The organism is Pseudomonas sp. B21-028 (assembly GCF_024749045.1).
Lineage (GTDB): Bacteria > Pseudomonadota > Gammaproteobacteria > Pseudomonadales > Pseudomonadaceae > Aquipseudomonas.
The window spans coordinates 3,901,216-4,131,901 of record NZ_CP087184.1 but is presented as its reverse complement, the minus strand read 5'-3'; the positions used below and the strand labels follow the sequence as shown (position 1 = coordinate 4,131,901).

175 protein-coding genes and 7 pseudogenes (2 of these 182 running past the window's edge) are annotated in these 230,686 nt (G+C 60.0%); 92 read left to right on the top strand and 90 right to left on the bottom strand.

The window, feature by feature from the left end; all coding sequences use genetic code 11:
• Positions 1–1,651, top strand: the 3' portion of a protein-coding gene (locus LOY35_RS17340) for a hypothetical protein (RefSeq protein ID WP_258625116.1). It extends 311 nt beyond the left edge of the window; the window shows 1,651 of its 1,962 coding nt (coding positions 312–1,962); its start codon lies beyond the left edge, outside the window; the stop codon is at positions 1,649–1,651.
• A 316-nt stretch (positions 1,652–1,967) separates the two neighbouring features.
• Positions 1,968–4,244 carry an autotransporter outer membrane beta-barrel domain-containing protein gene (locus LOY35_RS17335; RefSeq protein WP_258625115.1) on the top strand — a complete coding sequence of 759 codons (2,277 nt, stop codon included), beginning with the start codon at positions 1,968–1,970 and terminating at the stop codon, positions 4,242–4,244.
• A 74-nt stretch (positions 4,245–4,318) separates the two neighbouring features.
• Here the strand turns inward: LOY35_RS17335 and LOY35_RS17330 are convergent, their stop codons facing one another.
• Positions 4,319–7,045, bottom strand: coding sequence for an Ig-like domain-containing protein (locus LOY35_RS17330; protein WP_258625114.1), 2,727 nt, complete (start codon positions 7,043–7,045; stop codon positions 4,319–4,321).
• On the opposite strand from LOY35_RS17330, the gene LOY35_RS17325 reads away from it, so the two are divergent.
• Entirely contained in the window at positions 7,028–10,327 is a 3,300-nt protein-coding gene (locus LOY35_RS17325) for a hypothetical protein (RefSeq protein WP_258625113.1), read from the top strand. The two genes, LOY35_RS17330 and LOY35_RS17325, sit on opposite strands and share 18 nt — an antisense overlap.
• Positions 10,328–10,675: 348 nt before the next feature.
• Here LOY35_RS17325 and LOY35_RS17320 read toward each other — a convergent pair whose 3' ends face one another.
• Positions 10,676–13,774, bottom strand: coding sequence for an efflux RND transporter permease subunit (locus LOY35_RS17320; protein ID WP_258625110.1), 3,099 nt, complete (start codon positions 13,772–13,774; stop codon positions 10,676–10,678).
• A 14-nt stretch (positions 13,775–13,788) separates the two neighbouring features.
• A complete protein-coding gene (locus tag LOY35_RS17315) occupies positions 13,789–14,946 on the bottom strand; it encodes an efflux RND transporter periplasmic adaptor subunit (protein ID WP_258625107.1) in 1,158 nt (385 codons plus the stop codon).
• A gap of 267 nt (positions 14,947–15,213) precedes the next feature.
• On the opposite strand from LOY35_RS17315, the gene LOY35_RS17310 reads away from it, so the two are divergent.
• The gene (locus LOY35_RS17310; RefSeq protein ID WP_024777367.1) at positions 15,214–15,915 is read left to right on the top strand and encodes a response regulator transcription factor; all 702 of its coding nucleotides are present in this window, start codon (positions 15,214–15,216) and stop codon (positions 15,913–15,915) included.
• Between the two features lie 4 nt (positions 15,916–15,919).
• Positions 15,920–17,224, top strand: coding sequence for an ATP-binding protein (locus tag LOY35_RS17305; RefSeq protein ID WP_258625105.1), 1,305 nt, complete (start codon positions 15,920–15,922; stop codon positions 17,222–17,224).
• An 81-nt stretch (positions 17,225–17,305) separates the two neighbouring features.
• On the opposite strand, the pseudogene LOY35_RS17300 reads toward LOY35_RS17305, so the two are convergent.
• A pseudogene (locus LOY35_RS17300) lies at positions 17,306–17,934 on the bottom strand (DUF1345 domain-containing protein).
• A 4-nt stretch (positions 17,935–17,938) separates the two neighbouring features.
• Entirely contained in the window at positions 17,939–18,568 is a 630-nt protein-coding gene (pncA, locus tag LOY35_RS17295; RefSeq protein WP_258625103.1) for a bifunctional nicotinamidase/pyrazinamidase, read from the bottom strand.
• Between the two features lie 255 nt (positions 18,569–18,823).
• Here pncA and LOY35_RS17290 point away from each other — a divergent pair, with 255 nt between their 5' ends.
• On the top strand, positions 18,824–20,902 hold the full coding sequence (locus tag LOY35_RS17290) for a bifunctional diguanylate cyclase/phosphodiesterase (RefSeq protein WP_258625101.1): 2,079 nt from the start codon (positions 18,824–18,826) through the stop codon (positions 20,900–20,902).
• A gap of 868 nt (positions 20,903–21,770) precedes the next feature.
• Positions 21,771–22,079, top strand: a complete 309-nt coding sequence (locus tag LOY35_RS17285) for an RcnB family protein (protein WP_258625100.1) — start codon at positions 21,771–21,773, stop codon at positions 22,077–22,079.
• A gap of 4 nt (positions 22,080–22,083) precedes the next feature.
• On the opposite strand, the gene LOY35_RS17280 is transcribed toward LOY35_RS17285, so the two are convergent.
• Together LOY35_RS17280 and LOY35_RS17275 are read right to left on the bottom strand one after the other, a co-directional pair.
• Positions 22,084–22,407, bottom strand: coding sequence for a protealysin inhibitor emfourin (locus LOY35_RS17280; protein WP_258625099.1), 324 nt, complete (start codon positions 22,405–22,407; stop codon positions 22,084–22,086).
• Positions 22,407–23,468: a M4 family metallopeptidase gene (locus LOY35_RS17275; RefSeq protein WP_258625098.1), complete on the bottom strand. Its 1,062-nt coding sequence runs from the start codon at positions 23,466–23,468 to the stop codon at positions 22,407–22,409. The genes LOY35_RS17280 and LOY35_RS17275 overlap by 1 nt, the downstream gene beginning before the upstream one ends.
• Positions 23,469–23,646: 178 nt before the next feature.
• Here LOY35_RS17275 and LOY35_RS17270 point away from each other — a divergent pair, with 178 nt between their 5' ends.
• Positions 23,647–23,988 carry an FKBP-type peptidyl-prolyl cis-trans isomerase gene (locus tag LOY35_RS17270; protein WP_258625096.1) on the top strand — a complete coding sequence of 114 codons (342 nt, stop codon included), beginning with the start codon at positions 23,647–23,649 and terminating at the stop codon, positions 23,986–23,988.
• A 16-nt stretch (positions 23,989–24,004) separates the two neighbouring features.
• Here LOY35_RS17270 and LOY35_RS17265 read toward each other — a convergent pair whose 3' ends face one another.
• Complete coding sequence (locus LOY35_RS17265) at positions 24,005–25,126, bottom strand: cytochrome P450 (protein WP_258625094.1); 1,122 nt, start codon at positions 25,124–25,126, stop codon at positions 24,005–24,007.
• Positions 25,127–25,208: 82 nt separating this feature from the next.
• Here LOY35_RS17265 and LOY35_RS17260 point away from each other — a divergent pair, with 82 nt between their 5' ends.
• Positions 25,209–25,964 (top strand): helix-turn-helix transcriptional regulator, encoded by a 756-nt coding sequence (locus LOY35_RS17260; RefSeq protein ID WP_258625092.1) that lies wholly within the window; start codon positions 25,209–25,211, stop codon positions 25,962–25,964.
• A gap of 105 nt (positions 25,965–26,069) precedes the next feature.
• On the opposite strand, the gene LOY35_RS17255 is transcribed toward LOY35_RS17260, so the two are convergent.
• The 5 genes from LOY35_RS17255 to LOY35_RS17235 all read right to left on the bottom strand — a co-directional run bounded on the left by LOY35_RS17255 (position 26,070) and on the right by LOY35_RS17235 (position 32,357).
• On the bottom strand, positions 26,070–27,089 hold the full coding sequence (locus tag LOY35_RS17255) for a branched-chain amino acid aminotransferase (protein ID WP_258625090.1): 1,020 nt from the start codon (positions 27,087–27,089) through the stop codon (positions 26,070–26,072).
• A 303-nt stretch (positions 27,090–27,392) separates the two neighbouring features.
• Complete coding sequence (gene lpdA, locus LOY35_RS17250; protein WP_258625088.1) at positions 27,393–28,778, bottom strand: dihydrolipoyl dehydrogenase; 1,386 nt, start codon at positions 28,776–28,778, stop codon at positions 27,393–27,395.
• Positions 28,779–28,792: 14 nt separating this feature from the next.
• Positions 28,793–30,061 (bottom strand): dihydrolipoamide acetyltransferase family protein, encoded by a 1,269-nt coding sequence (locus LOY35_RS17245; RefSeq protein ID WP_258625085.1) that lies wholly within the window; start codon positions 30,059–30,061, stop codon positions 28,793–28,795.
• Positions 30,062–31,120 (bottom strand): alpha-ketoacid dehydrogenase subunit beta, encoded by a 1,059-nt coding sequence (locus LOY35_RS17240; RefSeq protein WP_258625082.1) that lies wholly within the window; start codon positions 31,118–31,120, stop codon positions 30,062–30,064.
• A 1-nt stretch (position 31,121) separates the two neighbouring features.
• Positions 31,122–32,357 (bottom strand): 3-methyl-2-oxobutanoate dehydrogenase (2-methylpropanoyl-transferring) subunit alpha, encoded by a 1,236-nt coding sequence (locus LOY35_RS17235; protein ID WP_258625079.1) that lies wholly within the window; start codon positions 32,355–32,357, stop codon positions 31,122–31,124.
• 191 nt (positions 32,358–32,548) lie between these two features.
• Between LOY35_RS17235 and bkdR the strand changes: the two genes are divergently transcribed.
• Entirely contained in the window at positions 32,549–33,037 is a 489-nt protein-coding gene (bkdR, locus tag LOY35_RS17230; protein WP_003202929.1) for a Bkd operon transcriptional regulator BkdR, read from the top strand.
• Between the two features lie 38 nt (positions 33,038–33,075).
• Here the strand turns inward: bkdR and LOY35_RS17225 are convergent, their stop codons facing one another.
• Entirely contained in the window at positions 33,076–33,939 is an 864-nt protein-coding gene (locus LOY35_RS17225) for an MBL fold metallo-hydrolase (protein ID WP_258625076.1), read from the bottom strand.
• Positions 33,940–34,076: 137 nt separating this feature from the next.
• Between LOY35_RS17225 and LOY35_RS17220 the strand changes: the two genes are divergently transcribed.
• The gene (locus LOY35_RS17220; protein WP_258625074.1) at positions 34,077–34,877 is read left to right on the top strand and encodes a sulfite exporter TauE/SafE family protein; all 801 of its coding nucleotides are present in this window, start codon (positions 34,077–34,079) and stop codon (positions 34,875–34,877) included.
• A gap of 135 nt (positions 34,878–35,012) precedes the next feature.
• Here the strand turns inward: LOY35_RS17220 and LOY35_RS17215 are convergent, their stop codons facing one another.
• From LOY35_RS17215 to LOY35_RS17185, 7 genes are all read right to left on the bottom strand, one after another.
• On the bottom strand, positions 35,013–35,879 hold the full coding sequence (locus LOY35_RS17215; protein WP_258625073.1) for an aldose 1-epimerase: 867 nt from the start codon (positions 35,877–35,879) through the stop codon (positions 35,013–35,015).
• A gap of 222 nt (positions 35,880–36,101) precedes the next feature.
• Positions 36,102–37,382: a TRAP transporter large permease gene (locus tag LOY35_RS17210; protein ID WP_258625072.1), complete on the bottom strand. Its 1,281-nt coding sequence runs from the start codon at positions 37,380–37,382 to the stop codon at positions 36,102–36,104.
• On the bottom strand, positions 37,382–37,909 hold the full coding sequence (locus LOY35_RS17205; protein ID WP_258625070.1) for a TRAP transporter small permease: 528 nt from the start codon (positions 37,907–37,909) through the stop codon (positions 37,382–37,384). The genes LOY35_RS17210 and LOY35_RS17205 overlap by 1 nt, the downstream gene beginning before the upstream one ends.
• A 76-nt stretch (positions 37,910–37,985) precedes the next feature.
• Positions 37,986–38,954 (bottom strand): TRAP transporter substrate-binding protein, encoded by a 969-nt coding sequence (locus LOY35_RS17200; RefSeq protein ID WP_258625067.1) that lies wholly within the window; start codon positions 38,952–38,954, stop codon positions 37,986–37,988.
• A gap of 56 nt (positions 38,955–39,010) precedes the next feature.
• Positions 39,011–39,916: an SMP-30/gluconolactonase/LRE family protein gene (locus LOY35_RS17195; RefSeq protein WP_258625066.1), complete on the bottom strand. Its 906-nt coding sequence runs from the start codon at positions 39,914–39,916 to the stop codon at positions 39,011–39,013.
• Positions 39,917–39,959: 43 nt separating this feature from the next.
• Positions 39,960–40,781, bottom strand: a complete 822-nt coding sequence (locus tag LOY35_RS17190; protein WP_258625064.1) for an NAD(P)-dependent oxidoreductase — start codon at positions 40,779–40,781, stop codon at positions 39,960–39,962.
• A gap of 292 nt (positions 40,782–41,073) precedes the next feature.
• On the bottom strand, positions 41,074–42,303 hold the full coding sequence (locus tag LOY35_RS17185; RefSeq protein WP_258633662.1) for an OprD family porin: 1,230 nt from the start codon (positions 42,301–42,303) through the stop codon (positions 41,074–41,076).
• A 568-nt stretch (positions 42,304–42,871) separates the two neighbouring features.
• Here LOY35_RS17185 and LOY35_RS17180 point away from each other — a divergent pair.
• The gene (locus LOY35_RS17180) at positions 42,872–43,492 is read left to right on the top strand and encodes a TetR/AcrR family transcriptional regulator (RefSeq protein ID WP_258625061.1); all 621 of its coding nucleotides are present in this window, start codon (positions 42,872–42,874) and stop codon (positions 43,490–43,492) included.
• A gap of 115 nt (positions 43,493–43,607) precedes the next feature.
• Here LOY35_RS17180 and preA read toward each other — a convergent pair whose 3' ends face one another.
• The 3 genes from preA to hydA form a co-directional block, all read right to left on the bottom strand.
• On the bottom strand, positions 43,608–44,882 hold the full coding sequence (gene preA, locus LOY35_RS17175) for an NAD-dependent dihydropyrimidine dehydrogenase subunit PreA (protein WP_258625059.1): 1,275 nt from the start codon (positions 44,880–44,882) through the stop codon (positions 43,608–43,610).
• Entirely contained in the window at positions 44,883–46,250 is a 1,368-nt protein-coding gene (locus LOY35_RS17170) for an NAD(P)-dependent oxidoreductase (protein WP_258625057.1), read from the bottom strand.
• Between the two features lie 152 nt (positions 46,251–46,402).
• Entirely contained in the window at positions 46,403–47,842 is a 1,440-nt protein-coding gene (gene hydA, locus LOY35_RS17165; RefSeq protein ID WP_258625056.1) for a dihydropyrimidinase, read from the bottom strand.
• Between the two features lie 381 nt (positions 47,843–48,223).
• Here hydA and LOY35_RS17160 point away from each other — a divergent pair, with 381 nt between their 5' ends.
• The 4 genes from LOY35_RS17160 (at position 48,224) to LOY35_RS17145 (ending at position 53,183) form a co-directional block, all read left to right on the top strand.
• Positions 48,224–49,702, top strand: a complete 1,479-nt coding sequence (locus LOY35_RS17160; protein ID WP_258625055.1) for an NCS1 family nucleobase:cation symporter-1 — start codon at positions 48,224–48,226, stop codon at positions 49,700–49,702.
• Positions 49,703–49,824: 122 nt separating this feature from the next.
• Positions 49,825–51,108 carry a Zn-dependent hydrolase gene (locus tag LOY35_RS17155; protein ID WP_258625054.1) on the top strand — a complete coding sequence of 428 codons (1,284 nt, stop codon included), beginning with the start codon at positions 49,825–49,827 and terminating at the stop codon, positions 51,106–51,108.
• A gap of 96 nt (positions 51,109–51,204) precedes the next feature.
• The gene (locus tag LOY35_RS17150; protein WP_258625053.1) at positions 51,205–52,689 is read left to right on the top strand and encodes a helix-turn-helix transcriptional regulator; all 1,485 of its coding nucleotides are present in this window, start codon (positions 51,205–51,207) and stop codon (positions 52,687–52,689) included.
• Between the two features lie 242 nt (positions 52,690–52,931).
• Entirely contained in the window at positions 52,932–53,183 is a 252-nt protein-coding gene (locus LOY35_RS17145) for a DUF1652 domain-containing protein (protein WP_258625052.1), read from the top strand.
• A 70-nt stretch (positions 53,184–53,253) separates the two neighbouring features.
• Here LOY35_RS17145 and LOY35_RS17140 read toward each other — a convergent pair whose 3' ends face one another.
• Genes LOY35_RS17140 through LOY35_RS17130 form a run of 3 tightly spaced genes read right to left on the bottom strand, consistent with a single transcriptional unit; the run spans position 53,254 to position 55,602 of the window.
• Positions 53,254–54,639, bottom strand: a complete 1,386-nt coding sequence (locus LOY35_RS17140; RefSeq protein WP_258625050.1) for a HAMP domain-containing sensor histidine kinase — start codon at positions 54,637–54,639, stop codon at positions 53,254–53,256.
• Positions 54,617–55,300, bottom strand: a complete 684-nt coding sequence (locus LOY35_RS17135) for a response regulator transcription factor (RefSeq protein WP_258625048.1) — start codon at positions 55,298–55,300, stop codon at positions 54,617–54,619. The genes LOY35_RS17140 and LOY35_RS17135 overlap by 23 nt, the downstream gene beginning before the upstream one ends.
• Positions 55,297–55,602 (bottom strand): hypothetical protein, encoded by a 306-nt coding sequence (locus LOY35_RS17130; RefSeq protein WP_258625047.1) that lies wholly within the window; start codon positions 55,600–55,602, stop codon positions 55,297–55,299. The genes LOY35_RS17135 and LOY35_RS17130 overlap by 4 nt, the downstream gene beginning before the upstream one ends.
• Here LOY35_RS17130 and hcnA point away from each other — a divergent pair.
• The 3 genes from hcnA to hcnC are packed head-to-tail and all read left to right on the top strand — an operon-like array spanning position 55,601 to position 58,612.
• The gene (hcnA, locus tag LOY35_RS17125) at positions 55,601–55,924 is read left to right on the top strand and encodes a cyanide-forming glycine dehydrogenase subunit HcnA (protein ID WP_258625045.1); all 324 of its coding nucleotides are present in this window, start codon (positions 55,601–55,603) and stop codon (positions 55,922–55,924) included. The two genes, LOY35_RS17130 and hcnA, sit on opposite strands and share 2 nt — an antisense overlap.
• On the top strand, positions 55,921–57,330 hold the full coding sequence (gene hcnB, locus LOY35_RS17120; RefSeq protein ID WP_258625044.1) for a cyanide-forming glycine dehydrogenase subunit HcnB: 1,410 nt from the start codon (positions 55,921–55,923) through the stop codon (positions 57,328–57,330). Before hcnA ends, hcnB begins: the two co-directional genes overlap by 4 nt.
• Entirely contained in the window at positions 57,323–58,612 is a 1,290-nt protein-coding gene (gene hcnC / locus LOY35_RS17115; RefSeq protein ID WP_258625043.1) for a cyanide-forming glycine dehydrogenase subunit HcnC, read from the top strand. The genes hcnB and hcnC overlap by 8 nt, the downstream gene beginning before the upstream one ends.
• 165 nt (positions 58,613–58,777) lie before the next feature.
• On the opposite strand, the gene LOY35_RS17110 is transcribed toward hcnC, so the two are convergent.
• A complete protein-coding gene (locus tag LOY35_RS17110; protein ID WP_258625041.1) occupies positions 58,778–59,698 on the bottom strand; it encodes a MurR/RpiR family transcriptional regulator in 921 nt (306 codons plus the stop codon).
• Positions 59,699–60,009: 311 nt separating this feature from the next.
• Between LOY35_RS17110 and iolC the strand changes: the two genes are divergently transcribed.
• The 13 genes from iolC (at position 60,010) to LOY35_RS17045 (ending at position 75,544) form a co-directional block, all read left to right on the top strand.
• Positions 60,010–61,947: a bifunctional 5-dehydro-2-deoxygluconokinase/5-dehydro-2-deoxyphosphogluconate aldolase gene (gene iolC, locus LOY35_RS17105; protein WP_258625039.1), complete on the top strand. Its 1,938-nt coding sequence runs from the start codon at positions 60,010–60,012 to the stop codon at positions 61,945–61,947.
• A 198-nt stretch (positions 61,948–62,145) separates the two neighbouring features.
• Positions 62,146–63,039: a myo-inosose-2 dehydratase gene (gene iolE / locus LOY35_RS17100; protein ID WP_258625037.1), complete on the top strand. Its 894-nt coding sequence runs from the start codon at positions 62,146–62,148 to the stop codon at positions 63,037–63,039.
• Positions 63,036–63,845 carry a 5-deoxy-glucuronate isomerase gene (gene iolB, locus LOY35_RS17095; RefSeq protein WP_258625034.1) on the top strand — a complete coding sequence of 270 codons (810 nt, stop codon included), beginning with the start codon at positions 63,036–63,038 and terminating at the stop codon, positions 63,843–63,845. The genes iolE and iolB overlap by 4 nt, the downstream gene beginning before the upstream one ends.
• Positions 63,846–63,904: 59 nt before the next feature.
• Positions 63,905–64,726: a TIM barrel protein gene (locus tag LOY35_RS17090; protein WP_258625031.1), complete on the top strand. Its 822-nt coding sequence runs from the start codon at positions 63,905–63,907 to the stop codon at positions 64,724–64,726.
• Between the two features lie 145 nt (positions 64,727–64,871).
• A complete protein-coding gene (gene iolD, locus LOY35_RS17085; RefSeq protein WP_258625030.1) occupies positions 64,872–66,803 on the top strand; it encodes a 3D-(3,5/4)-trihydroxycyclohexane-1,2-dione acylhydrolase (decyclizing) in 1,932 nt (643 codons plus the stop codon).
• Positions 66,804–66,825: 22 nt separating this feature from the next.
• Positions 66,826–67,836 (top strand): Gfo/Idh/MocA family protein, encoded by a 1,011-nt coding sequence (locus LOY35_RS17080; RefSeq protein ID WP_258625029.1) that lies wholly within the window; start codon positions 66,826–66,828, stop codon positions 67,834–67,836.
• Positions 67,837–67,911: 75 nt separating this feature from the next.
• Positions 67,912–68,964: a Gfo/Idh/MocA family oxidoreductase gene (locus LOY35_RS17075; RefSeq protein ID WP_258625025.1), complete on the top strand. Its 1,053-nt coding sequence runs from the start codon at positions 67,912–67,914 to the stop codon at positions 68,962–68,964.
• Positions 68,965–69,105: 141 nt separating this feature from the next.
• On the top strand, positions 69,106–69,258 hold the full coding sequence (locus LOY35_RS17070) for a hypothetical protein (protein WP_258625023.1): 153 nt from the start codon (positions 69,106–69,108) through the stop codon (positions 69,256–69,258).
• Between the two features lie 53 nt (positions 69,259–69,311).
• Positions 69,312–70,238 carry a sugar ABC transporter substrate-binding protein gene (locus LOY35_RS17065; protein ID WP_258625022.1) on the top strand — a complete coding sequence of 309 codons (927 nt, stop codon included), beginning with the start codon at positions 69,312–69,314 and terminating at the stop codon, positions 70,236–70,238.
• Between the two features lie 80 nt (positions 70,239–70,318).
• Positions 70,319–71,872 carry a sugar ABC transporter ATP-binding protein gene (locus tag LOY35_RS17060; protein WP_258625021.1) on the top strand — a complete coding sequence of 518 codons (1,554 nt, stop codon included), beginning with the start codon at positions 70,319–70,321 and terminating at the stop codon, positions 71,870–71,872.
• Between the two features lie 120 nt (positions 71,873–71,992).
• Positions 71,993–73,015, top strand: a complete 1,023-nt coding sequence (locus LOY35_RS17055; protein WP_258625019.1) for an ABC transporter permease — start codon at positions 71,993–71,995, stop codon at positions 73,013–73,015.
• Between the two features lie 326 nt (positions 73,016–73,341).
• Positions 73,342–73,746 (top strand): TraR/DksA family transcriptional regulator, encoded by a 405-nt coding sequence (locus tag LOY35_RS17050; RefSeq protein WP_024780047.1) that lies wholly within the window; start codon positions 73,342–73,344, stop codon positions 73,744–73,746.
• Between the two features lie 127 nt (positions 73,747–73,873).
• On the top strand, positions 73,874–75,544 hold the full coding sequence (locus LOY35_RS17045) for a methyl-accepting chemotaxis protein (protein ID WP_408981161.1): 1,671 nt from the start codon (positions 73,874–73,876) through the stop codon (positions 75,542–75,544).
• A 199-nt stretch (positions 75,545–75,743) separates the two neighbouring features.
• Here LOY35_RS17045 and LOY35_RS17040 read toward each other — a convergent pair whose 3' ends face one another.
• Positions 75,744–75,980 carry a DUF2789 domain-containing protein gene (locus LOY35_RS17040; protein WP_258625016.1) on the bottom strand — a complete coding sequence of 79 codons (237 nt, stop codon included), beginning with the start codon at positions 75,978–75,980 and terminating at the stop codon, positions 75,744–75,746.
• Between the two features lie 81 nt (positions 75,981–76,061).
• Positions 76,062–76,310, bottom strand: a complete 249-nt coding sequence (locus tag LOY35_RS17035; RefSeq protein WP_258625015.1) for a hypothetical protein — start codon at positions 76,308–76,310, stop codon at positions 76,062–76,064.
• Positions 76,311–76,715: 405 nt separating this feature from the next.
• Between LOY35_RS17035 and LOY35_RS17030 the strand changes: the two genes are divergently transcribed.
• From LOY35_RS17030 to LOY35_RS17020, 3 genes are all read left to right on the top strand, one after another.
• Positions 76,716–77,186, top strand: coding sequence for a hypothetical protein (locus tag LOY35_RS17030; RefSeq protein ID WP_041022135.1), 471 nt, complete (start codon positions 76,716–76,718; stop codon positions 77,184–77,186).
• A 92-nt stretch (positions 77,187–77,278) separates the two neighbouring features.
• Positions 77,279–78,289, top strand: a complete 1,011-nt coding sequence (locus LOY35_RS17025; RefSeq protein ID WP_258625013.1) for an ABC transporter substrate-binding protein — start codon at positions 77,279–77,281, stop codon at positions 78,287–78,289.
• A 134-nt stretch (positions 78,290–78,423) separates the two neighbouring features.
• Positions 78,424–78,861 (top strand): DUF3995 domain-containing protein, encoded by a 438-nt coding sequence (locus LOY35_RS17020; RefSeq protein ID WP_258625012.1) that lies wholly within the window; start codon positions 78,424–78,426, stop codon positions 78,859–78,861.
• Between the two features lie 145 nt (positions 78,862–79,006).
• Here LOY35_RS17020 and LOY35_RS17015 read toward each other — a convergent pair whose 3' ends face one another.
• From LOY35_RS17015 to LOY35_RS16990, 6 genes are read right to left on the bottom strand one after another with little or no spacing between them, the layout of a single operon-like run.
• Complete coding sequence (locus LOY35_RS17015; protein WP_258625011.1) at positions 79,007–79,357, bottom strand: Na+/H+ antiporter subunit G; 351 nt, start codon at positions 79,355–79,357, stop codon at positions 79,007–79,009.
• The gene (locus tag LOY35_RS17010) at positions 79,354–79,632 is read right to left on the bottom strand and encodes a K+/H+ antiporter subunit F (RefSeq protein ID WP_047700910.1); all 279 of its coding nucleotides are present in this window, start codon (positions 79,630–79,632) and stop codon (positions 79,354–79,356) included. The genes LOY35_RS17015 and LOY35_RS17010 overlap by 4 nt, the downstream gene beginning before the upstream one ends.
• Positions 79,629–80,117 (bottom strand): Na+/H+ antiporter subunit E, encoded by a 489-nt coding sequence (locus LOY35_RS17005; protein WP_258625009.1) that lies wholly within the window; start codon positions 80,115–80,117, stop codon positions 79,629–79,631. Before LOY35_RS17005 ends, LOY35_RS17010 begins: the two co-directional genes overlap by 4 nt.
• Positions 80,114–81,799 carry a monovalent cation/H+ antiporter subunit D gene (locus LOY35_RS17000; RefSeq protein ID WP_258625008.1) on the bottom strand — a complete coding sequence of 562 codons (1,686 nt, stop codon included), beginning with the start codon at positions 81,797–81,799 and terminating at the stop codon, positions 80,114–80,116. The genes LOY35_RS17005 and LOY35_RS17000 overlap by 4 nt, the downstream gene beginning before the upstream one ends.
• Positions 81,796–82,140, bottom strand: coding sequence for a Na+/H+ antiporter subunit C (locus LOY35_RS16995; protein ID WP_258625007.1), 345 nt, complete (start codon positions 82,138–82,140; stop codon positions 81,796–81,798). Before LOY35_RS16995 ends, LOY35_RS17000 begins: the two co-directional genes overlap by 4 nt.
• Entirely contained in the window at positions 82,140–85,064 is a 2,925-nt protein-coding gene (locus tag LOY35_RS16990) for a monovalent cation/H+ antiporter subunit A (protein WP_258625005.1), read from the bottom strand. The genes LOY35_RS16995 and LOY35_RS16990 overlap by 1 nt, the downstream gene beginning before the upstream one ends.
• Positions 85,065–85,290: 226 nt before the next feature.
• Between LOY35_RS16990 and LOY35_RS16985 the strand changes: the two genes are divergently transcribed.
• From LOY35_RS16985 to LOY35_RS16975, 3 genes are all read left to right on the top strand, one after another.
• The gene (locus tag LOY35_RS16985; protein ID WP_258625004.1) at positions 85,291–87,855 is read left to right on the top strand and encodes an S-type pyocin domain-containing protein; all 2,565 of its coding nucleotides are present in this window, start codon (positions 85,291–85,293) and stop codon (positions 87,853–87,855) included.
• Positions 87,855–88,331 carry a DUF6392 family protein gene (locus LOY35_RS16980; RefSeq protein ID WP_258625003.1) on the top strand — a complete coding sequence of 159 codons (477 nt, stop codon included), beginning with the start codon at positions 87,855–87,857 and terminating at the stop codon, positions 88,329–88,331. The genes LOY35_RS16985 and LOY35_RS16980 overlap by 1 nt, the downstream gene beginning before the upstream one ends.
• A gap of 180 nt (positions 88,332–88,511) precedes the next feature.
• Positions 88,512–90,350 (top strand): bacteriocin immunity protein, encoded by a 1,839-nt coding sequence (locus tag LOY35_RS16975; protein WP_258625002.1) that lies wholly within the window; start codon positions 88,512–88,514, stop codon positions 90,348–90,350.
• Between the two features lie 19 nt (positions 90,351–90,369).
• Here the strand turns inward: LOY35_RS16975 and LOY35_RS16970 are convergent, their stop codons facing one another.
• Positions 90,370–91,392, bottom strand: coding sequence for a DMT family transporter (locus tag LOY35_RS16970; RefSeq protein WP_258625001.1), 1,023 nt, complete (start codon positions 91,390–91,392; stop codon positions 90,370–90,372).
• Here LOY35_RS16970 and LOY35_RS16965 point away from each other — a divergent pair.
• On the top strand, positions 91,387–91,950 hold the full coding sequence (locus LOY35_RS16965) for a helix-turn-helix domain-containing protein (RefSeq protein WP_258625000.1): 564 nt from the start codon (positions 91,387–91,389) through the stop codon (positions 91,948–91,950). The two genes, LOY35_RS16970 and LOY35_RS16965, sit on opposite strands and share 6 nt — an antisense overlap.
• Before the next feature lie 17 nt (positions 91,951–91,967).
• On the top strand, positions 91,968–92,117 hold the full coding sequence (locus LOY35_RS16960) for a hypothetical protein (RefSeq protein WP_258633777.1): 150 nt from the start codon (positions 91,968–91,970) through the stop codon (positions 92,115–92,117).
• Positions 92,118–92,869: 752 nt separating this feature from the next.
• On the opposite strand, the gene LOY35_RS16955 is transcribed toward LOY35_RS16960, so the two are convergent.
• From LOY35_RS16955 to LOY35_RS16945, 3 genes are all read right to left on the bottom strand, one after another.
• The gene (locus tag LOY35_RS16955; protein WP_258624999.1) at positions 92,870–93,985 is read right to left on the bottom strand and encodes a Gfo/Idh/MocA family protein; all 1,116 of its coding nucleotides are present in this window, start codon (positions 93,983–93,985) and stop codon (positions 92,870–92,872) included.
• Between the two features lie 212 nt (positions 93,986–94,197).
• Positions 94,198–94,965, bottom strand: a complete 768-nt coding sequence (locus LOY35_RS16950; RefSeq protein WP_003180553.1) for an SDR family oxidoreductase — start codon at positions 94,963–94,965, stop codon at positions 94,198–94,200.
• A gap of 23 nt (positions 94,966–94,988) precedes the next feature.
• Entirely contained in the window at positions 94,989–96,056 is a 1,068-nt protein-coding gene (locus LOY35_RS16945; RefSeq protein ID WP_258624998.1) for a phosphotransferase family protein, read from the bottom strand.
• Positions 96,057–96,373: 317 nt separating this feature from the next.
• On the opposite strand from LOY35_RS16945, the gene LOY35_RS16940 reads away from it, so the two are divergent.
• Entirely contained in the window at positions 96,374–96,769 is a 396-nt protein-coding gene (locus LOY35_RS16940; protein WP_258624997.1) for a DUF4280 domain-containing protein, read from the top strand.
• A gap of 519 nt (positions 96,770–97,288) precedes the next feature.
• Here the strand turns inward: LOY35_RS16940 and LOY35_RS16935 are convergent.
• From LOY35_RS16935 to tssB, 10 genes are all read right to left on the bottom strand, one after another.
• Entirely contained in the window at positions 97,289–97,831 is a 543-nt protein-coding gene (locus LOY35_RS16935) for a toxin-antitoxin system YwqK family antitoxin (protein ID WP_258624995.1), read from the bottom strand.
• A 13-nt stretch (positions 97,832–97,844) separates the two neighbouring features.
• Positions 97,845–99,854: a type VI secretion system tip protein VgrG gene (gene tssI / locus LOY35_RS16930; RefSeq protein WP_258624993.1), complete on the bottom strand. Its 2,010-nt coding sequence runs from the start codon at positions 99,852–99,854 to the stop codon at positions 97,845–97,847.
• A gap of 42 nt (positions 99,855–99,896) precedes the next feature.
• Positions 99,897–100,310, bottom strand: coding sequence for a hypothetical protein (locus LOY35_RS16925; RefSeq protein ID WP_258624991.1), 414 nt, complete (start codon positions 100,308–100,310; stop codon positions 99,897–99,899).
• Positions 100,311–100,340: 30 nt separating this feature from the next.
• Entirely contained in the window at positions 100,341–102,884 is a 2,544-nt protein-coding gene (gene tssH / locus LOY35_RS16920; protein ID WP_258624988.1) for a type VI secretion system ATPase TssH, read from the bottom strand.
• A 1-nt stretch (position 102,885) separates the two neighbouring features.
• Positions 102,886–103,911 (bottom strand): type VI secretion system baseplate subunit TssG, encoded by a 1,026-nt coding sequence (gene tssG / locus LOY35_RS16915; RefSeq protein ID WP_258624987.1) that lies wholly within the window; start codon positions 103,909–103,911, stop codon positions 102,886–102,888.
• Positions 103,875–105,665, bottom strand: a complete 1,791-nt coding sequence (gene tssF / locus LOY35_RS16910; RefSeq protein WP_258624986.1) for a type VI secretion system baseplate subunit TssF — start codon at positions 105,663–105,665, stop codon at positions 103,875–103,877. The genes tssG and tssF overlap by 37 nt, the downstream gene beginning before the upstream one ends.
• Positions 105,649–106,092: a type VI secretion system baseplate subunit TssE gene (gene tssE / locus LOY35_RS16905; RefSeq protein ID WP_258624985.1), complete on the bottom strand. Its 444-nt coding sequence runs from the start codon at positions 106,090–106,092 to the stop codon at positions 105,649–105,651. The genes tssF and tssE overlap by 17 nt, the downstream gene beginning before the upstream one ends.
• A 13-nt stretch (positions 106,093–106,105) precedes the next feature.
• Positions 106,106–106,603: an Hcp family type VI secretion system effector gene (locus LOY35_RS16900; RefSeq protein ID WP_258624983.1), complete on the bottom strand. Its 498-nt coding sequence runs from the start codon at positions 106,601–106,603 to the stop codon at positions 106,106–106,108.
• A gap of 227 nt (positions 106,604–106,830) precedes the next feature.
• Positions 106,831–108,312: a type VI secretion system contractile sheath large subunit gene (gene tssC / locus LOY35_RS16895; RefSeq protein ID WP_258624981.1), complete on the bottom strand. Its 1,482-nt coding sequence runs from the start codon at positions 108,310–108,312 to the stop codon at positions 106,831–106,833.
• Between the two features lie 30 nt (positions 108,313–108,342).
• Entirely contained in the window at positions 108,343–108,903 is a 561-nt protein-coding gene (gene tssB / locus LOY35_RS16890) for a type VI secretion system contractile sheath small subunit (RefSeq protein WP_047700929.1), read from the bottom strand.
• Between the two features lie 222 nt (positions 108,904–109,125).
• On the opposite strand from tssB, the gene LOY35_RS16885 reads away from it, so the two are divergent.
• The 5 genes from LOY35_RS16885 to tssA are packed head-to-tail and all read left to right on the top strand — an operon-like array spanning position 109,126 to position 116,704.
• Positions 109,126–109,590 (top strand): type VI secretion protein, encoded by a 465-nt coding sequence (locus LOY35_RS16885; RefSeq protein WP_258624979.1) that lies wholly within the window; start codon positions 109,126–109,128, stop codon positions 109,588–109,590.
• A gap of 51 nt (positions 109,591–109,641) precedes the next feature.
• Complete coding sequence (tssK, locus tag LOY35_RS16880; protein ID WP_258624977.1) at positions 109,642–110,973, top strand: type VI secretion system baseplate subunit TssK; 1,332 nt, start codon at positions 109,642–109,644, stop codon at positions 110,971–110,973.
• An 18-nt stretch (positions 110,974–110,991) separates the two neighbouring features.
• Positions 110,992–111,753, top strand: coding sequence for a DotU family type IV/VI secretion system protein (locus tag LOY35_RS16875; protein ID WP_258624975.1), 762 nt, complete (start codon positions 110,992–110,994; stop codon positions 111,751–111,753).
• Positions 111,750–115,619 (top strand): type VI secretion protein IcmF/TssM N-terminal domain-containing protein, encoded by a 3,870-nt coding sequence (locus tag LOY35_RS16870; RefSeq protein ID WP_258624974.1) that lies wholly within the window; start codon positions 111,750–111,752, stop codon positions 115,617–115,619. The genes LOY35_RS16875 and LOY35_RS16870 overlap by 4 nt, the downstream gene beginning before the upstream one ends.
• Positions 115,616–116,704 carry a type VI secretion system protein TssA gene (tssA, locus tag LOY35_RS16865; RefSeq protein WP_258624972.1) on the top strand — a complete coding sequence of 363 codons (1,089 nt, stop codon included), beginning with the start codon at positions 115,616–115,618 and terminating at the stop codon, positions 116,702–116,704. Before LOY35_RS16870 ends, tssA begins: the two co-directional genes overlap by 4 nt.
• A gap of 222 nt (positions 116,705–116,926) precedes the next feature.
• On the opposite strand, the gene LOY35_RS16860 is transcribed toward tssA, so the two are convergent.
• Complete coding sequence (locus tag LOY35_RS16860; protein WP_258624971.1) at positions 116,927–117,877, bottom strand: 2-hydroxyacid dehydrogenase; 951 nt, start codon at positions 117,875–117,877, stop codon at positions 116,927–116,929.
• Between the two features lie 347 nt (positions 117,878–118,224).
• On the opposite strand from LOY35_RS16860, the gene LOY35_RS16855 reads away from it, so the two are divergent.
• Positions 118,225–119,505, top strand: coding sequence for a serine/threonine transporter (locus LOY35_RS16855; protein ID WP_258624969.1), 1,281 nt, complete (start codon positions 118,225–118,227; stop codon positions 119,503–119,505).
• Positions 119,506–119,765: 260 nt separating this feature from the next.
• Here the strand turns inward: LOY35_RS16855 and acnB are convergent, their stop codons facing one another.
• Entirely contained in the window at positions 119,766–122,375 is a 2,610-nt protein-coding gene (gene acnB, locus LOY35_RS16850) for a bifunctional aconitate hydratase 2/2-methylisocitrate dehydratase (RefSeq protein WP_258624967.1), read from the bottom strand.
• A 405-nt stretch (positions 122,376–122,780) separates the two neighbouring features.
• Between acnB and LOY35_RS16845 the strand changes: the two genes are divergently transcribed.
• Positions 122,781–123,251 carry a DUF1289 domain-containing protein gene (locus LOY35_RS16845; RefSeq protein WP_258624964.1) on the top strand — a complete coding sequence of 157 codons (471 nt, stop codon included), beginning with the start codon at positions 122,781–122,783 and terminating at the stop codon, positions 123,249–123,251.
• A 180-nt stretch (positions 123,252–123,431) separates the two neighbouring features.
• Here LOY35_RS16845 and LOY35_RS16840 read toward each other — a convergent pair whose 3' ends face one another.
• Positions 123,432–124,295: a universal stress protein gene (locus LOY35_RS16840; protein ID WP_258624963.1), complete on the bottom strand. Its 864-nt coding sequence runs from the start codon at positions 124,293–124,295 to the stop codon at positions 123,432–123,434.
• Between the two features lie 165 nt (positions 124,296–124,460).
• Here LOY35_RS16840 and LOY35_RS16835 point away from each other — a divergent pair, with 165 nt between their 5' ends.
• Positions 124,461–125,066 (top strand): tRNA-(ms[2]io[6]A)-hydroxylase, encoded by a 606-nt coding sequence (locus LOY35_RS16835; protein ID WP_258624962.1) that lies wholly within the window; start codon positions 124,461–124,463, stop codon positions 125,064–125,066.
• 96 nt (positions 125,067–125,162) lie between these two features.
• Here the strand turns inward: LOY35_RS16835 and LOY35_RS16830 are convergent, their stop codons facing one another.
• The 3 genes from LOY35_RS16830 to LOY35_RS16820 all read right to left on the bottom strand — a co-directional run bounded on the left by LOY35_RS16830 (position 125,163) and on the right by LOY35_RS16820 (position 127,724).
• Complete coding sequence (locus LOY35_RS16830) at positions 125,163–125,651, bottom strand: GFA family protein (RefSeq protein WP_258624961.1); 489 nt, start codon at positions 125,649–125,651, stop codon at positions 125,163–125,165.
• Between the two features lie 335 nt (positions 125,652–125,986).
• Complete coding sequence (locus tag LOY35_RS16825) at positions 125,987–126,619, bottom strand: DNA-3-methyladenine glycosylase (RefSeq protein ID WP_258624959.1); 633 nt, start codon at positions 126,617–126,619, stop codon at positions 125,987–125,989.
• A gap of 22 nt (positions 126,620–126,641) precedes the next feature.
• On the bottom strand, positions 126,642–127,724 hold the full coding sequence (locus tag LOY35_RS16820; protein WP_258624957.1) for a bifunctional transcriptional activator/DNA repair enzyme AdaA: 1,083 nt from the start codon (positions 127,722–127,724) through the stop codon (positions 126,642–126,644).
• A 144-nt stretch (positions 127,725–127,868) separates the two neighbouring features.
• Here LOY35_RS16820 and LOY35_RS16815 point away from each other — a divergent pair, with 144 nt between their 5' ends.
• Positions 127,869–128,333, top strand: coding sequence for a hypothetical protein (locus LOY35_RS16815; RefSeq protein ID WP_258624954.1), 465 nt, complete (start codon positions 127,869–127,871; stop codon positions 128,331–128,333).
• An 84-nt stretch (positions 128,334–128,417) separates the two neighbouring features.
• Here LOY35_RS16815 and LOY35_RS16810 read toward each other — a convergent pair whose 3' ends face one another.
• Entirely contained in the window at positions 128,418–129,872 is a 1,455-nt protein-coding gene (locus tag LOY35_RS16810; RefSeq protein WP_258624953.1) for a TrkH family potassium uptake protein, read from the bottom strand.
• A 178-nt stretch (positions 129,873–130,050) separates the two neighbouring features.
• On the opposite strand from LOY35_RS16810, the gene LOY35_RS16805 reads away from it, so the two are divergent.
• On the top strand, positions 130,051–130,638 hold the full coding sequence (locus LOY35_RS16805; RefSeq protein ID WP_258624952.1) for a LysE family translocator: 588 nt from the start codon (positions 130,051–130,053) through the stop codon (positions 130,636–130,638).
• Positions 130,639–130,828: 190 nt separating this feature from the next.
• On the opposite strand, the gene LOY35_RS16800 is transcribed toward LOY35_RS16805, so the two are convergent.
• From LOY35_RS16800 to gloB, 9 genes are all read right to left on the bottom strand, one after another.
• Positions 130,829–131,653 carry an AraC family transcriptional regulator gene (locus tag LOY35_RS16800; protein ID WP_258624951.1) on the bottom strand — a complete coding sequence of 275 codons (825 nt, stop codon included), beginning with the start codon at positions 131,651–131,653 and terminating at the stop codon, positions 130,829–130,831.
• A gap of 398 nt (positions 131,654–132,051) precedes the next feature.
• Complete coding sequence (gene fabI, locus LOY35_RS16795) at positions 132,052–132,846, bottom strand: enoyl-ACP reductase FabI (protein ID WP_003202751.1); 795 nt, start codon at positions 132,844–132,846, stop codon at positions 132,052–132,054.
• A gap of 19 nt (positions 132,847–132,865) precedes the next feature.
• Complete coding sequence (locus LOY35_RS16790) at positions 132,866–134,476, bottom strand: ABC transporter ATP-binding protein (protein ID WP_258624950.1); 1,611 nt, start codon at positions 134,474–134,476, stop codon at positions 132,866–132,868.
• Between the two features lies 1 nt (position 134,477).
• On the bottom strand, positions 134,478–135,497 hold the full coding sequence (locus LOY35_RS16785; protein WP_258624949.1) for an ABC transporter permease: 1,020 nt from the start codon (positions 135,495–135,497) through the stop codon (positions 134,478–134,480).
• 1 nt (position 135,498) lies between these two features.
• On the bottom strand, positions 135,499–136,572 hold the full coding sequence (locus LOY35_RS16780; RefSeq protein WP_258624948.1) for a microcin C ABC transporter permease YejB: 1,074 nt from the start codon (positions 136,570–136,572) through the stop codon (positions 135,499–135,501).
• Positions 136,573–136,576: 4 nt separating this feature from the next.
• The gene (locus LOY35_RS16775) at positions 136,577–138,430 is read right to left on the bottom strand and encodes an extracellular solute-binding protein (protein WP_258624947.1); all 1,854 of its coding nucleotides are present in this window, start codon (positions 138,428–138,430) and stop codon (positions 136,577–136,579) included.
• On the bottom strand, positions 138,427–140,259 hold the full coding sequence (locus LOY35_RS16770) for an extracellular solute-binding protein (RefSeq protein WP_258624946.1): 1,833 nt from the start codon (positions 140,257–140,259) through the stop codon (positions 138,427–138,429). The genes LOY35_RS16775 and LOY35_RS16770 overlap by 4 nt, the downstream gene beginning before the upstream one ends.
• 226 nt (positions 140,260–140,485) lie before the next feature.
• The gene (locus tag LOY35_RS16765) at positions 140,486–141,937 is read right to left on the bottom strand and encodes a transglycosylase SLT domain-containing protein (RefSeq protein WP_258624944.1); all 1,452 of its coding nucleotides are present in this window, start codon (positions 141,935–141,937) and stop codon (positions 140,486–140,488) included.
• A 99-nt stretch (positions 141,938–142,036) separates the two neighbouring features.
• Positions 142,037–142,804: a hydroxyacylglutathione hydrolase gene (gene gloB / locus LOY35_RS16760; RefSeq protein WP_258624942.1), complete on the bottom strand. Its 768-nt coding sequence runs from the start codon at positions 142,802–142,804 to the stop codon at positions 142,037–142,039.
• Between the two features lie 65 nt (positions 142,805–142,869).
• On the opposite strand from gloB, the gene LOY35_RS16755 reads away from it, so the two are divergent.
• The 5 genes from LOY35_RS16755 (at position 142,870) to LOY35_RS16735 (ending at position 147,249) form a co-directional block, all read left to right on the top strand.
• Entirely contained in the window at positions 142,870–143,628 is a 759-nt protein-coding gene (locus LOY35_RS16755) for a class I SAM-dependent methyltransferase (RefSeq protein ID WP_258624941.1), read from the top strand.
• A gap of 88 nt (positions 143,629–143,716) precedes the next feature.
• Positions 143,717–144,169, top strand: coding sequence for a ribonuclease HI (gene rnhA, locus LOY35_RS16750; protein ID WP_258624939.1), 453 nt, complete (start codon positions 143,717–143,719; stop codon positions 144,167–144,169).
• 973 nt (positions 144,170–145,142) lie between these two features.
• Positions 145,143–145,856, top strand: a complete 714-nt coding sequence (locus LOY35_RS16745) for a hypothetical protein (protein ID WP_258624938.1) — start codon at positions 145,143–145,145, stop codon at positions 145,854–145,856.
• 31 nt (positions 145,857–145,887) lie between these two features.
• Positions 145,888–146,865 (top strand): GIY-YIG nuclease family protein, encoded by a 978-nt coding sequence (locus LOY35_RS16740; RefSeq protein ID WP_258624937.1) that lies wholly within the window; start codon positions 145,888–145,890, stop codon positions 146,863–146,865.
• A gap of 75 nt (positions 146,866–146,940) precedes the next feature.
• Positions 146,941–147,249, top strand: coding sequence for a hypothetical protein (locus LOY35_RS16735; RefSeq protein ID WP_258624936.1), 309 nt, complete (start codon positions 146,941–146,943; stop codon positions 147,247–147,249).
• A gap of 83 nt (positions 147,250–147,332) precedes the next feature.
• Here the strand turns inward: LOY35_RS16735 and LOY35_RS16730 are convergent, their stop codons facing one another.
• Both LOY35_RS16730 and LOY35_RS16725 read right to left on the bottom strand, forming a co-directional pair.
• Positions 147,333–148,598, bottom strand: a complete 1,266-nt coding sequence (locus LOY35_RS16730) for a hypothetical protein (RefSeq protein ID WP_258624935.1) — start codon at positions 148,596–148,598, stop codon at positions 147,333–147,335.
• Entirely contained in the window at positions 148,543–150,876 is a 2,334-nt protein-coding gene (locus LOY35_RS16725; protein WP_258624934.1) for a YecA family protein, read from the bottom strand. The genes LOY35_RS16730 and LOY35_RS16725 overlap by 56 nt, the downstream gene beginning before the upstream one ends.
• 426 nt (positions 150,877–151,302) lie before the next feature.
• Here LOY35_RS16725 and LOY35_RS16720 point away from each other — a divergent pair, with 426 nt between their 5' ends.
• The 8 genes from LOY35_RS16720 (at position 151,303) to LOY35_RS16685 (ending at position 169,131) form a co-directional block, all read left to right on the top strand.
• Positions 151,303–153,549, top strand: coding sequence for a P-loop NTPase fold protein (locus LOY35_RS16720; protein ID WP_258624933.1), 2,247 nt, complete (start codon positions 151,303–151,305; stop codon positions 153,547–153,549).
• A gap of 135 nt (positions 153,550–153,684) precedes the next feature.
• Positions 153,685–158,028 (top strand): NACHT domain-containing NTPase, encoded by a 4,344-nt coding sequence (locus LOY35_RS16715; protein ID WP_258624932.1) that lies wholly within the window; start codon positions 153,685–153,687, stop codon positions 158,026–158,028.
• Positions 158,029–158,505: 477 nt separating this feature from the next.
• Positions 158,506–159,318, top strand: coding sequence for a DUF1837 domain-containing protein (locus tag LOY35_RS16710; RefSeq protein ID WP_258624931.1), 813 nt, complete (start codon positions 158,506–158,508; stop codon positions 159,316–159,318).
• A complete protein-coding gene (locus LOY35_RS16705) occupies positions 159,284–162,418 on the top strand; it encodes a DEAD/DEAH box helicase (protein ID WP_258624930.1) in 3,135 nt (1,044 codons plus the stop codon). Before LOY35_RS16710 ends, LOY35_RS16705 begins: the two co-directional genes overlap by 35 nt.
• A gap of 708 nt (positions 162,419–163,126) precedes the next feature.
• Positions 163,127–164,836 carry an ATP-binding protein gene (locus LOY35_RS16700; protein ID WP_258624928.1) on the top strand — a complete coding sequence of 570 codons (1,710 nt, stop codon included), beginning with the start codon at positions 163,127–163,129 and terminating at the stop codon, positions 164,834–164,836.
• Positions 164,837–164,838: 2 nt separating this feature from the next.
• The gene (locus LOY35_RS16695) at positions 164,839–165,681 is read left to right on the top strand and encodes a hypothetical protein (RefSeq protein WP_258624925.1); all 843 of its coding nucleotides are present in this window, start codon (positions 164,839–164,841) and stop codon (positions 165,679–165,681) included.
• Positions 165,682–167,042: 1,361 nt separating this feature from the next.
• Positions 167,043–167,510: a hypothetical protein gene (locus LOY35_RS16690; protein ID WP_258624924.1), complete on the top strand. Its 468-nt coding sequence runs from the start codon at positions 167,043–167,045 to the stop codon at positions 167,508–167,510.
• A gap of 25 nt (positions 167,511–167,535) precedes the next feature.
• Entirely contained in the window at positions 167,536–169,131 is a 1,596-nt protein-coding gene (locus tag LOY35_RS16685) for an amidohydrolase family protein (protein ID WP_258624922.1), read from the top strand.
• A gap of 509 nt (positions 169,132–169,640) precedes the next feature.
• Here LOY35_RS16685 and LOY35_RS16680 read toward each other — a convergent pair.
• From LOY35_RS16680 to LOY35_RS16670, 3 genes are all read right to left on the bottom strand, one after another.
• The gene (locus LOY35_RS16680) at positions 169,641–170,006 is read right to left on the bottom strand and encodes a hypothetical protein (protein ID WP_258624920.1); all 366 of its coding nucleotides are present in this window, start codon (positions 170,004–170,006) and stop codon (positions 169,641–169,643) included.
• A 133-nt stretch (positions 170,007–170,139) separates the two neighbouring features.
• A complete protein-coding gene (locus LOY35_RS16675; protein WP_258624918.1) occupies positions 170,140–170,619 on the bottom strand; it encodes a hypothetical protein in 480 nt (159 codons plus the stop codon).
• A 2-nt stretch (positions 170,620–170,621) separates the two neighbouring features.
• Entirely contained in the window at positions 170,622–170,996 is a 375-nt protein-coding gene (locus tag LOY35_RS16670) for a hypothetical protein (protein ID WP_258624917.1), read from the bottom strand.
• 343 nt (positions 170,997–171,339) lie between these two features.
• Here LOY35_RS16670 and LOY35_RS16665 point away from each other — a divergent pair, with 343 nt between their 5' ends.
• On the top strand, positions 171,340–171,660 hold the full coding sequence (locus LOY35_RS16665) for a helix-turn-helix domain-containing protein (RefSeq protein WP_258624916.1): 321 nt from the start codon (positions 171,340–171,342) through the stop codon (positions 171,658–171,660).
• A 457-nt stretch (positions 171,661–172,117) separates the two neighbouring features.
• On the opposite strand, the gene LOY35_RS16660 is transcribed toward LOY35_RS16665, so the two are convergent.
• The gene (locus LOY35_RS16660; RefSeq protein WP_258624915.1) at positions 172,118–172,567 is read right to left on the bottom strand and encodes an antitoxin Xre/MbcA/ParS toxin-binding domain-containing protein; all 450 of its coding nucleotides are present in this window, start codon (positions 172,565–172,567) and stop codon (positions 172,118–172,120) included.
• A 286-nt stretch (positions 172,568–172,853) separates the two neighbouring features.
• Between LOY35_RS16660 and LOY35_RS28625 the strand changes: the two are divergent.
• A pseudogene (locus LOY35_RS28625) lies at positions 172,854–172,997 on the top strand (hypothetical protein); the annotation flags it as partial.
• A gap of 349 nt (positions 172,998–173,346) precedes the next feature.
• Here LOY35_RS28625 and LOY35_RS16650 read toward each other — a convergent pair.
• The 5 genes from LOY35_RS16650 to LOY35_RS16630 form a co-directional block, all read right to left on the bottom strand.
• Positions 173,347–173,607 carry a hypothetical protein gene (locus LOY35_RS16650; RefSeq protein ID WP_258624913.1) on the bottom strand — a complete coding sequence of 87 codons (261 nt, stop codon included), beginning with the start codon at positions 173,605–173,607 and terminating at the stop codon, positions 173,347–173,349.
• 486 nt (positions 173,608–174,093) lie between these two features.
• Positions 174,094–174,519, bottom strand: a complete 426-nt coding sequence (locus tag LOY35_RS16645) for a hypothetical protein (protein ID WP_258624911.1) — start codon at positions 174,517–174,519, stop codon at positions 174,094–174,096.
• Positions 174,497–176,575 (bottom strand): hypothetical protein, encoded by a 2,079-nt coding sequence (locus LOY35_RS16640; RefSeq protein WP_258624910.1) that lies wholly within the window; start codon positions 176,573–176,575, stop codon positions 174,497–174,499. The genes LOY35_RS16645 and LOY35_RS16640 overlap by 23 nt, the downstream gene beginning before the upstream one ends.
• Positions 176,568–177,524 carry a hypothetical protein gene (locus LOY35_RS16635; RefSeq protein ID WP_258624905.1) on the bottom strand — a complete coding sequence of 319 codons (957 nt, stop codon included), beginning with the start codon at positions 177,522–177,524 and terminating at the stop codon, positions 176,568–176,570. Before LOY35_RS16635 ends, LOY35_RS16640 begins: the two co-directional genes overlap by 8 nt.
• Positions 177,525–178,189: 665 nt before the next feature.
• Positions 178,190–179,464: a site-specific integrase gene (locus tag LOY35_RS16630; protein ID WP_258624904.1), complete on the bottom strand. Its 1,275-nt coding sequence runs from the start codon at positions 179,462–179,464 to the stop codon at positions 178,190–178,192.
• Between the two features lie 71 nt (positions 179,465–179,535).
• Here LOY35_RS16630 and dnaQ point away from each other — a divergent pair, with 71 nt between their 5' ends.
• A complete protein-coding gene (gene dnaQ, locus LOY35_RS16625; RefSeq protein ID WP_258624903.1) occupies positions 179,536–180,288 on the top strand; it encodes a DNA polymerase III subunit epsilon in 753 nt (250 codons plus the stop codon).
• Between the two features lie 283 nt (positions 180,289–180,571).
• Complete coding sequence (locus LOY35_RS16620) at positions 180,572–181,186, top strand: GNAT family N-acetyltransferase (protein WP_258624901.1); 615 nt, start codon at positions 180,572–180,574, stop codon at positions 181,184–181,186.
• Here LOY35_RS16620 and LOY35_RS16615 read toward each other — a convergent pair.
• Positions 181,152–182,045, bottom strand: coding sequence for a LysR family transcriptional regulator (locus LOY35_RS16615; protein ID WP_258624899.1), 894 nt, complete (start codon positions 182,043–182,045; stop codon positions 181,152–181,154). The two genes, LOY35_RS16620 and LOY35_RS16615, sit on opposite strands and share 35 nt — an antisense overlap.
• Positions 182,046–182,123: 78 nt before the next feature.
• Complete coding sequence (locus tag LOY35_RS16610; protein ID WP_258624898.1) at positions 182,124–182,357, bottom strand: hypothetical protein; 234 nt, start codon at positions 182,355–182,357, stop codon at positions 182,124–182,126.
• Positions 182,358–182,536: 179 nt separating this feature from the next.
• On the opposite strand from LOY35_RS16610, the gene LOY35_RS16605 reads away from it, so the two are divergent.
• The 6 genes from LOY35_RS16605 (at position 182,537) to LOY35_RS16580 (ending at position 186,799) form a co-directional block, all read left to right on the top strand.
• Positions 182,537–183,094 carry an NADPH-dependent FMN reductase gene (locus LOY35_RS16605; RefSeq protein ID WP_041024171.1) on the top strand — a complete coding sequence of 186 codons (558 nt, stop codon included), beginning with the start codon at positions 182,537–182,539 and terminating at the stop codon, positions 183,092–183,094.
• A 306-nt stretch (positions 183,095–183,400) separates the two neighbouring features.
• Positions 183,401–183,835: a DUF6678 family protein gene (locus tag LOY35_RS16600; RefSeq protein ID WP_258624895.1), complete on the top strand. Its 435-nt coding sequence runs from the start codon at positions 183,401–183,403 to the stop codon at positions 183,833–183,835.
• Between the two features lie 83 nt (positions 183,836–183,918).
• Complete coding sequence (locus tag LOY35_RS16595) at positions 183,919–184,182, top strand: hypothetical protein (RefSeq protein WP_258624894.1); 264 nt, start codon at positions 183,919–183,921, stop codon at positions 184,180–184,182.
• A gap of 382 nt (positions 184,183–184,564) precedes the next feature.
• Positions 184,565–184,894 (top strand): DUF6124 family protein, encoded by a 330-nt coding sequence (locus LOY35_RS16590; RefSeq protein WP_258624892.1) that lies wholly within the window; start codon positions 184,565–184,567, stop codon positions 184,892–184,894.
• 233 nt (positions 184,895–185,127) lie between these two features.
• Positions 185,128–185,478 (top strand): metalloregulator ArsR/SmtB family transcription factor, encoded by a 351-nt coding sequence (locus tag LOY35_RS16585; RefSeq protein WP_258624890.1) that lies wholly within the window; start codon positions 185,128–185,130, stop codon positions 185,476–185,478.
• A gap of 37 nt (positions 185,479–185,515) precedes the next feature.
• Entirely contained in the window at positions 185,516–186,799 is a 1,284-nt protein-coding gene (locus LOY35_RS16580; RefSeq protein WP_258624888.1) for an arsenic transporter, read from the top strand.
• Positions 186,800–186,931: 132 nt separating this feature from the next.
• Here LOY35_RS16580 and LOY35_RS16575 read toward each other — a convergent pair whose 3' ends face one another.
• Complete coding sequence (locus tag LOY35_RS16575) at positions 186,932–187,897, bottom strand: DUF1853 family protein (protein ID WP_258624886.1); 966 nt, start codon at positions 187,895–187,897, stop codon at positions 186,932–186,934.
• A gap of 103 nt (positions 187,898–188,000) precedes the next feature.
• Between LOY35_RS16575 and LOY35_RS16570 the strand changes: the two genes are divergently transcribed.
• The 11 genes and pseudogenes from LOY35_RS16570 to LOY35_RS28610 all read left to right on the top strand — a co-directional run.
• Positions 188,001–188,891 (top strand): NAD(+) kinase, encoded by an 891-nt coding sequence (locus tag LOY35_RS16570; RefSeq protein ID WP_024776985.1) that lies wholly within the window; start codon positions 188,001–188,003, stop codon positions 188,889–188,891.
• Entirely contained in the window at positions 188,888–189,862 is a 975-nt protein-coding gene (locus LOY35_RS16565; protein ID WP_408981260.1) for a metallophosphoesterase, read from the top strand. Before LOY35_RS16570 ends, LOY35_RS16565 begins: the two co-directional genes overlap by 4 nt.
• On the top strand, positions 189,859–190,734 hold the full coding sequence (locus LOY35_RS16560) for a rhomboid family intramembrane serine protease (protein ID WP_258624884.1): 876 nt from the start codon (positions 189,859–189,861) through the stop codon (positions 190,732–190,734). Before LOY35_RS16565 ends, LOY35_RS16560 begins: the two co-directional genes overlap by 4 nt.
• 68 nt (positions 190,735–190,802) lie before the next feature.
• Positions 190,803–191,063, top strand: coding sequence for a YeaC family protein (locus tag LOY35_RS16555; protein ID WP_041024166.1), 261 nt, complete (start codon positions 190,803–190,805; stop codon positions 191,061–191,063).
• The gene (locus LOY35_RS16550) at positions 191,060–191,890 is read left to right on the top strand and encodes a DUF2797 domain-containing protein (RefSeq protein ID WP_041024165.1); all 831 of its coding nucleotides are present in this window, start codon (positions 191,060–191,062) and stop codon (positions 191,888–191,890) included. The genes LOY35_RS16555 and LOY35_RS16550 overlap by 4 nt, the downstream gene beginning before the upstream one ends.
• Positions 191,891–191,903: 13 nt before the next feature.
• Positions 191,904–194,561: an aminopeptidase N gene (pepN, locus tag LOY35_RS16545; protein ID WP_258624882.1), complete on the top strand. Its 2,658-nt coding sequence runs from the start codon at positions 191,904–191,906 to the stop codon at positions 194,559–194,561.
• A gap of 383 nt (positions 194,562–194,944) precedes the next feature.
• Positions 194,945–195,997, top strand: coding sequence for a YCF48-related protein (locus LOY35_RS16540; protein ID WP_258624881.1), 1,053 nt, complete (start codon positions 194,945–194,947; stop codon positions 195,995–195,997).
• Between the two features lie 43 nt (positions 195,998–196,040).
• A complete protein-coding gene (locus LOY35_RS16535; RefSeq protein ID WP_258624880.1) occupies positions 196,041–198,416 on the top strand; it encodes an RND family transporter in 2,376 nt (791 codons plus the stop codon).
• A 163-nt stretch (positions 198,417–198,579) separates the two neighbouring features.
• Positions 198,580–198,745: pseudogene (locus LOY35_RS28620) on the top strand (hypothetical protein); the annotation flags it as partial.
• 564 nt (positions 198,746–199,309) lie between these two features.
• A pseudogene (locus LOY35_RS28615) lies at positions 199,310–199,385 on the top strand (hypothetical protein); the annotation flags it as partial.
• Between the two features lie 410 nt (positions 199,386–199,795).
• Positions 199,796–199,872 (top strand): annotated as a pseudogene (locus LOY35_RS28610) (hypothetical protein); the annotation flags it as partial.
• A gap of 675 nt (positions 199,873–200,547) precedes the next feature.
• On the opposite strand, the gene LOY35_RS16530 reads toward LOY35_RS28610, so the two are convergent.
• The 4 genes from LOY35_RS16530 to LOY35_RS16515 all read right to left on the bottom strand — a co-directional run bounded on the left by LOY35_RS16530 (position 200,548) and on the right by LOY35_RS16515 (position 208,063).
• On the bottom strand, positions 200,548–202,440 hold the full coding sequence (locus LOY35_RS16530) for a hypothetical protein (RefSeq protein WP_258624879.1): 1,893 nt from the start codon (positions 202,438–202,440) through the stop codon (positions 200,548–200,550).
• 108 nt (positions 202,441–202,548) lie between these two features.
• Positions 202,549–205,242, bottom strand: a complete 2,694-nt coding sequence (locus LOY35_RS16525; protein ID WP_258624878.1) for a dermonecrotic toxin domain-containing protein — start codon at positions 205,240–205,242, stop codon at positions 202,549–202,551.
• A 141-nt stretch (positions 205,243–205,383) separates the two neighbouring features.
• A complete protein-coding gene (locus LOY35_RS16520; RefSeq protein ID WP_258624877.1) occupies positions 205,384–206,103 on the bottom strand; it encodes a FadR/GntR family transcriptional regulator in 720 nt (239 codons plus the stop codon).
• Between the two features lie 223 nt (positions 206,104–206,326).
• Positions 206,327–208,063: an IlvD/Edd family dehydratase gene (locus LOY35_RS16515; RefSeq protein ID WP_258624873.1), complete on the bottom strand. Its 1,737-nt coding sequence runs from the start codon at positions 208,061–208,063 to the stop codon at positions 206,327–206,329.
• Positions 208,064–208,256: 193 nt separating this feature from the next.
• On the opposite strand from LOY35_RS16515, the gene LOY35_RS16510 reads away from it, so the two are divergent.
• The 4 genes from LOY35_RS16510 (at position 208,257) to LOY35_RS16495 (ending at position 213,646) form a co-directional block, all read left to right on the top strand.
• Positions 208,257–209,579, top strand: coding sequence for an MFS transporter (locus LOY35_RS16510; RefSeq protein WP_258624871.1), 1,323 nt, complete (start codon positions 208,257–208,259; stop codon positions 209,577–209,579).
• 156 nt (positions 209,580–209,735) lie between these two features.
• Entirely contained in the window at positions 209,736–210,728 is a 993-nt protein-coding gene (gene araD1, locus LOY35_RS16505; RefSeq protein WP_258624868.1) for an AraD1 family protein, read from the top strand.
• A gap of 13 nt (positions 210,729–210,741) precedes the next feature.
• Complete coding sequence (locus tag LOY35_RS16500) at positions 210,742–212,322, top strand: aldehyde dehydrogenase (NADP(+)) (RefSeq protein ID WP_258624866.1); 1,581 nt, start codon at positions 210,742–210,744, stop codon at positions 212,320–212,322.
• A gap of 406 nt (positions 212,323–212,728) precedes the next feature.
• Entirely contained in the window at positions 212,729–213,646 is a 918-nt protein-coding gene (locus LOY35_RS16495) for an IS110 family transposase (protein ID WP_258624864.1), read from the top strand.
• A 691-nt stretch (positions 213,647–214,337) separates the two neighbouring features.
• Here the strand turns inward: LOY35_RS16495 and LOY35_RS16490 are convergent.
• A pseudogene (locus LOY35_RS16490) lies at positions 214,338–219,949 on the bottom strand (putative Ig domain-containing protein).
• Between the two features lie 388 nt (positions 219,950–220,337).
• Between LOY35_RS16490 and LOY35_RS16480 the strand changes: the two are divergent.
• From LOY35_RS16480 to hemN, 3 genes and pseudogenes are all read left to right on the top strand, one after another.
• Positions 220,338–220,780: pseudogene (locus LOY35_RS16480) on the top strand (CopD family copper resistance protein).
• A 94-nt stretch (positions 220,781–220,874) separates the two neighbouring features.
• A complete protein-coding gene (locus LOY35_RS16475) occupies positions 220,875–222,197 on the top strand; it encodes a coproporphyrinogen III oxidase (protein WP_258624860.1) in 1,323 nt (440 codons plus the stop codon).
• Positions 222,194–223,582 carry an oxygen-independent coproporphyrinogen III oxidase gene (gene hemN / locus LOY35_RS16470; RefSeq protein ID WP_258624859.1) on the top strand — a complete coding sequence of 463 codons (1,389 nt, stop codon included), beginning with the start codon at positions 222,194–222,196 and terminating at the stop codon, positions 223,580–223,582. The genes LOY35_RS16475 and hemN overlap by 4 nt, the downstream gene beginning before the upstream one ends.
• 370 nt (positions 223,583–223,952) lie before the next feature.
• Here the strand turns inward: hemN and LOY35_RS16465 are convergent, their stop codons facing one another.
• The 5 genes from LOY35_RS16465 to LOY35_RS16445 all read right to left on the bottom strand — a co-directional run.
• Entirely contained in the window at positions 223,953–224,159 is a 207-nt protein-coding gene (locus LOY35_RS16465; RefSeq protein WP_258624855.1) for a hypothetical protein, read from the bottom strand.
• A 6-nt stretch (positions 224,160–224,165) separates the two neighbouring features.
• Positions 224,166–225,590, bottom strand: a complete 1,425-nt coding sequence (gene adeC / locus LOY35_RS16460; protein WP_258624853.1) for an AdeC/AdeK/OprM family multidrug efflux complex outer membrane factor — start codon at positions 225,588–225,590, stop codon at positions 224,166–224,168.
• 84 nt (positions 225,591–225,674) lie between these two features.
• Positions 225,675–226,499, bottom strand: coding sequence for a helix-turn-helix transcriptional regulator (locus tag LOY35_RS16455; RefSeq protein ID WP_408981259.1), 825 nt, complete (start codon positions 226,497–226,499; stop codon positions 225,675–225,677).
• Positions 226,500–226,992: 493 nt separating this feature from the next.
• The gene (locus tag LOY35_RS16450; protein ID WP_258624849.1) at positions 226,993–228,180 is read right to left on the bottom strand and encodes an FAD-dependent monooxygenase; all 1,188 of its coding nucleotides are present in this window, start codon (positions 228,178–228,180) and stop codon (positions 226,993–226,995) included.
• 111 nt (positions 228,181–228,291) lie between these two features.
• Positions 228,292–230,686, bottom strand: partial view of a non-ribosomal peptide synthetase gene (locus LOY35_RS16445; RefSeq protein ID WP_258624846.1) — the end only. It continues 4,871 nt past the right edge of the window; only the last 2,395 of its 7,266 coding nucleotides appear in the window; its start codon lies off the right edge, out of view — the gene reads right to left on this strand; the stop codon is at positions 228,292–228,294.

Below are 230,686 nucleotides of genomic sequence, written 5' to 3'. Positions count from 1 at the left end.
GCCATTTGATTCTGATGACTTTCCCTATCCGACCACCGTGAGTGCTTCCGCTTTTGCAGAGGAAGGGACTTATGAGTTGAAGTACACTGTAACAATCGCTTCAGGGGACACTTCGGGATCTGTTGAAGCGGAATTCGTTATCGATAAGACCCCGCCAAATGACAATCAATCATCCATCATCCCCTTGGAATTCAGAGACCAGGTCGCTAAAGACAGCGGGTTGACCAAGATCTACCTGGATAGTGTCAGCGGGACAGGCGTACCTTTGATCGTCCCTCCCTACTCCGGCGCACGTAATCAGGATGCCATCGAGGTTTACGTATTGTTGGAAGAAGTCCTTGTTCCGTACAAAGTATTTGATGAGGAAATTCCCAGCAATCGGATCATTTTTATTCCGGTTATGTTTTTGATGGGAAAAGAAGATGGTTTACTTGCTTTCAAATTTAAACTGAAGGATATTGTGGGCAATGTTGGTCCATATTCGGAACCTCTCGAAACTCATCTGCTACTCCTTCCCTTACCTGTTGCGCCGTTCCGTCCCCTGAGAGTGCCACTGGCCGAAGACGCCAAGACGTTGATTGATCTGGCCGACGTTCGAACGGGAGTCCGGGCGCTGGTGCAGCTCTATACAAACCCCGCAAAGAATGATCGTATTTACCTGACGTGGGGCACACATACGGCTAGTGTTCCTCACAAAGTCGGAGTTAATCCAACAAATCCCATCATCGTCGATGTAAGCGATACTGAACTGATCGTACCGGATTATGGTGCCGCGACTGGCGAAAAACCGACGGCAGTTACTTATCAGATAAGACGAGGCCAACTCACGTACGATGCTGACAGTGCGCTGAACATCAAAGTCGATTTATCCCAGGTCATCGATCCTAGTATTCTGCCAATGGTGCTTGTCCGGGGCGGTGGCCCAGCGCCAGAAGATAACAAGTTGTTGGAGACCGACAAGGGACTGAATGCAACGGCGACATTTACCGTGCCCCCGGGCCTGGTCGGCGTTGACTGGGCAAGGCTGTATTGGGGCGATCTACCCGATTATGTAGCTGAAGTAAGCCCCGTACCGACTGTAGGCGCGGATGTCGAATTCGATGTGCCTTGGACTGAGATCGAGAAAGTACCGGGTATTCTTATTGATGTGTGGTACGAAGTCGGTGTAACCGGTGATAACAATCCTTCCCCTTCTCCTGTTACGCCAGTGAATGTCGAGGAGGCCGTGCCTATAAGACTGTCCGAGCCGGAGTTTCTTGATGCTCGATTCGTGGGGATCGTCTGGTGGATCAATTGCTCGTCCTGGCTGGGACCCGACGCAAACTTGCGGTTGCATATACCACCGAATCCAAAGCTGTCTGCAGGTCAGCAGATGGATATTGTCGTGCAAGGATATTCCGAATTCCCACCTCTTAACGAAGTGGGAACGCCTTGGAGAAAGACGATTTCTTCGCTGAGCCAAGAGCAAGTGGAGGATGGCTTTACAGAGGATGTTGGCCCCAGGGCCACTCATTTTAGCGACTTACTGGGACGCAGGGGGGCGTTGAAGGTCGACTATACGGTGATGGTCGGCACGAAGCCCTTGTCAGGCACGCTTACGATACGTGCTGCTTCGAAGGATGCGGCAGGTCTGTGTCCAATAAACCCTTGATATTTCCTAAGTCTAAAAAGTGAGGAAACGGAAAGGAAAAACACAGATTTTTTCTTTCCGTTTATTTCTCCAAGTAATCGAGAAGTTTCTGTTGATGTACGTTTATGGGATTTTTCCTGTTTGTATTTGGGAGTTTTCCTACATGTCGTGGGTGGTTATTTGAGTATCCTGCGGCCGCCTTGCACTTTGATTGCCGCTGAGTCTTGAAGAAGTGCACGTTCACTCTCACTTCAGGTCCATCACTATGTATTCCTCGAATTCCACACGAATGCTTCTGTCCGGTATAACACCGGTGTCTTGTTCCCTTGTTTTGTCGATGTTGGTAAGCACGTCGGTGCAGGCCGACCTGGTAGAAAATGGCGAAGTCAGGGACATTGCCCCGGGTACCCCGAGTGATCGCTATAGCGTCATTACAGGTTCGACGCTCAATGTGAATGGTGCCGACATACTGGATGTTATTTCAAATAACTCCACCATTAATGTCCGCCCTGGTAGTACGACTCAGCAGATATGGGCAAGTAACGGTTCGCGAGTGGAGCTGGAGGGTGCCACGGTGACTGCCACGGGAACCGGCGGCATCGCTGGCGTGCGACTGGAAGCCAGTCAGGCAACCATCGGCAACAGCACCGTGACCAATGCCAACGGGATTGGCCTGCATTTGCTGCAAAGCCTCGGAGCGGGGTCGTCGGCGACGGTATCCGGTAGCGTTATCAAAGGGTCGGAGGGCGGTGCCTTTGCTTCGGCGTTAAGCACTCTGGATGTCCGCAACTCTCATATCGAAGGTACGGGTGCCAACAGCTATGGCGTCAGGTTGTTCAGTGCAGACGCGACATTTACCAACAGCACCATCATCGGTGGCTTGAATGGGCTTGATCTGCGAGGCAATCGGCCACTTCCGCGTGAAGGCAATGTATTGCTCGATGGTACGACCGTTGAAGGAAAAACCGGTGCAGCCATCCGTGTCGTGCCTGCCGGCGCCGCCTCCACGGAGTTCAACATCGATCTGACCAATGGCTCGAATCTCATCGCAGGCAATGGCAATTTGCTTGAGGCTGTGGACGGTGTCACGGTGAGCATGAACGTGAGCAATAGCGGCGGTGTGGTGCTGAAAGGCAATGTCGACGTCTCCGGAAACAGCACCGTCAATCTGGGTTTCGATCAGGGCCGCATGGAGGGTGACTTTATTGTCGAGTCCGGAAGCACCGGCACCCTGAGGCTCGCCAACGGTTCGTTGTTCAAAGGCAATCTGATCAATGTTTCCGGCGTCACGATCAACAGCGGTTCCGAGTGGGAAATGGCTGGCGACAATACGGTTGGCGCCTTGGCCTTGAGTGGGGGAACGGTGGCCTTTGGCGGTGCTAGTGAGTTCTATCAGTTGAACGTGGGCACCCTGGCGGGCGACGGTACCTTCAAGATGGATGTCGACTGGGCGACCAATCAACACGATGTGCTCAATGTCACCGGTGTTGCCAATGGGAACCACGCGTTGCTGGTGCAAGGATCCGGCGTCGATCCGGTGTCTGCACAAGCGCTGACCCTGGTGAAAACGGCGGCGGGCGACGCTACCTTTGGCCTGGTCGGCGATCAGGTGGATGTCGGGACCTATTCCTATAAATTGGTTTCCGCCGCGAATGGTTCAGGGGGGACTGACTGGTTCCTCGATCCTGAGACTGCGACGGTCAGCCCCGGCACCCGTACTGTCATGGCCCTGTTCAATACCGCTCCGACAGTCTGGCTGGGTGAGTTGACCAGCCTGCGCAGCCGCATGGGTGAGTTGCGTTTCAATGGAGGTAAATCGGGCGCCTGGGGCCGTACCTATGGCAACAAATACAATGTGGATGCAGCTTCCGGTACGGGCTACAAGCAGACTCAGCAAGGCTTCTCCCTGGGGGCCGACGCGCCGCTGCCGGTGGGAGATGGACAATGGCTCATCGGTGCGATGGCAGGCCATAGCAACTCTGACCTGGACTTGAGCCGCGGCAGTTCAGGCACCGTGAAAAGCTACTATGTGGGGGCCTATACGACGTGGTTGGATGCGGACACGGGCTACTACTTCGACGGTGTGCTCAAGCTGAACCGTTTTCATAATGAGGCGAAAGTCTCGATGAGTGACAGCAGCCGTGCCAAAGGTTCCTACAGCACCACGGGCCTGGGCGGCTCGGTGGAGTTCGGACGGCATATCAAGCTGGACAACAACTACTTCATCGAACCCTATACCCAATTCTCCACGGTGGTGATCCAGGGCCAGGATTATGGTCTAAACAATGGTATGCAGGCCGAAGGCGACCGCACCCGTTCTTTCCTCGGCAAGGTCGGCATGACTGGCGGACGTAATTTTACGCTGGACGACGGTACGGTGCTGCAGCCCTATGTCCGGCTGGCGATGGCCCATGAGTTTGCCAAGAACAACGAGGTGCAAGTCAATAACAACGTATTCAATAACGACCTTTCGGGGTCGCGCGGTGAGCTCGGAGCGGGTATAGCCGCTCAGCTCAGCGAGCGTTTGCAACTGCATGCCGATTTCGACTATGCCAATGGCAAGAATATCGAAATGCCGTTTGGCGCTAACGTGGGGCTGCGCTATAGCTGGTAAACGCTGAACCCGACTGGAAATAACCAAAAGAACCCTGCCGCCGTGCAGGGTTCTTTCGTTTGAAGCGGCTCACCTTACCGCCCGATGCCCAGGCCTGTGCCGATCGGGTTAAGATCCCATAACCCCCATGTAGCACCGTTGGACATGGTCAGCGCATACATATACACCGGTGGTAATGGAAACTTGACGCTGCTGGACCATGTGTAGGCGCCCCCCCAAGGCCAACGTCCCCGGTAGGCGGCGCTGATTGCATTCAGCGTACCGAGATCCGGAATGCTCACGCCACGTGAAGCGGCGACGCTGCGAATCGTCTGGTAATGCCCGCCTCCGAGGTTATGACACAGCCAGACGCCTGTCACCGTAACGGTGTAACTTCTTGACTGCGCTGGCGTGGACGAATCGGTCACGGTGATGGTCGTGCTGCCATTGCGGCGAACGGTTACCAGCCCGGCCCCATCAACCACGGCGGCTGCCGGGTTGCTGGAACTGTACCGATAGGGTTGTGTGCCGCCAGTGGCGGCATGGCGGACCGACGTGCCAGCGCCGAAGTTGGGCAGCGCGGCGCTCCCGACGAGTATGTAGGCTGCTCCACTCAATGTGACGGGGCTCTGATTGAAGTTCAACGGTGGCGTTGGCGCGCGCACGCTAAAAGTTCGCGGCGGTGAAATGGGCACGTTGTCGCCGTACAACGCTTTGGCGGTCAGGCTGTAGTCCCCAGGGCTCACCGCCAGCTGTGCCAACTGCCAGATACTCCCTGCATCTGCTGTGATTTCGGGGGCTGTGGTCGTGGTGCCAAGTATCTGCACGACTTGATAGGCACTGGCATTACCACTCAGGGACACTCGATTGTCGGTCGTGGTGGCACCATTATTGAGTTCACCGCGCGAGTCTCGAACGCTGCTGATACTCGGATTGACGACGCCGGTCACTGTGAATGATCGCGGTGCAGACGGCGGAACGTCTACGCCATAAAGCGCCTCGACCACAATGCTATAACGCTGAAGGGCCAAGGCGCTGAAGGTGGTGCTCCAGCCGCCGTTGTCATCAGTCAGCTCTTCTGGCGCAGGTGTTGAAACCCCCGTGATTTTTACGTTCTGCCTGGCATTGGCCTGGCCCCTCACCGTGACTTGCCGGTTAGCGGTGTAGCCTTCATGGACAATCTCACGCCAGACGTCCCTGATACTGGTGATGGTTGGGGCGTCGGCAGCCTCTACTGAAAAAGTACGTGGTGATGAAACGAAGCCGCTGCCGTCCAAGGCGTGGGCGGTGAGCCGGTAGGATTTTATGCTTAGCGGGGACATGACATGAGACCAGAAACCGTCGATGTCTACCGGCACGATCGCTCCTGCAGTACCGGCGTCGTAGAGCTGGATTCTGGAGTCGGGTGTTGCCGTGCCATTCAATGTCACACTATTGTCGAGGGTGTTTTCTCCTTCACCCACTTCGCCCCAGGAGTCCCTGACGCTGGTGATCTCTGGGATGACCCAGTCATGATGAGTCTTGAAGGTGTAGCGGGTCAGGGGAAAGGTAAGCGCATAGATTTCTTCTGTTTCGGCGCTGAAGCCCACCTTGCATACCACGGTTAACGGTGTGTTGTGGCCGAGTCGTTCCAGCTCGGTTCGCAACGCCGTTTCGCTCAGGCCATTGGCGACCTGGTTGTCGTTCAGTTCATGGCTGTCCAGCAATGAAATGGAATAGTTCGTTCCTGTCTCGGTATTGCCCTCAAGCCGGAACCAGATGCGCTGCCTGGCGGCGATGAACGGCCATTTTTCAAGGGTGACGTTGGCGTTTCCGTTAAACGTCGCCAGATTCAACACCAACGTTGTGTCGTTTGCCTGGGTAATCCGTGGCTTGGGCAACTGGTGTTCCGGATCCTGGAAGGCCAATACTTTCAGCGCCAGGGTTTCGGAAGGAAAGACGAAGCCTTTGTGCGTCACCTCATAACCGAGCATCACGTTACGGTTGATATTGGCTCCGACCACCGAGGCCGGGATGTTGAACTGGACGCTGCCGGTGGTACTGCCGGGCATTTCCAGATCATCGGATGTTCCCGCACCGGGGCTGCCCAGCCAATTCAAATGAACCTTGTGTGGCTCATCCATACTTGCGTATCGCACTTCTACCGTGGCGCCGGCGAGTGCATTCATCGGATCGAGCTCCCCCTGGGGCGAGGCTTCGATCACCACCGGTACGGGCAGTTCGCCCAGCAGATCGCCGATGACCAGCTCAAGCAAGCCCGAATAGCGATACCGGCCGGTGAGTTTTTCAAGGACAACATAACGAATCCGGACGATGTCGCTGATGTTCGGTTCGATGTACTTGCGCAGGATAGTAAAGTCCAGTGGCTTGCCGGCGCTGGCCTGGGATATCGGTACCCAATCGCTGGTGCTGCCATCTCCAGGGTTGCCATGCCAGTAGTAGGTAAGAATGTCGCCTTTGGCGGTGCCGAGGTAGCCGATACGCAGGGTCACGCTGCCGGTATGAACTTCCGGGTCCAGTTTATTATCAGGCGCTTCAACGACCCGGGGCGCAGGGATTTCGGCACGGATGACCTGGACCAGGGCGTCGAGGAAGTCGGACTCCCTGACGTCATACACGACGGCGTTGTCGTTGGAGACCCAGTAGCTCAGTCTCAGGCTGCCTCCCCTCAGGACCTCGATGTGTTCACCGGAGACGAACATCACAATGTCCGTGCCGACTTCGTTGCTGCTGACAATGTGCTCGTCTTCATGCAGGTAGGGACCTGCGTTGTTGGCCTTTTCACCCAGCCAGACCAGTTTGAGATGGTCGCCACCCTTCATGCCCGGGTACCCGAACCTATCATCAAGGAAGCTTCCAACGGTGCTATCGATTTGCCGACGCTGGGCAAACAGCCCGTAACGATCCAGATTATCGCGCTTGCACCGAACTTTGCCCTGAACGACACGTTGCATATGACCTGGATCGGCACTCCAGTGATCGGCCTGCCTTTGGAAAACCGTCAATCCAAAGTCATCGACAACTTGCCCGCCGTCTATGAATTCGAGATTCCCAACGCTGAAATCCGTGCCCTGGCGGGCGGGTCTGGCGACGCATTCTATATCCTGGAAAAAGCCAACGCTGAGCCGGGCTATACGTCTTCAGCGGTGACGAAGATCCACGTCAAGATCGACTTTGCCCCGCCCGGTGGCCCGGACTTGGACGGAACAACACCCGGCCACTCCGAACTGAAACTGACGACCCCGTTCCTGCCACCCGACGCGGTGGACCAGGATGCCGCCAGGCAGGGTGTTCCGGTGACCATCGAGCCTTACCCGATCATGGCCGAAGGGGACCGGATCAAGTTGTCCTGGGGCGGCGAAATCATCTGGGCCACTGTCGAGCCACAGCATCTGCCGCCGCAGAATGCGCCCCTGGTGATCACCGTCGATGAAGCCACCATTCTCACGGCCGGGGACACCGATACCAATGGACTGGCGGTGGTGTTTGAAGTCTATGACGTGGTGGACAACAAATCCGCAGACTGGAGTGCCGAAGTGCGGGTGATCGTGGACACCGGCAACTCGCGCTTGCTGGCGCCGCTGATCAAGGAGACGGTCAATCTGGTGCTGGATATGGACCAGCTCGGTGAGGCAGACCTGACCTTCCAGGTCTTTACGTTGGGCAATGACTTTGCGGTGGGCGACGAGATCGAAATGAGCTTGTCGGGACTCACCGCGAGCGGTGAACGGATAGAGAAAGTTTATCCGCCAGAGGTGATTACAAACGCATCGGGCATCACCGAATTCAAACGTCCCAGCGCCGAGGTGCGCCAGCTGGCCGGCGGTCTCCATGCGGCTTTTTTCTATCGTCTGATCAAGGCGGACGGAAGTGGTGACCTGACCTCCAAAGTATTCTCCCCGCGGATCGTCGGCCGGGCCAATCCCCTGGCGGCCCCGATCCCCCTGGACGAGATCGCCGGCACCCTCGATCCCCAACTGCCCGGTACCACCATCGAGATCCCGCTGGACCCGGCCATGGAAGAGGGCAATGCCATTGCGTTGATCTGGACCGGTACGACCGAGAGCGGCAGCTCTTATACACCGGACTTGCTCCTGCATCCGCTCAGCAAGAACGAAGCGGAGGGCAGCGTACCGATTGAAATCGTCGTGGCGGGTGAGCACCTCACCGCCATTGAAGGCGGGACGCTGGATCTGTATTACATGCTGTTGCGCGATGCAGTGAGCCGGGAAGTCATCGAAGAGGAATCGCTGCACGCCGACTTGCTGACTATCGGCCTCCCTCAGGCTGAATTGCCACCGCCGGTGGTCGAAGGGGAGAGCGACGGGGTCCTGGACCCGGCGGACAAGCCAAATGGCACGCGTCTGATCGTTCGCCAATACAACGGCCAAAAGGCCGGCGACCAAGTGCATATCTTGTGGTGGGGGTCGATAACCGGCCGGTATCGGGATTCGCTTCCGGTCACTGAAGTGACCGAGAACCAGGACATCCCGTTCACCATCAGTGGCGCGCTGATCGAGGGCAACCGTAATGGCACGGTGCGAGCGATGTATTGGGTGAGGCGGGTTGTAGGTGGGACCAGTCCGTCAGAAACGCTGCTGATGAGCATTGGTGCGGGGATGGATTTGACTGCGCCCAGTGTCAAGCAAGCCACAGGCAGCTCACCGACCCAGCAACTGAATCCGGTGGCGGCCAAGGATGCCCTGACCGTGGTGATTCCGGACTACGGCGTCCAGCCGGGCGATCAGGTCAGCGTGACGTGGGCCGGCACTGCAGGGGCGGGCTCCCACACCACTCCGGTGCAAACACTGCCCCCCAATCGTGAGATCGTCATCCCGGTCAGTGTGATCGCCTTTAACCTGGGCCGGTCGGTGACGGTGACCTACACGGTGACGCGCAATGGCAATGAATCCGATCCGTCAGCCGCACTCAACCTGACAGTTCAGACGATCGCCGAGAACGATCTATTGGTAGCCAAGCCTCGAATCCTCGAGGCCGCTAATAATGGCGAAGGACTTGAGCTAGATGTTAGCAACATGGTCCGTGACGCCACTGTGCGTATCGATAGTTGGCCGCTTATTGCACATAACCAACGCATATGGTTACGCCTGGAGGGCATAAAGGCCAATGGCTCGTTTTACGAGAAAGTATGGAGCGGAACGAGTAATTGGGTGAGCACGGAGTGGTATCTACAAGGCTACGGTGAAAAAGTCGTCCCCTACAACGAATTGCGGGAGCTACGCGACGGCAGCACGCTGAGAATAGAGTTCAAGGCCTCCTTCAACCAGAGTCATGACGAGGCCGAGGCGGTGACCTTTCCGCCGCGCACCTATATCGTCAAGGCTGTCGCTCTGATGACCCCAACCCTAGACAGCGTGAAAGACACCGGCGGTCTTGAAGTCCTAGAGGGCCGTGCAACCAGCAGCCTCACCTTGAAACTCTCGGGTCAAGCCAGTAAAGGGCAAAAGGTCGAAATTTACGAGGGGAGCGGAAGTAGCGCTGTACTCAAGGGCGAGGCGACCGCCGATGCCGACACGGGCATCTGGACCAGAGATATTACCGTGACCGTCGGTGCCCGCCGTCTGTATGCCAAGGCGCTCTATTCAGTCAACCCGGTCTACTCGAACGTGCGCACTTTAAAGGTTGTTCTCTGGCACCAGTGCACACATTTCGATAACGGAGATAAGGATGGATGGACTGCCGGTAGTTTTGAGGGGGAACCGCATCGACGCCTCTTCGATATTATGTCGGAGGGTGGTAACTACTATGGGAGAATATACTCCCCTTATCTCTATATCATTAAACTCCTCCCCACGATTGATTTGCTCAGGAACAGGACATATGAGGTCAGCCTCCGTGCACGCAGCTCTATTTCTGGGGCAAAGCTGGGCTCTAGCGTCAACTCTAATGAAAGCTGGCTAAGTACGGTGGTGGCTGAGAAAGTATTCATAATCGAGTCAACTGATTGGCGGGATTATTCTTATAGTTTTACCACGACAAAAATATGGAACGTCCGTCTTTTACTAAGCATTCCAAAGCCAGTAGAAATCGCTCCTCACACTATAGATTTCGATAATATTTGCATCACATTACTGGAGGAATAGAGTAGCGCCTTCTTAGCGGAAAGCGAAAAGGGACATATTTATTATCCGCTTGGTGACGGTTTGGAGGATGGATGGCAGAGTTGCGGCGAGCCCTTGGCAGAGACTGAGGCGAGTTACAAAATGGCCAGGTGGAAGGGCGGTTCCGAAGGTGTGCCTACTGTCAACTCTGACAGTAGGCACACCTCCCTTTCAGGCATTAAGTAACCCAGACCTCATCCGACTGCGACCCTGCCATGGATGCCACATGGACCTATACAGAGGGTTAGCGAACCCGCTCGCGATACGGTGCATCAGCCAACATCAATCGCCTGGCCTGACGCATTTGCGAGCAAACTTTCCCCCACCGATTCAGCGTTGTCTGCCGGCCCTGCGTACGAGTTTCATCACTCCCACGAAAAACACCGGCACAAACACCACCGCCAACGTCGCGCTGATCATCCCGCCAATCACTCCGGTCCCGATGGCCTGCTGGCTCGCCGAACTGGCCCCGGTGGCGATTGCCAGGGGCACCACGCCGAGGATGAATGCCAGGGAGGTCATGATGATCGGCCGCAGGCGCAGGCGTGCGGCCTGGAGGGTGGCGTCGACCAGGTCATGGCCTTCGTCGTACAGGCTTTTGGCGAACTCGATGATCAGGATCGCGTTCTTGGCCGACAGGCCGATGATGGTCACCAGGCCGACCTTGAAGAACACATCGTTGGGCATGCCGCGCAACGACACCGCCAGCACCGCGCCGAGTACCCCCAGCGGTACCACCAGCAGCACCGAGGCGGGAATCGACCAGCTCTCGTACAGCGCCGCCAGGCACAGGAACACCACCAGCAGCGACAGGCCCAGCAAGATCGGCGCCTGGCTGCCGGACAGGCGTTCCTGCAACGACAGCCCGGTCCATTCCTGGCCCAGGCCCGCCGGACCCTGGGCCACCAGCCGTTCAATTTCCGCCATGGCCTGGCCAGTGCTGTAGCCCGGTGCCGGTTCGCCGGAAATGCTGATGGCCGGGTAGCCGTTGTAGCGGGTCAGTTGCGTCGGGCCCTGGGTCCACTTGGCCTGGACGAAGGCCGACAACGGCACCATTTTCCCGGCATCGTTGCGCACATGGATCTTCAGCAGATCGGCCACCTGGCTGCGCTGGTCGCCTTCGGCCTGGACCACCACCCGCTGCATGCGCCCCTGGTTGGGGAAATCATTGATGTAACTAGAACCCACGGCGGTCGCCAGCACGTTGCCGACATCGGCGAAAGACACCCCCAGGGCATTGGCCTGCTTGCGGTCGACTTCCAGTTGCACTTGCGGCGCTTCGGCCAGGGCGCTCTCGCGCACGTTGATCAGCAGCGGGCTCTTTTCGGCGGCGGCGAGCAATGCGTCGCGGGCTTGCATCAGCGTGGCATGGCCGAGGCCGCCGCGATCCTGCAGGCGGAACTCGAAGCCGCTGGACGTCCCCAGGCCATCCACCGGTGGCGGCAGCACGGCGAAGGCCATGGCGTCCTTGATCCCGCCGAAGGCCTGGTTGGCCCGCTCGGCAATGGCGCTGGCCGAGTCGTCGCTACCACGGTCCGACCAGTCCTTGAGGGTGGTGAACGCCAGCGCCGCGTTCTGCCCGCTACCGGAGAAACTGAAACCCAGGATCACCGTACTGTCACCCACTCCCGGTTCGCCGGCGTTATGGGCTTCGATCTGCTCGACCACCTGCACCGTGCGGTTCTTGCTCGCGCCGGGCGGCAGTTGGATGTCGGTGATGGTGTAGCCCTGGTCTTCCACCGGCAGGAACGAGGAGGGCAGGCGACTGAACAGCAGGCCCATGCCCACCAGCAGCAAACCGTAGATCAGCAGATAACGCCCGGTGCGCTTCAGCGCGTAGGCCACCCAGCCCTGATAGCGATCGCCCAACTGGTCGAAGCGCCGATTGAACCAGCCGAAGAATCCACCCTTGGCGTGGTGCTCGCCCTGGGCGATCGGTTTCAGCAGGGTCGCACAGAGGGCTGGAGTCAATGTCAGGGCCAGGAACGCCGAGAACAGGATCGATGTGGCCATGGACAGCGAGAACTGCCGATAGATGACCCCCACCGAACCCTGCATGAACGCCATCGGAATGAACACCGCCACCAACACCAGGGTGATGCCGATGATAGCCCCGGTGATCTGGCGCATCGCCTTGCGCGTGGCGTCCTTGGGCGACAGCCCTTCGCTGGCCATGATCCGTTCGACGTTTTCCACCACGACGATGGCGTCGTCCACCAGGATACCGATGGCGAGCACCATGCCGAACATGGTCAGCACGTTGATGGAGAAGCCCAGGGCCAGCATGATGGCGAACGTGCCCATCAGCGCCACCGGCACCACCAGCGTCGGGATCAGGGTGTAGCGGATGTTCTGCAGGAACAGGAACATCACGGCGAACACCAGCAGCATGGCCTCGCCCAGGGTGTAGATCACCTTGGTGATGGAGACTTTGACGAATGGCGAGGTGTCGTAGGGGATTTTGTATTCCACGCCGGCCGGGAAGTAGCGCGCCAGTTCGTCCATTTTCGCCCGCACCAGGGTCGCTGTGCTCAGGGCATTGGCCCCTGGCGACAGTTGCACGCCGACGGCCGTGGAGGGCTTGCCGTTGAGGCGCGTGGAGAACTGATACTCCTGGCTGCCGACTTCCACCCGCGCCACATCGCCGATGCGCACGGTGGAGCCGTCGGGATTGGCCTTGAGCACGATGTCGGCGAATTCTTCCGGCGTCGACAACTGGCCCTTGACCAGGATGGTCGCGGTGATTTCCTGGGTGCCGCGGCTCGGCAAGTCGCCAATGCTACCCGCTGAAACCTGGGCGTTCTGCGCCAGGACGGCGGCGTTGACGTCGGCCGGAGTCAGATTGAAGCCGAGCAGTTTCTGCGGGTCGATCCAGATCCGCATCGCCCGTTCCGCCCCGTACAACTGCGCCTTGCCGACGCCGTCCAGGCGCTTGATCTCGTTCATCACGTTGCGCGCCAGGTAGTCGCTGAGAGCGACGTCGTCGAGCTTGCCGTCATTGGACGTGAGGGTGATCAGCAGCAGGAAACCGGCCGAGACCTTGTCCACCTGCAAGCCTTGCTGGGTGACCGCCTGGGGCAGGCGCGACTCCACCGCCTTGAGGCGGTTCTGCACGTCGACCTGAGCCAGTTCCGGGTTGGTGCCAGGCTTGAACGTCGCGGTGATGGTGGCGCTGCCCAGGCTGCTCTGGGAACCGAAGTACAACAGGTTGTCGGCACCGTTGAGTTCCTCCTCGATCAGGCTGACGACGCTCTGGTCCACGGTTTGCGCCGAGGCGCCGGGGTATACCGCGTAGATTTCGATCTGTGGCGGCGCGACGTCCGGGTACTGCGCCACCGGCAAGTGCGGGATCGCCAGCACACCGGCCAGCAGGATGAACAACGCGACCACCCAGGCGAACACCGGACGGTCGATAAAGAACTGCGGCATGGGAAACGTCCTGCTTACTGACCAGGTGCCTGGGCAACTGGAAGAGGGGAGTTGTCGATCCGGACTTTTTCACCGGGGCGGGCATGTTGCAGGCCTTCGACGACGATGCGGTCGCCCGGCTTCAGGCCGTGGGTGACGATCCAGCGGTTGTCCTGCACGCCGCCCAGTTCCACCGGTTGCAGGCTGACTTGCAGCTCGGCGTCGACCAGCAGCACCTGGGCTGTGCCTGCGCTGTCACGCTGGATGGCCCGTTGCGGCACGCTGATGCCCTGGCGGTCGACGGCCTGCTCCAGGCGCACGCGCACGAAGCTGCCGGGCAGCAGGTCGAGGTCGGGGTTGGGAAACTCGCTGCGCAGGGTGATCTGGCCGGTGCCAGGGTCGACGCTGATGTCGGTGAAGAGCAATTTACCCGGTAGCGGATAGAGGCTGCCGTCGTCCTGGATCAACGTGGCCTTGGCCTGGTCCTGGCCGACCTGCTGCAACTGGCCGGAGCGCAAGGCCCGGCGCAACTCGTTGAGTTCGCGGGTCGATTGCGTGAGGTCGGCGTGGATCGGGTTCAACTGCTGGATAAGGGCCAGCGGCGTGGTTTCGTTCTGACCTACCAGCGCGCCTTCGGTGACCAGCGCCCGGCCGATGCGTCCGGCAATCGGCGCGGTGACCGTGGCATAACCCAGGTTCAACCGGGCCCGTTCGACGGCTGCCTTGTTGGCGGCGACGTCAGCGGCGGTCTGGCGTGCGGCGGCGCGGGCGTTGTCGTAGTCCTGGGCGCTGATGGCGTTGTCCTCGATCAACCGGGCATAGCGCTGCGCCTGCAAGCGCGCCTGGAACGCATTGGCCTCGGCCTTGCGCAGCGCCGCTTCGGCGCTGTCCAGGTCAGCCTTGAACGGCGCCGGGTCGATGCGAAACAACACATCGCCTTTCTTCACATCGCTGCCTTCGCGGTAGACCCGTTGCAACACCACGCCGGGCACCCGTGCGCGGACTTCGGCGATGCGCGGCGCGGCGATACGCCCGCTCAACTCGCTGCTGATGGACAGCGGCCGGGCTTCGACGGTTTCGATGGCAACGGTGGGGCGCGGCGCTTCGTCCGTGGGCGGCGAGGCCTTGTCGCAGGCGCTCAACGACAGTACCCCGAGCAACAGGCCCAGGGTGGCGAAAGAGTTCTTTGGCATGGTGCTTCCCCAATGATGAACATCGCCATGCTACGGAGAGCGGTTGGGGACAGCGGTAAAGCTTTGTAGGGGGTATGTGAAATTGTGTAAGGGGTTTGCTCGCGGGTGGGTGAGGACGTATATCCTTGGCAGCTTGAGATTTTCTGCGCCTGGCCGGGCCTCATCGCGAGCAGGCTCGCTCCCACAAGGGGCACGCGGACTCCTGTGGGAGCGAGCCTGCTCGCGATGAGGCCCTGCCAGGCGCCACAGCACTTTCTGGAAACGCCCATGCCCAACATCCTCCTGGTGGAAGACGACACCGCCCTCAGCGAACTGATCGCCAGTTACCTGGAACGCAACGGCTATCAAGTCAGCGTGCTCAGCCGGGGTGATCATGTGCGCGAGCGGGCGCGGGTCGATCCGCCGGACCTGGTGATCCTCGACCTGATGCTGCCGGGGCTGGACGGCTTGCAGGTGTGCCGTTTGCTGCGGGCCGATTCGGCGACGTTACCGATCCTGATGCTGACCGCCCGGGACGACAGTCACGACCAGGTGCTGGGCCTGGAGATGGGCGCCGACGACTACGTCACCAAGCCGTGCGAGCCGCGGGTGTTGCTGGCGCGGGTGCGCACCTTGTTGCGGCGCAGCAGCCTCAGCGAGCCACAGACCGCCAACGACCGCATCCTCATGGGTAACCTGTGCATCGACTTGTCCGAGCGCACCGTGACCTGGCGCGGGCAAGCGGTGGAACTGTCCAGCGGCGAATACAACCTGCTGGTGGTGCTGGCCCGTCATTCCGGCGAAGTGCTGAGCCGCGACCAGATCTTGCAACGCTTGCGCGGCATCGAATTCAACGGCACCGACCGCTCGGTGGACGTGGCGATTTCCAAGCTGCGCCGCAAGTTCGACGACAACGCCGGCGAAGCACGCAAGATCAAGACCGTGTGGGGCAAGGGGTATCTGTTCAGCCGCTCCGAGTGGGAGTGCTGAGTCGATGTGGAAGCTGTTGATCCGCCTTTACCTGGTCACGATCGTGTCCTACAGCGCAGCGATCTACCTGATGCCGGAATTGGTGATCCGTCTGTTCCATGAGCGGTTCATGAGCTACAACCTCGACTATTCCCGTGGCCTGCAAACACTGCTGAGCAAGCAGTTCCATGCCGTGCCGAGTGAGCAATGGCCGGCGCTGGCGGCGCAGATGGACAAGGAGTTCGAACCGCTGCGCATCGAGCTGGCCGCCATCGATGACGCGGACTTCAGTGCCGATGAACAAGCCCGTCTCAAGCGTGGTGAAAACGTGGTGCGGCTCGGCGACTGGGCCTGGCGAACTTTGGCCGTGGCGCCGCTGGACGGGCGCACGGCGGTCAAGATGGTCGTTCCTCCGGATCCGGCCGACGTCAATTGGTTGTACTGGAGTATCAACGTATTGATCGGCGCGACGATGCTGGCGTGCCTGTTGTTGTGGCTGCGGCCGCACTGGCGCGACCTGGAACGCCTCAGGGGCACCGCCGAGCGCTTCGGCAAGGGCCATTTGAGCGAGCGCACGCACATCGCCTCCAGCTCGAACATCGGTAGCCTGGCCCATGTATTCGACACCATGGCCAGCGACATCGAGAACCTGCTCAACCAGCAACGGGACCTGCTCAACGCGGTCTCCCACGAACTGCGTACCCCTTTGACCCGGCTCGACTTCGGCCTGGCCCTGGCGCTGTCCGATGACTTGCCGCCGGCCAGCCGCGAGCGGCTGCAAGGGTTGGTGGCGCACATTCGCGAACTGGACGAGCTGGTGCTGGAATTGCTCTCCTACAGCCGGTTGCAGAATCCCGAGCGTTTGCCGGAGCGTGTCGAAGTGCCGCTGGACGAATTCATCGACAGCATCCTGGGTAGTGTCGATGAGGATCTGGCGGCGCCGGACGTGGTGATTGACGTGCTCTTGCACGGAGCGCTGGAGCGTTTTGTACTGGACCCGCGGCTGACAGCCAGGGCACTGCAGAACCTGTTGCGCAATGCCATGCGGTATTGCGAGAAGCGGATCCAGGTCGGCGTGCGGGTGGGCGACGAGGGCTGTGAGATCTGGGTCGACGACGACGGCATCGGCATTCCCGACGGTGAGCGCGAGCGGGTGTTCGAGCCCTTCTATCGCCTGGACCGCAGTCGTGACCGCGCCACGGGCGGCTTCGGCCTGGGCCTGGCCATCAGCCGCCGCGCCCTGGAGGCCCAGGGCGGCACCTTGACGGCCGAAGTCTCACCGCTGGGCGGCGCCCGCTTCAGGCTATGGCTGCCAACGCCCCAGCCATAACCTACAGTTTCCTGTGGCGAGGGGATTTAGCGAAACGTCGCACCGCCCCGCCGGGCCGCAAAGCGGCCCCCCCACCCCTCATCACCCAAACAACCCCGCCGCAATATTGATCGAGAACCCGAGAATCGCCGTGTTGAACACAAACCCGATCAACGATTGCGCCAGCACGATCTTGCGCAACTGCCGCGTCGCAACGCCGACGTCCGACGTCTGGACCGCCACGCCGATGGTGAACGAGCCCAATAATTGGGCGTGGTCAGCCCTTCGGCAAACCGCAGGGCCGGTTCCTTGCCGTCCCAGGTGTAATACAACCGTGCGTAATGAACGCTGAAGATCACCCCGATCAACAGCCATGAACCGATGACCGTGAGCGCGGTGAAACCGTAGTGCAGCAGCTTGCCTGCGGTTTGCAGGTCGCGACTGCCGGCCAGTTCAAAGGTGATGGTCGCCAGGCTGGCCAGCGCGGCGATGCAGACCATCAACAGCACCAACCCGGCATTTTCGTCTTCGATCTCGGCGATGCGCTTGACGTCGGGGGCCTTGGCTCGCACGGTCAGCCAGAACATCAGCGCCAGGTACGTCCAGACCCCGACATTCCAGCCGATCAGAATTTTGCCGATGACAGAGTCCGCGGGAACCAGGAGTCCCGCCATCAGGCCAAGCGCCGTCGCGCCGGAAAGACGTGGATGGGTTCGGGCGAGGAAGGACATGGGGTCAGGCCGTCATGGCGGTGGATTGAATCAACTCCACGCCTGCTGCCCGCATCCGCCGGATCGCCATTTCCATCGAACCGTCGAGATCGATGCCCCGACAGGCGTCGAGTATCACGACGGCGTTAAACCCCGCGATCCGGGCATCCAGAGCGGTGAACATCACGCAGAAATCCAGGGCCAGCCCCACCACGTAGACCGTGCCGATGCCGCGCTCCTTGAGATAACCCGCCAGGCCGGTGGGCGTCTGGCGGTCGGCCTCCATGAACGCCGAGTAGCTGTCGATGTCCGGGTTGCAGCCCTTGCGGATGATCAATTGGGCGTGGGGCAGGTCCAGTGCCGGGTGCAGCGCCGCGCCCTTGGAGCCCTGGATGCAGTGGTCGGGCCAAAGCGTTTGTTCGCCGTAGGGTAACGGGGTGGTGTCGAAGGGTTGCTTGCCAGGGTGGCTGGACGCAAACGAAGCGTGCCCGACCGGGTGCCAGTCCTGGGCGAGGATGACCTGGTTGAATGAGCGGCCCAACCGGTTGATCAGCGGCACGATCTCGTCGCCTCCCGGCACGGCCAGTGGCCCACCCGGGATGAAGTCGTTTTGTACGTCTATCACCAATAATGCAGTGGCGGTGGCGCGGGTCATTGCTGCGTTCTCCTTGAAGTCGTGTGCAAGCTTAGCCGAACCGGATCGGATCGGATCCAGTATTGTCGCGGACGCTGACGGCTCACGAAGCGGCGACACACCTAATGGCAATCTCCGTACAGGCCAAGGTGTCTTTCGTCGCAAATATTCAAGACTGATGGCTTTTTGATACTTCCCTGCGACACGATTGGGTACAATCCCGACCTCAATCAGGCATGGAGGCAGTTCGGCGTTTCAGCTACGAGAAAACTCCCCATGCTCATCGGCAGTTATTCCCCCGCCCTTGTTTCGATTTCCCTATTGGTAGCGGTACTGGCGTCCTACACCGCGCTGGATCTGGCCGGGCGTATCGTTACCACCCGTGGTCGTGCCGCCCACCTCTGGATGGCCGGTGGTGCGCTGGCGATGGGGGTGGGCATCTGGTCGATGCACTTCATCGGCATGCTGGCATTCACCTTGCCAGTGGAGCTTGGCTACGATGTATCGATCACCGCGCTGTCGTTGTTGATCGCCATCCTTTCCAGCGGTTTTGCCCTGTGGCTGGTCAGTCAGCCACGTTTGCCGGCCTGGCAGTTGGCTTTCGGCGCGTTGATCATGGGCGCCGGCATCAGCGCCATGCATTACACCGGCATGGCGGCTTTGCGGATGCAGCCGGGCATCGACTACGACCCCACGCTGTTCGGTGCTTCACTGGTGATCGCGGTAGCGGCCTCCGCCGCGGCATTGTGGATTGCCTTCCGCCTGCGTCACAACAGCCCCCATGTACGACTGGCCCGTGCCGGTGCCGCCGTGATCATGGGCATCGCCATTGTCGGCATGCATTACACCGGCATGGCCGGGGCACAGTTCAGGGACGGCAGCTTCTGTGGTTCCCTCGACGGCTTGAGCGGCAAAGGCCTGGACAACGTGGTGCTGATCACGACTTTGGCGGTATTGGCCATCGCCCTGTTGACGTCGATTCTCGACGCACGCCTGGAGGCCCGAACCGCGGAACTGGCCCAATCGTTGACCCAGGCGAACCGGGAGCTGACTCAACTGGCCCTGCACGACCCCCTCACCGGATTGCCCAACCGGGTGCTGCTGGCCGACCGAATCGACCAGGCCATGCACCGGGTGCAGGAACAGGGGGGCTGCTTCGCCTTGATGTTCATCGACCTGGACGGCTTCAAACCGGTCAACGATGCCTTCGGCCATCACATGGGGGATTTGCTGTTGCGGGACGTGGCCCTGCGCCTGCGCGAAGACTTGCGCAACCAGGACACCCTGGCGCGGATCGGCGGTGATGAATTCGTGCTGTTGGTGCAACTGGCCGAGCCAGACGACGCGTTGCGGCTGGCGGCGCGCCAGGTCGGCTTGATCGGCCGCACGTTCCGGGTCACTGAGCATGATCTGCAGATTTCCGCCAGCGTCGGTATCGCGCTGTTCCCGGGCAACGGTCTGAGCGCCGAAGAGTTGTTGATGAACGCCGACGCGGCGATGTACCACGCCAAAGGCGCCGGCAAGAACGGCTACAGCTTTTTCGATGCCTCGATGAACAGCAATGCCCGCAAGCAATTGCAGTTGCTGCAAGACCTGCGCATCGCCGTCGAGCAGCGGCAGTTCAGCCTGCATTACCAACCCAAGTTCGACGCCGCCAACGGTCGTCCGGTCGGCGCCGAGGCGCTGCTGCGCTGGCACCATCCGACCCAGGGGCTGTTGATGCCCGACACCTTCATCGACCTGGCGGAAAAGACCGGGCTGATCATTCCCATCGGTGAATGGGTACTGAACGAGGCCTGTCGCCAGATGCGCGAATGGTATGTGCTCGGTTATACCGATTGGCGTATCGCCGTGAACCTCTCGGCCTTGCAGTTCTGCCACATCGGGCTGGTGCAAAGTGTCGCCAAGGCGCTGGAGGTTCATCATCTGTTGCCCAACAACCTGACCCTGGAAATCACTGAAACCACCGCCATGAGCGACGCGGATGCCAGCATGACGGTGCTGCAGCAGCTTTCGGACATGGGTGTGGACCTGTCCATCGACGACTTCGGTACGGGTTATTCAAGCCTGATGTACCTCAAGCGACTGCCGGCCAACGAACTGAAGATCGATCGCGGCTTCGTGCGCGACCTGGAGCACGACAGCGACGACGCCGCTATCGTCTCGGCCATCGTCGCCCTCGGCCAGGCCCTTGGCCTGCGGATCGTCGCCGAAGGGGTGGAGACCGATGTGCAACAGGACTTCCTGACCCAACTGGGCTGCGACTCGCTGCAAGGCTACCTGCTGGGCCATCCGGTGCCGGCTGATCGCTTCCTGCAGAATATCCGCAAGTCGCCACGCTTGGCGGTGGTCTGAAACAGCATCCCCTGTGGGAGCGTGCTTGCTCGCGATAGCGGTGGGTCAGCTGCGGGTGATGTTGGCTGTGCGGCCGCCATCGCGAGCAGGCTCGCTCCCACAGGAAGGAGTCATGGTGTAGGAGATATCGAGTACGCCGCTGGACCTGTGGGAGCCGGGCTTGCCCGCGAAGGCGGCGGTCCATTCAATGTCTTTGTGGCAGATACACCGCTTTCGCGAGCAAGCCCGCTCCCACACTGGATTCGGGTGTACGCAGCCCTTGTGCGCGCCACAGGACCCTGTGGGAGCCGGGCTTGCCCGCGAAGGCGGCGGTCCATTCAACATTTCTGTGACAGATATGCCGCCATCGCGAGCAGGCTCGCTCCCACACTGGATTCGGGTGTACGCAGCCCTTGTGCACGCCACAGGACCCTGTGGGAGCCGGGCTTGCCCGCGAAGGCGGCGGTCCATTCAATGTCTTTGTGGCAGATACACCGCTTTCGCGAGCAAGCCCGCTCCCACCCTGGATTCGGGTGTACGCAGCCCTTGTGCACGCCACAGGATCCTGTGGGAGCCGGGCTTGCCCGCGAAGGCGGCGGTCCATTCAACATTTCTGTGACAGATATGCCGCCATCGCGAGCAGGCTCGCTCCCACACTGGATTCGGGTGTACGCAGCCCTTGTGCGCGCCACAGGACCCTGTGGGAGCCGGGCTTGCCCGCGAAGGCGGCGGTCCATTCAATGTCTTTGTGGCAGATACACCGCTATCGCGAGCAAGCCCGCTCCCACAGGTTTTTTGCATCCGGTTGGAAGCTGGTCACTACAGTAAAAGGAATGATTCGCCGCCGTTGAAGTCGGAGATTCAGTACCCTGATAACTGGAGTCTTTCTATGCGCAAACCAACCCTGATCGCCAGCCTGGCCCTGATCGTCGGCTTCGGAGCCCTTGGGCCTGTTGCACAAGCGGTCGAGAAAACCGGGGATGCCTTGGAGCATTCGCCGAGCAATGGCCGCAGGCTGGTGGAGAACGACCGGGTACCCGCGGATTATCAGCGCGCGGACAGAGCCATGAAAGACTGGAAACAGAAGAAGCTCGAACAGCCGACAAACGACCAGCAATGGGTGCATATCGACGACAAGTACTTGCTGATCGAAACCGTATCCGGCGCGATCGTCAAGATCGTTCCGGCCACGCGTTAGGACTTCAGAGCACTTCCCCCTTGTCCCACAGATGAACCAGCTCGCCAGGTGCCTGGTCCTCGGGCACCTGCAACACCATTTCATCGTCCTGATCGTTGGCGCGATAGCGTACTTCGATCTGGAAGAAGCGTTGATCCCCCCGCCCCGAGGTGGAGGAGGTCAGTGGCAGGCAACCCTCCAGAACCGAACAGATGCGCGTGCGCTGGTCGAGGTCGCATTGGGCGAACTCGATTTCCCGTGGGCGGGTCAAGGCGTGGATTGCTGCCACGCCGCCCTGGCGTGACAGGCGCACCACGGCGTTGTCGTCAAGGTCTGGAAGGGTTTTCATCAGCTCTCCTCGGTCAGGTTGACGCCGACCTGGGCCCAGCCGTCCTGGACCGCGCGTACCTCCCGCTCGCCGAAACGCCGGCGGGCATGCTCGACGGTCAGGTGGGCGAAGGCACTGAAGGTCGCGTCGTTGGCCAGGCTCCTGTCGCACAAGGTTTCATACCAGATACGGCCGGCCTTTTCCCAGGCAAATCCGCCCAGTGCGGTGGCTATCAGATAAAAGGCGCGGTTGGGTATACCGGAGTTGATGTGCACACCGCCGTTGTCCTCGCGGGTGATGACGAACTGGCGCATATGAGCGGGCTGCGGGTCCTTGCCCAGCAGCGGGTCATCATAGGCGGTGCCGGGATTGGCCATGTTGCGCAGGCCGTCGCCGTTGATCTTGTCGGTGAGCAGGTCGGCACCGATCAACCAGTCGGCCTGGTCGGCGGTCTGTTCGAGGACGAACTGCTTGACCAGTACACCGAACACATCCGAGATGGACTCGTTCAAGGCACCGGATTGATTGGCATAGATCAACCCGGCTTCGCTTTCAGTGACGCCGTGGGCCAGCTCGTGGGCCACCACGTCCAGGGAGCGGGTAAAACGCTGGAATATTTCTCCATCGCCGTCGCCAAAGACCATCTGCGCGCCGTTCCAGAAGGCGTTTTCGTAGCCTTCGCCATAATGCACGCTACCCACCAGGGCGAAGCCCTTGTTGTCGATGGAATCGCGACCCAAGACCTTCCAGAAGAAATCATAGGTGGCGCCCAGGGCGTCATAGGCCTCGTCCACGGCCGCGTCGCCGCTGGCCGCCTGGCCCTCGAGACGCACCGGCTGGCCGGGCAGTTCCATGCCGTTCTGAGCATCGTGCACGCTGCGTTGCGGGTGTCCGGCCTTGCCCGGCTTGGGCAGCACCGCGGCGGCGGGAGGGTTGCTGGGCGGCCCGGGGTTGTGCCGCAGGCTGCGCACATGGGTCAGGGTGCCGAGGGCACTGGAGCGTTGTTGTTCGGAGCCGTGGGCGATGATGCGATTGAGAATATAGGGAGGAATGAAGCCGTGGAGCGGGCGAGAGTCGATCATCAGAACATCCTTATCTGAATAGCAGGGTCGATACCCATGTGAACTGATGCGGGGGCCGCGGTTCCCTCCTGTTTACCGGATTCATCCGCAGTCGCACGCTGCACTCACAGGCCGCTGGAGTTGCCAGGCGCACTGATTTCTGCGAAAACCCGCGCCTGGAAATCACACGGGAATGCCCATGAACGAAGAACTGCAAATCATCGACCTGGAACAGGGTGACGGTAAAAGCGTAGTCAAAGGCGCGCTGATTACCACTCAATACCGGGGCACCCTGGAGGATGGTACTGAGTTCGATTCGTCCTACAGTCGCGGCAAGCCCTTCCAGTGCGTAATCGGCACCGGACGCGTCATCAAGGGCTGGGATCTGGGCCTGATGGGCATGAAGGTCGGCGGCAAGCGCAAGCTCCTGGTGCCGGCCCGCCTGGCTTACGGCGAGCGATCCATGGGCGCCCACATCAAGCCCAACGCTAACCTCATCTTTGAAATCGAACTGCTGGAAGTGCTGACCCGGGACGATTGACGGGTGCAAGGGCACGTCAGGATGCTTGCGAGCTGAATATCGGGATGCGTCCGTTGACCGAAGGCCGGTAGCTCCAGGTCAGGCTATCCCATCGTGGTTCGCGTTCAAGTATCAGCGCCAGTGTGGCCTGGGCGATGCCCAGCGCCAGGGTTTGCCCGGGACATTCATGACGCCCGGTTCCGAAGCTGAAGCTGCGACGGTTCGGCCGATCCAGCAAGAAGTCGTCCGGCTGCGGATTGAGCAGAGGGTCACGGTTGGCCGAGGCCAGCAGCACCAGGATCACGTCACCGCTATTCAACGTCGCACCGAGGATTTCGCAGGGGGCGGCGACGAAGCGGCGGGTGTTCTGCACGCAGGGGTCGAAGCGCTGGACTTCGGCCAGCAGCGGGCTGATCTGCTTGGGATCGGCCATGACGGCGTGGCGCAACGCCGGATCGCGGATCAGCGCCAGCAAGGCGTTGCCGATCAAGCCCGCCGTGGCTTCATAGGTCTGCGAGAGCAGGCCGATCAGGTTGGCGATCAGGCTGTCCGGGTCGGCGGCCAAGCCTTGGCAGATGCACGTCAGCAGAGGGCTGTCCGGCGCCTGGATGCGCTTCTGGAATAGCGTTTCCAGTCGCTCGGCGGCCCGATGTGCCGCGTCCAGCTGCGCGGCTTGACTCAAGGGCGACAGGCACGCGACGAAATCTCCCGTCAGTTCACTGATCAGGTGGCTTTGCGTTGGACTGAAACCCAGCAGCGCGGCTATCACACTGGCCGGTCCGATGAATTGCGCCTGGTGCAGGCCTTCGGCATCCTCCGTGATGCCCCGTGCCCTGACCAGTGCTTCCACCTGTTGCGGATCGACGTCCTGCAGTGCCGGTGCAATCACCGATCGGGGGCAGCGCTGGCGCTCGCCTTCGTTCATCCGCATCAGACGCCCGAATACTCTACCGGCAGGGCCATCGGCAATGGCTTTCGGCACGGGTTCGTGGGCCGGACGCACATGGCAATCGGCGTGGCGCAGTACGGCGCACACCGCTTCGGCGCTGCCGGCGATCCATAGCTTCAGGTGCGGATCGAAGGTCAGCCCGCCCTGGGTTCGCAGGCTGGCGTAGTAAGGGTAGGGGGCGTGATGGGTCGCGGCGGTGATCGGGTCCATGCGGCGCTGCCTTGTTCGTGATTGTTAAAGTGTTGCTACTATCTCCAACTGACGCACGGCTTGATTCGTCCGGGAGCGAAATATGAACGCAGAACACTCAGATCTTGGTGTGTCCCAGGTAGCTGCGGCTATTGCCGAACCGGCGCGTACCCGGATGCTCTGTTCGTTGATGGACGGCCATGCCCGCACCAGCACGGAATTGGCGAGCATCGCCGAGGTCAGTGCCTCCACTGCCAGTGCGCACTTGGCGAAGCTCAAGGACCTGGCCCTGGTGCGCCTGCACGTGCAGGGCCGTCATCGCTATTACAGCCTGGCAGACAAGCGTGTCGCCCAGGCGTTGGAAGCGCTGATGGTGATCGGTCAGAAACCTGCGCCGGCTTTTGTGTCGCGTACCCCGGATCGCCTGCAATTCGCCCGCACCTGCTACGACCACATGGCCGGCACCCTCGCGGTGCGGCTGCATGACCGCATGATCGACGCCGGATGGTTGCTGGAGGTGGAAGGGCGGGATTATCGGCTGAGTGAGTCCGGCCAGACGCTGCTCGAGACGCTGGGCATTGACGTCCAGGCCCTGGCAAGTGAACGACGCCGATTCGCCTGCCCCTGCCTGGACTGGAGCATGCGTCGGCCGCATCTGGGCGGGGCCTTGGGGGCGGCGTTGTTGCAATTGGCGATCAAGCGCCAGTGGCTGACTCAGGATCTGGACAGCCGGGCGTTGGCGGTGACGGTCAAGGGGCGTCGGGAAATGGCCGGGCGATTGGGTGTCAGCGCAGAGAGGGATGTTGAACCCACAGGCGCTATCGCGAGCAGGCTCGCTGCCACAGTGGAATTGCGTTGAACGCAAGCCCCATGAACACTGAGAAACCCTGTGGGAGCGAGCCTGCTCGCGATGGCGTCATCAGCAACACCACGCGAGAGGGCAGGCCCCCTCGGTACTACCGGATCAGACCTTGACGATCCAGCCCGCTGGCGCTTCCACGTCGCCGGTCTGCACGCCGGTCAGCTCTTTATAGAGCTTCTGGGTGATCGGACCGACTTCGGTTTCGCTGTGGAACACGTGCAGCTTGTCCTTGTAGCTGATGCCACCGATCGGGGTGATCACCGCGGCGGTACCGCAGGCGCCGGCTTCCTTGAAGTCCGACAGCTTGTCGATGAACACATCACCTTCAACCACTTCCAGGCCCAGGCGGGTCTTGGCCAGCTCGATCAGCGACAGACGGGTGATGCCCGGCAGGACCGACGGGGAGTTGGGCGTGATGAATTTGTTGTCATGGGTGATGCCGAAGAAGTTGGCCGAGCCGACTTCTTCGATTTTCGAATGGGTCAGCGGGTCGAGGTAGATGCAGTCGGCGAAGCTGGCCTTCTTGGCCTGGGAGCCGGGCATCAGGCTGGCGGCGTAGTTGCCACCGACCTTGGCGGCGCCGGTGCCTTGTGGGGCGGCGCGGTCGAAGCTGGAGATCAGGAAGTTGTGCGGGGTCAGGCCACCCTTGAAGTAGGCGCCGACCGGAATGCAGAAGACCGAGAAAATGAACTCGGGTGCTGTGCGCACGCCGATGTTGTCACCCACGCCGATCACGAAGGGACGCAGGTACAGCGCGCCGCCGGTGCCGTAAGGCGGGATGAAGCGCTCGTTGGCGCGAACCACTTGCTTGCAGGCTTCGATGAACTGTTCGGTGTCGACGTGCGGCATCAGCAGGCGTGCGCAGCTGCGCTGCATGCGGGCGGCGTTCTGGTCCGGGCGGAACAGGTTGATCGAGCCGTCCTTGCAACGGTAGGCCTTGAGGCCTTCGAAGCATTGCTGGCCGTAGTGCAGGGCGGTGGAGCCCTCGCTGATGTGCAGCACGTTGTCGTCGGTCAGGGTGCCGGTGTCCCAGGCACCATTGCGCCAGTGCGACAGGTAGCGCTTGTCGGTCTTGATGTAATCAAAGCCCAGTTTGTCCCAATTGATGCTCTCGTTACCCATGACACCCTCTATCTCTTCATAACCGTCGAAACGGTCAAGGCTTCTGACGTTTTTTGGATGGGGACAACAATACTTCATTCCGGGGGGATTTCGCAGCCTGTAACACCCACCCCGTGGAATGAAATTAACCGTGTGACGAGGGGATTTATCCCCGCTGGGCTGCGAAGCAGCCCTAAAACCAGGCGACTCGGTTGTGTCAGGCAGACTGACATGGTTGCTTTAGGGCTGCTTCGCAGCCCAGCGGGCGGTGCGACGTTGCGCTAACCCCCCTCGCCACAAGGTCATTCACCTGCAACTGATCGGTCACACATGCAGCGCATGCCCCAACGCCCGCAACGCTGCTTCCTGCACCGCCTCGCCCAGCGTCGGATGGGCGTGGATGGTGCCGGCGATGTCTTCCAGCCGTGCGCCCATTTCCAGGGACTGGCCAAACGCGGTGGACAGTTCCGAGACACCGACGCCGACTGCTTGCCAGCCGACAATCACATGGTTGTCCCGACGCGCCACCACCCGTACAAAGCCACTCTTCGATTCCAGCGTCATCGCCCGGCCGTTGGCAGCGAACGGGAAGCTGGAAACGATGCAATCCAGGCCGGCTGCCTTGGCCTCGTCCGGCGTCTTGCCCACCACCACCAGCTCCGGGTCGGTGAAACACACCGCCGCGATGGCCGTAGGGTTGAACTCGCGCGCCTTGCCGGCAATCAGCTCGGCGACCATTTCGCCCTGGGCCATGGCCCGGTGGGCAAGCATCGGTTCGCCGCTCAGGTCGCCGATGGCCCAGACGTTGCGCATGCTGGTCTGGCAGCGACTGTCGATTTTCAGCGCCGAGCCGTTCATCGTCAGGTTCAAGGCTTCGAGATTCCAGCCTTGGGTATTGGGTTTACGACCGACCGCCACCAGGACCCGGTCGGTGGCCAGGTCCAGGGTGTCGCCGGCGGGGTCACGCACCTGCAACGTGCTGGCCTGGGCATCGAAGCCCTGGACGCTGTGCTTGAGGTACAACTTCACGCCCAGTTGCTTGAGCGCCTCATGCACCGGTTGGGTCAGTTCGGCGTCGTAGGCCGGGAGGATCCGTTCCTGGGCTTCCACGACGCTGACTTCGGCGCCGAGCTTGCGGTAGGCAATGCCCAGTTCCAGGCCGATGTATCCGCCACCGACCACCACCAGATGCTTGGGCAGCGAGGTCGGGGCGAGGGCTTCGGTGGAAGACACGATGGGCCCACCAATGGGCAACATCGGCAGGTCGACGCTTTTCGAGCCGGTCGCCAGTAGCAGGTGTTCGCACTGGATGCGGCTATCGCCGACCTCGACAGTCTTGCCGTCGATGACCTTGGCCCAGCCGTGAATGACCTGGACCTTGTGCTTTTTCAGCAGTGTCGCCACACCGGTGGTCAGGCGATCGACGATGCCATTTTTCCATTCCACGCTCTTGCCGATGTCCAGCACCGGCGCCGACGCGCTGATGCCCAGGGCCGAGCCCTGGCTGTGATGGTGTGCCTGATGAAACTGCTCGGCCACATGGATCAATGCCTTGGACGGAATGCAGCCGATGTTCAGGCAGGTGCCGCCCAGCGCCTGGCCTTCCACGAGAATGGTCGGGATGCCCAGCTGACCGGCGCGGATCGCCGCCACGTAACCGCCAGGGCCACCGCCAATGATCAGCAGGGTGGTGTTCAAAGTCTGTTGCATGCCTGCTCCTGGTATCAGTCCACAAACAAGGTGGCGGGTTGTTCAAGCAGGCCGCGCAGGGCCTGGATGAATTGCGCAGCGTCCATGCCATCGACCACCCGGTGATCGAAGGAGCTGGAGAGGTTCATCATCTTGCGGATCACCACCTGGCCCTTGATCACCACGGGCCGTTCGACGATTTTGTTCACGCCGACGATCGCCACTTCCGGCAGGTTCAGCACCGGAGTGCTGACGATCCCGCCCAACGCGCCGAGGCTGGTCAGGGTGATGGTCGAGCCGGACAGTTCGTCGCGGCTGGCCTTGCCATTGCGGGCCGCCGTGGCCAGGCGCGAGATTTCCGCCGCGCTGTCCCACAGGCTGCGGGCCTCGGCGTGACGCACCACCGGTACCATCAGGCCAACGTCGCTCTGGGTGGCAACGCCGACATGCACCGCACCGGAGCGGGTGATAACCTGGGCTTCATCGTCATAGCGCGCGTTCATCTGCGGGAAGTCCCGCAAGGCCACGACCAGCGCCCGCACCAGGAACGGCAGCAAGGTCAGCTTGCCACGACTGGCACCGTGCTTTTCATTCAGATGAACCCGCAGCTCTTCGAGAGCGGTGACGTCGATTTCCTCGACGTAGCTGAAATGGGCGGCGCGCTGGGTGGCTTCCTGCATGCGCTGGGCGATCTTGCGCCGCATGCCGATCACCGGGACCTGCTGCTCGTCGTGACGTTCGGCGTAGCCTGAGCCGCCCTTGGCCGGGGTCGAGGGGCCCTGGGCCAGATAGGCTTCCAGGTCTTCGTGCAGCACCCGACCGGCAGGGCCGCTGCCCTGGACCAGACGCAGCTGAATGCCCAGGTCCAGGGCGTGTTTGCGCACCGCCGGCGAGGCCAACGGGCGCTCGTCGGGATCGCGGGCCACCGGCGCCTGGGGTTGCCGCGCCGGGAGTGGCGCGGCGACAGGTTTCTCCGCCGCGGGCTCAGGCGCTTTGGGCGGCGCGGGCTCGGCGGCCGGCGCCGCAGCCGACGGTTGTGCCGATTCCTTCAGGTTGCCGGCACCTTCCACTTCAATGCGGATCAGTTCGCTGCCCACCGCCATGACTTCACCCGGCTCACCGCCCAGGGCGATGACCCGGCCATGCACGGGCGAGGGGATGTCCACCATGGCCTTGTCGGTCATGACGTCGGCCAGGACCTGATCCTCGGTCACCAGGTCACCGACCTTGACGTGCCATGCCGCCAGTTCCACTTCCGCAATGCCTTCGCCGATGTCCGGCATCTTGATAACGTGCGTGCCCATTCAGACCTCCATGACCCGTTTCAACGCCGCGCCCACACGGGACGGCCCTGGGAAATACGCCCACTCCTGCGCGTGCGGGTAGGGGGTATCCCAACCGGTGACACGCTCGATAGGCGCTTCCAGGTGATGGAAGCAATGTTCCTGGACCAGCGACACCAGCTCGGCGCCGAAGCCGCAGGTGCGGGTGGCCTCGTGGACAACCACGCAACGGCCGGTCTTCTTCACCGACTTGACGATGGTGTCCAGGTCCAGCGGCCAGAGGCTGCGCAGGTCGATGACCTCGGCATCGATGCCGGTTTCTTCTGCTGCGGCCTGGGACACGTAGACCGTGGTGCCGTAGGTGAGGATGGTCACGTCCTTGCCTGGACGGGTGATGGCGGCGACATCCAGCGGTACGGTGTAGTAGCCGTCGGGTACCTGGGCCGTCGGGTGTTTCGACCACGGCGTTACCGGGCGGTCGTGGTGGCCGTCGAACGGGCCGTTATACAGGCGCTTGGGTTCGAGGAAGATCACCGGGTCATCGTTCTCGATGGAGGCGATCAGCAGACCCTTGGCGTCATAGGGGTTCGACGGCATCACGGTGCGCAGGCCGCAGACCTGGGTGAACATCGCCTCGATGCTCTGGCTGTGGGTCTGGCCACCGTAGATGCCGCCGCCGCAGGGCATGCGCAGGGTCATTGGCGCGGTGAACTCGCCGGCCGAGCGATAGCGCAGGCGTGCCGCCTCGGAAATGATCTGGTCGGAGGCCGGGTAGACGTAGTCGGCAAACTGGATCTCGGCCACCGGCCTCAATCCGTAGGCGCCCATGCCCACGGCCACGCCGACGATGCCGCTTTCTGAGATCGGCGCGTCGAACACCCGCGAGGTGCCGTATTTGCTCTGCAGGCCTTCGGTGCAGCGGAACACGCCGCCGAAGTAGCCCACGTCCTGGCCGAACACCACGACGTTGTCGTCACGCTCGAGCATCACGTCCATGGCCGAGCGCAGGGCCTGGATCATGGTCATGGTGGTAGTGGTCATGGCGGTATCCAGCGCAATATTGTTGTTGTGATCGTTCATGTCAGACCCCCAACTGCTGACGCTGGCGCTTCAAGTGCTCCGGCATCTCTTTGTAGACGTCTTCGAACATGGTCGCGGCGCTCGGCACCTGTCCGCCGGCGAGGGTGCCGTACTGTTCGGCTTCCTTCTGGGCCGCGATGATCTGGGTTTCCAGCTCGGCGGTGACGGCGGCGTGTTCTTCTTCCGACCATTGGCCGATGCGGATCATGTGTTGCTTGAGACGGACAATCGGGTCGCCCAGCGGGAAATGGCTCCAGTCGTCGGCGGGCCGGTACTTGGACGGATCGTCGGAGGTGGAGTGCGGGCCGGCGCGGTAGGTGACCCATTCGATCAGGGTCGGGCCGAGGTTGCGGCGGGCGCGTTCGGCGGCCCAGCGCGAGGCGGCGTAGACGGCCATGAAGTCGTTGCCATCGACCCGCAGCGAGGCGATGCCGCAACCGACGCCGCGTCCGGCGAAGGTGGTGGCTTCACCGCCGGCGATGGCCTGGAAGGTGGAGATCGCCCACTGGTTGTTGACCACGTTGAGGATCACCGGCGCCCGGTAGACGTGGGCGAAGGTGAGGGCGGTGTGGAAGTCCGACTCGGCGGTGGCGCCGTCACCGATCCAGGATGAAGCGATCTTGGTGTCGCCCTTGATCGCCGAGGCCATGCCCCAACCCACGCCCTGGATGAACTGCGTGGCGAGGTTGCCGGAGATGGTGAAGAAGCCGGCTTCCTTGACCGAATACATGATCGGCAACTGGCGGCCCTTGAGCGGGTCCCGCTCGTTGGACAGCAGTTGGCAGATCATGTCCACCAGCGGCACGTCACGGGCCATCAGGATGCTTTGCTGGCGATAGGTGGGGAAGCACATGTCATCGATGTTCAGCGCCAGGGCCTGGCCGCTGCCGATGGCTTCCTCGCCGAGGCTCTGCATGTAGAACGACATCTTTTTCTGGCGTTGGGCGACCACCATGCGGTTGTCGTAGATCCGCGTCTTGAGCATGGCGCGCATGCCCTTGCGCAGGATGTCGAGGGGCACGTCTTCGGCCCATGGACCGTGGGCATTGCCTTGGTCGTCGAGTACGCGGATCAGGCTCCGGGCCAAGTCGGCGGTATCGGACGGTTCAACATCGATGGAGGGTTTGCGCACCGTGCCCGCATCGCTCAGATGCAGGTAGGAGAAGTCGGTCTTGCAGCCGGGACGGCCCGAAGGTTCTGGGACGTGCAGGCGTAGCGGTTCATACGCTGGGTTCATGGCTTTCTACGCTCGATCTTGTGAATTTCTTGTAGTGGGCGCGCTAGCTGACAAATCTCTTGGATAAGGAGAATTGTCCTACAACAATCATAGGCTCGACGGCGAAGAATATTTTTCTCTGTTGGCTTGCTGTTCTGAGCATTTGCAGATAAAAAATCTGCACAACGATAAAAAACAGGAATATCTGTCTCATGCGCAAACTGGATCGCACCGACATCGGCATTCTGAACAGCCTTCAGGAGAACGCCCGCATCACCAACGCCGATCTCGCCCGTTCGGTCAACCTTTCGCCAACGCCGTGCTTCAACCGGGTACGGGCCATGGAGGAGCTGGGGGTGATCCGCGAGCAGGTCACGCTGCTCGATGCCGACCTGCTGGGGCTGCACGTCAACGTGTTTATCCATGTCAGCCTGGAGAAGCAGGTGGAGGAGGCGCTGCAGCACTTCGAAGAGGCGATCTCCGACCGGCCCGAGGTGATGGAGTGCTACCTGATGGCGGGCGATCCGGATTACCTGATCCGTGTGCTGGTGCCGACGATCCAGTCCCTGGAGCGGTTCATGATGGACTTCCTGACCAAGGTCCCGGGCGTGGCGAATATCCGTTCCAGCTTCGCGCTCAAGCAGGTGCGCTACAAGACGGCGTTGCCGCTGCCGGCGAATGGGTTGACGTTGGGTACCTGAACCTCAACGGATAGCCGCAATCCCACAGGGTTTTGCCTTCAAAGCTGATTGAGCGGAATCTTCAGATAGGTCACGCCATTGGCTTCGGCCGGCGGCAGGTTGCCTGCCCGCACATTGACCTGGATCGCCGGCAACAGCAGCGTCGGCATGCCCAACGTGGCGTCGCGCTGGGTGCGCATGGCGACGAAGGTCGCTTCGTCGATGCCATCGTGAACGTGGATATTGTGCTGGCGCTGTTCGCCCACGGTGCTCATGCAGCGGGGCTCGCGATGGTCTGGCGGATAGTCATGGCACACATACAACCGCACGTCGGCGGGAAACGCTAACAGTTTGCGGATCGAGGTGTAGAGGTGGTGGGCGTTGCCGCCGGGGAAGTCGCAACGGGCACTGCCGACATCGGGCATGAACAGCGTATCGCCCACCAGGATCACATCGTCGTCGATCAGGTACGCCATGTCCGCCGGGGTGTGACCGGGCACGTGCAGCGCAGTGGCCTTGAGGTTGCCGATGAAGAATGTTTCATCGGGGCCGAACAGATGATCGAACTGCGAACCGTCCACGGCAAACTGCGCTTCGAGGTTGAACAGCGCCTTGAACACGTTCTGGACCTGGCCGATAGACTCGCCGATGGCGATCTTGCCGCCCAGTTCCCGCCGCAGGTAGGCCGCGGCGGAGAGGTGATCGGCGTGGGCGTGGGTTTCCAGCAGCCATTGCACGGTCAACCGGTGTTCCCGCACGAAGGCGATCACCCGGTCGGCCTGCGTGGTGCCGCTGCGCCCCGAGGCCGGGTCGTAGTCGAGCACTGGATCGACCACCGCGCATGGCCCAGCGCCCTGTTCATAAACGACATGGGTGTAGGTCTGTGAAGCGGGGTCGAGGAAGCTTTGGATCTGCGCGGGCATGACAACGAACCTGTGCGGAAGGAACCGGTTGCAACATCTAAGGTTAGCAACATATGGTCCGCAGCTTAGTGAGGGCCAAGGCGTCCTGCAAATGCGATCGCACCTGCCAACAGGTGTGCGCGGCTTGAGAGAACCTTATGTTACTGGCGAGTTTTTTCGGTGTGGCCATGGGCCTGGTCCTGGGATTGACCGGGGCGGGCGGCGGCATCCTCGCGGTTCCGGCGTTGGTGCTGGGCCTGGGCTTGACCATGACCCAGGCCGCGCCCGTGGCGTTGTTCGCCGTGGGCAGTGCGGCGGCGGTGGGCGCCATCGATGGCTTGCGCCATGGCCTGGTGCGCTATCGCGCGGCGTTGCTGATCGCCTTGCTGGGGGCGGTGTTTTCGCCCTTGGGCATTTTCCTGGCCCATCAGCTCCCGGAAAAAATCCTGATGATCCTGTTCAGCTTGTTGATGGTGCTGGTGGCGGCACGCATGTTGCGCCGGGAAACTCCGCAGCCGGGGCCGAGCGACCACGGCGCGGCCAGTTGGGGCCAGAAGAATTGCATGCTCGACCGCCAGACCGGACGCCTGGCCTGGACCCCGCGCTGCACCGCCACGCTGGCGGCGCTCGGCGCGGTGACCGGGGTGGTCTCCGGCCTGCTGGGCGTGGGTGGCGGTTTCCTGATCGTGCCGGCGTTCAAGCAACTGACCGATGTGCAGATGCGCGGGATCGTCGCCACTTCGCTGATGGTCATCAGCCTGATTTCGCTGATCGGCGTGGCGGGGGCCTTTCATGCCGGGGTGCGTATCGATCAGGTCGGGGCGGGGTTCATCGTGGCCAGCATTGTCGGCATGGTACTGGGCCGGCGGCTGGCGTCCCGAGTCCCGGCCCGGGTGTTGCAGGTGGGATTTGCCGGGGTGTGCCTGGGGGTGGCGGTGTACATGTGGGTGCGGGCGTAATGTGCGCAGCTGTGAAAACTCAGTGTGGGAGCAAGGCTTGCCCGCGATGAAGTTAGCGCCATTTTTACCTTGGAACCGTGTCGCCTCTATCGCGGGCAAGCCTTGCTGCCACAGCAGGCTCCCTCGCCACAGGGATTACAGTGGCTTGCACTGCATCGAAAATCCCAACGCCACCGACTGCCCTTGCTCCAGCAGGCGCAACCCCGGTCGTCCCGGCAGGTGATGGGCATTGACCGGGTGGCTGACCGGTTCGATGCAGAAGAAGTCCAGACCCACCGGGCAGTACAGCAGGAAGTAATCGCTGCCGCTGGCTCGGCACTCCAGTGCATAGCCCAGGCCGGGTTGTTCGATCAGGCAGTGTCCGTCCCAACCGCCGAAGCCATTGTCCACGAGGGTGTCGGGCAGCACGCGAGGCTGCTGGAAGTTCCAGTGCGCGGGGACGGCACTCAGTTCCGTCGGCAGCTTCGTGGCGTCGCACAGCCAGACGTCGGTGGCGCGGGTTTGCAGGCGTGTGGCGCTGGTCCGAGGAAAGTAGGGGTGCAAGCCCAGTCCATGCCATGCCGGCTGTTCAGCCAGGTGGGTGACGTGCAGGGAAATCTGCAACTGGCCACCGTCCAGGCGGATTTTCAGGTCGGCGCAATAGGCGAACGGGTATTGGCTGTGCAGTTGCAGCGATGCCTCCTGGGGGCTCTGTTCGATCACCTGCCACGCCTGTTGCCAGGCGCTGCCATGAATCGGAAAAGGCTCGTTGGGGCTATTGGCCTCCAGTGCCAGCCAGCCGCCAGGGCAATCGAAACCGCCGTTGGCGATCCGGTTCGACCAGGGAATCAATGGAAAACAGCCGAGCTTGCCGGGCAGACGGTTTTCCAGCGCCTGGGGTGCGGGCGGGCGCAGCAGCGGCTGGCCGTTGCTGCGCAAGGTCCAACTGACCAGGCTGGCCCCCAGGTGTGGCGCCACGGTGAGGCGGGTCAAGTCGTCTTCAAGATGCAGGAGGGAGGTCATAGGGGCGTTGTCTGCAGGGTAGGAGGGGCGGTGCAAGGGTTTCTATGTGAACGCTATGGTGGCGAGGGGATTTATCGAAACGTCGCACCGCCCCGCTGGGCTGCGAAGCAGCCCTAAAACCAGCCGCCTCGGTGTGTCAAACAGATTGAGTCTGCTGTGATGGGGCTGCTGCGCAGCCCAGCGGGGATAAATCCCCTCGCCACCAAGGGGATTTGCTTCGAATTACAACACCAGATGCGGCAGCCACAGCGAAATGGCGGGGACGTAAGTCACCAGCAGCAGTACCAGGAACAGCATGGCGTAGAACGGCAGCAGGGCCTTGACAGTGCTTTCGATGCTGACCTTGCCAATGGCCGAACCCACGAACAACACCGCGCCCACCGGTGGCGTGATCAGGCCGATACCCAGGTTCACCAGCATGATCATGCCGAACTGCACCGGGTCCACACCGATGCCCATGATCACCGGCATCAGGATCGGCGTCAGGATCAGGATCAGCGGCGCCATGTCCATCACGGTGCCGAGCAGCAGCAACATCACGTTGATGCACATCAGGATCACATAGCGGTTGTCCGACAGGGTCAGGAACGCGGTGGTGATTTTCGCCGGGATTTCCATCAGCGTCATGATGTAGCCGAAGCTGGCGGCGAAGCCGATCAGGATCATCACGATGGAGATGGTGCGCACCGTGCGGTGCATCAGTTTCGGCAACTCGCTCCACTTGTAGTCGCGATAGATGCACATGGTCACGAAGAATGCCCAGACCACGGCAATGGCGGCCGACTCGGTGGCTGTGAAAACACCCGAGAGAATGCCGCCCAGGATGATGAACAGGGTCATCATGCCCCACATGGCTTCCTTGCAGATCTTCAACGCTTGCTTGAGCGGAATCACCTCGCCCTTGGGGTAATTGCGCTTTCTCGCAAAGACCAGACACAGCGCCATCAGGCAGAGGTTCATCATGATGCCGGGGACGATGCCGGCCATGAACAGCGATCCGATGGAAACGGTGCCGCCAGCGGCGAGGGAGTACAGCACCGCGTTGTGGCTGGGCGGCGTCAGCAGCGCTTGCACCGAACCACTGACGGTGACGGCGGTGGCGAACTCACGCGGATAGCCGCGGCGTTCCATTTCCGGAATCAGCACCGAACCGACCGAAGCGGTATCGGCTACCGAGGAACCGGAGATCGCGCCAAAAAAACTCGAGGCTACGAGGTTGACCAATGACAGGCCACCGCGCACGAAGCCTACCAACACACTGGCAAATGCCACCAATCGGCGGGACATGCCGCCCTCGGCCATGATCGCACCGGCCAGGACGAAGAAGGGAATGGCCAGCAACGAGAACTTGTTCACGCCGCCCGTTATCTGAATCATCATGGCCTGGAACGGAATATCGATCCACCACGCCCCGATCAGGGCGGCAGCGCCCAGCGCGTAGGCGACCGGCATGCCGATCATGATCAACAACAAAAAACTGCCCAGCAGAATCAGAGCGTCCATTAAGCGGCACCTTCGTTTTCTTCAACCAGGTCGAACTGCACGACCCGACGCTTGCTTTGATCACCCAGCAAGAGCTTTTCCAGGACAAAAATCAGTGTCAGGAAACCACCGACCGGGATCGGCATGTAGGTGATGCCGACGCGCAGGGTGGGGATGGCGCTCATGAACTGATTCCAGGTGGTCATGCACAGCTTGGTGCCCCAGATGGTCATGAAAATGCACACCGCAGCCATCAGGAGCTGGGTGAAAACCGAAGCCAGGGTTTGCCAGCGCCGGGGCAGGCGGCTGGTGACCATGTCCACGGCCATGTGCGAGCCGGAGCGGTAGCTGGCGGCGGCACCGATGAAGGTAAAGACGATCATCAGCAAGATGGCGGTAGGCTCTGGCCAGCTTGAGCCGGTACCGAGAACGTAGCGGGCAAAAACCCCCCACGGAATCATCAGCGCAACGGCAAGGACAGAAAGGCCGGCCACCCAGATGCAAGTCATGTAAATCGTGTCGTTGATACGCAGCAGTAAATTCTTCATCGGGTTCCACCGTAACCGGGCGCGCCTTTTAACCGCAGGCGCGCCTGGCCTTTTCATGAGTACAGATCGAAAGGGATTACTGGACCGCTTCGATACGCTTGATCAGGTCGGCATAAGGCGCGCCGTATTTGGCCCGGATCGGTGCGGTGGCGTCGTAGAAAGGTTTCTTGTCGACGGTGATGAACTCCACGCCGGCAGCCTTGAGTTTTTCTTCACTGGAGGCGGACTTCTTGTCCCACAGCACGCGCTCTTCGGCCTGGGCCGCCTTGGCGGCTTTTCTCACCATGTCCTGCTGTTCCGGCGTGAGCTTGTTCCAGGTGATTTTCGACATCACGATCGGCTCGGGCAGGATCAGGTGACCGGTCAGGCTATAGAACTTGGCGTTCTGGTAGTGGTTGTGCTCGAGCATGGTCGGCGGGTTGTTTTCCGCGCCATCGATCACGCCGGTCTGCAAGGCGCTGAAGATCTCGCCGGTGTCCATCGCAATACCGTTGCCGCCCATGGCATTGATGGTGTCGATGAACATCGGGTTGCCTTGGACACGAATCTTCATGCCCTTGAGGTCTTCGAGCTTGCGCACTGGCTTCTTGGTGTAGAGGTTGCGCGTGCCGCCGTCCATCCAGGCCAGGGCCACCAGGCCAAACTCGGAGTTGGTGATCCGGTCGAGGATCGCATCGCCCACTTCACCGTCGATGACGGCGCGCATGTGGGCCTGGTCGCGGAAGATGAATGGCATGTTGAAGACGTTCACGTCCGGCACCACAGGGCCGACGATACCCAGGCTGACGCGAGTCATCTGGATCGCGCCGGCTTGCATCTGCTCGATGACTTCTTTTTCAGAGCCCAGTACGCCGCCTGGGAAATACTTGAACTTCAACTCGCCGTTGCTCTCCTTTTCCAGGGTTTTACCCATGGATTCCTCGGCAACCACGGTCGGGTAGCCCTTGGGGTGGATGTCGGCGATCTTGATATCGAGGGCATGAGCCGCCTGCGCCAGGAAGGCCAGGGGCAAAGCGGCGATCAAAAGCGTGCGTTTGAAATTCATGATCTATCTCCAGTGTTGTTGTTTTTATGTCTATCGATGTGAAGCGGTAAAGCAGATCAGTTCGCGGAGTGTTTCCGTCCTCCGAAAGCAGGTTCAGCCAGGCCCTTGACGCCGGGGTTGAGGGCGAACACGCCACCGGCCAGGGATTGCGGGTCGTTGTCATCGCCTGGGCGGATCGAGGTGACGAACAGGGTGTCCAGACGGCTGCCGCCAAAGGCGCACATCGTCGGTTTCTTCACTGGTACGGCCAGCGAGCGGTCCAGCCGGCCATCCGGGGTAAAGCGATGGATCAGCCCGGCATCGTTGGCGCAGATCCAATAGCAACCCTCGGCATCCACCGCCGCGCCGTCGGGGCGTCCGGCCAGGGGCTGCATGTCGACGAACAGCCGGCGGTTGGAGGGCGTGCCGCTGTCGATGTCGTAGTCGAAGGCCCAGATCTGCTGCACCAAAGGGTGCGAGTCGGAGAGGTACATCGTCCGTCCGTCCGGGCTGAAACCGAGGCCATTGGGCACGATGAAACCACTCAATTGCGCCTCGACCGGGCTGCGCTGTCCAGCCTCATAACGGTACATCCGGCCCTGGTCGACGTTGGCGCCCATGTTCAGCACCATGCTGCCGGCCCAGAAACGCCCCTGACGGTCGCAACGACCATCGTTGAGGCGCATGTCGGTGCGACTATGCTCGACGTTCGCACACAGTTCACTGTCCAGGCTGCCGTCGTCGTTGGGGTGCAGGCGAAAGAAACCGCTCTCCATGCCGGCCACCCAACCGCCGTCCTGGTGACGGGCGATACAGGCGAGCATTTCGGGGGCTTCCCAACCTTTGAGTTGACCGGTCCCGGCGTTCCAGCACTGCAGGCCGCCGCTGGGAATGTCCACCCAGTACAGCGCATTTTCCCCGGGAACCCACACCGGGCTTTCCCCGACGGCGTTGCGTGCGTCGACAATCAATTCAGCTTGCATGGTGATTCCTTTGTACATTCGTATCCCATGAAAAACAGGCGAATCAGTCGTCGAACGGGCCGGCCGCTACGAAAGCACCGCCCTGGTAGATCCGGGCCGGGTCATCGGCGGCCGGCATCGGCTGCGCTTCGACCTTGGCGCGGAAAATTTCGGAACTGTCCTTGGGCTGATAACCCAAGTGCGCAGCGTGGCTGTTGTCCCACCAGACATCGCGGTTGGCGGACATGCCATACACCACGGTGTGCCCGACTTTCGGGGTGTAGAGCGAGCATTCGATCAGGTGGGTGAGGTCGTCGTAGCTCAGCCAGGTGCTCATCATTCGGCGGTTCTGGGGTTCGACGAACGAAGAGCCGATGCGGATGCTGACGGTCTCGATGCCGTAGCGATCGAAGTAGAAACTGGCCATGTCTTCGCCGTAGGACTTGGACAGGCCGTAGTAGCCGTCCGGACGGCGAGGGGACAGGGCGTCGAGGGCTTCGTCCTGCTTGTAGAAACCGATCACGTGGTTGGAGCTGGCGAAAATGATGCGTTTGACGCCGTGCTTGCGGGCGGCTTCATAAATGTGAAACACCCCGCTGATGTTGGCGCCGAGGATCTCTTCGAACGGGCGCTCTACCGAAACACCACCGAAATGCAGGATCGCATCGACGCCCTCCACCAGTTGATGCACCGCCTGTTTGTCGGACAGGTCGCACAGCACCACTTCCTCGCTTTCATCGATGGCCGGAGTCATGTTGGCGATGTCCGAAAGGCGAATGTGCCGGGCGAAAGGCTTGAGGCGTTCGCGCAGGACTTTGCCCAGGCCGCCGGCGGCACCGGTCAGTAGCAAGCGATTGAAAGGGTGACGAATGTGTGTGGTAGTCATGGAGTTACCTGAGCGAACAGTGAGAGGTATCAGTTATAGGTTGCCGTTTGACCGCTGGAAAATATCCTTGTCCTCATGTTGATCTCCCTGTGGGAGCGAGCCTGCTCGCGAAAGCGGTGGGTCAGCTTGCATAGATGTTGGATGTACCGTCGCCATCGCGAGCAGGCTCGCTCCCACAGTGGTTGGCGTCGTGTACAGATAATGTGTTCATCACAATCCCCTGTGGGAGCGAGCCTGCTCGCGATAGCGGTGGATCAGTCGTCGCTTGAGCGACAGACCCACCGCAGCCGCCTTACAACAAGCTGATCGGGTAGCTGATAAAGATGCGATTCTCGTCGAACTCATTGGTGCTGTAGTCCCGACGAATCGAAGCATTACGCCACTTTACGTTGAGGCTCTTCAGCGCGCCGCTCTGCACGGTGTACGCCAGTTCGGTTTCACGTCCCCATTCCTTGCCATCGTCCACCGTGGCGGTATGCACGTTGTCGCCGCTGATGTAGCGGTTCATCAGGGTCAGGCCCGGTACGCCGACAGCGGCGAAGTTGAAGTCGTGGCGCACTTGCCAGGATTTTTCCCTGGCGTTGTCGTAGCTGGAGTTGTAGCTGTCGTTGGCCAGGGTGCCACCGCTGGTGCCGTTGACGCGCATCCAGGCATCGTCGCCGCTGAGCTTCTGCAAGCCGACATAGAAGGTGTTGCCACCGTACTTGGCCGAGAGCAGGGCGAAGGCGGTCTTGTTGTCCAGGTCGCCGGCCAGGGCGCTACCGTTTTCCTTGCCGATGAAGTAGCCGAGGTTGGCACCCAGGGTCCAGTCGCCGATGGGCTGGCTGTGGGTCAGGTTGAAATACTGCTGCTGGTAGATGTCGCTCAGTTCCGAGTACCAGACGCCAACCTGGGTGCGTTTGTCGTTGAAGGCGTACTCACCACCGCCGAAGTTGAAACGGTCGGACGTGAAGGCCGAGCGGCCGTTCATGGACATGTCTTCCATGCTCGCGTCGTTGCGCGGGCTGTTGGCGCGGAACTGGCCGCCATAGAGGCTCAGGCCGCTGATCTCGGTGGAGGTGACCTGGCCACCGCGGAAAGTTTGCGGCAGGGAACGACCGTCGTCGGAGCGCAGGATCGGCAACACCGGCATCCATTCGCCGACCTTCAGCTCGGTCTTCGACACCTTGGCCTTGAGGGCGACACCCAGGCGGCCGAAGTCATCGGCCGGGCGGCCGTCATCGTGCACCGGCAACAGTTGCGTCCCCGTCGTGCCGCGACCGCCATCGAGCTTGATCGAATACAAGCCCAGCACATCCATGCCGAAACCCACCGTGCCCTGGGTGAACCCGGATTTGGCGTCGAGGATGAAGCTCTGGGTCCATTCCTCGGCCTTGCCCTGGGCGTTGTTCGGGTTGGTGAAGTTACGGTTGAAATAGGCATTGCGCAGGTTCAGCGTGGCCTTGGCGTCATCCACGAAACCTTCGGCGTGGACGGCGGTTGGCAGGAACGCGGCCAGGCCGGTGCAACCGAGCAGCAGCATTGCGGGGCTGGAATGGAGAAGGGTACGGCGGGTTGAACGGTGGTCGGGAGAAAAACGGACACGTTTGCTCACTATGACGGCTCCTGCTTTTTTGTTGTTTTTATTTGTCATACGTCGTCGTACAACATGGCGTGGATTATTTGTTGGGCGCTGCGCGTTGTCAACTGGCCATGATCGGAATTATCCAACTGGGCGATGCTGGGAAATGGGCTGGGTCAATGGTTGCAGCAAAGCAAAGGACAGGGCCAGGCCTTTGGCGGCGGCTCTTTGCAAGCAGCGGCCTCACCTGAGGGTTATGCGATGACTGGTCTAAGACATTGGTCGAATAGTCCCCTCGAAGCACCTCAGTTTCTGTGGCGAGGGGATTTATCCCCGCTGGGCTGTGAAGCAGCCCCCTAGGCACTCGCACAATATGTCTGATACATCCAGGTATCTGTAATTAGGGCTGCTTCACAGCCCAGCGGGGATAAATCCCCTCGCCACAAGGAGCGACTCCCGCGGGGAATCGCGGTGTTTTCGACAGTGGGTGGATGCTAGTCTTGGGCATCGCTGTTGCCAGGGAGCCCTCATGGGCAATCACAAGATCGAGATTCGTCGCAGTAACGTCGAGAAAATCCTGCTGGCCGCCGAGAAGGTCTTTGCCGAGAAAGGCTTCGGCAGCACTGCCATGGCCGACATCGCGGCTGAAGTGCAGTTGCCCCGTTCCAACCTGCACTACTACTTCAGCACCAAGAGCGAGCTGTACAGCGCCGTGCTGTTCGATCTGCTGGAAGTCTGGAAGCAGGACGCCTTGTGTTTCGAAATGTTCGACGATCCGCGGGTAGTGCTCAGCAGCTACATCCGCGCCAAGATGAACCACTCCCGCAGCCGGCCCCATGGTTCGAAGGTCTGGGCCAACGAAGTGATCCATGGTGCGCCCACGCTGGGGCAGGCGCTGGACGCCAGCCTCTATGAGTGGGCCAAGATGAAGGAAGCGAAGATTCGCCAGTGGGTGGAGGACAAACGCATCCTGCCGGTGGAGCCGTCGAGCCTGCTCTACATGATCTGGGCGTCGACCCAGCATTACGCCGACTTCGACCACCAGATCAACATCCTCAACGATCACCAGCCGTTGTCGGACATGCAGTTCGAGCGGGCGGTGCAGACGGTGACCGGGGTGATCTTGCGGGGGATCGGGTTGGAACCCTGAAACTTGTGGTGCTTCTGATGGCCTCATCGCGAGCAGGCTCGCTCCCACAGGAGACAGCGTTTCCAATGTGGGAGCGAGCCTGCTCGCGATAGCGCCAGTCCAGGCACCGCAGCTCTCAAACCGCTACATGATAGGGATTACGCGGATCATGATCCCAATCCAGAAACGGCTTGCCCGTTTCCACCGGCACCATCTCGATGCAATCCTGCACCGGGCAGGTGATCTGACACAGGTTGCAGCCTACGCATTCTTCATCGATCACTTCATATTTGCGCGTTCCGTCAGCCTGCCTGTGGCTGGCGATGGCCTGGTGCGAGGTGTCTTCGCAGGCGATGTGGCAACGGCCGCAACCGATGCAGGCCTCCTGGTCGATCCTGGCGATGACCTGGTAGTTGATGTCCAGGTATTTCCAATCGGTGGTGTTGCCCACCGCGCGACCGGAGAACGCCTGAAGGTTGGCGTGACCCTGGCTGTCCATCCAGCGTGACAGGCCGTCCTTCATCTCTTCGACGATGCGAAAACCGTGCAGCATTGCGGCCGTGCACACCTGAACCGCGCCGCTGCCCAGGGCGATGAATTCCGCGGCATCGCGCCAACTGCCGATGCCGCCGATGCCGCAGATGGGCAAGCCGCGGGTCTGCGGGTCACGGGCGATTTCCGCCACCATGTTCAGCGCGATCGGCTTGACCGCCGAGCCGCAGTAACCCCCATGGGTGCTCTGGCTGCCGACGGTGGGCAGCGCGACCATCCGCTCCAGGTCGACGCTGGTGATGGAGTTGATGGTGTTGATCAGCGACACCGCATCCGCGCCACCGCGATGGGCCGCCCGGGCGGCGACGCGGATGTCGGTGATGTTCGGCGTGAGCTTGACGATCACTGGCAGCGAGCAATAAGTCTTGCACCAGCGGGTCACCTGTTCGACGTACTCCGGTACCTGACCGACCGCCGCGCCCATGCCCCGTTCCGGCATGCCGTGGGGGCAACCGAAGTTCAGTTCGATACCGTCGGCGCCGGTGGCTTCCACCAGGGGCAGGATGTGTTTCCAGGACTCCTCGACACAGGGCACCATCAGCGACACGATCAACGCCCGGTCCGGCCAGTCCTTTTTCACCTGGGTGATTTCCCGCAGGTTGATCTCCAGGGAGCGGTCGGTGATCAGCTCGATGTTATTGATGCCCAACACCTCGCGATTGGCGCCGAAGTGCGCCGAGTAGCGCGACGACACGTTCACCGCCGCCGGGTCTTCCCCCAGGGTTTTCCAGACCACGCCACCCCAGCCGGCCTCGAATGCGCGGACCACGTTGTAGGCCTTGTCGGTGGGCGGCGCGGAGGCCAGCCAGAACGGGTTGGGGGCTTTGATGCCGGCGAAGACAATAGACAGATCGGCCATTTACGCAGCCTCCACGTTGAGCATGAGTTGGGCGTTGATCGCCTCGGCGGCGAGCTTGCCGTGCTGCACCGCCTGTACGGTGAGGTCCTGGTCCAGGCTGGTGCAATCGCCGCCGGCATACACGCCGGCGATGCTGGTGCGCAGGTGTTCGTCCACCAGGATCCGTCCGTCCTGGCGCTTGAGTTCCCGGGCCAGCGGGTCCGCCAGTGCGTCCTCGTCAAAAGCCTGGCCGATGGCCTTGAAAATGCCGTCGGCGGCCAGGTCGAACGTGTCGGCATCGATGACCAGTCGTCCGTTCTCCAGATGGGTGCGGGAGAAGCGCATGCCCCGCACGTGGCCAGCGTCGTCGAGCAGCACCTGTTGCGGTTGGGCCCAGGTCAGCAGGCGGACCTGATTGGCCTTGGCAATGTCCTGCTCGTGGCCGGTGGCGCCCATGTCCTCAAGCCCGCGACGGTAAACCAGGCTGACGTCCCGGGCGCCGAGGCGGGCCATCTGCACGGCCATGTCGATGGCGGTGTTGCCGGCACCGAGCACGATGCAGCGGTCGGCCAGCGGCAACTGGCTGAGGTCATCGGCCTGGCGCAGCTCGCGGATGTACTCGGTGGCGGCCAGCAGCCCCGGCGCTTGTTCATCGCTCAGGCCCAGTTGCTTGCTGGCGGCCAGGCCGAGGCCGAGGAACACCGCGTCGAACTGTTGGTGCAGTTCGCTCAGGCTGAGGTTTTCTCCCAGCTTCTGGCCGTGGCGGATTTCGATGCCGCCGATCTCCAGCAGGAAGTCCAGTTCGCGCTGGGCGTAATCGTCCACCAGTTTGTACTTGGCGATCCCGTATTCATTGAGGCCGCCGGCCTTGTCCCGGGCCTCGAAAATCACCACGTCATGGCCGTGCATCGCACTGCGGTGAGCGCAGGACAGGCCCGCCGGGCCGGCGCCGACCACGGCGATGCGCTTGCCAGTGGCGGTGGCCCGCTTGAACGGGTGTTCGCTGAATTGGGCATTGTCCACGGCGTAGCGCTGCAACTGGCCGATCAACACCGGGGCGCATTCGTGGCTGTTGTTGCGCACGCAGGCTTGCTGGCAGAGGATTTCCGTAGGGCAGACCCGGGCGCAACTGCCGCCGAGGATGTTGGCCGAGAGAATCTTCTGGGCCGCGCCCTGGACATTGTCCTGGTGGATGTTGCGAATGAACGACGGAATATCGATCTCGCTCGGGCAAGCGTTCACGCACGGTGCGTCGTAGCAGTACAGGCATCGGGACGCTTCCAGATGGGCCTGCCGGTCGTTGAGGGGTGGCGCCAGGTCGCTGAAGCGGGCGGCGAGGGAGGTCGGGTCTTCCTGGGAATGGGGAAGGTGGCTCAAGGGCTGGATCATGGAATGGGCCTCACGGTGTTTGAGGTGCTGCCTCTGATGGGCAGTGTTTTTCTGGGAGCTGCGCTGGCCCCATCGCGAGCAGGCTCGCTCTTACATTGGAAATGCGGTCCTCTGTGGGAGTGAGCCTGCTCGCGATCGGCCGAAGGCCGCTGTCAGCGTTTCACAGCAGTCGGCCTGTGCATCTCAGCCCGCTTGCTCAGCAGATCGAACACCGCCGGATACGCCGGTCGTTCGATATAGCGCCCGGCCCCGCGCTCGGCCCGCAGGTCACCGTTGGCCCACACCAGCCGACCCTGGCTGATGGTATGGCTGGGCACGCCGCGCACGGTCTTGCCTTCAAAGATGTTGAAGTCCACTTGCTGATGGTGGGTCTTGGCCGAAATCGTGCGGTTGCCTTGGGGATCCCAGAGCACCAGGTCGGCGTCGGCACCGACGCGGATCGCCCCTTTGCGTGGGTAGAGGTTGAAGATCTTCGCGGTGTTGGTGGAGGTCAGCGCGACGAAATCCTGCATCGACAACTTGCCGCTGTTGACCCCTTCGTCCCAGAGCACGGCCATGCGGTCTTCGATGCCGGCGGTGCCGTTGGGGATTCTGCTGAAGTCGTCGCGGCCGGCGGCTTTCTGTTCGGCGCAGAAACAGCAATGGTCGGTGGCGGTAGTGTGCAGGTTGCCCGATTGCAAGCCGTGCCACAGTGCCTCTTGATGCCCGCGGGGACGGAAGGGTGGGCTCATCACGTAACCGGCGGCGGTCTGCCAGTCGGGGTGGCGATAAACGCTGTCGTCCAGCAGCAGGTGCCCGGCCAGCACTTCACCGTAGACCGGTTGGCCTTTGCTGCGGGCATAGGTGATTTCGTCCAGCGCCTCCTTGGTGGAAACGTGCACCAGGTACAGCGGCGTGCCCAGCGTCTCGGCAATGCGGATGGCCCGGCTCGCGGCTTCGCCTTCCACTTGCGAAGGCCGTGACAGCGGATGGGCTTCGGGGCCGGTGATGCCTTGGGCCAGCAGCTTGCGTTGCAGGTGGTAGACCAACTCGCCATTCTCGGCGTGCACCGTGGGCACCGCGCCCAGTTCCAGGCAGCGCTCGAAGCTCGCCACCAGGGTGTCGTCGGCGGCCATGATCGCGTTCTTGTAGGCCATGAAATGCTTGAAGCTGTTCACGCCGTGGTGGTTGACCAGCTCGGCCATTTCTTCACGGACCTGTTCGCTCCACCAGGTGATTGCGACGTGAAAACCGTAGTCGCTGGCGCTTTTTTCGGCCCAGCCGCGCCATTGGTGAAAGGCTTCCATCAGCGATTGCTGGGGATTGGGAATCACGAAATCGATGATCGATGTGGTCCCGCCGGCCAGGCCTGCCGCCGTACCGCTGAAGAAGTCTTCGCTGGCGACCGTGCCCATGAAAGGCAACTGCATGTGGGTGTGGGGATCGATGCCGCCGGGCATGAGGTATTGGCCGCTGCCATCGAGCACTTCGACGGCGGCCGGAACATCCAGGTTTTCACCGATGGCCTTGATCATGCCGTCGGCACAGAACACATCGGCACGGTAACTTTCATCATGGGTAATAACGGTGGCGCCACGGATCAACAGAGACATTCCGAGTTCCTCGCAGGCATGACCGACTGATGTCGGTTCTTTATGTTTTTTCAGATCGCGGCATGCAGTGCGGGAAGATTCCTGTCACTGCTGTCAGGATTAGACGCTAGCTTGAGATATTGAAATGAGCAAGATTATTTTCCATAAGCCTGTTTTATTTTTAACTGACTGAAAAACAACAATTAAATACAGAAAACAGCAAGGTTATGAGTCTCCAGCCCATTTTGACGAGCTTGACAGGATCATTATTTGAGCGAGATTTATTACGGCAAATCAGCGGCTTGATCGCCGTTGAGCCTTGGTAGCACGCGTGCTTTACATGCAAGTACTCCGGCCATCGCCCCGTCGATGAGCAAAAATAATGAAAACAGTGGAGCGGACATGACCAGATCAACTGTGACCGAGCGCGATGGGTTGTTCGAGCTTGAAGCCGGCAGCGACGTACTCGAGAGCCCCCGTTACAACCACGACATCGCACCGACCAAGGTGCACGAGCGAACCTGGAACAAATGGCACATCACCGCGCTGTGGGTCGGCATGGCGATCTGCGTGCCGACCTATACCCTCGGCGGTGTACTCACCGCCTATTTCGGCCTGACGGTGGGCGAGGCGCTGCTGGCGATTCTGTTTGCCAACATCATCGTACTGATTCCCCTGACCCTGAACGCCTTTGCCGGAACCAAATACGGCATTCCGTTTCCGGTGCTGTTGCGCTCGTCCTTCGGGGTCCTCGGCTCCAACGTTCCTTGCCTGATCCGCGCCCTGGTGGCGTGCGGCTGGTTCGGGATCCAGACCATGTTCGGCGGGCTGGCGATCCACTTGTTTCTCGGTTCGGTGTTCGAAGGCTGGAAGAGCCTGGGCGGCACGGGCGAGGTGCTTGGCTTCATGATGTTCTGGGTGATGAACCTGTGGGTGGTGCTGCGGGGCGCCGAATCGATCAAGTGGCTGGAAACCCTGTCCGCGCCGCTGCTGGTGCTGGTGGGGGCGGGCTTGCTGGTGTGGGCCATGCCCAATGTGTCCCTGACCGAACTGATGGCGGTACCAGCCAAACGACCCGAGGGGGCCAGCGTGACCGGCTATTTCCTGGCCGGGCTGACGGCCATGGTCGGTTTCTGGGCGACCCTGTCGTTGAACATTCCGGACTTCAGCCGGTATGCCAAGAGCCAGAAGGACCAGATCGTGGGGCAGATCATCGGCTTGCCCCTGACCATGTTCCTGTTCGCCTCCCTTGGCGTGGTCATGACCGCCGCCTCGGAAAAACTGGTGGGCGTGACCGTTTCCGACCCGGTGACCTTGATCGGGCATATCCAGAGCCCGTTGTGGGTCGCGCTGGCCATGGTGCTGATCATCGTCGCCACGCTCTCGACCAACACCGCCGCCAACATCGTTTCACCCACCAATGACTTCCAGAACCTGGCGCCCAAGCTGATCGGCCGTTCCAAGGCGGTGATGCTGACCGGGCTTGTGGGGCTCGCGCTGATGGCCCACGAACTGCTGAAAAAACTCGGCTGGATTGTCTCCGACGTCAGCCTTGAGTCGGTGTATTCCAATTGGCTGCTGGGCTATTCAAGCCTGCTGGGGCCGATTGCCGGGATCATGGTGGTGGATTACTTCCTGATCAAGAAACAACAGCTGGACCTGGCGGGGTTGTACCGCGACGACGTTTACCCGGCATGGAACTGGAACGGTTTCATCGCCTTCGGTGTGCCGGTGGTATTGACCCTGCTGTCGTTGAGCAGTGATGCGTTCAGCTGGTTCTACAGCTATGGCTGGTTCACCGGCTCGGCGTTGGGTGGGGTGATCTATTACGGGTTGTGCGGTTTGCGTGCGAGCCCATCCGTTGCCAAATCTGCTGTGTAGAAAAGGGCCTCATCGCGAGCAGGCTCGCTCCCACAGGGAAATGCATTTCAAATGTGGGAGCGAGCCTGCTCGCGATGGCGGCTTCGAATACACCGAAAAATGCCTGGAAAAAGGAGATCCCCATGAACGCCGCCGTCGACGTCCTGCAATCCACCCATCAACACATCAACCGCGACCGCCTCTGGCAGTCGCTCATGGACCTGGCCCAATTGGGCGCCACGGTCAAGGGCGGTGTATGCCGGCTGGCCTTGACCGACCTCGATCGCCAGGCCCGGGACCTGTTCGTGCAGTGGGCCGAGGCGGCCGGCTGCACCGTCAGCATCGATGGGGTGGGCAATATTTTCGCCCGCCGTCCGGGACGCAATCCGATCCTGCCGCCGGTAATGACCGGCAGCCACATCGACACCCAGCCCACCGGTGGCAAATTTGATGGCTGCTTTGGGGTGTTGTCCGGGCTGGAAGTGCTGCGCACCCTCAATGACCTGAACATCGAAACCGAGGCGCCGCTGGAAGTGGTGGTGTGGACCAACGAGGAGGGCTCGCGCTTCGCGCCGTGCATGATGGGGTCCGGGGTGTTCGCGGAGAAATTCACCCTCGAAGAAACCCTCGCCAAGGTCGACGCCGAAGGCATTACCGTGGGGCAAGCGCTGAATGCCATCGGCTATGCCGGTCCGCGTCAGGTCACCGGTCATCCGGTGGGGGCGTATTTCGAGGCGCACATCGAACAGGGCCCGATCCTGGAAGACGAACGCAAGACCATCGGTGTCGTCATGGGCGCACTGGGACAGAAGTGGTTCGACCTCTCGCTGCGGGGTGTCGAGGCCCATGCCGGCCCGACCCCCATGCACCTGCGCAAGGACGCTTTGGTCGGCGCCTCGATCATCGTCGGTGCCGTCAACCGTGCCGCCCTCGGCCATCAACCCCATGCCTGCGGCACTGTCGGTTGCCTGCAAGCCTACCCGGGCTCGCGCAACGTCATTCCGGGCGAAGTGCGCATGACCCTGGATTTCCGTCATCTGGAACCGGCGCGGCTGGATTCGATGATCGCCGAGGTCAAGCAGGTCATCGAAGACACCTGCCGGCAACATGGCCTGACCTATGAGTTGACCCCCACCGCGGACTTCCCGCCGCTGTATTTCGACCCGGGTTGTGTCGACGCCGTCCGCGGTGCCGCCCAGGGGCTGGGCCTGTCCCATATGGACATCGTCAGCGGCGCCGGCCATGACGCGATTTTCCTGGCCGAGCTGGGCCCGGCCGGGATGATCTTCGTACCCTGTGAAGGCGGGATCAGCCACAACGAAATCGAGAACGCCGCCCCCGATGACCTTGCCGCCGGCTGTGCGGTGTTGCTGCGGGCAATGCTGGCCGCTTCCCAGGCCATCGCCGAGGGGCGCATGGCGGCTTGAACGAGTGGAACGGCGGCTTCGCCACCGCCCACAAGGGAACGCACGGCGACCACGGACGGTCGTAACCTCCATGCGCTTCTGACCTATGGAGACCCAATGAGCCAGGACGTCCCGACCACGGAGACAAATCGTCGTCAATTGCTGCAAATCATCGCCGGACTGTCGGACGGGGTGATGTTGATCGAAGTCGACCAGACCATCGCCTGGGCCAACGAGGCCGTGTTGAACATGCACGGGGTCAAGGACCTCGCGGAACTGGGCGCCAATGCCCGGGAGTACGCACGGCGTTTCAACTTGCGTTATCGCAACAACCATCCGTTGACGGCGGACAACTACCCCATCGCCCGAGTGGCCCGTGGCGATGAGTTCAGCGATGTGCTGGTAGAGGTCACGCCGGTGGCCGATCCGGACCGTACCTGGGTCCACCGCATCCGCAGCATGGTACTGACCGATCGCAACGACGCCCCGACGTTACTGGTGCTGATCCTCAGCGACGCCACGGAGTGGGCCAGCGCCGAACAGCGTTTCGAGAAAACCTTCGGTGCCAACCCGGCACCGGCGGTGATCTGCCGCCTCAGCGACCTGCGTTACATCAAGGTCAACCAGGGCTTCCTGGAGATGACCGGCTACAGCCGCGAGCAAGTCATTGGCCGTTCGGTCTACGAGTTGGACGTGCTCGAGGCCGCCGAGCGCCGTGAGCTGGCCATCGAGCGCCTGGGGCAGGGCGCGACCATTCCGCAGATGCAGGCCGAGCTGAAGTTGCCGGAAGGCACGAGCAAGCAAGTGATCGTCGCTGGCCAGCCACTGGACCTGCACGACGAGGATTGCATGCTGTTTTCCTTCATGGACATGGAGCCGCGACGCAAGGCCGAAACGGCCCTGCGCCAGAGCGAGGAGCGTTTCGCCAAGTCGTTTCGCCTGTCCCCCGTGCCTACCTTGGTGTGCAGCGCCGAACAGCTATTGCTGGAAATCAACGACGCCTTTCTCGACACCACCGGGTATGCCAGTGAAGAACTCTTTGGTAAGACCGTGGCGGAAATCGGCTTTCTCGACAAGGACGCCAGTGCCACGCTGTTTGCCCGTCTGGAGAAGACCGCGACGGTGTCCAATGTCGATGTCAAGGTCCGCAAGAAGGGCGGTGAGATGATCGACTGCGAAGTGGCGGCCGACACCGTGATCATCCAGGACCAGCCGTGTTACCTGTTGGTTCTGGTGAACATCACCGAACGCAAGCGCTCGCAACTGGAACTGGTGGCGGCGATCGAGGAGGTGATGAAGGACGCGTCCTGGTTCAGTCGTACGCTGATAGAGAAGCTGGCCAACGTGAAGAGCATCAACACGCAACTGCCCAGCACCTCCTACACCGAACTGACTGCCCGTGAGCGTGATGTGCTGGGGCTCATTTGTCAGGGCCTGGCAGACAAGGAGATCGCCGCACGCTTGAAACTGGCGCCCAATACCGTGCGAAATCACGTCGCCACCCTGTACTCGAAACTGGATGTTCACAGCCGCAGCGAGGCCATTGTCTGGGCCCGTGAGCGGGGGCTGTTCGGGAATGAATGGAACGTGAAGGCACCATGATAGCCAGTGCAAATGCACCGGATGGGTTAGTGCAAATTCAGGTTTCTGCCTGGCAGGCGGCTGCTTAGGATGTGAGGGTGCGGCAGTATCAGAGCTATGCCGCGTCCCCACGGAACAGTCAAGGAATACGCCGTAATGTGTAGTGATCGAAGCCAACGTGCCGTCGACAGGATGTCTGCTGAAACCCGGGGCCCGGCGTTGTTTGCCGCTCCTTTGCGTGTTTTGTTTTGAGGGGGCAGACCATGACCCAATTGGCCCCCCTGCGCACCCGACTCGAAGAAAGTTTCTCGCCGCTGTCCTGCGAATGCAGCCTCAATGGCGACGGTACCCTGACCGTCCGTCTTTATCGCCGTGAAAGCGGGGAGGTGGACCTGGTGGTGAGTGGCTTGAACCTCGACAGTGTTCGCTCGGAAGAAAGCCTGGCGAAGCTGATTGACGAATTGCGATATGAGCTGCGCAACACCCCTGGGCATCGCAACGACCCCATTGGCTGATCCAGTTTTGGCTGGTCCATCTGTGGCGAGGGGATGAATCCCCTCGCCACAGATGGACTGGGTTCGATCGCTACAACAGCGTCGCCTGGCAATCGAGCGCCAACCGTGCGCCGCCGTATTCGCTGTTGCCCACCTCCAGCGTAAAGCCGTGCAAATTGACAATCGCCGCGACGATCGACAGACCCAGGCCAAACCCGCCATGGTGGCTGCTGCCCTCGGCACGATAGAAGCGGCGAAACACGGCCTTGCGCTCCGGTTCCGGAATGCCAGGGCCGGAGTCGAGTACTTCGATGCGGGTGCTGTCGCCCTGATCGATACCGCGCAGGATCACTTTGCCTCCCGCCGGGGTGAACTTGATGGAGTTGCTCAACAGGTTCGACACGGCTTCGAACAGCAGGGCCCGGTCGCCGTTGAGCAAGGGCAGGGTCTCGGGCACTTCGAGGCTGAAGAACAGCTCGCCTTCTTCGGCCAGGGGCAGATAGAAGTCATGCAGTTCCTGTAGCAACTGCAGCGGGTCGACGCGCACGAAACCCGAGCGACGCTGCTGGTCTTCCAGCTCTGAGATCCGCAACAAGCCTCGGAACCGTGCCATCAGCGTATCGGTCTCGGCAATCACCTGATCCATTTGCAAGGCCTCGGGGGACCCGTCCGCGGCTTGTTGCTGGATGCGATAGAGTTGGGCGCGCAGACGGGTCAGCGGCGTGCGCAGGTCGTGGGCAATGTTGTCGCACACGCCCTTGACCTCGTTCATCAGGCGTTCAATGCGATCGAGCATGGCATTGACGATTGCCGCCAGCATATCCAGTTCATCCCGCCGGCTCGACAGCGGCAGGCGATGGGTCAGGTCGCCGGCCACGATGGCCTCGGCATTGGCCTGCAGTTTACGGATGCGCTGCAGCGGTCGGCGGCGCAAGAGATGCCAGCCGGCAATGCCCGGCAGAATGGTCAGCGACACACCCCATAACAGCGCGTGGAGGATGATGCGGGTCACCGCGAAGAGCGAGCCGTTGTCTCGCGCCAGCACCAGCCAGCGCCCGTCCTGGGTCCGGGTTGCCACGGCGTCGCAACTGTCCGAGGGCACGCCCGGGTCGTCGTAGTCGACACAATGGCTCAGTATGTGGATTTTGCCATCGAGTGGCAGATCGTTGGGAATCCGCAGGATCGGCCCGCTCAGGTGGCGCAACCGGGGGCTGAACAGGCCATAAGCGTCGACGCCGCGGTCGTCCAGGGTCAGGCTGGCCATGAGCGCATCTTCCAGTTGATCGCCGTGGATGCGGGCGAACAGGTGCTGGCGCTGCATCAGGGAATGCTTGGCCAGGCTGTCGAGGTAGCCGAATACCTCGTAGTACATGACCCCCATCAGGATCGCGCTCCAGAGCACGAACAGCGCACTGTACAGCGCCAGCAGGCGGCTGCTGGAAGAGCGCCAGCCCTTAGCGGGGTTCAGCAATGACATAGCCCGAGCCCCGCACTGTGCGAATCAGCGGTTCCAGGCCCGGCGGATCGATTTTCTTGCGCAGGCGACCGATATGGACGTCGATCAGGTTGGTGCCGGGGTCGAAGTGATAGCCCCAGACCTCCTCGAAGATCATCATGCGCGAAAGAATCTGCCCGCTATTGCGCATCAGGAACTCCAGCAGTTTGTATTCGGTGGGCAGCAGGCTGAGCAACTGCCCGTTGCGGCTCGCTTCGCGGCTGATCAGATTCAGTTCCAGATCGGCCACGCGCAGGATGGTTTCCGGTTCCCGGGCACCATTATTACGCCGCAGCAGCACCTCGACACGGGCGGCCATTTCATCGGTGGCGAACGGTTTGGTCAGGTAGTCGTCGCCGCCGGCCCGCAGGCCACGTACGCGCTCATCCACATCGGAAAGGGCGCTGATCATCAGGATCGGCGTCGCCACGCCCATGGTGCGCAGTGTGGTGACAATCACGAGGCCGTCGAGCTCAGGCAGCATGCGGTCGAGGGTAATCAGGTCGTAGTCGCCGCTCACCGCTCGCTCCAGGCCTTCGCGACCGTTATCGACCCAATCGACGTTGAGGCCGTTACGGGTCAGCTCGGCGACGATTTCACGGGCGGTCACGGCGTCGTCTTCGATGGTCAGGATGCGGTTCATGGGCGGTACCGGGTTGAGAAGTTGATGCCATTGCGCAGCATTCTGCCAAAGAAAACCTGTCGGCTTTCTGAAAAAAAGTTCATGGACGGGCAAACGGTTTCACTGGCCTGGATCAACACCTGGTCACAAATAATCCCTAACATGAATTGAGTGCGCACCATTATGTTGCGTCCGTTGCCTGCCTTGGCGCGCTGTCGCTGGCGGGTACTGACGCCAACCGGTGATGGTCTGCCGCAAGGAGCCGAGACCTCACCGGTCTTCGATAAAGCACTCAATAACGCATCAAGGAAGAGCAGCATCATGCAGCCTCAAGACCTTCTACGCCAAAAATTCGATATCCAACCCTTGACCCGGCCCGACATGACGGTGCACCTGGATGGGCGGATCGTCAATGCCGCCCGGGGCGAAACCGTCCTCACCGTTATCCAGTCCCAGGGCCAGCGCCAGGTAGCCCGCAACGATCATGGCCAGATCAGCGGCGCCTACTGCGGCATGGGCGTCTGCCAATGCTGCCTGGTCAGGATCGACGGCCGCCACAAGCGCCGCGCCTGCCAGACCCAGGTACGCCCCGGCATGCAGATCGAAACCCGGACCAACCGCATCGCCGAAACGGAGGCACCATGAGCCTCGATCCGGTGATTGTCGGCGGTGGACCGGCAGGTATGGCAGCCGCCATCGAGCTGGCGGCGCACGGGGTGCGCTGCACCTTGCTTGAAGAGGCTCCGCGCCTGGGTGGCGTGGTGTATCGCGGGCCGTTGCGGGACGGCGTCAGCCTCGACTACCTGGGACCGCGCTACAGCGAAGCCCTGGAAAAGCTCCACGGCGAGTTCGACCGGCACGCCGGGTTGATTGACGTCCGGCTCAATCACCGCGTCATCGGGGCCGAAGGGTTGCGGACGCTGATGCTGCTCGATGCCGAGGAGCGCGTGTGCGAGGTTGCCTATTCTCACCTGGTCCTGGCGGCCGGTTGTCATGAGCGCAGCGTGCCGTTCCCCGGCTGGACCCTGCCCGGGGTGATGCTGCTCGGTGGCCTGCAACTGCAGATCAAAAGTGGGGTGGTCAAGCCGCCGAGCCCGGTGGTGATCGCGGGTACCGGTCCGTTGTTGCCGCTGGTGGCGTGCCAGCTGCATGCCGCGGGCGTGGCCGTGGCCGGGGTCTATGAAGCCTGCGCATTCGGCAGGATCGCCAGGGAAAGCCTGGCGCTGCTGAACAAGCCGCAGCTTTTCCTCGATGGCCTGAGCATGCTGGCCTACCTCAAGCGCCATCGCATACCCATGCGCTATGGCTGGGGCGTGGTGCAGGCCCATGGCGAGGGCGAATTGAACATGGTCACCGTCGCGCCGTATTCCAGCGACTGGGAGCCCGAGCTCGAACGCGCCGAGCAAGTACCGGCCCAGACGTTGGCCGTCGGCTACGGTTTCATACCGCGCACCCAGTTGAGCCAGCAGATGGGCCTGGAGCATGGTTTCAGCGACGATGGCTACCTGCGGGCGGTGTCCGATGCCTGGCAGCAAAGCAGCGAGGCGCACATCCACCTGGCCGGTGACATGGGCGGGATTCGCGGCGGTGAAGCAGCCATGTTGAGCGGGCGTATTGCCGCGCTGTCGGTGCTGATGCAATGCAATGTGCTGGATTCCCATACCGTCCTCGAACGCCGGGCGCAGTATCAGGCGAAGTTGGACCGGATCATCCGCTTCCGTGCCGCCGTGGACCGCTACACCCGACGCGGTGCGGGGCAAACCGCGCTGCCGGCGGCCGATACGGTGATCTGCCGTTGTGAACACGCCACCCGCGCCGACATCGACCGGGCCCTTGAGCAGGGCGTGCAAGACATGGCCAGCCTGAAGATGCGCACCCGGGTGAGCATGGGCGATTGCCAGGGGCGGATGTGCGTAGGGTACTGCAGCGACCGCCTGCGCGAGGCCACCGGGCGTGCCGACGTCGGCTGGCTACGGCCACGCTTCCCGATCGATCCGATACCGTTCTCAGCGTTCCGCAATGTCGGCATGGAGGCCGCCCGCCATGATTAAGCACCCAGGAATCCAGGACTACGACGTGGTCATCGCCGGTGGCGGCGTGATCGGCGCTTCCTGTGCCTACCAGTTGTCCAAGCGCAAGCACCTGAAAGTCGCCCTGATCGACGCCAAGCGTCCCGGCAACGCGACCCGCGCTTCGGCCGGCGGCCTGTGGGCCATTGGCGAGTCGGTGGGGTTGGGGTGTGGGGTGATCTTCTTTCGCATGATGTCGGCCAACCGCAAGCGCCAGACCCCGATCCAGAGCCAGAGTGCGGCCGTGGCGGTGGATGCCAGCACGCCGCACATCCTGCCCCAGTCGTTCTTCGACTTTGCCCTGCAGTCCAACGCGATGTACCCCCAGTTGCACCGGGAGTTGCTGGACAACCATGGCATGGATATCAAATTCGAGGAAACCGGGCTCAAGTTCGTGATCTACGACGACGAGGATCGCTTGTATGCCGAGCACATCGTCGCCTGCATTCCCCACCTGGCCGATCAGGTGCGCTGGCTTGACCAGGCTGCCCTGCGCGAGGCCGAGCCCTGCGTCAGCCATGAAGCCCGGGGTGCCCTGGAGTTCCTGTGCGATCACCAGGTCAGCCCGTTCCGGCTGGCCGACGCCTACACCGAAGGTGCCCGGCAGAATGGTGTCGACCTGTACTTCAACACCCACGTTACCGGGGTGCTGCGTAGCGGCGCTCGGGTGACGGGAGTGAAAACCGCCGAGGCCGGAACCTTCCACTGCCGGACCCTCATCAACGCCACCGGTGCCTGGGCGGCGGACCTGAGCGAGCAGGCCACCGGGGTGCGGATTCCGGTCAAGCCGGTCAAGGGGCAGATTCTGCTGACCGAACGCATGCCGAAAATCCTCAACGGCTGCCTGACTACCAGCGACTGCTACGTGGCACAGAAAGACAACGGTGAAATCCTGATAGGCAGCACCACCGAAGACAAAGGCTTCGACGTGACCACCACCTACCCGGAGATCGAGGGGCTGGTGCAGGGGGCGATGCGGTGCATTCCGCAACTGGCCGACATCAACCTCAAGCGGACCTGGGCCGGCCTGCGCCCCGGTTCCCCCGATGAATTGCCGATCCTGGGGCCGATGCGAGGGGTGGAAGGGTACCTCAATGCCTGCGGACATTTCCGCACGGGCATCCTGACCTCGGCCATCACCGGGGTCTTGCTGGACAGGCTGGTGAACAACGAGCCGCTGCCGTTGGATATCACGCCGTTCCTAGCGGACCGTTTCGAGGTGACGCCGAGGGTTGCTGAAGCCAAGAAGATGGGGCTGGCCTGAGACAGCGAGCCAGTGTTGTGAGCGCAGAACTTGCAGCCACCCAGGGAACTCTGTGGGAGCAAAGCTTGCTCGCGATTGCGGTAAGTCAGTCAGCAACAATGTTGACCGGTCTGCCACTGTCGCGAGCAAGCTTTGCTCCCACAGGGATGGAGTGTACGTCGGTCGTTAATCCTCGAACCCCACCTGTTCATGAATCTCATCGACCTTGAGTTCCAGCCGATAGGCCACGGCAATGAACAAGGCCTGGCACAGGCACAGGGTGGCGCTCAGCGAGCGGAAGGCGAAGGAGCTGCCTTCGTTCACCAGCAGTACGGTGTTGGCCCGTTTCGCCAGGGGCGACAGGTTGCTGTCGGTGATGATCAGCGTCTTGGCCTGGTGATGCTGGGCGATGCGCAGGCAGTGCTGGGTTTCCTTGCCATAGGGCGTGAAGCTGATGGCGATCACCAGGTCATTGGCCCGCACGCTGCGCATCTGCTCGCGATAACTGCCCCCCAGCCCGGACACCAAATGGATGCGTTTGTTGGTGTGCTGCAGGTTATAGACCAGGTAATCGGCCACCGCGAAGGAGCGTCGCACGCCCACCACATAGATGTTGTCGGCATTGACCACCAGGTCGACAGCCTTGTCGAACGCCTGGTCGTCCAGTTCCAGCCCCAGTCGCTCGATGCCCGACAGCGTGGCATTGATACATTCGCGCGCCAGGTCGCCGCCGCTGGCTTTCTGCGACTTGTTGGCGATCATGCTGCGAATGCGTTGCTGGTAGTTCTGCACCGGCGTGGTCTTGTGGGTATAGGCCTCGCGGAACAAAGCCTGCATTTCGCTGAACCCGCTGAAGCCGAACCGTTGGGAGAAGCGCACGATGGCCGACGGGTGCACTTCGCACTCGCGGGCGATGTCACTGATGCGGTCCACCATGATCCGGTCGCTTTGCTGGCTCATGTAGCTGGCAATGCGTTTGAGCTGGCGCGGCAGGCTTTCATATTCATCGGTGATCAGTTGCAACAGACGCTCGGCATTGATCGGTGGGCTGGCGAGGGCGGCCTCGGACGCGCGCTCGGATGGCGCCGGCAGATCGGGGCGGGTCATAGATAATCCTTCTGGCTTGTTCTTATAGAGCCGTCCGCTGGAAGACCGGCTCTCGACAATAAGTTGGCTGCTCGCAGTCTACAGCGTAGGCGCAGGGAAAATCATGATGGGTAACGTCGCAATCCATGACTGGAACGACGCGCTACGTCTGATACAGCCGATTTGAAGTTTATTGGAAAAAATATTCCACACAAAAATATTATAGAAAAATTATTGATTGTTGAGCCTTGCTCGTTTTAGTCTGCACCCACCAAGAGCGTTGGCGCCGGTCCGGCAGCGAACGCAGGCTGATAAAAATAACAGGAGCCAGCATGGGCCAGACTCGTTTTGCCAGTGGGCGTCAATTGGATGTGATCTGCCTGGGACGCCTGGGCGTGGACCTGTATGCGCAGCAAGTCGGGGCGCGGCTGGAAGATGTGTCGAGCTTCGCCAAATACCTGGGTGGCTCGTCGGCCAATATCGCTTTCGGCACCGCGCGACTTGGGCTCAGGTCGGCGATGCTGAGCCGGGTAGGGGATGACCACATGGGCCGTTTCCTGGTGGAATCCCTGGCCCGCGAAGGCTGTGATGTCAGCGGCATCAAGGTCGACCCTGAACGCCTGACCGCTCTGGTCCTGCTGGGTATCAAGGATCGGGAAACCTTTCCCCTGGTGTTCTACCGGGAAAACTGCGCCGACATGGCACTGCGCGCCGAAGACATCGACGAGGCCTTCATTGCCTCGAGCAAGGCCCTGCTGATCACCGGCACTCATTTCTCCACCGAAGGCGTCTACAAGGCCAGCCTCCAGGCGCTGGATCATGCCGCCAAACACAACGTCAAACGCATACTGGACATCGACTACCGGCCGGTACTCTGGGGTCTGACGGGCAAGGCCGACGGGGAAACCCGTTTCGTCGCCGACCAGAAAGTCAGCCAGCATGTGCAAGGCATCCTGCCGCGCTTCGACCTGATCGTCGGCACCGAAGAAGAGTTTCTGATTGCCGGCGGCAGCGAGGATCTGCTGACGGCACTGCGTACCGTCCGATCGCTGACGGCGGCGACCCTGGTGGTCAAGCTCGGCCCGCAGGGTTGCACGGTGATTCACGGCGCCATCCCGGACCGACTCGAGGACGGCGCCATTTATCCGGGTGTCCGCGTTGAAGTCCTGAATGTACTGGGTGCCGGCGATGCCTTCATGTCGGGCTTCCTCGCCGGCTGGCTGGAGGACGCCAGTGATGAGCGCTGCTGCCAGCTCGCCAACGCCTGCGGTGGCCTGGTGGTGTCGCGTCACGGCTGTGCGCCGGCGATGCCGACCCGGGCTGAACTCGACTACCTGTTCGACAGCCCGGTGCCGATCACCCGGCCGGACCAGGACCTCGTGCTGCAGCGGTTGCATCAGGTCAGCGTGCCGCGCAAGGCCTGGAAACAACTGTTCATCTTTGCCTTTGACCATCGTTGGCAACTGGTGGAGCTGGCGCAAAAAGGTGATCGAGACTTGAGTTGCATTGGTGCACTCAAGCGGTTGTTCATCCAGGCGGTGGAGCGGGTCGAAGCCGATTTGCAGCGCCAGGGCATCGAGGCCGATGTCGGCTTGCTGGCCGATCAACGCTTCGGCCAGGACTCGTTGAACGCCGCCAGCGGACGCGGCTGGTGGGTGGCGCGGCCGGTGGAAGTGCAAGGCTCGCGGCCGCTGGCGTTCGAGCACGGGCGCTCCATCGGCAGCAACCTGATCGCCTGGCCCAGCGAACAAATCATCAAGTGCCTGGTGCAGTTCCACCCCGATGACGAACCGCTGCTGCGCCTGGAGCAGGAGGCGCAGCTGATGGGGCTCTACAAGGCCTCCCAAGTCAGCGGTCATGAATTGCTGTTGGAGGTCATTCCACCGAAGAATCATCCGTCGCAGCATCCTGATGTGCTGTACCGGGCGCTCAAGCGCCTCTACAACCTGGGCATCTACCCGGCGTGGTGGAAGATCGAAGCCCAGACTGCGGAGGAGTGGAAACAACTCGACGAGCTGATCCAGCAGCGCGACCCGTACTGCCGCGGGGTCGTGCTCCTGGGGCTCAACGCCCCGGCTGCCGCCTTGGCCGAGGGGTTTCGCCAGGCCAGCCAGAGCACGACTTGCCGGGGATTTGCCGTGGGCCGCACGATTTTCCAGGAGCCGAGCCGGGCCTGGCTGGCGGGGGAAATCGATGATGAAACGCTGATCCGGCAGGTGCAGGGCACGTTTGTGGAGTTGATCGAGGCGTGGCGTGCTGCCCGGTCGTGATCGACGCAGCAGGCTTTGTGGCGAGGGGATTCATCCCCGTTGGGCTGCAAAGCAGCCCCAAAGCAGCCGACTCAATCTGCCTGACGCACCGAGCCGCATGGTTTTAGGGCTGCTTCGCACCCCAGCGGGGATGAATCCCCTCGCCACCATGCTGTGTTCACAAATGTATTCAGTTTGAAAACAATAAAAGGTGCAGCCATGCCCGCTATTCGAATTGGCATCAACCCGATCTCCTGGAGCAACGACGACTTGCCGTCCCTGGGCGGTGAGACGCCGTTGAGCACTGCGCTGAGCGAAGGCAAGGCCATCGGCTACGAAGGGTTCGAGCTCAACGGCAAGTTTCCCAAGGACGCCAAGGGTGTCGGCGATGTGCTGCGTCCCTATGACCTGGCGCTGGTGTCCGGTTGGTACTCCAGCCGCCTGGCCCGACGCTCGGTGGCCGAGGAAATCGATGCGATTGCCGCCCACGTGCAGTTGCTGGCGCAAAACGGCGCCACGGTGTTGGTCTATGGCGAAGTCGCCGACTCGATCCAGGGCCAGTGCATCCCCCTGATCGAGCGGCCGCGCTTTCACACCGACGATGCCTGGCAGGCCTATGCCGACAAGCTGACCGAACTGGCACGCTTCACCTTGTCCCAAGGCGTGCGCCTGGCGTATCACCATCACATGGGGGCTTACGTCGAATCGCCCTCGGACATCGACAAACTGATGGCCCTGACCGGCAGTGAGGTCGGCCTGCTGTTCGACTCGGGTCACTGCTACATGGGCGGTGGCGAGCCGTTGCAGGTATTACGCAAGCACATCGAGCGGGTCTGCCATGTGCACTTCAAGGACGTGCGCAAGCCGGTGGTGCAACTGGCGCGCAACCATCTCTGGAGCTTCCCGGATTGCATCGTCAATGGCACCTTCACCGTGCCGGGGGACGGCGACATCGATTTCGCCGCGTTGCTGGACGTCCTGCTGGCCGCCGATTACCAGGGCTGGCTGGTGGTGGAAGCCGAACAGGACCCGGCCGTAGCGCCGAGTTATGCCTACGCCAAGAAGGGCTACGACACCTTGCGTGCCTTGTTGCTGGAAAGGAGTTCGTCATGAGTCTGTTGATCAAGAACCAGCCCGGTGGCCGGACCATGGTCCAACTGCCCCAGGGCGAGCTGGAATACGTCGGGTTCGCCGCCTACCGCCTGAGCCACGGCGAAACCCTGCCGGTGGCCGCCGGCGACCAGGAGTTGTGCCTGGTGCTGCTCAGTGGTCGCATCAGCCTCAAGGGCGAAGCGCCGGGGCAGAGCAGTTTCGCCTGGGACAACCTTGGCGATCGCCAGTCGGTGTTCGAGGATAAATCGCCCTACGCCGCTTACCTGCCACCGGGCAGCCAGGCCCAGGTGATCGCCTTGAGCGACGTACAGGTCGCCGTCTGTGCCGCGCCGGGTTCCAGCCAGAACGATTACGGCCCTCGGCTGATCCGCCCCGATGGCATGAAGCGTAGCGTGCGTGGCAAGGGCGCGAATACCCGGTATGTCTGCGACATCCTGCCGGACAGCGAACCGGCCCACTCGTTGCTGGTGGTGGAAGTGCGTACGCCGTCGGGCCACTCGTCGAGCTATCCACCTCACAAGCACGATACCGACGACCTGCCGCACCAGAGTTTCCTGGAGGAAACCTACTATCACCAGGTCAACCCGTCCCAGGGCTTCGTGTTCCAACGGGTCTACACCGACGACCGCAGTATCGACCAGGCCATGGCCGTGGAGAACGGCGATTTGGTGGTGGTACCCAAGGGCTACCACCCGGTCAGCGTGCCTTACGGGTACGAGTCGTACTACCTGAACGTCATGGCCGGCCCGAAGCGGGTCTGGCAGTTTCATAACGATCCGCAGCACAGTTGGTTGCTGGATCTCTGAACACCGTTTGCGGCCCGATCACCCGCGTCGTTTCGTGTGGATACTGGAGGGATAACAAGATGAATAAGCCCCTGCGTTTTGCCTTGAACCGAATGGTTGCCCCGCGCCTGTCGTTGCCCGAATTCATCGATCTGGCCCTGGCCTTGAAAACCGATGCCATCGAGATCCGTAACGATCTGAAAGGCGTCGAGATCGAGAACGGCATGGCGCCTGCTCGCGTGCGCGAGTTGTGCGAGACGCGGGGCATCAAGGTGTTGTCGATCAACGCCCTCTATCCCTTCGACGTGTGGAACGAGGAGCGCCGCGCCCAGGCCTTGAGGCTGGCCGACTATGCGCGTGAATGTGGCGCCGAGGGCCTGGTCATGTGCCCGCTCAATGAGCGGGCCGACCCACGCAGCGAGGCCGAGCGCGCGGCGGGGTTGCGTACGGCGCTCAGCGAACTGGCGCCTATCCTGCGGGCCTTTGGCATCTACGGCTTCATCGAGCCCCTGGGGTTCGAGGAGTGCTCGTTGCGCCGCAAGGGGACGGCGGTGGAAGCGATCAAGGCCATCGGCGGGCTGGATGTGTTCCGCCTGGTGCACGACACCTTTCACCACCATCTGGCGGGTGAGCAGGCGTTCTTCCCCGAACTGACCGGGCTGGTGCACATCTCCGGCGTGGAAGATGCCCAGGCGCCGTTGGCAACGATCCGCGACGGCCACCGGGTGTTGGTGGGCAAGGCCGACATCCTCGGCAACGCCGCGCAGATCGAAGCGCTGCGGGCCGGTGGCTATGAAGGTTACTTGTCCTTCGAACCGTTCGCCGAGAGCGTCCATGAATTGGCCGACATCCGCCAGGCATTGGGGGCGAGCATGAGCCATTTGCAGGATTCACAGGTCTGACACAACCTCCAAGATGATGAACCCCCTTGTGGGAGCGAGCCTGCTCGCGATGGCGGCCTGTCAAGCACATTGATGTCGGCTGACACACCGCCATCGCGAGCAGGCTCGCTCCCACAGGGATCTGCATTCCAGACAAGGTGCAAGCATGTCCACAACACGACTGACCATGGCCCAGGCCCTGGTGAAATTCCTCGATAACCAGTATGTCGAGGTCGATGGCGTCCAGAGCAAGTTCGTCGCCGGGGTCTTTACCATTTTCGGCCACGGCAACGTGCTGGGCCTGGGCCAGGCGCTGGAACAGGACAGCGGCGACCTGGTGGTCCATCAGGGCCGCAACGAACAGGGCATGGCCCACGCTGCCATTGGCTTCGCCAAGCAGAACCTGCGGCGCAAGATCTACGCCTGTACCTCATCGGTCGGCCCCGGCGCGGCGAACATGTTGACGGCGGCGGCTACCGCGACGGCCAATCGCATTCCGCTGCTGCTGTTGCCCGGCGATGTCTACGCCAGCCGTCAACCGGACCCGGTGCTGCAACAGATCGAGCAGTTCCACGACCTGAGCATCAGCACCAACGATGCGTTCAAGGCGGTGAGCAAATACTGGGACAGGATCAACCGTCCCGAGCAATTGATGAGCGCCGCGATCCAGGCCATGCGCGTGCTCACCGATCCGGCCGAAACCGGCGCGGTGACCCTGGCGCTGCCCCAGGATGTGCAAGGCGAAGCCTATGACTACCCGGACTACTTCCTGGCCAAGCGCGTGCATCGCATCGACCGCCGTCCGGCCACCGCGGCGATGCTCGACGATGCCCTGGCCCTGCTCAAGGGCAAGCGCCAGCCGCTGATCATCTGTGGCGGCGGGGTGAAGTACGCCGGCGCCAACGCCGCATTGCAGGCCTTTGCCGAACGCTTCGACATCCCCTTTGCCGAGACCCAGGCCGGCAAGAGCGCCGTGGTGTCCAGCCATCCGCTGAACGTCGGCGGTGTTGGCGAAACCGGTTGCCTGGCGGCGAACCTGCTGGCCAAGGAAGCAGACCTGATCATCGGCATCGGTACTCGCTACAGCGATTTCACCACCGGCTCCAAATGGCTGTTCCAGCATCCAGAGGTGCAATTCCTCAACCTCAATGTCAGCCCGTGCGACGCACTGAAACTCGACGGCGTGCAGTTGCTGGCCGATGCCCGCGTCGGGCTGGAAGCGCTGTCCGCCGCCATGGGGGATTACCGTGCCGAATGGGGCGGGCGGATCGCCGATGCCAAGGGGCAATTGGAGGCCGAGGTGGACCGGGTCTACCAAGCCGATTACCAGACCGAGGATTTCATCCCGGAAATCAACGACGGCATGGACCCGACGGTGTTTCGCGAATTCATCGAACTCACCGGTTCCTGCCTGACCCAGAGTCGGGTGCTGGGCACCCTCAACGAAACCCTCGCCGATGACGCAATCATCGTCGCCGCCGCCGGCAGCCTGCCCGGTGACTTGCAGCGCAGCTGGCGCAGCAAGGGCGTGAACACCTACCACCTCGAATACGGCTATTCCTGCATGGGGTACGAAGTGAATGCGGCACTGGGGGTGAAGCTCGCCGAGCCTGATAAAGAGGTGTACGCCCTGGTGGGTGACGGCTCCTACATGATGCTGCATTCGGAGCTGGCGACCTCGATCCAGGAGCGGCGCAAGATCAACGTGGTGCTGCTGGACAACATGGCGTTCGGCTGCATCAACAACTTGCAGATGGGGAACGGGATGGACAGCTTCGGCACCGAGTTCCGCTTCCGCAACCCGGACACCGGCAAGCTCGACGGCGGCTTCGTGCCGGTGGATTTCGCCATGAGCGCGGCGGCCTACGGCTGCAAGACCTACAAGGTGAAGACCCTCGATGAACTGCACGCGGCCCTGGCCGACGCACGGCGGCAAACGGTCTCGACCCTGATCGACATCAAGGTCCTGCCCAAGACCATGATCCACGGCTACCTGTCCTGGTGGCGGGTCGGTGTGGCGCAAGTCTCCACCAGCGCCCGGACCAACGCCGTCGCCAAGGCCCTCAATGAACGACTGGCCCAGGCCCGTCAGTACTGATCACAACAACAAGGAGTTCCAAATGTCTTTGAAGCTTGGCGTCATCGGCACCGGGGCCATCGGCCAGGACCATATCCGTCGTTGCAGCCAGACCTTGCTCAACAGCCAGGTGGTGGCGGTGACCGACATCAACCTGGCCCAGGCGGCGAAAGTGGTGGCCGACCTGAAACTGACCGCCGAGGTCTATCCCGATGGGCACGCGCTGATCAAGGCCCCGGAAGTCGAGGCGATCCTCGTCACGTCCTGGGGGCCAAGTCATGAGGAATTCGTGCTGGCGGCGATTGCTGCCGGGAAACCGGTGTTCTGTGAAAAGCCCTTGGCCGTCACGGCAGAAGGCTGCCGTCGGATCGTCGAGGCCGAGGTGGCCCATGGCAAGCGACTGGTGCAGGTCGGTTTCATGCGCCCCTACGATGAAGGCTATCGGGCGCTCAAGGCGGTGATCGACAGCGGCCAGATCGGTGAGCCCCTGATGCTTCACTGTGCCCACCGCAACCCCAGCGTGGGCGAGAACTACAAGACCGATATGGCGATCACCGACACTTTGATCCATGAATTGGATGTGCTGCGCTGGCTGCTGGCCGACGACTACGTGTCGGTGCAGGTGGTATTCCCGCGCAAGACCAGCAAGGCCCTGGCCCACCTGCGCGATCCCCAGGTCGTCCTGCTGGAAACCGCCAAGGGCACGCGCATCGACGTGGAAGTGTTCGTCAACTGCCAGTACGGCTATGACATCCAGTGCGAAGTGGTGGGGGAGACCGGCATAGCCAAGTTGCCGGAGCCGTCCCAGGTACAACTGCGCAGCGACGCCAAGCTGTCCAATGCCATCCTGATGGATTGGAAGGATCGCTTCATCGCCGCTTATGACGTCGAGTTGCAGGCCTTTATCGACGGCGTCCGCGCCGGACAGGTGGGCGGTCCTTCGGCGTGGGATGGCTTCGCCGCGGCGGTGGCGGCGGATGCCTGCATCGAGGCGCAGGGCAGTGGGCAGATCATCAAGGTGCAATTGCCCGAGCGGCCGCGTTTCTACGGCTGATCACTGTTTTAAATGTGGGAGCGAGCAGGCTCGCTCCCACAGGGCCGCATTTCAATGGTGGGACAAGGAGCTTTCATGCGAATCGGACTGGTGGGCTATGGCAAGGGTGGACGGTTCTTTCATGCACCGCTGATCAGCAGTTTGCCGGGGGCGACGTTCGTGGGCGTGGTGACCCGGTCCGCTGAGCGTCGCCAGCAACTGGCGACCGAACATCCCGATGTCCAGGCGTTCGACACACTGGAGCAACTGGTGGCGGCCGGCGTCGACGTAGTAGTGGTTTCCACGCCTCTGGACGGTCGTCCGGCAGTGGTGATGGAGGCCATCGAGCGAGGCGTGGCGGTGGTCAGCGATAAACCGTTCGCCCCTGATGCCACGCAGGCCGAGGCGATGGTACTGGCAGCCGAACGACACAACGTGCCGCTCTGCGTGTATCAGAACCGGCGCTGGGACTCGGACTTCCTGACTGTGCGCAAATTGTTGGCGTCCGGCGTCCTGGGACAGGTCCAGCGGTTCGAGTCCAGCGTCGAGCGTTATTCGCCGACGTCCGTCGGCAAGGGCAGCGGTGGCGGGTTCCTGCGTGACCTGGGCAGTCATCTGGTGGATCAGGCGTTGCAGCTGTTCGGACCGGTGGTGCGGGTGTATGCCGAGCTGGACTACCGCCAGCCAGGCCAGGTTTTCGACAATGGTTTCTTCATGTCCCTGAGCCATGCCAACGGCGTGGTGTCGCACTTGAGTGGCAGTTGCCTGCAGAACGCGCCGCGCCCACGGTTCCGGGTCAGTGGTTCCGAGGGCTGTTACACCGTCGAGGGATTGGACGGGCAGGAAGCCCAGGCCCTGGCCGGTTTGAGTCCGGCGACCGAGGGCGAACGCTGGGGGACCGAAGAGCATCGACGCTGGGGCTGGTTCGAGCACGGCACCGAACGTGAGCGGGTGACGTCGGAGCGCGGCTGTTGGATCGAATTCTATCAGCGCCTGCAAGCCGCTTTGCGGGGAGCTGGCCCGCTGCCAGTCCTGTCTCGTGATGCACTGGCGACCACTCGTCTGCTGGACGCTGCCCGGCAGAGCGCGGAACGCCATGAAGTGGTGGTTTTGGGCACGCCCATCGGCCATGGAACAAAAAACGAATAAAATTCTAAAATTTGTTGATATGGAAAATATTTTCCAATAAAGTCTTTTCCAGGTTACCGACATCCAGTTCCCGCTTGTGCAACGGCTTCTTAAACAAGCGGCGGACTCAACAAAAACAAGAAACACAGCCAGGTACCGTCGATGAAAACCTTCAGCCGCTCTGCGTTTCACCTGTCACGTCTACCGCGCTTGTCCGCAACCCTTCCCCTGTTCGAATCCCTAGGCATCCGGCGCAACGGCGCCGTGGTGTGTTGCATGCCCGGTGCGCCCATCGTGCGTTTGCCGCGTTCCTGAGTTCCGACACGCCTTATCCATAAAACCAACAAGAATGTGGAGAAAGACCGTTCATGAAGACCAAGACCCGTATCGCCTCGTTGGCCCTGTCGTTGATGTTTGCCAGCGGTGCTGCCCTGGCGGACCTGAAGATCGGGGTCAGCATGTCGCAGTTCGACGACACCTGGCTGACTTACCTGCGCGAGTCCATGGACAAGAAGGCCAAGTCCATGCCGGACGGCGTCACCCTGCAATTCGAAGACGCACGCAGTGATGTGGTCAAGCAACTGAGTCAGGTGGAAAGTTTCATCAGCCAGAAGGTCGACGCCATCATCGTCAACCCGGTGGACACCGCCGCGACCCAACGCATCACCAAATCCGCCGTGGCCGCGGGCATTCCGCTGGTTTATGTCAACCGTCGTCCCGATGACCTGAAGCTGCCGGCCGGCGTGGTGACCGTTGCCTCGGACGACCTGGAAGCCGGGCGGATGCAGATGCAGTATCTGGCGGACAAAATGGGTGGCAAGGGCGACATCGTGATCCTGCTGGGAGACCTGGCCAACAACTCCACCACCAACCGCACCAAGGGCGTCAAGGAAGTGCTCGCCAAGTACCCGAATATCAAGATCGAACAGGAACAGACCGGTACCTGGTCCAGAGACAAGGGCATGACCCTGGTCAACGACTGGCTGACCCAGGGGCGTGAGTTCAATGCGGTGGTGGCGAACAACGATGAGATGGCCATCGGCGCGTCCATGGCGCTCAAGGGCGCCGGCAAGGAGAAGGGCAGTGTACTGATTGCCGGGGTCGACGGCACGCCGGATGGCCTGAACGCCGTGAAGAAGGGCGAGATGGCCGTCTCGGTGTTCCAGGATGCCAAGGGCCAGGCCGATGGCTCGATCGACACGGCCGTGAAAATGGTCAAGAAACAGCCGGTGGAACAGGCCGTGTGGGTGCCGTACCGCCTGATCACGCCGGAAAACGTCGACCAGTTCAAGTAACGTTCCACGCACCGCTGGTTCGACCACAACAATAAGCAGGCAAGGACGCCACGCCGACCTTGCCCAGGGAGTACCTGAACATGTTTGCCTCAGCGATAGTTTCGAGCGCCCCGGCAATGACTGTCCCGCCGGGCGTACTACCTGACGAACCGTATCTGCTGGAAGTCGTCAATGTCAGCAAGGGATTTCCAGGCGTGGTGGCCTTGTCCGACGTGCAGTTGCGGGTACGCCCCGGTTCCGTCCTGGCCCTGATGGGCGAAAACGGCGCCGGTAAATCTACCCTGATGAAGATCATAGCCGGCATCTACCAGCCGGACGCCGGTGAACTGCGCCTGCGGGGCAAACCGGTCACATTCGACACCCCCCTGGCGGCGTTGCAGGCCGGTATTGCGATGATCCATCAGGAACTGAACCTGATGCCCCACATGAGCATTGCCGAAAACATCTGGATCGGCCGCGAGCAGCTCAATGGCCTGCACATGATCGACCACGGGGAGATGCACCGTTGCACCGCCAGGTTGCTGGAGCGCCTGCGGATCAACCTCGACCCCGAGGAGCAGGTGGGCAACCTGAGCATTGCCGAACGGCAGATGGTGGAAATCGCCAAAGCGGTGTCCTATGACTCCGACATCCTGATCATGGACGAGCCGACCTCGGCCATCACTGAAACGGAAGTCGCCCACCTGTTCTCGATCATTGCCGACCTCAAGGCCCAGGGTAAGGGCATCATCTATATCACCCATAAAATGAACGAAGTGTTCGCCATCGCCGATGAAGTGGCGGTGTTTCGCGACGGCTGCTACATCGGCCTGCAACGGGCCGACAGCATGAACGGCGACAGTCTGATCTCGATGATGGTCGGACGGGAGTTGAGCCAGCTGTTTCCGGAGCGGGACAAACCCATTGGCGAGTTGGTGTTGTCGGTGCGCGACCTGAGCCTGGATGGCATCTTCAAAGGGGTCTCCTTCGACCTGCACGCCGGGGAGATCCTCGGCATCGCCGGGCTGATGGGCTCGGGACGGACCAACGTGGCCGAGGCGATCTTCGGTGTAACGCCCAGTACCGGCGGCGAGATTCTGCTGGATGGCCAACCGGTGCGCATCAGCGATCCGCACATGGCCATCGAGAAAGGGTTTGCCTTGCTGACCGAGGATCGCAAGCTCAGTGGGCTGTTCCCGTGCCTGTCGGTGCTGGAAAACATGGAAATGGCCGTGCTGCCCCATTACGTCGGCAACGGTTTCATCCAGCAGAAAGCCTTGCGCGCGTTGTGCGAAGACATGTGCAAGAAGCTGCGGGTCAAGACCCCGTCCCTGGAGCAGTGCATCGACACCCTGTCCGGCGGCAATCAACAGAAGGCGCTGCTGGCCCGCTGGCTGATGACCAACCCGCGGATCCTGATCCTCGACGAGCCGACCCGTGGCATCGATGTTGGCGCCAAGGCCGAGATCTACCGGCTCATTGCCTACCTGGCGGGTGAGGGCATGGCGGTCATCATGATCTCCTCCGAGCTGCCGGAAGTGCTGGGCATGAGCGACCGGGTCCTGGTGATGCACGAAGGCGACCTGATGGGCACCCTCGGCCGGAGCGAAGCGACCCAGGAGCGGGTCATGCAGTTGGCCTCCGGCCTGGCCTGACGCGCCCGTTCAAAAAATAAAGTCGAGCAACACTGTGGCGAGGGGATTTATCCCCGCTGGGCCGCTACATCTCCCGGCAGAGAGCACTCCTCGCCAAAGAACAAGAAAAGGTGAATGGCAATGAACGCGATACTGGAAAACAAACCCGCGGCCGCACCGGCCAGGACGCGCCGGCGCTTGCCGACGGAGCTGAGTATCTTCCTGGTGCTGATCGGCATTGGCCTGGTGTTCGAGTTGTTCGGCTGGATCATGCGCGACCAGAGTTTTCTAATGAACTCCCAGCGCCTGGTCCTGATGATTCTGCAGGTGTCGATCATCGGCCTGCTGGCCATCGGCGTGACCCAGGTCATCATCACCACCGGCATCGACCTGTCGTCCGGTTCCGTGCTGGCGTTGTCGGCCATGATTGCCGCAAGTCTGGCCCAGACCTCGGATTTTGCCCGAGCGGTGTTTCCGTCCCTCACCGATCTGCCGGTATGGATACCGGTAGTGGCGGGGTTGGGCGTGGGGCTGCTGGCCGGGGCGATCAACGGCAGCATCATCGCCGTCACCGGCATCCCGCCCTTTATTGCCACGCTCGGCATGATGGTGTCGGCCCGTGGCCTGGCGCGTTACTACACCGAAGGCCAGCCGGTGAGCATGCTGTCGGATTCCTACACCGCCATCGGTCATGGCGCCATGCCGGTGATCATCTTCCTGGTGGTGGCGGCGATTTTCCATATTGCCCTGCGCTACACCAAGTACGGCAAATACACCTATGCCATCGGCGGCAATATGCAGGCGGCGCGTACCTCGGGGATCAACGTCAAGCGGCATCTGGTCATCGTCTACAGCATCGCCGGGTTGCTGGCGGGGCTCGCCGGGGTGGTGGCCTCGGCGCGGGCCGCCACCGGGCAGGCCGGCATGGGCATGTCCTATGAACTGGATGCGATTGCCGCGGCGGTGATCGGCGGCACGAGCCTGGCCGGTGGAGTGGGGCGCATCACCGGGACGGTGATCGGTGCGCTGATCCTTGGCGTCATGGCCAGCGGCTTCACGTTCGTCGGCGTCGATGCCTACATCCAGGACATCATCAAGGGGCTGATCATTGTGGTCGCGGTGGTCATCGACCAGTACCGCAACAAGCGCAAGCTCAAGCGTTAACGGCCACCGTACTGCGACAAAGCGCCACGCCTGACCTGCGTGGCGTTGCCATTTGTCTTCTTAATACAGCCATCGCAGCGAATTTCTTGTTATAAACGCACTCCGATGATCGCCAGAAGCCTGTCAGAGAACATTTGAAGGGGTTGTCGGACATTTTCCCATGTTTTCGGTTGCTGAGGCCTCGACTCGGCCTTAGACTGCCGCCCCTCGTAAATTGAGTGCCGGGTGGCGCTTGGAATAGACGGCGCCTTCCTGACGAGCGTGGCAGCTGCGCTGCGGAACGCTCCATAATTCGCCTTAATGCACGTTTTTTTATAGAGATATCAATGACAAAGGAAAAGTTGCTGGCCATGCCGGCGGATGACTACATGAACGCCGAGCAGCTGGCTTTCTTCACCAAGCTGTTGCAGAACATGAAAGTCGAAACCCACGAGCGCATCGAACAGAACCGAATCGCCATTGAAAGCCTGGATTCCCCGGCTGACCCGGCCGACGCTGCTTCCGTAGAAGAAGAGCGCACCTGGCTGGTTAACGCCATCGATCGTGACCAGCGCATGCTGCCCCAACTGGAGCAGGCCCTGGACCGCATCAACGACGAAAGCTTCGGCTGGTGCGACGACAGCGGCGAGCCGATCGGCCTCAAGCGCCTGCTGATCAGCCCGACCACCAAGTACTGCATCGAAGCTCAGGAACGTCACGAGCAGATCGACAAGCACCAGCGTCAGGCCTGATCCGCTACCTGCCATTCGAGATACCAGACCTTGTGGCGAGGGCGCTTGCTCCCGCCCAGACCCTGTAGCGGCCCCTCGAAAATCACCCCGCTGCGTTGATCTGCTGCAAGAACGCGACTAATGGACCATGGATAATGGCTCGGTAGTGGCGTTTAATGCTGGCATAACAACGAGAAGTGTGGTGACAAACATGGCGACAGATGGATCTCTGGCGGCGGTGCCTGCCTCGGTATCGGCTACAAAAAGCACGGCGCGCTGGCTGACGCCGACCTTGCAGAGTCTTGCTCTGACCTTGCTGCTGTGCGGCATGGTGCTGGGAGGCTGGTCGCTGTACCTGGGCCTGCCCCTGGCGATGCTGATCGTCTGGTTGCCACGCCTGCGCTCGCGCCTGGCCACCGTGCCCCAACCGTCGTCGAATACCGGCTCACTGGCCGAGCTGACCCGTGACCTGTCCTACACCACCAGTCATAACGCGTTGTCGGCCGCTGGCGTCGCCTATTCGGTCAGGCAACTGGCCGGCAAGGTCCAGTCACAACTCGACGCGGCCGCACAGATCGTCAGCAATGCCGAAGCGATGATCGCCACCGAACAGGCCACTTCCCAACTCAGCCAGCAAGCCCTGGGCGCCGCCAGCGAAGCCCATCGCAGCAGCGTTGCCGGGCGCAGCGAACTGGTGGAGTCCATCAGCCGCATGCACCAGCTCAGCCAGCGGGCAAACGACAGTCGCGAGTTGATCGAGGCCTTGAGCGTGCGCAGCGACGAGATCCAGCGGGTCAGCCTGGTGATTCAATCGATTGCCAGCCAGACCAACCTGCTGGCGCTGAACGCGGCCATCGAAGCGGCGCGGGCCGGCGAGCATGGCCGTGGCTTCGCCGTGGTGGCCGATGAAGTCCGTGGCCTGGCGGGCCGCACGGCGGCGGCGACCGGCGAGGTCGGGGTCATGGTGGCGGATATCCAGCAGCGCACCGCCCAGGTCGTCGAGCAGATCCGTCAGCTGGCAGCCGATCTGGACAGTGGTGTGCAGCAAGTCGAGCACACCGGCCAACACCTGGAGAACATTGCCCGGCTCGCCGCCGGTGTCGAAACCCAGGTCAGCGCCATTGCCCAGGGCACCGACACCAACCGCGAACAACTCGACAGCCTGTTCCATGCCATTGAACAGATGCGCGGGGACCTGTCCATCAGCGACCAGCAGACCCAACGCCTGGCCGAAGCGGCCGTGCAGATGGAAGGCCAGGCTGAAACCATCAGCGAGCGCCTGGCCGAGGTGGGGCTCGACGATTATCACCAACGGGTCTACGACCTGGCGCGTGAAGGCGCGAGCCAGATCGCCGCGCAATTCGAGGCGGATGTCGATCAAGGACGTATCAGCCTGGACGATCTGTTCGATCGTAACTACCAGGCCATTCCCAATACCCATCCCGCCAAGTTCCAGACCCGTTTCGACCGTTATACCGACCAGGTCCTGCCGGCCATCCAGGAGCCTTTGCTCACCCGGCATGACGGCCTGGTGTTTGCGATTGCCTGCACCCAGCAGGGGTATGTGCCGACCCATAACAAGGTCTTCAGTCAGCCGTTGACCGGCGATCCTGCCGTCGACACGCTGAACAACCGTACCAAGCGCAAGTTCTCCGATCGCACCGGGATTCGATGCGGCAGCCACCAGCAACCGGTGCTGTTGCAGACCTATACCCGCGACACGGGCGAGCTGATGCACGACCTGTCCGTGCCCATCATGATCAAGGGCCGCCACTGGGGTGGATTGCGGTTGGGCTATAAGCCCGAGAAGGCACGATGAGCGGTGCATCAGTGGATGCCTGAGTGGCAGGGTTATTGCCATCGCGAGCAGGCTCGCTCCCACAGGGGACTTGTGGTGCTCCGGGACCTTGTGGGAGCGAGCCTGCTCGCGATGGCGGTGGCACAGCCGACATCAATGCCTACTGACCCACCGCTATCGCGAGCAAGCTCGCTCCCACAAAGCAAATGCCGTTGAGCCGCTATTTGCCGTCGTGCAGGCGTACGTTCAGTTGATCCACCAGCACCGCCTCTTCGCCATCGGCGAGCAACCATTCCCGTAGCAGGTCCTTTTGCTGATCCGACCAGAAATCGGCCTCCACCAGTTTTGTCTCCGGGTCCAGGGGGTGTGCCATGATGAAACTGTCGATGGCTTTTTCGTCCGAGGGCAGGCCCAGTTGATCGAACAAGGTCTTGAGCTCGTGGGAAGGCTGTTCCATGGGGTTCTCCTTTGGGCATGCGCCGTCATGGCGCGTCGGTTGCGTCCCTTTATCTGAGGCAAGCGCGCGTCAGGAGTTCGATTATTGCTGTGTCCCGGTACTTCGCTCGAGATGCCTGGCCAAGTAGCAGGCTTCGTTATGGTCGGTACGGAAACCTCTTACACGTCCAGTCGATGTTTCTTCAATATGGAAAAAACATTTGCCGGCCAGGACGACCCGATATCGCGGTTGAATCAGCGAGACCGGCAGGTAATGAATCCCGTCAAAGGCGTCATGGGGATTGACGATGTGTGGTGTGGCGGGGTGGAGCAAGGTTGTGAAAGTGCCCATGTGAATTCCTTTTCTATGGTTTACCGACGAATTGCCAGGTATTTCAAGTAGTCTCTGCCCCTCCGGCTGCTCTAGAATCAACAGCGCTGCATGGACGGTTGCGCCTATCTAAAGCAATTTTTTTTAGGCTCGATGTCAGAAAAATGCTTTTTTAAGTGAGAATTTTCCCTAAAGTTAGTAGTCCCACCTTTTCCGATGCGCAGAGTGGCTATTTCCTTCAGCTTCTGACGACTTCCCGGGAAAGACGGCGAGAGTGGCAATCCTTTAGTCTTCTCTTGCCCGGGACAGGGTGCGCCGTTCACTTCGAATTTCAGTTACAGGTCCATTGCGACACTACGTCGGCACGGGTTCTCGTGGTCCGTCCTTTCTGCGGAGCGGACCGTTTTCAAAGATGGGGATGTTTCCTTGGCAGTAAGTAATCTCGACACGCATGCGTTATTTGTACTGGGTGACCTGCGGGCAAAACTGGTCAAACTGTTCCAGTCACGTTTCGTCTACATCACCGAGCAGACCGCCGAAGGTATCTATGTCGCCGAAATCGACACCGAATCGGCCCTTGTGGTCGATGACAAGCCCAGGCTCGAGCTCAAGGTGGGTGACCATTTTCGTGCAGCGGTATTGCCGAGTCGCGAAGGGGGCAAGTTCGAGATCAGGTTTCGCGAAATCAAACTGACGGTCTATGGCCTTGGGGAGTACGCGTTCGTCACGACCCCTGGCGGCCAGGCCATCCTGTTCAAGGAAGGCCACAGCGTCGTGACCGTGTATGCGGCGAACGAACAGTTGCAAGAAGGTTTGACCAAGACCCTCAAGGCGGTCACCGCCAAAGCCGCGAAATGGCGCAAGGGCGAACTGGTGACGTTCAAGGCCAGCGAGTGATACCCAGGGGCGGCGACCGTTTTGCTGGAACCTCGGCTACAGTCAGTTGACTGAATTATTCAGCTATTGCTGTCTGGTATGAGGAACATCGCATGAAACGAGTTCGACAGTGGCTGGTTGCCTGGGCCACCTGTGCTGTGCTGGCTTCGCCATTTCCGGCATCGGCTGCTCCGGCACCGATCCACTTCGCCGACCTGAACTGGGAAAGTGGCAGCCTGATCACCGATATCCTGCGGATCATCGTCGAAAAAGGCTACGGCTTGAAAACCGACACCTTGCCGGGCACCACCATCACCCTGGAAACCGCGCTGGCCAATAACGACATACAAGTCATCGGCGAAGAGTGGGCCGGTCGCAGTCCGGTGTGGGTCAAGGCCGAAGCCGAGGGCAAGGTGATCGCCCTGGGCGATACGGTCAAGGGCGCGACGGAAGGCTGGTGGGTACCGGAATACGTGATCAAGGGCGATCCCGCCAAGGGCATCAAGCCCCTGGCGCCGGACCTTCGCAGCGTCAGCGACCTGGCGCGCTACAAGCATGTGTTCAAGGACCCGGAGAGTCCCGACAAGGGGCGCTTCCTCAACAGCCCCATCGGCTGGACATCCGAGGTCGTCAACAAGCAGAAGCTCAAGGCATATGGCTTGACTGACAGTTATGTGAATTTTCGCAGTGGCTCCGGGGCGGCGCTGGACGCGGAAATCACCTCGTCGATTCGCCGGGGCAAACCGATCCTGTTCTATTACTGGTCGCCCACGCCGCTGCTCGGGCGATTCAAGCTGGTGCAGCTGCAGGAGCCGCCCTTCGATGCCGAGGCCTGGAAAACCTTGACCGATGCCGATAATCCCAATCCCAGGCCGACCCGCTCGCTGGCGTCGAAGCTGTCGATCGGCGTCTCGGCGCCGTTCCAGCAACAGCATCCGGACATCGCCGAGTTCTTCAGCAAGGTCGACCTGCCCATTGATCCTTTGAACAAGGCCCTGGCCGAGATGAGCGAAAAGCGCACGCCGCCCCGCGAGGCGGCCGAAGCGTTCCTCAAGGCCCATCCCCAGGTGTGGCAGGCCTGGGTGCCCAGCGAGGTGGCGGAGAAGGTGTCTGCCGGTCTGTAGTGCCGATTGCCGGTGTTTGAACACTTGATCCCGAGCAATGTGTCATCCGCTGGAACCGGGCAATCTGCGTCCGTCCTGCGAAATGCCAAATTCGAGCTAGGATGATTGTTCAACCTTTTCCAGGAGGCTGGCGAATGACGCTTTTATTGGCACGGACGCTGGTCGCGGTGTTTGCGACCATCAGTTTGATTCATTTGTACTGGGCTCTGGGTGGACGCTGGGCGGCCCAGGCGGTGGTACCCCAGGTTCCGGTCAAGCAGGGGGATATCCTGCGCCCGGCGTTCGAGCCCTCGGGCTGGTTGACCCTGTTAGTGGCCCTGGCGCTGCTGTTCATTGCCGTGCTGGTGTGCCTGCGCGGCGGCCTGTTGGCGCCACCCGTCACCCATCGAGCGCTGCAATGGCTGATCAGCGCGATTGCCTTGCTGATGTTTGCCCGGGCCATTGGCGAATCGAACCTGGTGGGCTTCTTCAAGGAATTCAAGGAATCGACTTTCGCCCGGCTCGACACCTGGGTCTATTCGCCGTTGTGTGTCGTACTGGGCGCCGGGTTGCTGGCGGTGGCCTGGGCCTGAAAGACAACACCACTGTGGTGGCGTGGGAGATCTTGCGGGAGCAAAGCTTGCTCGCGATAGCGGTAAGTCAGTCAGCAACGATGTTGACTGGTCTGTTGCGATCGCGAGCAAGCTTTGCTCCTACAGGTTTGCACCGTCCGATCCTTCACTGACGCCGGCTACTCACTTCCGTCGGCACATCATCCCCGGCCATGCGCTTGCGGAACAACGCCGCCCGGGCCAGCAACAGGGTGGTCACCGGTACGGTGATGGACAGCAGAATCGGGATCAGCCAGGCATGTAGCACCGGCCCGGACTTGAGCGCCGAGAAATAAATGATCGAAGCCAGCGCCACGCACCAGGCCCCCAGTGTCGAGGCCAGGGCAGGTGGGTGCATGCGCTGGAAATAATCCTTCAAGCGCACCAGGCCGAGGGCCCCGACCAGGGCGAACAGGCTGCCGAGTACCAACAGGAGCGCCACCGGGATCTCCACCCACATCGATAAATGCCCGGTCATTCGATCACCTCGCCACGCAGCAGGAACTTGGCCAGGGCAAACGAGCCGACAAAGCCGAACAGGGCGATCAGCAGCGCCGCCTCGAAGTAGGTGTCGCTGGCGTAGCGAATGCCCAGCACCAGCATCATCAGCATCGCAACGATGTACAGGTAATCCAGGGCCAGGACCCGGTCTTGGGCCGATGGCCCCTTGAACAGCCGCAGCAGGGTCAGCACCAGCGCCAGGGAGAACAGGAACAGACTCAGCAGAATCGCATTGGACAGCAACGGACTCATTCGAAAATCTCCATCAGTGGCTGCTCATAGGTGGCCTTGAAATGCGCGATGAACGACGCTTCGTCTTCCAGATCGAACACATGCACCAGCAGGATGCGGCGATCCAGCGCCAGTTCCGACCAGACCGTTCCGGGAATCACCGTGGTGATCATCGACAACGCCGCCAGGCCATTGGCGTCGTTCAGGTCCAGCGGTACTTTGACGAACCGCGAGCGCGGCGGGCGTCGGCCGGTGTTCAGCACACCCCAGGCCACCGTCAGATTGGACACCAGCACATCGCGCCCCACCCGCAGGAACAGCCGCAGCACCGCCCCGGGGCGGCGGATACGAATGGGCCGTGGCCGCAGCGGGCGCATCAGCAGCGGTGCCAGGAAACCCAGCGCCGCTCCCAGCAACAGGTGCCCGGCGCTGAGGGACAGGTTCAACAGCAGCCACAGCGCCCAGAGTGCCAGGGACAGCCATGGCGCGGGGAACAGGCGCTTCATGGCTGCACCTCCGGCACGGCACTGATGGCGTCGGGGCCGGGGACGCTACGGGTGCCCAGCACCGACATCACGTAGTGTTCCGGAGTGTTCAGCGCGTTGGCGGCGTCCTGGGTGTAGCGCAGCAGGGGTTCGGCCTTGAACGTCAAGGCGATGCCCAGGCCGAGCAGTGCAATGATCGGCAGGCATTCGAATGGCCGCAGCAGGGGTGAGGGTCGCTCCTGCGGTGTCCAGAAGCGCTGGATACCCAGGCGCGAGAAGGCAATCAACGAGGCCAGCCCGGACAGGATCAACAACGCCAACAGGCCCCAGGCCTGAGGCGACACCGGTTGTCCAGTGTCGGCTCCAAGCCCCTGGGGATTGAGCAAGGCGTTCAACAGCCCCAGCTTGCCGATGAATCCCGACAGCGGCGGCATGCCGACAATCAGCAGCGCGCAGGCAATGAAGCTCAGGCCAAGGAATGCCATGGTCCAGGGAATGACCTGCCCGACCACGGCTTTCTGCTCGTCATCGAGGTTGGTGCCCTTGGGCGGTTGCAGGGATTCCAGCGGTCGTGGCAGGGTATCGAGGTCGTCCTCCAGCGACAGGTCATTGGCCGAGCGCGAGCGTTCGATCAACTCGGCCAGCAGGAAGAGCGCGCACAGCGCCAGGGTCGAGCTCACCAGATAGAACAGCGCAGCGCCCACCAGGTTCGGCTGGGCGAAGCCGATAGCCGACAACAGGATGCCGGCCGATACCAGGATGCTCAGGCTGGCCATGCGCTCCAGGCGCTGGGCCGCCAGGATGGCGATGGCCGCGCAGACAATGGTCGCCATGCCGCCGTAGATCAGCCAGTCGCCGCCGAAATACGCCGAAGCGCCGGCCTGGCCGGAGAACAGCAAGGTCCACAAGCGCAATATCGTGTAGACGCCCACCTTGGTCATGATCGCGAACAGCGCTGCCACGGGGGCGCTGGCGGCGCTGTAGGCCGGCACCAGCCAGAAGTTCAGTGGCCACATGCCGGCCTTGGCCAGGAACGCCACCGCGAGGATCGCCGCCCCCGCATGCAGCAAGCCCCGGTCGGCTTCCGGCACCAGAGGCACTTTCAGCGCCAGGTCGGCCATGTTCAGGGTGCCGGTGACACCGTAGATCAGCGCCGCGCCGATCAGGAACAGCGACGAGGCCAGCAGGTTGATCGAGATGTAGTGCAAGCCCGACGAAACCCGTGCCCGGCCCGAGCCATGCAGCAGCAAACCGTAGGAAGCGGCCAGCAAGACCTCGAAAAACACGAACAGATTGAACAGGTCCCCGGTGAGGAAGGCGCCATAGAGGCCCATCAGCTGGATCTGGAACAAGGCATGGAAACTCGCCCCGGCACCGTGCCAGCGGGCCATGGCAAACAGCAGGGCGCTGACGCCGATGATGCCGGTCAACACCAGCATCAGCGCCGACAGGCGATCAACCACCAGGACGATGCCGAACGGCGCCTGCCAGTTGCCTGGCAGGTACACGCCGATGGAGGCGGGCAGGGCCTGGTCCTGGGTCCAGTACAGCAACAATACCGCAATGCCCAGCCCCAGCAGGCTGGAGAACAGATTGATCCGTGCCTTGAGCGCACGGTGCTTTTCCCCCAGCATCAGCATCAACGCGGCGGTGAGCAGCGGCAGGAGGATCGGCGCGGCGATCAGATGAGGCGTCAACATCATTCCCTGGGCTCCCGTCCGTCCACGTGGTCGGTGCCGGTCAGGCCTCGGGAGGCCAGCAATACCACCAGGAACAACGCGGTCATGGCGAAGCTGATGACGATGGCGGTCAACACCAGGGCCTGGGGCAGCGGGTCGGTGTAGTGCAGCAGGTCCTGGGGCACGCCGTCCTTGATGATCGGCTCCTTGCCGATGAACAGGCTGCCCATGCTGAAGATGAACAGATTGACGCCGTAGGACAGCAGGCACAGGCCCATGACCACTTGAAAGGTCCGCGGCCGCAGCACCAGCCAGACACCGGAGGCGACCAGGACGCCGATTGCTATAGCGATGACTTCTTCCATCAGGTGGTGGCTCCTTTGAGAGGGGCGGCGGCTTTGGATTGCAGGGCCGGCTTGTGGGCCCGCACCGACTGGTGCGCCAGCGCGGTGAGGATCAGCAATGTCGAGCCGACCACCACGGCGTACACGCCGATGTCGAAGAACAGGGCGCTGGCCAGGTGAATGTCACCCAGCAGCGGCAATTTCAGATGCCAGGTATGAGTGGTGAGGAACGGATAGCCCACGGCCATCGCCCCCAGGCCCGTCGCCGTGGCGAACAGCAACCCGGTACCCATCCAGCGCAGCGGTCGCAGGCTCATTTGCGCCTCGACCCACTGAGTGCCGGCCACCATGTACTGGAGGATGAACGCCACCGACATCACCAGCCCGGCCACGAAGCCGCCACCGGGTTGGTTGTGGCCGCGCATGAACAGGTAGAACGAGACCACCAGGGCAATCGGCAGCAGCAGGCGCACCAACACCGAGGGCACCATCATGAAGCCCAATGCGGTATCGCTGGCGTGCCGCGGGTTGACCAGGTCGGTGACCACGTCTGGCGCGAGCAGGCGCTGCTGCGCCGGCAACTGCATGCTTTCCTTCGGCGGCCGGAAACGCCGCAGCAGGGCAAACACGGCCAGGGCCACCGCCACCAGCACGGTGATTTCCCCCAGGGTGTCGAAGCCGCGGAAATCCACCAGCATCACGTTCACCACGTTGCTGCCACCGCCTTCGGGCAGGGCCCGGCTGAGGTAGAACGAAGAAATGTCGTTGGGCGTCTGGCGCGTCAGCATCGCGTAGGACAGCATCGCCATGCCGCCGCCCACCGCGCCGGACAACAGCAAGTCCCGCAGGCGCCGGATACGTGCGCGCCGTTCGCTGTTGGGCCGGGGCGATGCGTCCTCGATCCGCCGCGGCAGCCAGCGCAGGCCCAGCAGGATCAGCACCGTGGTCACCACTTCCACCACCAGTTGCGTCAGGGCCAGGTCGGGGGCGGAGAACCAGACGAAGGTCACGCAGGTCATCAGGCCGCAGACGCTGACCATGGTCAGGGCCGCGAGTCGGTGATACTTGGCTTGCCAGGCCGCGCCCAGGGCGCAGGCAATGGCCAGCAGCCAGAGGATGACGAAGACGATGGAGCCGGGGATCTTCGGCCGGTCGCCCCAGACCAGCGAGCCGTGCAGCATCGGGATCAGCCCGGCCAGCAGCGCAGTCAGCACCAGCAGGAACAACTGGGCCTGGAGGCGCCGGGTACTGATGAGTCGCTCCAATCGCCGGCCGAGGCGCATCATCAGCACCAGGCTGCGCTCGAACAGCCGCTTGCCGCTGAACCGGCCAATGAAGGGTGTATGGGTGATCTGCCCGCGCTTGAATTGCTTGCGCAGCAGCAGGTACAGCACGACGCCGCCGGACATGGCCACCAGGCTCATGATCATCGGTGCATTGAGGCCATGCCAGATCGCCAGGCTATATTCGGGCAGGGTGCCGCCCACGACCGGCAGCGCGGCCGCCGCCAGCAGGGAGCCGACCACCTGGGCCGGGAAAATCCCCACCAGCAGGCAGGTGAACACCAGCAATTCCACCGGCGCGCGCATCCAGCGCGGTGGTTCGTGGGGGGTATGGGGCAGGTCGGTGGCCGTCGGGCCGAAGAACACATCCACGGTGAAGCGCAGGGAGTAGGCGACGCTGAAGGTTCCGGCGATGGTGGCAATGATCGGCAGCGCCAGCTCGACCCAGGCCGTGGCGGAAATGAACACCGTTTCGGCGAAGAACATTTCCTTGGAAAGAAAACCGTTGAGCAGCGGGACCCCGGCCATGGCGGCGCTGGCGACCATTGCCAGTGTCGCCGTGAAGGGAATCAGCCGCACCAGGCCGCTGAGCTTGCGGATGTCCCGGGTGCCGCTTTCATGGTCGATGATTCCCGCAGCCATGAACAGCGAGGCCTTGAAGGTGGCGTGGTTGAGAATGTGGAACACCGCCGCCACGGCCGCCAGCGGGCTGTTCAGGCCCAGCAGCAGGGTGATCAGCCCCAGGTGGCTGATGGTGGAATAGGCCAGCAACCCCTTGAGGTCATTCTGGAACATCGCGCAGTAGGCACCCAGCAACAGCGTACAGGCCCCCGCACCGCCGACGATGTAGAACCATTGTTCGCTGCCCGACAGCGACGGCCACAACCGTGCCAGCAGGAACACCCCGGCCTTGACCATGGTCGCCGAGTGCAGATAGGCCGAGACGGGTGTGGGCGCGGCCATGGCGTGGGGCAGCCAGAAATGGAACGGGAACTGGGCGCTTTTGCTCAGGGCGCCGATCAGGATCAGCGGCAGCAGGATGGGGTAGAGGGCATGGGCCCGGATCAGGTCGCCCGCCGCCAGGACCTTGTCCAGCTCATAACTACCCACCACATGGCCGAGCAGCAGCACCCCGGCCAACAGGCACAGCCCGCCGGCCCCGGTCACCATCAAGGCCATGTAGGCGCCGCGCCGGGCATCGGCGCGGTGATGCCAATAGCCGATCAGCAGGAACGAGAACAGGCTGGTCAGTTCCCAGAAAAACACCATCTGAATCAGGTTGCCGGAGATCACCAGCCCGAGCATGGCGCCCATGAACGCCAGGAAGAACGCGAAGAAACGCGGCACCGGATCTTCCGGTGACATGTAATAGCGGGCGTATAACGACACCAACGTACCGATGCCCAGTACCAGCAGCGAAAACAACCAGGCAAACCCGTCCAGCCGCAGCACGAAGTTCAGCCCCAGGCTGGGCAGCCAGAGATACTCTTCACGGATCACGCCGCCGTCGGCGATCTGTGGGTAGAACAAGGCCACCTGAACGGTGCCGACCAGCGCGATGAGGCCTGCCAGCAGCGATTCGGCGTTACGGGCGTTATGCGGCAGCAGCGCCGCGACACAGCTGCCGATGAAGGGCAAAAGCAATAGAACTATCAGTGACATAGGCTTCTATTCGGCGGGAGGTTGCAAGGGATCATACGTGGCATGGGTCTGATCACCAACCGCGGGGATGTCGCAGAATCCTACAAGATAGGTGGAGTTTTCCCGTTTTGCGTTGTTTCTCAAGGGAGAGGGACAGCGAAAAAGAAAAGCGCCGGCAATACATATGTACCGCACCCGGACAGGGCTGCCTCACCATCCTGCGCCATACAGAGAAAGGAGAATCTGTATGGCAAGACAAACACTAAACGATGGATCGGATGGAACGGTTGTTATCAGTCCGGGACGGACCTCATCCAGCGGTGGTTTTCGCGTCGGTAGTGGCGGTTTTTCAGGGGGATTCGGCGGCTCCGGCGGCAGAGGTGGCAGACGCGCGAAGGCCCGACGCAAAGCACGCGAACAGGCTCGGCAGAGGGAGCTGCAAGCCCGGCTGAAGGCCGAGGCGGAAAAGGCCGAAGCGGCCGCCCGGGCCGCCGAACTGGGACGTCTCAAGGCTCGTCAGCAAGCGATGTCGGCGATGGTGCAGCGCTACGACACCATCAGGGCCGAGGTGGATCGCAATTTTGCGAGCAGGGCCCAACAACTCGACACCTCCCTTCAGCAAGAAGTCACCGCCGCAAAACGACCTCCCGCCAGTCAATCCAGTGAGCGCTGGCAGCTTTACCTCATCACCAAGGAGAAAAACGAGATCGACGGGCTGATCGCCCGCAAGGTTGCCGAACTCAACGCACGGGACACCGTTGCGCGGTCTTTCGACGGGCGGGACCCGCTCACGGGCTCGGTGCACGATTATCAAACACGACTGGATCAGTTCGGCGCGGCTCTGGAAGACGGCCACAAGGTTTGGGAACAGGCCTATACCGCAGCCCAGGAAGCGAAGCTGCTGTCAGCGCAGATCAAGACGCTTACGGATAAGTCCAACGCGCTTGCCAGACGTCACGCCGAGCAATCGGTGGCGTGGCGCGAACGGGAGGCCGTTTGGGAACGTCATCGTCAATACGCCGAACAACGGGCGGCACGCATCCGCTTCAAGCAGCAAGTCGACGAGGCAGTCCGGCGTGAGAGGTTAAGACAAACCCATACCTTACGTGTACCTGCGTCTTCGATGGCCGCGGCGAGCGGGATGGTGCTGACCCGAGACACGGTGTTTGTGGCTCAGCATGCCGCAGCGATATTGGAACAGGCTGTTGCGGCCTCCATCGACGCGCTGAAGGACTCCGCGCGGGTCTTGCTGAGAACGGGCCCGGTCTTCGTCACGGCGATGGTCTACTCCCCCGCACTTGGCAACGGTGAACTCTCGGCCGAACAACGCAGGCGCCTGTTCCAGGGGGTTGGCGTGCCGGCACAGGCATTCGGACTGTCCGATGGACAAGCGCTGCAATCCGTTGCCGATGCGGGTGGTTCGGTTGAAGTGGCGTATCGGCTCAAGCCTCAAGCCGTTTCCGAAGGCGCCGCGATCCACGTGGCCAGCACCGGCGACAAAATCAGCGCGAGTGTTCCCGTGATCAATGGAGTCCTCGACCCGCTGACCGGACTCTACAACGTTGAGGTACCCGGTTTTCCGACCCGGTACCTGCAGCTCTCACCCGATTCCCCTGTGCAGGTTGTGCCGGCGAGCCTGCCTGGGCTGATCCCGGTGGCGCCTCAGGTGCAAATCCTTCCGACCGATGTGGACCTGCGCATTCAGGACTGCATCGTCTGTGTGCCGGGCCTGCCGCCGACCTACTTTTCTTTCGATTTACCTCCTTTGGGAACGGGCGTCGTCACCGGCGCTGGTAAGGCGCCTGCAGATGATTGGTGGAGCACCGCAAGCCAGACTCAAGGCGCCGCCATTCCCGAGCAAGTCGGCCATCTGCTCCAGGCGCGGGAAGTCAAATCCTTCGCTGCCTTCGAACAGATCATATGGCAAGCCCTGGCCGAACGTCCGGAACTGAACGGTCATGTCGATGTGCTCAATAAAAAACGCATCGAGCAAGGTTTTGCTCCCTATGCGCCGAAAAGCACCTGGGCCGGCGAACGTCGTGAATTCGAGCTGCGTTACCAGGACCGGGTCGAACTGGGCGGGAACCCGTTCGATCTCGACCGCATCAGCATCACCACGCCCCAGAGCCTCCACGGTCTACCAGGCCTCGTACCGGCCGTTCTGCTCTGGCCGACCGCACCCATCGATACGAGCACCCGGACACCCCTGGTTCCACCGGGCATCGAACTGCTTGGCCCAACCGCGTCGCCGACGGCGCCTGCTATTTCGCAGGACTATCCCGGCAACCCTGTAATCCCCGTCCTACCACAAAACGAGACGTTTCCGGCTGTCGAACCCGGGCAGGTCGGTGCCAGTATTCCCGGGTATCCGGCAGACATGGAGCTGCCTTCGCTGGGGTTGGTGTTTGTAGGGCCCCCAGTGGAACCTCTGGAGGTAGGGCCATACAACGAGCTCAGTGGTCGAAGCAGAGGAGATGGCTTGGACATTGATCATATACCGTCTAGGAAGGCGTTGAGGGCTTATATAGATATGAACCATGAGGACATGAGCACCTCCAAAGTCCGGGAGGCTATTCGACGGGCTCCGTGTATTGCCATTCCTTCGAGTATTCATCAAAAATTCAGTGAGACGTATGGTGGGCGCAACAGTTTCGAGAAAAGCATGAGCGATGCTTCAGATTTGGAGGCAGCGGTGAACGGTAACTTGGCAGCACTGAAGCCGGGGCTTATTGAGTCTGGCGCGTCAGAGTCAGATATAGATGCTGCCCTTAAGTCGTTGCATGAACTGCATAAAAAACAAGGGTGGTATTGATGAAAGACTTTGAACTTGAAGCGCTTATTGGTCGTATTGGAAGTCAATACAATATATTGGTAAGAGAGGGTGTGTTATCCGATCAACCATTGACCGAAATGTTTGAAGAGGATGATCGTCTTGGGCTTGAACCGGAACCGGGTTTAGAGTTGGAGTTCTGGCGGGAAACTGGGAAGCTCGAGACGCTTTTCATTACACTCATGCGGACCACGCCCTCAACGAAGGAATATAAAGGCGAACTTCCTGCTCCCTATGTGTCGAAAATGACGCAATCTGATGTCCACGCCATATTCGGGAAACCGATGGCATCAAGAGGTCCAACTAAAATGCCACTGCCGATAGGGGGGACCGGGGGGTGGGAGTCGTATTTATTGAACCCAAAACTGTATCCCGATAAAAAAGTAGTATTTCAATATACTCAGGATATGAGGGTGGAAACTTTGGTCTTTACTTTGATAGATAAAGGGCGCCATTGATCTAGGTGATGAGCGAGCAGCATCTTTTTTCATTGAAAATGATTGAAAGTCCAGAAGTGGGAGCCCTAATAACAGCCGCGGCTTCAAACCAGAATAGTTCCGCCCGTTGAACGCACCTGCCCGGCACGCCGCGAGCAGGTGCGTCATCAGGCGCATACGCGTAAACAAGGAAAATCGAAGATGGAACTTAAGCCCAGACTCCAGGGTTACACCGAGTCCGAGTTTCAGATGTTTGTCGATAAGATCTGGAATGTGGATATCGGCAAAAAGGACCACGACCGGCTCATCAATCACTTCGACCGCATTGTCGGTCATCCCAGTGGGGCGGATCTGTTGTTTTATCCGCAGGACGACGTCAATTCGAATTCGCCGACTGCGGTCGTTCATCACGTCAAATACTGGTATCACCAAAAGAAAGTCATTCCTTTCAAAGGTGGAATACTTCCAGCGTCTGTCGAGCCAGCACCCAAGTCGACGCCGGCCGAACGCAATACGGCAAGAGCCGAACGCGAACTTGCCAAAGCGCGGCAGATGGCGACGGATATTGGAATGGCAGGGCAAGCGATTGAGTCGGCATTCTTGCTGCTTGAAAACGCTATCGAGCACCTGACGATCCGACAGAATCCGAGTACAACGCCGCAGGCGCTGGAAAAAGCCATGCGTCAGGTCGAGCGCGCACAGCATGACGTGCTCATGGCGGTTGGCGCATTTGAACGCCAGAAAATGAGCGTTGAATTCTCGAAGAACGCAGCTCAGCGGGATCTTGCTTACAGCAAGGCGGACAGGACTCTCTGGCAAGCCAATCTGCAGGAGGCCACTGCCAATCACAGTCATTATGTCGCGCGTTTATCGCGGGTCGCCCAGCGCCATGCTGATCTTCATTCCAAGGCCGAAACGGCATTGAATAGCGCCTGGGAACAGCTTATCCGCATGCGGGGCACCGACCTTGGCGCAACGTTATTTCGTCTGTCTGCTGCCGACAATCTGGAACGTCCGAATCTGTTGCTCAGCAATGCGCGCCCCCTGATCCCCCTTCAGCGAACGGCCTTGCAAAATACTCTCCGTTCCGCAGTCGCCGAGTTCAATTGGTCGCTGACTGACGGAGCAAAGGAGCTTCTTGGACGATACGCCGGCGTGCTGAGGTTCAGGCTCGCCAGTCGAGCCAAAGTGGTGCGCTTTGGCCTGTGCGTTGCGTTGAGTGAACTTTCGTTGATCGATGCTGATTGGCAGGCACTTGCCGCCCTGCATGGCGACGTGGAATTGCCACTGCGAATGAGCACGACGACGGTCGCTGTGAAGCCCGGCAGCATGTCCTACGGGCTGAAACAAATACGCGAACTTTTCGAGATTTGTGTCACTCCCTGCGCTGGGTATTTGCCTGCGAAGGTTCGTGTCAGGCCGGCAGTCTGGCACGAGGCCGAGAAGGTTTACCGTTTCACGACGGATAACTCGCAGGGTGCCGTTATCGAATGGGCGCAACCCCTTGGTCTGGGGGCATCAGTCGAGACCCGGCTGGATAGGCTGGATTCCACCGGTTTTGTCCATTCGTCACCGGTGCCCGAATTGGCTTCGTTCGACTCTGTTGAAGAGGTGCGATTCGATGATTATATCGTGGTGTTTCCGTGCGACTCCGGCCTGGAACCGCTCTACGTGCTGTTCAATGACCGTCGGGATTGCCCGGGTGTCGTGCGCGGAGCAGGGCAGGCGGAGGCCAATAGCTGGCAAGCGCAAGCGATGAGTAGCCAGGGTGCTCCTGTCCCGGCGCTGATCGCCGATCAATTGCGCGGGCAAGTCTTCGAGCGCTTCGACCTGTTCAAACGGGCCTTCTGGAAAGCCGTTGCGGCGACGCCGACATTGAACGCTCAGTTCAATCTGGCCAACAGGGCTTTGCTGCTCAGCGGTTCGGCGCCCCGTAGCGAGCTACCCGACGACGATCGTGCACTGCGCATCCTGCATCGGGTTGACGTCACGCAAGACGGTGGCGTTTATGACCTCGACAACCTGGTAATTCGTCACTGATATCGTCTGGGTTGATGCTTCAACCTTCGCGCTCAGGCGCTTGAGCCAGTTCGATGGCACTTTTGTTTCGGGTCTTGAGTTCACTGACAATCACCGCCGCCACGATCAATGCCGCACCAAACAAGGCAATCCCCGGCAACCGCTCGCCCGCCAGGCGCCCGGCGATACCGGCCCACACCGGTTCACCGGCGTAGATCAGCGTGGCGCGGGTCGGCGAGACGCTTTTCTGCGCCCAGTTCATCGCCACCTGGATCGCCGCGCTGGCGGCGCCCAGACCCACGGCGCTGAACAGCAGCAGCCAGGAGAACCCCGGAATCGCTTCCTGGGTCGGCACCACCATCAGGAATGCCAGCACCGCGGTGCTTGCCAGCTGCACCACGGTCACCCGGCGTACATCGACCTGGCCGGCGTAGGTACTGATCAGGATGATTTCGGCGGCAATCGCGATGGCGCTGATCAGCGTGGCGATTTCGCCGGGACTGAAATTCAGCGACGCGCCGGCGGGGCCTGATAGCAGCATCAATCCGGTGAACGCCAGCATGATGCCGATGCTCGGCATCAAGCCCGGCCGCCGGCCCAGCACCAGCCACTGCAACAGCGGCACGAAGGGCACGTAGAGCGCGGTGATGAACGCCGACTGGCTGCTGGGGATGGTTTGCAGGCCGACCGTCTGCAAACCGTAGCCGAGCATGATCGCCACGCCGATGAAGCAGCCGGCCTTGAGTTCGAACAGGGTCAGGTCCCGTAGATGACGCCAGGAGAACAACGCGACGAACGCCGCCGCGGCGGCAAAGCGCAAGCCGACGAAAAACATCGGCCCGCTGACGGTCATGGCGTGCTGCACCAACAGGAAAGTACCGCCCCAGATCATGGTGATCAGCACCAGCACGCACTCGGCCTTGCTGAGCCGCAGGAAACGGGAGGAAGTTTGAGGGGAGTTCACCGATGCCATGACCTTGCGCGCCACTGGAGGGGGACGCACAATGCGTCCGAAGTTGGGCAGTATAATGCGCAACCTCGATAAATGAGCCATACCGTGCATAAAGAAAATGGCCAGCGCGCCTCAGTCCTGCAACACGTCAGCCAGAACGTCCGCCGTCTGCGACACGCCGCGCAGCTCAGCCAGACGGCGCTGGCGCAGCTGTCCGGGGTCAGCCGGCGAATGCTGGTCGCCATCGAGGCCGGTGAAAAGAACGTCAGCCTGAGCACCCTGGATCGTGTCGCCGAGGCCCTCGATGTGGCCTTCAGCGACTTGATCCAGGCGCCCGACGCCCGTGACCCGAGCCGCATCAACGAGCTGGCCTGGGCCGGCGCGATCCCCGGCAGCAAAGCCGTGCTCCTGGCCAAGGCCAACGCCAGTCGCGAAGTCGAACTATGGGAATGGCGTCTGGAGCCTGGCGAACATTACGCTTCCGAGCCCGATAACGACGGCTGGAGCGAGCAGCTCTATGTCTTCGAGGGTTGTCTGACTGTGGTGCTGGGCGATGAAGAGCGTCGGATCGGCTCGGGGGAGTTTTTCATGTTTGCCAGCAACCAGCCCCACGCTTATCGCAATGAGGGGCCGGTGGCGGTGCGATTTGTACGCAACGTGGTGATTTGACGCCTGGGGGGAGCGGTATGGATACAGCGCCGGAGCAACAGGCGAACGACATCGCCCGTGAAGCCGATGTGATCATTGTCGGCGGTGGCCTGAGCGGTGCCTTGCTGGCGGCGCAATTGCTGCGCCTGCCGAGGATTTATCCCCGCTGGGTCGCGCAGCGGCCCTAAATTCCTGATCCACCGAGAGGGTAGCTTGAGGGGGCGCTTCGCACCCCAGCGGGGATAAATCCCCTCGCCACAATAGCGATCACAGCTCGCTGATTGTCACCCAGCGCGCCTCCCGGGCCGCCAGGCGAATCGCCGCCGCACCACTGCGCGGGGATGTGGTGGGAAAGTACCGCCGTGACCGATGTGGCGAGCCAGGCGAAGGCGCTGGCGGCGCGGTTGGTTGAGTTGCACGCGTCAGGTTGAACACTATCCCCTCGCCACAACAGCGATCACAGCTCGCTGATTGTCGCCCAGCGCCTCCGGGGCCGCCAGGCGAATCGCCGCCGCACCACTGCGCGGGATGTGGTGGGAAAGTACCGCCGTGACCGATGTGGCGAGCCAGGCGAAGGCGCTGGCGGCGCGGTTGGTTGAGTTGCACGCGTCAGGTTGAACACCCCCCCCTGTGGCGAGGGGATTTATCCCCGCTGGGTCGCGCAGCGGCCCTAAATTCCTGATCCACCGAGAGGGTAGCTTGAGGGGGCGCTTCGCACCCCAGCGGGGATAAATCCCCTCGCCACAACAGCGATCACAGTTCGCTGATTGTCACCCAGCGCCTCCGGGGCCGCCAGGCGAATCGCCGCCGCACCACTGCGCGGGATGTGGTGGGAAAGTACCGCCGTGACCGATGTGGCGAGCCAGGCGAAGGCGCTGGCGGCGCGGTTGGTTGAGTTGCACGCGTCAGGTTGAACACTATCCCCTCGCCACAACAGCGATCACAGTTCGCTGATCGTCACCCAGCGCGGCTCCCGGGCCGCCAGGCGAATCGCCGCCGCGAGGCGTTCCACCGCCCAGGCCTCTTCGAAGTCCGTGCCGTGACCTGCTTCGCCGGCCATTGCCAGGACCAGTTCCTGCACCTCCAGGGTCTTCAATTCGTTGTAGCCCAACTGGTGCCCGGCGGCTGGGCTGAAGGCGGCATAGCCAGGAAGATCCGGACCAGCCAGCAGGCGCTGGAAACCGGTTTCGCCGGCGCGGCACAGGCGCAGTTCATTGAGCCGCTCCTGATCGAACGCCAGTGTTCCCAGGGTGCCGCTGATTTCGAACGCCAGGTGGTTCTTGAAGCCGTGCTTGAGCCAACTGCTGCTCACCGTGCCGCGGGCACCGCTGCTGAAGCGCAACAGCGCGTGAACCTGATCGTCTACCGCGATGGCGCGTTGCTCGGAACTGCCCATGCTGGCGGGACGTTGGTCGTGCACGGTCTGGCTGTCGGCGCACACCGCTTCGACATCGCCCAAGAGGTGCCGGGCCATCGCCAGCAAGTGGCTGCCCAGATCCGCCAGTGCACCGCCGGCATGGGCCGCTTCGCAGCGCCATGACCATGGCGAGGCCGGGTTGGCCATGAAGTCTTCGCTGAACTCGCCCTGGAAACTGACGATTGACCCCAACTCCCCGCGTTGAATGATGTCCCTTGCCAGTTGGATGATCGGGTTGTGCTGGTAGTTGTAGCCGACCCGCGTGACCACACCGGCGGCCTTGGCGGCCTGGCGCATCTGCTCGGCCTGTTCCAGGGACACCGCCAGAGGCTTTTCGCAATAGACCGCCTTGCCCGCCGCCAGCGCCGCCATGGCCATTGGGTAATGCAGGTGGTTGGGCGTGGTGATGGCGACCAGGTGGACCTTCGGGTCGTCGATCAGTTGTTGCCAGTCACTATGAGTCGTCTCGAAACCCCAGCTGCTGGCGCATTGCCGGGCACGCTGCGGATCGGCATCGGCCAGGGCCGCCAGCGTCAGGTTCAGGGGAAGGTCGAATACAACTCTGGCATTGTTGAATGCCAACGCATGGGCACGGCCCATGAAACCGGTGCCGATCAGGCCGATGCCGAGTTCGCGCATGAGAAAGAGCCCTTTGAATGGTGAAGTTCAGGAGGGCTCTTTATGGAATAAATATTCTCAAATTGCAAATTATGGAATAAATATTCATTTGGTTGGTGAAGATCCCCTGTGGGAGCGAGCCTGCTCGCGATAGCGGTGGCTCAGTGGCATTGATGTCGACTGACACACCGTCATCGCGAGCAGGCTCGCTCCCACAGGGGGAATGTGCAGTGTCAGGAAAGGAACCCACCATCCACATTCAGCGCCACACCCGTGGTGTAGCTCGACGCGTCACTGGCCAGGTACAACACCGCACCGGCCATTTCGCTCGGGTCGGCCACGCGTTTGAGCGGGATCTGCGCCAGAGCGGTTTTCAGGATCGCGTCGTTCTTGACCAGCGCCGAGGCGAACTTGGTGTCGGTCAGGCCCGGCAGCAGGGCGTTGCAGCGGATGCCGAACTGCGCGCATTCCTTGGCGAATACCTTGGTCATGTTGATCACGGCGGCTTTGGTCACCGAGTAGATGCCCTGGAAGATCCCCGGCGATATGCCGTTGATCGATGCCACGTTGATGATGCTACCGCCGCCGTTCTCGCGCATCAGCTTGCCGGCTTCCACCGACATGAAGAAATAGCCGCGAATGTTCACATCGACGGTTTTCTGGAAGGCGCCCAGGTCGGTGTCCAGCACGTTGCAGAACTGCGGGTTGGTGGCCGCGTTGTTCACCAGGATGTCCAGGCGCCCGAACTGTTCGCGAATGCCGGCGAAGACCTGGCTGATCTGCTCCATTTCACCGATGTGGCAGGCGATGGCGGTGGCTTTGCCGCCCGCGGCGATGATGGCGTCGGCCACGTGCTGGCAACCGTCGAGCTTGCGGCTGGAAACGATCACATGGGCGCCTTGCTGGGCCAGCAACTTGGCGATGGCCTCGCCGATGCCACGGCTGGCGCCGGAAACGAAGGCGATTTTACCGTCGAGGTCGAACAACTGGGTCTTGGACATGCTGTTTCCTTGTCATGGGGCGCTCAGAGCGTGGATTGGCCGATGACCTGCAGGCTCATCTGCTCCAGCAGTATGTTCATCTGAACGAACTGCGCGAAGCGTTGGTCTTGGGTCTGGCCGTGGTAGAAGCGGTAATAGATCTGCTGGACGATCCCGGCCAGGCGGAACAGGCCGTAGGTGTAATAGAAGTCGAAATTGTCGATACGGATCCCGGCGCGCTCGGCGTAGTAATCCACGAACTCGCGACGGGTCAGCATGCCGGGCGCGTGGCTGGGCTGGCGGCGCATCGACCGGACCGGTGCCGGGTCCGTCGCCTCGAACCAGTAGGCGAGGCTGTTGCCCAGGTCCATCAGCGGGTCGCCGAGGGTGGTCAGTTCCCAATCCAGCACGCCGATGATCTGCATCGGGTTGTCCGGGTCGAGGATCACGTTGTCGAAGCGGTAGTCGTTGTGGACGATGCTGGAAACTGGGTGGTCGGCGGGCATCTTGTCGTTGAGCCAGGCCTTGACCGTCGCCCATTTCGGCGCGTCGGGGGTCAGGGCGTTTTCGTAGCGCTCGCTCCAGCCACGGATCTGCCGGGCCACGTAGCCTTCGGGCTTGCCGAGGTCGGCCAGGCCGCAGGCGTGGTAGTCGACCCGGTGCAGTTCGACGAGCCGGTCGATGAAGCTCTTGCACAGCGCTTCGGTGCGGGCGGCGTCGAAACCCAGCTCGGGCGGCAGGTCGGAGCGCAGGATGATGCCCTTGACCCGCTCCATCACGTAGAACTCGGCGCCCATGACTGACTCATCGGTGCAGTGCACATAGGCTTTCGGGCAATACGGGAACGCGTCGCGTAACTGGTTGAGGATGCGGAATTCACGGCCCATGTCATGGGCGGATTTGGCTTTGTGGCCGAACGGCGGACGACGCAGGACGAATTCCTGTTCGGGGTACTCCAGCAGGTAGGTCAGGTTCGACGCGCCACCGGGGAACTGACTGATCCGTGGTGCGCCGGTCAGGCCGGGGATGTGGGCCTTGAGGTACGGGTCGATCAGGTTGGCATCGAGTTCTTCACCGTCGCGTACGCGGGTGGACTGATCAGTAAACGCCATGCTTATCCCTTCTGCTTATTCTGGAGGCCATCGATCATTGGCTAATCAAGGGTTTGTACGAAAAGTCGCCGAGCGGCGATCAGGCAAGGCGAAAACAGGCGAGGAAGCGGAGTTGACTGGTTGTCAATGAGCATTCCGAGCCTGTTTTCAACGTAGCCTGATCGTCGCGCAGGCACTTTTCGTCCAAAGCCTAATGGCGTGTGGGAGGCGTAACAAGCACGCCAGGGTCTTATAGGTTAGCGTGTTGCCGGATAATCAGCGGGCCTGATGCGCGCAGGTGAGCTATGGTTTCGGGGACGTTTCAAGGAGTCGCCGCGATGGGATGTCCACAAGTCTGCAGCACCGCCACCCTGCAATGCAGCTTCGGCGCAGCCCCGGCGGTGCTCAACGTCTTGCCGGTCAATCGGATGCTGACCGGTGGGATGCCGGCGGCGAATATCATGGATCACATCCCGTTGGTGAATGTCACCACGTTCGGGATGTGCATGAGCCTGGCCAACCCTACCGTAGCCGCTGCGACTGCGGCGGCCCTGGGGGTGTTGACGCCCATGCCTTGTATTCCGGCTACTGCTGCGCCCTGGATCCCGGGCGGGGCACCAACGTTGTTGTTGGGCAACATGCCGGCGATCGATGCCAACAGCACCTTGATGTGCAGCTGGGCGGGGGTGATCAAGATTGTTGTGCCGGGGCAGGTGCAGATGTTGATTCCCTGACTGGGTCTGCGTGGATCTTGTTGACCGGGTGTATATCCATTGCTGCGGTAATGGCTGATTATGGTTCCGCCCTGACGGCGGGTTACTTTTGAAAAGCGCAAAAGTAACCAAAACGCTCTTGCCCCACCACTCGGCACCTCGCCAAGGCGAGGTGTTCCCTCACTCCGGCATTGCTCCGTGGGCCCGCCGCGAAGGGCCATCCATGGCCCAGCGCGGCTACCCCGGCATCCATGCCGGGGTACCCACTACGCAATGCCTGCGTTCGGCCAGCGTGGTTTAACGGGGCGCCCAAGATCAAAAGCAAAGCAAAGCAAAGCAAAAGCAAGGCCGCCTTACAGCCGGTCTGGTTTTTCCGGCATAAATCGATCCCTTGTGGGAGCGAGCCTGCTCGCGATAGCGGAGTGTCTGTCATGAAGATGTTGAGTGTGCCGACGCCATCGCGAGCAGGCTCGCTCCCACAGGGTTTGCCGGTGGTTTCAGGTCTGGTGTCTGCTGCAAAGTCCAGCAGAAGCTAGGCGCTCATGCCTGCGCCGGATCATTCCAGCGCCTGAACCACCAGCGTACCCGGGAAATCGGCTTGCCGTCGGTATCCAGCGGTCGTCCATCCTCGGCGTAGGCGTGGGCCGGTTCCAGCAGTTGGCCGTTGAGGTAACGGGCGTCGACCGCCGGGTTACCGTTGGGGTGCAGGCGGCGATAGCGGCCGTCGCGCACGCCGTCGCGATAGAACTCGGCCTCGGCCAATTGTCCATCCGGAAAATAGTTGTTGGCTTCACCGTGCAGCAATCCGCCGCGATAGGTGGCCTGGCGCTGCAACCCGCCTTCGGCCGCGTAAAAGCTCGCAACGCCTTGCAACTTGCCTTTCACGAACGGCAACACTGCCGAAACCTTGCCGTTGGGGTGATACAGAGTGCTGGTACCTTGCAATTCACCTTGGCTGTAGTTGAGTTTCGCTTGCGGGCGTCGGGCTTCTTCGATGTGCAGCGGGCCGTCGAGCCGGCCGTCGATCAACTGACCGCTCAGTTGGCTGTCGCCACGTTCCACATCGAGGTTCTTCGAGACCATCGTTGCGCTCCTGTCAGTTGACCTTCACCAGGCCGCCCTTGATGGTCAGCATGCCGCCGCCGTCCACCGTCTGTTCGGCGGCGGCTTTGTTGACCAGGCTGATGCCGGCGTCATTGGTCAGGGTGGTGCCGGCCTTGTTCTCCAGCGAGGTGCCGGCCTGGTTGCTCAGGGCCGTGCCGGCCTTCTGGCTGATGGACGTGCTGGCCTGGGCCGCCAGGTCCGCGCCGCTCTTGATGGCGAAACTGCCGCCGCTTTGCAGGGTCAGGGTGCCGCTGACCTTGATGGTCAGGTTGCCGTCCACGGTCAGTTCGTAGTTGCCGGTGACCTTGTGCGTGTAATTACCGCCAGTGCTGTGGGTCTGGTCCGAGCCCACGGTCACGGTGCGGGTGTCTTTCACATCGAGGTTGTCGCTGCCGGTCTGAATCGTCACGCTGCGCTTGCCTTTTTCCAGGGTGACGGTCTCATCGCCGTCCTTGACCGTGCGGGTGCGGGCGTTCTGTACCGTGAGGGTTTCGTCATGGCCGACGGTGGCGGTGGTGTCGTTGAGCACGTTGATGTTGAAGTCCTTCTGCGCCTGGAGAAACACCTCTTCGGCATCCTTCTTGTCTTCGAAGCGCAGCTCGTTGAAGCCGCCGCCACCCTTTGACGAGTTGGTCTTGATCCCGGACTGGGTCTGGTTCGCCGGCAGCGCGTAGGGCAGGGCGTTGTCGCCGTTGTAGACGCAACCGGTGACCAGCGGTCGGTCGGGGTCGCCATCGATGAAGGTGACGATGACTTCCTGGCCGATCCGCGGCACGAACTGCATACCAAAACCCTTCCCGCTCCAGGGCAGGACCACCCGCACCCAGCAGGACGAGGTTTCGTCGTTCTTGCCGGTGCGATCCCACGGGAACTGCAACTTGATCCGCCCGTATTCATCGGTCCAGATTTCTTCGCCTGCCTTGCCCACCACCAGGGCGGTCTGGGTGTGCATGCGTGGTTTCGGCATGAGGCGGGCCGGGCGATACGTCGTGGCCTTGGGAATCGCTTCGAAGCGATTGCGGTAGCTGTCGTGGCTGGCTTCATGACTGACCGAAGTCACCACCCAGTCGATGTTCAACGACGGGTCTTCGTGGCCGGCGAGGGTGAACCAATACCCAGGCACCAGCCAGCGGCAATCGCTTTCGCCGACAAACCGCTGCGCCTGGCTGCGCAAACCGTCCACCCGCTGTTTGGTCAGTGCATCACCCTGGGCCTTGGCGTTGTAGCCGCCCGGATGTTCGTACATCGAGCTGGGTCCGGCCACGGCTTCGGCCTGGCTGTAGAGCGAGGTCGTTGGCGTGGTGAATTCGTAGTCGGTCGCCTGATAGACCCCGGCCACCGCTTGCAAGGACACGTGGCCCGAGCGGATGCCATGCAGCTCCCGCTCGCCCATTCCCTGCCCGAGATAGTTCACCGTCGGCCCGTTGGGAATCGGTGCGAAGGCGTCGTTGCTGTCGGCCAGCACCAGGGTGTGCTTGCCGGCTTCATGAGTGAAAAACCAGAAGATCCCATCTTCTTCCAACAGCCGGGAAACGAAGGCCAGATCTGTTTCGCCGTACTGCACGCAGTACTCCCTCGGCGTGTAGCTGCCGCTGAGCTTGAGCTGGAAATCGGTAAAGCCGTGGGCCTTGAAAATCGTAGTGACGATGTCCGACGTGGCGAGGTTCTGGAACACCCGGTTGTTGCTGGCCAGGCTCAGCCACCAGAGCCATGGGCGCAGTAGAAGTTGATAGCGCTCGGCGGTGGCGTCGGCGGGCAGCTGACGGATTTCGGCGACCAGCCAATCCAGCGGGCGCAGCAGGGCGTCCTTGTGCAGGGTGGTGGTGACGTGGCTGGCGACTGCGCTGGCGAGCGTCAGCGGGGCACCGTCGACGACGCCATTGAGAATATGCGAGCCCAGGGCATTGAGGCGTTCTTCACCGGACAATGATTCAGGAAACAGCGCCGACACCGTGGCGGCGGTGAGGGACAGGGTGGTGTTGCTGTCGGTGTCGCGGGGCATAAAGTACCTTAACTGAAATCGCGGAGTAATTTGTGCGCTTCGTTAATTGGATTTTTGTGCGTACTCTTTTTTAATATTCCCCGGCTTTATTCCAAATGACATGGCAAATTTGAATTTTAATGATTTGCACTGTTTGCACATGTCGTGCGGGCCAACAATATAGATGTACATCTCACTTGGTTTTATTTTCTGTTTCAGCCAATAGATGATCTCCCAGCCAACTTCATTGAATACGGTAACCTCGGCGTCATTCTTGTTTTTTCCAGCAATGTAACGGTGGTCGGAAACAGTGCTGTTATGTTTGCCAGGGGGTATGTAACCGCTGTGTCCAAAATGAATCTCTCCATAATTGGTATCGTCATACAATACAACGCCAGCGGCGGCGGTGTGCTGGTAAGCTCTCTCCCTTCTCAGTAATTCAACTCTCACTTTTTGTTTGATTTCGTCAGATATCATTTCTAACTCCTGGCTGCTGCAAATATGTGTTCATTCCAACACCCACTCCGCCAACTTCCCAGTCACCTGCGTCATCAACACATTCTCCACATCCCGCGCCCCCGCCGCGCTGCACTTGGCCAGTACGGCCTTGACGATCCCGGCATCGAACTCGAACTGTTTGCCCGTCGCCGCCTTGTAGCGTCCGCGCAATTTCTCCAACTTCGCCAATACAATCCCTTCCAGCGTCGCCTCATCCAACGGTCGATACGCCACCACCGTCATGCGCGCCAGGAACGCCGGACGAAACGCTTGCAGCAGCACCTTGTGCAGGGCTTCGTTGAAGGCATCGCTGCCCAGTTGCGCGGCCGGTGTGTCCAGTAGCAGTTCGGCGCCGACGTTGCTGGTGGCGAGCATCACGGTGTTCTTGAAATCCACCACCAGGCCGGTGCCGTCCTCCATCAGACCCTTGTCGAACACGTTGTAGAATGCTTCGAGCACATCCGGGTGGGCCTTTTCGATTTCATCCAGCAGCACCACCGAATAGGGTTTGCGCCGCACCGCTTCGGTAAGTACGCCACCGCTGCCGTAGCCGACGTAGCCGGGCGGGGCGCCTTTGAGTTGGCTGACCGTGTGGGCTTCCTGGTACTCCGAGAGGTTGATGCTGATCAGGTTGCGTTCGCCGCCGTACAAGGCGTCGGCCAGGGCATAGGCGGTTTCGGTCTTGCCCACCCCAGTGGGGCCGACCAGCAGGAACACGCCCACCGGCTTTTGCGGATCGGTGAGGCCGGCGCGGTAGGCTTGCAGGCGTTGGGCGATGGTGTTGAGCGCGGTGCCCTGGCCCATGACCCGCAGGCCCATGCGCTGGCCGAGGGTGCGCACGGCATGGGCTTCATCGGCGAGCATTTTGCCCACGGGAATGCCGGTCCAGCCGGCGATCACGGCGGCCACGGTCTTGCTGTCCACTTGCTCGGGCACCAGTGGATCGTCCTGGCGAATGGCATCGAGGCCGGCTTCCAGGCGCAGCAGTTCGGCGGCCAGGTGGTCGATGCGATTGTCGACTTCGGTGTCGGCTTTTTCAGCGTCGGCCCGTTCGCTCAGGGCCAGCAGTTCGCGCCGGGTGTCGAGCAGTTCGCGCACGGCTTCGCGTTCTTCACCCCAGCGGGTTTCCAGTTCGCGGATGGCCTGCACATTGGCGGTGGATTCACCTTCGAGCAGGGTGATGCGTTCGCGATGATCCAGGCCGGTGGCCTGTTCCCGGCGCAGGCGGTCGACTTCGTCCTTGAGGCTGTTCTGCCGGTGCCGCAGGCTTTCCAGTGGCGGCGGTACGTCGTGCTGGCCGAGGGCGACCCGGGCGCAGGCGGTGTCGAGCACGCTGATGGCCTTGTCCGGCAGTTGCCGTCCGGAAATGTAGCGGTGGGAGAGCTTCACTGCTTCGTGGATCGCCGCATCCAGCACTTGCACGCCATGGTGCTGTTCCAGCTTGCTCGCCACGCCACGGAGCATTTCCACGGCGGTGAGTTCGTCCGGCTCTTCGACCTGCACCAGTTGGAAGCGGCGGGCCAGGGGCGGGTCTTTCTCGAAGTATTTCTTGTATTCCAGCCAGGTGGTGGCGGCCAGGGTGCGCAGTTCGCCCCGGGCCAGGGCCGGTTTGAGCAGATTGGCCGCGTCGCTGCCGCCCTCTGCGCCGCCAGCGCCGATCAGGGTGTGGGCTTCGTCGATGAACAGGATGATCGGTTTCTCGGCGCTGCGTACCGCGTCGATCACGCCTTTGAGGCGTTGTTCGAATTCGCCCTTGACCCCCGCGCCGGCCTGCAACAGGCCGAGATCGAGCACCCGCAGCGTGACCTCTTGCAGTGACGGCGGCACATCCCCGGCGGCGATGCGCAGGGCCAGGCCCTCCACCACGGCGGTTTTGCCGACCCCCGGCGCGCCCACGAGGATCGGGTTGTTCTGCCGGCGCCTGAGCAGGATGTCGATGCACTGGCGGATCTCACCGTCGCGCCCGACGATGGGGTCAATGCGGCCGTTGCGGGCGTCGTCGGTCAGGTCCTGGGTGTACTGGTCGAGCACCGGATCCTGTTTTTGCGCTGCCTCCCCGGGTTTGGTTGGACGGGCAACGCCGACATGCTCCCGGGAGCTTTCGGTCCATTCCAGCAGATGGGCGCGTAGGGCGTCCCGGGGAATGCGCAGCAGCGACGAGGCGCTGTTGAGCAACAGGCTACGGCGCTCATCGCGGTCCAGCAGCGCCAGCAGCAATAGCCCCGAGCGGATGCTGTCCAGGCCGAGCACGCTGGCCTGGACCACGGCGTCTTCCAGCAAACCGATGGTTTGCGCCGACAGCGCAGGTGTGCGGGTGCTGCCGGACTTGAACAGGTCCAGGGCCTTGTTGGTTTCCGCCGCCACCGCGTCACGCTCAAGCCCGAAGCGCGGCAGCAGGCAGGCGAAGTCGCCGCCTTCGATGTCCAGCAACTCCAGCAGCAGGTGCTCGATTTCCACGTAGTGATGACTGCGCTGCATGCAGCGCTGCGCGGCCCGTTCCAGTGCGCGGCGGTTGTCCGGGTTGAGGCGTCCGATCAGGCTGGCCAGTTCCATTTCAGGCGATCTCCGGCTGACGAAGGCGGGTTTCGATCCGTTGCAGGGCCAGGCTCGATTGCCGTTGCAGGCCGCCGTTCCAGTTCAGTCGCGGCGGGGCCTGACGGCCCAGTTGCAACGGGCCGGCACCACGGACCAGCAGCACCAGGGTGCAATCCAGGTCGGGGCCGAAATACAGGGCATACAGGCTGGCAAGCAGCGGATGGGTCTCGCCATTGGGCAGCAATCCGCCGGCCTGGGCTGCGCTCAATGGGCCGAGGGTCAGGCGCACGCCGGCATGCTCGTCCCAGACCCGGGTGCCGGCCACTGCGCTGCGACCCAGGCACAAGTTGCGGCCGCCCGCTTGCAAGCGGCTGCGGCTGGCCGACGGGATTTCACGCCAGCCACCTTCATACGCGCTCAGCTCCACTGGCAGTCCGAACTGCTCGCGGACAATGGCCGCGAACCCGGCCAGGGAACGACGGCCGTCGGCGTACAGCGCGCTGCACGCCAGCGCGGCGGAGTCGGGGGCGGCCTGGCGCTCCTGCAAGGCCTTGGGCAGCAGGCCGGTCAGCGCTCGCAGTTGGGCCTGCACGGCGGAGGCGCCCGGAGGGGTGAAGCCCAGGGCAATGCGGTGCTTGCGCATCACTTTGTAGAGCAGGCTGAGCAGACGGTGCTGGAACAGGTCGAGAAATTCCGCCGGCGCATGATCCCGCGCCCGTGCCCGTTGTTGCAGCCATTCCTGATAGGCGTAGGGCAACGGGCCGTCGGGGCCGCCGAGGCCAAAGATCGGCGTGGTCAGCACCGGCGACGAGCCGGGTTCCTCGCTCAGGTTCTCGACTTCGCTGGCGGCGAACAGCGGCGTCAACGGTCCCCGCAGGCGCAACGCTTCGGCGTGGGGCGCGGTGCCGCTGCCCAGGGGTTCGGCCTGGGGATGCTCACGCTCCAGCAGCAACAGGGCCTGGAGCCATTCGAAACGCTGCGGATCGCGGCGCAGGCGCTGGCTCAGGTTCAGAGTGTCAGGGGTTTGCCGGCTTGGGGTTGCCATGTCTTCACCTCCCTGTCGGACTGGACCAGCACCGTGCGCACGAAGCGATTGGCGGTGGCATACAGTGAAAAGAACTGCGCCAGCACGCCCGAGAACAATACGGCGCTGCTGCCGACGAAATGCTGTGGGTCCAGTTGCAGGCGGACTTCCAGGCCATTGCGCCAGCCGCGCCAGGCGTCTTCGCCGACGTGGGCGATGACCCGGTCGCAACCCAGGCCCATGACCCCTTCGATCTGGCGGTGAGCACTGGCCTCGTCCCGCAGGTTGTGCAACTCCAGGATCTCGCGCAGTGCATCCAGCGCCTGGGGGCCTTCCACCAGGGACAAATGGTTGAGGGTCAATTGCGACACCAGCCGCCAGCGCGATTCACCGTCCAGGCGTGGCAGACTCTGTGGGCTCGGCGGGTTGCGCAGGCGCGCCCAGGCCACCGGCCCCGGACGTTCGAAACCCAGCGGCGTGCCCGCCGGCAGGCTCTGGGCCAGGTGCCGGCTGGTGCACAGCAGTTCGGCGGTGAGGCTGTAGTCGCGGGTATCGGCGAGTGGGTCGAGCTGGGTATCCACCAGGCTGACCATCAAGTCGGTGCCCAGCCGGTTCGGGCTCATGCCGCTGACCCGTCGCGCATGCCAATAACAGGTCTGGTCGTTGCCGTGCTGGCTGCCGTAATAGGCCGGCACCTTGCGCACGCCCTGGCTGGACGTGGCACGCACGGTGCGGATGCTGTGGATCTCGACACTGTTTTCCCGATGACTGTCGGCCACCAGCCGGTATTCGCTGCGGGTGCCGTCCGGGCGCAGGGGTTCGCTGGTCCTGGGAAACAGGTTGATCACCGGCGTGCAGCCCAGGGCGATGTCGCTGGCCTGGAGCGGGAGGCGATTGGCGGGGGCGCGATCGAAGACGATGTACAGGTACAGCGACGAGCTGTCGCTGGTCGCACCGGCCAGGGGCAGGTCGAAGAAACCGAACTTGTCGGGGAAGGCAAAGTATTCCGCCAGCAGGCGCATGCCCGGATGCACGCCGTCCTCATCCGGCAGCAGGGCTTCGTCGCTGGCGAAACCGACGATCCGCGGCAGGCCCGCCAGCGGTTCCGGCACGCTGCCCGGCGCGCCGGCCAGGACCTTGACCGTGTGCGCGCCAAGCAGATCGTACAGCCAGGCGTTGATCATCGGCGAAGCTGCCAGGTGCACCCGCAGGTAATCGATTTCCAGGGTCGACCATTGGCGCTCGTCCAGGCAGCGCAGGTTCAGGCGCAAGGCCGAACGCGCCTGGATCACACCGGTCAGCGCCTGGGCTTCGTCACTGCCCAGCAGCACGGCTTCGCTGACTTCCAGCGGCCACAGGTGCACGGCGGCGGTGGTGCGAAAGTGAATGCTCTGGCCCTTGTCGGTGGTGACAAACAGCGGCGTGTCCCGGGGCAGGGGGTAGCCGTCGTCGAGGTTGCCTTTGCTCGGGTCGGGCTCGAACTGCACGATGGCGCAGGAAGGCAACGGGCGCATGGCCAGGGGATACAGCTGTTCGAGCAGGGCGTCGCTGAATTCGGCGTAGTCGTCGTCCAGTCGGCGTTGCAGCCGGGCGGCCAGCAGCGCGAAGCCTTCCAGGAGCCGCTCGACGTGTGGGTCCGGGCATTCGCCGGGAGACAGCTCCAGGCGCCGGGCGACTTTAGGATAGCGTTCGGCGAACAGGCTTCCGGCATGGCGCAGCCAAGTCAGTTCGCGCTGATAGTAATCCAGCAGTTGCGGGTCAATCGAGTCGCTCATGTCGCACCTCAAGACCGTCGCCGGCGTGCTCGATGACAAATGCCACGGGCCATGAGTGCGGGTCGCCACGCAGCACCCCCGACAGCCGTATGCCCAGTCGTTGCGGGTGGCCCGGTACTGGGACGACCTGGACCTCGCCCAGTTGCAGGCGCGGTTCGAAATGGCTGATGGCCTGGTGTATTTCCCGGGTCAGCAGGCGCCGGTCATCGCTGCGCTGCTGTTGCAACGCGGTCCAGTCGGCAATGCCGTAATCCAGGATGCTCGGCGGATCGGTCAGCGTCCGGGGACCGCGTCGGGTGTTGAACAGGCGTTGCAGTTCGGCGTGGACCGAGTCCTGTAGCGCCTGCCGGTCGAACACCCGACCGTGTTCATCCGCCTGGATGGCCAGGCGTTCGAACAGCGGCGGGCGAAGCCCGAAGCCAGCCATGACGGCGGCGCCCTTACTTGGTCATCTTGTTGGCCGCCAGGTCCCAGGTCGTGCCCGCCGTGCCTTCCTTGGTGCCATCGTCTTTCTGGGCGGTGAGTTCCCATTTGATCTTGGTGAAATTCAGCGACAGGGTTTCCACCGGTTTGCCGCCCGTACCGCCACTGACACTGACGTTGGACAGTACGACGTTGCTTAGGGTGTAGACGATGAAGGGCATGATCTGGCCGCTGCCTTCGGCGGCGTTGCGGCCGATGGTGATGACGGCTTGCGGGATCGGTTTGCCGGCGCAGCAATATTCGTTGAGGGAAGGGGTGGAGCTGTCGATGAATTTGGTCAGGGTGAATTCACCGATGTGGGGTCGACCGGAGGTGCGCTCCGAGTTGCTGACGTCGTTGGTGACTTGCATCGCCACGTTGTGGCTGTAGGACATGACCTCGATCTTGTCCGTGAAACCTTCCAGCAGGCTGTCGCCCTTGATGTCGCCGCCGAGGTCGAGAATGATTGCATCCATGGTGTGGAACTCCAGAAGAAGACGTAGGGGATACCCAATACCGTTAGAAACGAACGCCAAACTCCTGTGGCGAGGGGATTTATCCCCGCTGGGGCGCGAAGCGGCCCCATGAGCAGCCGGCTCAACCTGCCGGATGCACCGAGTTGCTGTTATTTAGGGCCGCTTCGCGCCCCAGCGGGGATGAATCCCCTCGCCACAACAAGCATCCTCGCCAAAGGTTTCAGCGGTCAGGCCGCAACCGGTGGCGGCAGGGTCGCCACCAGGCGGATCGAGGCGGTCAGCTCCTCTAGTTGGAAATGTGGTCGCAGGAACACCGTGGCGTTGTAGGCCCCGGGTTTGCCGGCCACTTCCGTCACGTCCACCCGGGCCTCGCGCAACGGGTACTGCGCCTTGATCTCCTGGGGCGCGTTGTCATTGATCAGCACGTAGTCGGCGATCCAGTTGTTGAGGTAGGTCTGCACGTTGTCGCGGGTCATGAAGCTGCCGACCTTGTCGCGCATGATCACCTTCAGGTAGTGAGCGAAACGCGAGGCCGCGAGCACGTAGGGCAACATCGCCGAGATCCGTGCGTTGGCGTTGGCCTCGTTGGTGTTGTAGACCCTGGCCCGGTTGGTGGTCTGGCCGCCGAAGAACACTGCGATGTCGCTGTTCTTCTTGTGGCACAGGGCGATGAAGCCCAGGTCGTTGAGTTCTTTCTCGCGGCGGTCGGTGATCGCCACTTCGGTCGGGCACTTGAGCGACAGGTCGCCGGAACTGGTGCGGAAGGTATGGGCCGGCAGGCCTTCCACCGCGCCGCCACCCTCGGCACCCCGGATCGCCGCGCACCAGCCATATTTGGCGAAGGCTTCGGTGATGCGCTGCGACAGCGCCCAGGCCGCGTTGCCCCACAGGTACTTGCTGTGGTCGGTGCCGTTGACGTCCTCGACGTAGTTGATGCCTTCCACTGGCCGGGTATCCGGGCCGTAGGGCAGGCGCAGGAGGAAGTGCGGCAGCACCAGGGACACGTAGCGCGAGTCTTCGCTTTCACGGAACGAGCGCCACTTGATCAGCTCCTGGCTCTCGAAAATCTTCGACAGGTCCCGGGGCACCGCCAGTTCGGTGAAGCTGGTCATGTCGAACAGGCGCGGGCTGGCGGCGGCAATGAATGGGGCATGGGCCGCGGCGGCGACGTTCGAAAGTTTCTCCAGCAGGCCAATGTCCTGCGGGTGCCGGCCGAAGGTGTAGTCGCCCACCAGCAGGCTGAACGGGTGCCCGCCGAAGGTGCCGTATTCTTCCTCGTAGATTTTCTTGAACAGCGCGCTCTGGTCGAATTCGACGGCTTTCTCCAGGTCGTTCTGCAGCTCTTTCTGGGTGACGTTGAGCAGGCGCAATTTGAGCCGCGTGCTGGTTTCGGTGTTCTGCACCAGCAGGTGCAGGCCGCGCCAGGACGCTTCGAGTTTCTGCAGGTCGGGGTGGTGCAGCACTTCGTTGAGCTGGGCGCTGATCAGCTGGTCGATCTGGCTGATGCGGTCGTTGATCATTGCCACGGTGTCCTTGTCGATGGCCATGCCTTCGTCAAGGACCTGGGTGGCAAATTCGGCCAGCATGTCGCGGGCGTAATCCTGCTGGCTGTCGTCATGGGCCATACGGCCTTCGGCGATGATCTTGTCCAGCAGGGACAGGGTCTGGGTCGTGCTCTCGCTGGTTTGAGTGCTGGATGAAGCAGGCATGGCTTTATCTCCCTTGAGTGATGAGCACGATCAGGCCTGTGGTTCGGCCGGGGCCGGATCATCGTTGGCGGCCACGGTCGGCAGCTCCTGCGGTGTGTCCTGGGGCCGGGCCGACTTGATCTCTTGCAGGCCTTCGGTGTTGGCGATCACGTCGCGCAGCAGTTTGTCCAGGTCATCGTTGCCGTCGAGCTTGGTCAACAGGTCGCGCAGACGCTGGCGGGCTTCGAACAGACGGCGCAACGGCGTGACCTGCTCCACGACCTTGACCGGGTCGAAGTCATCGATGTGGCGGAAGTTGAGTTCGATGTTGAGCTTGCTGTCGTCGCCGCTGAGGGTGTTGTTCACCTGGAGCGTGGCGCGGGGGGAGATAGAGGCGAGCACCTCGTTGAAATTGTCGCGATCGATTTCCGTGAAGCGCCGCTCGTTGAGCTTGGGCAGCGGGTCCAGTGGCTTGCCCGAGAGATCGGCCAGAATGCCGACGACCAGTGGCAATTCTTTCTTTTCGATGGCGTTGCCGATTTCCACGTCGTAGGTGATCTGGACGCGGGGGGGGCGGACTCTGTCGAGCTTGTGCTGGGTACTTTCTGCCATGGCGGCCGACTCCGAAGCATGTGGGAGCAATGCGTCGGGGGGCCCGCTCATCGCATTCCCTTGCTGATCCGCAGGTTGCAAATGAAGGGCAGAACATCTGTCATTCCCTTGACGAACCTGGTGCATTCAACCGTGCAGGTCGAACTACCCAAGAAGCTAGAACAGGTCTATAAAAATGCAAGCAAAAACAATTTTTGACCGTAACGAAAAGGAAGATTCATTTTGCGTGGGTTTTTTTATGGATTTTTTTTCAGCCTGGCGCTCAGCGGTTGTTCGTTCTTTGCGCCCAGCGTCGACCTGAACAGCCTGACCCTCGACGTCGCGCCCGGCGCCAACGACGACACGCCCATCGCCGTGGATTTCATCGCGGTAAACGATCCTGACCTGCTCAAGCAACTGTCAGCGATCACCGCCCGCCAGTGGTTCGCCGAGCGCGAACAATTCCAGCGCGACTATCGTCAACTCATGTCGGTATGGGGGCTGGAGCTGGTCCCGGGGCAGTTCATCGACCGCCAACCCTTCCCGTTGGAGGGCCGGCGGGCCGCTGGACTTTTGGTCTTCGCCAGCTATAACACTCCCGGAGCCCACCGGCTCCGGCTGGACGATCAGCGCAAGGCCTGGCTGAAGTTCGACAGTCGCGAGATGAGCCTCGTCGACGATGGCCAGCTCAATGCCAGTCAGCCTTGAATGACCGCGGGCCGCCTTGTGCGGCGACACTGGGATGTCGAAGGGAGTCGTATGAGTCTGTTACCTGACGCGGTGTGCTGGCATGAGGGCATGCAGTTGTTGCCCCAGCATTTTCAACTGCAGGGGCTGCGCGCCGAGGCCCTGGCCGCCCATGTCGCGGCCGCCTGCAATCCCTGGTTCTGGGGTGTCGGCCAACTGGAGGTCGACCCTTCGGCCCTCAGCGCCGGGCAGGTGCGGTTGCTGCAGCTGCAGGGCACCTTGCCGGACGGCTTGCCGGTCAATCTCCAGGCCGGTGTCGGGCCGACCCTGGAGCTGGACATCACCGAGGCGGTCAACAAGACCGACGATGCTACCGTCACCGTCTACCTGGCGATCAGCCCGCTCTGGCGCGCCGGGCAATTGCTGCCGCTCAAGGGGCGCCTGCAATCGGTGGTCGGCGATGCGCTGCCGGACCTCACCAGTGGCGAGTTTCCCGAATCGATCACCGTCTGGCGTCCGAACCCGCGGCTGTGCACGCAACTGAGCAAGGCCGATTCGATCTGCCTGCCGCTGCTGCGCATTCGCAAGGAAGGCGGCGGCTTTCTGCGGATGCCCTATACGCCGCCCACGCCGGTGTTGTTACCCGAATCGGTGCTCGGTCGGCGGGTGGCCGGGCTGTGTGCCCGGGCCCGGGAAAAGTGCCTGTTCCTCGCCGGTCGGTTGCGCCAGGCCCAGGCGGCCGGCAACCAGGACGATGCGCTGGAGATCCGCCGGCAGATGACCGCCTTGTGGGCGCGCCTGCCGGAAGTCGAAGGCAGCCTGAACACGCGGGTGGCCACCCCCCAGGCGTTGTACGGTTTGTTGCTGGGGCTGGCAGGTGCCTGGTCGGCCCTCGATCCGCTGGCCGGTGTACCGGCATTTGCACCGCTGGATTTCCTCGAGTTGCAACGCGGTTACGAACCGCTGCTCGACTGGCTCGACACCACCCTGGAGCTGGTCCGCGCCGGTTATCGCAGCCTGGCTTTCGAGCGCGATGAGCAGGTTTTCTCCATCCAGCTGCCCGATGACCAGCCGAGCCAGCGCCTGGTGATCGGCCTGCGCATGCCCAACGGCGCCAGCGAGCAGGCGGCGGCCGATTGGTTGCGCGGTGCGATCATCGCCTCCGCGCCGCACGTCCCGCTGTTGAGCCGGCAGCGCATGAGCGGGCTGCCCCATCAGGCCATGAGCCGCAACGAGCAGGTGGCCTACAGCGTGGGCGACGACACCCGGTTGTTCGTGGTGGCCGCCAGCGGCCAGTGGTTCGACGGGCAACTGCCCTTGCACATCGTGGCGCCGGCCTCGACCCAGGCCAGCAGCCCGTGGCAAGTGGTGTTGTTTGTCCCGCAAGTCGGTGAAAGTGCCTGATTGCAAGAGGGGAGTCGTATGCCTGACGGAAGTGGCGGGGCGGTCCGGGGTCTGCATGAGGCGCCGCTGAGCAGCGCGTTTCGGCAGGCCTGGCTGAAATGGTTCCAGGAATGGCAGGACTTGCCCAAGGACAACGACTCCGCGGCCCTGGTCAGCCGGGTGGTGGAGTTTTCCGGACGTAGCGCCCAGCGCTTGTGGCGGGTGGCCTTTGCCACTGTCGGCGACTCGGCGACCGAGCAGGTCAAGGCGCTGGTCTATGCCTTCGTCGCCCTGGTGGACGAGACCTTGCTATTCACCCCTTGGCCGGGGCAACTGGCCTGGCAGCAACATCCCCTTGAATCACGCATGTATTCCAGCCGCCAGGCCGGCGAACGGCTGCCCGCGGCCATCAAGAAACTGCTGGATGAACAGATGCCCGGCACCCGGGACCTGGCGAACGTCTACCTGCAATGCCTGGTCCTCGGGTTTCAGGGACGGCTGCGCGGCGAGCCCGGCCAGGTCCAGCATGAAAAATGGCGCGCGGCGCTGTTCACCTTCGCCTGGCAGCATGAGCCGGACTATGCCGACGTCACCCAGCGCCTGGCGATGTCCGCGGCGGCACCGCCGATACGCATGCCGGCACAGACATCGCTGCCGGACGGATTGCGCCTGGGGCTGGCGATCCTGGCGATGGTGTTGTTGCTGACCGGACTGGGACAGGTGTTCTGGCGTGACATCCGCTCGGAGCTCGAACCGGTCTTGCAATTGAACGAATCGGTGGTTCAGGAGCAGGACTCATGAACCCCTTGAGCATCGTCGCCGTGGTGCTGCTGGTCATCGTCGTGGTGCTGGTGATCGCGGCGCTGATCTGGTGGCTGCGGACCCAGGGCGGCGCGGCGATTCGCAGTTTCTACGGGGCAGTCCGGCACATGGAGCAGGAGCAGGGCACCCGGGATCGCTACCAGATCCCCTGGCTGTTGATGCTCGGCAACGAAACCGACGGGGCCCAGTTGTGTACCCAGTGGCATTTGCAGCCGACGGACAAGGCCGCGTGGTTCGGGCGCTGGTGGTCGGATGCCGAGGGCGCGGTACTGGTGGTGCCCCAGGCATTGTTCCTGCCCGATGAAGGCTTGAACCGGCAACGGGGCAACTGGTGGCGGCTGTTGGGGCTGATCCTGCGGCTGCGCAGCCGACGACCGATGGACGCGGTGATCTGGACCGTGCCGTTCGGCAGGCTCGACGATATCGAGCACACCACCGAGCTGAGCCTCAAGGTGCGCCGCTGCTTCATCGACCTGCTGCAACGGTTCGGCCTCAGTCTGCCGGTGTACGTGGTGATTACCGGGATGGAAGAGTTGCCCGGGTTCCAGGAGCTGGTCAGCGCGCTGCCCGCCGAGGCCCGGGAATCGACACTGGGCTGGTCGTCACCGTACTCGCCCGACGCGGCGTGGCAGTCGCACTGGAGCGACCAGGCGCTGGATCAGGTCAACGCCGCGCTGTCGCAGTCGATCATCGAAATTGGCGCGCTTTCGGGGCAGTTGAGCGGCGATCTGTACGGCTTGCCGGAGCGCTTCGAGGGGTTGCGGCGGGCCATGCAGATCCTTCTGGAACCGGTGTTCCAGGGCAATGCCCAGGGCGAGGCGCCACGCTTTCGCGGCGTGTACTTCACCGCGACCCAGGCGCCGACTGTGACCGGGGACGGTTATGCCGCCAGCGACAAGGGCTTGCGTCAGACGGTGTTCGCCCGGCAATTGTGGGCGCGGCGTTTCGTCGCCGAACGCGGCTTGGCCCAGCCCGTGCCGCGCCTGTTGCGTTTGCGCCAGCGCTGGCATCGGCTGGCCGGCGTGGTTGCGCTGGTGGTCGGGCTGGTCTGGTTGGGGGGCATGCTCTGGATCTGGCACGATTCGGTGGAAGAGGCCGAGGCGTTGTCGCAGTTGATCCTGCGCACCCATAAGAATTACCTGGTGGTCGACCCTGACCAACCGCAGTTGGAGCCTACCCGTTACAACGTGCAGACCTATTGGAACATGCTGGAGAAAGCTCCGAGCTGGCGCTACGTCGCGGTGGTGTTTCCCACCTCGTGGTTCTCCTCCGTGGATACTCAGCTGGAGCAAGGCTTGCGCCTGACCGCCCGGCACCACTGGGTTTTGCCCCTGCGCGACCTGCTGGCGTCGGACCTGGAACAGCTCAAGACCATCCGCAACACCGAGCGGCGGGGCAACGTGGAAAGCGAAGACCCGGCGCAATGGCAGAGCTACGTGAAGGCCAAGGACCTGGTGGAGCGTGCGGTGCGCCTCGAACAACAGAACCAGATGTTCAGCCAGGCGGTGAGCAACCCCAAGGCACCGCTGGATGAACTGGTGCAATTGAGCAACAACGCCCTCTCGCTGAGCCTCAATACCGGCACGTTGAGCCGGGCGCGGTTCTACAACCGGGTGCTGTTCGACCCGCATGGCATGGGGGCGTACGGACAGGACTTGCAGGGGCTGGACCTGAACGCGGCGCGTACGTTGATCGGCGATAATTTCACCGGCCTGATGCAGCGTTGGCTCGATCATTACTTCCTGGCCGACAACTTCGTGCGTCAGGCCGGTTATCTCAAGCTGCACCTGCAACGGTTGGAGGCGGGAAGCGGTAACTCGCTGAGCGAGCTGGAAGACCTGATGGCACTGGTCGACGACTTGCAGACCCTGGTCAACCTGACCAACGCAGCCTGGGGGCGGGGCAAGGGCCAGGACCTGGTGCCCGGTTACACCCAGATGATGGACAAAGTCAGCCACAGCACCTTGCTCGGGCCGGAGCTTGCCCAGGACCTGGAAAGCCAGGCGGCGAAGCTGCAACAGAGCTTTCGCGACCAGTGGATCGTCCAGACCGGTTCCCGGGACAACCTGCTGGTCCAGCAGGGCAGTGGCTTGCTGGTGTTGCAGGAGCATGTCACGGCCCTGGATGACGCGGTGAAAGCCTTGTTCAAGCGTGACTTCGTGGCGTTGGCCCTGCAGAAGGATCCCTCTGGCGGTAACTCCGATGCCATGGGGCAAGGCGACGGCAGCGACGATTTCAGCGTCGCCCTGAACTATTTCGCCAGCTACAAGAGCTATACCAGCGAGGAACTGCCGCGCATCCCGCCGGACTACCGCGACGCCCTGATCCAGGCAGCTGAAAGTGCCGCCGCCCAGGCGATGTGGCTGAGCCTGGATGAAAGCGAGGAACAGTTGCCAGGCATGGGCTTCAATGTCCAGACCAACCAGGCCGTCGCGGTGCAAAAGGCGTTCATGGACGTGCACCGTGCCGACCTGGCGACGCGGTTCCAGCGCCTGCTCAACCGTCGCGCCCTGGCGCAGATCAAGAGTGGCCTGGACGAAATCGAAGCCCAGCCCCTGTTCAGCCAGCGAGCCGATATCCAGCGCTGGGACGGTTCGAAGAATTTCGGTTTGCAGCTCTACGGGGCCAGCGATCCACAAGGTCTGAAACTGAGCCTGAACCAGCAGTTCGACGCCATGGTACAGATCGCCGAGCAACGCATGCCGGCCCTGGAATGGTTGATCGTCCAGCAGGACGACCTCTCGGCCCTGGAGCACGACCGGGTGTCGCGGTTCATGGCGATCAACGACGAGTTGCTCAAATACAAGAGCCAGAACCCGGCCAGTTCGGCGGCGCAACTGGAACAGTTGGTGAGCCGGGACTTCAACCAGATGGACACCGCCTCCTGCGCGCAGATCCTGCAGACCTCCAACCTGTCCGGTGGTCGTGGCGACCTGGCCCAGCGTGCCGTGAGCTTGCAGCAGAGTGCGCTGCAACGCTGCCTGTACCTGCAACAGAATCAGGCGGCGACGGCCTGGAACGACGTGGCCAACTATTTCAATCAATACCTGGCCGGGCGCTTTCCGTTTTCCCAAAACCTGCGGGCCAGTGACGCCGATCCGGCGCGGGTGCGGCGTTTGCTGGAATTGATCGATACACGCCTGCCCCTGGCCCAGGCTGGGCTGGCGCTGAGCCAGACACCGGAGCGCCTGGCCGCCGAGGATTTTCTCAACCAATTGAAACAGGCCGGTACCTGGCTGGGGCCGCTGTTCGTGCGCGACAAGAGCGGCATTCTCGGCGTGGAAATGGACGTGCGCTGGCGCACCGACCGCGACGAGGAGCGTGGCGCCGACCAGGTGATCGCCTGGGCACTGAACGCCGGCAACCAACAGATCAGCTACCCCGGCGACGCCCAGCAGAACCTGCGCTGGATGGTCGGGCAGCCCGTGCGGTTGACCTTGCGCTGGGCCCGCAACGGTTACCAGCGACCGGCCAACGATCCGTTGCAGCCGGACCTGGTGGTGCGTGATCTGGAGGCCGGCTGGGAATACCAGGGTCCATGGTCGTTGCTGCGCCTGATGCGCTCGCTGGTGTCGGTGCAACGCCAGCCGAATGTCGACTACACCGATTTCCCGCTGACCCTGCAACTGCCGGTAACCGGCCAGATGCCAGCCCAGAGCCCGGCCCAGGCCCAGCTCCAGGCCCGCACGACGCAGCAGACGTTGATGTTCCTGCGCCTGTCGTTGATGAGCCAGGGTTCGAAGCTGCCGCTGTCGGTGCCGCCGCTGCCGACCCAGGCACCCCGTTCACCTTTCATGGCGACCTCGTCGAGCCCCGCCATCGCCACCCGTGAGGAGGGCCTGTGAGCGTACCTATCTCCCCCTTGCCCGAGCTGATCAGCCAGTTGCTCGAACCGGTCAGCGCCGAATCGCCCTGCGGACAGGATCTGCGCTATGAACCGGAATACGATCAACTGCGGGAGTTGCGCCGGGAAGACGACACCAGCCTGCCCACCGGGGTGTGGCAGTCCCAGGTCAAGCGCGCGCAGTGGCCGGAGCTGGAAAAGCTCGCCACTGCGCTGCTGCTTGAGCGCAGCAAGGACCTGATGATCAGCGCCTGGCTGGGGGAGGCCTGGTTGCACCTGGCCGGGCTGGAGGGCTTGCCGGGCAGCCTGGCGCTGGTGACAGGCCTGTGTGAACGCTACCCCGAGCAGTTGCATCCCCAGGCCGAAGAGGGCGACCAGTCGTGGCGGGTGATCCCGCTGGAATGGCTGGCCCGGCGTTACAGTGAAGTGCTGTTGACGCGGGTGCCGCTGTTCAATGGTCGCGACTCGGCCTTCGACGGCTTCTGTCTGGACGATTGGCAACGCTTGCAGCGTCAGCAGGTGCAGGCCAACGACAGCAAGAACGCCAAGGCTTCGGCGGAGGCGGCGCGCAGCGATCAGAAGAAGCTCACTGAGCTGATTCGCGGCACGCCGTTGTCGTTCTGGCTCCATCGCCAGGGCAGCCTCATGTTGAGCCAGCAACACCTGCAACGGCTCGAAGCCTGGAGCGACGCCTACCTGGGCAACCTGGCCCCGGGCTACAAATCCCTGCAGGACGTGATGCAGGCCTTGCTGACGCTGGTAGAGGAGTTCATCGCGATGTATCCACAGCAACCCACCGTCGTGCCGGCGCAAGCATCACCTTCGGCCGCGCCGTCGCCTGTCCAGGCCCAGGCGGGCACAGCACCTGCCCAAGTCTTCCAGGAACCGGCCAGTCGCGAAGAGGCCTACCGGCAGTTGCTGGTCATCGCCGGCTACCTGTCGCGCACCGAACCCCACAGCCCGGTGCCTTACCTGATCCGGCGGGGCGTGGAGTGGGGCAACAAGCCGTTGAGCGAGTTGCTGGGAGAACTGATCAGCGCCGATGCCGAGTCCCGGCGGTTGTGGACGTTGCTGGGGGTTCTCTGAGTGGTGCCAGTACAGGTGAACGGCTTTTGTGGCGAGGGGATTCATCCCCGCTGGGCTGCGAAGCAGCCCTAAATCCTGACGCCTCGGTGCAACAGATAGATTGTGTTGATTGTATTGGGGCTGCTTCGCAGCCCAGCGGGGATAAATCCCCTCGCCACAGGGTGAGTGATCACACAGATTCAGTGATCACTCAGGTTCAGTGTCAGTTCTACAGGCTTGTAATCAATTCGGCTCCGGCATTGGCACCGGCGTCAGCACCGGTTTGCCGGAAAAGAACGCATTCAGGTTCTGGCCCACCAGTTCCACCGTGGCTCGGGTCGATTCTGGCGACAGGCCGGCGACGTGGGGTGTCAGGACCACATTGGGCAAGTGCTTCAGGGCGTCGGGCACTTCGGGTTCATGATCGAATACGTCCAGGGCCGCTCCGGCAATGCGTCGATGTTCCAGGGCGTTGATCAGTTCGTCGGTGGCGACCACGCTGGCCCGGGCGATATTCACCAGGAAGCCCTTGGGGCCCAGGGCATCGAGGGCCTGTTTGTTGATCAATCGCCGGGTGTCGAGCCCCCCGGGAGTGGCAACGATCAGGAAGTCCGACACCCGGGCCAGCTCCGTGGGCGTGGCGCAGAAGGTGTAGGGCACATCGTTGCGCACCCGTCGGCTGTGGTAGCTGACGCTCATGTCGAAGCCCAGGGCCGCGCGTTTGGCAATCGCCATGCCCACCGCGCCAAGACCCAGCAGCCCCAACCGTTTGCCGGCCAGGGAAGGGCGCATGACCTTGGTCCATTCCCCCCGGCGTATGCAGGCGTCGGCCCGGGGGATGTCGCGCACCAGCGCCAGCAGCAGCGCCATGGCGTGGTCGGCCACCGACGACGCGTTGACCCCGGCACCGTTGGTGACCACGATGCCGCGGTTGCGGGCAGCCTGGAGGTCCACCTGCTCGTAGCCGGCACCGATCACGCAGATGATCTGCAGGTTGGGCAGGGCGGCCATTTCGTCGGCCGTCAGGCCCAGGGGGCCGCGGGTCAGCACCGCATTGAACCGCTCGCCATGGTCGAAAATCGCCGCCTTGCGCTCGGCCGGCGTGGGCGCCAGTTCCAGGTGATAACCCTGGCGTTCGAGGATCGGCAGGTAGTCGTTGACGGTTTCAACCAGTACCAGGACGGTTGCGGTCATGCTGGGCTCCTGTGGGCAATCGTACTGACGAACACCCTGTGGGAGCGAGCCTGCTCGCGATGGCGGTGAGTCAGTCGACGCCATGTTGGCTGACGGTCGCCATCGCGAGCAGGCTCGCTCCCACAGGTCTTGTGGATTCTGTTTGTGAGTGTAGGAGCTGGGGCAAAGCGGCGATACCTCATGCGCTGGCATTTTTTTGCCATTCACCACCGCTCCTCAGCTAAGTCTTTGCTTCTGCTCGCTAATCCCGGACAATCGCGCCCCTGTTTCGGCCAGGGCGCTGCCTGTCGGGGTTTCCGACTCGTCCCGGCCGGGTGCACATGACCGGAAAGCGGAGATCCGACCGGATGAATGATCAGGCCAATAGCGTTGAAGAGCGCTTTGAATCGACAGCCCCAGCCACCCTCAGCCAATGGAGTCGCCAGGACACGACCTGGATGCTGGGCCTGTTTGGTACCGCCATCGGTGCCGGTACGCTGTTTCTACCGATCAATGCCGGCCTGGGCGGTTTCTGGCCCCTGCTGATCCTGGCATTGCTGGCATTTCCCATGACCTTCTACGCACACCGGGGCCTGACCCGTTTCGTGCTGTCCGGCCGCGATGGCGCGGACATCACCGAGGTGGTGGAGGAGCATTTCGGCATCAAGGCCGGCGCGCTGATCACCCTGCTGTACTTCTTTGCGATTTTCCCGATCCTGCTGATCTACAGCGTGGCGCTGACCAACACGGTGGGCAGCTTTCTGGAGCATCAACTGCACATCCAGCCGCCTTCCCGCGCGGTGCTGTCCCTGGTGTTAATCCTGGGGCTGCTGGCGGTGGTGCGGTGTGGCGAGCAGGCCATCGTCAAGGCGATGAGCCTGATGGTCTACCCGTTCATCGTTGCGCTGCTGTTCCTGGCGGTGTTCCTGATCCCGCACTGGAACGGTGGCATCCTGAGCACCGCGTCCACGCTGCCGACCCCTTCGGCGCTGCTGCATACCCTGTGGCTGGCGATTCCGGTGATGGTGTTCTCTTTCAACCACTCGCCTATCATCTCGGCATTCGCTGTGGACCAGAAACGCCGCCACGGGGACGGCGCCGAGGAGCGCAGCGCGCAGATCCTGTCCCGCGCCCATGTGCTGATGGTGGTGATGGTGCTGTTTTTCGTGTTCAGCTGCGTGCTGACCCTGTCGCCGGCGCAACTGGCCGAAGCGAAGGCGCAGAACCTGTCGATCCTGTCGTACCTGGCCAACCATTTCAGCAACCCGACCATCGCGTTTGCAGCGCCGTTGATTGCCTTCGTGGCGATTTCCAAGTCGTTCCTGGGGCACTACATCGGCGCCAGTGAAGGCCTCAAGGGGCTGATCGCCAAGAGCGGCCATCGCCCGGCAGCCAAGACCCTGGACCGCCTGACGGCGGCGTTCATGTTGCTGGTGTGCTGGATCGTCGCCACGCTCAACCCGAGCATCCTCGGCATGATCGAAACCCTGGGCGGCCCGGTGATCGCGGCCATCCTGTTCCTGATGCCGATGTACGCCATCCGCAAAGTCCCGGCCATGGCCCGCTATCGTGGCCAGGCCTCGAATGTCTTCGTGGTATCGGTGGGGTTGGTGGCGATTACCGCGCTGGTCTATTCCCTCACGGCCTGACACCACAAATCCCCTGTGGGAGCGGGCTTGCTCGCGAATGCGGTGGGTCAGTTGCGGTGATGCTGGATGTGCCGCCGCCATCGCGAGCAAGCTCGGCTCCCACAGGCTGTGAGGTGTTCTCGGGAATTGTGTTCACCCCAGATCCCCTGTGGGAGCGAGCCTGCTCGCGATAGCGGCGGTGCGGCTTGCATCAAAGCCCAGGCATAAAAAAACGCCGCCCCTCGCAAGAAGGGCGGCGTTTTCAGTCGAGCGTCGAAGCCTTAGGCTTGAACGACCGGGATGTTGGCGTTTGCAGCCGCTTCACGGAACTCGGCGATCTGGTCGAAGCTCAGGTAGCGGTACACGTCCGCTGCCATGCTGTCGATCTTGCCGGCGTATTCCATGTACTCCTCGACGGTCGGCAGGCGACCCAGGATCGACGCAACGGATGCCAGCTCGGCCGAGGCCAGGTAGACATTCGCGCCGTCGCCCAGACGGTTCGGGAAGTTACGGGTCGAGGTCGACACCACGGTGCTGTTCGGCTCCACGCGTGCCTGGTTACCCATGCACAGCGAGCAGCCTGGCATTTCCATGCGTGCGCCGGCCTTGCCGTAGATGCCGTAGTAGCCTTCTTCGGTCAGTTGGTGAGCGTCCATCTTGGTCGGCGGCGACAGCCACAGACGGGTTGGCAGCTGACCCTTGACCTGATCCAGCAACTTGCCGGCAGCGCGGAAGTGACCGATGTTGGTCATGCACGAACCGATGAACACTTCGTCGATCTTCTCGCCAGCCACGCTGGAGAGCAGACGGGCGTCGTCCGGGTCGTTCGGGGCGCAGAGCACAGGCTCGCTGATGTTGGCCAGATCGATTTCGATGACTTCGGCGTATTCGGCGTCGGCATCGGCTTCCATCAGCTCAGGGTTGGCGATCCAGGCTTCCATCGCTTGGGCACGACGTTCCAGGGTACGGGCATCACCGTAGCCTTCGCCGATCATCCAGCGCAGCAGGGTGATGTTCGATTGCAGGTACTCGGTGATCGACTCTTTCGACAGCTTGATGGTGCAACCGGCAGCCGAACGTTCGGCCGACGCGTCGGACAGTTCGAAAGCCTGTTCCAGCGTCAGGCCTTCCAGGCCTTCGATTTCCAGGATGCGGCCGGAGAAGGCGTTTTTCTTGCCTTTCTTCTCGACAGTCAGCAGGCCGTTCTGGATGGCGAAGTAAGGAATGGCATGAACCAGGTCACGCAGGGTGATGCCAGGCTTCATCTTGCCTTTGAAGCGCACCAGGATCGATTCCGGCATGTCCAGCGGCATGACGCCGGTGGCGGCGGCGAACGCCACCAGGCCGGAACCGGCCGGGAACGAGATGCCCATCGGGAAACGGGTGTGGGAGTCGCCACCGGTACCGACGGTGTCTGGCAGCAGCATGCGGTTCAGCCACGAGTGGATGATGCCGTCGCCCGGACGCAGGGAAACGCCGCCACGGGTCATGATGAAGTCAGGCAGGGTGTGGTGGGTGGTCACGTCGATCGGCTTTGGATATGCCGCGGTGTGGCAGAACGACTGCATCACCAGGTCAGCGGAGAAGCCCAGGCATGCCAGGTCTTTCAGCTCGTCACGGGTCATCGGACCGGTGGTGTCCTGGGAACCCACGGTGGTCATTTTCGGTTCGCAGTAGGTGCCAGGACGCACGCCCTGGCCTTCTGCCAGACCGCACGCCTTGCCGACCATTTTCTGCGCCAGGGTGAAACCCTTGGTGCTTTCAGCCGGCGCTTCAGGCTTCTTGAACAGGTCGAACGGTGGCAGACCAAGCTCGGCACGTGCCTTCTCGGTCAGGCCGCGGCCGATGATCAGCGGAATACGGCCGCCGGCGCGGACTTCGTCCAACAGGACCGGGGTCTTCATTTCGAAGGTGGTGATGACTTCGTCGGTACCGTGCTTGCAGACCTTGCCGGCATGCGGGTACAGGTCGATCACGTCGCCCATGTTCATGTTCGACACATCGAATTCGATCGGCAGGGCGCCGGCGTCTTCCATGGTGTTGTAGAAGATCGGGGCGATCTTGCTGCCGAAGCAGAAACCACCAGCACGCTTGTTCGGCACGTATGGAATGTCGTCGCCGAAGAACCACAGCACCGAGTTGGTGGCGGATTTACGCGAGGAACCGGTACCGACCACGTCACCGACGTAGGCGATCGGGAAACCCTGACCGCGCATTTCTTCGATCTGCTTCATCGGGCCGGTCTTGCCTTGCTCGTCCGGAACGATGCCGTCACGGGCCATTTTCAGCATGGCCAGGGCGTGCAGCGGGATGTCAGGGCGCGACCAGGCGTCCGGGGCAGGGGACAGGTCGTCGGTGTTGGTTTCGCCGGTGACTTTGAAGACCCGCAGGCTGATCTTGTCGGCCAGTACCGGACGCTTCTTGAACCACTCGCCGTCGGCCCAGGATTGCAGCACGGCCTTGGCGTGGACGTTGCCGTTCTTGGCTTTTTCAGCCACGTCGTGGAAGGCATCGAACATCAACAGGGTGTGCTTGAGTTCTTCGGCGGCCACTGGCGCCAGCTCGGCGTTGTCCAGCAGATCCACCAGCGTCACGATGTTGTAGCCGCCCTGCATGGTGCCGAGCAGTTCAACGGCGCGCTTCTTGTCCAGCAGAGGGGATTGGACTTCGCCCTTGGCCAGGGCGGAAAGGAAACCGGCCTTGACGTAGGCGGCTTCGTCGACTCCCGGTGGAACGCGATTGGTGATCAGGTCAACGAGGAAAGCTTCTTCGCCAGCCGGGGGATTCTTCAGCAGCTCGACCAGGCCTGCGGTTTGTTCGGCGTTGAGCGGCTGGGGAACGATACCCAGTGCTGCACGCTCTTCGATATGTTTGCGGTAGGCTTCAAGCACAGTATTACCCTCATCAGTGGTCCCAAATGGGTGTCCGGGACGCTCATCCAGAAACCGCGGTACCCATGCACGTCGGGGGCTTTTTGAGCCACCACGCCAGGGTTTCCGGGGTTCCTCACAGAAGCTGCTTTCAAAGTTTTACGCCTGCAGAACGGGGAGCTGATGAGGGTTGGCGTTGGGCTTTCCCCGCTGGAAAGACCCTTCGCCAACACCGCTCTGAAGGAACGACTGTGCTCGTGACGCTTTGAAAACAGCTTCTAACGGACATTGGCGCCTTAAAAGGCTGGCTGATTCTACGGGAAAAAAAAGTTAAAGGTAAGTTGGGCCGGGAAGTTTGAGGGGTGATCAATCTTAGACAAAGGGCTAACATGCCGGCCTGTCCTGCTTTTGCGTGTGCGTTCCGTTATGCCCAACCAGCTCATCAAGACCCCCTGCGTCGGCCTTTGCTCCACTGTCTACGGTGACCTGGTATGCCGTGGCTGCAAGCGCTTCCACCACGAGGTGATTCACTGGAACGGCTACAACGAGGACGAGAAACGCGCGGTGTGGATGCGTCTTGAGCAACTGCTGGTGCAAGTCATGGTGGCGAAACTCGAGGTGTTCGACGCCGGGTTGTTGCGCGAGCAACTGGTGGCGCGCCAGATCCGCTTCGTGGCACACCAGTCGGAGTATTGCTGGGCCTACCAGTTGATCGCCCGGGGCGCCCGGGTGATCAACAACCTCGAAGCCTACGGCATGGTGCTGCTGCCGGAATTCCGAGACTGGGAGCTGCCGGACCTGCGCGATGCCATCGATCGGGAATTTTTCCTGCTGTCCGAAGCCCATTACCAGCGCTACATCGCGCCGGGGTTCCTGAAGGATGCGATGGGGCGGTGATGCTCCACCAGGGATCCTGCTGAAACATTTTTGTGGCGAGGGGATTTATTGTGGCGAGGGGATTTATCCCCGTTGGGCTGCGAAGCAGCCCCCGGATCTAATCGACCCACGAGTCGCCTGGTTTAGGGCCGCTCCGCGCCCCAGCGGGGATAAATCCCCTCGCCACAATGGCGACCCGCTTCAGCTCTTTACCGCCAACTCCACCAAGTGATCCTCCACCTCCTGCGGCTTGAGCACCAGTACATCGCTTTCCAGGGTATCGAGCACCGCTTCGGCGGTATTGCCGATCAGCACCCCTGACAGCCCGGAACGGGCCACGGTGCCGATCACGGTCACGGCCGCTTGCAGTTTGTGCGCCATGAACGGGATCAGTACGTCCGCCGGGCCTTCCTCGATGTGCAGGTGCTGGTCATCGATGTCGAACTCCGCCTGGAACGAGCGGCACTGATCGCGATAGCGGGCCTCGATGGTTTCCTTGAGCTGGAACGTCGGATCGGCCGCCGAGAGCATCGGCGAAGGGTGGGCGCTGATGACATGCAGGTGGGCTTTGGCGAGGCGAGCGATGTCATAGCCGTGGTCGATGATGGTGGTATGCAGGTGCCGGTGCTCACCGTCGGCGTTGCCCACGTCAACGGCGGCCAGGATCACTTTGTCCTGCCAGGAACCTGCGGTTTTCACCAGCAATACCGGGGTCGGGCAATGGCGCAGCAGTTTCCAGTCCGTTGGCGTCAGCAGGGCTTTCTTCAGCGGACTGTCCGGGAAATGCTGCTTGATCACCAGCCCGCAACCTTCGGCCTGCTGCACGTCGATGATGGTTTCGTAGAGGCTTTCGTTCCAGGCCTGTTCGGTGGTCACGCTGTAGCCGTCTGCCAGCAATGCGGCCTTCAGCACGCCGAGCATGCCGGCATGGTCGTGCTTCTTGTCGCACACCAGCAGGTGCAGGTGGGCCTGGGTCACGCCGGCGATCAACTTGGCGCGTTTGAGCGCCAGGCTTTCCGAGTGTTCGGGGTCGATGACCACCAGGATACTGCGAATGGCTTGCATGATCGGTGTCTCCAACGATGAAAAGGCGTGGCGTTGCTCAACTATAGTTCTAGTTGTTGCGAAGCGTCGTTGACTTGAAGCATATCAACGGCGGTGACTGGTGGTCTGGGGGCAGCCCGGTATAATCGGCGCCCTTCGCTCGACTACCTTTTGCCCGTGAGCCCCATGATCCTTCCCGAAATCCACGAATTCCTTGGCTGCCGCACCCCCGACGCCTGGGTCCAGGCTGCGTTGGCCGATCAGGACACGTTGCTGATCGACCACAAGAACTGTGAGTTCAAGGCCGCGAGCACCGCCCTGAGCCTGATCGCCAAGTACCATTCCCATGTCGATCTGATCAACATGATGTCGCGTCTGGCCCGGGAAGAGCTGGTGCACCATGAGCAAGTCATGCGCCTGATGAAAAAGCGCAAGATCGGCTTGCGCCAGCTCTCCGCCGGGCGTTATGCCTCGGGCCTGCGCAAGGTGGTGCGCAGCCATGAGCCGGTCAAGCTGGTGGATACCCTGGTGGTCGGTGCGTTCATTGAGGCCCGCAGTTGCGAGCGTTTCGAGGCGTTGGTGCCGCATCTGGACGAAGAACTGGGCAAGTTCTATTTCGGCCTGCTGAAAAGCGAGGCCCGGCATTTCCAGGGTTACCTGAAGCTGGCCTACCAGTATGGCGATGCCAGGGACATCGCCCAGGTGATCGACAAGGTGCGTGAGGCCGAGCGGGACCTGATCGAGTCGCCGGATATGGAATTTCGGTTTCACAGTGGGGTACCGGCGCTTTAGTCCTGCGTCGTTTGTACTGGCGCCATCGCGAGCAGGCTCGCTCCCACATGGAAACGCATTCCTCCTGTGGGAGCGAGCCTGCTCGCGATGGGGGCGTTAAGCCGTTAACCCCAGGCGCTCATGCCACTGGGCAATGGACTCCTCGGGATAAACCTCGAACCGCTGGTCGTCCGGATGTGCTTCGACTTCCACCCAGGGTGCCTTGGAGCCGAGCATCAGGTGGGTGTGTTCCGGCGGAACCGGCAGCGGCGTGTCGATGGCCGAGGCGAAAGGGTGAATCAGCTCCGGCCATTCGGGGCTGAACAGCCACAAACCCGAGCCGCAAAGGGAGCAGAAATGCCGTTCGGCACTGCTGCGGTGGGCGCGTTTATCGCCTTCGTTCTTGAGCCGCGCATGGTAGATCGAGATGTGCCGGCGACCGCGCACCTTGAGGCTGCGGGCATCGCCGCCCAGGTTGATCGCGAAGCCGCCGCCGCCCTGGGTCTTGCGACAGATCGAGCAGTAGCAGCGTTGATAAGGGTAGGGGTGGGCACAGGTCAGGCTGAATGACACCTCGCCGCAATGGCAGGAACCTTCGAGCTGCATGGGAACCTCCGATGGAGATGAAATGACCCAGGACAGCGTAGACGGTTGGTGTTCAGGGTGACTGGTCCGACGCCTTCGCGAGCAAGCCCGCTCCCACATTTTGATCGGTGTACGCAGGCCACTGTGGGAGCGAGCCTGCTCGCGATGAACGCTCCCACATTTTGATCGGTGTACGCAGGTCACTGTGGGAGCGGGCTTGCTCGCGAAGAACGCTCCCACATTTTGATTGGTGTACGCAGGCCACTGTGGGAGCGAGCCTGCTCGCGAAGAACGCTCCCACATTTTGATTGGTGTACGCAGGCCACTGTGGGAGCGGGCTTGCTCGCGAAGAACGATCACGCGGTCCCGCGGCCAGGCACCGGCACCCGCCACAGGTACCACGCCGCCACCGTCCGATAGGGACTCCAGGCCAGGCCGATGTCGATCATCTGCTTGCGACCGGGTTGTCGTTCGAGGCCCTTCAGGCGCCGATAGCCTTCGCGCACACCGAAGTCGTCCACCGGCAGGATATCCGGTCGCTCCAGGCTGTAGATCAGCAACATCTCCACGGTCCAGCGACCGACGCCGCGCAGGGTGACCAGGCGCTCGATCAAGGCTTCGTCGTCCATGGCCAACGCGGTCGGATAGTCCGGTACTACGCCACCCAGAGCCGCTTGGGCGATGCCCTGGATGGTCGCGATCTTGCTGGCGGAGAATCCGCAACCCCGCAACTTCTCGAAGTCGGTCGCCAGAATCTGCTCAGGCCTGGGGAACGGCTGCGTCGGGAACAACGCCAGCAGTCGACCGAAGATCGCATCGCCGGCCTTGGCGTGCAGTTGCTGGTAGGCAATGGCCCGCACCAGGACTTCGTAGGGATCGCGGGCCGGCTTGGGTTGCAGCAGGCAGGGGCCGGTCGTTTCGACATGGTGTCGCCAATCTTCATCGAGATTGGCAAGAAAGACGCTGGCATCGTGGTACGGCACGGGCATCGGGTCTGTGTCCTCGGGCTGATCAGAACGCCAGGGGCAGGGAAACCTGCACGGCGGCCTTTTCCAGTCGCAGCAAGAAGGCCTTGCGCGGTTGCCCGCCACCATAGCCGGTCAGGGAGCCGTCCGCACCGATCACCCGATGGCACGGTACAACGATGGCCAGGCGATTCTGCCCATTGGCCAGCCCCACGGCGCGGCTGGCGCCAGGGCTGCCGAGTACGGCGGCGATGGCGCCGTAGCTGCGAGTCTCGCCATAAGGGATCTTTTGCAGTTCGGCCCAGACCCGGACGGCGAAGGCACTGCCAGGCATGTGCAACGGGACGTTGAACGCCGTGAGATTGCCGGCGAAATAATCCGTCAATTCGGTTTCGATCTGCTGCAAGTGCGCGTTGTGCCCCGGCGCGACGGTGTAGCCGTAGCGCTGTTGCAGTTCCTCGATTTCCCGGGTCAGGGCCGGACGGTCGAGAAACTCCAGCAGCACCAGCCCGCGTCGTTCGGCCATGGCCAGCATCGGCCCCAATGGCGTGGTCAGGCGCGTGAACAGCAGGGGTTCACTGTGGGCTGCGCGGCCGGGCGTGATGTGGAAAGACTTCACGAACGCATCACGAAAGCCGCTCAGGGATTCGTAACCCGAATCGAACGCCGCGTTATCGATGGAGTTGCCCTCCTTGATGCCACCCAGGGCAATGCCCAGCCGCCGGGTGCGCAGGTAGGCGTGAAAGGTCATGCCGAAATGCTGCTTGAACCAGCGCCGCAGTTTCAAGGGTTCGATGCCTTGTTCCAGCAGCAGAGCGTCCGTCCAGCGCAGATCGGGATCGGCGTCCACGGCCTTGAGCAGCGCCTGGATCCAGTCCGGTGCGATGGCGGCCGCGTCCAGGGGCTTGCAGCGCAGGCAGGCGCGGTAGCCGGCCGACATGGCTTCGTCGGCGTGGGCGAAGAACTCGACGTTCTCCGGTTTGGGTTTGCGCGCCGTGCAGGCAGGGCGACAGAAAATGCCGGTGGTCTTGACCGCGGTGAAGAACACCCCCTCGTAGGCGGTGTCTCGTTCGAGCATGGCGCGGACCATCTCGGCGTGGGGTGGGAGCAGCGAGTCTTGTCTGTTCATGGGGCTGAGCATAGAACCGCCTCCGGTCCAGCTCCACCGAAAAATCGACAGTGAATTTTTTCTCGTTGGTTGGAGAACCGCGAACAAAAACTGAACCTTTGAGTCTCAAGGGTTCAACCGTTGATTTTGTCTTTCGGAGACAACATGTCCAAACATAAGAAGTCATTGATTGCCGCCGCAGTCTGCACCCTGATGCTCGGGGCCTCTGCCTTGCTGCCGGCGGATCTGTCGCCCATTGGCGCGAGCTACGCTGCCGGGGGTGGAAATGGTGGCGGTCATGGCGGTGGCAACGGAGGCGGCAGCGGCGGTGGTAATGGCGGCGGCAAGGGCAGCGGCAAATCCAGCGATTCCAGCGGTCATGGCAAAGGCCTGAGCAGCGACCACATCGGCACTGCCACGCGCACCCGCGATCATGGCGTAAGCGGCAAGCACACCGGGACCACTCGCACTGACCGTGCGAGCCATGCCTCGGTCACCTCGAGCATTGCCAACGACCGCGACACCCGGGGCTTGACCAAGGCTTCGGCTATCTCCGATGCCACGCCCGGTACCCACAACACCAAGGGACTGACCAAGGCGACCAGCTCTTCGATCAAGAACGACCGCTGATCGTCCGATAAAAAAGCCGCGACGCCTCTATCGAGGTGTCGCGGCATTTTTTTTGTGCCTCGTACTTTGCAAGAACCGAGGGGTTCAGTACTTCCAGAACACGGGCGTGAACAATACCAGGACGGTCAGGATCTCCAGGCGACCCAGCAACATGCCAACGGTCAACAGCCATTTTGCGGCGTCCGGCAATGTCGAGAAGTTGCCCGCCGGCCCGATGATCGGGCCCAACCCCGGCCCCACGTTGCACACGGCGGTGGCCGCGCCGGTCAAGGCGGTTGTCCAGTCCAGCCCGATCAGTGCCAGCCCCAGGGCGATAGCGCCGATGGTGATGGCGAAGAAAAATGAAAACGTCAGCAGCGAGCGGGCGATTTCTTCATCGATGGGGTGGTTGTTGTATTTTTTCTGGATCACTGCCCGGGGATGGATCAGTTGTTTCAAACTGCCCATCAGCAAGGCTCGGGCCACCTGAAAGCGAAAGATCTTCAGGCCGCCGGCGGTGGATCCGGAACAGCCGCCGACGAACGTCAGGTAGAAGAACAACAACAAGGCAAAACTGCCCCAAAGGGTGTAGTCACCCAGCGCAACGCCCGTGGTGGTGACCACGGAGGTCACGTTGACGGCCACGATACGGACAGCGTCCCACCATGTGTAGTCACTGTTCAGGCTCAGCCATGTGCCTACCACAAGCCAGGTGACGACCAGAAAGCCGACAAAGCCTCTGACTTGCTGGTCCTTGAGCAAGGCTCGCCGGTTGCCGCGCAAGGTGGCTACATACAAGGTAAATGGCAGCGAACCGGCCATCATGACCACGACCGATACCCAATGGATGGCCGGTTGAGGCCAGTGCCCCAGGGAGGCGTCCGACGTGGAAAAGCCGCCCGTGGAGATCAGGGACATCCCATGATTGATCGCTTCGAAGGGCGTCATGCCTGCCAGCCACAAGGCGAGGGCCGCCAGAGCGGTCAATCCTATATAGATCCACAGAATGTAGTTCGCCGCGACATGGGAGCGCGGAGTGACTTTTTCCGACCAGTCCGACGACTCGGTCTGGAACAGTCGCATGCCGCCGACCCGCAGCAGCGGCAGGACCGCCACCGCCATGCCGATAAAGCCGATCCCGCCAAGCCAGTGCAACATCGAGCGCCAGATCAACAGGCCGGGGGATGCGCTGTCCAGTCCGGTCAGGACGGTCGAGCCGGTGGTGGTGATGCCTGACATCGTCTCGAAAAAGGCGTCGGTGTAGCTGATGTGCTGGATGAACACCAGTGGTAGCGCGCAGAACCCGCAGACGACGACCCAACTGGCGGTCGTCAACAGGTACATGTCCCGAGGGCGCATCTGCGTGTGCGCGGGTCGTCCGCGAGCGACCAGTACGATGCCACAGGTGAAGGTGATCAGGCTCGACCATAAAAATGCCGAGAGGTCATCGTTTCGTCCATAAATCATCAGCGTGACGAGCGGAATCACCATGCTCGCGGCCAGCGTGATCAGGAAAATACCGAGGATGAAGCCAATGAATCGCAATACCGCAAAGGACATAGGGCACGCCTGATTGAGATAGCCGCACAGTATCGGCTCCGCAGGCCGGATATTGCATAAATTTTGCGTAAAAAATCACCGCGATATCGCGTGGTTGCGATGGGGCAGTTTTGTTCAATACCTGCGGCTTGCGCAGATTTACTGTGTGCGCATCTCACCAACATGAAGAAGGTATGCGATGACTCTGTTTTTCTCCATGGCGGCGTTTGCGCTTGTTGCCTCCATCACGCCGGGCCCGGTCAATATCGTCGCCCTCAGCTCCGGGGCCCGGTACGGCTTTCGTGCGACGTTGCGTCATGTGGCCGGTGCAACCCTGGGCTTTGTCCTGCTGCTGGTGTTGATGGGGCTGGGGCTGCATGAAGTGCTACAGCGCTGGCCCAGCCTTACGCGAGTGGTGCAATTGGGCGGCGTGGCGTTCCTGTTGTTCATGGCCTGGAAACTGGCCCGGGATAATGGACACCTGGGAAGTGCGGACGAAGGGCGTGCGCCCTCGATGTTCCACGGAGCACTGATGCAATGGCTCAACCCCAAGGCCTGGTTAGCCTGTGTCGCGGGAATGGGGGCTTTCGTGGCCGATGGCGAGGCGAGGCTGGTCTGGCAATTTGCAGCTGTCTACCTGGTGATCTGCTACGTCTCGGTGGGGTGCTGGGCGTATGCCGGCAGTTTCCTGCGCAGTTGGCTGGGCAATCCGGCGACCATGCGCTGGTTCAATCGGACGATGGCGGGGTTGCTGGTGGGCAGTGCGGTGTATTTGTTGTTGCCTTGAGGTGTCACGGGTGTTTTGACTTGCAAGCTTTTTGTGGCGAGGGGATTTATCCCCGCTGGGGTGCGCAGCAGCCCCTGCAAACTGCAACGCGGTGAGTCAGGTACGCTTAATTGAACGTTTTAGAGGGGCTGCTTCGCACCCCAGCGGGGATAAATCCCCTCGCCACAGGGGATCACCCGATGGCCTCGTGTCAGCCTCGATATTGCCCTGGCGTCGCCGCCAGGTGCTGCTTGAAGGCGCGCTGGAAATGCGCCTGATCGGCAAATCCGCTGTCCAGCGCGACGTCGGCGATCAGCTTGCCTTCGCGCAATTGCCGGCGGGCGAACTGGATCCGGCGATTGACCAGGAAGGCGTGGGGTGTCATCCCGTAGTGGCGCTTGAAGGCGCGGCTCAGGTACGACGGCGACAGTTGCGCGGCGGCGCAGATGTCTTCGAGCTTCAAGGCTTCGGTGCAATGGTCATGGATAAACTGCGCCGCCCGCATCAACCCTGGATGGCTGCCCCGGTCCGGACGCCCCGCCGGGTTGAGACGCTGCTGCAGATCGGTAAAGAACGCCTCGGCGGCGGCCTGTTTATACGAAGGGGTGAGCCGTTCGTCCACCAATTGCCCGTACAACCCTTGCAGTGCGGCAAACAGCTCGGCATCGCGGCTGTGGGTGGTGGCAAAGCCTTGGAAATCCAGCTGTTCGTCAAAGCCGATCCGCCGTTGCAGGTCCCTCAGCCACGAGGTGTCGACGTAGAGCATCACGTATGACCATGGCTGGTCGTCAATCGGATTGCAGGCGTGGACGTCCCCAGGGTTCATCAGCACCACGGTGCCGCTCTCGATCTTGAAGTTCGACTGCCCATGCACGTAGGTGCTGCATCCGGCGGTGATAGCCCCGATGGAGAAATGGTCGTGGGAATGCCGTGAGTAACAAACCTTGCGCCCATCCGCGATGGCCCGGGCTTCGATGAAGGGCAAGGCTGAATCGCGCCAGAAACGAGGGGCGGAACCCTGGGAGATGAGCTTCATCGGTCGGCACCTTTTATTGAACCTGTGCGCAGTGTATAGGCCCTCGCCGGCAAATGCCCCCATGAGTCGCCCGACTCGTTGAAACCCTGTGGGAGCGGGCTTGCTCGCGATAGCGGTGGTTCAGCCACTATGGATGCAACTGACGGATTGCCATCGCGAGCAGGCTCGCTCCCACACAGGTTCGGGTTGGCCGAAAAATCTCTGCCCACTGCCAATCCCCCTGTGGGAGCGAGCCTGCTCGCGATAGCGGTGGTTCAGCCACTATGGATACGACTGACGGATTGCCATCGCGAGCAGGCTTGTTCCTACGAGGGGGAATGGGGTAGCTGCGGAACCGGGAATGAAAAACGCCGCTCGTCCTTTTCAGGGCGAGCGGCGTTTTTCATGCCGGGTGAAGATTACTCTTCGATGTTGCCCATGGCGGTGGTGTTGAAGCCGCCGTCCACGTACATGATTTCACCGCTGATGCCCGACGCCAGGTCGGAGCACAGGAAGGCGCCGGCGTTGCCGACTTCTTCGATGGTGACATTGCGACGCAGCGGCGTTTGCGCTTCGTTGGCGGCCAGCATCTTGCGGAAGTTCTTGATGCCGGAAGCGGCGAGGGTGCGGATCGGACCTGCCGAGACGCAGTTGACGCGGGTGCCGTCCGGGCCCAGGGAGCCGGCCAGGTAGCGTACGCCGGCTTCCAGGGAAGCCTTGGCCATGCCCATGACGTTGTAGTTCGGCATGGTGCGCTCGGCACCCAGGTACGACAGGGTCAGCAGGCTGCCGTTGCGGCCCTTCATCATTTCGCGACCGGCCTTGGCCAGGGCCACGAAGCTGTAGGCGCTGATGTCGTGGGCGATGCGGAAGCCTTCACGGGTGGTGGCTTCGGTGAAGTCGCCGTCCAGCTGGTCGCCCGGGGCGAAGCCCACGGAGTGCACGATGCAGTCCAGGCCGTCCCACTTCTTGCTCAGTTCTTCGAAGACCTTGGCGATTTCTTCATCGCTGGCCACGTCGCACGGGAAGCACAGCTCAGGGCTCGAACCCCAGCCTTGTGCGAACTCTTCGACACGACCCTTGAGTTTGTCGTTCTGATAAGTGAAGGCAAGTTCAGCGCCCTCGCGATGCATGGCGGCGGCGATGCCGGATGCGATGGACAGCTTGCTGGCGACACCGACGATCAGTACGCGCTTACCGGCGAGAAAACCCATGTGTTGCTCCTCTTTCAGGTTATTCGGCAGTTGTTGGGGCCAGGAAGGCGGCCTCCAGCAACTGCTGTGTATAGGGGTGTTGCGGCGCGGCGAATATGCTGCGGGCATCACCTTGTTCGACCACTTGGCCATGCTTGACCACCATCAATTGGTGGCTCAGCGCTTTGACGACAGCCAGGTCATGGCTGATAAACAGGTACGTCAGGTTGTACTTGGTTTGCAGCGACCGCAACAGTTCCACCACCTGGCGTTGCACGGTACGGTCCAGGGCCGACGTCGGTTCATCCAGCAGAATCAACGCCGGCTTGAGCACCAGGGCCCGGGCAATGGCGATACGCTGCCGTTGCCCACCGGAAAATTCATGGGGGTAGCGGTTCCGGGTGTCCGGGTCCAGGCCTACCTCCTTCAATGCCGCGATTATCGCTTGTTCCTGTTCGGCTTCGGTGCCGATCTTGTGGATCCGCAGGCCTTCACCGACGATCTGGCCCACACTCATCCGCGGGCTCAGGCTACCAAACGGGTCCTGAAACACCACTTGCATCTCCCGGCGCAGCGGTCGCACCTGCTGCTGCGTCAGGCTGTCCAGCTGCTTGCCTTCGAAGCGGATCCCGCCCTGGCTGCCGATCAATCTCAGGATCGCCAGCCCCAGGGTGGACTTGCCGGAGCCGCTTTCGCCGACGATGCCCAGGGTCTGGCCCTGGGGCAGGCTGAAGCGAATGCCGTCCACGGCCTTGATGTAATCCACCGTGCGCTTGAACAGGCCTTTCTTGATCGGGAACCAGACTTTCAGGTCCTCGACCTGCAACAGCGGCGGGCCGACCACGTTGCTTGCCGGGTTGCCGCTGGGCTCGGCGGCCAGCAGTTCCCGAGTGTACGGATGCTGCGGGGCGCGGAACAACTCTGCGCACGATGCCTGTTCGACGATGCAACCGCGCTGCATGACACATACGCGGTGCGCAATTCTTCTGACCAGATTCAAATCGTGGCTGATCAGCAGCAGCGACATGCCCAATCGTGCCTGCAGATCCTTGAGCAGATCGAGGATTTTCAGCTGGACGGTGACGTCCAGGGCGGTGGTCGGTTCGTCGGCGATCAGCAGTTCTGGTTCGTTGGCCAGGGCCATGGCGATCATGACCCGCTGGCGCTGGCCGCCGGACAGTTCGTGGGGCAGGGCCTTGAGGCGCTTGTGCGGCTCGGGGATGCCCACCAGCTCCAGCAACTCAACGGTCCGCCGGGTCGCGACCTTGCCGGTCAGGCCCTTGTGGATACCGAGTACTTCATTGATCTGCTTGCCGATGGAGTGCAGCGGATTGAGGGATGTCATCGGCTCCTGGAAGATCATCGCAATCCGGTTGCCGCGGATATGACGAATGGTTTTTTCCTTCAACCCCAGTATGTTCTGCCCGGCGTACTGGATGGCGCCGGTGGGGTGGTGGGCCAGCGGGTAGGGCAGCAACCGCAGGATCGAGTGGGCGGTCACCGATTTGCCCGAGCCGCTTTCCCCTACCAGGGCCAGGGTTTCGCCACGCTTGATGTCGAAACTGACGCCCTCGACCACCCTCTGGCGGTGTTGCCCGACAACGAATTCCACTGCCAGGTCGCGTACTTCGATCAGATTGTCCTGGTTCATGTCACTTCCTCGGATCGAAGGCATCGCGAGCGGACTCGCCGATGAACACCAGCAGGCTCAGCATGATCGCGAGTACCGCGAATGCGCTCATGCCCAGCCAGGGCGCCTGGAGGTTGGATTTGCCCTGGGCCACCAGCTCGCCCAGGGACGGTGCGCCGGCCGGCAGGCCGAAACCAAGGAAGTCGAGGGCGGTGAGGGTGCCGATGGCGCCGGTGAGGATGAACGGCATGAAGGTCATGGTCGAGACCATGGCATTGGGCAGGATATGCCGGAACATGATCGCACCGTTCTGCATGCCCAGGGCCCGGGCGGCGCGCACGTATTCGAGGTTGCGCCCGCGCAGGAACTCGGCGCGCACCACGTCCACCAGGCTCATCCAGGAGAACAGCAACATGATCCCCAGCAGCCACCAGAAATTGGGCTGGACGAAGCTGGCCAGGATGATCAGCAGGTACAGCACCGGCAGGCCGGACCAGATCTCCAGGAACCGCTGGCCGGCCAGGTCGACCCAACCGCCATAGAAACCCTGCAAGGCCCCGGCGATGACGCCAACGATCGAGCTGAGCAGTGTCAGGGTCAGGGCGAACAGCACCGAAATACGGAAGCCGTAGATGACCCGGGCCAGTACATCGCGGCCCTGGTCGTCGGTGCCCAGCCAGTTCACCACGGAGGGTGGCGCGGGGGCGGGGACCTTCAGGTCGTAGTTGATGCTCTGGTAGCTGAACGGAATCGGTGCCCACAACACCCAGGCATCCTTGGCCGCCAGCAATTCGCGGATGTACGGGCTTTTGTAGTTGGCTTCCAGCGGAAATTCGCCGCCGAAGGTGGTTTCCGGGTAGCGCTTGAGGGCCGGGAAGTACCAGCCGCCGTCGTAATGCACCACCAGGGGCTTGTCGTTGGCGATCAGTTCGGCGCCCAGGCTGAGGACGAACAGAATCATGAACAGCCACAGCGACCACCAGCCACGCTTGTTCGCCTTGAACAGTTCGAACCGGCGGCGATTGAGGGGGGACAGGTTCATCTCAATGCTCCCGGCTTTCGAAGTCGATGCGTGGATCGACGAAGGTGTAGGTCAGGTCACCGATCAGTTTCACCACCAGCCCCAGCAGGGTGAAGATGAACAGGGTGCCGAAGACCACCGGGTAATCGCGGTTGATGGCCGCTTCGAAACTCATCAGCCCGAGGCCGTCGAGGGAGAAGATCACCTCCACCAGCAAGGAGCCGGTGAAGAAGATGCCGATGAACGCCGAAGGGAAACCGGCGATCACCAGCAGCATGGCGTTGCGGAACACATGGCCGTAGAGCACCCGGTTGCGGGTCAGGCCCTTGGCCTTGGCGGTGACCACGTATTGCTTGTTGATCTCATCGAGGAAGCTGTTCTTGGTCAGCAGGGTCATGGTGGCAAAGTTACCGATTACCAGGGCGGTCACCGGCAGGGCCAGGTGCCAGAAATAATCGAGGATCTTGCCGCCCCAGCTCAATTGGTCGAAATTGTTCGAGGTCAGCCCGCGTAACGGGAACCAGTCGAAATAGCTGCCACCGGCGAACACCACGATCAGCAGGATGGCAAACAGGAATGACGGAATCGCATAGCCGATGATGATCGCCGAACTGGTCCACATGTCAAAATGGCTGCCATGCCGCGTGGCCTTGGCGATCCCCAGCGGGATCGACACCAGGTACATGATCAGCGTGCTCCACAGCCCGAGGGAGATGGACACCGGCATCTTTTCCTTGATCAGGTCGATGACCTTGGCGTCGCGGAAAAAACTGTCGCCCAAATCCAGGTGGGCATAGTTCTTGATCATGATCCACAGGCGTTCGGGCGCCGACTTGTCGAAGCCGTACATGCGCTCGATTTCCTTGACCAGCGCCGGGTCCAGGCCCTGGGCGCCGCGATAGGAGGAGCCGGCCACCGACACCTCCGCGCCGCCGCCGGCAATGCGGCTGGTGGCGCCTTCGAAGCCTTCGAGCTTGGCGATCATCTGCTCCACCGGCCCGCCGGGCGCGGCCTGGATGATGATGAAGTTGATCAGCAGGATGCCGAACAGGGTCGGGATAATCAGCAGCAGCCGCCGGAAAATATAAGCCAGCATCGGGTTACTCCACGCTCGCCGGGGCAGCGTTGTTCTGTTGTTCGATTACTTGCTTTACTTCATCGGCAGGCTTGGTGTCCGGCTTGACCCACCAGGTGGTCGTGCCGATGTCATAGGTCGGCGTGACTTTCGGGTGGCCGATATGGTTCCAGTAGGCCACGCGCCAGGTCTTGATGTGCCAGTTGGGGATCACGTAGTAGCCCCATTGCAGCACGCGATCCAGGGCACGGGCGTGGGCGACCAGGCTTTTGCGCGAATCGGCGTTGATCAGTTGTTCCACCAACTGGTCGACGGCCGGATCCTTCAAGCCCATGGTGTTGCGGCTGCCGGGCTTGTCGGCGGCGGCCGACATCCAGAACTCACGCTGTTCGTTACCCGGCGAGCTGGACTGCGGGAAGCTGCCCACTATCAGGTCGAAATCCCGGGAGCGCACGCGGTTGATGTACTGGGACACGTCGACCCGACGGATCACCAGCTCGATGCCCAGGTCGCTCAGGTTGCGCTTGAATGGCAGCAGTATCCGCTCGAACTCGGTCTGGGCCAGCAGGAATTCCAGCACCACCGGCTTGCCCTGGGCATCGACCATCTTGTCGTCGACGATGCGCCAGCCGGCTTCCTGCAGCAATTGATAGGCCTTGCGCTGCTGGTCGCGGATCATGCCGCTGCCATCGGATATCGAAGGCTGAAACGCTTCGGTGAAGACCTGCTCGGGAATCTTGCCGCGCAGGGGCTCGAGGATCTTCAATTCGTCCTCGCCGGGCAGGCCGGTGGCGGCCATTTCCGAGTTCTCGAAATAACTGCGAGTGCGGGCATAGGCGCTGTTGAACAGTTGCTTGTTGGTCCATTCGAAGTCCAGCAGCAGGCTCAGGGCCTTGCGCACCCGCACGTCCTGGAACACCGGGCGACGGAGGTTGTAGACGAAGCCCTGCATGCCGGTGGGGTTGCCGTTGGGAATCTGCTCCTTGATCAGCCGGCCTTCGGTCACGGCCGGGATGTTGTAGGCGTTGGCCCAGTTCTTGGCGGTCATTTCCAGCCAGAAATCGAACTGCCCGGCTTTCAGGGCCTGGACCGCGACGGTGTTGTCGCGGTAGTAGTCGGTGGTCAGGACATCGAAATTGTAGAAGCCGCGATTGACTGGCAGGTCCTTGCCCCAATAGTCCTTGACCCGCTCATAGCGGACCGAGCGTCCGGCTTCTACTTCGGCGACCCGGTAGGGGCCGCTGCCCAGGGGGATCTCCAGGTTGCCCTTGTTGAAATCGCGATCCGCCCACCAATGCTTGGGCAATACCGGCAGTTGGCCGAGGATCAGCGGCAGTTCACGGTTGTTCGTGTGCTTGAACTTGAACAGCACCCTGAGCGGGTCTTCGGCGATGACTTCGGCGACGTCGTTGTAATAGCCGCGGAACATCGGTGCGCCGTCCTTGGTCAGGGTCTGGAAGCTGAAGACCACGTCCTCGGCGCGTACCGGATGGCCATCGTTGAACCGGGCTTCGGGGCGCAGGTAGAAGCGCACCCAGGCATTGTCCGGGGCTTTCTCGATTTTTTCGGCGATCAGGCCGTATTCAGTGAAGGGTTCGTCGAGGCCTTGTTTGGCCAGGGTGTCGTAGATCAGGCCGATGTCATCGGCCGGCACGCCTTTGCTGATGAATGGGTTGAGGCTGTCGAAACCGCCAAAGCCACCCTGGCGGAATATCCCGCCCTTGGGTGCGTCGGGGTTCACATAGTCAAAGTGCTTGAAATCGGCCGGGTACTTCGGCGGCTCGTTGTACAAGGTCAGGGCGTGCTGCGGCGCGGCACAGGCCAGCCCGGCGAAAAGCAGGCCGCCAGCCTGCAGGAGCAGGGCGCGTAAAGGCTTCATTGATCTTTCTCCGAAGATTTCAGCCACCACGCGCTCAGGCCCAGGGTGTAGGGCGGCGTGGTGACAAAGGCGAACCGGTTACGGTAGGCCAGGCGATGATAATTCAGATACCAGTTGGGAATGCAGTAGTGCTGCCACAACAGTACACGGTCCAGGGCTTTGCCGGCGGCGACCTGTTCGTCGCGGGTCTGGGCGGCGAGCAGTTTTTCCAGCAGGTGGTCGACCACCGGATTTGCGATGCCGGCGTAGTTCTTGCTGCCCTTGACCCCGACCTGGCTGGAGTGGAAGTACTGCCACTGCTCGAGACCCGGGCTGAGTGTCTGGTTCAGAGTCAGCAGGACTATGTCGAAGTCGAACTGGTCCAGGCGTTGTTTGTACTGGGCGCGATCCACCGTGCGCAGGCGGGCCTGGATGCCGATGTTGGTGAGGTTCTCGACGTAGGGCTGGAGGATGCGCTCCAGGTTCGGGTTCACCAACAGAATCTCGAAACTCAGGGGTTTGCTGTCGGCGTTCATCAGACGCTGGCCGTTGAGGGTCCATCCGGCCTCTTTCAGCAACTCGAGGGCCTTGCGCAGGGTTTCCCGGGGAATGCCGCGACCGTCGGTATGGGGCAGGCTGAAGGGTTCGGTGAACAGCCGGGGCGGCAGTTGTTCACGGTATGGCTTGAGCAACAGCCATTCGTGCCCCACCGGCAGGCCGCTGGCGGAGAATTCGCTGTTGGGGTAGTAACTGAGGGTGCGTTTATAGGCGCTGCTGAACAGCGTGCGGTTGGTCCATTCGAAGTCGAACATCAACCCCAGGGCCTCTCGCACCTTGACCTCGGCAAACGTGCTGCGCCGGGTGTTCATGAACAGACCCTGGGTCTGGGTCGGGATCTGGTGGGGAATCTGTGCCTTGATCACATCGCCGCGGTTGACCGCCGGAAAATCGTAGCCGTTGGCCCAGTTCTTGGCCTGGTGCTCGATGTAGATGTCGAACTCGCCCGCCTTGAAGGCTTCGAAGGCCACGTCGCTGTCGCGATAGAACTCCACCTCCATCCGGTCGAAGTTGTACTTGCCGCGATTGACCGGCAGGTCCTTGCCCCAGTAATCCTTGACCCGCTCGAACACCAGTTGGCGGCCAGGCTGCACCTTGGTGATGCGGTAAGGACCGCTGCCCAGGGGCGGCTCGAACGTGGTGGCCTTGAAATCACGGTTTTCCCAGTAGTGCTGGGGCAGCACCGGCAGCTCGCCCAGGCGCAGGATCAACAACGGATTGCCTGCGCGCTTGAAGACGAAACGGATTTTCCGCGGATTGAGGATGTCGACCCGCAGCACTTCCTGAAGGCTGGTGCGGTATTGCGGGTGGCCCTCCTTGAGCAGCGTCCGGTAGGAGAACGCCACATCATAGGCGGTGATCGGCACGCCATCGTGAAATCGCGCCTCGGGTCGCAGGTTGAAGACCACCCAGCTGCGGTTTTCGCTGTATTCCACGCTCTGGGCGATCAGGCCATAGCTCGATGTGGGCTCGTCGCCGGAAGGCGCGTACTGGCCCGTGCCGACCATCAGCGGTTCGTTCAGCTCGTTGATGCCGTATTGCAGGAAGTTCGCCGTGGAGACCGGGCTGCTGCCCTTGAAGGTGTAGGGGTTGAGCGTATCGAAGGTGCCGAATGCCATGACCCGCAAGGTACCGCCCTTGGGCGCTTGCGGGTTGACCCAGTCGAAGTGGGTAAATCTGGCCGGGTACTTGAGCGTGCCGAATTGTGCGTAGCCATGGCTTTCGCTGATGGTTGCGCTGGCGGGGAAGCTCAGGGCCAGGCTGATCAGGAACAGGAGGAGGGGACGTATCAAGTCTGGTATCCGATCCAGGCGGCTTGGGCTTTTATGGCCTGTACAGTAACAGCTTGTATCGGCAGGAAAAAGGAGGCCTGGGGTGAATGCCGGTCAGTTAAGCCGCAAACCTGTGGGAGCGAAGCTTGCTCGCGATTGGGGTGTCAGTCGACAACTGTTTTGGCTGGTGCACCGCTATCGCGAGCAAGCTTTGCTCCCACAGGGCTTTGCTCCACAGGTCTGTGGGTCAGTGAGGGGAGTAGACCGTCAGCATCTGGCCCGGCTTGAGGGCCTTGCCCATCCGCGGGTTCCAGCGCTTGAGGTGTTGCATCTCGACGTTGAAGCGCTTGGCTACCACATACAACGAGTCGCCTCGCTGGACCTTGTACTGGGTCTGCTGCTTCTTCCGGCCCTTAGTGGTGGAGGCCACCACGGTGTTGATGCGCTTGCCGGTGGTCTTGGTCGCTTTGGTGTCCTGCATCACCAGGGTCTGGCCGATCTTGAGCTTGCTGCCGCTGAGCTTGTTCCAGCGTTGCAGGTCCTTCGTCTGGACGTGGTTGGCCTTGGCGATCTGGGCGAGGTTGTCACCGCGCTTGACGCGGTAGGTGCGCCTGACGCCTTCCACTTCACCGTCATCGGCGGTTTCGAAAACCGGTTTGAGCGGGCGCTGGCTGATCAACTCTTCCGGGCGCATGGTCGACAGGCTGGCGGTCAGCAATTGGGCCTTGGAGGTGGGCACCAGCAGGTGCTGCGGGCCGTCGATGGTGGTGCGCTGCTTGAAGGCCGGGTTGAGCTGGAACAGTTCGTCTTCGTCGATGTTGGCCACTTCCGCGACCTTGGACAGGTCCATGCGACGGTTGATTTCGACGACCTGGAAATAGGGCTCGTTGGCGATCGGGTTGAGGTTCACGCCATAGGCTTCCGGAGCGAGCACTACCTGGGACAACGCCAGCAACTTGGGCACATAGGCCTGGGTCTCGGCGGGCAGCGGCAGGTTCCAGTAATCGGTGGGCAAGCCGAGTTTTTCGTTACGCTCGATGGCGCGGCTGACCGTGCCTTCGCCGGCGTTATAGGCGGCCAGCGCCAACAGCCAGTCACCGTTGAACATATCGTGCAGGCGCGTCAGGTAATCCAGGGCCGCCGTGGTGGAAGCGGTGATGTCGCGACGCCCGTCATAGAAGCGGGTCTGGCGCAGGTTGAAATAACGCCCCGTGGACGGGATGAACTGCCACAGCCCCACGGCGTTGGCCCGGGAGTAGGCCATGGGGTTGTAGGCGCTTTCGATCACCGGCAGGAGCGCCAGCTCCAGGGGCATGTTGCGTTCTTCGAGGCGTTCGACGATGTAGTGCATGTACAGGCTGCCGCGTTCACCGGCACCCTCGAGGAACGACGGGTTGCTGGCGAACCACAGGCGCTGTTGCTCGATACGCGGGTTGACCCCGGCGGTCTCCTGCAACTGGAAACCCTGGCGCATGCGCTCCCAGATGTCCTGGGGTACCTGGGGGGTGGGCTTCTCGCTGAGCCAGACCGGCTTCTGCTTGGCGCGGGCCGCCATGTTCTTTGGCGCGACCGCGTCGGCCTGGGGCATCTGGCCCGAGCTCTGGCAGCCCGCCAGAATGGCGGACACAGCCACCGCGATGGCTTGAGCCAGGCGGGTCAATGTAGCTGACGGGACGGACCTACGTATGGATGACGACATTGGCTGGAAGTAAGTTCCGGGCAAAAATGTCGGCCGATTCTAGAAAGCGCACCCCAACAGGTCAACCATTCAGAATTTTTGTATCAGCCGATGGGGTCCTTAGAACTTGTCTTTCCAGGCTCTCAAGGCCGCAAAAACCTCACTCGGCGTCCCGTTTCGCTGGCCGTTCCGTTCGTCTGCTTTTTGTTTAACGGATGTTTCAGTGGTGCGCAGGAACGGATTGGTGAGTTTTTCCAGGGCCAGGGTCGACGGCAGGGTCATGATGCCCTCACTGCGTTGCCGGCCGACTTTTTCCAGGCGGGCGGCGATGTCCGGGTTGCCCGGCTCCACCGCGGCGGCGAACTTGAGGTTGCTGAGGGTGTATTCGTGGGTGCAGTAGACCAGCGTATCGTCCGGCAGGGCGGCGAGGCGGCCGAGGGAGTGGTGCATCTGCTCCGGCGTGCCTTCGAAGAGCCGTCCGCAACCGGCGGCGAACAGGGTGTCGCCGCAGAACAACAAACCATGGTGGTAATAGGCAATATGCCCCAATGTATGGCCGGGCACGGCGTAGGCATCGAAGTCCAGGCCGAGCACCTTGACCTGGTCGTTGTCCTTGAGCGCCACGTCCCGCGCCGGGATGTTCTCGCTGGCGGGGCCGTGGACGGTGGCGTTCGTCGCATTTTTCAGCGTCTGGACGCCGCCGACATGATCATGGTGATGGTGGGTGATCAGGATGTCGCTCAAGACCCAGCCCGGATGGGCCTCGAGCCAGGCCTGGACCGGCGCGGCGTCACCCGGATCGACCACGGCGCAGCGGCGGCTGGCGTGATCCTGTAACAACCAGATGTAGTTATCGGTGAAGGCGGGCAGGGCACTGATCTGTATCATCGCGGAATTCGCCAAGCGGAAAACAAAGGCGCATCTTAGAACTTCCTGACGCGTTGGAGAATGCAATGACTGACGAAGCGTTCGCTCAGGCTGATCCCGACTGGCTGGCGTTGATCAGCGCAGCCCGTGAATGGCTGTCCGGCCCCGTCGGGCAATTTTTGCTGGAAGAGGAACGGCGCATGCTCGAAGACGAGCTGGGTCGCTTCTTCGGCGGTTATCTGGTGCACTACGGTCCGTCGGCGCAGACGCCGCCGTCGGCACCGCAGGTCCAGCGCAACGTGCGCCTGGGCGCACCGCTGCCCGGGGTGGAGATCGTCTGCGAGGAGCAGGCCTGGCCGTTGAGCGAGCACGCCGCCGATGTGGTGGTGATGCAGCACGGCCTGGATTTCTGCCTGTCCCCCCACGGCCTGCTGCGTGAAGCCGCCAGCAGCGTGCGTCCGGGGGGGCATCTGTTGATCATCGGCCTCAACCCCTGGAGCACTTGGGGGCTGCGCCATGTCTTTGCCCATGACGCCTTGCGCCAGGCCCGCTGCATCTCGGCATCGAGGGTGGGCGACTGGCTCAACCTGCTGGGCTTCGCGCTGGAGAAACGCCGCTTCGGGTGCTATCGTCCGCCGCTTGCGTCGCCCAAGTGGCAAGCCCGCCTGGCCGGGTGGGAGCGCAGGGCCGGCGACTGGCAACTGTCCGGTGGCGGCTTCTATCTGCTGGTGGCGCGCAAGATCGCGGTCGGGCTACGCCCGGTGCGCCAGGTGCGACGCGAGCCGATGGGCAAGCTGATTCCCTTGCCGATGGCCAAGGTCAATCGTCGCCATATCGAGCCATAACCGTTTCTGATGGCCTGCCCGGCATCGTCAACCTGGAGGTTGGCGGTCCCGCCTGGCAGGCCTTTGCATTTTTTCTGGATGGATGGGCATGAGCGATAGCGTAGAACTCTTCACTGACGGCGCCTGCAAGGGCAACCCCGGTCCGGGCGGCTGGGGCGCGCTGTTGGTCTTCAAGGGCGTAGAGAAGGAACTCTGGGGGGGCGAAGCCAATACCACCAACAACCGCATGGAACTGATGGGCGCCATTCGCGGCCTGGAAGAGCTCAAGCGCCCCTGCGACGTGCTGCTGGTGACCGACTCGCAGTACGTGATGAAGGGCATCAACGAGTGGATGGCCAACTGGAAGAAGCGCGGCTGGAAGACGGCCGCGAAGGAACCGGTCAAGAACGCCGACCTCTGGAAGCTGCTGGACGAACAGGTCAGCCGCCATAACGTGACCTGGAAGTGGGTGCGCGGACACATCGGCCATCACGGCAACGAACGGGCCGACCAGTTGGCCAATCGTGGGGTGGATGAGGTGCGGGGTTACAAGCAGGGCTGATGCAGCCCTGTTTAATAGGTATGTATGCCTTTGTGGCGAGCCATTTCCTTGAGCGTGTTACCATCCCGGCTTTTGCAAGCATGCCCGTTGAGAGCTGAACACTGATGGCCAACAGATCTGTTGTACTGGACTCCCGTGTCAACCCCTTTGTAAAAACCTGATCAGTGGCTAAATTGCTGATTTATATGGGTATTATTTTACAAGCAAAAAAAATCGACAAAATTAAGTAAAAATGGCCGATTAACCGGAGCAGTGGCCGCAGATTGCCCATCACTCCTGTGAAGCCCTCGCGATGTGCTTGATGCTCCAATCCTCTTCCCTTCTCGAAAAAGTCTAGCAATCCTGCGTCGCCACCCCCGACGGCATTTGTCGGGCGAGTGCTCTACGTACGGCCATCTGTTTCGAACCGCGCTCAGTAACCTTCTCCCTTCGATGACACCTTCAAAAAAAGCTGGTTCGCATGTTGAGTGACCACCCTATTTGGTCAGAGGGCATTGGCGTGTCTGAGTAATCGATAGGCCGTATTTTGCGTCAGAATGATCGCTCCGAGACGTGGCCATTAGCCGAGAATGGGGCAGGTTGATTGTTTGAGTCCAACATCGTTACGCAACAACGTCCTCCTAGGGCAGTTCACTAAACGGTTCAACATGCTTCCGTGAGGAGCAGGTCGAATTTCGCTGCAACTGCCTGCTCTGGTTTGCTTGGCGCGGTAACTACCGCATGAGTTGCCCTGCCAAGAATGAAGCTTTCTCTGACGCGCAGCGCTGTCGGTTCGTAGGTCCGGACTGGGGGCGGGGAGGATACTGGAAATAGACCCGGGTGCTGGTGGTGTCTGAGAGGCCGACAGAGAAATGACTGCTAGGATAAGTTTTTTGGAAGCAGCCAACGCAGTTCAAAGGTAGTCCGACCTATCAGAGGGGAGTGCAGATGACTGCTCTGGACTCACCTATAAAGCAGCCAATAGGGATATTAAATGCGATGGACTGTAGCGCTGATCTTGGCAGTTCTGACTCTCGGATGCAGTATGCCTGCAACATTTGAACAGGCCGAGGCTATGCCGTTGGGAGCCGCTCGTACGGAGACTTACATCCACCTTGCAGAACAGGGAGAGTATCGAGCCCAGGTGCGCCTTGGAGGAATTTTTAGAAAAGACGATCCCTTAAAATCTGCGAAGTATTTCAAGCAGGCGAGCGACGTAGGTGACATTGATGCAATGTACTTTTTAGGTGTTGATTACCTAGAAGGGGCTGGCGTGCCTCAGAACCAGCAAGAAGGGATAAATATTCTTCAGGCCGCTGCTGGTGCAGGCTCAGTGTCAGCGATGGAAAAGCTAGGGAGCGCCTTCGCCGGTTTTTCTCAAAAATCTGAAAACAAGGCAGATGGGTTGCTTGCGGAGCAGTACTACCAGAGTGCTTTTCTTCACGGCAGCAGGGCATCAGCCAGCTATTTATGGGGGATGTTCGTGATATACCCAATGGCAGATGCATACAAATCCGCCGTGTGGAGTGGTGTCGTGTCTTCGTTTTTCACCACCCCACAGAGTGGTCCATATTCGTTACTCGCATCTAAACAAGGTGGGAGCGCGCTCGTAACGAAAGCTAAAACCGAGGCAAGCAATTGGTACGCGCGGTTCAACAGCAAACCGAGAGTCCAAACCTTCCTAGATCTTAATGGAATCTACGAATAAGGCCCTTTGGTCTAGTCACGAGGATCGGCACTTGGCTTCCCACGTTTACATTCTGCGAGACCTAAAACACCCTCGATTCAAGATTGGCAAAGCGAACAATATCCTCGCCAGAGCCCGGAGTTTCCGGTGGGAATCCATTGATTTTCCACAATCGCTTGGCCTTCGCCTGGCATCTGAAACCGATGCATACATCTTAGAAAAAATCCTACACCGCACATTTCGTCTTGCTAGCGTTGATCCTCTTGCAGTGGTCGCCAGTGGAGGGAGCGCAGACGGCGCAAGCGAATGGTTCAGCACCAGTTGCTGGCCGCGCTTGCTGCAATACCTCAAAGATAACCAGGACCTACATCCACACGAAACGGTCAGTGGATGGGAGCTAGCCGCGCTGATCGAAAGGCAGCTTGAGCCTTCGCAAACTATGATTTCACGTGAGCAACTCAAGAAGGAAAAGGAGGCGCGCCGCATTGAGCGTGAGGTGGAATTCATTGCGTATCGACGGACACAGCTGGAAGGACTGAGAGCCAGCTTGAAGGTAGTTCACCCGAAGATAGCCCAAGAGCTGGAGCGCTTAAAACTGAACGGCAACATCGCCGGAGTCTGTGATACGAGCATGGGATCATACCTTGTGCTTGCCGATACAGTGCCACTGCCGTCAGGCGGTTTGCTGTGGGGGCTGAAGCCCCTATCAACACACTACGACTACCCAGGTGGTGGCGGTTCAATAATGAGTAGCTTCAGCCAAATTACCTGCGGAGAGGGAACAATCTCCAAAGTGGAATTGCCCCGTGCGTATCTGCATGACGACTTAGGTTCGGAAACGGATGAAATTATCTATGAGGTTTTCCTAGAGGAATTCGAATTGTTCAATCAGCTACAAAGCATTCCTGAAGGATGGATCAGCGCGATTTTTCCTCCCGGCCGTTTCTTGACCCCATCATCAGACGGTCACGAAAGCGAGCGTGCGATAGGAAAGGTGATGGACGCCCTGTCAAGGTCTGGCTGCCGGTAGCGGAGTCAATCGTGGGTCGCTCGATCTGGTATGCAGATCCCCATTCAGGATTCTTGCACTACGTGAGGGGGGTTGATGCGCACGCGCAGCAGTATTCAAAAACACATAGCTCAGACTGGCGAGAAAGTCAGCAGGTGGCGTACTTGGGCAGAGGTTGAGGAGAGACAAGCAACACCCTTACTGCGAGAAAATCTTCCTTCTGGCTACTCAAATTGGTTTGCTGTGGTGAAGGATCAATCCATCTGGTGGATCTACACCGACACATCAGACGGTGGTGTCTGGAGCAGCGAGGGGATGGCTGTCACTGGCTTCAGAATCGCCTTCGATGCATCTCTAGCGCAAAATATCTATGAACTTGTTTATGAGCGCCTAGCCTCAGAATGAGGCTGGTGAATATTTTATACGTGTGGATTGCCGCAACTGTGCGCCGCGGCATGCTTTTAGGACTCAATTCTCAATGGGTAACTTCAAGTTTTGAGGAAATTGATCAGGTTTGTCGCATTCCTTCGTTTCAAGTAGCTCTCTAATTTACTCCCATTGAGTGTGTGTACCGCATTTTCGTTAAAAATGTAACTCGCATCTGCAATGAGATCATCATCGCTAGCCAATATACTTTTGTCCTCGATCAGCAAAATGCCGGACAGATGACGAGATACGTCAGCAAGGCTGATGCTAGTTTTTATATTCTTGTTGATGCTTCGGGCTTCAACAGTAGAGGGCCCGGTTATATCAAAAAATATAGAGCCAAGATTATGGATGAATTCTTGAGCAATCCTCATTTCGCTAAATAACATTATTCTTTCACTAGCCCATGGGAAGACAACAAAGATAATTATTGTAGGTTCTCTTCGTGAAAACTTTTTTGCGTGTGTAACGAGCAAGCGCTGATGGTTAGACGCGTGTGTTTTGGAGTCGTAACTACTTTCAGCAATGACTACACCCGCTTCCCACGCAAATCGATAGGAAAGACCCTCGATAACCTTGCTACGAAAATAAGGCGGTCTGGCCGTGGTGTCGATTTCTTCAATAAGTTCCTTCAATAGACTGCTGCGGTGGCCTTGAAAGACATCGTAATCTTCGTCCTCGGAGTACTCAGGCTGAATCGTGAGGTGCGTTATTCCTTTGACGGAACGAAATTCTTTGAAAATTCCGTCTAGAATTCCACCGCTTTTGTCAGAAAGAATCTTGACATCGGTGACAATGCCTAAGGAAGGAATACAGAGGTCATAATTAATGTTCTGCATTTTAAATTCGGATGCGATAGCGTCCAACGCGGGAACTGTGACGTCTAGCTCGATTTCTCCAGGCCCAGTTTCTGCGTCACTCAGGAAGTAATCTAGAGCTACTAACTCTGCATAGTAGCCTTCCCAGCCACCAAGTTTGGCGACACCATTTACCGCGTTGATTATAGGAAAGGAAATTTTCTGATTTAACTGAATTGCGCCCTGGAGCCTGCGAAGACGTTCTTCGAAGTTTTTCCTAAAGACCTCGAAATCCGTCGTGCTTGCAATCGCCCCCACGACATCGTTGGATGTGGTTGATTCTGTTTTGAAGGTTGCTGTTCCGGGGCCGAAAATGTCGTCTACTAAGGCAGCATACGTTTTCAATTTTGTCATGCACACACCTGTTGTCTGAAAGTCTTTGAGAATACGGCGAGTGTAAGCGGGTGGAATTTTTTTAAAGGCCGTGACACTTTTTAAATTTTGCACCACTGCCGCACGGACACTGATCATTTCGCCCCGTTTTTTTAATTTTCAAGACAGGGATAACATTTTTCGGTTGACTGAGGTTTACCGGCTGCGTGGATTGAGCCATTCGCTCGGCGTCTTCGTAAATATGGGTGTTTTCTTCCGTTCGCTCTATCGGTATGTGGACCTTGAAAGAATGCGCCCGGCGATAGATTCCATCGGTACTAACCTCCGCGACGATGCCGATGATGTTAGAGGCCTTGACTGCCAACGCAGCTGCTCTGGCCTTGTCATTTGCCTTAGTCCAATTAATTTGATGGTCGTGTAATTGTAGCCAAATGAATATCGGCTCGCCGCCCTCGGATACTAGAAAGCAACGAGCGGGGTGCTGGTTCAGGGTTTGGCGTAGGTCGAATAGCATCTTTGCCAGATTATTTCGATTTTCCTCTCCTAAATCACGGATATGACTCTCCGCTGAAAGCCATCCACGTGCTCGGCTGGCGTCAAGCGCTTCAAGCAGCTTCAGCACCTCCTTCGGGAAGTCCTGCGTTGGATACGGCGTGCCTTCCCAACTTTCACCCACAAAGCTCTTGTCGACGATGTCGCTCATGCCGTCCCAGATAAGCATTTTCGACTTACCCCCCTTTAACTGGTCGGCAATAGTCTGATCGAAACGGTTTATCTTCAGGTACGCACCCAGGTGGTCGAACTCATCGAAGAGATGAGCTTGGCGTTTCCCCGCCACGGCCTGCCGCACCTCCATGTAGTGAGAGAACTCGCCGGGGGTGGGCAGAAAGCGCTTGAGCACGAATAAGTCATCAATGGACAACGAAACGAAGGCATGCTTCCCAAGTAACGGCTCAATCTGCGGCAGTTCCTTGCAGTATGCCGAGAAGGGAGAGAACGACTCGACCGTGAGCCCAATCGGCACCATCACGCGGTAGTCGGAGCGGCGGACACACCCGCACTTTTCGTATTTGCCGTCCACCAAGTGGTAAAGCGGCACTTCATCCGCAGAATTAAGATAATTGAAAAAGCGCTCACATTGCTTGTAGGCCTTGAGTACCAAATCCTGAACCGACTGGGCGTGGCGACCGAAATCAAGTGCTGGCGATGCGATAGTCGCGGCCGCGCCAGCCTTGGCTTCAACCAAGAACAGCACGTCATCCATCAGGATGAGGGTGTCATTTTCGGACCACTTTTTGGTAGCAGGGTCTTTGTAGTAGACCTCCTGAAAAACTGCGGCGCCGGGTAGCTGAGTGGCCAGGACATCGGCGAAGGCAGCTTCGCTCATCGTCTTCTGCCGACTTTCAAAGATCTTCTTGTAGTCAGGTTTTCGCTGAAGAAGGTTATAGAGAAGCGCGCGATATCCCGCATCACGGGTGAAGCATGGATCAACGGCGTAGTAGTCTGAACCAAGCTGAATTAGTGGTTTCTTCCGGGCGGGTAGTGTCCGGTAGGGTGTCCCCGCGAAATCACCTGCTGCGAAGAACTCGGTTTCTTCTCCGCGCTGGTACGCCAAGTCCGCTAGCAGCGTCTGCGGCAGCTTCGTGTGTAGGCTTACGTTGGCTATACCACCCCGAAACATGTCATCGATTGCCCGCCTGGCTGCTTCCGTTTGTTCCATATTGGCCGCAACCCACGCTTCCATGACGTTTTCCAGTGGCTTGCCTTTTGCCGCAGCGAAGGCGTGTGCTGCCTCAAATTGGTTCATCATCACAGTGATTGCGTTGGCATGCCCTGTTCGCGTGGCGTCGGCCATGGCCTGGAAACCTTCCGCGATATCGGCGGAACTAACATCGTACACTTCTTTCAGGACATCATCGTGAGGCGCCAAAACGTAGCGATAGAACTCACCTTCTAAGACTTGGTAGCGGTTCCCTCGTAGCATGACCCACGTGGATTTCGCACGAAATTCAATGTCGGCCGTGTCGGGACCAAAGACGCCGTCTTTGGTCCCGACGGACGAGGCCATGGCGAATAACATGGCCTGCTCTCGTAATTTTCGGCTAAGTTCAAACAGCAAGGCGCACTTGGCTTCGTCGAATTTTACGTCCGGAGGGGAGACGTCTGAAGCGAGAACCGCATGTACGTACTCCAGCAGGAACTGATTTTCGTTGATCAGATCAGCTGGGGCGTCCGCCTCCTGCCCCACCTGAGTGACACTTTGATCTGCCATCGCTTTCATTACGTGCTGGGCATAGATGTATCCGAGTAGATCGTGCGGAGGCATGGCGACAATCAGTTCGCGCATGCGGGCGGCAGTAGCTTCCATACCCTTCAACAGGAAAACATTGACCTCTTTTAAGTTTTCTTTGTTCATAACATCTTATTCCCTGACGTTGTTGAAGCCTCGATCCATGCAGAGTTCATCTGGAGGTGCTAAAAATAATTGATCGCAATGTAAGCGATCAGTTTTACGCATAAGTGCCAATTGTTCGGTCGCTTGCTACAGCTGTTGCGCCAAGTTTTGGCTAGAACAAACCGCGCGGTGCCTCAAGGTCGACAGTACATTGAAGTCAGTTGGTGCAACATCGGCGGATGCGATCGGCCACTATCCGATAGCCAAAAGCGTTGGACGCATCGCTCCTACTCTCGGCCCGCACCGGTCGAAACCACGTCAGGTGGCTGTGGTTGACAATAGCAGCATGGACAGTCGAATACATCCTGAGTTATTTCTAGCGCTCGGTTACTGCCTCACCTGTCCGCGATAACGTACACAAACCCGAGGAGCGTTAAGGGGAAGGCAATGAAATGGATTCGCAAGCTTTTTGACCGTCAAACGCCAAATTCGACATCATCGGCTAATGACCCCGGGACTCAGAAATCAGAACATGATCAAGAGGGCAATCAATATTTCTCGGATGAGCCCATCGCGTCTAAAGCCCACGACCGGTTCGGACGAGCGTTATTCGCCGCGCGGATTGCCGAGACGATAGCCAAGCGTCGCGATCCATCCAGTATCGTCATTGGCCTATTCGGCCCGTGGGGCGATGGCAAGACTTCCGTCCTCAAAATGATGGAAGAGTCGCTTGATCAATATGAGCAAGTCATCACGATACGATTCAACCCTTGGCATTTCCCTTCTGAGGATGCGCTCCTGCGTGGATTTTTCGCCACCCTGGCAGAGGCCCTAGGTAAGGAGCCGGCCTTCAAAGAAAAAGCGGCAGCACTGCTTGAATCCTACGGCGGTATTTTATCTGTCCTCTCAGTCGCTCTACCGGGCGTAGAAATCAATCCCGGCGAAGCTGCGAAGAATATCGGTGAGTCCTTATCCAAGGTCAGTCTCGAACAACTCAAAGACCAGATTGACGTTCTACTAGGCCAGAGTGGAAAAAGGCTGGTCATCCTTATCGATGACATTGACCGGTTAGATAGAGACGAAACAAATGCCATCTTCAAGCTGGTAAAGCTCTCGGCAAGTTTTAAGTACACCTGCTATGTATTGGCTTTCGACGACGATGTGGTCGCCGCCGCATTAGGTGAACGATACGGTGCTGGTGGGCAAGAAGCCGGGCGTGCGTTTCTTGAAAAGATCATCCAAGTGCCTTTGCATCTGCCGCCCGCCGACCGGATGAGTCTGCGTCAGATCACTTTTGAAGGTGTCGATCATGCTCTGGGCCAAGCAGGCATTGTTCTAGACCAGCGCCAGGTCGACGTGTTCTCGCGTTATTTTGTGGACGGACTTGAATCGAAGCTAGAGACCCCAAGGGTTGCGAAGCTTTACACAAATGCGCTGATGTTCGCGTTACCTCTTGTGAACGGCGAAGTGAACATTGCCGAATTCATGCTCATTGAGGGGCTGCGGGTGTTGTACCCAAAACTCTATTCGGCTATTCGTGACAATCCCGACCTATTCCTGAAAGGGGAGCCTCGTGAGGCTCCAAGAGGCCTGGAGCGGCCGTCTTCGCCTCTTAACAGGCTTCTTGAAATCGCGATGCCTGCGTCCACTCCAGAAGAGCGTGAGCAGGTACGAGAAGGACTGTTGAAACCGTTATTTCCTCGAATTGGCAACATGATGTACGGGGGGGAATGGGAGGAAAAATGGGCTAGAGAGCAACGTATCTGCTCTGGTCGATACTTTAAGCGCTATTTCGTTTACGGAGTACCCGAAGGGGATATAGCGGATAGTCAACTGACTGTCTTGACAGAAGCTCTCGTCGCAGCCGCTCCGGACGCACAGCGTATTCTTCTGAGTACGTATTCCAAGCGGACTATGCCGCAGTTGATCCAGGCGTTGCGAAATCGCGCGGATTTTCTGGACGAGGCCTCTGCATTGCAGATTGCAGTCGCCGTTGCAAGAAATGGGGATCTACTTCCCCGTGAGCGTGGACCATATGTACTTGGTGGCACGATGATGCAGGCTGGAATACTTATCTCCCAACTTTTGAGGCGTATTCCGCTACCAGAGAGGCAAGCTGCTGCCGAAGCGGCTGTCCTGGCAGCGTCGCCTTTAGAAATGGGGATTGAATGCGTTCGCTGGCTTACGCATTCGTCTGATAGACAGGAGCAACATCGAGTACTTCCAGACGAGGCGAATGACATTATCTACAGATTGTTTGCCGACCGCGTCCGGGAGGCAAACGCTGTTGAGCCACTTTTTGTTAAGGCAGGGCGCGATGCGCCGCATCTGTATTGGTACTGGCAGAAAGGTCGAAATCAGGAGGAGGTGGAAGCGAATCTACGGGCACTATTTGATGCTAACCCAGCCTGCATGGATGACTTCCTAGACACCTATATTGGGGAGGGGTGGGAGCTAGAGAGCGGTCTACCGGTTCGATCAGATCTTCGACGCAACACCTACGACGATATTTCTTTATTGATTTCACCGGACTACATCGCCGCGAACCTGCGCTCCCGCTATGGAGCCGAGCTGGATGACCCGCAGTATCACCAAGAGGGGACCTCTGCGCGAATGACTGCTCACCAGTTTGTTTTCCTCCACCGAAGTGCTTTGGCCGAGCAACAACTCCAGCCCGACGAGGATGCTGGGTAAGAGAACTCACCGGAAACGGAGATGAGAGACTCGTGACGAAGGTCTGATTAACTGTCCGTATATAGACTCCTCCTCGTTGCAAGCCTCCTTCGCTTTGGCACCCATGCGTAAAACTGATATGGATATAGGTCGCTGATGCAATCACTACAAAAAACCAACCAACGTATTCAGCGTACCTTCCGCAATTTATCTCAGGAAGAGATCGCGGACATTGACCAGGCATCACTGCTGTCGCGATTGGGTTGGGCAAAAGATGTTGGCTGGGAAGCGCTGCTTGAGTCGCAGCGTATTCTGATCGTTTCGGAAGCCGGCGCCGGAAAAACTTATGAGTGTCAAACACAGCAGCAAGCATTGTGGGACCAAGGCGAGCCTGCGTTTTTTCTGGAGCTATCGCAGCTCGCAACAACCAACCTACTGGACCTATTGTCACGAGAAGAAGAGGAGCGGTTTGAGGCTTGGCTGGCTTCTCAATCCGAAATCGCCACGTTTTTTCTAGACTCGGTTGATGAGTTAAAGCTGACCCTCGGTTCTTTTGAGGGGGCTCTGAAGCGTTTGGGTAAGGCCATTGGCAGTCAGCTCGGAAGGGTGCGCATCGTAATAACAACCCGTCCAATCGCTGTAGATCAGACACTGATCCAGCGCCATTTACCAGTGCCGGTTCAGATTGAACTGGCACCAAGCAGGGATGATTTTGCAGACATCGCGACAGGGCGTGTGCGGCGTGATTCCGCGAAGAAGGAGGACGTACCTCCGGTATGGCGTAACGTCGCGTTAATGCCGTTGTCCGACCGGCAGATTAGAGACATGGCGGTCATTGAGGGTGTCGACGATGCTGATGCCTTACTTGCGGATATACGGAAGCGGAACGCTGAAGATTTTGCGCGGCGACCGCAAGACCTTGTCGAGCTTTGCTCTGATTGGCGCGAGCACCGCCGCATTCGCACCCATCGAGAGCAGGTGGAGCACAATATCCGCGTCAAGCTCAAGCCGCGTTCTGATCGTGGTGAGCCCGCACAACTCTCACCCGACAAAGCATTAGAGGGCGCAAGCCGGCTTGCGCTCGCTGCGCTGCTCACCCGGAAGTTGACTATACGCCTCAGTGTGGAAGCAGATCGTGGCGGTGAGCCTGGTGGAGCGCTAGATCCCGAAGTGCTGCTACATGATTGGACACCGCAGGAACGAGAGACATTGCTGGAGCGTGCTTTGTTCGGATTTGCGAGTTACGGGCGAGTCCGATTCCATCACCGCTCGGTACTTGAATTTCTTGCGGCACAGTATCTTGACCATCGATTGAGCCAGGGCATGCCGATCAAGGCGGTGAAGCGACTGCTCTTCGCTGAGACTCAACAAAACGATAAGGTCATTCGGCCGACTATGCGCCCGGTCGCCGCATGGCTAGCTGCATCACAGCCTACTATTTTTTCCGAAGTTCGTGATCGCGAGCCCAACGTCCTACTGGACCACGCTGACCCAGAATCGCTCACGCTTTCTCAGCGCCAGGACGCATTGCGAGCCTATGTGAGGCATTACGGATCTGGAGGATGGCGTGGGCTGCAAGCTCCGCAGGTACAGATCCATCGTTTTGCTACACCTGACTTGGAGGAACAAGTTTTACAGCTGTGGGGGGAGGGCATTGAGAATCAGGAAGTCCGTGAGCTATTGCTCGATCTAATTGGCGCAGGGCCAATGCCAGCGTGTGCAGATATTGCTTATTCAGTCGCACTCGATGAATCAGCTAGGGAGGGGGAGCGTCTAGATTCGATTACGGCACTTGCTCGTCTTGGCGACTCTCGGGTCGAGTTACTCACACAGTCGATGGTGGAGGCGCAAGCCCCCTGGCCTGATTCCGTGGTTCGTGGAGCGGTCGTTCGATTGCTCCCTCTGTTTTTTACGCCTGATCGACTCTGTGGAATCTTGAGGGGCCTTTCAGAGTCATCAAGTACGGATTTTGAGCAAGAGTGGTCGCTACCGTACAGCATTGCAGAACTTGAGTTCCCTCCAGGTTTTTTGGAGACGTTGCGCGAAGGTTTGACCGACCTGGTCACAGAGGAGTTGGCTTGGGTGAGTGAGTGGCCGCATCTCGTCAGTAAGCGTTCACATTTGATATCGATGCTTGCTGCGGTTTGCTTAAAGCTTATTCGCGGGGACGATTTTCGGTTAGAAGTTCTCCGCTCTTCGACGATTGCGTTGCGTCTCCAGCCTAATGATCATAGCCACGACGAGCCAATGGAGAGCCTACGAAAAGCGCTTGCGGAATTGGGCGCAATGCAGCGCGAGGCGATTTTCTGGGCTGACGATAAGTTCAATGAAAGCTTGCACCCGAGAGCGGACTCCTGGGAGCGTTTTTTTCATGCTTCATTCAACGGTCCCCTCCATTTAAATTACGAACAAGATGCAGCTTGGGTTCGCCGCGTTTTGGCTGACTGTAATCGCCCGTTGCCTGAGCGCGCAATGATGCTCCATGCCTCAATGCGTGGCATGTGGGATGGTGCCGGCGATTCTCGAAATCATATCGAAGGACTGAAGCAGTATGTTGCCGATGAGCCTGTGCTGATCGCCATGATCGACCTGTTTCTCGCTCCGGCGGAGATCGATCCGAAGATGGTCGCGATAGAGGCACGCAGAGATCTGCAACGCAAAGCCGCGGAAGAGCGTCAAGCAGCGCAGCATGCAGCTTGGGTGGCATTCTGGTGTGAGGTTGCCGAACGTCCTGAGGACGCCTTCAAACCCGAACGCGAAGGCAATACTGCTTGGAATTTGTGGCAGGCAATGCAACGTTCCGGAAACAAAAGCCGTGCCTCCGGTTGGGATCGTCGTTTTATCGAGGACCACTTTGGTAAAGAGACCGCCGAACGACTGCGTGACAGCATGCGCTCTATGTGGCGCGGGGATCATCCGACACTTCGTTACGAGAGACCTGCGGACAAGAAAGGTACATTTCTTATTAAATGGCAGCTCGGATTGGCTGCGATAGCCGCCGAAGCTGAAGACCCTGATTGGGTGCGAAAACTTTCCGTCGATGAGGCTAAATTAGCCACACGCTACGCGCGAATTGAGTGCAGCGGTTTTCCAGCATGGTTTGAGTCCCTCGCGCGGGAGTTTCCCGCTGCGGTCGAAGAGACACTTGGTCCCGACTTGTCTGCTGAACTCAATGAAGTCGCTAAGACGAATTCGTTCGTCATGCTACTTCAGGACGTGGGCTATGCTTCGGATGTTGTCGCGCAATTGTTCGTGCCTCGTTTGATCACTTGGCTTGATGCTTATGTCGACAATCCTTGTCATACCGAAGACGTGGAAGCCGCGCTAGGTCGACTTGAGCGAGTATTAAAAATTCTCCTCCTGCACGGCGGAGAAGCAGTGCATAACAGGATTCGCACATTGGCTGTGAATCAACTGACCGTTTCCGACAACGGGCCATTTACCCAGGTTTGGCTCACTACATTGATGCGTCTTGATCCCGTGGCTGGGGTGGAAGCGTTGGAGCTATTGCTGGCTCCGCTTGAGCCCATGCCAACTGGTTTCGCTATCAACGCTTTCAGTACCTTGTTTGGAGACCGCTTCTCTACCCTGCGGGTCGATTTACGGACATCTGGCTTCACCCCCCAGTTGCTCCTCAGGCTCCTCCGACTTGCATATCAGTATGTTCGTCCTTGCGACGACATTACTCATGTGGGGACCTATTCACCTGGTCCTAGAGACGAGGCGCAAAACGCACGAAATGCGCTCCTCACTGCAATTCTCGATATTCAAGGTGATGAGGCATGGAGGGTCAAACTGGAGATGCTTGAAGATCCATTATTTGCCCATTTTCGTGATCGTCTCGCGCTCCTTGCTCGCGAAAAATCGGCTGAAGAAGTTGATGGTGCGGTGCTCAACGAGTCAGAGGTGGCGATTCTCAATAGATACGGTGAGGCACCACCGACCACCAGCGACGACATGTTCGCCGTACTTGTCGACCGGTTCGAGGATCTCGATGATTTGATGCTTCAGGATGTCACGCCACGCGATGCTTGGGTTTTGATCCGTGAGGAAAAAGTGATGCGCCGTGAGATTGCTAGGGTGTTACGGGGCGCATCCAATCATGTCTACACGGTCGACCAAGAAGCGGTCACTGCTGACGAAAAGGAAACGGACATCCGCATGCGAGCGCAGTCGGGGCAGCAAGCCACGGTTGAACTCAAGCTTGGCGAAAATTGGTCAGGTCGTGTACTGCGTGACACGATAAAAAACCAACTCGTTAATCGATACATGGCGGCTGAGAGCTGCCGTTCCGGCTGTCTTCTCGTGACTGTCGCGAGCGAACGCAGATGGGAGCATCCGGAAACTGGCGAATTAATTGGCGTTAAGGGGCTGCGAGAACTGCTTGAATCCGAAGCTTCTAGAGTTGTCAGCGAAATGGGCAACAGTCTCCGGTTACTGATTAAGGTGCTTGATCTTCGACCGCGTCTCCCTGCCGGCTCAGGAGGGATAGTTTCTTAATGTATTAGTGACGATGCCTCCAACCGTTTACGTTTGGTCTTTGAGACTTCCTACACTCATGTAGCGATGTTTCGAGGGGGCTTTTTTAACGGCCCTGTGTCCTCCGCGGTGGCAGTTGCATGAGCCCAACGCCACGGTCGGACGAGATCACAAGGAGTTTGATGCCGGCTGTCAGCCCCATTGGGACAATGCTCTCCATTAGCTGTGAGATTCGCTAACCTGCCTAACAGCTAGAGGATCTCGCCCTCTTCGTCCCTCCAAATCTTGGTCGTCGTCTGCCGATCTCAGACTGACCAGCATAACCCAACGACCTACTTCGAACCGTCCTATTCGGTGAGTCGAAGCGTGGATCAGCTCCTAGCAATGAAAGACCTCCTGAGGCATGATTGGGAGGGCTCATATGCTTACCGCTGCCTCGCAGGGGGCGTCTTAGGGACAGCAATTCGCCAATCTGTCTGTATGCACATAGGATGTGAAATGACGTTAGAGGCCACCCATCTTGCCTGGCTCAAACAAGTCGGTACATTAACATCTGCGTGTGGCAAACCGATCCCGACTTTCAAGCTTGAACATGATGCCTTGAACCACGAAATCATGTCGGCATGGGCGAAGCATTTCAGGAACCATTACTGTCAGGACGACGAGCTTCAGTTCCTGAAAAATCCTTTAAAAACAAATTCTGAATACTTGCTCACCGAAAAGTTTCCTCATGTTTCGATTGCTCCTGGGCCGAGCATAAGGGCAGGTGATTTCGCGGAGATTTTGGTAGCAGACTATCTACAGTTTATACGGAACTATCAGATCCCTAGAACTCGGTATGATCGTAAGGGGATTGCAAGCGAATCAACCAAAGGCTCTGACGTTATTGCTTTCAAAAAAATACCAGATGTTATTAGCGATAATGACGAAATGCTGATCTTTGAAGTAAAAGCTAAAGCAAGTGAGTCGGCGAAGGCTAATGTCCTCCAAGATGCAATCGATCATTCTGTGAAAGATGAGATTCGAATTGCAGAGTCGTTAAATGCCATGAGGCAAAAACTGTACGACAGAAAGGACTGGGATGGACTACAAATCGTAGATAGATTCCAAAGAGAACCGGATCACCCGTGCAAGCGGCGGTATGGCGCCGCGGCAGTCTATACAGAATCCTCAATGCACGAAACAGTGGTGACCAATTCAGCCACCAGTAACCATCCAAACGCAGATAAACTGGAGCTTCTCATTATAAGTGGCACCCAGCTGATGACGCTAATACATGAGCTTTATCGGAGAGCAGCAGATGAGGCTTGAGGTCAAAGCACGAGTTATCCTTGACGTCACCCGCGCCAAAGCGAAGCAGTACGAGTTTGGTATCGAGGAACAGTTTCATATTGACCTTCCTCAGGATCCGAAACGACTTTTAGTATTTACTGTGGGCATTCTTGGTGAGTTAGCAGCTTCGGAGTCTAGGGAGCATGACGACCGGCACGACTACAGAGATATTCTAAAAGAGCAGTTGGTATTAGCTGGTCAATTTTTTGAGTCTATGAGCACCGCGAGATTGACACCTGAGACAGACGAGTATTTAAGGATTCTAAGCTCCGCGTCATATTACCTCGCTGACATGCCTGGAAGTTCATTAGTGTTGGCTCGTTCCATTTCTGATTCGCCGTGCCATTTAACAGATAGCAAATTAGAACGGTTTCTAGTATGGATTTTAAGATCGGATTTAAGCAAAAATTTCACCCTGAGTCCAACCGGTCGATATAACGATCAGATACAAAGCACCGCGTTAGCCTACCGAGCGTTTATAAACATGGAGGCCGACGCGTGGGATGTGGAAGAGGAACTGTTCGGTTTTCGAAACTTGATCTACTCCAATGGTACAGATCGCGAGATATTAATTGCTGATACCATTATGGCATTGGTTAAGCGGAAGATGCATAACTCTTCACTCGTTTGCCTTCCGAAATATACTGGTCTCAGCTTGGATCAATGGAAACCTGCTCTTTCCAACGACCGCTTTATGAAAGAGTTTTGGCCTGGTCAGAGACTCGTAGGCGAGCTAGGCGTTTTGAAAGGTGTGTCCGCTGTGATGCAGATGCCTACCAGTGCCGGGAAAACAAAATCAGCTGAGCTTATTATTCGAAGTGCATTTCTTTCCGGGAGGGCAAAGCTTGCGGTTGTAGTAGCACCATTTAGAGCGTTATGCCGAGAAATCACCTATGGCTTTTTACAGTCCTTCGAACACGATTCAGTCAACGTTAACGAGCTTCGAGACATCACGAACGTTGATGAAGATGAACAGGAGTTTCTGAAGTTTCTGTTAGGAGAAGCCTACAAGGGGAAATACGACCATACCATAATCGTCTCTACACCTGAGAAGCTGGTTTATTTGCTCCGTCATGAACCAGCATTGGCAGAAAAAATCAACTTGCTAATTTTCGATGAGGGGCATCAATTTGATAGTGGGAAACGTGGAGTAACCTACGAGCTTCTTATCGCATCGCTTAAAGATTCAGTTCCGAAGGATGCCCAGAAAGTTTTGATTTCTGCTGTGATGTCTAACGCAAAAACCATTGGCGAGTGGCTCAATGGCGAATCAGGCGAACACATCCAAGGTAGTAATTGGTTGCATTCTATTAAAAGCGTCGCATTCCTCAGTTGGGTTACCGGGATGGGGCAGTTGAGCTATCTAGGGAGAGATAATAAGTTTGACAGCGGATTGTATGTCCCGCAGATAATTCAGCAGGTAAACCTTGGCCGCAGAGAGGGAGAAAACGGTGATGTAATATTCCCCGTCAAAGATAAAACACATACGATCTCCTGCTACTTAGGCCTTAAACTCTGCCGACAAGGTCCTGTCGCTATATTTTGCGGTGATAAGAGGTCAATAACTACCCTCTGCACAACAATTGTGGACGTTTATGAACGTGGACTGTCGACTCCAAAACCGAGCGATATGTCGGATCGTCGCGAACTGTCGAAAATCACTTTTTTATCCAATCTACACTTCTCGGAAAATCATATTTTTTCTAAAGCTATCCCGCTAGGCGTATTACCTCATAGCTCAGCAGTCCCAAACGGCCTACGAATTTCAGTCGAATGGGCAATGGACAGAAAGGCAGCGCATTTAGTGGTCTGCACGTCTACTCTGGCGCAAGGGGTGAACCTTCCAATTAAGTATTTGCTTGTATCAAGCACCATGCAAGCAGGGCGCAGGATTTCTACGAGAGAATTTCAAAATCTGATCGGGAGAGCCGGGCGGTCTGGTTATCACACAGAAGGAAGTATAATTTTCACCGACCCTAAGATTTATGATAAGCGCCATTCGTGGCAGGGTCGGCCTAGGTGGATTAGAACTCTGAAATTATTGGATTTCAATAATTCGGAAGCCTGCATAAGTAGCCTGAGTGAAATTATAGCTCCGTTTAGATTTGAGCACGCAACTGATGACCTCTTGAATTTCATTCAACGACCTGCTGCTCGCCGATCTCAATGGGTACAATGGGGGGCAAATAACAATATTGATGTTACCGATCTTCTGGCGGAAATGGACTATAAGGAGCAAACGCTTAATGCGATTGAGAGCTACTTTCTCTCATTGTTAAAAGATAACAGCTCGTTACTCCAGCTCGAAGCTTTTTTAAGCTTGGCTGAAGATACTCTAGCTTATTATTTGGCGGAAGGTAGCGAAAGGGCACGGTTATTGGAGATTTTTTCAATTATTCATATGCGACTTCAATCTCTACCGCCAGAAAAGTTCTCGTATTATGGAAGAACCCTACTCGGCCTGGATCAGCTAGTTTTTATCGAGCAGTGGATTGATGATAACCTATGGGAACTGGAGTTTTGTGATTCACCACTAGAGTTACTTGATGTTTGCTGGCCGTTAATAGACAAGTTTTCCAACGCAAAGATAGTTTGCAATATCCGCCCCAATGACAAGAGTGGAGAAATCGCAAAATTGTGGTGCAAGGGGGAAAGCTATCATGCCATTTTTACGTATGCAAAAAATAATGGGACTAAAGTCCAGGCTAAATCAAGACTTTATCGGATTACTCAAGAGCATATTGTGGACTTCTGCTCAGCACTTTCTTATGATGGAATGCTAATAATAGGTAGCCTCGCAGATATAATAGAGGGCAGATCTCTCAATAATGCGGTCTTAGCCAATGCACGAACGCTTCAAAATCAGCTCAAGCTTGGTCTTTCAGATGAGTTCCACATCTGGTTGTACGGCCAAGGCTATGCGGATAGGGAGGTATCCAAGTTCGTTGCAAATAGCCTGCAAAAAATTATGACTGGAACAAATATCATCGATTACAAAATCCTCAAGAGTAACCCAGAAACTCTTGCTCAAGCTTTATCACAATTGCCAACAGTATTCTCAGAGATCAAAGTTAGCTAACCAGTTCGGATTCCGGGTCGTCAGTGACTGAATAGTCCCTCGGTCAATGACACCTTCGAGTTACAGCATTCTCGCTGAATGCAGTCCTTTGCGAGCGTCAGCTATGGGGCGATCTCGGTGTCACGAGGGGCGTAATCGACCCAGGCTGTGTGAAAACGTCATCGACGAATTGAACAGAGCGTTTCTATGTGAAATCCGTAAATGTTTGGCTGATTGGCAGAGCTGGATTTTGCGTACAGGCGTAATTTTCGCCCTGTTTCTGGAAGCCCTAAAGGCACTGCTGCGTATTCACACGGCCCGGACCCATAGCTTGCGGTGAGCAATGGAAGAGTTCGACCCACAGCGGCCTTTGGATTTTCATAAAATTGCCGAGGTTCATAAACGAAATGCAGTGGAACGCTTGCATAGCGGGCCCGACTTTCTCGGATTCGCAGCCCCTGTGTCCTTCCCAGAAATCAGCGATCTCTAGATATAAAGTAGTCGGCCTCTGTAAACGGGTGTCAACATCGGCGATGCTAGCTATGATCAGCGGGAATTCGAACAACATGCACACTAGCGCCAATAGATATCATTCTGATAGCATCTGGGAATAGGGTATTGTGTGCATTACAATTACTTAATAATCGCATTTAAGACCCGTTTTAGCTAAAAGCTACTAACTGTTTAAGGTAGCGAATCGCTCAAGGTTTATTTTCAAGGATTAAATGAATGTGGAAAGTTTTTTATCACCACGAAGCAACGCTGCTCGATGACTCAAAAAAAGTCTTAATATACTCGACTGGATCGGGGTGGAACGATTTCGGCTATACGTTGCGTGTGAATATCAGAATCCTAATTAACGGAGTTCATACAGATTTTCCTGCAAGGCTATTACCATTCGTGGAGGATACCCCTCAACCCTCAGTAATCGAGTGGATAAAATATCTTAGGGACGCAAACGCTGATAAAACGAAATGGAAAGAACAAAACAAAATATTTCCCAGTTATGTCTTGGTATTGGCAATTCAAAAGAGCTATAACGATCTTGCCTCAAAAATGACAAGAGAGGATTTTGAAAGCCTCCTCATAGCTATCCAAGAAATCAATGCTATAGCACGTGCTGGTATTATCAGCGCTAGCACATATGAGAAAATTCTTGAAACGCCGCACTTTTGCGTAGCGGTGCTTAGAGACTTAGGACCATACAAAGCTTTTCGTTTTGGTTATAAATCAGCATTTCGTAGACAGCCACAAGAAGAAGCAAAAATTCCATTCAGCTTCTCAACGAAGCTCCAAGGCTTTCAAAACAAGCATACTATAGGATTTCCATATCACGAGATAGATTCTATACCAGATAGAATACACTGTCTCATTGGTGTGAATGGGGTCGGAAAAACCAGATACCTAAATAATCTCGTTCTAGGCATAATGGCGAAGTTGAACTCAACATTGCCTGGCGATCAACAGTCCGAGTTTTACGACTCTAATAATAACTCTGTAAGCGCATTAAAAATCGGGATGGAAGAATCCGAATGGTTTGAACTTCCCACATATAGCAGAGTAATCGCTTACTCTTCTGATCATGGGAATATTTTGCCGCGCAGAACAAATCTTACAGGGCCTCTTGATTATCAATATTTCGATATTGGTTTGGATAGCTCAGAAAGTCTCCCAAGATTACTGGTCGACATAATACGAGACGATGCCGACCTGATTGGCGCTGAAAGTCGATTTGCGTTATTAAATAAAATCCTGCAAAAAGTAATACCTTCGGCTCAGCTACTTGTTCCTATTCTTCAGGGGGCTACCAATTCGTCATATATAATTGATGAAGGAGGTAATCAGTGGGTGGGAATAAATAAGATCCAAGGAGGAGAAATGAGGACCTTGGAAATACTGGGCCAAATTGATTTTTCTCGTGATCTTGCATTTCGAGTCGATAATAATCTGGCCACTCCTCTGAGTAGTGGCCAGAAAATGTATTTCCGATTTGCAACACATTTTTTAACATCTGCCAGCCAAGGCACAATTGTCTTAATTGACGAGCCAGAAACGCACCTTCATCCGAATCTTGTAACCGAATTTATGAATTTGTTATACATGGTTCTCGAAGCAACTTCGTCTGTTGCTTTAATTGCTACTCACTCTGCATATGTCGTCCGTGAGGTGCCATCACACTGTGTGCACGTGATAAAGGCTGATAGTTCAAAAAATGTAAGCGTTGAGGGTGTATATATGAATACTCTGGGCGCTAGCGTTACCGCGCTATCAAACTCGGTTTTCGGAGACAGCCTAGTCACGTCGTTTCACAATAAGATAGCCTCCGAAATTGCAGCTTCGACTCTAACCCTAAACGAGATTGTAGATAAGTACAGTGACTTTTTAAGTATGGATATGCTCGTAAAAATACGAGAAATCATGAAATCTCAAGGAGAATGAGATTGAGATCTCTCTCCTATAAACGAATTTTTGACAGATCAATACTGGAAAGAGTATTTGCTCACTACACCAGTTTGTCCGGTGTCAGAACACAAATAAAAAAAGCCTATCGTGAGTATGTATTAAAAAAAGGGTCACCGTCTATAGTGCCCATCAGCCTCAACGCAGCACAGCGAGCAGATTTTGAAAATGCATACTCCAATAAACCAATCGGAGCAGGCTTGAGTTGGATTTCAGGATTGTACATCAACGGGCTAAATAGCTGCCCATTTTGCGGAGGTGATGGCGCTCGTACTATCGAGCACTATTTGCCACAGACTTCTTATCCTGAATTTTCGGTTTACAGCCTGAACTTATTGCCATCTTGTGGTAGTTGTAATAGCAAGCGAAATTCGTTGAATGCTTACGGGGCGACAACAAGCCCTCTTCATCCTTATTTTGATAAGGAAATATTAAACAAACTGGATGCCTATACCGCTGTCAGTCTCGACTGTGGCGTTCCTGGTTTTCATCTTACATATGATCGCTCACCCTTTAGTGAACTTGAGCAACTGCGTATTGATTACCATATTGAAATATCTTTAGATGAAATATCCTATATCAATAGGACATTAGATTCATTGGAGACGTTGAGAATTTCAGCGGAGAAATATAGTTCGCCTGCAATCTTCCGCGCCGAGGTAATCGATGATGAGATTTACATCAGTGAAAGAAAAAAAGATTACAACTCTTGGCATCATGCGCTGTGCAAAGGTCTCGCGGCCCTCTCAGATAGTGAGTTGCAATTGATTTTTGGAGGCTCCTTTGGTGTCCGGGGAAGTCGTCCGTCTGTCGGGGTTCTCTGAGCGGTTTGGCATCGTAGATAAAGGCGCATTTTTCAGACGATTGAGTCCGCGTTCAATAGTGGGTGAAAGATTGCGCTGGAGTGAGAAGATTGCGACGCACTGCGTCGATTGCTAGCAATACTCTCAATGGCGCTGTTTTTTGGACTTTGTTGGCCGATTCCTGCTTTTCATGACTGACCCAAATCGACACAGGCTGTGTGAAAACGTCATCGGCGAATTCGACAGAGCGTTTCTATGTGAAATCCGTAAATGTTTGGCTGATTGGCAGAGCTAGGTTTTGCGTACAGGCGTGATTTTCGCGCTGATTCTGGAAGCCCTAAAGGCACTGCTACGTTTTCAAACAGCCTGGGCCAAAAGCGGTCACTTACCATCGACTAAGCCGGGGTCGACTCAATGTGTGTTTGGAGAGAAATTCGTGACGCACCTTACGATCTGTGAGGTGGAAATGAAGCCTCAAGCGTTTGAGGAATTGCGTCGAGCGGTGCGCGAGTCTGATCAGGCAATCCGAAACAAGGTTGGCGCGATGTGGAAGTGGGACCTTTGTCTCATGGACCATGCACAAAATCGCGCCGCTTTATGTATTGGGTGGCTAGATTTTGCGTAGTTTGTGAAGCACCGCCAAGACTTCCTCGACGCAAGTCATAACCGATTCATGGGAGCTTTCGCCTCGGGAACCTCTCGATCAACTGACTACAAAATCCTTCATGATGGGACGATCGTCGAATTCGACCCAAATAAACTAGCTCCTCATGAACGAATAGTTTTTGAGCGCTCATCGGAGATACATTTCGACGTCATTAGCCGGGCTAGCCCAGAGCAAAGCGAGTCCTTGCCCATGGTCTGACGAACTAGGAACTAACCGCACGCTCGCGAGCATTTTGAAGAGTGGCGACCATAAAACTGCGGAGAGCCGCGCATTAAAGGAATGACAGCTGTTGTACTCCGCGGAGCGCAAGGCAAAAAAGTCCCATCCAGCATCTAATCCTAGTTAACCGGCCATAGCGTCAAGGCGGTAAACGGTGCCCGGGCAATTACTCGCCGCTCGGCGGCCGCTATCGGGCAGAAGCGCGGTCATTCGGCCGGGCTATCACCGCCCCGACGCGGGCATTAAAGGGGGCGGACGATGAATACCTAGGTTCCTAGTGTGGCCCGCAAGTCCGTAACGCGAGTAACAAATCTTTTTTCCATCACCATCCTCCCAAATCGACTACATTGAATACAGCTTCGTCGGCGTAAAAAAACTATACGTCGCGAAAATCCCTAGGTCAGTGGCGTCATTTTCGAGTGACAAATTCGTTATCGTTTATTCACTCAGTAGTTCGATTGCGACAGGCATTTTCGATATACCAAGAGGATGAGTTATGCGAAAAGCGTTTCGGATGAAATACGAGCCGTGTCTAGGCACTTGCTATGTCAAGCCAGATGTAGTCGATTTGTCATTCCTTGCGGATGACCTGGTAGCGCTCAGGGAGATCACTAAAAAGATGATCAAGGCTCACGAACCACTTTGCGGCAACGAAGGCATTGCGTATGGCATCGACTTCGACGAGGAGAACAACCTATTCATCGCTTTTTTCCTGCACTTCGGCAAGATCGAACTCTTCAGCGAAAACAAGTTGCTTGGTGTTCTGCATCGGTTGTGCGATGGCGCGATCGCGCACTTCGAATCAGCAACTGGTAAAGAGGAGTTGAAAGCCCACCCTGGATCCGGTCACGACGTTTGCGAACACGGCAAGGATGATGACTTGCTGCACTTCATGATCAAGCACTCGGGAATCAAAACGCCTGACGGCGTGGATGCCTTCATCGAGAAAATGAAGAAGGCATAGCAGCACTAAACAGGAGAGATAGAACATGGCTTGGTTTCGCAGCGAGACTGCCGCTCCTTTGGCCCATATACAAGCACTTGAGACGGGAATATCAAGGCTGGTTCTTCGGGGGCGGGTGGTCACACTCGATGCCGCGGCGTCGGTCCTCACTGATGGTTTGGTTGCGATAGAACAAAACCAAATTGTTCATATAGGCCCTATTGGTCAACAGCTACCTCCGGCCTTCGCGTCTGTTCCAATCACAGAAACGGGGGGGACAATCTACCCAGGCTTAGTCGAACTGCATAACCATCCTAGTTACAACGCCATCCCGCTCTGGGATGTACCCGAATGTTTCGAGAATCGCAGTAAATGGCGTAGTAACTTGAATTATAAACGAAAAGTGAAATCGCCTGCCGCCTTGTTAACACACGACCCCGCTTCTCAGACCGCGCTGGCAGTGATCCGTTTCGTCGAGTGTCGAGCCCTTCTGGGTGGAGTGACCTCGACTCAAGGTCTGAGTATCAAATACATGGATCCTACGATTAAGGACGCCTATCGGGGGCTCGTGCGAAATCTGGAGTTTCCGGATGACACTAGTTGGCCCGCCGCCGTCGACCAGATCGACGATTTTACGAGCATTAAGGAGGCGAATAAAGTTTACGGGCCGATTATCAATGACAGTGCGCGGCCATTCATCATGCATGTGTCCGAGGGAACGGACGACGACGCCCGCAGGGTTTTCGAGTTCCTTAAGCGCGAGGACGGCATGCGATTGATCGGCAAAAATTTTGTCGCAGTGCATGGGACTGCGCTCAATGCAGTACAGATCCAGGCGCTTGCGACAGGCGCGGGACTCGTATGGTCGCCGCTCAGCAACTACTTGCTATATGGCGAAACGACGGACGTCACCGCTTTGCGCGCCGCAGGCGTGCCGATCGCGCTCGGTTCAGACTGGGGGCCCAGCGGCACCAAAAACCTGCTTGGAGAACTGAAAATCGCCAAGGCAGTCAGCAATCATCTAAACGGGCTTTTCAGTGATCTGGAGCTTGTTCAGATGGTGACAAGCACCCCAACAAAAATGATTGGTTGGGATCCGTACCTAGGCTCGGTCGAGGTTGGAAAGGTCGCGGACCTGTTGGTATTAGATGGCGCGTCCGGCGACCCGTACGCGAACCTAATTGAAGCGACTGAAGACAAGGTGTGCGCGGTTATCATCGACGGCCGCCCCCGCGCCGGTCGGGCGACAATTCTCGTCCCTACGAAAGCCGGTGTCGAACTTATACGCGTTGCGGGTCAAGACATGGTCCTGGACATTGCTGAGAGCCCCACACATACCCTCGCCAAGATGTCGCTGGCGACGTCAATTGCGATACTGTCATATGCGCTGGAGCACTTACCCGAGCTTGCAGGAAAGTTCGCCGCGCAGCATGAGCTTCTTGGAAGCACGGACCGAATTTCCCTGCATCTCGACTTAGACGAAGAATATGCTATGAGGCTTGTTACGGGGGCCGAACCGATTTACCCCGGCGATGTAGACCCGATGAAGCTGGAGCCTCTAACATCGGTAGACGACAAGACGCTCAGAGATCGTCTTCGAGCTAATCGAAATCTTCCAGCGTGGCTGCGCGCTGCGATTTAAAGTCATATTGCTGCACTTGGCGCGAGTATCTAAGATGTAGTTCGAATGACAGGATGTGTCCCTAGAGGACCCGTCCGCCGCATTTTTTACCTAATGGCATGACCGAGCCAATTGCTATTGGGTTACAACCCCGCATCTACGCCCAGAGCTGGGCTGTCTGTGCTGATATAGGGTTCGCTCTTTTGAGACTTTCACTTCTGGCCAGTTATCGACGACCGGATTCGACCATCGCTATGCATGGATACACTTTCGGTCTGTTCCGCCATTTCCAAGGTGTCATTGATCTTTATCCCTAGGTTATCGACCGGTGTGAATTGCCCTGGCGTTTGTAGATACTCAATGACCGCTACTTGCCGGGTCAGCCGATGGTGATCGGTCGCTTTGGGTTGAATACGGTCATTGGGAAACCAATTACAAGGATAGGGATTCAAACCGCTTTGGTTGAACCCAGCAGGGTAGTACGTGTAGGTCTAAGACACAATCAGCGGCACAAATCACTTAGACCGCCGCTAGTCGTAACTATCGTGTGGGTCATGGGAGTCAGTCGTGTTCGAGCTACCCGATGACGATTGTTCGCTTTTACATTTGAATGGTCGGCTCCTGCCAAATTGCGCCGCAATTTTTTGAGCTGCCTCTCGAAATTTCTCATCGACGAGAATTCTTTCCTCTGGGCTCAGCGCTTCGTACGCAGCCTGCGATGCTGATCTCTGCACCGCTAAGCGCTCACTCCTCAATGCTTTGATTTTCATCAGACGCTCGAAGCCGTGTTGATCTTCTTCAGGGGTATCGGAATCGGCAGTGATTTTTTCCATTGCGTCACCGCCCGTTTCGTTGGGATCGTACCAAGCACCGACCAGCCCTGGGTACATTCGCATGAACGATCATCTCCCTTCTATCGGAGGAAGGGGGCAGGGAGAAAGGGCCCTTTCTGACGGCTTAGATAAATAGGTCATAATGCTACCGCGGTCGAGGCATTAGAGCATCAGCGCTGCCCTGCGAAGAAGATTTTCAGTAAAGTTCACAGTCCACAAAAAAGCCGACGTCTTCCAAAATGTCGTTCAGCGCGCCAACTATTCTGGGCTCTGCGTATAGCTCCAATCGTGTATAGGAAAGCGCGACTGCAAGCCTCGCCTGTTCCTCGTCGAGCGAGGAGGGATCGAAGGCCCAAACTTGGAAATTCATGACGCTTTTGTCGTTGTGAGGGTAATCGTCCACCAGCTCAATTTGCGGCCTCAGTACCTCCCAATCACCTAAGAAAATCCCATAAGTTTTTTGGGGCGCGTCAGCCAGCATTGTTCGCTTATCTAAAAACGTATCCCCAACAGCCAAAAATTTTTCATCCGAAAAATTTCGTACGCTGAAATCCATAAGCCGAGGGGACGATACATAGCTACGAACGGTTTCGACGTCGATTGGTTTTTTGTCGGTTACTAGATGTTTGCGCAATGCTTCTAGCAAACCCGGTTGATTCGCCATAGCGAATTTCATGGTCAATCCTCGTAATGCAAATCGCAGCGTGGATGGTGGTAGTGCATACGTCTATTCCCAACACGCGAGCCACAGATAGCGCAAATGTTGACCGACATCACTTCCGCCAAATTGAAGACGCCGCACACATAATCATCGCCACCGCGATAGTAAATTCTCAAGCCACCGAATTTTTCTTTCACTTCTAAGACGGTGACCGGTTCGCAATCTGGGGCAATGTCACACCGAGCGGAAACCAGCGAAAGAGCATTCTTCAGAAGGTCATACCAACCGTCTAAGCATTCAAACCCCCAAAAAAACCTTCCGTTAACGAATGTTGCGTCTGGGAACAGGTTTAGATTTGGTTTGCAAAGCATCTCTTCGTGTTCAGGGCTCATGGGGAATTCCTCATGCATGAATGGGGATTACCACTGCTCACGTTCCTTGTCAGCGAGGGCTTTCGTTCCGATGAAGAAATCCTCATCGATCGCCACAGGCCGGCGCCCAGATTATTGTGAACGCCTTGCTCGAATGCATGCTTTCCTACCTCACGATGAAACCTGGCTTGTGACATTTCTATAAAGCTCTCTGCGTAAAATCTTGCTGACAGTCGTTCCGCAGCCGGATGGTCGCGATAGTTTTTGTATTATTATATCTAGTGATTTTAATAAGCCCCTACTATTGTAGGGCGCTAAAAAGCTGACTTTATGGCTTTATCATTCCCTTTGCAAGGGGTGATCAATGGAGCTGAATGATGCTTTCGCGGCGGCATTAAAGGGTATGCGGACGCTCCGCCACATGCCGCAGCAAAGGTTCTTCGGAAGAACGAGCCGTGCTTACATGACGCATTTGGAGCAAGGGCGCAGATGCCCGGGGTTGGCGAAAATCGAAGATTTAGCCGTCGTTTTGGATGTGCACCCTGCGAGCTTGGTCGTTGAGTGCTATCTGCATAAAAATCCAGAGATGGACCTCGTCAGCCTTCTGGAAAAAATAAAGCAGGACCTGACGTACGAATATTCCGAGCCGGTTCCGGGCGCGGTTACCGAGCAAGAGCCTGAGTAAGCTGTCCGTTCTGCTTGCAGGTGCTGTTATGCAGCTGGAATGTAAAAGTGTGGAATGAGCCTATGAGAGGCATTGCTAGGTAACGGGCATTGAAACCGTTGTTAGCCCTGTTTCCGAACTATCAAAACTGGAGCATTGAGCGGCTGTATTTTCTTGCAGGGTCGGGTGTCAGGACGATGTCGACGCTTCTATTGAGGCCGCGCAGACCGCCAAGTCGAAATGCTGGTTCGAGCGCTCGCGGATAAAGTCTTCCCCGATGTCGAATCGAGAACACTTCGGGGTATCGAAGGGCTAATTGAGGGATCTAATGCGAGCTGTTGATGACAGTCATATGATGCGCCAAACCTTACGAGCAGTTTCATTATCGAAGAACTACATGGCGCCCGATGATCGGGGTAATTTAGAGCCTCGCACGGTCTTTATTTGCCATACGAGCACAGGGGGGCGTGCGAACCTCTTATAGGTACACGCCATTCTCAACTTTCCATATCAGCGACTCGACGGTACTCATTCCTACGAATGTAGAAAGCAGGCTTGCCGGCGTTGCGCTGCCCAACGCGATGTTCGGCTTGGTCAGCCAATTGAGCGTCGCTTCGCTATTGCCCTCGAATAGCCCCAGGGCGTCTTGTATGACTAGCGCCTGGCGAAAAGCGTAATCGCTCTCGCTCATGGTCAGCTGCTTCGCCTCCCTCCATCGGCGTTGAGTCGCGAGAGAAGCGCCGAGCAAGGAGAAAAGCCTTTTGGGTGACAGGCCCACAAGCAGCGCCAAATCGTAATAGAAGCTCACATCAAGCCGGCCCCGAATGAGGTCTGCGCACGCATGCGGATCTTGCCGTAAGGCAAGGGCATCAGAAAAGCATTTAGATAGGGGGCGACAAGACGAGGGGTGTCCGGTGGCTTTGTGCACGGTTCGTTTCCCTCAATATTTTTTGAAAGGCTCGGCAGCCCCGCGCCTGCAACGCGACATGACCCCAAGGAAAAAGGGTTGAAGCATTCGGGATCCAATATATAGTGGGTGCGCTGTAGGAATAAAACAGCATTTTCCCTAGGAACCTAGCACCATGAACCGCCCTGAACCTATCATGATAATCAGCAAGGAGGACGCTTCCAGCGTCGCTCAGGCTGACTCCTGGGGCGAGAAAGAGGTATCTCGCGAAATCGCGCTTCTCGAAGCGAGTGTTCACCAGGACAACATTACCCGTACGGTCGAAGCACTTGAGGCCTTAGATCGAGCAGAAACCACTGGAGAGCTGGCACGAAACATACTTCCCGTAAACATAGAGGACGAACTCAAACAGAGCTACCTCGATTACGCGATGTCCGTAATCGTAGGGCGAGTCTATTCACCGCACGAAGCTGTAGGGTATATCCGCGGTCTTTCTCAGCGCGAGATGAGACTGCATTCGCGTCGAAGCCATCTATTCGCACTTTGTAATGGGCTTACGGCTGCCCTTGCTATCCGTCTTCTCGAAAAGGCTGCACGATCAACTGCCAACCTGCTTCTTAAACTCAAAAAAGCTTCTGATTCCGCCTGCTTCAGAATGCCTCTCTTCGCCTATGGTCCTGAGCTAAGCAAGTTCCGGCACCGACTTCGCTAGTACCCCTCCACCAAAAAAAAGCCATTACGTCATCTTTTTTTGAGGAAGGGCCATCATGCCTATCTTTTCCATCGCGGCTGACCTTGATTCAGCCGGAGCTATCCGTTGTGAGCATTGTCGGGATCGTAACGCAACCCATATTGAGCTTTCCCGAAACCATGAACACGACCCGGATGAACACGTTGTCGTCTGCGCTCACTGCGCCTATTTGGCTGGCCTGAAGTACTGCAACTGCGGCAGTGAGGTTATTGTCTTGGTAGATGCAGGTGTCGGTCGCGTCGAGTTTATTCCTGTTTATGCTCCAGACCATCTCCCTGGAGGCGGAGACGATAGTTGCAACTGCGGCCATCTCCGCCTTCGTCTTCAACCCGCGATAGTCGAAGCGGTTGCGCAGCCAGCGCTCCGCGCCGGGTAGTCCTGGCTGAAACCTGCAAGGTGGTCCAGCCGGCCACCTTGTTGCTATAGCGAAAACGAAGCCTCGTCCATATTCTTACAGACAGTTCGGACTAACTGAAAAGTGACCGGGGCAGCAGGAAAATGCAGAACAATGGAAAAATGAATCTGAATCACCTTATTTTTACTCGACCTCATGAAGGCGAACGATCCAGTTGAAATGGGGGATTTTAACAAGAATTAGCCCATCGATATTACATCCTCTAGAGGCAGCAGGTTCGTTCCTTAATGCGGTTTCCTGCCATCCTCATCTACTTGCCCAACCCTAGCAGTCGCCTCCTAGTCCCCCAAGAACTCCTCCTGGTCATTTTCGCGGCTCCCATCGCGCTACTACCCTGCCATATCCGGCACACCCTGGCTCGCGTTCAGTCCAAGCGAACCCTTAGCATTTAATAATTTTTGATTGAGATTTGTCTTTTGTAGGGATTGGCTTCATTAACTCAACTTTAGATACTTTGTGAAGTGCGGAGTTGTAGATCATTCTCTGTAAAGTTTCATGGAGCATGTCAATCTGAAATTGTAGTGAGTTTATGTCTTTCTCAAGCCGTTGAATTTTATGAACGGCGGTGGCCATATTTTTAGGCTGATTTGGAGATTTTTGGGTTCGTGCGCGAATCTCCTCCTTCTTGGCTTTATATTCAAAGCTCAGAACGGATTTAGATGATAGCGCTTGTCTGGTTGGTATGTAATCTAAATACAACTTAGAGGACTGGCATATGGCATCCCAAGAAAGTCGTTCTTCACTGGGCCAGGAGCGGATGGTTTCGGCAATTTTTTTAATGACTTTATTGGGAATTGGTGCTGGCATTGTTCTCTTCCATTAATAATTTTAAGCAGTCCAGTACATCGTCACTGAGGGTGCTATTAGTAAGTGAAGGCTGTTCTATTGATGTTGATGAGACTTTTTGGATAATCCGCTGTTCGTGACTGAAGTCTAGTGCAGTACTTTGGATTGGCGTGCCGTCAGGGATTTCGGGCGATGTCATGATTTTCACCAACTCAATATACCGGTTGTAGCGAATATAATGCGACTCATACCATCGATCTGCTGCACGGTTGCCAGCCTTTATCTCTGCGAATGCGGCGTCAAGGTTTTCTTTGATTGAATCTCGCTCAAACTCAATTTCTTCAATTGAACGCTTATGTCCTTTACAAAAAACGTGTTCTGAGCAGTTCAAGCAATCCTTAAATTTATTGCAATAACTCACGGTCCAGTCGTGATTACAGATTCCATAAGGAGTCACAATGGTAGGTCCTTTTGGCCGTGCGTTTCGATACTCCTCTGGTGTGATCGGTTCATGGGGAATAGTGATCACGGGGATTCGGTTTTCTGCAATTTTTTGTGCAATTCGCTCCGGATTTTCATGCATGTAGGTAGCCGTCTGCCGCTTTGAGGCACGAGTGCTCCATTCTGTGATGACTTCAATCGGCACACCTGCCTGCTGAGCCATTGTATTTAGAAGATGGCGAAACTGGTGTGAGTTTAGCTTGATATCTCCATAATGATGCTTGTGAAAAAAACTCATCGTTACTTCTTTGTTGCGGCGTTGTAATATCTGGTTAGTTATCCTTTTGCCGTAATAATCTCGGTTGTAGGGTGCGAGAAACACTGGGCTGGATGACAGATAGGATGAGAGTTGATTGTATCGAAGGCACATTAGCGACTCAGACATCTTTAGTCGATGATGGCCTTTAATTTCTGGTGCTTGGTAAGGGAAATTCGGGTTGAGCTTTTGGTTGTGTTTTACCACGATTTGCCAAAGTGAATTTAGGGTGAATCCGGTTAAAGAGTAATGGCCGGTGTACTTAAGTAGAAACGTTTCAGCCGAGCCAATGGTTTTGAACCCAAGCGCGTCTTTTACCTGGGTCGGTGTGAGCAATGCGTTGTCTGCAACATCAGGACAGCTTCCGTGACGGTAGAAGCGTTTATTTCCGCTTTCTAAATATAGTGCAAGCTTTCGCCCCTCATTTGTAATTTCTTGAAGGCGATGAATCGCCTCCTCAGTCACGGGGGCTACAACGTCGATGACCGCTTTCACCATGTATCGTTTTGTTTTTGGAGAAAAGCCTTTCAGAATTAATTCAGGCTCTCCATTTTTGTTTAGCTCATAGGAGTGGGGCGTTGTTCGAAAAAAAGCTAACTCACCGATACGAACTGGAAACGACAGCAAGAGAGCCGTGGTACAGGTAATAAAGATATCTTCTTCATCTTGTTGCGTGGTATAGCCATTGGCGAACACTTCAGCGATAGCCCAAATAGCATCGGAGCAGGGGAGTTTTGCCTCTTTTTGCTCTTGGCTCAGATTTTCTGGGGCGCCAGGGTTCTTCAATTTACCAACAAAAGGGTGGGTCCAGATGACCCGGTTGGTTGTGAGTTTGTTTGAGGATATGGTCAAGCCTAGTACTTCCAAGGCACCACCCACTCCGGAGCGATCTTGAATATTTTCTTCTAGCAAGATGTGGCCAGCTGTAACAAAGTGTCGAGATTCAGCATTGTAGATAGACGCATGGCCATCTAAACGAATCATCGCTTCTTCAAGTAGCTGAAGCGCCAAAATGCTACGTGTGAATGTTTGTGTAGGTTTGATGTGCTGGGTATACCGAATGTAGGCTTTGGCGAAATCCCCAAATTCAGCCGACATGAGATCCTCGGGTTGAGGGGATTTAGTCTTGTGAAGTTTTCGACCCTTAAGGTTTAAAAAGCGAATTTTTCTCAACGGTGTTTGCCAGCAGTAGTCAGACCAGCTGAATCCAGGAAAATCCGACCAAAGAGTTATTTTGTTTTTTGCGAGGTCAATAAATCGCACCAGATTTTCTTCAGCGACCAAGGAAGCCTTTGGTCTAAAAAGTATAACGTTATCCAAGGTTATGGTCCTCAAGCATAAGTTCGCGCGCCTTGCACATAGCAATTACGTGTCTTACGGCTTCTTTTTCTCGTTCATAGTCAATATGAGCAAGTATGTTATGGCCGCTACCAAAGAGGGGGACTTGGCGTTGCCGTTCTTCTTTTTCTATCAGCATCTCTAAGACCTGCTCGTGCGGACCATGAAGCCAGGGTTCGAAGTTAGGGCAGCGATAACACCCGATTGGAACACCTGCTGCGCAGGCATCGCGCTCACCGCAATTTCCTAGGCCTGAGTCCGATCGACCGTTCAGCGCGACTCTGCTGGCTTTGTCGTTGCGTGTTGCGTCACTTTCCTTGTCTCGAATGGGTCCAGTAAATGCCCTTACAATTGGCGCCATGGCTGTGCCGATGACTCGTAACTCTCTAGCTTGTTCGGCAAAATCTTTATAGTAAACATCAAGGGTTTTGTCGGTCTTGTGACCAATCCAAAATTGCAGTTGTGCTCTCGGAACCCCTGAGCGTGCAAGTTGCAATATTCGGGTATATCGGTTTCGGTACGCACCTTCCTTCAGGATTTCGCCGGTCCTTTCGGAAACGATCTTCGTTCCATACTCTCGCCGAGCAATCAGTTTAGAAATACTAGCTACAGGGCAATGGAGCAGTCGACTGGAATAAATGAACTCAAGTTTGCTCTCGTATTTTTTTACCTTTTCGATGCGATGCTCTAACCACCCAAAGCTAAACAATGGGAGTTGAAAAGCTTCCTCCCGGGTTAAGGTAAATCCGGATAGGTTTTGAAAGTCATCTATGGTTTTTTGTGCGGTTTGCTGACAAAGCGTCCAAAACTCGTCATTTAATGGATGTATTTCGGGCGCGGACTGACGAAATCCACCGGCTCCCTTTTCTTTTGCACCCGGAAACTCGAACCGCTTGCCGCTGACTCCTTGAGCTTCGCCGTGTTCTTTCAAGTCGCCGATCTTGGCATGCGCGAATTGAATAGGACGCCTCCCATACTGTGCAGATAGAAGGCATAACGTAGACTTATCCAGAGGAGATATCCCGTTCTCTAAATCATGCCAGAGGGTGTACACAAGGTCGTCGTACTCCTGCTCGGTGTACCACCCCTCAGTAGGGTCGTCGGACCGAATCCTGCTCCCTGCGGGTCGGGTTGGAATCGGCGACTGCAAAATAGAAAGTAGTTCAGCTGCCTCCCCTGATATCCCGGAGTAACCTAGTTTATGCCACAATAGTAGTATTCGTTTCACATCATGGAAGAAACCGGCAGACGAGAGATGTGACAGTGCCTGTAAGGCGTGGATGCAGTCCTCCCCAATACTCTCGCATGGGTAGCTCAAGAGAAGTCTGTTCAAATTGTTGATGCTTGCCCAAATTACAGCAGGTGCATATCTGCCATCGCTACACATTCTAGTTATGGTGTCAGCAAATCCTTTATAGGACTCTAATGATAAGTTTTCATATATGGCCCCGGCTTTTGCGTGACCAAGTCCTACTATCTCAATTGATTCATCATGGTATGTGATAAAAACCGAATTGTTGGTGTTTTTCCGCTGTTGGTGGGAAAAATGCTGTGGTCGTTCGAGAGTAGAGGTTTTGGTGACCGCGCTCGGGCTTTTCAATGGCGGCGCTTCCTGCGTTCAGAAACATGATCCGCCGTACTGAGACCTGTTTTAGCAGCGCCTTCCATGATGTGGCGGAAGTTATAGAGCTTTGGCATATCTGAGTCAGGTGCCCATCCCATCAAGTAACAACGCTGTGACGTTTCCTCAGCTTCACTCAGGCCTTTTTCTTTCGCAGACACTGAAAAGCGGTAGTTCCAGTCATGACGTAGCAAATGCGGGTGGAGATCACTTAAAGCTGGGTACTTCTTGCGAAGCAATCCCAGTGCATTATAAAAGGCACTCAGTTCCAAAGGTTGGCCCTGGTGCTCGTTAGGGCGATGGTTGATGAAGATGAAGTCATCGTCACGGAATTCAGCGTTTGGAACGTTTGCACGGCTCTTTAGGTAATCTTGGATTTTCATAGATAACTGTTCGGTAATCGACAAATCCCGGCCTAATGTTTTGGCCACAGGTTGGCGCAATCGTCGGTCGAACGCGTCATCGTGATTCCGTTGAATACGCAACACTGCGTGGTCGCCCCCACGGGCGGGCGTGAAGTCTTTGAGTTTGAGAGTGAGTACCTCGCCAATCCGCATACCGGTTTCGTACAAAATTTCTAGCATCGTGGCATTGCGAAACGCGGCACCAACATTTGCGGGCCGATCAACATGAGCAGTCGGATTACTGAAAAACTCGATCAATGCCTCGCTCATGTCAACTGTCAGATGTTTGGCAATCATCTCCCTGTTTCTCTGGTGTTTCGAGCCGGTAGGCACAACCAGGGTGTCCAGCGCGTTGAGCATGCGAGTGATGCTCTCGCTGATCTCAGTATTCGAGTTATGGATCAGCTGATGAGCAAGCCATTCTAGATAATTGGTGGCATGTCTACATCGGGCGTTAAACTTAATCGCATCGATCGATTCGGTGGGAGACATACGGTTGCGGGCAAGAAAATCGCCCAGTGTGCCGATCTCGGCTGGAGTTAGCAGCTGTCGACTTGTAAAGCGCTCATCCAGGTCGATCCGATGCTTATCGGCCCACTCATAAACGCATTTCACCGAGCGCAGGATTTCACGCTGGCTGTTGTGCGTAAGCCCCCACAGGTTCTGCCCGCAGTACAAGGTCGGATAGAATAGGGGGATTCCTCCTTGCTCAAGGTCGCAAAGCTGGGAGAAATGCACGTGCTGTGTGGAGATGTAATCGAGCACTGACAGCTTCATCGTTTTTACATTTCCTTGAGTGAGCAGATTTGTAAGAAGGTTTTTACATTTCTCAGGTGCATCATGCAAGTGGAAATCTCCGTAGAAGCTTGGTATAATTGGCCTTAAGGGTGGAAAGGCGAGTGAGGTATTAACAAAACATGGTTAACAGGATAGTAGTACTGGATACCGAAACCACCGGCATGCCGGTGACCGATGGTCACCGGATTATCGAGATCGGCTGTGTCGAGCTGATCGGTCGGCGGCTGACCGGTCGCCATTTCCACGTCTACCTGCAACCGGACCGCGAAAGTGACGAGGGCGCCATCGGCGTCCACGGCATCACCAACGAATTTCTGGTGGGCAAGCCGCGTTTCGCCGAAGTGGCCGATGAATTCTTCGAGTTCATCCAGGGTGCGCAGCTGATCATTCATAACGCGGCGTTCGACGTTGGCTTCATCAACAACGAGTTCGCCTTGATGGGCCAGCACGACCGGGCTGATATCACCCGGCATTGCACCATCCTCGACACCCTGATGATGGCCCGCGAGCGGCATCCGGGGCAGCGCAACAGCCTCGATGCCCTGTGCAAGCGCTATGGTGTCGATAACTCCGGCCGTGAACTGCACGGCGCCTTGCTCGACTCCGAGATCCTTGCCGACGTCTACCTGACGATGACCGGCGGCCAGACCAGCCTGTCCCTGGCGGGCAACGCGTCGGACGGCAATGGGACCGGCGAAGGCTCGGGTGCCCAGGCCAGCGAAATTCGTCGTTTGCCCGCCGACCGTCGGCCCGCCCGGATCATCCGTGCCAGTGAAACCGACCTGGCCGAACATGCCGCACGCCTGGAAGCCATCGCCAAGTCCGCCGGTGCCCCGGCACTGTGGACGCAGTTGGCTGAAGCCAACCAATGAGGCGTTGACGTTTGAATCCCTGTGGGAGCGAGCCTGCTCGCGATAGCGGTCGAACAGTCACTCTTGAGGTGACTGGCGCACCGCTATCGCGAGCAGGCTCGCTCCCACAGGGAGTAGTAGTGTCATTGTTTATTATTCATTTCTCGCCACAATCGCCAGTACCTTCTAACCTGAGGTAACGGCAGTCCATGGGTAGCCGCTTGATGTACACAGTTTCGAGAGGCAAGGGCAATGGATTGCAACGTGCCATTGGTTGGCTCAAGGAATGAGGACCTTTCCCAGTATGCAGTCGGTCATGAATCCCAAACACCCCGGCCTGTCGGTGCGGGTCGTCGATGACGGCTTCGCTGTGTACATATGGGGCAGTGACTTCAGTTTCGAAGTCAGCGCCTATGGCACGGCGCAGATCGGTCGTCCCGTGAGCCAATGGCCGATAACGCCCATTGTTCCCTATCGAAAGTGCTATGGCATCGACCCGGAAGAGTTCAGCAGCTTCCACGACGCGCCGGACAGCGAGATTTTCATGGCCTACCTGGACGACCAGCCGGTGGGACACCTGGTGGTCAGCACCAACTGGAACGGCTTTGCCCACATCGACGAACTGGCGGTGCATGCCCCCGCCCGTCGTCATGGGGTGGCCAAGGCCTTGCTCGACGTGGCGCAATTCTGGAGTCGCAAGAAAAAACTGCCGGGGATCATGCTGGAAACCCAGAACAACAACCTGGGAGCTTGCCGGCTCTATGAGCGCTGCGGCTATGTGCTCGGCGGCATCGATCAACTGCGCTATCGCGGGATCGACCGGCATACCGCCGAAGTGGCGTTGTTCTGGTATCGGTTGTTCGACGATCCGTTGGGCATGTCGGTCAATGGTTCAGCAACGCCTCGGCTTGTTCCGTAACCAGCTCCAGCAGCGATTGAAGCGTGGGTGACGCGGGCGCGTCGGTCAGGCGCAGGGCGTAGAGGCAGATGGGAATGGCGGGCGACACCGGGCATACGTCCAGCCCGCCATCCTTGGCGCCCGAGGCGGTAAAGGGGTCGACGATGGCCAGGCCTTCGCCGGCCTCGACCATGGCGCGCATCATCTGGTGGGTCTGGACGCGGATCTGGATCACCGGTGCCGGGCGCAGCGCTCCGAGTTTATTGTCGAATGCGGGGCTCAGTGGGTCCTGGCCATCGAGCCCCACCAGCGACTGGCCCGCCAGATCCTGAAGCGAAATGTATTTTTGCCGTGGCTGCAGCCAGCCGTGAGGGGCGAGCAGTTGCAGTTTGCCTTGGGCGATCATCTGGCAATGGATGTCGGGGTGCTCGGGGTCGTGCAGGCTGACGCCAAGGTCGCTGTCGCGCAGCAGCAGGCCGCGGACGATCTCGCGGGTCGGTTGGCTCAGCAGCGTGCACGGCGCATCCGGATAGCGGCGGCGCAGGGCGGCCATGCTGCGGGGCAACAATTGCTGGGCCAGTGGCGGGGTGCAGATGATCCGCAGGGGCGGTGCCTGGTAGTGTTTCAAACTGCTGGCCAAGCGCTGCACCGGCTCGAGGGCGTCGTACACGCCTGTGATGCCGTCGCGCAGTTCAAGGGCTTCCCGAGTGGCCTGCAAGCGTCCGCGCACGCTGGCGAACAGCATGAAGCCCAGTTGAGCCTCGGCATCGCGCAGAGTCGACTCGACTTCAGCGACCGGTAATTGCAGCCATTCGGCCGCCGTGCCCAGGTGGCCGGTCTGCAACAGCGCCTGGATCACTTCGATGTGGCGTAATCGCATGCAGGAAGTCCATGTGCGGCGGGGGAGCCATTGAATGGCTGAATCCTAACCCAAGTCCGGGCATGACTTCTGCTTATGTCATAAAGCTATTTGTGGTTCGGGTTCACGCACCAGTTCGATACCGGATTGCACCAGCAGGAACCTGTCGTCATCGAGCTTGCTGACCCGATCACCAATGGCCAGCTTGTAAGTGGTGACAGGCTCCTTGCCGTTTCCGTCCGGCGACGGGGTCGATTCCTGGAACTCATGCACCGAATAGACGCGACCTTCGGCGTCCCGCGCATGGAATTGTCCGACAAGTACTGCTGCCATTGCTTAGAACCTCTGGAAATAGATCACTCGATTTACGGTTCTGTAGACCTTGGTCATGCGCGGTAAGTTTTCCTACAAGAAAAAAATAGTCCAGGCGGCAGGTTTTCGGTTTTCCGCTGGTCCAATAATCCTCCCGATCATCTATAAGTAGAAGTCCTGTCCCTAGCCGAGAACCTCCAATGAGTAATGTCTATACAGTGGCCGTTTTAGTGGGAAGCCTGCGCAAGGCGTCGATCAATCGCAAGTTGGCACTGGCGCTGGCGGACCTGGCGCCTGCCAATTTGAAGCTGGAGATCGTCGAAATAGGCGACTTGCCGCTCTACAACGAAGACATTGATGTCTCGCCGCCGGCTGCCTACAGCACCTTCCGCCAGCGGGTAGGCGCCGCCGACGCCTTGTTGTTCGTCACGCCGGAGTACAACCGTTCCGTGCCGGCACCGTTGAAGAACGCCATCGACGTCGGTTCGCGTCCCTATGGCCAGAGCTGCCTGAGCGGCAAGCCGGGTGCGGTGATCAGCGCCTCGCCGGGTGCCATCGGCGGTTTTGGCGCCAACCATCACCTGCGCCAGTCCCTGGTGTTTCTCGATGTGCCGTGCATGCAGCAACCGGAAGGCTACCTGAGCAACGCCGGCACTGCGTTCGACGAGGCGGGCCATGTGTCGGAGTCGGTGAAGCCGTTCCTGCAGAAATTCATCAATGCCTATGGCCAGTGGGTGGAGCAGCACAAGAAGGTCTGATGTCCCTGGCACCTTAGGCAAATAAAACACCTGTGGCGAGGCAGCAAGCTCCCTCGCCACGGGTTTATCTGTCGCTTCAAATCTTCAACGAAACAGGGACGGATTCATTTGTAGGCGCCCCTTTGTGGGAGCGAGCCTGCTCGCGAAAGCGGTATGTCAGTCGCTGAGATGTTGGCTGTGCCGCCGTCATCGCGAGCAGGCTCGCTCCCACACGTTCCGAAGCGAACCAGGATTTGTGTCCACTGCAAACCCGTGGGAGCCAGATCTGACGTTTCCAACGTATTACCTGTTCTCGATAGGGCTCTTATGAGTGAACTACCAACGGCCGGCGCGGGCCACGATGATGCGATGCGAGGGAAGATAAAAGCCGCTGTCGCTGCAAGAAATTTGGCAAGCGCATCAAACAACACAAAGTGGGATGAGCTGATCAGCCACTTCCGCCAGCGCGAGGGTTGGCGCCCGTCTTACCGGTACAAGTCAGTGACAGGCTATGTCTCAGGTTGGGATGCCGAGTGGTTTTACCACCTGCCGTTTCCATTTGCGGGTGTCGAGTGGTTCGACATAGGTGTGTTCGAGGACGGCCCGTTTGTCGGGCAGTTGCTTGCACATGCAGCAGTCGACCATAGCGATGAAATATCGGAAGTTGTGGGGCAGATTGGATTTGAGTTTGAAGTGCGTGCAGACGTTTTGAGGATCTGGGGGTATTTGCCGAAATCGTATGAAGACTTTCCGCCAGCCTGATAGTTGCTTTCATCTGGACGCGAGCCAGTTCGCAAGGGGCTCGCTAGAATGGTTTTTTTCTCAACGCCTCAGGATACCGCCGAGTGCATGACCGCTATGTTGCTTCCCGCAAGAGGATGGTCTGGGATCTAGCCAATGCTCGTTTGTTAGTGGGGCAGCGCCTTACCATCTTGCTACACGATCAGTACTACTTTAATGGTGAAAAATGTCTGGGGGACATTGGATCGTTATCGTGGCGCTTTGGCGATAATCAGGCCATTTCAATGTACCTGTTGAGCGATGGGGAAAGCGTGGGCGCTGATCTGGAAAACCCGGAGCTCCCTGTAGCCTTTGAGCTTAATGGATAACGCTTAGCAGGAAAACAGGCAGATTCGTTATCGAACGTATGTAAGTCCCGGTGTAGGACACGGCCGCTCCAGGCTACACCGCCTTGCGCCATTGCCTACAACTGCGCCAGAATCCGCCGGCTTGTGCACCTGAGGCGCGGGTTCTATCGTTTGCCAGTCGCTGATTTATCAGTGATCGGGTTTGGTAGCCCGGGTCGTTGGTGCATAGCGTCACCTCCGCAAGCGCATTCATGCGCTTTGTCTTTTGGTGGCCATGCGCAGGGTCTCTCCGGAGACGCCGGTTCCAATGCCCGGTCTACCAACCTTCGTATGGCCGCCACCCTAATTCGTTTGGTAGCGAGAGGGTGATGTCTCCTTTTTAAATTGCATTGGAGCTTCAACCATGTTCAAACCAACACCCAATCCGCCAGACACCGATCCAAACCCAGCAGCCTTCGACAAAGCCGCCAACCGCGCCCTCGATTTCTACCTCAAACCCGAGCCCGACACGAATCCACCGCCAGGCCAGCTCTTCACCGTTGTGAACGGCATCGACACCGAGTGCCTGCTCGCGAACCTCAGTGAAACCCTGGCCTCGGCCGACGCCATGATCAGCGACCTGGCCTTCGAACTGGACGGTTCGCGACGGCATGTGGCGTTGGGCATTCAGCAATTGATCGAGCTGGGCGGATTGCTGGCGAATCGGGCGCTGGATAACGTCGATCCGCGCTAGCTGGCACATTCAACCTGTGGCGAGGAGATTTATCCCCGCTGGGCTGCGAAGCAGCCCCAAAGCCCTGCGACTCGGTGTATCAGACGGATTGAGTCGCCTGTGTTGGGGCTGCTTCGCAGCCCAGCGGGGATAAATCCCCTCGCCACAAGGGGGTGTTGCAACACAATCGCTGCTTTACTGAATATTCGCGTTTCCATATATTCATCCTTCGCTTCCCCAGACTTTTTTCCGTCATGTCCAATCCCCACAATCCCGTCGATGTTTTCAAGGCCCTGGCCGACGACACCCGGACCCGCATTGCGTTGCTGGTGGCGCGCGAGGGGGAGTTGTGTGTCTGTGAACTCACCGCTGCGCTGGACCTGAGCCAGCCGAAAATCTCCCGACACCTGGCGCAGTTACGGCATGCCGACCTGCTCAGTGACCGGCGGCAAGGGCAGTGGGTCTACTACCGTCTGCACCCACAGCTGCCTTCTTGGATCAGCACCTTGCTGGAGCAGGCGCTGGCGGCCAATGCGGCCTGGCTGGCGGCGGATGTCGAGCGCCTGGCGGCGATGATCGATCGTCCGGTGGCGCGTTGCTGCTGACGCTTCTTATCAATCTCTCTTTCCAAGGCTGTAGCGCATGCTTGTCGCGTCATTGATTTTCCTGCTGACCATTACCCTGGTGATCTGGCAGCCCAAAGGGCTCGGCGTTGGCTGGAGCGCGACGTTCGGCGCGTTGCTGGCGTTGTTGAGCGGGGTGGTGCAGATATCTGACATCCCGCTGGTGTGGCAGATCATCTGGAATGCCACCGGTACCTTCGTCGCGCTGATCATCATCAGTCTGCTGCTGGACGAGGCGGGATTCTTCGCCTGGGCGGCGCTGCACGTGGCCCGGTGGGGGCGGGGCAGTGGGCGCAAGTTGTTTGCGTACATGGTGCTGCTCGGTGCCCTGGTGTCGGCGTTGTTCGCCAATGACGGCGCGGCGCTGATCCTCACGCCTATCGTGATTTCCATGTTGCTGGCTCTGCGGTTCTCTCCGGCGGCGACCCTGGCCTTCGTGATGGGGGCCGGTTTCATTGCCGACACCGCGAGTCTGCCGCTGGTGGTGTCGAACCTGGTGAATATCGTCTCGGCGGATTTCTTCGGTATCGGCTTCAACCGCTACGCGGCGGTGATGGTGCCGGTGAACCTGGTGGCCGTGGCGGCTAGCCTGGCGATCCTGATGTGGTTTTTCCGCCGTGATATCCCGCGAGATTACGACCCGCATCAACTGGACGATCCAGCAAGCGCCATCCACGACACCGCCACGTTCTATGCCGGCTGGGCCGTGTTGGTGATTCTGTTGCTGGGGTGCTTTGCCCTGGAGCCCCTGGGCATTCCAATCAGTGCCATTTCGGCCGTCTGCGCCGCGTTGCTGCTGACGATTGCGGCACGCGGTCACAAGATCTCCACCCGCAAGGTCATGAAGGAAGCGCCGTGGCAGATCGTGATCTTCTCCCTGGGCATGTACCTGGTGGTCTATGGCCTGCGTAACGCTGGGCTGACCGACTATCTGGCCCGCTGGCTCGACGCTTTCGCCGGCTATGGCGTGTGGGGCGCGGCGATGGGCACCGGGGTGTTGACGGCGTTGCTCTCGTCGGTCATGAACAACCTGCCGACGGTGCTGGTTGGCGCGTTGTCCATTGATGCCAGCCAGGCCAGTGGCGTGGTGAAGGAAGCGATGGTCTATGCGAACGTGATCGGCAGCGATCTGGGGCCGAAGATCACGCCGATTGGCAGCCTGGCAACGCTGCTATGGCTGCATGTGCTGGCGCGCAAGGATATCCGGATTGGCTGGGGTTATTACTTCAAGGTCGGGGTGGTGTTGACGGTGCCGGTGTTGTTGGTGACGTTGGCGGCGCTGGCGTTGCGCTTGTCCGTCTAGGCCGTAGCGACGCTATCACGAGCAGGCTCGCTCCCACAGGGGATCCAGGGCAATCACAAAATTTGTGTTCACTGAAGATCCATTGTGGGAGCGAGCCTGCTCGCGATGAGGGCCGCCCAGGCACCGCTAAACTCAACCATTGCCCGGCACATCCGGCCACGGATCCGCCACCAGGAACACCCGCTCGGCCTCTTCCCACTCACCTCCGGCGTTTTCACTCAGACGCACCATCAACTGTGCCGGGGCCATCGGGTCCAGGGCCAGCCGCCAGGCGTCCAGTTGCTCGATGCTCCAGGTCTGCTCCGCCGGATGGTGGGCTGGCGCCAGCCAGGCGGCGCGGGGCAGGGGTTGCCAGCGGCCCGGCGGGCGCTGGGCGATGAATGCCGACCAGTCCCGTTGACGCAGCCAACTGCCGCGCAGATGCCTGGGATGCGCGCCGCCTGGCGGTTCGGCCTGTCCGGGCCAGGGGTAGAGCAGGTAGCCCCCCAGCCAGAGCTCGGAGCGAAACCGCTCGAGGCCCGCCGGTTCAATACCCAGTGCCGCCAGGGCTTCACGGCTCTCCGGGCGTGCCGAGATCGGTAACTGGTGTTCCCGCAGATGAGTCAGTTTGCGGTCGAGGCGGTCATGACAGCCCGGGCCAAGCCACTGCGCTGTATCCCGGCCATCATCCTGTTGCGGTCCCAGGTACAGCTTGATCGCCAACTCCAGATGATGAATGCCGTCCTTGTCACGCAGCAGCAGGTCGAGTTCACCCAGGGTCTGACCTTCGCGGCGGATCGGCAGGTTCGCGGCGATCAGCTCGATGCCCGGTGCGTGCTGCACAGCAAATTGCCACAACCGCTCGTAATAGAGGCCCAGGCGCTGGGTCCGTCCCTGGGACAGCCAGTGCAGCAACGGGTAGCTGTCGCGGTCCAGCTGCTGCAACCAGTGTTCCAGTCGATGGGGGTGTTGGACCCAGTCGCTGCCGCTCAGGGGATGACGTTGGGGCCAGGGCGTGTCGATGAGCATGGGCGGGGCGAGTATCACCCACGCAAGATCGCGCACCTCGGGATGGCGCAAGCGGCGGGGCAGGTCCAGCAATTCGGGAAACAGGATCATTTTGCGAGCATAGCCTGTAGGGAAGGCTTAAAGAATTTTGTCTATGGGCCGCTTTCGCCCATAATCGGGTTTTTCGCCCGCCGCAGACCCTCGCAGGAGCCCCATGGAGCAATTTCGCAATATCGGCATCATCGGTCGCCTGGGCAGTTCGCAGGTGCTGGACACCGTTCGCCGCCTCAAACGCTTCCTCCTGGAGCGACACCTGCATGTGATCCTCGAAGATACCATCGCCGAAGTGCTGCCGGGCCACGGCCTGCAGACCTCGTCGCGCAAGATGCTCGGCGAAGTCTGCGACATGGTCATCGTGGTCGGCGGCGACGGCAGCCTGCTGGGCGCCGCGCGGGCCCTGGCGCGGCACAACATTCCGGTGCTGGGGATCAACCGCGGCAGCCTCGGTTTCCTCACCGATATCCGCCCCGACGAGCTGGAAACCAAGGTGGCCGAAGTGCTCGACGGCCATTATCTGGTGGAGAACCGCTTCCTGCTGCAAGCCGAGGTCCGCCGTCACGCCGAGGCCATCGGCCAGGGCGATGCCCTCAACGACGTGGTGCTGCACCCCGGCAAATCCACGCGCATGATCGAATTCGAGTTGTACATCGACGGCCAGTTCGTCTGCAGCCAGAAGGCCGACGGCCTGATCGTCGCCACGCCGACCGGCTCCACCGCCTATGCGCTCTCCGCCGGTGGCCCGATCATGCACCCCAAGCTCGACGCTATTGTGATTGTGCCCATGTACCCCCATACCTTGTCTGGGCGACCCATCGTGGTCGATGGCAACAGCGAGCTGAAAATCGTCGTGTCCAAGGATATGCAGATCTACCCGCAAGTGTCCTGCGATGGCCAGAACCATTTCACCTGCGCGCCGGGTGACACCATCACCGTCAGCAAGAAGGCGCAGAAGCTGCGCCTGATCCATCCACTGGATCACAATTACTACGAAGTCTGCCGGACCAAGCTCGGCTGGGGCAGTCGATTGGGAGGTAGAGGCGACTGATGCTCGATCCCGCGCGCAGTTACGATCTGATCGGTGACGTACACGGATGCGCCTTGACCCTGGAACACCTGCTGGACCGTCTCGGTTATCACAAGCAGGGCGGGGTCTGGCGGCATCCGTCGCGCATGGCCGTGTTCCTGGGCGATATCATCGACCGTGGGCCGCGGATCCGCGAGGCGCTGCACATCGTCCACGACATGGTCGTGGCCGGCCAGGCGTTGTGCATCATGGGCAACCACGAGTTCAACGCCCTGGGCTGGAGCACGCCGGCACCGCCCGGCAGCGGCCAGCGCCATGTGCGCGAACACACGCCGCGGCATGCCCGCCTGCTCAAGGAAACCCTGACCCAGTTCGAGCAATACCCTGACGAATGGCACGACTTCCTCCAGTGGTTCTACGAGCTGCCGCTGTTTGTCGATGCCGGTCGCTTCCGGGTGGTCCACGCCTGCTGGGATGCCGGCCTGATCGAACCGTTGCGGGGCCTGTTCCCGGATGGTCGGATCGACGAACCGTTTCTCCAGGCTTCGGCGCAGGCGGGCAGTTTCGCCTGCACTGTGTTCGATCGCCTGCTGCGCGGCACCGACATGCGCCTGCCCCACGGCATGACCCTGACCGGGGGCGATGGCCTGACCCGTTCGTTCTTCCGCACCAAGTTCTGGGAGGACGATCCGAAAACCTACGGGGACATCGTGTTTCAGCCCGATGCCTTGCCCGAACCGGTGGCACGCAGGCCGTTGTCCCCGGATGAAAAGAACAATCTGCTGCGCTACGGCGTCGATGAGCCATTGCTGTTTGTCGGTCACTACTGGCGCAGCGGCAAACCCGCGCCGATCCGCTCGAACCTGGCGTGCCTGGACTACAGCGCGGTGCTCTACGGCAAGTTGGCCGCCTATCGCCTGGACCAGGAAACCCAACTTGATCCGAACAAGTTCGTCTGGGTCGATGTGGAACGGCCGGAGATGGTGAAATGAGCCTTGTCGCGGTGTTGCGCCTGCCTTTGGCGGTGGACCTGAGCGGTTTCGTCAAGCTCCTGCAGCGCATGCAAGTGCCTCACCGCGTCAGCGAAGAGGCGGGCGAGCAGGTGCTCTGGGTGCCAGACGAAATCGGTGAAGACGTGCGTTCCCTGTACGCGCGTTTTCCGGTGGGCGATCCGGAGCAGATGTTGGAGCTTCCAGCCATGGGCACCGCCACGCGACGGCCCGGGTTCGTCGAACAACTGACCCGAAGCCCCGTCACCGCCCTGGTACTGTTGCTGAGTCTGATAGTCAGTGCCGTGACCTTGCTGGGAGATAATCTCCAGGTGTTGCGGTGGCTGACCTTCCTGGACTTTCGTGTGGTCGGTGACTACATCCAGTTCTCGCCCCTGGCCGACAGCCTGGCGGCGGGGCAGTGGTGGCGCCTGGTGACGCCGATGCTGATTCACTTCGGCTTCCTGCACATCGCCATGAATGGCATGTGGTACTGGGAGCTGGGGCGGCGGATCGAAGCGCGCCAGGGCAGTATCAACCTGCTCGGGCTGACGCTGCTGTTCAGTCTCGTGTCCAATTTCGTCCAGTATGCTGTCAGCGGGGCGACGCTGTTCGGTGGCTTGTCAGGTGTGTTGTACGGTCTGCTGGGCCACTGCTGGATCTATCAACTGCTGGCGCCGAACCCGGCTTATCACTTGCCCCGTGGGGTCCTGGTGATGATGCTGGTGTGGCTGGCACTGTGCCTGTCCGGGCTGGTCTCGATGATCGGCTTCGGCGAAATCGCCAACGGGGCTCATGTCGGCGGCCTGCTCGTCGGCTGCCTCACGGGCTTGTTGGGCGGGCTGTTTGCCCGTCGTAAAATGCCCCGGCAATGATCCGAATGCCCCAATAGTCAGCTTTACCTTTTTTATTATTGGCACTTAAACGAACGCGCGGAGACCCCATGTCCTCGTTCAATGAAATGATCCAGAACATCACCCCCGACATCTACAAGAGCCTTAAGCTGGCCGTGGAAATCGGTAAATGGGCCGATGGCAACAAGCTCACCGCCGAACAACGCGAGTTGTCGTTGCAGGCGATGATCGCCTGGGAAATCCAGAACCTGCCCGAAGAAGAGCGCACCGGCTACATGGGCCCGCAGGAGTGCCAGTCGAAGTCGATCGAGGTGCCGAACATCCTGTTCAAGTCGGATGCCATCCATTGATCGAGATTGGCCGCGGTGCAATCAGCAAGATGTCGGCGCGCCTGGATGGGCCGACCGTTCAATATGCCTTTCGCCTGGGCGATGTCGAGGTGCCGGTCAACCCGTTGATCGGCAGTACGGTGCGCCTGGAGTTTCTCGGCGCGATCCACTGCAGCCACTGCGGACGCCGGACCAAGACCAGCTTCAGCCAGGGTTATTGCTACCCCTGCATGACCAAACTGGCGCAATGCGATATTTGCATCATGAGCCCTGAGCGCTGCCATTTCGAGGCGGGCACTTGCCGCGAGCCGGCGTGGGGCGAGCAGTTCTGCATGACCGATCACGTGGTGTACCTGGCCAACTCCTCGGGCGTGAAGGTCGGGATTACCCGCGCCACGCAACTGCCGACCCGCTGGCTGGACCAGGGCGCGAGCCAGGCGTTGCCGATCCTGCGGGTGGCCACGCGTCAGCAGTCGGGGTTCGTCGAAGACCTGTTCCGCAGCCAGGTGGCGGACAAGACCAACTGGCGCGCCTTGCTCAAGGGCGATGCGGTTGCGGTGGATCTGCCGCGGATCCGCGATTCGTTGTTTGAAAGTTGCGCCCCGGGATTGCAGGGCTTGCAGGAACGATTCGGCCTGCAGGCGATCCAGACCATAGCGGACGTCGAACCGCTCGAGATCCGTTATCCGGTGGAGCAATATCCGGCCAAGATCGTCAGCTTCAACCTGGACAAGGACCCGATTGCCGAAGGCACGCTGCTGGGGATCAAGGGCCAGTACCTGATTTTCGACACCGGCGTGATCAACATTCGTAAATACACGGCTTACCAGCTCGCCGTGCATCAGTAGAAGGATTCGACCCATGCGCACCGAACAACCGAAGTTGATCTACCTGAAGGACTATCAGGCTCCCGAGTACCTGATCGACGAGACACACCTGACCTTCGAGTTGTTCGAGGACCACAGCCTGGTCCATGCGCAACTGGTGATGCGTCGCAACCCCGAGCGCGGTGCCGGGCTGCCGCCGCTGGTGCTCGACGGGCAGCATCTGGAGCTGGTCTCCGTCAAGCTCGACGACACCGACCTGGCGTCGGCCGACTACCAGTTGGACGACAGCCACCTGACCGTGCAACCCAAGGCCAAGACTTTCACGGTCGACACCACCGTGCGGATCCACCCGGAAACCAACACGGCCCTGGAGGGCCTGTACAAGTCCGGCGGGATGTTCTGCACCCAGTGCGAGGCCGAAGGTTTCCGCAAGATCACCTACTATCTCGACCGTCCGGATGTCATGAGCAAGTTCACCACCACCGTGGTGGCCGAGCAGCACAGCTATCCGGTGCTGCTGTCCAACGGCAACCCGATTGCCAGCGGCCCCGGCGAAGACGGCCGGCACTGGGTGACCTGGGAAGACCCGTTCAAGAAGCCTGCCTACCTGTTCGCCCTGGTGGCCGGTGACCTGTGGTGCGTCGAAGACACCTTCACCACCATGACCGAACGCACCGTGGCGCTGCGCATCTACGTCGAGCCGGAAAACATCGACAAATGCCAGCACGCGATGACCAGCCTGAAGAAGTCCATGCGCTGGGACGAGGAGGTGTACGGCCGTGAATACGATCTGGACATCTTCATGATCGTCGCGGTCAACGACTTCAACATGGGCGCCATGGAGAACAAGGGCCTCAACATCTTCAACTCCAGCGCGGTGCTGGCCCGTGCCGAAACCGCCACCGATGCCGCGCACCAGCGGGTCGAGGCCATCGTTGCCCACGAGTATTTCCATAACTGGTCGGGCAACCGCGTGACCTGCCGCGACTGGTTCCAGCTGTCGCTCAAGGAAGGCTTCACGGTGTTCCGCGACGCCGGGTTCTCGGCCGACATGAACTCCGCCACCGTCAAGCGCATCCAGGACGTGGCCTACCTGCGTACCCACCAGTTCGCCGAAGACGCCGGCCCCATGGCCCACCCGGTGCGCCCGGACAGCTTCATCGAGATTTCCAACTTCTACACCCTGACCGTGTATGAAAAGGGCTCGGAAGTGGTCGGCATGATCCACACGCTGCTGGGGGCAGAAGGCTTCCGCAAGGGCAGCGATCTCTACTTCCAGCGCCACGACGGCCAGGCCGTGACCTGCGACGATTTCGTCAAGGCCATGGAAGATGCCAACGGCGTCGACCTGACCCAGTTCAAGCGTTGGTACAGCCAGGCCGGTACGCCACGGCTGGCGGTCAGCGAGTCCTACGATGCCGCCGCCAAGACCTATAGCCTGACCTTCCGCCAGAGCTGCCCGCCGACCCCGGACAAGGCGGAAAAACTCCCGTTCGTGATTCCCGTCGAGCTGGGCCTGCTGGACAGCCAGGGTGCCGAGATCCCACTGCGCCTGAGCGGCGAGGCGGCGGCAAACGGCACGTCCCGAGTGATCTCGGTGACCGAAGCCGAGCAGACCTTCACCTTCGTCGACATCGCCGAAAAACCGCTGCCGTCCTTGCTGCGGGGCTTCTCGGCGCCGGTGAAGCTGAGCTTCCCTTATGACCGCGACCAGTTGATGTTCCTGATGCAGCACGACAGCGACGGCTTCAACCGCTGGGATGCCGGCCAGCAACTGTCTGTGCAGGTGTTGCAGGAACTGATTGCCCAGCATCAGAAGGGCGAGAGCCTGGTACTGGACCCACGTCTGGTCAGCGCATTGCGCACAGTACTGTCGGACGAATCCCTGGATCAGGCCATGGTCGCGGAAATGCTCTCGCTGCCAAGCGAAGCCTATCTGACGGAAATCAGCGAAGTGGCCGACGTCGAGGCGATCCATGCCGCCCGTGAGTTCGCTCGCCAGCAACTGGCCGACAACCTGTTCGAAGCCTTGTGGTTGCGCTACGAGGCCAACCGCGACTTGTCGAAGCGCACACCGTATGTGGCCGAAGCCGAGCATTTTGCCCGTCGAGCATTGCAGAACATCGCCCTGTCATACCTGATGCTGACGGACAAGCCCGAGGTGTTGAGTGCCACCCTGGAGCAATTCGACAGCGCCGATAACATGACCGAACGCCTCACGGCGCTGGCGGTGCTGGTCAATTCTCCGTACGAAACCGAGAAGGCCCAGGCGCTGGAAGTGTTCGCGGAGAACTTCAAGGGCAACCCGCTGGTCATGGACCAGTGGTTCAGCGTCCAGGCCGGCAGCCCGCTGCCGGGTGGGCTGGCGCGGGTCAAGGCGCTGATGGAGCATCCGGCGTTCAACATCAAGAACCCGAACAAGGTGCGGGCGCTGATCGGTGCATTCGCCGGGCAGAACCTGATCAACTTCCACGCCGCCGACGGCTCGGGTTATCGCTTCCTGGCGGACCTGGTCATCCAGCTCAACGGCTTCAACCCGCAGATCGCCTCGCGACAACTGGCGCCGCTGACCCGCTGGCGCAAATACGACAGCGCCCGCCAGGCGCTGATGAAAGCCGAGCTGGAGCGCATCCTGGCATCCGGCGGGTTGTCCAGCGATGTGTTCGAGGTGGTGAGCAAGAGTCTGGCTTGACCTTGAGGCCGCGGTTTGCCTGGTAGACCGCGGCGCTTCAATCGCGAGCAGGCTCGCTCCCACAGTAGATCTTCAGTGAACACACATCGTGTGATCATCCGAGATCCCCTGTGGGAGCGAGCCTGCTCGCGATTGGGCGCACCACAATGCCCGTTCCGAAATTCCCGCTTATCACCCCACCGAATACCCCGTCATTCACCCCCTGCGCCAACCCCCCTGGTTAACAAAAGATAACGCGGCGTCGATTGTCAGGTCTTCCGAAAGCCCGATAGGATAGGTCAGCTTCCGAAGTGGCTCTAGATTGCAGGTTTGCGCCCCGATCGAGCTGCCTACGGCGCCCTGAAAGGCCGCATGGCCTAACAATAATAATGGGGGAAAGGTCTATGAACGAGCCTGTCATGGCCATGGGTCGCGCCCGCCAGCCGGTGCTGCGCCGAGTCGCGTTGCTGGCCTCGGCGCTCTCGCTGCTGGGCTCTGTGGTGTTGTCGGCTCCGGCGCTGGCCGTTGCAGCCACGACAACCGACGTCATCTATTCGGTCGAGTCGGCCAAGGCCAGCAAGACCCTGATGCTCGACGTCGTCCACGCCGGCCAGCGCCTGGTGGCGGTCGGTGATCGTGGGCACATTGTCTATTCCGACGACCAGGGCCGTTCCTGGACCCAGGCCAAGGTGCCGACCCGCCAACTGCTCACAGCCGTATTCTTCGTCGATGACAAGCATGGCTGGGCCGTGGGGCACGATGCGCAGATCCTCGCCAGCGAAGACGGTGGCAGCACCTGGACCCGACAGTTCGAAGACCTCACCCGTGAAGCGCCGCTGCTGGACGTCTGGTTCAAGGATGCCAGCCAGGGGTTCGCCGTGGGCGCCTACGGCGCGTTGCTCGAAACCACCGACGGTGGCAAGCACTGGGAAGACGCCAGCGACCGCCTCGACAACGAAGATCAGTTCCACCTCAACGCCATCACTGCGGTAAAGGACGCCGGGCTGTTCATCGTCGGCGAGGCCGGCAGCATGTTCCGCTCCGCCGACGAGGGCCAGACCTGGGAGAAGCTCGAAGGCCCGTACGAAGGTTCGCTGTTCGGCGTCATCGGCACCGCCCAGCCTTCGACGCTGCTGGCCTACGGCTTGCGCGGCAACCTCTATCGCTCCACCGATTTCGGCGGCTCCTGGGAGCAGGTCGAGCTCAAGGCCGCCCGGGGCGCCCTGGAGTTCGGCCTGTCAGGGGCGACCTTGTTGCCGGACGGTTCCATCGTGATCGTCGGCAACGGCGGCAGCGTGGTGCGCAGCACCGACGACGGCGTGACCTTCAGCGTCTTCAACCGTTCGGACCGGATTTCCGTGGCGGCCGTCACGGCGGCGGGCAATGGCAACCTGGTCCTAGCCGGACAGGGGGGTGTGCGCATCACCACGGCCAGCGGCGCTGAACTGAACAAATGAGCCGCGCATATGAGTCGGGCACAATAACAAGAAGGCGGACCCCATGAGCAGTCATCACCAAGACAAGGCGACGTTCCTCGAGCGCCTGATTTTCAACAACCGCCCGGCAGTGATCGTCATTTGCCTGCTGGTCAGCCTTTTTCTGTTCTGGCAGGCCACGCTGATCCGTCCGTCCACCAGCTTCGAAAAAATGATCCCCCTTGAGCATCCGTTCATCGAGAAGATGCTCGAACATCGCAACGACCTGGCGAACCTTGGCAACACCGTGCGGATTTCCGTGGAAGCCACCAACGGCGACATCTTCTCCAAGGACTACATGGAGACCCTGCGCCAGATCCATGACGAGGTCTTCTACATCTCCGGCGTCGACCGCTCCGGCCTCAAGTCGCTGTGGAGCCCGAGCGTGCGCTGGACCGAAGTGACGGAGGAGGGCTTCGCCGGCGGTGAGGTAATCCCCCAGAGCTACAACGGTTCGGCCGACAGCCTCGACCTGCTGCGCAACAACGTGCTCAAGTCCGGCCAGGTCGGGCGGCTGGTGGCCAACGATTTCAAATCGAGCATCGTCGACATCCCGTTGCTGGAGTCCTACCCGGATCCCCAGGACCAGGGCAAGTTGCTGAAACTGGACTACCAGAAATTCTCCCACGAGCTCGAAGACAAGATCCGCCACAAGTTCGAAGCCCAGAACCCCAACGTACAGATCCACATTGTCGGTTTCGCGAAGAAGGTCGGCGACCTGATCGATGGCCTGATCATGGTGGTGATGTTCTTCGGCGTGGCCTTCGTCATTACCCTGATCCTGCTGTACTGGTTCACCCACTGCATGCGCAGCACCATCGCGGTGTTGAGCACCACGCTGGTGGCGGTGGTCTGGCAACTGGGGTTGATGCACGCCGCCGGGTTCGGCCTCGATCCCTACTCGATGCTGGTGCCGTTCCTGATCTTCGCTATCGGGATTTCCCACGGGGTGCAGAAAATCAACGGCATCGCCTTGCAGTCCAGCGAGGCGGACAACGCCCTGACGGCGGCGCGGCGCACTTTCCGGCAACTGTTCCTGCCGGGGATGATCGCGATCCTGGCGGATGCGGTGGGGTTCATTACTTTGCTGATCATCGACATCGGCGTGATCCGCGAGCTGGCCATCGGGGCGTCCATCGGTGTGGCGGTGATCGTGTTCACCAACCTGATCCTGCTGCCGGTGGCCATTTCCTACGTGGGCATCAGCAAGCGCGCCATCGAGCGCAGCAAGAAAGACGCGACCCGCGAGCATCCGTTCTGGCGGTCGCTGTCGAACTTCGCCAGCGCCAAGGTCGCGCCGGTGTCCATTGCCCTGGCGGTGATCGCCTTCGGTGGAGGCCTGTGGTACAGCCAGAACCTGAAGATCGGCGACCTCGACCAGGGTGCGCCGGAACTGCGTCCGGACTCGCGTTACAACCAGGACAACAACTTCATCATCAGCAATTACTCCACCAGTTCCGACGTGCTGGTGGTGATGGTCAAGACCAAGACCGAAGGCTGCTCACGCTATGAAGCCATGGCGCCGATCGACGAGCTGATGTGGAAGATGCAGAACACCGAGGGCGTGCAGTCGGCGATTTCCCTGGTGACCGTGTCCAAGCAGATGATCAAGGGCATGAACGAGGGCAACCTGAAATGGGAAACCCTGTCGCGCAACCCTGACGTGCTGAACAACTCTATCGCCCGGGCCGATGGCCTGTACAACAACAGCTGTTCCCTGGCACCGGTGCTGGTGTTCCTCAACGACCACAAGGCCGAGACCCTGGACCGTGCGGTGAAGGCGGTGCAGACCTTCGCCAAGGAAAACAACCGCGATGGCCTGGAGTTCATCCTGGCCGCCGGTAACGCCGGTATCGAAGCGGCCACCAACGAAGTGATCAAGGAATCGGAACTGACCATCCTGATCCTGGTGTACATCTGCGTGGCAACCATGTGCATGATCACCTTCCGCTCCTGGGCGGCGACCCTGTGCATCGTGCTGCCGCTGGTGCTGACCTCGGTGCTGGGCAACGCCCTGATGGCTTTCATGGGCATTGGCGTGAAAGTCGCGACCCTGCCGGTGGTGGCGCTGGGGGTGGGGATTGGCGTGGACTATGGCATCTACATCTACAGCCGCCTGGAAAGCTTCCTGCGGGCTGGATTGCCGTTGCAGGAAGCTTATTACCAGACGCTGAAGTCCACCGGTAAAGCCGTGCTGTTCACCGGCCTGTGCCTGGCGATCGGTGTGTGCACCTGGATCTTCTCGGCCATCAAGTTCCAGGCGGACATGGGCTTGATGCTGACCTTCATGTTGCTGTGGAACATGTTCGGCGCGCTGTGGCTACTGCCGGCGTTGGCTCGGTTCCTGATCAAGCCGGAGAAGCTGGCGGGGCAGCGGGGGAATTCGTTGTTTGCCCATTGATGAATGAGCCTGGCAAATCACCCTGTGGCGAGGGGATTTATCCCCGCTGGGTCGCGAAGCGACCCCAACTCTGCCACCTCAATTAACCTGACACACTGATGTGTCAGGTTTTGGGACTGCTTTGCAGTCCAGCGGGGATAAATCCCCTCGCCACAGGAGCAGCGTCACCTTCATGTTGCTGTGGGACATGTTCGGCGCTGTGGCTGCTGCCGGCGTTGGCGCGGTTCCTGATTTGCCCATTGATGGATAAGCCTGGCAAATCACCCTGTGGCGAGGGGATTCATCCCCGCTGGGTTGCGAAGCGACCCCAACTCTGCCACCTCAATTAACCTGACACACTGGTGTGTCAGGTTTTGGGACTGCTTTGCAGTCCAGCGGGGATAAATCCCCTCGCCACAAGAGCAGCGTCACCTTCATGTTGCTGTGGGACATGTTCGGCGCTGTGGCTGCTGCCGGCGTTGGCGCGGTTCCTGATTTGCCCATTGATGGATAAGCCTGGCAAATCACCCTGTGGCGAGGGGATTCATCCCCGCTGGGTTGCGAAGCGACCCCAACTCTGCCATCTCAATTAACCTGACACACTGATGTGTCAGGTTTTGGGACTGCTTTGCAGTCCAGCGGGGATAAATCCCCTCGCCACAGGAGCAGCGTCACCTTCATGTTGCTGTGGGACATGAGGGCGCGCTGTGGCCGCTGCCGGCGCTGGAGCGGTTCCTGATTTGCCCTTTGATGGATGAGCCTGGCAAATCACCCTGTGGCGAGGGGATTCATCCCCGCTGGGTCGCGAAGCGACCCCAACTCTGGCACCTCAATCAACCTGACACTCCGGTGTGTCAGGTTTTGGGACTGCTTTGCAGTCCGGCGGGGATGAATCCCCTCGCCACGAGAGCAGCGTCACCTTCATGTTGCTGTGGGACATGTTCGGCGCTGTGGCTGCTGCCGGCGTTGGCGCGGTTCCTGATTTGCCCATTGATGGATAAGCCTGGCGAGTCACCCTGTGGCGAGGGGATTCATCCCCGCTGGGTCGCGAAGCGACCCCAACTCTGGCACCTCAATCAACCTGACACTCCGGTGTGTCAGGTTTTGGGACTGCTTTGCAGTCCGGCGGGGATGAATCCCCTCGCCACGAGAGCAGCGTCACCTTCATGTTGCTGTGGGACATGTTCGGCGCTGTGGCTGCTGCCAGCGTTGGCGCGGTTCCTGATTTGCCCTTTGATGGATGAGCCTGGCGAGTCACCCTGTGGCGAGGGGATTCATCCCCGCTGGGTTGCGAAGCGACCCCAACTCTGGCACCTCAATCAACCTGACACACTGGTGTGTCAGGTTTTGGGACTGCTTTGCAGTCCAGCGGGGATAAATCCCCTCGCCACAGGAGCAGCGTCACCTTCATGTTGCTGTGGGACATGAGGGCGCGCTGTGGCTGCTGCCGGCGTTGGCGCGGTTTCTGATTTGCCCATTGATGGATAAGCCTGGCGAATCACCCTGTGGCGAGGGGATTTATCCCCGCTGGGTCGCGAAGCGACCCCAACTCTGGCACCTCAATCAACCTGACACTCCGGTGTGTCAGGTTTTGGGACTGCTTTGCAGTCCAGCGGGGATAAATCCCCTCGCCACAGGAGCAGCGTCACCTTCATGTTGTTGTGGAACATGTTCGGCGCGCTGTGGCTGCTGCCGGCGCTGGCGCAGTTCCTGATTTGCCCTTTGATGGATGAGCCTGGCGAGTCACCCTGTGGCGAGGGGATTTATCCCCGCTGGGTTGCGAAGCGACCCCAACTCTGCCATCTCAATTAACTGACACTCCGGTGTGTCAGGTTTTGGGACTGCTTTGCAGTCCGGCGGGGATGAATCCCCTCGCCACAGGAGCAGCGTCACCTTCATGTTGCTGTGGGACATGTTCGGCGCTGTGGCTGCTGCCGGCGTTGGCGCGGTTCCTGATTTGCCCATTGATGGATCAGCCTGGCAAATCACCCTGTGGCGAGGGGATTCATCCCCGCTGGGTCGCGAAGCGACCCCAACTCTGCCACCTCAATCAACCTGACACTCCGGTGTGTCAGGTATGGGACTGCTTTGCAGTCCAGCGGGGATGAATCCCCTCGCCACAGGAACGGCGCCTAGCTTCTGTCGATGGCAATCAAGGCGCCAGCGGCAAGAACCTGCCCTGCGCCATCGACTTGCTGATCTGTCCTCGATGAACATTCACCACCGCATAAGGGCTGGTGGCTTTGGCCAGCATTGAGTGGTAGTGCTCCTTGCGTTGTTCCTTGGTCTTGAGGTGCGCGACGCTGAAGTTGTCTTTCGGCGTGTCGGCCGCTGCGTAATGAAAGTGCGCGTACCAGATCGGAAAACCGTCACGGTCGTTGATGGCGTATTCCTGGAGGAAATCCTTGCGGGTTCCTTGCAGAGCCGTGCGGTCGCCGAGCCGGGCCACCTGGATCAGGTTCTTCTCGAACAGGAAGCGAAGGTTGCCGTCGGTGGGCGGCAGTTTCAGGCTCAATTCGGTGCGCAGGTCGCTGCCCTTGGTGGTCAGCTGGGTGGCGGCGTCTGACAGCAGTCGGCCCAGCGCTTCGGTTGCCGGAGTGCGCGAGGCTGGCGATGCGGTGAGCGCCCGGTCGAGCTCTTCGGAAAGCGTGCGGAAGTGACTCGCCTCATTGTTGAGGATTTCCTCGATTTCCTGAGGATGGCGGCAGTGGGTCTTGTAGCTTTCAGCGCGGTTCATACGCTTGCCCAGCTCGTCCAGCAATTCTCGTGCATGGGCCCGGATCGCCTTGATCGATCGCGTCTGGGGCGCCGGGGTCGGGCGGCGTACATCGACCACGTCCCAGACATCCTCGTGGCGCGAATAGGTGGCAAGTATCTGGTTGTCGCCTTCGGAACGCATCTCGACGACTTCGATTGGCAGGCTCGTGCCGGCGGGTTTCAGGTCGCCGATCAAGACGCCATTGTGGCGGGTCCTGATCAACTTTTTCTGCGAGAGCCCGGCGCCGGTCCTGGGGCGTTTCGGCGCGCGCTTGCGCGGCTTTGGCTCGGGTTTGATTTCAGCGGCGAGTTTTCCGGAGACGTCCTGGTAAAGGCCCTCGACCAGTTTGACCAGTCTGTCGAAATAGGATTCGTTGATGTCATCCAGATAAAGGGCTTTTGTCCCTTTCAACGTATCCAGAGTCTTGCCGTAGTGCTCGGTCAGGCTTTCCAGCACTTCGAGCTTTTCCGACGGGGAGGGGTCGTAGCTTCTCAGGTAGTCGTGAGAACGCATGTGCTCCATCAATGGCATGAGAATGCGAAGCATGCGGTCGGCCAGGAGGGGTTGCCGGTTTTTCACCGACAGTATGGGGAGCGTGGCGAGTTGCAGGATTTTGCTGCCGATGGCATTTCTCTCGTCCAGGGGGCGGTTGCGGGTCAGCCGTTCGAACGCTCGTGCGCCCGACGCATCGAGGTTCAATAGCCGCTCGAGGTAATCGTCCTTGAGTTCCAGCCAGTGGGTCGCTCGGTCATTGATGTCGCTCTTGGTGTCGAGAAACTTCATGTAGGCTTCGAAGTCGCGGGCGAGAATTTCTCTGATGTCGCCATGCTCTCCATACTGGGGATGTGTCCGATAGAGGGCCACGCGCTCCTTTTCGGTGATCAGGAATGCCTTGCGAGCATTGTTGATCAAGTTTTCCATGAGCACGTGCATGTAGCCAGATGGAAAACCGATGCCCAGGCTGGTGCGTTCGGCCGCACTGTTCGCCAGCGTCAGGTACATCTCGGTCTGCTCCTGGAGCAGGTCATAGAAAATCTTGCGTTTCGCCGCCCGCTGGGCTTCGGTGTAGTTGCCGCCTTCCTCGGTCCGGGTCATGACTTGCAGGGCCACGTCCAGGGCTTTTTGTCGATCGGCATCTCGTGCCACTAACTGGTCGAATTCATCGGTCAACTGTTGGGCCCGCTCCAGGTTGATACGGCGCTGTGCTTCCACCCGCTTGGGCGGTGAACCGCCGAGCAGGCGCAAACGCAGATCCAGGTGCCAATGGCCCTGGGCATCGACTCGCAACGGCGGGCCGTTCTTGTCGACGTCGAGCGGAGCGAGTGGGTCGACGATGGTTGCACTACCATCGTATTCGGGCGTGACTCGATAGAAGGCGCCTTCGACCTCGGCATGCTATTTGCTGTCGATCACGTACAGGCCTTTGAACGGGCCGTTCTCAATGGGGTCGGGTGGCGAGGTGGGGCGTGGCACTTGCAAATGCTGCAATCGCGCCCGTTGTTGCGGCGTCGGTTGGCCACCGGCCCTGACGAAATTGAAGTCCAGGCGCCCACCCGTATTGATGTTGGCGTCAGGCACTGTCACGGTACCCTCCAAGAGGATGGGCGCCGCCGGTGCAGGCCACTGCTCGGCAATGGCGCGTGGCGCGGGGGGGCGCATGGCTTGTTCCTTAATCGATTCGGGCACGCTCGCCCGCGCCGCTGGCCCATGGCCGGAGGGCAGTTGGCTCACCAGCAGGGTCAGGTTGACCAGCAGATCGACTGCAGCAAGCTCCCGGGCCACCGGGTCCTCGCCGGTCAGCGCCGGAATGTCCTGTTGGGCGCTGGCCATCAGGTTCCAGAGCCAGACGGTGGTCATGGCCGGGCCGCGCAGCAAGGGAAACAGCAAGGTGTTGAACAACAGGCCGCCACCTTCGAGCAACACCGCCCAGCGGCTCTCGCTGTTGGACACCGAGTCCCGGTCGGCCTGGGTGACCAGGGCCTGGGCGTTGCAACCGTAGAGGTACTGCATCAGCTCGCCGTTGTGCAGCGATTGCAGCAGCTCGCCGCGGGTATCGTCGACGGCGAGGGTGGCTGGGGCGGGTTTGTCGGGAACACTGAATTCGTCACCGCTGAAGAACCGCACGATATGCGGTTCCAGGAATCCGCCGTTGGCGTAGATCGGGCGTGCGGCGTCGGGCAACCAGGTCAGGAGGCTTTCCTGCAGTTTCCCAGGGGCGGCAATGGCCTGCAGCAATGCTTCGCGTGTCGCGAACTCCTGCAGCGAGGGCGCGTAGAGCGGCCGATACAACAGGTGCGGGCCGCTAGTGATGTCCTGCGCTTCGATGATGAACATGTTGCTCACGATATCGGGCTGGGCTTGGGGCTTGCGCAGCAGACCCAGGTGGCGAATGACCACCGGGCGACCGTCGACCTGCTGGCCCGCCGCGTCGGGCTGGAGGACGGCTTCCAACCGGCGCAGGCCCTGGCGGGTCATGCCGTTTTCGTGGTTCAGGTTCTGCTTCAGGGCTTCGAGCATCAGTTGCGCCGGGAGCTGCTCGGCGAAGATTCGTTGCCGGTTCTGTGCCTGGGGCGATTCGCCGAGTAAGTGCTGTTGCAAATAGCGAGGATAGGTCGCGCCAATATCGACCTGTTCGATCAACCGGGTTATGAACCCCGGCGTCAGCCAGGCCGGCAGCGTCTGGCCCAGGCGATGGCTGAGGGTGAAAGTGCCGCTGGGGCGGGCGACGAGATTGTGGATGGCCAGTTCGGTGAGGCTCATCTGCCGTTTCTCGGTCAGACCGATGGTTCCCGGATAGCCTGCGGACACGCTGAACGTCAGCAGCACATCGTCGGGCTGGTAGCGGCTCGATGGCAGCTTGTCCGCGCGGCTGTCGTTGGCATCCCGCAGGCGACTGAGCAAGGCGTCGGCGGTAAAGGCCTTGATGTCGTCGATGCCGCCGAGGAAGGTCTGGCCCTGGTGGCGCCTTTTGGCGCTGGCCAGGGCCAGGCTGTAGTGCTGGAATGTCGTCTGGTCGACGATGGAGGCGTTTTTCAGCCATTCGGGCAACAGCGGCCCAAGGCGTAACGAGGTGTCGGGCGACGGTCGGGGCGCCTCCAGCAGCGAGCGGGCCGGGTCGCTCAAGTCGGCGTAGAGGCGCTTCAGCTCCGGCAGGTCGATCCGGGCGGGCAGTCGCACAGCCTTCAGGTCGGCCAATTGCTGCTCCAGCAACAGCGCCGCCTGGCGCTCGAAGACGTTGCCGCTGATCTCGTAGCGTTGGCAGGTGATGGTGTCGACGGTGTACAGGCTGGCAATCCATTCGCCCCAATGCTGGTTGAAGGCCTCCAGGCAGGCAAAGGACTGCACGGCGTTGCCGGGGCTGCACAGCAGGAGTTCGGTGCTGCCGTTCTTGACGCGGACCAGGAGGATATTGCCGCTGACCAGCACGCTGCGGCTGGCGCCCCGGGTGAGCCAGGTTTCCAGTTGGTAGGCGTACACAGGTGCCTGTCGGTCGAGACATAAGCGCAGCGCCCGGTCCGGCCAACGGACAATCTGGTCCAGGGCCTCCCGCGCCGTATCCGTGAGCCCGGGCTGTTGCAGCCCGCGGATGCTCAATGTGTTCCTGAGTACGTCGCTGAGCCAGCGCCAGCGGCTGCTCGCAGCGGTTTGGTCAGCGCTGCCGATGTCCTCGTTCCAGTAGCGGACCAGCGCATCTTCCAGCCCGATCGGCAGTGTCCAGGCCAGTTCAAGTATGGATTTCTTGATGAGCTGCATGTCCAGTCCCCGAGCGCCTGACCAAAGGCGGCGTGGCGGGCTGTCGGAGAGAAAACAGTCAAGTGCTCCCTGTGGGTCGAAGTCCGGGGGCGTGCCGCTGGCCAGGTAATCGAGGACCGCGGACATCAAGGGCCGGAAATGCCAACCGCGGGTGGCTGGGTCCGGCATTGCCAATTGTGTCTTGGAGAGGTCGATCTCCAGCCAGGGGTCTCTTTTCTTGATCGCTTGTTCGAGCATGCGCCGGGCGACCTGTTCGAGGGTCGGGCGACTGGCGAATTGCAGGCTGACACTTTGGGCCAGCGCGGGGATCGAACCGGCAGAGGAGGGGGCGGTCATGAGAAGTCCTTTTCACAAAACATGGCCGTCGGGATGACGGCGAGAAAAGTATCGACTGCTCAGTCTGGTGCGGGTGGTAGATAGATACCACCGCGCCAGGGAAGGAGTGTGCCAGGCCTGTTCGGCAACGATGGCGGAGGATCAGCTGTGGTCGTTGCCCAGCACCACGTTCAGTGCACTGCGGGCATCATCCAGTTGCACCAGCGTCGCATGGCGGGCGCCGAGGGCGTCACGGTTCTCGATGGCGGTGAGGATCGCCTTGTGCCGTGGCATCGCCAGTTCATGCAGGTTGGGTCGCTGGTTGGAGTGCTTGAGCGCTTCGGCGATGGCCACCGACAACATGTTGCACAGGTTGGCGAGCAGGTCGTTGTGGGTGGCGTCGGCGATCCGGCTATGGAAATCCAGGTCCGGTTGCAGCAGGGCTTCGGGCGTCGGTGCCGCGTCCATGCGCTCGTAGGCTTCGCGGATGGATGCGATGTCGGCGTCGGTGGCGAACTGTGCGGCCAGGGCGGCGGCGGCCGGTTCGATGATGCTGCGCACGCTGGTGAGCAACCCGAAGAATTCGTTCTGCGGGCTGCTCTGCATCAGCCAGTGCAGCACGTCCGGGTCAAGCATGTGCCATTCACGCCGGGCCTTGACCACCGTGCCCACTCGCGGCCGCGAATACACCAGGCCCTTGGCGACCAATACCCGCGTGGCTTCACGCAGTACCGGACGGCTCACGGCGTATTCCTCGCACAGCAAGGCTTCGGCGGGCAATTTGTCGTCGGGCTTGAAGCGTCCGGACACGATCTGCATGCCCAGTTCCTGGACGATGCGTGCGTGCATGCTTTTGCGGTCGGAGGGTTTGCGGTAATCCATGGGGCGCGGCGCGATCCTGTGGGGGAGATGCTGCGCATGATAGCAGGCGCAGCGAGGGCGGGTCGCTAGTGCGATTTTTGATTTAGATGCCGATCCATTGTGGGGCTTTTGTGGGAGCTGAGCTTGCTCGCGATGAGGCCTTTCCAGTCAACATCTCTGTTGTCTGTTACACCGCTATCGCGAGCAAGCTCAGCTCCCACAAAAGCCCCACAGGGGCTGATGGTCAATGGGAGTGTCGCGGCACCTCGGCGCCGCGGCAGCCCACCAGGAAGTCGAAATCGCAGCCCTGGTCCGCTTGCAGTACATGGTCTATGTACAGCTGACGGTAGCCGCCCACCAGCAGTTGCTGGGGCGGGGTCAGGTCGGCCAGGCGCGCGGCCAGTTCGGCATCGGAAATGTCCAGGTGCAGCCGGCCGCTGGCGCAATCCAGCTCGATGAAATCACCTTCCTTGACCGCTGCAAGAGGACCGCCGGCCGCGGCCTCTGGTGCCACGTGCAGCACCACGGTGCCATAGGCGGTGCCGCTCATGCGTGCATCGGAAATTCGCACCATGTCGGTCACGCCCTGGGCCAGCAGCTTGGCCGGCAAGCCCATGTTGCCCACTTCGGCCATGCCTGGGTAACCCTTGGGCCCGCAGTTCTTCATGACCAGGATCGAGTCGGCATCCACATCCAGTTCCGGGTCGTTGATCCGCGCCTTGTACTCGTCGAAGTTCTCGAACACCACCGCGCGACCGCGATGCTGCATCAGCTCGGGGGTGGCGGCGGAGGGTTTGAGCACCGCTCCCAATGGCGCCAGATTGCCGCGCAGTACGCAGATACCGCCATCGGCGCGGATCGGGTTGTCCAGGGTGCGGATGACTTCGTCCTGACCGTAGATCGGGGCTTCCTTGGTGTTTTCGCCGAGGCTTTTGCCGTTGACGGTCAGGGCGTCCGGGTGGGGGATCAGGTTGGCTTCACCGAGGCGACGTAGCACGGCGGGCAGGCCACCGGCGTAGTAGAACTCTTCCATCAGGAAGCGTCCGGACGGTTGCAGGTCGACGATGGTCGGCATGCCACGACCGATGCGGGTCCAGTCGTCCAGGTCCAGTTGCACGCCGATACGCCCGGCGATGGCTTTGAGATGGATCACCGCGTTGGTGGAGCCACCGATGGCCGCATTGACGCGGATGGCGTTTTCAAAAGCTTCCTTGGTCAGGATCTTCGACAGCCGCAAGTCTTCACGAACCATTTCCACGGCGCGCATGCCGGACATATGGGCCAGGACATAGCGACGCGCATCCACGGCCGGAATCGCGGCGTTATGGGGCAGCGACGTGCCGAGGGCTTCGGCCATGCAGGCCATCGTCGAGGCGGTCCCCATGGTGTTGCAGGTACCGGCCGAGCGGGACATGCCGCCCTCGGCCGCGAGGAAATCGTCGAGGGTGATGGTGCCGGCCTTCACCTGTTCGCTCAATTGCCAGACCACCGTGCCCGAACCGATGTCCTGGCCCTTGTGCTTGCCGTTGAGCATCGGGCCACCGGTGACGACGATGGCCGGTACGTCACAGCTGGCGGCGCCCATCAGCAGGGCGGGGGTGGTCTTGTCGCAGCCGGTGAGCAGCACCACGCCGTCGATCGGGTTGCCGCGAATGGCCTCTTCCACGTCCATGCTCGCCAGGTTGCGGGTCAGCATGGCGGTAGGGCGCAGGTTCGATTCACCGTTGGAAAACACCGGGAATTCCACCGGGAAGCCCCCGGCTTCGATCACTCCGCGCTTGACGTGCTCGGCGATCTGCCGGAAATGCGCATTGCACGGGGTCAGCTCTGACCAGGTGTTGCAGATACCGATGATCGGCTTGCCATGGAACTGATGGTCGGCGATGCCCTGATTTTTCATCCAGCTGCGGTACATGAAGCCATTTTTGTCGGCGGTTCCAAACCATTGGGCCGAGCGCAGGGAGGGCTTTTTATCAGACATGATCGATTCTCTTATTGTATGACTATATTTTTCTGGATGAAGCGTAACATAAGCGCAATTTGCGCGGTTTGGAAGTGTTGTTGGGTAAATAGTATTACTATATAGTCCGGCTCAATGGAGGGGTTGTCCTGGCGTGCATTCGCGAGAGAAATCCCCCGTGGTTCCATAACAACAACAATTGGAGACCGGTCCCATGAGCCAGGAATTGCGGCTTATCCGTCGCATCACGCTTAAACTGATTCCCTTCCTGATCCTGCTGTACCTGATCGCCTATGTAGACCGCTCTGCCGTGGGCTTCGCCAAGCTGCACATGGGCGCCGACCTGGGTATCGGCGATGCCGCCTACGGCCTTGGCGCAGGGCTGTTTTTCATCGGTTATTTCCTGTTGGAGATTCCCAGCAACCTGATGCTCGAACGTTTCGGTGCCCGGCGCTGGTTCGCCCGGATCATGATCACCTGGGGCGCCATCACCATCGGCATGGCGTTTGTGCAGGGCCCCCACAGCTTCTATGTGATGCGCTTTTTGCTCGGCGCGGCCGAAGCCGGTTTCTTCCCCGGCGTGCTGTATTACATCACCCAATGGTTCCCGGTTCGCCATCGCGGCAAGATCCTGGGCCTGTTCATTCTTTCCCAACCCATCGCCATGCTGATCACCGGTCCCGTGTCTGGCGGCTTGCTGGGCATGGACGGTGTACTGGGCCTGCACGGCTGGCAGTGGTTGTTCATTGTCATCGGCCTGCCGGCGATGCTGCTGACCTGGCCGGTGCTGCGCTACCTGCCGGATGGCCCGCAACAGGTGAAGTGGATGGATCAGGCCGAGAAGGACTGGCTGACCGATGAACTGAAAAAGGATCTGCAGGAATACGGCCAGACCCGCCACGGTAATCCGCTGCATGCCCTGAAGGACAAGCGGGTCCTGTTGCTGGCGCTGTTCTACCTGCCGGTGACCCTGAGTATCTATGGCCTGGGCCTGTGGTTGCCGACGCTGATCAAGCAGTTCGGCGGCAGCGACCTGGTGACCGGTTTCGTGTCTTCGGTGCCCTATATTTTCGGCATCATCGGCTTGTTGGTCATTCCCCGCAGCTCCGACCGCTTGAATGACCGCTACGGCCACCTGGCCGTGCTCTATGTCTTGGGCGCCATTGGGCTGTTCCTCAGCGCGTGGCTGTCGGTACCGGTGCTGCAACTGGCGGCGCTGTGCCTGGTGGCGTTTGCACTGTTTTCCTGCACGGCGGTGTTCTGGACCTTGCCGGGACGCTTCTTTGCCGGCGCCAGTGCGGCGGCGGGCATCGCGTTGATCAACTCGGTGGGTAACCTGGGTGGCTACATCGGGCCGTTCGTGATCGGTGCGCTGAAGGAATACACCGGCAACCTGGCCTCGGGGCTGTATTTCCTGTCCTGTGTGATGGTGTTCGGCCTGGTGTTGACCGGCGTTGTGTATCGCCTGCTGGAGCGCAAGCATGTGCTGCCGGCGGATCAGTTCGCGGCCAGTGCGCGGGGGGCGACGCGCATCTGATTCAGAGGTCACCCCGATCCACTGTGGGAGCGAGCCTGCTCGCGATAGCGGTGGGTCAGCTTGCATCCCTGTTGAATGTGCCGTCGTCATCGCGAGCAGGCTCGCTCCCACAAGGGGCTTGGCGCTGTATTTGAGTTTTGTTTACAGGAGAAAACCATGCGTTTAGTTCAGTTCGAATTGGATAACGGTGAGCGCCGCGTCGGTGTGGTCGACGGCGACCGGGTGCGGGAAGTGCAGTGCGCGACGACCGTGCGTGAGCTGGCGCTGGCGGCCATCGAGGCGGGTGTGAAGCTGGAGCAGCAGGTCAATGGCCTCGGGTTCGGTGCCGAGCATGATTACCCGCGGTTGCTCGCCGAGCTGCGTATCCTGCCGCCACTGGATCACCCGGACCCGGCGCACCTGCTGGTCAGCGGCACCGGCCTGACCCACCTGGGCAGCGCCTCGGCCCGGGACAAGATGCACCAGCAGGCCGGCGATGAAACCGCCATGACCGACACCATGCGCATCTTCAAGTGGGGGGTCGAGGGCGGCAAGCCCCAGGCCGGTCAGGCCGGCGTGCAACCGGAGTGGTTCTACAAGGGCGACGGCGGCATCGTCGTCCGTCCGGGTCATCCGTTCCCGTTGCCGCCGTTCGCCGAAGACGCCGGCGAAGAGCCGGAAATCAGCGGCCTGTACGTCATCGGCCTCGACGGCAAGCCTTATCGCCTGGGTTTCGCGGTGGGCAACGAGTTTTCCGATCACGTGATGGAGCGCAAGAATTACCTGTACCTGGCCCATTCGAAACTGCGCAGTTGCAGTTTTGGTCCGGAACTTCGTGTCGGTGAATTGCCTCAACATCTATCCGGAACCAGTCGTATCCTGCGCAACGGCGAAGTGCTGTGGCAGAACGAATTCCTCAGCGGCGAGGCCAACATGTGCCACAGCCTCGAGAACCTGGAATTCCACCATTTCAAGTACAGTCAGTTCCTGCGTCCGGGGGATGTGCACGTTCACTTCTTCGGCACCGCGACCCTGTCGTTCGCCGATGGCATCCGTACCCAGCCGGGGGACGTGTTCGAAATCAGCCAGGCCGAATTCGGCGCGCCGCTGGTCAACGGCATTGCCCCGGTGGACGCGGTGTTCAACCCGGGTACTATCGGCACACTTTAAGAGGAGACTTGCGATGAACCAGATCCTTGGTCACAACTACATCGGTGGGACGCGCAGCGCGGCCGGCCAGACGCGTTTGCAGAGCCTCGATGCCAGCACTGGCGAAGCCTTGCCGGGTGATTTCATCCAGGCCACGGCTGAAGAGGTCGACGCAGCCGCCAAGGCGGCCGCCGCGGCTTATCCAGCCTACCGCAGCCTGAGCGCGGTGCGCCGGGCCGAGTTCCTCGAGGCCATTGCCGATGAGCTGGACGCCTTGGGCGATGAGTTCGTCGCCGTGGTCTGCCGTGAAACCGCGTTGCCTGCTGCTCGGATCCAGGGTGAGCGGGGTCGTACCAGCGGGCAGATGCGCCTGTTCGCCAAAGTCCTGCGCCGTGGTGATTTCTACGGTGCGCGTATCGACCGCGCCCTGCCGGAGCGCCAACCGCTGCCGCGCCCGGACCTGCGTCAGTACCGCATCGGCCTGGGCCCGGTGGCAGTGTTCGGCGCCAGCAACTTCCCGTTGGCCTTTTCCACGGCCGGTGGTGACACCGCGTCGGCTCTGGCGGCTGGCTGCCCGGTGGTGTTCAAGGCCCATAGCGGCCACATGGCGACCGCAGAGTGGGTGGCCGATGCAATCATCCGTGCCGCCGAAAAAACCGCGATGCCGGCCGGTGTCTTCAACATGATCTACGGCGGTGGTGTCGGCGAGTGGCTGGTCAAGCATCCGGCGATCCAGGCCGTGGGTTTCACCGGTTCCCTTCGGGGCGGGCGTGCCCTGTGCGACATGGCCGCCGCGCGTCCGCAGCCGATCCCGGTGTTTGCCGAGATGTCGAGCATCAACCCGGTGATTGTCCTGCCTGAAGCGCTGGCGACCCGCGCCGACAGTATTGCTCGCGACCTGACCGCCTCGGTGGTGATGGGCTGTGGCCAGTTCTGCACCAACCCGGGCCTGGTGATCGGCATCCGCTCGCCGCAGTTCACTGCATTTACCCAGCAGGTCGCCGCGCTGATCGGTGACCAGGCGCCACAAACCATGCTCAATGCCGGCACCTTGCAGAGTTACGGCAAGGGCTTGCAGAAGTTGCTGGCCCACCCGGGCATCGAGCACCTGGCCGGGCGCGCACAGCAGGGCAACCAGGCCCAGCCGCAGCTGTTCAAGGCCGACGCCAGCCTGTTGATCGAAGGGGACGAGGCGTTGCAGGAAGAGGTGTTTGGCCCGACCACCGTGTTCGTCGAAGTGGCCGACCAGGCGCAGCTCAGCGCCGCATTGAACGGCCTGCACGGTCAACTCACCGCGACCATGATCGGCGAGCCGGATGATTTCCAGCGGTTCAGCGAATTGACGCCGCTGCTGGAGCAGAAAGTCGGCCGGATCCTGCTCAACGGTTACCCGACGGGTGTCGAGGTGTGTGATTCGATGGTTCACGGCGGCCCTTATCCAGCCACCTCCGATGCCCGTGGCACGTCGGTGGGCACCCTGGCCATCGACCGCTTCCTGCGGCCGGTGTGCTTCCAGAACTACCCCGACAACCTGCTGCCGGAACCGCTGAAGAATGCCAATCCGCTGGGAATCCAGCGCCTGGTGGACGGGGTACCGGGCCGCGAGGCGCTCTGACGGTCGCGGGGGCGGCAGCGCCATTGAGGTTTGATGGACTGCCGCCATCGCGAGCAGGCTCGCTCCCACAGTGGTTACTGGGTGAATGCTGTATTTGCACACGCCGCAGAACCCTGTGGGAGCGGGCTTGCCCGCGAAGACGGCGGCACATTCAGCCTCGATGCCAACTGATCCACCGCTATCGCGAGCAAGCCCGCTTGTGTCTGAGTAAGGGAATAAACTCTGGGTTGAGAGGGGTAGATGGCAAGCTGTGAGTCCGCGGTGCTTGAAGCACGAGTGGGAGCAAAGCTGCCATCTACCTTTCTACTCTGGCCCATAAGCCCGAACAGTTGGACGAGCGGCACTCGAATCACAAGCGTGGGCAAAGCCAGAGCACTCTCATTTCTGAGTGTAAGAGGGTTTTGCCATGATTTCCTGGGTCGGTATCGATATATCCAAATCAAATCTCGTCGTTTGGGTTCGACCACAGAACCAAGGCTATGAGGTCCCCAATACGCTTGAGGGCTTTGCACAACTGGTCGAACAGCTAAGCCAGTACACGATTGGCCGGGTGTTACTGGAAGCCACGGGCGGCTATGAACGAAAGGTTATGGCAGCACTGCAGGAGGCAGGTTTCAATGTGCTCAGGATCAACCCTCGCCGGGCTAGAGCCTTCGCTGTAGCAATGGGCAAGAATGCCAAGACCGACCCCATCGATGCGGCTGTTCTTGCCGATTTTGCCGAAGCTCTGCACGCGTCTCACGAAAAGCCCATTTCACCTGAGCGTGAAGCACTGCGTGAGCTGATTCAGCTGCGCGAACACTTCGTCCAGCAGCGAGATGACAACAAGCGCCGGCTGCAGCAGGCTCAGCTTCCGGCGGTTATCGAGGTGATCAAAGACCATATTCGCTACCTGCAAATCCAAATCAAGCAGTTTGGCAAAGCCATTAATCAAAGCATGCGTAAGCTGGATGCGGAGAAGGCCGACCGACTCACGTCAGTTAAAGGGATCGGCACTGTGGCGACTGCTAGTTTGTTGGTTTACCTGCCTGAACTCGGTGAGCTTGATCGCAGAGAGATCGCGGCCCTGGCGGGAATCGCCCCCTACAACGACGACAGTGGTAATCACAGCGGCAAACGTCAGATTTACGGAGGAAGAGCGCGGGTCAGACGTGCGCTTTATATGTCGTGCTGGGTTGTCATCCGCTATCACGCCGACTTCAAGGCCCGGTATGAAGCACTTCGAGAGCGAGGCAAGAGCGCGAAAGTCGCGCTCATCGCCTGCATGCGAATATTGCTAATCAGACTGAATGCCATGCTTCGAGACGGCACTGAGTGGCGGTGACGGGTGGCGGAAGTAAGACAGTTGCTCCCACAATGGTTCCTGGGTGAATGCGGGATTTGCACACACCCTAGAACCCTGTGGGAGCGAGCCTGCTCGCGATGGCGGCGGAATATTCAACATCAGTGCAGGCTGACCCACAGCTTTCGCGAGCAAGCCCGCTCCCACAATGGTTCCTGGGTGGATGCAGGATTTGCACACGCCGCAGAACCCTGTGGGAGCGAGCCTGCCCGCGAAGGCGGCGGAATATTCAACATCAGTGCCAGCTGACCCACAGCTATCGCGAGCAAGCCCGCTCCCACAATGGTTCCTGGGGGAATGCAGGATTTGCACACGCCGCAGAACCCTGTGGGAGCGGGCTTGCCCGCGAAGGCGGCGGAATATTCAACATCAGTGCAGGCTGACCCACAGCTTTCGCGAGCAAGCCCGCTCCCACAATGGTTCCTGGGTGAATGCAGGATTTGCACACACCCTAGAACCCTGTGGGAGCGGGCTTGCCCGCGAAGGCGGCGGAATATTCAACATCAGTGCAAGCTGACCCACAGCTTTCGCGAGCAGGCTCGCTCCCACAATGGTTCCTGGGTGAATGCAGGATTTGCACACACCGCAGAACCCTGTGGGAGCGAGCCTGCTCGCGATGGCGGCGGTGAATCTGCCACTGCCATCGCGGGCAAGACCGACCCTCACATAAGGATCACGCCGTGAAGTCGCTGGCGTGCAGCTCCTTGACGCCGACCAGTTCGAACTCGAACTCGGCGGTAGCGTCGGCGTCGACGCTGCCGTAGAGAATGCCGTCGGCAAAGCGCAGTTGGCCGGTGGCGTTGGTGGCGTCGAAGGCGTTGCTGCCGATGAAGGTGAAGGCATCGACATTGGCGGTCAGTGGGTTGGCGTCCAGTCCGGTGAAGTCCAGCTGATCCAGTTCGGCGCTCTTGAAACCGTTGATCACATCGCGCAACGCCCCGGTGCCCATGTCCGCCAGCGCTCCGAACACGTAGGTGTCCGCGCCGGTGCCACCGGTGAGGTTGTCGGTCCCGGCGCCGCCGATCAGCCGGTCATTCCCCGAGCCACCCACCAGCGTATCGTTGCCCGCGCCGCCATTCAGGATGTTCCCGCCGCTGTTGCCGGTCAGGGTGTCGGCGTAGGCACTGCCGGTCAGGTTCTCGACGTTCTTCAACGTATCGAGGCCGGAGCCTACGGTGTTCTGTTGCGAGGACGTCGAGAGCGTCACGGTCACCCCGGCCTGCGCCTGCGCGAAGGACACCGTGTCGTTGCCTTCACGCCCGTCCAGCACGTTGTTTCCGGTCCCGGCGAACAACGTGTTGTCCAGCGTATTGCCGGTGCCGTTGGCCGCGTCAGGCGTGTCGATGTACAAGTTCTCGACATTGCTGGTGAGGGTGTAGGTCGCCAGGCGGCTGTGCACACTGTCGATGCCTCCGGACAGTGCATTGCTGTTGGTCTCGATCACGGCGTCGCCGGTATTGTCGACATAGTAGGTGTCGTTGCCATCGCCGCCGCTCATGCTGTCGTTGCCGGCAGCACCGTCGAGCACGTTGTTGGCGATGTTGCCAGTGATGAAGTTGCGTCGTTCGTTACCGGTGCCATCGATGTCCGAGACGCCGGTGAGCACCAGGTTCTCGAGATTGGCCCCCAGTGTCCAACTCACCGAAGCCTTTACCGTATCGATCTGCGAGGTCGAGGTGTTGGTTTCCACCACGCTGTCGAACGCGTTATCGACCACGTAGATGTCATTGCCATCGCCGCCGGTCAGGGTGTCCGCCCCCAGGTCGCCATCCAGGGTGTCGTTGCCCGAGCTGCCCACCAGGGTATCCGCCTGGTCGGTACCGAAGATCATCCCGCCCTGGTTCTGGGCGTTGTCGAAGATGTCCTGCACGCTGTTGTTGTCGTCGGGATTGCCATGCAAGCCCAGGTCATCAGCGATGTAGTCAGCCAGCCGTTGGCCGACGATTTCCGCCGACTCCTCGTGCAGATGCCAGACGTCGTCCGGGTACACCAGCGGATCGACTTCGTAGCGCAACGGCAGGTCGGTGTAGTCCACCGCCAGCTTGACGTCGGCGCGCTCGGCCGCCATGGCTTCCTGGGCGGCGCGGACATAGTCGACACCTTCGACAATCGCGGCAATCTTCTCCTCGGAATAGCCACGGGCCCGCGCCGCGTCCTGCTCGTAGTGGCCGGTTTCCATCAGGTACACGCTGAAATTGCCGAGCTGGGCATGCAGGTAGTCGAACACCTTCAGCGTCGCGGCCTTGTAGGCTGCGGCCGCTGCCTGTTTGTCGGTGGCGCGGGCGATCTCCTGGGCGCCTTCCTCGCCCTGGCCCCAGATGATGCCCATGGTGACGTTATCGATGGCCTTGAGTTCGCTGAGCTGGTCCTTGAGCAACGTCACGGCACGCAACAGCGCGGGCCCGGGCTGGTTGGTGTCGGTCAGCCACCAGCACAACTTCAGTTCTTCGGGACTCAGTGTCGACAAACCGTTGACGGTGCTGCCGCCCACCGCGATGTCGATGCCATTACCGTCGGCGTCGGTGAACTGGCTGCGTACGTCGTAGGGGGTGTAGCGCTCCAGGTCGTTGACCAGCATCGAGGTGCCGGATTGATCGTCATCCTCGGTCATGCGCAGCAGGCGTGCATTGGATTGGCCGAGAGTCGGCAGGTAGAGGATGTCTTGCTGGGCGCGCTCGCCGAACACGAAATCACTGGCGGTCAGGGTGTTGAGATAGTTGCCGCTGAGGGCGATCTCGAAGCGGTTGCCATCGGAATCGGCTTCGGCGGACTTGATGTAGGTCTTGTCGCCGGCCGAGTTCAGGGTCATGTACAGCGTGCCGTTGGTGCCGTCGCCAAGGCCGGTGAAGCCCAGGCTGGAGACGTCGATCTTGTCCACGCCCACGGTGAAGTCATAGACCGTGTCGGTGGCCGTCACGCCGCCGGTGTCGTAGTCGCGGTAGCTGTCGAGCACGTTGGTGTAACGGAAGGTATCGGCGCCGTCGCCGCCGTACAGGGAGTCGCGTCCGGCGCCGCCGTCGACGATGTCCGCGCCGGTGCCGGCCTTGATCGTGTCGTTGCCGCCCAGGCCGAGGATCAGGTCCGCGCCGGCGGTACCGTTCAGGGTCTCGGCGCTGCTGGTCCCGGTGATGGTATTGGCCGGTGCGTCGGCCACCACCAGGGCGAAGTTGTCACTGACCGAGGCACCTGAAGGATCGGTGGCCTTGACCAGCACGTCATAGCTACCGGATGCGGTGCTGGTCGGTGTGCCGCTGAAGGTCAGGCTGGTGGCATTGAACGTCAGCCACGCGGGCAGGGCCCTGCCGTCGGCAAGGGTCGCGGTGTAGGTCAATACGTCCTGGTTGCCGTCGGTGAAGCTGTCGTGGGCCACGGTGTAACGGAACGGCGTGCTTTCACTGGCAGTCTGGTCGAGGAGCGGGATAGCCACGACTGGCGCCACGTTGCCGGGGGTGTTCTGGTCGGCGAACACGAAGTGGCTGGCCGTCAGGCTGCTGACCAGATTGCCCGCCAGCGACACTTCGAAGCGGTTGCCGTTGGCGTCGACCGTCAGGTCCTTGAGGTAGGTGCGGTTGGTCGAGGCGCTGTAGGTCAGTTGCAGGGTGCCATTCAGGCCATTGCCCAGGCCGGTGTAGCCGAGCGCCGAGACGTCGATCTTGTCGGCGGCCACGTCGAAGTCGAGGATCTGGTCACTGGCGCTGGTGGAACTGGTACGGTAGCTGTCGAGCTTCGAGGTGTAGCGGAACACGTCGGCACCCGTGCCGCCGGTGAGTTTGTCCACCCCGGTACCGCCGACCAGGATGTCGTTCCCGGCCGCGCCATTGAGGGTGTCGTTCCCGGCGCCACCGAACAGCTGCTCGTTGGCCGCGGTGCCGGTCAGCGTGTCGTTGTTCGGCGTGCCGTTGATGACGACGGAGGCGGGCACATCTTGCACGGCGAGGGTGAAACTGTCGCTGACGGTGGCGTTGCTGCCGTCCGTGGCGGTGACTTGTATGGAATAGGTGCCTGAAGCGGTGTCACTTGGCGTACCGCTGAACGTGCGCGTGGCGGCGTCGAACACCAGCCAGCTGGGCAGGGCGCTGCCGTCGGCCAGTTTGGCGGTGTAGCTGAGGCTGTCGTTGTCCGGGTCGCTGAAACTGGTGGCAGGCACCACGTAGCTGAACGGTGTGTTCTCCGTTGCATTCTGGTCCAGCAGCGGCGTCGCCAGCACTGGCGCGTGGTTGGTCGGTGACGATGTAGCGAACACGAAGTTGGCACTGGTCAGCGTGTTGAGGTAGTTGCCGTCCAGGGCCACTTCGAAGCGGTTGCCATTGGCGTCGGCGGTCAGGGACTTGATGTAGGTCTTGGTGCCGGCGCTGTTGAGCACCAGGTACACGGTGTCGTTCTTGCCGTCCCCCAGGCCGGTGAAGCCCAGGGCCGACAGGTCGATCTTGTCGGAGGCGACATTGAAGTCGGTGATCAGGTCGCCCAGGTTGACGCCGCCGGTGTTGTAGTTGCGGTAGCTGTCCAGGCGGTTGGAAAACACGAAGGTGTCCGCCCCGGCGCCGCCGGTGAGGGTGTCCATGCCGGCCCCGCCGTCGAGCTTGTCATCGCCGGCGCCGCCACTGAGGCTGTCGTTGCCCGCCAGGCCGAGCAGGGTATCGGCCGAATCACTGCCCGACAGCGAGTCGTTGCCACTGGTGCCGGTGACCACCCGGTTGAAGATGAAGTTGTTCGCCGTCAGGGTGCTGGCGAGGTTGCCGGAGAGAATCAACTCGAAGCGATTGCCGCTGGCATCGGCGTCGAAGTCCTTGATGTAGGTACGGTCGCTGCTGGCGCTGTAGCTGACCTGCAAGGTGCCGCCACGGCCATTGCCCAGGCCGGTAAAGCCCAGGCCGGCAAGGTCGATCTTGTCCTGGGTGACGTCGAAGTCGGTGATGGTGTCGTCGAAACTGGTGGTCGCGTTGCGGTAGCTGTCGGACTGGCTGGCGAAGCGGAACGTATCGGCGCCCGTGCCGCCGGTGAGTTTGTCGACGCCCGCGCCGCCCACCAGGATGTCGCCACCGGCTCCGCCGTTGATCGTGTCGTTTCCGGCGCCGCCGTAGAAGATCTCGCTGGCGCTGGTGCCCAGCAGCGTGTCGTTGCCGGCCGTGCCTTGTACGGTGGTCATCGGCGCCGTGGCGCTGACGTAGCTGCCATCGCCATAGACCAGGGTGGCGCCCTTGCTGGTGTGGCTGATGGTATTGGCGATGATCGCGTTGCGATCGGTGCCGTCTTCGTTGCGCTCGGCCACGCCGTATGTGGACAGGTCGCTGCCGCTGATGAGGTTGCCCTGGATCGTGTTATCGCTGCCGTTGAAGTACTTGCCGGAGACGCCCAGGGTGTCGTCGTAGGACTGGATGATGATCTCGGGGACGGCGCCGCCCAGGGAATTGTTGTTGAGGGTGTTGTCGAGAATCTCGACGTGGTTGCTGCCGTAGATGCGTACCCCGGCGCTGGCGTTGTCGTGGATGTCGACGCCGGTGACTGTCACCTCGCTGGACAGTTTGATCAGCACGCCTTCGGCACCGTTGCCGTACACCTCGCCACCGGTGATGGTGATATTGCTGGGGGAGGGGATGTCCTCGCTGCCGCGCTGTACCACGATGCCGTTGCCGCCGTTGTCATAGGCGACGTTGTTGGTGAGGGTGAAGTCGTGGGTGCTGGTGACGACGTTGAAACCGTGCCGGTCGTTGTCGTAGGCGACGTTGTTTTCGAAGGTGCTGTCGCTGAGGAAGTCGGCCACGAAGCCGTCCAGGCCATTGCCGTGGGACACGCTGTTCTTGATGACCATGTTGACGGTCTGCTCGTGGGGGTCGAAGCCGTACCCCGAGCAGTCCTTGATCTCGACGCTGTCGATGGTGACGTTGGAGTCGTAGCCTTCTTCGCCGGGAATGTAGCCGTTGAACCAGCCGTCGATCTTGCCGGTGGTGTGGTCGCGGTTGCCGTCGATGGTGAGTTGGCTGATACCGAAATCATGGGTCTCTTCGCCGTAGGCGGAGCGGATGATACCGGTGATCTTGGTGTCGGAGCCGTCGGCCACCTTGATGGTGGACTCGCCCATGCCGTCGCCATAGAGGTGGACGTTGCTCTTGAGCATCAGGCAGCCATCGGAAGGTTCCTCGCCCCCGAAACGATGTAGGTCCCGGCCGGTACATACACCTGCCCCCCGCCTGCCGCTGCCGCCGCGTCAATCGCTGCCTGGATGGCCGCGGTGTCATCGGTAATACCGTCTCCTTTGGCGCCAAAATTTTGTACGTTGAAAATCATGAGTTTATCTCCGTATCGGGCTGGAACCACGGTAGATGCCAATATTCCATCGGCGACCACAGGGTTATGACCTGACGGAGCGGGAAAGTTGTGACCGAATGTCGGGGAGGTGTCAAAAAGCTGAACTACCTGATCAGCGGTCGGGAACCCTGCTCGGGAAAAGTTACGTTTCATTGACGCCGCGCCCCCTGTGGGAGCGAGCCTGCTCGCGATAGCGGTGGATCAGTTTGCATGGATACTGAATGTGCCGCCGCCAATCGCGAGCAGGCTCGCTCCCACAGGCTGGATGATGATGGCGAGATAGGCGGTTCCTTGATTGGCATCAACCCCGGGATCTGGCCCACGCGTTAGTCTCGGGTAAACCATCGAGTGCAACCGGACGGCCCCCATGATCTATCCGCTGCTCCTGACCTTGCACCTGTTCGCCGCCCTGGTGTTCATCGGCACGGTGTTCTTCGAAGTGCTGTTCCTGGAGAGCATCAGCCAGCAACTGCCCGCCAAGGTCATGGTGCTGCTCGAACAGGGCATCAGCCGGCGTGCCCGCCAGTTGATGCCCTGGGTGTTGCTGGTGCTGTTCGGTGCGGGTGGCGGGATGGTCTGGTTGCGTTATTGGCCGGTGTTGATGTCGCCGTGGCAATCGTCGTTCGGTTTGTTGCTGGGTTGAAGGTCCTGCTGGCGGGCAGTGTGTTGGGGCATTTTCTCTGGGCCATGTGGCTGTTCAGGCGTGGACGCATGAACGCCCGTTACGTCCAGGTCATCCACACGCGGGTGTTCCTGCACCTGGTGGCAATCGTGCTGTTGGCCAAGGGCATGTTCTACGTCACTTGGTAACGGGGTGGCGTGGGTTCAAGGCGCTTGATACAGGTCAAGGTGGCGTGGTGGGTGAAGCCGGACAATGTCCCCGCGCAGCCACTCGGAGATTGTCATGTTCGACCCGTTACATAAATTCCACGGAGGCGTCGGCTCCCTCGATCTGCTCCGGGGGTTGCGCCACAGCCGCCAGAAACGGCGGCCGCTCTCGTTGTCGGTGCACCTGCCGTCGCGCCTGAGGCTGACGTCGTGTTCGCCCCTTGCCAGCGTTTGCCAATGCGCCGGGATCGACGTCTATCTGCAATCACTGATGCACGAGATGGGCCTGGTCGGCTGTCACCTGGGAACGGGCCGACGGGTCGATCAGTTCTGGTTGACCGGCGGCACACCGGTGATCGTTCATTTGCAGCAACTGATGGGGGAGTTGCGCAAGCGTTTCGACTTTTCCGAAAGCGGCGACCAGGGCATCGAGCTGGACCTGCATCACACCGACTGGTCGACCATGGGCCTGATCCGCGACCAGGGCTTTACCCACGTCAGCATCGGTGTTCCGGACATGGGCGCCGACCGCGAGCTGTCGGTGGATCGCTACCAGAACCCGGCCCCGATCCATTCATTGATCGACGCGGCGCGGACCTTCGGTTTTCGCTCCATCAGCATCGACCTCGGTTATGGCCACGCCTGGCAGACGCCCCACAGCTTCGCGCTGAAGCTGGCCACCCTGATCGAACTGGAGCCGGACCGGCTGCATGTCTTCGACTATGCCCGGGCGCCATATCGCTACCGTTCGACGGACGCGGCGATGGCCGGCAGCTTTTGCAGCCAGGCGGACAAGGACGCCATGCGCCGGGTCAGTTGCGAACAACTGATCGGCGCGGGCTACCACTACATCGGCCGAGGGCTGTTCGTCCGGGCCGACGATGACCTGGCGGTCGCCCAGGAACATGGCCGCTTGCACCATAACTGCCAGGGTTTCACCCGGCATGGTTGTTGTGATCATGTGGGGTTCGGGCTGGCGGCCATCACCCAGATCGACGATCTGTACGTGCAGAACACCGCTGATCTGCTGCAGTACCGCCAGCAATTGGGGGCCGGGCAACTGCCGGTCTGGCGTGGTTGGCGCCGTGAGGCTGGGGATCAGGTCGGGGCGGCGGTGATCGAACAGCTGTCCTGTGACCTGGAACTGGACATCCCGGCCATCGAGGCCCGTTTCGGACTGGTTTTTCGCGAGTATTTCGCGTCTATCTGGCCGCAGCTGGAGGCCTTGAATATCGATGGATTGATTGAATTGTCGAGCCGCTTCATCGGCATCCTGCCGGCCGGCCGGTTAAGCGTGGATGCGATCTGCAATCTGTTCGACCGGTGCCCTGACGATGCCGTCGCCATCCCCTTCGAACCGATACCTGCCAGGCTTTTTGAAAGGTTGAATCCATCATGAATTCCCCATCCGCGTTCAATCGTGCCCTGGTCGAGAAATACGACTGCCCGGGCCCACGTTATACGTCCTATCCCACGGCACCGCAGTTTCACCAGGCTTTTGCCATGGACGACTACCGCGAGGCTGCCCGGCGCAGTAACCAGGCCTTGGTGCCCAAGCCATTGTCGGTGTACATCCATATCCCGTTCTGCCAGAGCCTGTGCTACTACTGCGCGTGCAACAAGATCATCACCCGCAAGACCCATCGCGCCGCAGAATACCTGACGTACCTCAAGCGTGAAATCGCCCTGCAAGCGAGCTTGTTCGACCGCACGCGCAAGCTGACCCAGCTGCATCTGGGGGGCGGCACGCCGACCTATCTGACCCACGAGCAACTGGCCGAGCTGATGGACTGCCTGCACCAGTCGTTCGACATGGATGACAGCGACGCCCATGAGTTCTCCATCGAGGTCGACCCACGCACTATCGCTGCCGAACAGATCAGGGGGCTGCGCCAGTTGGGATTCAACCGCCTGAGCTTCGGCGTCCAGGATTTCGATGCCCGGGTGCAAGCCGCCGTCAACCGGGTACAAAGCGAAGCCCAGGTCGCGGCGTTGGTGGCGGCGGCCCGCGAGGCGCGCTTCAAGTCGGTCAGCGTCGATCTGATCTACGGTTTGCCGTTGCAGACCCTCGCCAGTTTCGATGTCACCCTGGACAAGATCATCGCCCTGCGTCCCGACCGGATTGCGGCCTACAGCTACGCGCATCTGCCGCAGCGGGTGAGGGCGCAGCGGATGATTCGCCCTGAAGACATGCCGCCGCCGGAGCGCAAGCTGGAGCTGCTCGAACTGACCATCAATCGGTTGAGCGAGGCGGGTTATGTCTACATCGGCATGGACCACTTTGCGCTGCCGGACGATGAACTGGTGCATGCCCGTGGCCAAGGTACCCTGCAGCGCAATTTCCAGGGCTATTCCACCCACGCCGACTGCGACCTGATCGGCCTGGGCGTGTCTTCGATCGGCAAGGTCGGCGACAGCTATAACCAGAACGTCAAGGAGCTGTCGCAGTATTACGCCCGTTTGGACCAGGGGTTGCTGCCGGTGCAACGCGGCTATCGTCTGAGCGATGACGACCGCTTGCGGCGTGAAGTCATCAACGAACTGATGTGCCATGGGCGGGTGGATGTCGGCCGGGTCGAGGCGGGTCATGGCATTTGCTTTAGCGAATACTTCGCCGATGCGCTGGCCCGGCTCCAGGAGCAGGTGCGCGATGGATTACTGCAAATCCACCCCGACGCGCTGGTACTGCTGCCCCAAGGGCAACTGATGATGCGCAGCGTCGCCATGGCCTTCGATGCTTATCTGGAAGCAGCCCCGACGGTTCAGTATTCGCGAACGGTTTGAGGCAGTGATGAAGCTCCACCAGTGATGAAGCTTCACTGTGGGAGGGAGCCTGCTCGCGATAGCGGAGTGTCTGTCACGAAGGTGTTGAATGTGCCGCCGTCATCGCGAGCAGGCTCGCTCCCACAGTATCCGGGGTGCCTCCGGCATTTGCGTCCGGCGCCGATCCCCTGTGGGAGCGAGCCTGCTCGCGATAGCGGAGTGTCTGTCACGAAGGTGTTGAATGTGCCGCCGTCATCGCGAGCAGGCTCGCTCCCACAGTATCCGGGGGTGCCTCCGGTATTTGCGTCCGGCGTCGATCCCCTGTGGGAGCGAGCCTGCTCGCGATAGCGGTGGGTCAGCCTGCATGGATGTTGAGCATGCCCAAGCCAGGTCAGGTTTTTTCACCATCGGCTGCCATGGACGCCGGGATCAGGTCGCGTATGGCATAGAACCCCTGCACCAGCCGATTCTTGGCCCGGTACTCGCAGAGCAGCAGCAAGGTATCGGGCAACTGGCCGATCGATGAGGCAGGCTTGACCACCATGGTCTTGCCTCCCGAGCGTAAACGGACAAGTGTTCCAGGTTCGAATGTGCCCATCTTCATTCACCTCACAGTCATGGTGTTTGTGCGTTCGACCCAACCCCCACCTAGCGCCTTGTACAAGTTGACCTCGGCGAGCAGTTGCGACAGCCGGTCGACGATAAGGGTCTGCCGGGCGCTGAACAGCGAGCGTTGTGCATCGAGGAACGTCAGGCTGCTGTCGACACCGATGCGATAGCGACGCTCCGCCAGCCTGTAGTAGTCCTGGTTGGCTTGTACCAGATCGGCCTGCGCGACCAGCTGTTCCTTGTAGGTCTTGCGCGCCGCCAGACCATCGGAGACTTCCCGGAAGGCAGTCTGGATCGATTTCTCGTACTGGGAGACGCGGATATCCTTCTGGATCTTCGAATAGTTCAGGCTCGCCCGAAGGCTGCCGGCATTGAAGATCGGCAGGTTGATCTGAGGCTGGAACAGCCAGCTGCCCGACCCGCCCTTGAACAGCCCGGACAACTCGTTGCTCGAGGTGCCGGCGTTGGCAGTCAGGCTGATGCTCGGGAAGAAGGCGGCACGGGCCGCGCCGATATTGGCGTTGGCCGCTTGCAGCAGGTACTCGGCCTCGAGCACATCCGGGCGGCGTTGCAACAGGTCCGAAGGCAGGCCGGCCGGTACCTCGCTCAGCAGCTCGGAGGCCAGGGGGCGGGCGGGCAGGTCCTCCTCGACCGAGGTGCCGACCAGCAGGGTGAGGTTGTTGAAGTCCTGGGCAACCTGGCGCTGGAACTGGGCCAGGCGAGCCCTGGCGTCCTCCACCGAGGTGCGTGACTGGCTCAGGGCCAGGGCCGAGGCGGTGCCCACCTGATTGCTTCGTTCTGTCAGGCGCAGGCTCTGTTCATAGGACTGCAGCGTGTCACGGGTCAGGGCCAGCAACTCCTGGTCGGCACGCCAGGTCAGGTAGGCACTGGCGACACTGCCCACCAGGCTCAACTGAGTGCTGCGGCGGGCTTCTTCGCTCGACAGATAGGTGAGGGAGGCCTGGTCGCTGAGGCTGCGAATGCGGCCGAACAGGTCCAGCTCATAGGAACTGATGCCCAGCGTGGTGGAATACGTGCTGCTGATCGCCGGCTTGCCGGTTCCCGTCAGGCTGCCCGGCAGCCGCTGGCGCGAGCCGGTGCCGTTGGCACTGATTGCGGGGAAGATGTCCGCGCGCTGGATCCGGTATTGCGCCTGGTAGGCCTCGACGTTCAGGGCCGCCACGCGCAAGTCGCGGTTGTTGGCCAAGGCGCTTTCGATGAGTTGTTGCAGCGCCGGATCATGGAACAGGTCTCGCCAGCCCTGATCGGCCGCGGCGGGGCCCGACAGCGCCGGGGCGTAGGCGGATGTCTGGGGATATTGCGCGGCGACAGGGGCATCGGGGCGCTGGTAGTCCGGGATCAGCGAGCAACCGCCGAGCAGGAGTGTCGCGGCAGTCAAGGGGCTCAGGAGTTTACGCATCGACCTGTCTCATCGTGATGCCTGCCAGGCCCCGGTGGCACGGGCAGGGGTTCGGTTAGATCCGTACTCGCCAGTGCCTGCGCATCAGGACCCGATCATCCATTTCGCCAGCCCATGCCGTCCGCTGACACCAAGCTTGGCGGCGGCGCGTTTGAGGTAGGTTTCGATGGAGCTGTTTTTGACTTGCAGCTTTTCCGCTATCTCCGGAACGGTACCGCCTGCCAGAAGCCCCAGGCAGACCTCTTTTTCCCGCACCGAAAGGGTCACGTCACACGGGCTCAATCGTTCATCGAAATCCCGTTGCAACTGTGTCTGGTCGGCGATGTTCAGCGGATGAGAGGCGCTACCCGGGCTCCTGATAGACGATTGTCGGTTGAGGTGGGCATGGCGCTCCCCCAGCGGTAACAATGTTTCGGACAGGTATTTCAAAAAGGACAGTTCCTGGAGGGAAAAGTCGCGTTGTGCCTGGGGACGGTGCAGTGAGATCACACAACGACGATTGCCCTTGCGCGAAATCAGGCTGCATTGGTGGGAAGTACCCAGACAGTTGTTGTCTTTTTCGTTTTTCATCCGCGCGCCCAAGTGGATCAGCAGGGCGTCCTCCACTTCCAGCACCCGTTTCACCAGAGGGTGATCGTTGCGCTGTATCGCAGTGGTAGGGCAAACGGATTGCATCTGCGGGCTTTTCGGCTGGCCTGCATCCCCGAGCAACTGCACATCGAGGACGGTCGCCTGGGCATCGTCAATTGTCCACTCACTCAGTTCGAGCCGACTGACAGGCACCGATGTTTCGATCAGTTGGTGCATGTTGGTCAAGAAACTCTCGTGTCCGACACTTGAAATCAGCTTTCCTAGCTCCGCGTAGATGTGCGTGTTTTGCGCACCTCCAAAAACCGCATGTCGATTCATATGCTTATCCTGCATATTGAAACTGCTCCGCATCTCAGTGACCGTTGACGGAGAAAAATCCGATCGCTTCCTAAAATGCTGAAGCCTTTTCTGGATTTAAGACCTGAGGATCAAAATCACCTGTGAATCCATTCACATGAAAAACGATTCAGCCGGTGGGACTATTAAGCATTCTCATGTAGGAAAAGTCTGTAAGGGAAAACAGGGACAGTCCAACGCTCCTGTTTAACTGACGATTCCTGGCAAAAACCTCTCTCTTGCAAAAACCCTTGGGTCCGTACGGGCATCCAGACTGGTCTGGCTTTTTCTGTTTTACATTTAAAAACATGATGTTACAGCGGTGCCTGGATCATTGAGCGGTGCCTGCGTCTGGTTTTCGACGTCCCGACAGGGCTTTTTTCCTGGGTTAAACGTCCAGAATTAAAGTTCCAAATTTTCAGGACGCCCCCTATTTTTGAATTTTTTTCATTTTTTGTCTATGCGTGAGTCGATTTCAGTCATTGACGCGGGCTGCTGCCGGTTGTAAGCCGGGTTTGAACGACAGGATGTCGAGGTTCTTTTTGCGCCAGCTGCTCTGTGGTGTCAGGCGGAAGTACCATTCCCGGGCCCAGCAGGCGAATGTCGACTCGGCCTGTTCGATGCCGCTCATGAAGCGTGCGGCATTGACGATGCCGTTGGCCCGGGGGAGTCGATACGACTGGTACTGCGCCAGCGCGCTGCCAAGGTCCGGCGTCTGCGCCAGGCAATCGGCAAGCACCACGGCATCTTCGATGGCCTGTGCCGCACCCTGGCCCAGGCTGGGCAGCATTGGATGGGCGGCATCGCCCAGCAGCACCACGTGGCCGTCACGGCATTGCTTCACGGGATGACGGTCCCGGGCGTGCATTTTCAACAGCGCGCTCTCGGGCGTGGCCTCGATGGCGGCAACCACTTCCGGTGCCCAGCCGGCATAGGCGCCGAGCACTTCCTGTTTACTGACGTTCAAGGCGTCATCCGCGGCATTGGCACGGTTGCAGGTACCCCACCAGTACGCGTGGCCATCCCCCACGTCACACAACCCGAACCGCTTGCCGCGCCCCCAGTAATGCGCCACGTAGCCCTCGGTCATCACCGGATGACGCAACGGCGTTACCGCCAGCCAGGCGATGTAGCCCGAGGGGCGTGTCGGGGTCTCGCCGAGCATCTGCCGGCGGATGACCGAGTTCAGGCCGTCGGCGCCTATCAGCAGGTCGGCCTCCTGGGTGCTGCCATCTTCGAACTGCACCGTCACGCCATCCGGGCGATGGCTGTAGCCCACGCAACGCACCCCGGTGGTCAGGCTGTCGGGAGCGAGCTGCTGGGCCAGGGCGCGCAATAGCAACGGGCGCTGGATATTCACATTGGCATGGCCCAGTTGCTCGCCGACCTCATGGATCGGCATGCGAGTGATGGGCTCGCCGTTGTGCTTCTTGAAGAAAAACTGGCGGATCGCCTGGCCCGCCTGTTCCACCGGCACGTGGGCATCGATCGAATGCAGCGCCGCCATGGCATTGGCCATGATCGACAAACCGGTGCCACCGGTGCGCAGCGTCTGGGCCGCTTCGAAGACCTTGACCTGCCAGCCCGCTCGTTGCAGGGCGATGGCCGCGGTCAGCCCGCCGATACCGGCGCCCGCCACGATGGCTTTCCTGGGTGTTGTCATGTTGGTTTCACCTGTTTCGTGGTGCTATTCACTTGAGGTTTGTATGAATCATTGTGGCGAGGGGATTCATCCCCTCGCCACAGATTTAATTTCAGTTGGCCCCTTGAGCATCTAGGCCAACGCCGCCAGGGCGCCGGCGTGTGCGGCCCGGGCCGCGTCCATTCGCGAGCGGATGATGTCGCCCACCCGCTCGATGTACGGCTCGCGCATCATGGTCAGATGGTCGCCTTCCACGGCCACCCGCTGCACCTGGGGCGCAATCGTCCGCCAGCCGCGATACGGGTCGTGGAAGGCCGTGCCCACCAGCTCATGGGGCGCCTGCAACACGTCGGGCAGCTCGACATCCGCGGCGAACAGCGTGATCGGCAGGTCCAGCGGCGGGAAACGGTAGTCCAGCAACGACTGCCAGTTGGCATGGAACACCTGGAACAGTTGCGTCAAGGCAGTCCGGGTGATGTTGTTGTCGAAAATGCCTTGCCCGATACCGTGCTGCTTGATCGCATCGAAGGCGTCCGCGTCGGTCATGCAGGAGAAGTCCAGCGCCTGGTAGTCGTATTCCTTCTGGCCGTCGCCGCTGAGCAACTCCCACATGAACCAGTTCATGAACTCGCTGCGTTCTATCCGGACCTCGCCCTGTTTGACGCGCACGATGGTGTCCAGCAGGAACACGTTGTGCAGGCGCCGTCCACGTCGCCGCAACTCGCTCGCCAGCTCATAGGCCACGATGCCGCCATAGGACCAGCCGCCGATGTTCAGCGGGCCTTGAGGCGCGACCTGTTCAATGGCGTCCGCGTAGCACACGGCCTGGGCCTGCACCGATTGCAGCGGCGCACGGGCATCCCAGGTTCCTGGCGCTTGCAGTGCATAGAGATGGACCTGGTCCTTGAGCGTCCGGGCGAGGGCGGCGTAGCACAGCACATGCCCGCCGATGGGGTGGACCAGGAACAGCGTCGGCGCCCGGTTGGCATTCTTGAAGTCCACCAGCGCGCCGGTGTCGGAGGGCGCGGTGTCGGTCCGCTGCAGGACCTGGGCGAACTCGGCAATGGTCGGGGCCTGGATGAAGTCGGACAGTGACGGCTCCAGGCCCTGGTGCCGGGTCAGCATGGCAACCAGTTGCACGGCCTTGAGCGAATTGCCGCCGAGCTCGAAGAAGTTGTCGTGCACGCTGATGTCTTCCAGGCCCAGGGCTTCTTGCCAGTAGGCTTGCAGCAAGTCCTCCGTGGCGTTCCTGGGCGCGGTGAACGGGCGCAGCAGGGTGGTCTGCACCTCGACCTTGTGCAGTTGCCGGCGGTCGATCTTGCCGGTGGGGCCGAGGGGTATCCGTGCAATGCCGACCAGGGTGGTCGGCACCATGTAGTCGGGCAGCGCCAGGCGCATCTCGGCCCTGAGTTGATCCAGGTCCGGCTCGCGCCCCGGCATGGCCTGGACGAAGCCCACCAGATAGCGACTGCCATCCGCTGCCGCCTTGTCGATGACCGCAACCTGCTGGATGTCGGCGCCGAATCGGCTGGAGCCGAGCATGGCCACTTCGATTTCTCCCAGTTCGACGCGATAACCGCGGATCTTCACCTGCGCGTCGCTGCGGCCCTGATAGACGAGATCGCCAGACGGCAGGTAGAAGCCGATGTCGCCGGTTTCATAAAGACGCCGGGTCTTGCCTTCCAGCTGGCGATAGATGAAGCGTTCGTCAGTCAGGTCAGGTCGATTCCAGTAGCCGTTGGCAAGGCAGATGCCTTCGATGAACAAGTCTCCGGTAACCCCGACCGGACAGGCGTTGCCCATGGCATCCAGGACATGCGTGCGGACCCCGTCGATGGGCGCGCCAATCGGCGGCATGCTCGGCCAGGACGCCGCGGCGCCTTCCAGTCTCAGACGGGTGACTACGTGGGCTTCGGTTGGGCCGTAGTGATTTTCCACTCGGCAATCGTCGAGGCTTTCCAGCAGGTTGCGGATTTCGGCGGTGATTTTCAGCTGCTCGCCGGCCACGCTGATCTGGCGCAGCGAGACGGGGCGGATATCGAGTTGCTGGGCGACTTCCGCCAGCCCCTGGAAGGCAACGTAGGGCAGGAACAGCCGATTGATGTCCTGCAACTGGATGAATTTCAGCAGCCGGATGAAGTCGTAGCGCAGCCCTTCATCGATCATGGCCAGCTCTGCACCGCCGCACAGGGTGGAGAAAATCTCCTGGAACGAGACGTCGAATGAAATGGGCGAGTACTGCAGCGTCTTCAACGGTATGCCGGCGTCCTGCTGGCGGTTCTGCCAGAGCACCAGGTTGGTCAGCGCACGGTGCGGCATGGCCACGCCCTTGGGACGTCCCGTCGAGCCCGAGGTATAGAGCAGGTAGGCGTTGTCTTCGCCCGCGATGCCGGCGGCAATGTGGGCGACCAGAGCGTGACTGTGGGCCAGGTCGTTGTCGAATCCGGCAGCCACGTCGTCCCAATGACACTTGACCGTCTCACCGGCCAGCGCGGTTGCCAGCGTGGCCGACGCATCGGCGAACAGC

Excerpts from the sequence above, each read along its gene's own strand:
- LOY35_RS17015 (WP_258625011.1), bottom strand. The coding sequence starts at position 79,357 with ATGACCGGGCATTTATCGATGTGGGTGGAGATCCCGGTGGCGCTCCTG.
- LOY35_RS16690 (WP_258624924.1), top strand. The coding sequence starts at position 167,043 with ATGCGAAAAGCGTTTCGGATGAAATACGAGCCGTGTCTAGGCACTTGC.
- tssK (WP_258624977.1), top strand. The coding sequence starts at position 109,642 with ATGAGTCTGTTACCTGACGCGGTGTGCTGGCATGAGGGCATGCAGTTG.
- adeC (WP_258624853.1), bottom strand. The coding sequence starts at position 225,590 with ATGCGTAAACTCCTGAGCCCCTTGACTGCCGCGACACTCCTGCTCGGC.
- LOY35_RS17235 (WP_258625079.1), bottom strand. The coding sequence starts at position 32,357 with ATGAACCCAGCGTATGAACCGCTACGCCTGCACGTCCCAGAACCTTCG.
- LOY35_RS16840 (WP_258624963.1), bottom strand. The coding sequence starts at position 124,295 with ATGCAAGCCATTCGCAGTATCCTGGTGGTCATCGACCCCGAACACTCG.
- araD1 (WP_258624868.1), top strand. The coding sequence starts at position 209,736 with ATGCGTTTAGTTCAGTTCGAATTGGATAACGGTGAGCGCCGCGTCGGT.
- LOY35_RS17200 (WP_258625067.1), bottom strand. The coding sequence starts at position 38,954 with ATGAATTTCAAACGCACGCTTTTGATCGCCGCTTTGCCCCTGGCCTTC.
- LOY35_RS17080 (WP_258625029.1), top strand. The coding sequence starts at position 66,826 with ATGTCTTTGAAGCTTGGCGTCATCGGCACCGGGGCCATCGGCCAGGAC.
- LOY35_RS16585 (WP_258624890.1), top strand. The coding sequence starts at position 185,128 with ATGTCCAATCCCCACAATCCCGTCGATGTTTTCAAGGCCCTGGCCGAC.
- LOY35_RS16515 (WP_258624873.1), bottom strand. The coding sequence starts at position 208,063 with ATGTCTGATAAAAAGCCCTCCCTGCGCTCGGCCCAATGGTTTGGAACC.
- LOY35_RS17245 (WP_258625085.1), bottom strand. The coding sequence starts at position 30,061 with ATGGGCACGCACGTTATCAAGATGCCGGACATCGGCGAAGGCATTGCG.
- LOY35_RS16800 (WP_258624951.1), bottom strand. The coding sequence starts at position 131,653 with ATGAAGCTCATCTCCCAGGGTTCCGCCCCTCGTTTCTGGCGCGATTCA.
- hemN (WP_258624859.1), top strand. The coding sequence starts at position 222,194 with ATGAATTCCCCATCCGCGTTCAATCGTGCCCTGGTCGAGAAATACGAC.
- LOY35_RS17060 (WP_258625021.1), top strand. The coding sequence starts at position 70,319 with ATGTTTGCCTCAGCGATAGTTTCGAGCGCCCCGGCAATGACTGTCCCG.
- LOY35_RS16835 (WP_258624962.1), top strand. The coding sequence starts at position 124,461 with ATGATCCTTCCCGAAATCCACGAATTCCTTGGCTGCCGCACCCCCGAC.
- LOY35_RS17310 (WP_024777367.1), top strand. The coding sequence starts at position 15,214 with ATGCCCAACATCCTCCTGGTGGAAGACGACACCGCCCTCAGCGAACTG.
- LOY35_RS16670 (WP_258624917.1), bottom strand. The coding sequence starts at position 170,996 with ATGAGCCCTGAACACGAAGAGATGCTTTGCAAACCAAATCTAAACCTG.
- LOY35_RS16775 (WP_258624947.1), bottom strand. The coding sequence starts at position 138,430 with ATGAAGCCTTTACGCGCCCTGCTCCTGCAGGCTGGCGGCCTGCTTTTC.
- LOY35_RS16860 (WP_258624971.1), bottom strand. The coding sequence starts at position 117,877 with ATGACCGCAACCGTCCTGGTACTGGTTGAAACCGTCAACGACTACCTG.
- LOY35_RS16845 (WP_258624964.1), top strand. The coding sequence starts at position 122,781 with ATGCCCAACCAGCTCATCAAGACCCCCTGCGTCGGCCTTTGCTCCACT.
- LOY35_RS16970 (WP_258625001.1), bottom strand. The coding sequence starts at position 91,392 with ATGCACGGTATGGCTCATTTATCGAGGTTGCGCATTATACTGCCCAAC.
- LOY35_RS17130 (WP_258625047.1), bottom strand. The coding sequence starts at position 55,602 with ATGATGCTGCTCTTCCTTGATGCGTTATTGAGTGCTTTATCGAAGACC.
- LOY35_RS17185 (WP_258633662.1), bottom strand. The coding sequence starts at position 42,303 with ATGCTGCTGCTCGGTTGCACCGGCCTGGCCGCGTTCCTGCCAACCGCC.
- LOY35_RS17265 (WP_258625094.1), bottom strand. The coding sequence starts at position 25,126 with ATGGACCCGATCACCGCCGCGACCCATCACGCCCCCTACCCTTACTAC.
- LOY35_RS17255 (WP_258625090.1), bottom strand. The coding sequence starts at position 27,089 with ATGGGTAACGAGAGCATCAATTGGGACAAACTGGGCTTTGATTACATC.
- hcnA (WP_258625045.1), top strand. The coding sequence starts at position 55,601 with ATGCAGCCTCAAGACCTTCTACGCCAAAAATTCGATATCCAACCCTTG.
- LOY35_RS17000 (WP_258625008.1), bottom strand. The coding sequence starts at position 81,799 with ATGATGTTGACGCCTCATCTGATCGCCGCGCCGATCCTCCTGCCGCTG.
- LOY35_RS17225 (WP_258625076.1), bottom strand. The coding sequence starts at position 33,939 with ATGCCCGCGCAGATCCAAAGCTTCCTCGACCCCGCTTCACAGACCTAC.
- LOY35_RS16810 (WP_258624953.1), bottom strand. The coding sequence starts at position 129,872 with ATGTCCTTTGCGGTATTGCGATTCATTGGCTTCATCCTCGGTATTTTC.
- LOY35_RS16995 (WP_258625007.1), bottom strand. The coding sequence starts at position 82,140 with ATGGAAGAAGTCATCGCTATAGCAATCGGCGTCCTGGTCGCCTCCGGT.
- LOY35_RS16875 (WP_258624975.1), top strand. The coding sequence starts at position 110,992 with ATGCCTGACGGAAGTGGCGGGGCGGTCCGGGGTCTGCATGAGGCGCCG.
- LOY35_RS16495 (WP_258624864.1), top strand. The coding sequence starts at position 212,729 with ATGATTTCCTGGGTCGGTATCGATATATCCAAATCAAATCTCGTCGTT.
- LOY35_RS17045 (WP_408981161.1), top strand. The coding sequence starts at position 73,874 with ATGGATAATGGCTCGGTAGTGGCGTTTAATGCTGGCATAACAACGAGA.
- LOY35_RS16680 (WP_258624920.1), bottom strand. The coding sequence starts at position 170,006 with ATGCGAATGTACCCAGGGCTGGTCGGTGCTTGGTACGATCCCAACGAA.
- LOY35_RS16765 (WP_258624944.1), bottom strand. The coding sequence starts at position 141,937 with ATGTCGTCATCCATACGTAGGTCCGTCCCGTCAGCTACATTGACCCGC.
- LOY35_RS17075 (WP_258625025.1), top strand. The coding sequence starts at position 67,912 with ATGCGAATCGGACTGGTGGGCTATGGCAAGGGTGGACGGTTCTTTCAT.
- pncA (WP_258625103.1), bottom strand. The coding sequence starts at position 18,568 with ATGACCCGCGCCACCGCCACTGCATTATTGGTGATAGACGTACAAAAC.
- LOY35_RS16960 (WP_258633777.1), top strand. The coding sequence starts at position 91,968 with ATGGATACAGCGCCGGAGCAACAGGCGAACGACATCGCCCGTGAAGCC.
- LOY35_RS17145 (WP_258625052.1), top strand. The coding sequence starts at position 52,932 with ATGACCCAATTGGCCCCCCTGCGCACCCGACTCGAAGAAAGTTTCTCG.
- LOY35_RS17005 (WP_258625009.1), bottom strand. The coding sequence starts at position 80,117 with ATGAAGCGCCTGTTCCCCGCGCCATGGCTGTCCCTGGCACTCTGGGCG.
- LOY35_RS17140 (WP_258625050.1), bottom strand. The coding sequence starts at position 54,639 with ATGTCATTGCTGAACCCCGCTAAGGGCTGGCGCTCTTCCAGCAGCCGC.
- LOY35_RS17150 (WP_258625053.1), top strand. The coding sequence starts at position 51,205 with ATGAGCCAGGACGTCCCGACCACGGAGACAAATCGTCGTCAATTGCTG.
- LOY35_RS16600 (WP_258624895.1), top strand. The coding sequence starts at position 183,401 with ATGAGTGAACTACCAACGGCCGGCGCGGGCCACGATGATGCGATGCGA.
- LOY35_RS16755 (WP_258624941.1), top strand. The coding sequence starts at position 142,870 with ATGACTGACGAAGCGTTCGCTCAGGCTGATCCCGACTGGCTGGCGTTG.
- LOY35_RS16675 (WP_258624918.1), bottom strand. The coding sequence starts at position 170,619 with ATGAAATTCGCTATGGCGAATCAACCGGGTTTGCTAGAAGCATTGCGC.
- rnhA (WP_258624939.1), top strand. The coding sequence starts at position 143,717 with ATGAGCGATAGCGTAGAACTCTTCACTGACGGCGCCTGCAAGGGCAAC.
- LOY35_RS16560 (WP_258624884.1), top strand. The coding sequence starts at position 189,859 with ATGAGCCTTGTCGCGGTGTTGCGCCTGCCTTTGGCGGTGGACCTGAGC.
- LOY35_RS16645 (WP_258624911.1), bottom strand. The coding sequence starts at position 174,519 with ATGCCAGCACCAATTCCCAATAAAGTCATTAAAAAAATTGCCGAAACC.
- LOY35_RS16900 (WP_258624983.1), bottom strand. The coding sequence starts at position 106,603 with ATGGATGCAATCATTCTCGACCTCGGCGGCGACATCAAGGGCGACAGC.
- LOY35_RS17135 (WP_258625048.1), bottom strand. The coding sequence starts at position 55,300 with ATGAACCGCATCCTGACCATCGAAGACGACGCCGTGACCGCCCGTGAA.
- hcnC (WP_258625043.1), top strand. The coding sequence starts at position 57,323 with ATGATTAAGCACCCAGGAATCCAGGACTACGACGTGGTCATCGCCGGT.
- LOY35_RS17180 (WP_258625061.1), top strand. The coding sequence starts at position 42,872 with ATGGGCAATCACAAGATCGAGATTCGTCGCAGTAACGTCGAGAAAATC.
- LOY35_RS16855 (WP_258624969.1), top strand. The coding sequence starts at position 118,225 with ATGAATGATCAGGCCAATAGCGTTGAAGAGCGCTTTGAATCGACAGCC.
- LOY35_RS16725 (WP_258624934.1), bottom strand. The coding sequence starts at position 150,876 with ATGAACAAAGAAAACTTAAAAGAGGTCAATGTTTTCCTGTTGAAGGGT.
- gloB (WP_258624942.1), bottom strand. The coding sequence starts at position 142,804 with ATGATACAGATCAGTGCCCTGCCCGCCTTCACCGATAACTACATCTGG.
- LOY35_RS16575 (WP_258624886.1), bottom strand. The coding sequence starts at position 187,897 with ATGATCCTGTTTCCCGAATTGCTGGACCTGCCCCGCCGCTTGCGCCAT.
- LOY35_RS16935 (WP_258624995.1), bottom strand. The coding sequence starts at position 97,831 with ATGGTCTCGAAGAACCTCGATGTGGAACGTGGCGACAGCCAACTGAGC.
- LOY35_RS16665 (WP_258624916.1), top strand. The coding sequence starts at position 171,340 with ATGGAGCTGAATGATGCTTTCGCGGCGGCATTAAAGGGTATGCGGACG.
- LOY35_RS16945 (WP_258624998.1), bottom strand. The coding sequence starts at position 96,056 with ATGGCGTTTACTGATCAGTCCACCCGCGTACGCGACGGTGAAGAACTC.
- LOY35_RS16730 (WP_258624935.1), bottom strand. The coding sequence starts at position 148,598 with ATGATCAGTGTCCGTGCGGCAGTGGTGCAAAATTTAAAAAGTGTCACG.
- LOY35_RS17210 (WP_258625072.1), bottom strand. The coding sequence starts at position 37,382 with ATGGACGCTCTGATTCTGCTGGGCAGTTTTTTGTTGTTGATCATGATC.
- LOY35_RS16830 (WP_258624961.1), bottom strand. The coding sequence starts at position 125,651 with ATGCAGCTCGAAGGTTCCTGCCATTGCGGCGAGGTGTCATTCAGCCTG.
- LOY35_RS17190 (WP_258625064.1), bottom strand. The coding sequence starts at position 40,781 with ATGACTACCACACACATTCGTCACCCTTTCAATCGCTTGCTACTGACC.
- LOY35_RS16790 (WP_258624950.1), bottom strand. The coding sequence starts at position 134,476 with ATGAACCAGGACAATCTGATCGAAGTACGCGACCTGGCAGTGGAATTC.
- LOY35_RS16590 (WP_258624892.1), top strand. The coding sequence starts at position 184,565 with ATGTTCAAACCAACACCCAATCCGCCAGACACCGATCCAAACCCAGCA.
- tssF (WP_258624986.1), bottom strand. The coding sequence starts at position 105,665 with ATGAGCGACTCGATTGACCCGCAACTGCTGGATTACTATCAGCGCGAA.
- LOY35_RS16475 (WP_258624860.1), top strand. The coding sequence starts at position 220,875 with ATGTTCGACCCGTTACATAAATTCCACGGAGGCGTCGGCTCCCTCGAT.
- LOY35_RS16615 (WP_258624899.1), bottom strand. The coding sequence starts at position 182,045 with ATGCGATTACGCCACATCGAAGTGATCCAGGCGCTGTTGCAGACCGGC.
- LOY35_RS16500 (WP_258624866.1), top strand. The coding sequence starts at position 210,742 with ATGAACCAGATCCTTGGTCACAACTACATCGGTGGGACGCGCAGCGCG.
- LOY35_RS17110 (WP_258625041.1), bottom strand. The coding sequence starts at position 59,698 with ATGACCCGCCCCGATCTGCCGGCGCCATCCGAGCGCGCGTCCGAGGCC.
- LOY35_RS16580 (WP_258624888.1), top strand. The coding sequence starts at position 185,516 with ATGCTTGTCGCGTCATTGATTTTCCTGCTGACCATTACCCTGGTGATC.
- LOY35_RS16780 (WP_258624948.1), bottom strand. The coding sequence starts at position 136,572 with ATGCTGGCTTATATTTTCCGGCGGCTGCTGCTGATTATCCCGACCCTG.
- LOY35_RS17090 (WP_258625031.1), top strand. The coding sequence starts at position 63,905 with ATGAATAAGCCCCTGCGTTTTGCCTTGAACCGAATGGTTGCCCCGCGC.
- LOY35_RS17070 (WP_258625023.1), top strand. The coding sequence starts at position 69,106 with ATGAAAACCTTCAGCCGCTCTGCGTTTCACCTGTCACGTCTACCGCGC.
- LOY35_RS16705 (WP_258624930.1), top strand. The coding sequence starts at position 159,284 with ATGAGCTTTATCGGAGAGCAGCAGATGAGGCTTGAGGTCAAAGCACGA.
- lpdA (WP_258625088.1), bottom strand. The coding sequence starts at position 28,778 with ATGCAACAGACTTTGAACACCACCCTGCTGATCATTGGCGGTGGCCCT.
- LOY35_RS17050 (WP_024780047.1), top strand. The coding sequence starts at position 73,342 with ATGACAAAGGAAAAGTTGCTGGCCATGCCGGCGGATGACTACATGAAC.
- LOY35_RS16520 (WP_258624877.1), bottom strand. The coding sequence starts at position 206,103 with ATGGATTACCGCAAACCCTCCGACCGCAAAAGCATGCACGCACGCATC.
- tssH (WP_258624988.1), bottom strand. The coding sequence starts at position 102,884 with ATGGAACTGGCCAGCCTGATCGGACGCCTCAACCCGGACAACCGCCGC.
- iolC (WP_258625039.1), top strand. The coding sequence starts at position 60,010 with ATGGGCCAGACTCGTTTTGCCAGTGGGCGTCAATTGGATGTGATCTGC.
- LOY35_RS16465 (WP_258624855.1), bottom strand. The coding sequence starts at position 224,159 with ATGGGCACATTCGAACCTGGAACACTTGTCCGTTTACGCTCGGGAGGC.
- tssC (WP_258624981.1), bottom strand. The coding sequence starts at position 108,312 with ATGCCTGCTTCATCCAGCACTCAAACCAGCGAGAGCACGACCCAGACC.
- LOY35_RS17305 (WP_258625105.1), top strand. The coding sequence starts at position 15,920 with ATGTGGAAGCTGTTGATCCGCCTTTACCTGGTCACGATCGTGTCCTAC.
- LOY35_RS16955 (WP_258624999.1), bottom strand. The coding sequence starts at position 93,985 with ATGCGCGAACTCGGCATCGGCCTGATCGGCACCGGTTTCATGGGCCGT.
- tssB (WP_047700929.1), bottom strand. The coding sequence starts at position 108,903 with ATGGCAGAAAGTACCCAGCACAAGCTCGACAGAGTCCGCCCCCCCCGC.
- LOY35_RS17270 (WP_258625096.1), top strand. The coding sequence starts at position 23,647 with ATGAACGAAGAACTGCAAATCATCGACCTGGAACAGGGTGACGGTAAA.
- LOY35_RS17205 (WP_258625070.1), bottom strand. The coding sequence starts at position 37,909 with ATGAAGAATTTACTGCTGCGTATCAACGACACGATTTACATGACTTGC.
- bkdR (WP_003202929.1), top strand. The coding sequence starts at position 32,549 with ATGCGCAAACTGGATCGCACCGACATCGGCATTCTGAACAGCCTTCAG.
- LOY35_RS17010 (WP_047700910.1), bottom strand. The coding sequence starts at position 79,632 with ATGAGTCCGTTGCTGTCCAATGCGATTCTGCTGAGTCTGTTCCTGTTC.
- LOY35_RS16700 (WP_258624928.1), top strand. The coding sequence starts at position 163,127 with ATGTGGAAAGTTTTTTATCACCACGAAGCAACGCTGCTCGATGACTCA.
- LOY35_RS16685 (WP_258624922.1), top strand. The coding sequence starts at position 167,536 with ATGGCTTGGTTTCGCAGCGAGACTGCCGCTCCTTTGGCCCATATACAA.
- LOY35_RS16825 (WP_258624959.1), bottom strand. The coding sequence starts at position 126,619 with ATGCCCGTGCCGTACCACGATGCCAGCGTCTTTCTTGCCAATCTCGAT.
- pepN (WP_258624882.1), top strand. The coding sequence starts at position 191,904 with ATGCGCACCGAACAACCGAAGTTGATCTACCTGAAGGACTATCAGGCT.
- LOY35_RS17040 (WP_258625016.1), bottom strand. The coding sequence starts at position 75,980 with ATGGAACAGCCTTCCCACGAGCTCAAGACCTTGTTCGATCAACTGGGC.
- LOY35_RS16980 (WP_258625003.1), top strand. The coding sequence starts at position 87,855 with ATGAAAGACTTTGAACTTGAAGCGCTTATTGGTCGTATTGGAAGTCAA.
- LOY35_RS16525 (WP_258624878.1), bottom strand. The coding sequence starts at position 205,242 with ATGACCGCCCCCTCCTCTGCCGGTTCGATCCCCGCGCTGGCCCAAAGT.
- LOY35_RS16735 (WP_258624936.1), top strand. The coding sequence starts at position 146,941 with ATGCGCACGCGCAGCAGTATTCAAAAACACATAGCTCAGACTGGCGAG.
- tssI (WP_258624993.1), bottom strand. The coding sequence starts at position 99,854 with ATGCCCCGCGACACCGACAGCAACACCACCCTGTCCCTCACCGCCGCC.
- LOY35_RS16610 (WP_258624898.1), bottom strand. The coding sequence starts at position 182,357 with ATGGCAGCAGTACTTGTCGGACAATTCCATGCGCGGGACGCCGAAGGT.
- iolD (WP_258625030.1), top strand. The coding sequence starts at position 64,872 with ATGTCCACAACACGACTGACCATGGCCCAGGCCCTGGTGAAATTCCTC.
- LOY35_RS17220 (WP_258625074.1), top strand. The coding sequence starts at position 34,077 with ATGTTACTGGCGAGTTTTTTCGGTGTGGCCATGGGCCTGGTCCTGGGA.
- LOY35_RS16710 (WP_258624931.1), top strand. The coding sequence starts at position 158,506 with ATGACGTTAGAGGCCACCCATCTTGCCTGGCTCAAACAAGTCGGTACA.
- LOY35_RS16605 (WP_041024171.1), top strand. The coding sequence starts at position 182,537 with ATGAGTAATGTCTATACAGTGGCCGTTTTAGTGGGAAGCCTGCGCAAG.
- LOY35_RS17020 (WP_258625012.1), top strand. The coding sequence starts at position 78,424 with ATGACGCTTTTATTGGCACGGACGCTGGTCGCGGTGTTTGCGACCATC.
- LOY35_RS17025 (WP_258625013.1), top strand. The coding sequence starts at position 77,279 with ATGAAACGAGTTCGACAGTGGCTGGTTGCCTGGGCCACCTGTGCTGTG.
- LOY35_RS17275 (WP_258625098.1), bottom strand. The coding sequence starts at position 23,468 with ATGATCGACTCTCGCCCGCTCCACGGCTTCATTCCTCCCTATATTCTC.
- LOY35_RS17035 (WP_258625015.1), bottom strand. The coding sequence starts at position 76,310 with ATGGGCACTTTCACAACCTTGCTCCACCCCGCCACACCACACATCGTC.
- LOY35_RS16455 (WP_408981259.1), bottom strand. The coding sequence starts at position 226,499 with ATGAATCGACATGCGGTTTTTGGAGGTGCGCAAAACACGCACATCTAC.
- LOY35_RS16450 (WP_258624849.1), bottom strand. The coding sequence starts at position 228,180 with ATGACAACACCCAGGAAAGCCATCGTGGCGGGCGCCGGTATCGGCGGG.
- LOY35_RS16540 (WP_258624881.1), top strand. The coding sequence starts at position 194,945 with ATGAACGAGCCTGTCATGGCCATGGGTCGCGCCCGCCAGCCGGTGCTG.
- LOY35_RS16985 (WP_258625004.1), top strand. The coding sequence starts at position 85,291 with ATGGCAAGACAAACACTAAACGATGGATCGGATGGAACGGTTGTTATC.
- tssE (WP_258624985.1), bottom strand. The coding sequence starts at position 106,092 with ATGGCTGGCTTCGGGCTTCGCCCGCCGCTGTTCGAACGCCTGGCCATC.
- LOY35_RS16555 (WP_041024166.1), top strand. The coding sequence starts at position 190,803 with ATGTCCTCGTTCAATGAAATGATCCAGAACATCACCCCCGACATCTAC.
- LOY35_RS17330 (WP_258625114.1), bottom strand. The coding sequence starts at position 7,045 with ATGAAGGGTGGCGACCATCTCAAACTGGTCTGGCTGGGTGAAAAGGCC.
- LOY35_RS17065 (WP_258625022.1), top strand. The coding sequence starts at position 69,312 with ATGAAGACCAAGACCCGTATCGCCTCGTTGGCCCTGTCGTTGATGTTT.
- LOY35_RS17170 (WP_258625057.1), bottom strand. The coding sequence starts at position 46,250 with ATGATCCAGCCCTTGAGCCACCTTCCCCATTCCCAGGAAGACCCGACC.
- LOY35_RS17260 (WP_258625092.1), top strand. The coding sequence starts at position 25,209 with ATGAACGCAGAACACTCAGATCTTGGTGTGTCCCAGGTAGCTGCGGCT.
- LOY35_RS16975 (WP_258625002.1), top strand. The coding sequence starts at position 88,512 with ATGGAACTTAAGCCCAGACTCCAGGGTTACACCGAGTCCGAGTTTCAG.
- iolB (WP_258625034.1), top strand. The coding sequence starts at position 63,036 with ATGAGTCTGTTGATCAAGAACCAGCCCGGTGGCCGGACCATGGTCCAA.
- LOY35_RS17325 (WP_258625113.1), top strand. The coding sequence starts at position 7,028 with ATGGTCGCCACCCTTCATGCCCGGGTACCCGAACCTATCATCAAGGAA.
- LOY35_RS16925 (WP_258624991.1), bottom strand. The coding sequence starts at position 100,310 with ATGATATCTGACGAAATCAAACAAAAAGTGAGAGTTGAATTACTGAGA.
- LOY35_RS16720 (WP_258624933.1), top strand. The coding sequence starts at position 151,303 with ATGAAATGGATTCGCAAGCTTTTTGACCGTCAAACGCCAAATTCGACA.
- LOY35_RS17290 (WP_258625101.1), top strand. The coding sequence starts at position 18,824 with ATGCTCATCGGCAGTTATTCCCCCGCCCTTGTTTCGATTTCCCTATTG.
- LOY35_RS16650 (WP_258624913.1), bottom strand. The coding sequence starts at position 173,607 with ATGGCCGCAGTTGCAACTATCGTCTCCGCCTCCAGGGAGATGGTCTGG.
- preA (WP_258625059.1), bottom strand. The coding sequence starts at position 44,882 with ATGGCCGATCTGTCTATTGTCTTCGCCGGCATCAAAGCCCCCAACCCG.
- LOY35_RS16820 (WP_258624957.1), bottom strand. The coding sequence starts at position 127,724 with ATGAACAGACAAGACTCGCTGCTCCCACCCCACGCCGAGATGGTCCGC.
- LOY35_RS17315 (WP_258625107.1), bottom strand. The coding sequence starts at position 14,946 with ATGCCAAAGAACTCTTTCGCCACCCTGGGCCTGTTGCTCGGGGTACTG.
- LOY35_RS17195 (WP_258625066.1), bottom strand. The coding sequence starts at position 39,916 with ATGCAAGCTGAATTGATTGTCGACGCACGCAACGCCGTCGGGGAAAGC.
- LOY35_RS16620 (WP_258624901.1), top strand. The coding sequence starts at position 180,572 with ATGCAGTCGGTCATGAATCCCAAACACCCCGGCCTGTCGGTGCGGGTC.
- LOY35_RS17285 (WP_258625100.1), top strand. The coding sequence starts at position 21,771 with ATGCGCAAACCAACCCTGATCGCCAGCCTGGCCCTGATCGTCGGCTTC.
- LOY35_RS16535 (WP_258624880.1), top strand. The coding sequence starts at position 196,041 with ATGAGCAGTCATCACCAAGACAAGGCGACGTTCCTCGAGCGCCTGATT.
- hcnB (WP_258625044.1), top strand. The coding sequence starts at position 55,921 with ATGAGCCTCGATCCGGTGATTGTCGGCGGTGGACCGGCAGGTATGGCA.
- LOY35_RS16510 (WP_258624871.1), top strand. The coding sequence starts at position 208,257 with ATGAGCCAGGAATTGCGGCTTATCCGTCGCATCACGCTTAAACTGATT.
- LOY35_RS17240 (WP_258625082.1), bottom strand. The coding sequence starts at position 31,120 with ATGAACGATCACAACAACAATATTGCGCTGGATACCGCCATGACCACT.
- LOY35_RS16990 (WP_258625005.1), bottom strand. The coding sequence starts at position 85,064 with ATGTCACTGATAGTTCTATTGCTTTTGCCCTTCATCGGCAGCTGTGTC.
- iolE (WP_258625037.1), top strand. The coding sequence starts at position 62,146 with ATGCCCGCTATTCGAATTGGCATCAACCCGATCTCCTGGAGCAACGAC.
- LOY35_RS16805 (WP_258624952.1), top strand. The coding sequence starts at position 130,051 with ATGACTCTGTTTTTCTCCATGGCGGCGTTTGCGCTTGTTGCCTCCATC.
- LOY35_RS16570 (WP_024776985.1), top strand. The coding sequence starts at position 188,001 with ATGGAGCAATTTCGCAATATCGGCATCATCGGTCGCCTGGGCAGTTCG.
- LOY35_RS16785 (WP_258624949.1), bottom strand. The coding sequence starts at position 135,497 with ATGAACCTGTCCCCCCTCAATCGCCGCCGGTTCGAACTGTTCAAGGCG.
- LOY35_RS17160 (WP_258625055.1), top strand. The coding sequence starts at position 48,224 with ATGACCAGATCAACTGTGACCGAGCGCGATGGGTTGTTCGAGCTTGAA.
- tssG (WP_258624987.1), bottom strand. The coding sequence starts at position 103,911 with ATGGCAACCCCAAGCCGGCAAACCCCTGACACTCTGAACCTGAGCCAG.
- LOY35_RS16815 (WP_258624954.1), top strand. The coding sequence starts at position 127,869 with ATGTCCAAACATAAGAAGTCATTGATTGCCGCCGCAGTCTGCACCCTG.
- LOY35_RS17055 (WP_258625019.1), top strand. The coding sequence starts at position 71,993 with ATGAACGCGATACTGGAAAACAAACCCGCGGCCGCACCGGCCAGGACG.
- LOY35_RS16870 (WP_258624974.1), top strand. The coding sequence starts at position 111,750 with ATGAACCCCTTGAGCATCGTCGCCGTGGTGCTGCTGGTCATCGTCGTG.
- hydA (WP_258625056.1), bottom strand. The coding sequence starts at position 47,842 with ATGTCTCTGTTGATCCGTGGCGCCACCGTTATTACCCATGATGAAAGT.
- LOY35_RS17280 (WP_258625099.1), bottom strand. The coding sequence starts at position 22,407 with ATGAAAACCCTTCCAGACCTTGACGACAACGCCGTGGTGCGCCTGTCA.
- LOY35_RS16745 (WP_258624938.1), top strand. The coding sequence starts at position 145,143 with ATGCGATGGACTGTAGCGCTGATCTTGGCAGTTCTGACTCTCGGATGC.
- LOY35_RS16950 (WP_003180553.1), bottom strand. The coding sequence starts at position 94,965 with ATGTCCAAGACCCAGTTGTTCGACCTCGACGGTAAAATCGCCTTCGTT.
- dnaQ (WP_258624903.1), top strand. The coding sequence starts at position 179,536 with ATGGTTAACAGGATAGTAGTACTGGATACCGAAACCACCGGCATGCCG.
- fabI (WP_003202751.1), bottom strand. The coding sequence starts at position 132,846 with ATGGGTTTTCTCGCCGGTAAGCGCGTACTGATCGTCGGTGTCGCCAGC.
- LOY35_RS16940 (WP_258624997.1), top strand. The coding sequence starts at position 96,374 with ATGGGATGTCCACAAGTCTGCAGCACCGCCACCCTGCAATGCAGCTTC.
- LOY35_RS17155 (WP_258625054.1), top strand. The coding sequence starts at position 49,825 with ATGAACGCCGCCGTCGACGTCCTGCAATCCACCCATCAACACATCAAC.
- LOY35_RS17215 (WP_258625073.1), bottom strand. The coding sequence starts at position 35,879 with ATGACCTCCCTCCTGCATCTTGAAGACGACTTGACCCGCCTCACCGTG.
- LOY35_RS17320 (WP_258625110.1), bottom strand. The coding sequence starts at position 13,774 with ATGCCGCAGTTCTTTATCGACCGTCCGGTGTTCGCCTGGGTGGTCGCG.
- LOY35_RS17335 (WP_258625115.1), top strand. The coding sequence starts at position 1,968 with ATGTTGGTAAGCACGTCGGTGCAGGCCGACCTGGTAGAAAATGGCGAA.
- LOY35_RS16715 (WP_258624932.1), top strand. The coding sequence starts at position 153,685 with ATGCAATCACTACAAAAAACCAACCAACGTATTCAGCGTACCTTCCGC.